The 228,859-nt window shown below is 69.0% G+C and carries 202 protein-coding genes, 1 pseudogene and 1 riboswitch (1 of these 204 cut by a window edge); of the genes and pseudogenes, 117 read left to right on the top strand and 86 right to left on the bottom strand.

What is annotated here, in order from left to right:
* Positions 1 to 2: 2 nt before the first annotated feature.
* The gene (locus tag ACGFIF_RS10130) at positions 3 to 476 is read left to right on the top strand and encodes a cupin domain-containing protein (protein ID WP_393153491.1); all 474 of its coding nucleotides are present in this window, start codon (positions 3 to 5) and stop codon (positions 474 to 476) included.
* Here ACGFIF_RS10130 and ACGFIF_RS10125 read toward each other — a convergent pair.
* Positions 458 to 1,417 carry a helix-turn-helix domain-containing protein gene (locus tag ACGFIF_RS10125; RefSeq protein ID WP_393153489.1) on the bottom strand — a complete coding sequence of 320 codons (960 nt, stop codon included), beginning with the start codon at positions 1,415 to 1,417 and terminating at the stop codon, positions 458 to 460. The two genes, ACGFIF_RS10130 and ACGFIF_RS10125, sit on opposite strands and share 19 nt — an antisense overlap.
* A gap of 167 nt (positions 1,418 to 1,584) precedes the next feature.
* On the opposite strand from ACGFIF_RS10125, the gene ACGFIF_RS10120 reads away from it, so the two are divergent.
* Positions 1,585 to 2,697, top strand: a complete 1,113-nt coding sequence (locus ACGFIF_RS10120; RefSeq protein WP_393153487.1) for a ScyD/ScyE family protein — start codon at positions 1,585 to 1,587, stop codon at positions 2,695 to 2,697.
* Positions 2,698 to 2,748: 51 nt separating this feature from the next.
* Here ACGFIF_RS10120 and ACGFIF_RS10115 read toward each other — a convergent pair whose 3' ends face one another.
* The 3 genes from ACGFIF_RS10115 to ACGFIF_RS10105 are packed head-to-tail and all read right to left on the bottom strand — an operon-like array spanning position 2,749 to position 5,208.
* Positions 2,749 to 3,675 (bottom strand): heme A synthase, encoded by a 927-nt coding sequence (locus ACGFIF_RS10115; protein ID WP_393153485.1) that lies wholly within the window; start codon positions 3,673 to 3,675, stop codon positions 2,749 to 2,751.
* A 28-nt stretch (positions 3,676 to 3,703) separates the two neighbouring features.
* A complete protein-coding gene (locus ACGFIF_RS10110; RefSeq protein ID WP_393153483.1) occupies positions 3,704 to 4,486 on the bottom strand; it encodes an ABC transporter permease in 783 nt (260 codons plus the stop codon).
* A complete protein-coding gene (locus ACGFIF_RS10105) occupies positions 4,483 to 5,208 on the bottom strand; it encodes an ABC transporter ATP-binding protein (RefSeq protein ID WP_393153481.1) in 726 nt (241 codons plus the stop codon). Before ACGFIF_RS10105 ends, ACGFIF_RS10110 begins: the two co-directional genes overlap by 4 nt.
* Positions 5,209 to 5,392: 184 nt before the next feature.
* Between ACGFIF_RS10105 and ACGFIF_RS10100 the strand changes: the two genes are divergently transcribed.
* Genes ACGFIF_RS10100 through ACGFIF_RS10065 form a run of 8 tightly spaced genes read left to right on the top strand, consistent with a single transcriptional unit; the run spans position 5,393 to position 11,967 of the window.
* Positions 5,393 to 6,091: a helix-turn-helix transcriptional regulator gene (locus ACGFIF_RS10100; RefSeq protein WP_393153689.1), complete on the top strand. Its 699-nt coding sequence runs from the start codon at positions 5,393 to 5,395 to the stop codon at positions 6,089 to 6,091.
* Positions 6,088 to 7,500 (top strand): Fe-S cluster assembly protein SufB, encoded by a 1,413-nt coding sequence (gene sufB, locus ACGFIF_RS10095; protein WP_393153479.1) that lies wholly within the window; start codon positions 6,088 to 6,090, stop codon positions 7,498 to 7,500. The genes ACGFIF_RS10100 and sufB overlap by 4 nt, the downstream gene beginning before the upstream one ends.
* Positions 7,500 to 8,723: a Fe-S cluster assembly protein SufD gene (gene sufD, locus ACGFIF_RS10090; protein ID WP_393153477.1), complete on the top strand. Its 1,224-nt coding sequence runs from the start codon at positions 7,500 to 7,502 to the stop codon at positions 8,721 to 8,723. The genes sufB and sufD overlap by 1 nt, the downstream gene beginning before the upstream one ends.
* A complete protein-coding gene (locus ACGFIF_RS10085; RefSeq protein ID WP_393153475.1) occupies positions 8,720 to 9,055 on the top strand; it encodes a non-heme iron oxygenase ferredoxin subunit in 336 nt (111 codons plus the stop codon). Before sufD ends, ACGFIF_RS10085 begins: the two co-directional genes overlap by 4 nt.
* Positions 9,056 to 9,091: 36 nt before the next feature.
* Positions 9,092 to 9,856: a Fe-S cluster assembly ATPase SufC gene (gene sufC, locus ACGFIF_RS10080; RefSeq protein ID WP_393153473.1), complete on the top strand. Its 765-nt coding sequence runs from the start codon at positions 9,092 to 9,094 to the stop codon at positions 9,854 to 9,856.
* Entirely contained in the window at positions 9,853 to 11,133 is a 1,281-nt protein-coding gene (locus ACGFIF_RS10075; protein WP_393153471.1) for a cysteine desulfurase, read from the top strand. Before sufC ends, ACGFIF_RS10075 begins: the two co-directional genes overlap by 4 nt.
* A complete protein-coding gene (gene sufU / locus ACGFIF_RS10070) occupies positions 11,133 to 11,591 on the top strand; it encodes a Fe-S cluster assembly sulfur transfer protein SufU (protein ID WP_393153469.1) in 459 nt (152 codons plus the stop codon). The genes ACGFIF_RS10075 and sufU overlap by 1 nt, the downstream gene beginning before the upstream one ends.
* Positions 11,584 to 11,967: a metal-sulfur cluster assembly factor gene (locus ACGFIF_RS10065; protein WP_393153467.1), complete on the top strand. Its 384-nt coding sequence runs from the start codon at positions 11,584 to 11,586 to the stop codon at positions 11,965 to 11,967. Before sufU ends, ACGFIF_RS10065 begins: the two co-directional genes overlap by 8 nt.
* Before the next feature lie 50 nt (positions 11,968 to 12,017).
* Here the strand turns inward: ACGFIF_RS10065 and ACGFIF_RS10060 are convergent, their stop codons facing one another.
* Positions 12,018 to 12,494: a quercetin 2,3-dioxygenase gene (locus ACGFIF_RS10060; RefSeq protein WP_393153465.1), complete on the bottom strand. Its 477-nt coding sequence runs from the start codon at positions 12,492 to 12,494 to the stop codon at positions 12,018 to 12,020.
* A 64-nt stretch (positions 12,495 to 12,558) separates the two neighbouring features.
* Here ACGFIF_RS10060 and ACGFIF_RS10055 point away from each other — a divergent pair, with 64 nt between their 5' ends.
* Positions 12,559 to 13,167 carry a TetR/AcrR family transcriptional regulator gene (locus tag ACGFIF_RS10055; RefSeq protein ID WP_393153463.1) on the top strand — a complete coding sequence of 203 codons (609 nt, stop codon included), beginning with the start codon at positions 12,559 to 12,561 and terminating at the stop codon, positions 13,165 to 13,167.
* Entirely contained in the window at positions 13,164 to 13,787 is a 624-nt protein-coding gene (locus ACGFIF_RS10050) for an acVLRF1 family peptidyl-tRNA hydrolase (RefSeq protein ID WP_393153461.1), read from the top strand. The genes ACGFIF_RS10055 and ACGFIF_RS10050 overlap by 4 nt, the downstream gene beginning before the upstream one ends.
* Here the strand turns inward: ACGFIF_RS10050 and ACGFIF_RS10045 are convergent.
* From ACGFIF_RS10045 to ACGFIF_RS10035, 3 genes are read right to left on the bottom strand one after another with little or no spacing between them, the layout of a single operon-like run.
* A complete protein-coding gene (locus tag ACGFIF_RS10045) occupies positions 13,775 to 14,329 on the bottom strand; it encodes a hypothetical protein (protein ID WP_393153459.1) in 555 nt (184 codons plus the stop codon). The genes ACGFIF_RS10050 and ACGFIF_RS10045 overlap by 13 nt on opposite strands.
* Positions 14,330 to 14,332: 3 nt before the next feature.
* On the bottom strand, positions 14,333 to 14,863 hold the full coding sequence (locus tag ACGFIF_RS10040) for a hypothetical protein (RefSeq protein ID WP_393153457.1): 531 nt from the start codon (positions 14,861 to 14,863) through the stop codon (positions 14,333 to 14,335).
* Between the two features lie 27 nt (positions 14,864 to 14,890).
* Complete coding sequence (locus tag ACGFIF_RS10035; RefSeq protein ID WP_393153455.1) at positions 14,891 to 21,952, bottom strand: hypothetical protein; 7,062 nt, start codon at positions 21,950 to 21,952, stop codon at positions 14,891 to 14,893.
* A 145-nt stretch (positions 21,953 to 22,097) separates the two neighbouring features.
* On the opposite strand from ACGFIF_RS10035, the gene ACGFIF_RS10030 reads away from it, so the two are divergent.
* The 13 genes from ACGFIF_RS10030 to ACGFIF_RS09970 all read left to right on the top strand — a co-directional run bounded on the left by ACGFIF_RS10030 (position 22,098) and on the right by ACGFIF_RS09970 (position 34,086).
* On the top strand, positions 22,098 to 22,559 hold the full coding sequence (locus ACGFIF_RS10030) for a hypothetical protein (protein WP_393153453.1): 462 nt from the start codon (positions 22,098 to 22,100) through the stop codon (positions 22,557 to 22,559).
* Between the two features lie 164 nt (positions 22,560 to 22,723).
* Complete coding sequence (locus ACGFIF_RS10025) at positions 22,724 to 23,344, top strand: hypothetical protein (protein WP_393153451.1); 621 nt, start codon at positions 22,724 to 22,726, stop codon at positions 23,342 to 23,344.
* Positions 23,344 to 24,147: a hypothetical protein gene (locus ACGFIF_RS10020; protein ID WP_393153449.1), complete on the top strand. Its 804-nt coding sequence runs from the start codon at positions 23,344 to 23,346 to the stop codon at positions 24,145 to 24,147. The genes ACGFIF_RS10025 and ACGFIF_RS10020 overlap by 1 nt, the downstream gene beginning before the upstream one ends.
* Positions 24,144 to 25,454 (top strand): CpaF family protein, encoded by a 1,311-nt coding sequence (locus ACGFIF_RS10015; protein ID WP_393153447.1) that lies wholly within the window; start codon positions 24,144 to 24,146, stop codon positions 25,452 to 25,454. Before ACGFIF_RS10020 ends, ACGFIF_RS10015 begins: the two co-directional genes overlap by 4 nt.
* Before the next feature lie 12 nt (positions 25,455 to 25,466).
* Positions 25,467 to 26,369 (top strand): type II secretion system F family protein, encoded by a 903-nt coding sequence (locus ACGFIF_RS10010; protein WP_393153445.1) that lies wholly within the window; start codon positions 25,467 to 25,469, stop codon positions 26,367 to 26,369.
* Entirely contained in the window at positions 26,366 to 27,286 is a 921-nt protein-coding gene (locus tag ACGFIF_RS10005) for a type II secretion system F family protein (RefSeq protein WP_393153443.1), read from the top strand. The genes ACGFIF_RS10010 and ACGFIF_RS10005 overlap by 4 nt, the downstream gene beginning before the upstream one ends.
* Before the next feature lie 89 nt (positions 27,287 to 27,375).
* Positions 27,376 to 27,594, top strand: a complete 219-nt coding sequence (locus tag ACGFIF_RS10000) for a hypothetical protein (protein ID WP_393153441.1) — start codon at positions 27,376 to 27,378, stop codon at positions 27,592 to 27,594.
* Between the two features lie 6 nt (positions 27,595 to 27,600).
* Positions 27,601 to 28,014: a TadE/TadG family type IV pilus assembly protein gene (locus ACGFIF_RS09995; RefSeq protein ID WP_393153439.1), complete on the top strand. Its 414-nt coding sequence runs from the start codon at positions 27,601 to 27,603 to the stop codon at positions 28,012 to 28,014.
* A gap of 8 nt (positions 28,015 to 28,022) precedes the next feature.
* On the top strand, positions 28,023 to 28,523 hold the full coding sequence (locus ACGFIF_RS09990; RefSeq protein ID WP_393153437.1) for a TadE/TadG family type IV pilus assembly protein: 501 nt from the start codon (positions 28,023 to 28,025) through the stop codon (positions 28,521 to 28,523).
* Entirely contained in the window at positions 28,513 to 29,310 is a 798-nt protein-coding gene (locus ACGFIF_RS09985) for a TadE/TadG family type IV pilus assembly protein (RefSeq protein WP_393153435.1), read from the top strand. Before ACGFIF_RS09990 ends, ACGFIF_RS09985 begins: the two co-directional genes overlap by 11 nt.
* A 21-nt stretch (positions 29,311 to 29,331) precedes the next feature.
* Positions 29,332 to 29,982 (top strand): hypothetical protein, encoded by a 651-nt coding sequence (locus tag ACGFIF_RS09980; RefSeq protein WP_393153433.1) that lies wholly within the window; start codon positions 29,332 to 29,334, stop codon positions 29,980 to 29,982.
* A gap of 108 nt (positions 29,983 to 30,090) precedes the next feature.
* On the top strand, positions 30,091 to 31,041 hold the full coding sequence (locus ACGFIF_RS09975; protein ID WP_393153431.1) for a hypothetical protein: 951 nt from the start codon (positions 30,091 to 30,093) through the stop codon (positions 31,039 to 31,041).
* A 24-nt stretch (positions 31,042 to 31,065) separates the two neighbouring features.
* Positions 31,066 to 34,086, top strand: a complete 3,021-nt coding sequence (locus ACGFIF_RS09970) for a hypothetical protein (protein WP_393153429.1) — start codon at positions 31,066 to 31,068, stop codon at positions 34,084 to 34,086.
* Positions 34,087 to 34,144: 58 nt separating this feature from the next.
* Here the strand turns inward: ACGFIF_RS09970 and ACGFIF_RS09965 are convergent, their stop codons facing one another.
* On the bottom strand, positions 34,145 to 35,050 hold the full coding sequence (locus ACGFIF_RS09965) for a neutral zinc metallopeptidase (protein WP_393153427.1): 906 nt from the start codon (positions 35,048 to 35,050) through the stop codon (positions 34,145 to 34,147).
* Positions 35,051 to 35,428: 378 nt separating this feature from the next.
* On the opposite strand from ACGFIF_RS09965, the gene ACGFIF_RS09960 reads away from it, so the two are divergent.
* Positions 35,429 to 37,027 carry an ABC-F family ATP-binding cassette domain-containing protein gene (locus ACGFIF_RS09960; RefSeq protein ID WP_393153425.1) on the top strand — a complete coding sequence of 533 codons (1,599 nt, stop codon included), beginning with the start codon at positions 35,429 to 35,431 and terminating at the stop codon, positions 37,025 to 37,027.
* Between the two features lie 23 nt (positions 37,028 to 37,050).
* Entirely contained in the window at positions 37,051 to 37,821 is a 771-nt protein-coding gene (locus ACGFIF_RS09955; protein ID WP_393153423.1) for an enoyl-CoA hydratase/isomerase family protein, read from the top strand.
* Positions 37,822 to 38,011: 190 nt separating this feature from the next.
* Here ACGFIF_RS09955 and ACGFIF_RS09950 read toward each other — a convergent pair whose 3' ends face one another.
* The 3 genes from ACGFIF_RS09950 to ACGFIF_RS09940 form a co-directional block, all read right to left on the bottom strand.
* Positions 38,012 to 38,461: an SRPBCC domain-containing protein gene (locus ACGFIF_RS09950; RefSeq protein WP_393153421.1), complete on the bottom strand. Its 450-nt coding sequence runs from the start codon at positions 38,459 to 38,461 to the stop codon at positions 38,012 to 38,014.
* An 89-nt stretch (positions 38,462 to 38,550) separates the two neighbouring features.
* Positions 38,551 to 38,889 (bottom strand): ArsR/SmtB family transcription factor, encoded by a 339-nt coding sequence (locus ACGFIF_RS09945; protein WP_393153419.1) that lies wholly within the window; start codon positions 38,887 to 38,889, stop codon positions 38,551 to 38,553.
* Positions 38,886 to 39,332 carry an SRPBCC domain-containing protein gene (locus ACGFIF_RS09940; RefSeq protein ID WP_393153417.1) on the bottom strand — a complete coding sequence of 149 codons (447 nt, stop codon included), beginning with the start codon at positions 39,330 to 39,332 and terminating at the stop codon, positions 38,886 to 38,888. The genes ACGFIF_RS09945 and ACGFIF_RS09940 overlap by 4 nt, the downstream gene beginning before the upstream one ends.
* Positions 39,333 to 39,487: 155 nt before the next feature.
* Between ACGFIF_RS09940 and ACGFIF_RS09935 the strand changes: the two genes are divergently transcribed.
* Positions 39,488 to 41,386 carry an ABC transporter ATP-binding protein gene (locus ACGFIF_RS09935; protein WP_393153415.1) on the top strand — a complete coding sequence of 633 codons (1,899 nt, stop codon included), beginning with the start codon at positions 39,488 to 39,490 and terminating at the stop codon, positions 41,384 to 41,386.
* Positions 41,387 to 41,422: 36 nt separating this feature from the next.
* Positions 41,423 to 41,599, top strand: a complete 177-nt coding sequence (locus tag ACGFIF_RS09930; RefSeq protein ID WP_393153413.1) for a hypothetical protein — start codon at positions 41,423 to 41,425, stop codon at positions 41,597 to 41,599.
* On the opposite strand, the gene ACGFIF_RS09925 is transcribed toward ACGFIF_RS09930, so the two are convergent.
* The 3 genes from ACGFIF_RS09925 to ACGFIF_RS09915 form a co-directional block, all read right to left on the bottom strand.
* Positions 41,596 to 42,105: a hypothetical protein gene (locus tag ACGFIF_RS09925; RefSeq protein WP_393153411.1), complete on the bottom strand. Its 510-nt coding sequence runs from the start codon at positions 42,103 to 42,105 to the stop codon at positions 41,596 to 41,598. The genes ACGFIF_RS09930 and ACGFIF_RS09925 overlap by 4 nt on opposite strands.
* Positions 42,106 to 42,253: 148 nt before the next feature.
* Positions 42,254 to 43,018 (bottom strand): polyprenyl diphosphate synthase, encoded by a 765-nt coding sequence (uppS, locus tag ACGFIF_RS09920; protein ID WP_393153409.1) that lies wholly within the window; start codon positions 43,016 to 43,018, stop codon positions 42,254 to 42,256.
* A complete protein-coding gene (locus ACGFIF_RS09915) occupies positions 43,018 to 44,094 on the bottom strand; it encodes an ATP-dependent DNA ligase (RefSeq protein WP_393153407.1) in 1,077 nt (358 codons plus the stop codon). Before ACGFIF_RS09915 ends, uppS begins: the two co-directional genes overlap by 1 nt.
* A gap of 99 nt (positions 44,095 to 44,193) precedes the next feature.
* Between ACGFIF_RS09915 and ACGFIF_RS09910 the strand changes: the two genes are divergently transcribed.
* From ACGFIF_RS09910 to ACGFIF_RS09895, 4 genes are read left to right on the top strand one after another with little or no spacing between them, the layout of a single operon-like run.
* Positions 44,194 to 44,730: an FHA domain-containing protein gene (locus ACGFIF_RS09910; protein ID WP_393153405.1), complete on the top strand. Its 537-nt coding sequence runs from the start codon at positions 44,194 to 44,196 to the stop codon at positions 44,728 to 44,730.
* A gap of 38 nt (positions 44,731 to 44,768) precedes the next feature.
* Entirely contained in the window at positions 44,769 to 45,086 is a 318-nt protein-coding gene (locus tag ACGFIF_RS09905; RefSeq protein ID WP_393153403.1) for a hypothetical protein, read from the top strand.
* Positions 45,079 to 45,507, top strand: coding sequence for a MerR family transcriptional regulator (locus ACGFIF_RS09900; protein WP_393153401.1), 429 nt, complete (start codon positions 45,079 to 45,081; stop codon positions 45,505 to 45,507). Before ACGFIF_RS09905 ends, ACGFIF_RS09900 begins: the two co-directional genes overlap by 8 nt.
* A complete protein-coding gene (locus ACGFIF_RS09895; RefSeq protein ID WP_393153399.1) occupies positions 45,504 to 45,836 on the top strand; it encodes a YnfA family protein in 333 nt (110 codons plus the stop codon). Before ACGFIF_RS09900 ends, ACGFIF_RS09895 begins: the two co-directional genes overlap by 4 nt.
* Here the strand turns inward: ACGFIF_RS09895 and ACGFIF_RS09890 are convergent.
* Positions 45,833 to 46,813 carry a LysR family transcriptional regulator gene (locus ACGFIF_RS09890; RefSeq protein ID WP_393153397.1) on the bottom strand — a complete coding sequence of 327 codons (981 nt, stop codon included), beginning with the start codon at positions 46,811 to 46,813 and terminating at the stop codon, positions 45,833 to 45,835. The two genes, ACGFIF_RS09895 and ACGFIF_RS09890, sit on opposite strands and share 4 nt — an antisense overlap.
* Before the next feature lie 198 nt (positions 46,814 to 47,011).
* Here ACGFIF_RS09890 and ACGFIF_RS09885 point away from each other — a divergent pair, with 198 nt between their 5' ends.
* Positions 47,012 to 50,335, top strand: coding sequence for a M20/M25/M40 family metallo-hydrolase (locus tag ACGFIF_RS09885; RefSeq protein WP_393153395.1), 3,324 nt, complete (start codon positions 47,012 to 47,014; stop codon positions 50,333 to 50,335).
* A gap of 54 nt (positions 50,336 to 50,389) precedes the next feature.
* Here ACGFIF_RS09885 and ACGFIF_RS09880 read toward each other — a convergent pair whose 3' ends face one another.
* Positions 50,390 to 51,148, bottom strand: a complete 759-nt coding sequence (locus ACGFIF_RS09880) for a phytanoyl-CoA dioxygenase family protein (protein ID WP_393153393.1) — start codon at positions 51,146 to 51,148, stop codon at positions 50,390 to 50,392.
* 128 nt (positions 51,149 to 51,276) lie between these two features.
* Here ACGFIF_RS09880 and ACGFIF_RS09875 point away from each other — a divergent pair, with 128 nt between their 5' ends.
* Positions 51,277 to 52,071 carry an AraC family transcriptional regulator gene (locus ACGFIF_RS09875; RefSeq protein WP_393153391.1) on the top strand — a complete coding sequence of 265 codons (795 nt, stop codon included), beginning with the start codon at positions 51,277 to 51,279 and terminating at the stop codon, positions 52,069 to 52,071.
* Here the strand turns inward: ACGFIF_RS09875 and ACGFIF_RS09870 are convergent.
* The 5 genes from ACGFIF_RS09870 to ACGFIF_RS09850 form a co-directional block, all read right to left on the bottom strand.
* Positions 52,015 to 53,910, bottom strand: a complete 1,896-nt coding sequence (locus ACGFIF_RS09870) for an ABC transporter ATP-binding protein (protein ID WP_393153389.1) — start codon at positions 53,908 to 53,910, stop codon at positions 52,015 to 52,017. The genes ACGFIF_RS09875 and ACGFIF_RS09870 overlap by 57 nt on opposite strands.
* Position 53,911: 1 nt before the next feature.
* A complete protein-coding gene (locus ACGFIF_RS09865) occupies positions 53,912 to 54,826 on the bottom strand; it encodes an ABC transporter permease (RefSeq protein WP_393153387.1) in 915 nt (304 codons plus the stop codon).
* A gap of 118 nt (positions 54,827 to 54,944) precedes the next feature.
* Positions 54,945 to 55,940 carry an ABC transporter permease gene (locus tag ACGFIF_RS09860; protein ID WP_393153385.1) on the bottom strand — a complete coding sequence of 332 codons (996 nt, stop codon included), beginning with the start codon at positions 55,938 to 55,940 and terminating at the stop codon, positions 54,945 to 54,947.
* 3 nt (positions 55,941 to 55,943) lie between these two features.
* Positions 55,944 to 57,500, bottom strand: coding sequence for an ABC transporter substrate-binding protein (locus ACGFIF_RS09855; RefSeq protein ID WP_393153383.1), 1,557 nt, complete (start codon positions 57,498 to 57,500; stop codon positions 55,944 to 55,946).
* 197 nt (positions 57,501 to 57,697) lie between these two features.
* On the bottom strand, positions 57,698 to 58,693 hold the full coding sequence (locus tag ACGFIF_RS09850) for a LacI family DNA-binding transcriptional regulator (RefSeq protein ID WP_393153381.1): 996 nt from the start codon (positions 58,691 to 58,693) through the stop codon (positions 57,698 to 57,700).
* A 135-nt stretch (positions 58,694 to 58,828) separates the two neighbouring features.
* Between ACGFIF_RS09850 and ACGFIF_RS09845 the strand changes: the two genes are divergently transcribed.
* A complete protein-coding gene (locus ACGFIF_RS09845) occupies positions 58,829 to 61,264 on the top strand; it encodes a beta-galactosidase (protein WP_393153379.1) in 2,436 nt (811 codons plus the stop codon).
* A 65-nt stretch (positions 61,265 to 61,329) separates the two neighbouring features.
* A complete protein-coding gene (locus tag ACGFIF_RS09840) occupies positions 61,330 to 62,433 on the top strand; it encodes a Gfo/Idh/MocA family protein (RefSeq protein ID WP_393153377.1) in 1,104 nt (367 codons plus the stop codon).
* A gap of 14 nt (positions 62,434 to 62,447) precedes the next feature.
* Here the strand turns inward: ACGFIF_RS09840 and ACGFIF_RS09835 are convergent, their stop codons facing one another.
* Entirely contained in the window at positions 62,448 to 63,422 is a 975-nt protein-coding gene (locus ACGFIF_RS09835; RefSeq protein WP_393153375.1) for a zinc-binding dehydrogenase, read from the bottom strand.
* 113 nt (positions 63,423 to 63,535) lie between these two features.
* On the opposite strand from ACGFIF_RS09835, the gene ACGFIF_RS09830 reads away from it, so the two are divergent.
* The gene (locus tag ACGFIF_RS09830) at positions 63,536 to 64,768 is read left to right on the top strand and encodes an ROK family protein (protein ID WP_393153373.1); all 1,233 of its coding nucleotides are present in this window, start codon (positions 63,536 to 63,538) and stop codon (positions 64,766 to 64,768) included.
* On the opposite strand, the gene ACGFIF_RS09825 is transcribed toward ACGFIF_RS09830, so the two are convergent.
* The 6 genes from ACGFIF_RS09825 to ACGFIF_RS09800 are packed head-to-tail and all read right to left on the bottom strand — an operon-like array spanning position 64,765 to position 70,978.
* Complete coding sequence (locus ACGFIF_RS09825; protein WP_393153371.1) at positions 64,765 to 66,117, bottom strand: GH1 family beta-glucosidase; 1,353 nt, start codon at positions 66,115 to 66,117, stop codon at positions 64,765 to 64,767. The two genes, ACGFIF_RS09830 and ACGFIF_RS09825, sit on opposite strands and share 4 nt — an antisense overlap.
* On the bottom strand, positions 66,114 to 67,061 hold the full coding sequence (locus ACGFIF_RS09820) for an aldo/keto reductase (RefSeq protein WP_393153369.1): 948 nt from the start codon (positions 67,059 to 67,061) through the stop codon (positions 66,114 to 66,116). The genes ACGFIF_RS09825 and ACGFIF_RS09820 overlap by 4 nt, the downstream gene beginning before the upstream one ends.
* Entirely contained in the window at positions 67,058 to 67,837 is a 780-nt protein-coding gene (locus tag ACGFIF_RS09815) for a VOC family protein (RefSeq protein ID WP_393153367.1), read from the bottom strand. Before ACGFIF_RS09815 ends, ACGFIF_RS09820 begins: the two co-directional genes overlap by 4 nt.
* Positions 67,838 to 67,858: 21 nt before the next feature.
* Positions 67,859 to 68,689: a carbohydrate ABC transporter permease gene (locus ACGFIF_RS09810; RefSeq protein ID WP_393153365.1), complete on the bottom strand. Its 831-nt coding sequence runs from the start codon at positions 68,687 to 68,689 to the stop codon at positions 67,859 to 67,861.
* On the bottom strand, positions 68,686 to 69,651 hold the full coding sequence (locus ACGFIF_RS09805; RefSeq protein ID WP_393153363.1) for a carbohydrate ABC transporter permease: 966 nt from the start codon (positions 69,649 to 69,651) through the stop codon (positions 68,686 to 68,688). The genes ACGFIF_RS09810 and ACGFIF_RS09805 overlap by 4 nt, the downstream gene beginning before the upstream one ends.
* 4 nt (positions 69,652 to 69,655) lie before the next feature.
* Positions 69,656 to 70,978 (bottom strand): ABC transporter substrate-binding protein, encoded by a 1,323-nt coding sequence (locus ACGFIF_RS09800; RefSeq protein WP_393153361.1) that lies wholly within the window; start codon positions 70,976 to 70,978, stop codon positions 69,656 to 69,658.
* Between the two features lie 173 nt (positions 70,979 to 71,151).
* On the opposite strand from ACGFIF_RS09800, the gene zapE reads away from it, so the two are divergent.
* From zapE to ACGFIF_RS09780, 4 genes are all read left to right on the top strand, one after another.
* Positions 71,152 to 72,192 (top strand): cell division protein ZapE, encoded by a 1,041-nt coding sequence (gene zapE, locus ACGFIF_RS09795; protein ID WP_393153359.1) that lies wholly within the window; start codon positions 71,152 to 71,154, stop codon positions 72,190 to 72,192.
* Positions 72,193 to 72,437: 245 nt separating this feature from the next.
* The gene (locus ACGFIF_RS09790) at positions 72,438 to 72,722 is read left to right on the top strand and encodes a hypothetical protein (RefSeq protein WP_393153357.1); all 285 of its coding nucleotides are present in this window, start codon (positions 72,438 to 72,440) and stop codon (positions 72,720 to 72,722) included.
* A gap of 14 nt (positions 72,723 to 72,736) precedes the next feature.
* Positions 72,737 to 73,603: a PPK2 family polyphosphate kinase gene (locus tag ACGFIF_RS09785; protein ID WP_393153355.1), complete on the top strand. Its 867-nt coding sequence runs from the start codon at positions 72,737 to 72,739 to the stop codon at positions 73,601 to 73,603.
* 76 nt (positions 73,604 to 73,679) lie between these two features.
* Entirely contained in the window at positions 73,680 to 74,060 is a 381-nt protein-coding gene (locus tag ACGFIF_RS09780) for a VOC family protein (protein ID WP_393153353.1), read from the top strand.
* 12 nt (positions 74,061 to 74,072) lie between these two features.
* Here ACGFIF_RS09780 and ACGFIF_RS09775 read toward each other — a convergent pair whose 3' ends face one another.
* Together ACGFIF_RS09775 and ACGFIF_RS09770 are read right to left on the bottom strand one after the other, a co-directional pair.
* Complete coding sequence (locus ACGFIF_RS09775; protein WP_393153351.1) at positions 74,073 to 75,212, bottom strand: Clp protease N-terminal domain-containing protein; 1,140 nt, start codon at positions 75,210 to 75,212, stop codon at positions 74,073 to 74,075.
* Entirely contained in the window at positions 75,212 to 75,439 is a 228-nt protein-coding gene (locus tag ACGFIF_RS09770; RefSeq protein WP_393153349.1) for a ribbon-helix-helix protein, CopG family, read from the bottom strand. The genes ACGFIF_RS09775 and ACGFIF_RS09770 overlap by 1 nt, the downstream gene beginning before the upstream one ends.
* Before the next feature lie 53 nt (positions 75,440 to 75,492).
* Between ACGFIF_RS09770 and ACGFIF_RS09765 the strand changes: the two genes are divergently transcribed.
* Together ACGFIF_RS09765 and solA are read left to right on the top strand one after the other, a co-directional pair.
* Entirely contained in the window at positions 75,493 to 75,882 is a 390-nt protein-coding gene (locus ACGFIF_RS09765; RefSeq protein WP_393153347.1) for a VOC family protein, read from the top strand.
* A gap of 10 nt (positions 75,883 to 75,892) precedes the next feature.
* Positions 75,893 to 77,026: an N-methyl-L-tryptophan oxidase gene (solA, locus tag ACGFIF_RS09760; RefSeq protein ID WP_393153345.1), complete on the top strand. Its 1,134-nt coding sequence runs from the start codon at positions 75,893 to 75,895 to the stop codon at positions 77,024 to 77,026.
* Here the strand turns inward: solA and ACGFIF_RS09755 are convergent.
* The 5 genes from ACGFIF_RS09755 to ACGFIF_RS09735 all read right to left on the bottom strand — a co-directional run bounded on the left by ACGFIF_RS09755 (position 77,023) and on the right by ACGFIF_RS09735 (position 82,555).
* Positions 77,023 to 77,817 (bottom strand): sirohydrochlorin chelatase, encoded by a 795-nt coding sequence (locus tag ACGFIF_RS09755; RefSeq protein ID WP_393153343.1) that lies wholly within the window; start codon positions 77,815 to 77,817, stop codon positions 77,023 to 77,025. The two genes, solA and ACGFIF_RS09755, sit on opposite strands and share 4 nt — an antisense overlap.
* Positions 77,814 to 79,112, bottom strand: coding sequence for a sulfate adenylyltransferase subunit 1 (locus tag ACGFIF_RS09750; protein ID WP_393153341.1), 1,299 nt, complete (start codon positions 79,110 to 79,112; stop codon positions 77,814 to 77,816). Before ACGFIF_RS09750 ends, ACGFIF_RS09755 begins: the two co-directional genes overlap by 4 nt.
* On the bottom strand, positions 79,112 to 80,044 hold the full coding sequence (cysD, locus tag ACGFIF_RS09745; protein ID WP_393153339.1) for a sulfate adenylyltransferase subunit CysD: 933 nt from the start codon (positions 80,042 to 80,044) through the stop codon (positions 79,112 to 79,114). The genes ACGFIF_RS09750 and cysD overlap by 1 nt, the downstream gene beginning before the upstream one ends.
* Positions 80,041 to 80,727 carry a phosphoadenylyl-sulfate reductase gene (locus ACGFIF_RS09740; protein ID WP_393153337.1) on the bottom strand — a complete coding sequence of 229 codons (687 nt, stop codon included), beginning with the start codon at positions 80,725 to 80,727 and terminating at the stop codon, positions 80,041 to 80,043. Before ACGFIF_RS09740 ends, cysD begins: the two co-directional genes overlap by 4 nt.
* A gap of 142 nt (positions 80,728 to 80,869) precedes the next feature.
* Positions 80,870 to 82,555: a nitrite/sulfite reductase gene (locus tag ACGFIF_RS09735; protein WP_393153335.1), complete on the bottom strand. Its 1,686-nt coding sequence runs from the start codon at positions 82,553 to 82,555 to the stop codon at positions 80,870 to 80,872.
* A gap of 407 nt (positions 82,556 to 82,962) precedes the next feature.
* Between ACGFIF_RS09735 and ACGFIF_RS09730 the strand changes: the two genes are divergently transcribed.
* Genes ACGFIF_RS09730 through ACGFIF_RS09720 form a run of 3 tightly spaced genes read left to right on the top strand, consistent with a single transcriptional unit; the run spans position 82,963 to position 87,366 of the window.
* The gene (locus tag ACGFIF_RS09730; protein WP_393153333.1) at positions 82,963 to 83,532 is read left to right on the top strand and encodes an ArsR/SmtB family transcription factor; all 570 of its coding nucleotides are present in this window, start codon (positions 82,963 to 82,965) and stop codon (positions 83,530 to 83,532) included.
* The gene (locus tag ACGFIF_RS09725; RefSeq protein WP_393153332.1) at positions 83,529 to 84,731 is read left to right on the top strand and encodes an MFS transporter; all 1,203 of its coding nucleotides are present in this window, start codon (positions 83,529 to 83,531) and stop codon (positions 84,729 to 84,731) included. Before ACGFIF_RS09730 ends, ACGFIF_RS09725 begins: the two co-directional genes overlap by 4 nt.
* A gap of 28 nt (positions 84,732 to 84,759) precedes the next feature.
* Positions 84,760 to 87,366, top strand: coding sequence for an ATP-binding protein (locus tag ACGFIF_RS09720; protein WP_393153330.1), 2,607 nt, complete (start codon positions 84,760 to 84,762; stop codon positions 87,364 to 87,366).
* Here ACGFIF_RS09720 and ACGFIF_RS09715 read toward each other — a convergent pair.
* A complete protein-coding gene (locus tag ACGFIF_RS09715) occupies positions 87,361 to 87,690 on the bottom strand; it encodes a hypothetical protein (RefSeq protein ID WP_393153328.1) in 330 nt (109 codons plus the stop codon). The two genes, ACGFIF_RS09720 and ACGFIF_RS09715, sit on opposite strands and share 6 nt — an antisense overlap.
* Positions 87,691 to 87,767: 77 nt before the next feature.
* Here ACGFIF_RS09715 and ACGFIF_RS09710 point away from each other — a divergent pair, with 77 nt between their 5' ends.
* Positions 87,768 to 88,949 (top strand): amidase, encoded by a 1,182-nt coding sequence (locus tag ACGFIF_RS09710; RefSeq protein WP_393153687.1) that lies wholly within the window; start codon positions 87,768 to 87,770, stop codon positions 88,947 to 88,949.
* Here the strand turns inward: ACGFIF_RS09710 and ACGFIF_RS09705 are convergent.
* From ACGFIF_RS09705 to ACGFIF_RS09695, 3 genes are all read right to left on the bottom strand, one after another.
* A complete protein-coding gene (locus tag ACGFIF_RS09705) occupies positions 88,937 to 89,407 on the bottom strand; it encodes a GbsR/MarR family transcriptional regulator (RefSeq protein WP_393153326.1) in 471 nt (156 codons plus the stop codon). The genes ACGFIF_RS09710 and ACGFIF_RS09705 overlap by 13 nt on opposite strands.
* A 47-nt stretch (positions 89,408 to 89,454) precedes the next feature.
* Positions 89,455 to 90,903 (bottom strand): glycine hydroxymethyltransferase, encoded by a 1,449-nt coding sequence (locus ACGFIF_RS09700; RefSeq protein ID WP_393153324.1) that lies wholly within the window; start codon positions 90,901 to 90,903, stop codon positions 89,455 to 89,457.
* 28 nt (positions 90,904 to 90,931) lie between these two features.
* A riboswitch (ZMP/ZTP riboswitch) is annotated at positions 90,932 to 91,013 on the bottom strand.
* Positions 91,011 to 92,666 carry an acyl-CoA dehydrogenase family protein gene (locus ACGFIF_RS09695; RefSeq protein WP_393153322.1) on the bottom strand — a complete coding sequence of 552 codons (1,656 nt, stop codon included), beginning with the start codon at positions 92,664 to 92,666 and terminating at the stop codon, positions 91,011 to 91,013. It overlaps the preceding riboswitch by 3 nt.
* Positions 92,667 to 92,771: 105 nt before the next feature.
* Here ACGFIF_RS09695 and ACGFIF_RS09690 point away from each other — a divergent pair, with 105 nt between their 5' ends.
* From ACGFIF_RS09690 to ACGFIF_RS09680, 3 genes are all read left to right on the top strand, one after another.
* Positions 92,772 to 93,878 carry a YhjD/YihY/BrkB family envelope integrity protein gene (locus ACGFIF_RS09690; RefSeq protein WP_393153320.1) on the top strand — a complete coding sequence of 369 codons (1,107 nt, stop codon included), beginning with the start codon at positions 92,772 to 92,774 and terminating at the stop codon, positions 93,876 to 93,878.
* A gap of 148 nt (positions 93,879 to 94,026) precedes the next feature.
* Positions 94,027 to 95,094 (top strand): ribosome small subunit-dependent GTPase A, encoded by a 1,068-nt coding sequence (rsgA, locus tag ACGFIF_RS09685; RefSeq protein WP_393153318.1) that lies wholly within the window; start codon positions 94,027 to 94,029, stop codon positions 95,092 to 95,094.
* Between the two features lie 34 nt (positions 95,095 to 95,128).
* Positions 95,129 to 95,872, top strand: coding sequence for an SDR family NAD(P)-dependent oxidoreductase (locus tag ACGFIF_RS09680; protein WP_393153316.1), 744 nt, complete (start codon positions 95,129 to 95,131; stop codon positions 95,870 to 95,872).
* Between the two features lie 6 nt (positions 95,873 to 95,878).
* Here the strand turns inward: ACGFIF_RS09680 and ACGFIF_RS09675 are convergent, their stop codons facing one another.
* Entirely contained in the window at positions 95,879 to 96,628 is a 750-nt protein-coding gene (locus ACGFIF_RS09675) for a hypothetical protein (RefSeq protein ID WP_393153314.1), read from the bottom strand.
* Positions 96,629 to 96,876: 248 nt separating this feature from the next.
* Between ACGFIF_RS09675 and ACGFIF_RS09670 the strand changes: the two genes are divergently transcribed.
* The gene (locus ACGFIF_RS09670; protein WP_393153312.1) at positions 96,877 to 97,728 is read left to right on the top strand and encodes a DMT family transporter; all 852 of its coding nucleotides are present in this window, start codon (positions 96,877 to 96,879) and stop codon (positions 97,726 to 97,728) included.
* A gap of 8 nt (positions 97,729 to 97,736) precedes the next feature.
* On the opposite strand, the gene ACGFIF_RS09665 is transcribed toward ACGFIF_RS09670, so the two are convergent.
* Positions 97,737 to 98,600 carry a helix-turn-helix transcriptional regulator gene (locus tag ACGFIF_RS09665; protein WP_393153310.1) on the bottom strand — a complete coding sequence of 288 codons (864 nt, stop codon included), beginning with the start codon at positions 98,598 to 98,600 and terminating at the stop codon, positions 97,737 to 97,739.
* A gap of 184 nt (positions 98,601 to 98,784) precedes the next feature.
* Between ACGFIF_RS09665 and ACGFIF_RS09660 the strand changes: the two genes are divergently transcribed.
* A complete protein-coding gene (locus ACGFIF_RS09660; RefSeq protein ID WP_393153308.1) occupies positions 98,785 to 99,561 on the top strand; it encodes an SDR family oxidoreductase in 777 nt (258 codons plus the stop codon).
* Between the two features lie 10 nt (positions 99,562 to 99,571).
* Here the strand turns inward: ACGFIF_RS09660 and ACGFIF_RS09655 are convergent, their stop codons facing one another.
* Entirely contained in the window at positions 99,572 to 100,357 is a 786-nt protein-coding gene (locus ACGFIF_RS09655) for an alpha/beta fold hydrolase (protein ID WP_393153306.1), read from the bottom strand.
* A 217-nt stretch (positions 100,358 to 100,574) separates the two neighbouring features.
* Here ACGFIF_RS09655 and ACGFIF_RS09650 point away from each other — a divergent pair, with 217 nt between their 5' ends.
* Complete coding sequence (locus tag ACGFIF_RS09650) at positions 100,575 to 101,330, top strand: class I SAM-dependent methyltransferase (protein ID WP_393153304.1); 756 nt, start codon at positions 100,575 to 100,577, stop codon at positions 101,328 to 101,330.
* Between the two features lie 10 nt (positions 101,331 to 101,340).
* On the top strand, positions 101,341 to 102,468 hold the full coding sequence (locus ACGFIF_RS09645; protein ID WP_393153302.1) for a M24 family metallopeptidase: 1,128 nt from the start codon (positions 101,341 to 101,343) through the stop codon (positions 102,466 to 102,468).
* A gap of 1 nt (position 102,469) precedes the next feature.
* Here ACGFIF_RS09645 and ACGFIF_RS09640 read toward each other — a convergent pair whose 3' ends face one another.
* Positions 102,470 to 103,471, bottom strand: a complete 1,002-nt coding sequence (locus ACGFIF_RS09640) for a GlxA family transcriptional regulator (RefSeq protein WP_393153300.1) — start codon at positions 103,469 to 103,471, stop codon at positions 102,470 to 102,472.
* A gap of 70 nt (positions 103,472 to 103,541) precedes the next feature.
* On the opposite strand from ACGFIF_RS09640, the gene ACGFIF_RS09635 reads away from it, so the two are divergent.
* Both ACGFIF_RS09635 and soxR read left to right on the top strand, forming a co-directional pair.
* Complete coding sequence (locus ACGFIF_RS09635; RefSeq protein WP_393153298.1) at positions 103,542 to 104,813, top strand: MFS transporter; 1,272 nt, start codon at positions 103,542 to 103,544, stop codon at positions 104,811 to 104,813.
* 47 nt (positions 104,814 to 104,860) lie between these two features.
* Positions 104,861 to 105,340 (top strand): redox-sensitive transcriptional activator SoxR, encoded by a 480-nt coding sequence (soxR, locus tag ACGFIF_RS09630; protein ID WP_393153296.1) that lies wholly within the window; start codon positions 104,861 to 104,863, stop codon positions 105,338 to 105,340.
* 56 nt (positions 105,341 to 105,396) lie between these two features.
* On the opposite strand, the gene ACGFIF_RS09625 is transcribed toward soxR, so the two are convergent.
* Positions 105,397 to 105,870, bottom strand: coding sequence for a carboxymuconolactone decarboxylase family protein (locus ACGFIF_RS09625; RefSeq protein WP_393153294.1), 474 nt, complete (start codon positions 105,868 to 105,870; stop codon positions 105,397 to 105,399).
* 159 nt (positions 105,871 to 106,029) lie between these two features.
* Between ACGFIF_RS09625 and ACGFIF_RS09620 the strand changes: the two genes are divergently transcribed.
* A complete protein-coding gene (locus tag ACGFIF_RS09620) occupies positions 106,030 to 108,153 on the top strand; it encodes a RecQ family ATP-dependent DNA helicase (protein ID WP_393153292.1) in 2,124 nt (707 codons plus the stop codon).
* A 132-nt stretch (positions 108,154 to 108,285) separates the two neighbouring features.
* Here ACGFIF_RS09620 and ACGFIF_RS09615 read toward each other — a convergent pair whose 3' ends face one another.
* Positions 108,286 to 109,080 carry an ArsR/SmtB family transcription factor gene (locus ACGFIF_RS09615; protein WP_393153290.1) on the bottom strand — a complete coding sequence of 265 codons (795 nt, stop codon included), beginning with the start codon at positions 109,078 to 109,080 and terminating at the stop codon, positions 108,286 to 108,288.
* Between the two features lie 119 nt (positions 109,081 to 109,199).
* Here ACGFIF_RS09615 and ACGFIF_RS09610 point away from each other — a divergent pair, with 119 nt between their 5' ends.
* A complete protein-coding gene (locus ACGFIF_RS09610; protein ID WP_393153288.1) occupies positions 109,200 to 109,991 on the top strand; it encodes a GNAT family N-acetyltransferase in 792 nt (263 codons plus the stop codon).
* A gap of 30 nt (positions 109,992 to 110,021) precedes the next feature.
* Positions 110,022 to 110,774, top strand: a complete 753-nt coding sequence (locus ACGFIF_RS09605; protein ID WP_393153286.1) for an SDR family oxidoreductase — start codon at positions 110,022 to 110,024, stop codon at positions 110,772 to 110,774.
* A gap of 229 nt (positions 110,775 to 111,003) precedes the next feature.
* On the opposite strand, the gene ACGFIF_RS09600 is transcribed toward ACGFIF_RS09605, so the two are convergent.
* From ACGFIF_RS09600 to ACGFIF_RS09580, 5 genes are read right to left on the bottom strand one after another with little or no spacing between them, the layout of a single operon-like run.
* Positions 111,004 to 111,402 (bottom strand): VOC family protein, encoded by a 399-nt coding sequence (locus ACGFIF_RS09600; protein WP_393153284.1) that lies wholly within the window; start codon positions 111,400 to 111,402, stop codon positions 111,004 to 111,006.
* Positions 111,399 to 111,869, bottom strand: coding sequence for a MaoC family dehydratase (locus tag ACGFIF_RS09595; RefSeq protein ID WP_393153282.1), 471 nt, complete (start codon positions 111,867 to 111,869; stop codon positions 111,399 to 111,401). Before ACGFIF_RS09595 ends, ACGFIF_RS09600 begins: the two co-directional genes overlap by 4 nt.
* Positions 111,866 to 112,648, bottom strand: a complete 783-nt coding sequence (locus ACGFIF_RS09590) for a PIG-L deacetylase family protein (RefSeq protein ID WP_393153280.1) — start codon at positions 112,646 to 112,648, stop codon at positions 111,866 to 111,868. Before ACGFIF_RS09590 ends, ACGFIF_RS09595 begins: the two co-directional genes overlap by 4 nt.
* Before the next feature lie 2 nt (positions 112,649 to 112,650).
* On the bottom strand, positions 112,651 to 113,217 hold the full coding sequence (locus ACGFIF_RS09585) for an OsmC family protein (RefSeq protein WP_393153278.1): 567 nt from the start codon (positions 113,215 to 113,217) through the stop codon (positions 112,651 to 112,653).
* 22 nt (positions 113,218 to 113,239) lie between these two features.
* Complete coding sequence (locus ACGFIF_RS09580) at positions 113,240 to 114,424, bottom strand: NAD(P)/FAD-dependent oxidoreductase (protein ID WP_393153276.1); 1,185 nt, start codon at positions 114,422 to 114,424, stop codon at positions 113,240 to 113,242.
* 107 nt (positions 114,425 to 114,531) lie between these two features.
* Between ACGFIF_RS09580 and ACGFIF_RS09575 the strand changes: the two genes are divergently transcribed.
* Together ACGFIF_RS09575 and ACGFIF_RS09570 are read left to right on the top strand one after the other, a co-directional pair.
* On the top strand, positions 114,532 to 117,108 hold the full coding sequence (locus ACGFIF_RS09575) for an ATP-binding protein (RefSeq protein WP_393153274.1): 2,577 nt from the start codon (positions 114,532 to 114,534) through the stop codon (positions 117,106 to 117,108).
* 44 nt (positions 117,109 to 117,152) lie between these two features.
* Complete coding sequence (locus tag ACGFIF_RS09570) at positions 117,153 to 117,869, top strand: MerR family transcriptional regulator (RefSeq protein WP_393153272.1); 717 nt, start codon at positions 117,153 to 117,155, stop codon at positions 117,867 to 117,869.
* On the opposite strand, the gene ACGFIF_RS09565 is transcribed toward ACGFIF_RS09570, so the two are convergent.
* Complete coding sequence (locus ACGFIF_RS09565; RefSeq protein WP_393153270.1) at positions 117,852 to 119,381, bottom strand: adenylate/guanylate cyclase domain-containing protein; 1,530 nt, start codon at positions 119,379 to 119,381, stop codon at positions 117,852 to 117,854. The two genes, ACGFIF_RS09570 and ACGFIF_RS09565, sit on opposite strands and share 18 nt — an antisense overlap.
* A 134-nt stretch (positions 119,382 to 119,515) precedes the next feature.
* Here ACGFIF_RS09565 and ACGFIF_RS09560 point away from each other — a divergent pair, with 134 nt between their 5' ends.
* Positions 119,516 to 120,709 carry an RNA-guided endonuclease InsQ/TnpB family protein gene (locus ACGFIF_RS09560; protein ID WP_393153268.1) on the top strand — a complete coding sequence of 398 codons (1,194 nt, stop codon included), beginning with the start codon at positions 119,516 to 119,518 and terminating at the stop codon, positions 120,707 to 120,709.
* A 118-nt stretch (positions 120,710 to 120,827) separates the two neighbouring features.
* A complete protein-coding gene (locus ACGFIF_RS09555; RefSeq protein WP_393153266.1) occupies positions 120,828 to 122,243 on the top strand; it encodes a CapA family protein in 1,416 nt (471 codons plus the stop codon).
* A 14-nt stretch (positions 122,244 to 122,257) separates the two neighbouring features.
* On the opposite strand, the gene ACGFIF_RS09550 is transcribed toward ACGFIF_RS09555, so the two are convergent.
* Positions 122,258 to 123,016, bottom strand: a complete 759-nt coding sequence (locus ACGFIF_RS09550; RefSeq protein ID WP_393153264.1) for a M28 family metallopeptidase — start codon at positions 123,014 to 123,016, stop codon at positions 122,258 to 122,260.
* A gap of 368 nt (positions 123,017 to 123,384) precedes the next feature.
* On the opposite strand from ACGFIF_RS09550, the gene ACGFIF_RS09545 reads away from it, so the two are divergent.
* Positions 123,385 to 125,151: a M1 family metallopeptidase gene (locus ACGFIF_RS09545; RefSeq protein WP_393153262.1), complete on the top strand. Its 1,767-nt coding sequence runs from the start codon at positions 123,385 to 123,387 to the stop codon at positions 125,149 to 125,151.
* A 124-nt stretch (positions 125,152 to 125,275) separates the two neighbouring features.
* Here the strand turns inward: ACGFIF_RS09545 and ACGFIF_RS09540 are convergent, their stop codons facing one another.
* Positions 125,276 to 126,148 carry a GNAT family N-acetyltransferase gene (locus ACGFIF_RS09540; RefSeq protein WP_393153260.1) on the bottom strand — a complete coding sequence of 291 codons (873 nt, stop codon included), beginning with the start codon at positions 126,146 to 126,148 and terminating at the stop codon, positions 125,276 to 125,278.
* A 98-nt stretch (positions 126,149 to 126,246) separates the two neighbouring features.
* On the opposite strand from ACGFIF_RS09540, the gene ACGFIF_RS09535 reads away from it, so the two are divergent.
* Positions 126,247 to 126,927: a GntR family transcriptional regulator gene (locus ACGFIF_RS09535; RefSeq protein ID WP_393153258.1), complete on the top strand. Its 681-nt coding sequence runs from the start codon at positions 126,247 to 126,249 to the stop codon at positions 126,925 to 126,927.
* Here the strand turns inward: ACGFIF_RS09535 and ACGFIF_RS09530 are convergent.
* The 10 genes from ACGFIF_RS09530 to ACGFIF_RS09485 all read right to left on the bottom strand — a co-directional run bounded on the left by ACGFIF_RS09530 (position 126,909) and on the right by ACGFIF_RS09485 (position 141,298).
* Entirely contained in the window at positions 126,909 to 128,666 is a 1,758-nt protein-coding gene (locus ACGFIF_RS09530) for a gamma-glutamyltransferase family protein (RefSeq protein WP_393153256.1), read from the bottom strand. The two genes, ACGFIF_RS09535 and ACGFIF_RS09530, sit on opposite strands and share 19 nt — an antisense overlap.
* Before the next feature lie 115 nt (positions 128,667 to 128,781).
* On the bottom strand, positions 128,782 to 129,729 hold the full coding sequence (locus ACGFIF_RS09525) for an ABC transporter ATP-binding protein (protein WP_393153685.1): 948 nt from the start codon (positions 129,727 to 129,729) through the stop codon (positions 128,782 to 128,784).
* Between the two features lie 154 nt (positions 129,730 to 129,883).
* Entirely contained in the window at positions 129,884 to 130,861 is a 978-nt protein-coding gene (locus ACGFIF_RS09520; RefSeq protein WP_393153254.1) for an ABC transporter ATP-binding protein, read from the bottom strand.
* Positions 130,858 to 131,742, bottom strand: a complete 885-nt coding sequence (locus ACGFIF_RS09515) for an ABC transporter permease (protein WP_393153252.1) — start codon at positions 131,740 to 131,742, stop codon at positions 130,858 to 130,860. The genes ACGFIF_RS09520 and ACGFIF_RS09515 overlap by 4 nt, the downstream gene beginning before the upstream one ends.
* Positions 131,742 to 132,695: an ABC transporter permease gene (locus ACGFIF_RS09510; protein ID WP_393153250.1), complete on the bottom strand. Its 954-nt coding sequence runs from the start codon at positions 132,693 to 132,695 to the stop codon at positions 131,742 to 131,744. Before ACGFIF_RS09510 ends, ACGFIF_RS09515 begins: the two co-directional genes overlap by 1 nt.
* Complete coding sequence (locus tag ACGFIF_RS09505; RefSeq protein ID WP_393153248.1) at positions 132,692 to 134,371, bottom strand: ABC transporter substrate-binding protein; 1,680 nt, start codon at positions 134,369 to 134,371, stop codon at positions 132,692 to 132,694. The genes ACGFIF_RS09510 and ACGFIF_RS09505 overlap by 4 nt, the downstream gene beginning before the upstream one ends.
* Positions 134,372 to 134,551: 180 nt before the next feature.
* Positions 134,552 to 135,049, bottom strand: a complete 498-nt coding sequence (locus ACGFIF_RS09500) for a GNAT family N-acetyltransferase (RefSeq protein ID WP_393153246.1) — start codon at positions 135,047 to 135,049, stop codon at positions 134,552 to 134,554.
* A 176-nt stretch (positions 135,050 to 135,225) separates the two neighbouring features.
* A complete protein-coding gene (locus tag ACGFIF_RS09495) occupies positions 135,226 to 136,425 on the bottom strand; it encodes an SWIM zinc finger family protein (protein ID WP_393153244.1) in 1,200 nt (399 codons plus the stop codon).
* Positions 136,422 to 139,307: an SNF2-related protein gene (locus ACGFIF_RS09490; RefSeq protein WP_393153242.1), complete on the bottom strand. Its 2,886-nt coding sequence runs from the start codon at positions 139,305 to 139,307 to the stop codon at positions 136,422 to 136,424. The genes ACGFIF_RS09495 and ACGFIF_RS09490 overlap by 4 nt, the downstream gene beginning before the upstream one ends.
* A 104-nt stretch (positions 139,308 to 139,411) precedes the next feature.
* On the bottom strand, positions 139,412 to 141,298 hold the full coding sequence (locus tag ACGFIF_RS09485; protein ID WP_393153683.1) for an ABC transporter ATP-binding protein: 1,887 nt from the start codon (positions 141,296 to 141,298) through the stop codon (positions 139,412 to 139,414).
* 181 nt (positions 141,299 to 141,479) lie between these two features.
* On the opposite strand from ACGFIF_RS09485, the gene ACGFIF_RS09480 reads away from it, so the two are divergent.
* The 5 genes from ACGFIF_RS09480 (at position 141,480) to ACGFIF_RS09460 (ending at position 147,883) form a co-directional block, all read left to right on the top strand.
* The gene (locus ACGFIF_RS09480) at positions 141,480 to 142,256 is read left to right on the top strand and encodes a TetR/AcrR family transcriptional regulator (protein WP_393153240.1); all 777 of its coding nucleotides are present in this window, start codon (positions 141,480 to 141,482) and stop codon (positions 142,254 to 142,256) included.
* Between the two features lie 35 nt (positions 142,257 to 142,291).
* On the top strand, positions 142,292 to 142,960 hold the full coding sequence (locus ACGFIF_RS09475) for a TetR/AcrR family transcriptional regulator (RefSeq protein WP_393153238.1): 669 nt from the start codon (positions 142,292 to 142,294) through the stop codon (positions 142,958 to 142,960).
* Complete coding sequence (locus tag ACGFIF_RS09470) at positions 142,960 to 144,693, top strand: ABC transporter ATP-binding protein (protein ID WP_393153236.1); 1,734 nt, start codon at positions 142,960 to 142,962, stop codon at positions 144,691 to 144,693. The genes ACGFIF_RS09475 and ACGFIF_RS09470 overlap by 1 nt, the downstream gene beginning before the upstream one ends.
* Positions 144,690 to 146,759: an ABC transporter ATP-binding protein gene (locus tag ACGFIF_RS09465; RefSeq protein WP_393153234.1), complete on the top strand. Its 2,070-nt coding sequence runs from the start codon at positions 144,690 to 144,692 to the stop codon at positions 146,757 to 146,759. The genes ACGFIF_RS09470 and ACGFIF_RS09465 overlap by 4 nt, the downstream gene beginning before the upstream one ends.
* A 116-nt stretch (positions 146,760 to 146,875) precedes the next feature.
* The gene (locus tag ACGFIF_RS09460) at positions 146,876 to 147,883 is read left to right on the top strand and encodes a nucleoside hydrolase (protein WP_393153232.1); all 1,008 of its coding nucleotides are present in this window, start codon (positions 146,876 to 146,878) and stop codon (positions 147,881 to 147,883) included.
* Between the two features lie 34 nt (positions 147,884 to 147,917).
* Here ACGFIF_RS09460 and ACGFIF_RS09455 read toward each other — a convergent pair whose 3' ends face one another.
* A complete protein-coding gene (locus ACGFIF_RS09455; protein WP_393153230.1) occupies positions 147,918 to 148,553 on the bottom strand; it encodes a hypothetical protein in 636 nt (211 codons plus the stop codon).
* 154 nt (positions 148,554 to 148,707) lie between these two features.
* On the opposite strand from ACGFIF_RS09455, the gene ACGFIF_RS09450 reads away from it, so the two are divergent.
* From ACGFIF_RS09450 to ACGFIF_RS09435, 4 genes are read left to right on the top strand one after another with little or no spacing between them, the layout of a single operon-like run.
* Positions 148,708 to 150,762: a sensor histidine kinase gene (locus ACGFIF_RS09450; RefSeq protein WP_393153228.1), complete on the top strand. Its 2,055-nt coding sequence runs from the start codon at positions 148,708 to 148,710 to the stop codon at positions 150,760 to 150,762.
* Positions 150,755 to 151,405, top strand: coding sequence for a response regulator (locus tag ACGFIF_RS09445; protein WP_393153226.1), 651 nt, complete (start codon positions 150,755 to 150,757; stop codon positions 151,403 to 151,405). The genes ACGFIF_RS09450 and ACGFIF_RS09445 overlap by 8 nt, the downstream gene beginning before the upstream one ends.
* A 39-nt stretch (positions 151,406 to 151,444) precedes the next feature.
* Complete coding sequence (locus tag ACGFIF_RS09440) at positions 151,445 to 152,026, top strand: TetR/AcrR family transcriptional regulator (protein WP_393153224.1); 582 nt, start codon at positions 151,445 to 151,447, stop codon at positions 152,024 to 152,026.
* Entirely contained in the window at positions 152,026 to 153,174 is a 1,149-nt protein-coding gene (locus ACGFIF_RS09435; RefSeq protein ID WP_393153222.1) for an MFS transporter, read from the top strand. The genes ACGFIF_RS09440 and ACGFIF_RS09435 overlap by 1 nt, the downstream gene beginning before the upstream one ends.
* Here the strand turns inward: ACGFIF_RS09435 and ACGFIF_RS09430 are convergent.
* Positions 153,171 to 154,373, bottom strand: a complete 1,203-nt coding sequence (locus ACGFIF_RS09430; RefSeq protein ID WP_393153220.1) for a M20 family metallopeptidase — start codon at positions 154,371 to 154,373, stop codon at positions 153,171 to 153,173. The two genes, ACGFIF_RS09435 and ACGFIF_RS09430, sit on opposite strands and share 4 nt — an antisense overlap.
* Positions 154,370 to 155,290: a 5'-3' exonuclease H3TH domain-containing protein gene (locus ACGFIF_RS09425; protein WP_393153681.1), complete on the bottom strand. Its 921-nt coding sequence runs from the start codon at positions 155,288 to 155,290 to the stop codon at positions 154,370 to 154,372. The genes ACGFIF_RS09430 and ACGFIF_RS09425 overlap by 4 nt, the downstream gene beginning before the upstream one ends.
* A gap of 136 nt (positions 155,291 to 155,426) precedes the next feature.
* On the opposite strand from ACGFIF_RS09425, the gene ACGFIF_RS09420 reads away from it, so the two are divergent.
* From ACGFIF_RS09420 to ACGFIF_RS09405, 4 genes are read left to right on the top strand one after another with little or no spacing between them, the layout of a single operon-like run.
* Positions 155,427 to 156,611 carry an endonuclease/exonuclease/phosphatase family protein gene (locus tag ACGFIF_RS09420; protein ID WP_393153218.1) on the top strand — a complete coding sequence of 395 codons (1,185 nt, stop codon included), beginning with the start codon at positions 155,427 to 155,429 and terminating at the stop codon, positions 156,609 to 156,611.
* 43 nt (positions 156,612 to 156,654) lie between these two features.
* Positions 156,655 to 157,095 carry an Lrp/AsnC family transcriptional regulator gene (locus ACGFIF_RS09415; protein ID WP_328999880.1) on the top strand — a complete coding sequence of 147 codons (441 nt, stop codon included), beginning with the start codon at positions 156,655 to 156,657 and terminating at the stop codon, positions 157,093 to 157,095.
* 15 nt (positions 157,096 to 157,110) lie between these two features.
* Entirely contained in the window at positions 157,111 to 157,782 is a 672-nt protein-coding gene (locus ACGFIF_RS09410) for an HAD family hydrolase (RefSeq protein WP_393153216.1), read from the top strand.
* 60 nt (positions 157,783 to 157,842) lie between these two features.
* A complete protein-coding gene (locus ACGFIF_RS09405; RefSeq protein WP_393153214.1) occupies positions 157,843 to 158,736 on the top strand; it encodes a S41 family peptidase in 894 nt (297 codons plus the stop codon).
* A gap of 188 nt (positions 158,737 to 158,924) precedes the next feature.
* On the opposite strand, the gene ACGFIF_RS09400 is transcribed toward ACGFIF_RS09405, so the two are convergent.
* Complete coding sequence (locus ACGFIF_RS09400) at positions 158,925 to 160,400, bottom strand: KamA family radical SAM protein (protein WP_393153212.1); 1,476 nt, start codon at positions 160,398 to 160,400, stop codon at positions 158,925 to 158,927.
* A 140-nt stretch (positions 160,401 to 160,540) separates the two neighbouring features.
* Between ACGFIF_RS09400 and ACGFIF_RS09395 the strand changes: the two genes are divergently transcribed.
* The 9 genes from ACGFIF_RS09395 to ACGFIF_RS09355 all read left to right on the top strand — a co-directional run bounded on the left by ACGFIF_RS09395 (position 160,541) and on the right by ACGFIF_RS09355 (position 170,218).
* Complete coding sequence (locus ACGFIF_RS09395; RefSeq protein WP_393153210.1) at positions 160,541 to 161,584, top strand: L-erythro-3,5-diaminohexanoate dehydrogenase; 1,044 nt, start codon at positions 160,541 to 160,543, stop codon at positions 161,582 to 161,584.
* A 3-nt stretch (positions 161,585 to 161,587) separates the two neighbouring features.
* A complete protein-coding gene (locus ACGFIF_RS09390; protein WP_393153208.1) occupies positions 161,588 to 163,177 on the top strand; it encodes an amidohydrolase in 1,590 nt (529 codons plus the stop codon).
* Positions 163,165 to 164,742, top strand: a complete 1,578-nt coding sequence (locus ACGFIF_RS09385; protein WP_393153206.1) for a lysine 5,6-aminomutase subunit alpha — start codon at positions 163,165 to 163,167, stop codon at positions 164,740 to 164,742. The genes ACGFIF_RS09390 and ACGFIF_RS09385 overlap by 13 nt, the downstream gene beginning before the upstream one ends.
* Positions 164,739 to 165,500, top strand: coding sequence for an OAM dimerization domain-containing protein (locus ACGFIF_RS09380; RefSeq protein WP_393153204.1), 762 nt, complete (start codon positions 164,739 to 164,741; stop codon positions 165,498 to 165,500). The genes ACGFIF_RS09385 and ACGFIF_RS09380 overlap by 4 nt, the downstream gene beginning before the upstream one ends.
* Positions 165,501 to 165,890 carry a hotdog domain-containing protein gene (locus tag ACGFIF_RS09375; RefSeq protein ID WP_393153202.1) on the top strand — a complete coding sequence of 130 codons (390 nt, stop codon included), beginning with the start codon at positions 165,501 to 165,503 and terminating at the stop codon, positions 165,888 to 165,890.
* 588 nt (positions 165,891 to 166,478) lie between these two features.
* Complete coding sequence (gene lnt, locus ACGFIF_RS09370; RefSeq protein WP_393153200.1) at positions 166,479 to 168,044, top strand: apolipoprotein N-acyltransferase; 1,566 nt, start codon at positions 166,479 to 166,481, stop codon at positions 168,042 to 168,044.
* A 61-nt stretch (positions 168,045 to 168,105) separates the two neighbouring features.
* Positions 168,106 to 168,864, top strand: a complete 759-nt coding sequence (locus ACGFIF_RS09365; RefSeq protein ID WP_393153198.1) for a polyprenol monophosphomannose synthase — start codon at positions 168,106 to 168,108, stop codon at positions 168,862 to 168,864.
* Positions 168,865 to 168,867: 3 nt separating this feature from the next.
* Complete coding sequence (locus tag ACGFIF_RS09360) at positions 168,868 to 169,410, top strand: FxsA family protein (protein WP_393153196.1); 543 nt, start codon at positions 168,868 to 168,870, stop codon at positions 169,408 to 169,410.
* A 367-nt stretch (positions 169,411 to 169,777) separates the two neighbouring features.
* Positions 169,778 to 170,218, top strand: a complete 441-nt coding sequence (locus ACGFIF_RS09355) for a VOC family protein (RefSeq protein WP_393153194.1) — start codon at positions 169,778 to 169,780, stop codon at positions 170,216 to 170,218.
* A 294-nt stretch (positions 170,219 to 170,512) separates the two neighbouring features.
* On the opposite strand, the gene ACGFIF_RS09350 is transcribed toward ACGFIF_RS09355, so the two are convergent.
* On the bottom strand, positions 170,513 to 171,664 hold the full coding sequence (locus ACGFIF_RS09350; RefSeq protein ID WP_393153192.1) for an SGNH/GDSL hydrolase family protein: 1,152 nt from the start codon (positions 171,662 to 171,664) through the stop codon (positions 170,513 to 170,515).
* 107 nt (positions 171,665 to 171,771) lie between these two features.
* Between ACGFIF_RS09350 and ACGFIF_RS09345 the strand changes: the two genes are divergently transcribed.
* Together ACGFIF_RS09345 and ACGFIF_RS09340 are read left to right on the top strand one after the other, a co-directional pair.
* The gene (locus ACGFIF_RS09345) at positions 171,772 to 173,001 is read left to right on the top strand and encodes an MFS transporter (protein WP_393153190.1); all 1,230 of its coding nucleotides are present in this window, start codon (positions 171,772 to 171,774) and stop codon (positions 172,999 to 173,001) included.
* The gene (locus tag ACGFIF_RS09340) at positions 172,949 to 183,310 is read left to right on the top strand and encodes a MupA/Atu3671 family FMN-dependent luciferase-like monooxygenase (protein ID WP_393153188.1); all 10,362 of its coding nucleotides are present in this window, start codon (positions 172,949 to 172,951) and stop codon (positions 183,308 to 183,310) included. The genes ACGFIF_RS09345 and ACGFIF_RS09340 overlap by 53 nt, the downstream gene beginning before the upstream one ends.
* Before the next feature lie 63 nt (positions 183,311 to 183,373).
* Here the strand turns inward: ACGFIF_RS09340 and ACGFIF_RS09335 are convergent, their stop codons facing one another.
* Complete coding sequence (locus tag ACGFIF_RS09335) at positions 183,374 to 183,745, bottom strand: RNA polymerase-binding protein RbpA (RefSeq protein WP_130448290.1); 372 nt, start codon at positions 183,743 to 183,745, stop codon at positions 183,374 to 183,376.
* A 247-nt stretch (positions 183,746 to 183,992) separates the two neighbouring features.
* On the opposite strand from ACGFIF_RS09335, the gene ACGFIF_RS09330 reads away from it, so the two are divergent.
* The 5 genes from ACGFIF_RS09330 to ACGFIF_RS09310 are packed head-to-tail and all read left to right on the top strand — an operon-like array spanning position 183,993 to position 188,614.
* Positions 183,993 to 185,348: an efflux RND transporter periplasmic adaptor subunit gene (locus ACGFIF_RS09330; protein WP_393153186.1), complete on the top strand. Its 1,356-nt coding sequence runs from the start codon at positions 183,993 to 183,995 to the stop codon at positions 185,346 to 185,348.
* Positions 185,338 to 186,030 carry an ABC transporter ATP-binding protein gene (locus ACGFIF_RS09325; RefSeq protein ID WP_393153184.1) on the top strand — a complete coding sequence of 231 codons (693 nt, stop codon included), beginning with the start codon at positions 185,338 to 185,340 and terminating at the stop codon, positions 186,028 to 186,030. Before ACGFIF_RS09330 ends, ACGFIF_RS09325 begins: the two co-directional genes overlap by 11 nt.
* The gene (locus ACGFIF_RS09320) at positions 186,030 to 187,259 is read left to right on the top strand and encodes an ABC transporter permease (RefSeq protein ID WP_393153182.1); all 1,230 of its coding nucleotides are present in this window, start codon (positions 186,030 to 186,032) and stop codon (positions 187,257 to 187,259) included. The genes ACGFIF_RS09325 and ACGFIF_RS09320 overlap by 1 nt, the downstream gene beginning before the upstream one ends.
* Positions 187,260 to 187,273: 14 nt before the next feature.
* Entirely contained in the window at positions 187,274 to 187,819 is a 546-nt protein-coding gene (locus tag ACGFIF_RS09315) for a hypothetical protein (RefSeq protein ID WP_393153180.1), read from the top strand.
* A gap of 42 nt (positions 187,820 to 187,861) precedes the next feature.
* Positions 187,862 to 188,614: an SAM-dependent methyltransferase gene (locus ACGFIF_RS09310; protein ID WP_393153178.1), complete on the top strand. Its 753-nt coding sequence runs from the start codon at positions 187,862 to 187,864 to the stop codon at positions 188,612 to 188,614.
* Here ACGFIF_RS09310 and ACGFIF_RS09305 read toward each other — a convergent pair.
* Together ACGFIF_RS09305 and ACGFIF_RS09300 are read right to left on the bottom strand one after the other, a co-directional pair.
* Positions 188,607 to 189,980: an MFS transporter gene (locus ACGFIF_RS09305; protein WP_393153176.1), complete on the bottom strand. Its 1,374-nt coding sequence runs from the start codon at positions 189,978 to 189,980 to the stop codon at positions 188,607 to 188,609. The two genes, ACGFIF_RS09310 and ACGFIF_RS09305, sit on opposite strands and share 8 nt — an antisense overlap.
* Positions 189,981 to 190,034: 54 nt before the next feature.
* Complete coding sequence (locus ACGFIF_RS09300; RefSeq protein ID WP_393153174.1) at positions 190,035 to 190,787, bottom strand: glycerophosphodiester phosphodiesterase; 753 nt, start codon at positions 190,785 to 190,787, stop codon at positions 190,035 to 190,037.
* 26 nt (positions 190,788 to 190,813) lie between these two features.
* On the opposite strand from ACGFIF_RS09300, the gene ACGFIF_RS09295 reads away from it, so the two are divergent.
* Together ACGFIF_RS09295 and ACGFIF_RS09290 are read left to right on the top strand one after the other, a co-directional pair.
* Entirely contained in the window at positions 190,814 to 191,944 is a 1,131-nt protein-coding gene (locus ACGFIF_RS09295; protein WP_393153172.1) for an aminotransferase class V-fold PLP-dependent enzyme, read from the top strand.
* A 119-nt stretch (positions 191,945 to 192,063) separates the two neighbouring features.
* Positions 192,064 to 192,678 (top strand): class I SAM-dependent methyltransferase, encoded by a 615-nt coding sequence (locus tag ACGFIF_RS09290; RefSeq protein WP_393153170.1) that lies wholly within the window; start codon positions 192,064 to 192,066, stop codon positions 192,676 to 192,678.
* Here the strand turns inward: ACGFIF_RS09290 and ACGFIF_RS09285 are convergent.
* The 4 genes from ACGFIF_RS09285 to ACGFIF_RS09270 all read right to left on the bottom strand — a co-directional run bounded on the left by ACGFIF_RS09285 (position 192,668) and on the right by ACGFIF_RS09270 (position 198,780).
* A complete protein-coding gene (locus ACGFIF_RS09285; protein WP_393153168.1) occupies positions 192,668 to 193,519 on the bottom strand; it encodes a carbohydrate ABC transporter permease in 852 nt (283 codons plus the stop codon). The genes ACGFIF_RS09290 and ACGFIF_RS09285 overlap by 11 nt on opposite strands.
* Positions 193,516 to 194,442: a carbohydrate ABC transporter permease gene (locus ACGFIF_RS09280; protein ID WP_393153166.1), complete on the bottom strand. Its 927-nt coding sequence runs from the start codon at positions 194,440 to 194,442 to the stop codon at positions 193,516 to 193,518. The genes ACGFIF_RS09285 and ACGFIF_RS09280 overlap by 4 nt, the downstream gene beginning before the upstream one ends.
* A 125-nt stretch (positions 194,443 to 194,567) precedes the next feature.
* Positions 194,568 to 195,899 carry an ABC transporter substrate-binding protein gene (locus tag ACGFIF_RS09275; RefSeq protein ID WP_393153164.1) on the bottom strand — a complete coding sequence of 444 codons (1,332 nt, stop codon included), beginning with the start codon at positions 195,897 to 195,899 and terminating at the stop codon, positions 194,568 to 194,570.
* Between the two features lie 61 nt (positions 195,900 to 195,960).
* A complete protein-coding gene (locus ACGFIF_RS09270) occupies positions 195,961 to 198,780 on the bottom strand; it encodes a family 78 glycoside hydrolase catalytic domain (RefSeq protein WP_393153162.1) in 2,820 nt (939 codons plus the stop codon).
* A gap of 181 nt (positions 198,781 to 198,961) precedes the next feature.
* Here ACGFIF_RS09270 and ACGFIF_RS09265 point away from each other — a divergent pair, with 181 nt between their 5' ends.
* The gene (locus ACGFIF_RS09265) at positions 198,962 to 199,858 is read left to right on the top strand and encodes a helix-turn-helix domain-containing protein (RefSeq protein ID WP_393153160.1); all 897 of its coding nucleotides are present in this window, start codon (positions 198,962 to 198,964) and stop codon (positions 199,856 to 199,858) included.
* On the opposite strand, the gene ACGFIF_RS09260 is transcribed toward ACGFIF_RS09265, so the two are convergent.
* Positions 199,845 to 200,513: a TetR/AcrR family transcriptional regulator gene (locus ACGFIF_RS09260; RefSeq protein ID WP_393153158.1), complete on the bottom strand. Its 669-nt coding sequence runs from the start codon at positions 200,511 to 200,513 to the stop codon at positions 199,845 to 199,847. The two genes, ACGFIF_RS09265 and ACGFIF_RS09260, sit on opposite strands and share 14 nt — an antisense overlap.
* Positions 200,514 to 200,593: 80 nt before the next feature.
* Between ACGFIF_RS09260 and ACGFIF_RS09255 the strand changes: the two genes are divergently transcribed.
* Positions 200,594 to 201,835, top strand: a complete 1,242-nt coding sequence (locus tag ACGFIF_RS09255) for an FAD-dependent monooxygenase (RefSeq protein ID WP_393153156.1) — start codon at positions 200,594 to 200,596, stop codon at positions 201,833 to 201,835.
* Here the strand turns inward: ACGFIF_RS09255 and ACGFIF_RS09250 are convergent.
* The gene (locus tag ACGFIF_RS09250; RefSeq protein ID WP_393153155.1) at positions 201,751 to 202,212 is read right to left on the bottom strand and encodes a PGPGW domain-containing protein; all 462 of its coding nucleotides are present in this window, start codon (positions 202,210 to 202,212) and stop codon (positions 201,751 to 201,753) included. The genes ACGFIF_RS09255 and ACGFIF_RS09250 overlap by 85 nt on opposite strands.
* Before the next feature lie 149 nt (positions 202,213 to 202,361).
* Complete coding sequence (gene lpdA / locus ACGFIF_RS09245; protein WP_393153153.1) at positions 202,362 to 203,759, bottom strand: dihydrolipoyl dehydrogenase; 1,398 nt, start codon at positions 203,757 to 203,759, stop codon at positions 202,362 to 202,364.
* 245 nt (positions 203,760 to 204,004) lie between these two features.
* Between lpdA and ACGFIF_RS09240 the strand changes: the two genes are divergently transcribed.
* Entirely contained in the window at positions 204,005 to 206,122 is a 2,118-nt protein-coding gene (locus tag ACGFIF_RS09240; protein ID WP_393153151.1) for a peptidoglycan DD-metalloendopeptidase family protein, read from the top strand.
* Positions 206,123 to 206,168: 46 nt separating this feature from the next.
* On the top strand, positions 206,169 to 206,867 hold the full coding sequence (locus ACGFIF_RS09235) for a class I SAM-dependent methyltransferase (RefSeq protein ID WP_393153149.1): 699 nt from the start codon (positions 206,169 to 206,171) through the stop codon (positions 206,865 to 206,867).
* On the opposite strand, the gene ACGFIF_RS09230 is transcribed toward ACGFIF_RS09235, so the two are convergent.
* The 4 genes from ACGFIF_RS09230 to ACGFIF_RS09215 are packed head-to-tail and all read right to left on the bottom strand — an operon-like array spanning position 206,843 to position 209,949.
* Entirely contained in the window at positions 206,843 to 207,220 is a 378-nt protein-coding gene (locus tag ACGFIF_RS09230; protein WP_393153147.1) for a hypothetical protein, read from the bottom strand. The two genes, ACGFIF_RS09235 and ACGFIF_RS09230, sit on opposite strands and share 25 nt — an antisense overlap.
* Positions 207,221 to 207,268: 48 nt before the next feature.
* Positions 207,269 to 207,682, bottom strand: coding sequence for a tRNA (N6-threonylcarbamoyladenosine(37)-N6)-methyltransferase TrmO (tsaA, locus tag ACGFIF_RS09225; protein WP_393153145.1), 414 nt, complete (start codon positions 207,680 to 207,682; stop codon positions 207,269 to 207,271).
* Positions 207,682 to 208,437: a metallophosphoesterase gene (locus ACGFIF_RS09220; protein WP_393153143.1), complete on the bottom strand. Its 756-nt coding sequence runs from the start codon at positions 208,435 to 208,437 to the stop codon at positions 207,682 to 207,684. The genes tsaA and ACGFIF_RS09220 overlap by 1 nt, the downstream gene beginning before the upstream one ends.
* Before the next feature lie 9 nt (positions 208,438 to 208,446).
* Positions 208,447 to 209,949, bottom strand: coding sequence for a PstS family phosphate ABC transporter substrate-binding protein (locus tag ACGFIF_RS09215; protein ID WP_393153141.1), 1,503 nt, complete (start codon positions 209,947 to 209,949; stop codon positions 208,447 to 208,449).
* Between ACGFIF_RS09215 and ACGFIF_RS09210 the strand changes: the two are divergent.
* The 4 genes and pseudogenes from ACGFIF_RS09210 to cbiQ form a co-directional block, all read left to right on the top strand.
* A pseudogene (locus ACGFIF_RS09210) lies at positions 209,852 to 210,814 on the top strand (FAD-dependent oxidoreductase); the annotation flags it as partial. The gene ACGFIF_RS09215 and the pseudogene ACGFIF_RS09210 overlap by 98 nt on opposite strands.
* A 109-nt stretch (positions 210,815 to 210,923) precedes the next feature.
* A complete protein-coding gene (locus ACGFIF_RS09205; RefSeq protein WP_393153139.1) occupies positions 210,924 to 211,421 on the top strand; it encodes a hypothetical protein in 498 nt (165 codons plus the stop codon).
* 45 nt (positions 211,422 to 211,466) lie between these two features.
* Positions 211,467 to 212,486 carry an energy-coupling factor ABC transporter permease gene (locus tag ACGFIF_RS09200; protein WP_393153137.1) on the top strand — a complete coding sequence of 340 codons (1,020 nt, stop codon included), beginning with the start codon at positions 211,467 to 211,469 and terminating at the stop codon, positions 212,484 to 212,486.
* A 23-nt stretch (positions 212,487 to 212,509) separates the two neighbouring features.
* Positions 212,510 to 213,241, top strand: coding sequence for a cobalt ECF transporter T component CbiQ (gene cbiQ, locus ACGFIF_RS09195; protein WP_393153135.1), 732 nt, complete (start codon positions 212,510 to 212,512; stop codon positions 213,239 to 213,241).
* Positions 213,242 to 213,276: 35 nt separating this feature from the next.
* Here cbiQ and ACGFIF_RS09190 read toward each other — a convergent pair whose 3' ends face one another.
* A complete protein-coding gene (locus ACGFIF_RS09190) occupies positions 213,277 to 214,458 on the bottom strand; it encodes an RNA-guided endonuclease InsQ/TnpB family protein (RefSeq protein ID WP_393153679.1) in 1,182 nt (393 codons plus the stop codon).
* A 119-nt stretch (positions 214,459 to 214,577) separates the two neighbouring features.
* Here ACGFIF_RS09190 and ACGFIF_RS09185 point away from each other — a divergent pair, with 119 nt between their 5' ends.
* Positions 214,578 to 215,348 carry an energy-coupling factor ABC transporter ATP-binding protein gene (locus tag ACGFIF_RS09185; protein WP_393153133.1) on the top strand — a complete coding sequence of 257 codons (771 nt, stop codon included), beginning with the start codon at positions 214,578 to 214,580 and terminating at the stop codon, positions 215,346 to 215,348.
* 1 nt (position 215,349) lies between these two features.
* On the opposite strand, the gene ACGFIF_RS09180 is transcribed toward ACGFIF_RS09185, so the two are convergent.
* Positions 215,350 to 216,066 carry a GntR family transcriptional regulator gene (locus tag ACGFIF_RS09180; protein ID WP_393153131.1) on the bottom strand — a complete coding sequence of 239 codons (717 nt, stop codon included), beginning with the start codon at positions 216,064 to 216,066 and terminating at the stop codon, positions 215,350 to 215,352.
* A gap of 149 nt (positions 216,067 to 216,215) precedes the next feature.
* Between ACGFIF_RS09180 and ACGFIF_RS09175 the strand changes: the two genes are divergently transcribed.
* From ACGFIF_RS09175 to ACGFIF_RS09125, 11 genes are all read left to right on the top strand, one after another.
* Positions 216,216 to 217,289, top strand: a complete 1,074-nt coding sequence (locus tag ACGFIF_RS09175; protein WP_393153129.1) for an Ldh family oxidoreductase — start codon at positions 216,216 to 216,218, stop codon at positions 217,287 to 217,289.
* Between the two features lie 31 nt (positions 217,290 to 217,320).
* Positions 217,321 to 218,550 (top strand): iron-containing alcohol dehydrogenase, encoded by a 1,230-nt coding sequence (locus ACGFIF_RS09170; protein WP_393153127.1) that lies wholly within the window; start codon positions 217,321 to 217,323, stop codon positions 218,548 to 218,550.
* A gap of 22 nt (positions 218,551 to 218,572) precedes the next feature.
* Entirely contained in the window at positions 218,573 to 220,000 is a 1,428-nt protein-coding gene (locus ACGFIF_RS09165; RefSeq protein WP_393153125.1) for an NAD-dependent succinate-semialdehyde dehydrogenase, read from the top strand.
* 3 nt (positions 220,001 to 220,003) lie between these two features.
* The gene (locus ACGFIF_RS09160; RefSeq protein ID WP_393153123.1) at positions 220,004 to 220,957 is read left to right on the top strand and encodes a carbohydrate ABC transporter permease; all 954 of its coding nucleotides are present in this window, start codon (positions 220,004 to 220,006) and stop codon (positions 220,955 to 220,957) included.
* Positions 220,947 to 221,804 carry a carbohydrate ABC transporter permease gene (locus ACGFIF_RS09155; RefSeq protein WP_393153121.1) on the top strand — a complete coding sequence of 286 codons (858 nt, stop codon included), beginning with the start codon at positions 220,947 to 220,949 and terminating at the stop codon, positions 221,802 to 221,804. The genes ACGFIF_RS09160 and ACGFIF_RS09155 overlap by 11 nt, the downstream gene beginning before the upstream one ends.
* A 2-nt stretch (positions 221,805 to 221,806) precedes the next feature.
* Positions 221,807 to 222,889: a mandelate racemase/muconate lactonizing enzyme family protein gene (locus ACGFIF_RS09150; RefSeq protein WP_393153119.1), complete on the top strand. Its 1,083-nt coding sequence runs from the start codon at positions 221,807 to 221,809 to the stop codon at positions 222,887 to 222,889.
* 29 nt (positions 222,890 to 222,918) lie between these two features.
* Positions 222,919 to 224,235: an ABC transporter substrate-binding protein gene (locus ACGFIF_RS09145; protein ID WP_393153117.1), complete on the top strand. Its 1,317-nt coding sequence runs from the start codon at positions 222,919 to 222,921 to the stop codon at positions 224,233 to 224,235.
* 2 nt (positions 224,236 to 224,237) lie between these two features.
* Complete coding sequence (locus ACGFIF_RS09140) at positions 224,238 to 225,284, top strand: mandelate racemase/muconate lactonizing enzyme family protein (protein WP_393153115.1); 1,047 nt, start codon at positions 224,238 to 224,240, stop codon at positions 225,282 to 225,284.
* A gap of 163 nt (positions 225,285 to 225,447) precedes the next feature.
* Positions 225,448 to 226,236, top strand: coding sequence for an SGNH/GDSL hydrolase family protein (locus ACGFIF_RS09135; protein WP_393153113.1), 789 nt, complete (start codon positions 225,448 to 225,450; stop codon positions 226,234 to 226,236).
* A 94-nt stretch (positions 226,237 to 226,330) separates the two neighbouring features.
* Positions 226,331 to 227,368 carry a winged helix DNA-binding domain-containing protein gene (locus ACGFIF_RS09130; protein ID WP_393153111.1) on the top strand — a complete coding sequence of 346 codons (1,038 nt, stop codon included), beginning with the start codon at positions 226,331 to 226,333 and terminating at the stop codon, positions 227,366 to 227,368.
* A 32-nt stretch (positions 227,369 to 227,400) separates the two neighbouring features.
* Positions 227,401 to 228,234 carry an SRPBCC family protein gene (locus ACGFIF_RS09125; protein ID WP_393153109.1) on the top strand — a complete coding sequence of 278 codons (834 nt, stop codon included), beginning with the start codon at positions 227,401 to 227,403 and terminating at the stop codon, positions 228,232 to 228,234.
* Here ACGFIF_RS09125 and ACGFIF_RS09120 read toward each other — a convergent pair.
* On the bottom strand, positions 228,208 to 228,859 hold the end of the coding sequence (locus ACGFIF_RS09120) for an ATP-binding cassette domain-containing protein (RefSeq protein WP_393153107.1). Its footprint extends 1,643 nt past the window's final position; 652 of the gene's 2,295 nt are visible here — the last part of the coding sequence; the start codon falls outside the window, past its right edge — the gene reads right to left on this strand; the stop codon is at positions 228,208 to 228,210. The two genes, ACGFIF_RS09125 and ACGFIF_RS09120, sit on opposite strands and share 27 nt — an antisense overlap.

Genomic DNA, 228,859 nt, shown 5'->3' with positions numbered 1-228,859 from the left:
CCATGACGAGATTCGATCGAGAGTACGTGCTCGGGCAGGGACTCAGGGCGACCATCCTGGCAACGGCCGAAGAGACCGGCGGACGGCACGATCTGAGCGACACCCGCCAACCGCCGGGCGAGATGACGCCGCTGCACCTGCACACCCGCTACGAGGAGAGGTTCTGGGTCGCGTCAGGCGGCCTCACGGTCTGGGCCGGTGACGACCAGATCGAGCTGCGCTCCGGCGACTACTACCGGATCGGCCTGAACGTCCCGCACGCGGTCCGCAGCGGTCCGGACGGCTGCCACGCCCTACACATCTCCACCCCGGCCGGGTTCGCCGAACTCATCGCCCGCACCGGTACGCCGGCCCAGTTGGCGACCCCGGAGACGGAGCTCGACCTGGCGCTCTTCATGGCGGTGACGACCGAACTGGGCGACGTCGTCCTCGGTCCGCCCGGAACGCTCCCTGCCGACTACGACGAAGCACCGTAGACAGAGCGGAACTCGGCCGGAGGTAGACCATAGGTGCGTTTGAAGGCTCGGTTGAAGTGGGCCGGGTTGGTCAGGCCCCAGCGGGCGGCGATGGCCGCGACCGGGCGGCCGGCGAGGGTGGGGTCGAGGAGGTCCCGGCGGCAGCGGTCCAAGCGGCGCAGGCGGATGAGAGTGGCGACGCCTTCTCCGGTGGGCTCGAAGAGCCGGTGGAGGTAGCGAAGTGAGACGTGGTGGGCCGCCGCGACCGTGCTTGGCGAGAGGTCCGGGTCGCCGAGGTGTTCTTCGATGAAGCCTCGGCACTGGTGCACCAAGGCCTGGGACCGGGTCTCGGTGGGCAGGAGGCGCTCCTGGTCCAGGCGAGCGGCCAGACCGACGTTGACCAGGTCCATTACCGCGGAGCCGATCCGCGCGCCGTTTGCGCCATCATCCGCGTCCAGGTGGTGCGGCAGTTGCCGGACGAGGCTGGACACGAGCGCCCCGGTGCCCTGCGAACCACTGAGGCGTACTCCGGTGAGCTTGCCGACCTGCTCCTCGCGCAACGGGCTCAGCGCCTTCGGATACGAGACGAGGATCGCCCGGCGCTCGGTGTAGGCGCAGCGCAACGGGCGGGACAGGTCGGCGACGCCGAGGTCGCCGGGCGCGAACTCCGCGCAGCGTCCGTCCTGCTCGCCGAGCGCGGTGCCCTCCGCCTGGACGAAGAGCATGTAGCGCTGCGGATCCTGTCTGCGCACGTGTTCGGCGGTACGGCGCGCCTCACCCGGACCCGACCGGGACACGATCACCTGCAGTGGCCCGACGGTCCCGACAGTGAGCTCGTCGCGGCCGTCCGGCGGCTCGTCGAGCCGAATCTCCAGTCCGGACACGGCGTCCGCCACGACGTTGTTCCAGTAGGCCGTCCGCGTGCGTACCGGTTCCGCGGCGGCCCTCAGCACGGTCCGCATTGCGCCAGTCTGTTCAGGTCCTGACGATCGGGCAACCGGGTTTGCCGTCCGTGGTGGGGTCGTGGCAGTAAGTTTTCCCGTTGACCTGATCGTGATCTGATGTTGCGATGGCTGGGTCTGTGGAGGGGGTTCCACACCTGGGGAGGCACAGATACAGGGGGTTCGCAGTGGGGGTACGAACACGTGTAGCCGCGGTCGCAGCGCTGGCACTCGCCGGGTCGATGCTGGTGGCCGCACCGGCCGACGCAGGCAGTAAGAAGTCCGGCACCACGGTCAAACCAGTGATTTCCGGCCTGGTCAATCCACGCGGTGTCGCCACGTTCGGCGGGAAGATCATCTACAGCGTCGGCGACGGCTCGGTCTACGAGGCGTGGGCGCACAACGGCAAGGTCATCCGCAAGCTCGGCCAGGTGCCGGGTGGATTCGCACCGGCGATCGACACCAACAAGTGGGGCGTCACGTACGCCTTGACCGGCGCCGGCGGAGAGCCGGGCCAGCCGCTGCCGCCGGGCAGCGCGACTCTGTACAAGCTGCGTCCGGGCAAGGCGCCGCTGGCGATCGCCGACATCGGCAAGTACCAGTTGACGGATCCGGATCCGGACAACCAGCAGGACGGCCCGCCGACGGAGTCCAACCCGTTCGGTGTCGCCGCGCTGAAGGACGGTACGGTCCTGGTGGCCGACGCGGCCGGCAACGACCTGCTCCGGGTCTGGCCGAACGGTCACATCAAGACGGTCGCCCGGCTGAAGCCGCGCACGGTCAAGGTTCCCCCGGGTCTGGGCACGTCGGCACCACCGGCCGGGACCCCGATGGTGGCCGAGGCAGTCGCCACATCGGTGACGGTCGGCTCGGACGGCTACTGGTACGTCGGTGAGCTCCGTGGCTTCCCGGCGACGCCGAAGACGTCGCAGATCTGGCGGATCAAGCCCGGCTCGGTCGGCGCGGTCTGCGACCCGGCCAAGCCGTACAAGGGCAAGTGCACCCGCTACGCCGACGGCTACACGTCGATCGTCGACCTGGCCGGCGGTCCGAAGGGCACCCTCGCGGTCGTCGAGCTGGCGAAGGTCAGCTGGTTCCAGTGGGAGCTGGGCGGCTCGGCCGTCGGCTCGCTGTACCTCCAGTTCCCGGGCAAGTGGCACAAGGCCGGGTACAAGAAGGAGCTTGCCCCAGGCAAGCTCATCCTTCCGGGCGGTACGGCGATCAGCAGCCGGGGCAAGGTGTACGTCTCCTCGCCGCTCTTCGGACCGGGAGCCGTGTACCAGGTAGTGGCGAAACGCTGAGGCCACCCGGGGCGTCAGGTCTACTCACCGGGCCTGGCGCTCCGGGTCTACCTAGGTGGCCGGCGTACCGCGTTCGCCGTACACAGCGGTCACCAGTGCGATCAGCACCGCGGCGAAGAACATGTGGATGAGCACCAGGACCCAGGGGAGTCCGGTGAAGTACTGCGTGAAGCCCACGACTCCCTGCAGCAGCTCCATCGCGAGCAGCCAGGCAGCCAGTTTCCGCAGCGTCCGCGAGGTCGCCGTCACCCGGGTCGCGATCACCAGGGCGATCGAGATCCCGAGCAGCCCGAACACGACGTCGGCGTGCAGCTGACTGATCAGCTCCTCGTTGAACCCGTTCCGTCCGGTCTCCGGATCACCCGAGTGCGGGCCGGCCCCGGTGACCAAGGTGCCGAGAGCAACGGCCAGCCAGACCGCCACCACACAACCGGTCGCGAGGGCGCGAACCACCGGCGGAGTGTGCGGGTAGGGACTCGTCCGGGACCGCCGCATCAGCGAGACGGTCAAGGTGATGATCACCAGTGAGACCAGGAAGTGGGCCGACACGATCCATGGGTTCAGCCCGGTCAGCACGCTGACACCGCCGATCACCGCCTGGAGCGGCACGCCGAGCGCGGCGGCCGTCGCCAGCCGGCGCAGGTCCTTGCGCACCGGGCGGTACCGCATCACCGCGAGCCAGGTGCCGATCGCGATCACCGCGACCACGAAGCCGAGCATCCGGTTGCCGAACTCGATCGCGCCGTGGATGCCGAGCGCACTGTGCGGCACGTACGACTCGTCGGTGCACCGCGGCCAGGTCGGGCAGCCGAGGCCGGAGCCGGTCAGCCGGACCAGTCCGCCGGTCACCACGATGCCGATGTTCGCCACCACCGACGCCCAGCCCCAGCGCCGGACGACGTCCAGGCTCGGCTCGGGCACCAGTCGCCAGAAGCCAGTGACTGGTGCGGTCTGTTGGGGTGGGGTCTCCGTGCTCATCACCGGCACACTCTAAAGAAGCGCACGCTCAGTCCCACCGGAAGGTCCGGGAGACCAGGTATCCGAGGACCCCCGCCCACAGCGCCAGCGACAGCGCCGCGGCCCAGGGGATGACACCTTCGATGGTCGAGTTCGCCAGGCCGTTGGCCAGCGCGGCGCTCGGCAACAGGCGTACGACGCCCTGCATGCCCTCGGGGTATTCGTCGACCGGTGTGAGCACCGCACCACCGACCAACAGCAGCAGATACAGCAGGTTCGCCGCGGCCAGCGTCGCCTCGGCCCGCAGTACGCCGGCCATCAGCAGACCGAGCGACGCGAAGGCAGCCGTCCCACAAAGCACCATCAGCACCACACCGAAGACGGCATCGATCCCGCCGGTCGGGTTCCAGCCAAGTGCGAAGCCAGTCCCGATCAGTACGGCGAGCTGGATCAGCTGCACCACCAGGACCGCGCCGATCTTCCCGGCCAGCAGTCCGGTGCGAGACAGGGGAGAGGCGCCGAGCCGCTTGATCACGCCGTACCGCCGCTCGAAGCCGGTCGCGATCGCCAGCGAGGTGAACGACGACGACAGCACCGCCAGCGCGAGCACGCGCGGCACCGCGTCGTCGATCGCCGCGCCATCGCCCAGCGGCAGCCGGTTGCCGAGGCCCGTGCCGCCCAGCAAGAGGAGGAGGCCCAGCGGGATCACCAGTGCCAGCAACAGCTGCTCGCCGTTGCGGATCAGCAGCCGGAACTCCATCCGCGCATGGGCCAACACCTTACGTGGCCAGGGCGCACTGCCTGGTCGCGGGGCGTACGTCGTACTGCTCATCGGGGCTCCCGCTTCGGCGGTGCGGTCAGTGCGAGGTAGACGTCCTCGAGCGATTTCGTGCCGTGCTCGGTCAGCGAGTCCGGGGAGCCGGAGGCGATCACCTTGCCGGCCGACACCACGTGGACCTGATCCGACAACTGCTCGGCCTCGTCCATCGCATGGGTCGTGAGGACGACGGTCACCCCGTCGGCGCGTAGATCGCGGATCAGCTGCCAGATCTCCCGCCGGCCGTGCGGGTCCAGCCCGGTCGTCGGCTCGTCCAGGAACGCGATCTCGGGCCGGCCCACGATCGCCAGCGCGAACGAGAGCCGCTGCTTCTGGCCGCCGGACAGGCGCCGGTACGGCGTCCGGCCGCAGGTACCGAGGTCGAGGCGCTCGACCAGGGCCGGGATGTCCAAGGGGTGGGTGTGCAGCGTGGCGACGTACCGGAGCATCTCGAGCGCCCGGACGCCGGACCAGGCGCCGCCTTCCTGCAGCATCACGCCGATCCGCGGCATCAGTTCGTCGTGGTCGGCGATCGGATCCAGCCCGAGCACCCGGACCTGTCCGGATTCCGGCCGGCGGAAGCCCTCACAGCTCTCCACGGTGGTGGTCTTGCCCGCCCCGTTGGGGCCGAGCACGGACGTCACCGTGCCGCCGGTTACGGTGAGACTGAGACCGTCCACCGCGGCCTTCTCGCCGTACCGCACGACGAGGTTGTCGATCTCTACCGCGACTGGCACAACGGCAGCATAGAGAACGGGTGAACGTGACGTCGCTCACGCCCGGTCCTGATACCCCGCGTGAGCGCGCGAACCGGTTAGGGCAGCCTTATTTGAAGGCCCCCGGGAATTACGCGACACTGATGTTGTGAAAACTCCTGTGACGAACGGACCGGTGCCCGCGGGCGCCTCCGCTGTTGCTGGAATCACGCGGGACGAGTCCACCCGGGACCGGGTGGCCCGGTCGATCCTGACCAACGGTCCGTCCAGCGCCGCGGTGCTCGCGGAGCGCCTGGAGCTGACCCCGGCGGCGGTTCGCCGGCATCTGGACCACCTGCTCGAGGAAGGGCTGGTCGAGTCCCGCGAGGAGCGGGTCTACGGCCCGCGTGGTCGCGGCCGCCCCGCGAAGGTCTTCGTGCTGACCGACACCGGCCGGCACGCGTTCCACCAGGCGTACGACGACCTGGCGGCGACCGCACTGCGGTTCATCGCCGAGGCCGGCGGTGACGAGGCGGTCTCGGAGTTCGCCCGACGGCGGGTCGCCGAGGTGGAGCAGCGGTACCGGGAGTTGCTGGACAAGGCTCCCGAGCATGAGAAGGCGGAGGTGCTCGCCCAGGCGCTCACCGCGGACGGCTATGCCGCCTCCACGGCGAAGGCCGCGCACGGAGAGCAGCTCTGCCAGCACCACTGCCCGGTCGCCCACGTGGCCGAGCAGTTCCCCCAGTTGTGCGAGGCCGAGACCGAGGCGTTCGCCCGGTTGCTCGGCAAGCACGTCCAGAGATTGGCCACCATCGCGCACGGCGACGGTGTCTGCACTACACATATTCCTGGGCATATCCCCGGCCCCCAGGCTGCGCCCAGTTCCCCCGTAACCGACGGCGAATCTGCGAGGACTGCACGATGACGCAAACCGCTCACCCCGAACTGGAAGGCCTCGGCAACTACCAGTACGGCTGGGCCGACTCCGACGCCGCTGGCGCGGTCGCCCAGCGCGGCCTCAGCGCCGATGTGGTGCGGGGCATCTCCGCCCTCAAGAACGAGCCCGAGTGGATGCTCGACCTGCGCCTGAAGGGTCTGAAGCTCTTCGACCGCAAGCCGATGCCGTCGTGGGGTGCCGACCTGTCCGGGATCGACTTCGACAACATCAAGTACTTCGTCCGGTCGACCGAGAAGCAGGCCACCAGCTGGGAAGAGCTGCCCGAGGACATCAAGAACACCTATGACAAGCTCGGCATCCCGGAGGCGGAGAAGCAGCGCCTGGTCGCCGGTGTCGCGGCGCAGTACGAGTCGGAGGTCGTCTACCACCAGATCCGTGAGGACCTGGAGGCGCAGGGCGTCATCTTCCTGGACACCGACACCGGTCTGCGCGAGCACCCGGAGCTCTTCAAGGAGTACTTCGGCTCCGTCATCCCGGTCGGCGACAACAAGTTCGCCTCGCTGAACACGGCGGTCTGGTCCGGCGGCTCGTTCATCTACGTGCCCAAGGGCGTCAAGGTGGACATCCCGCTGCAGGCCTACTTCCGGATCAACACCGAGAACATGGGCCAGTTCGAGCGGACCCTGATCATCGTCGACGAGGACGCCTACGTGCACTACGTCGAGGGCTGTACGGCGCCGATCTACAAGTCGGACTCGCTGCACTCCGCGGTGGTCGAGATCATCGTGAAGAAGGGCGCCCGCTGCCGCTACACGACGATCCAGAACTGGTCGAACAACGTCTACAACCTGGTCACCAAGCGCGCCACCTGCGAGGCCGGCGCGACGATGGAGTGGATCGACGGCAACATCGGTTCCAAGGTGACGATGAAGTACCCGGCCGTCTACCTGATGGGTGAGCACGCCAAGGGCGAGACCCTGTCGGTCGCGTTCGCCGGCGAGGGCCAGCACCAGGACGCCGGTTCGAAGATGGTGCACAACGCGCCGTACACCTCCAGTTCGATCGTGTCGAAGTCCGTGGCCCGCGGTGGCGGACGGACGTCGTACCGAGGTCTGGTCGAGGTGGCGCCGGGTTCGCACCACAGCAAGTCCACGGTGCGCTGTGACGCGCTGCTGGTCGACACCATCAGCCGTTCGGACACCTACCCGTACGTCGACGTCCGCGAGGACGACGTGGCGATGGGACACGAGGCGACCGTGTCCAAGGTCAGCGACGACCAGCTCTTCTACCTGATGAGCCGGGGCATGGCCGAGGACGAGGCGATGGCGATGATCGTCCGCGGCTTCATCGAGCCGATCGCCCGCGAGCTCCCGATGGAGTACGCGCTGGAACTGAACCGACTGATCGAGCTGCAGATGGAAGGGGCCGTCGGCTGATGTCCGCCACCGAAACCCTTGTTGCCACCGGTAACAAGGCGCACTCCCACGGACCGGGTTCGCCGGTCCCGCTCCAGGCCCGGAGCGAGCGGCCCACGTCGTACGACGTGGCCGACTTCCCGGTGCCGCACGGGCGCGAGGAGGAGTGGCGCTTCACCCCGGTCAAGGCGCTCAAGGCTCTGTTCGCCGACGAGGCCGGCACCGAGACCCCGAAGATCGACGCGTCCGGCCCGGACGGTGTCGTGTTCGAGACCGTCGCGGCCGACTCGCTGAAGGTCGGCACGCCGCAGGACCGCGCCGCGGCCGTCGCCTGGACCCACGCGGCCGAGGCGCTCGCGGTGCGGATCCCGGTCGAGGCCGAGCTGGCCGAGCCGATCCACGTGAACGTCGCCAGCCTCGGCGCCCGCGGCTTCACCCACCTGATCGTGGACGCCGCCCGGCACAGCCGCTCCATCGTGATCATCGATCACACCGGCGCCGGTGAGCTGGGCAGCAACGTCGAGATCGTCGTCGGCGACGGCGCCGACCTGCGGGTCATCTCGATCCAGCAAGGCGACCACGACTCGATCCACCTGGCCCAGCACGACGCGCTGGTCGGCCGCGACGGGCGGCTGCACCACGTCGTGGTGACCCTCGGCGGCAAGATCGTCCGCGTCTCGACCAACGTCCGGTACGCCGGTCCCGGCGGCGACGCCGAGCTGGTCGGGGTGTACTTCGCCGAGTCCGGTCAGCACCACGAGAACCGGTTGTTCGTCGACCACGAGGCGCCGCAGTGCAAGAGCAACGTGCTCTACAAGGGCGCGCTCGCCGGTGACCACGCCCGCTCGGTCTGGATCGGCGACGTACTGATCCGGGCCGCGGCCGAGGGCACCGACACGTTCGAGCTGAACCGGAACCTGGTGCTCACCGACGGCGCCCGCGCCGACTCGGTGCCGAACCTGGAGATCGAGACCGGCGAGATCGAGGGCGCCGGGCACGCGTCGGCGACCGGCCGCTTCGACGACGAGCAGTTGTTCTACCTGCAGGCCCGCGGGATCCCCGAGGACGCGGCCCGGCGGCTGGTCGTGTCCGGCTTCTTCAACGACATCATCGGCAGGCTCGGCGTCCCCGAGGTGGCCGAGCACCTGCACGACGTGATCGAGGAGAAGCTGGCCCGGACGGCAGAGTTGAGTGCTGCGGCGGCGAAGGCCACCGGGCAGATCACGGCGGTCGCGGGGCAGTGAGCGACAGCTTCGAGCGCGCCTGCGCCGTCACCGACGTACCGGACGAAGGAGTCGTCCCGGTGGAGGTCGGTGGTGTCGAGGTCGCGGTCGTGAAGAGCGAGGGGCAGTTCTTCGCGGTGCGGGACGAGTGCTCGCACGCGCAGATCCAGCTGTCCGAGGGTGACGTCGGCGAGTGCGAGATCGAGTGCTGGCTGCACGGATCCCGGTTCGACCTGCGCACCGGCGAGCCGACCAGCCTGCCCGCGTACGACCCGGTGCCGGTGTATCCGGTCCGGCTGGACGGCGACGATGTGATGGTCGACGTCAAGAACCCCCTGAACAGTGCTAGTTGATGGCATCCCTGTAAAGCGACGGAGATAGAAAACCTCATGGCGACACTCGAGATCCGCGACCTGCACGTGTCGGTCGACACCGAGAACGGCCCGAAGGAGATCCTGCGCGGCGTCGACCTGACCATCGCGGCCGGTCAGACGCACGCGATCATGGGCCCGAACGGTTCCGGCAAGTCCACGCTGGCGTACTCGATCGCCGGCCACCCGAAGTACAACATCACCAGCGGCACCGTCACCCTCGACGGCGAGGACGTGCTCGACATGAAGGTCGACGAGCGCGCCCGGGCCGGCCTGTTCCTGGCGATGCAGTACCCGGTCGAGGTGCCCGGCGTGTCGGTGGCGAACTTCCTCCGGACCGCGAAGACCGCGATCGACGGCGAGGCGCCGAAGCTGCGCACCTGGGTCAAGGACGTCAACAAGGCGCTCGGCGACCTGGAGATGGACCCCGATTTCGGCACCCGGAACGTGAACGAGGGCTTCTCCGGTGGTGAGAAGAAGCGGCACGAGATCGTCCAGCTGGAGCTGCTGAACCCGAAGATCGCGATCCTCGACGAGACCGACTCCGGCCTCGACATCGACGCGCTGAGGATCGTCTCGACCGGCGTCAACCGGTTCGCGGAGCAGGGTGACAAGGGTGTCCTGCTGATCACCCACTACACGCGGATCCTGCGCTACATCAAGCCGGACTTCGTGCACGTGTTCGTCGACGGCCGGATCGCCGAAGAGGGCGGGCCGGAGCTGGCCGAAGAGCTCGAGGCCAACGGCTACGAGCGTTTCCTCAAGGCAGGCGCGAAGGCATGAATGCCTCCCGGACGTTCAGCAGTCCCCTGACTGATTCTTTTCAGAGTCCGTTGGACTGGCAGTCGGTCCGGGCGGACTTCCCGATCCTTTCCCGCGAGCTCGCGAACGGGTTCCCGCTGGTCTACCTGGACTCGGCCAACTCGTCGCAGAAGCCGCGTCAGGTGGTCCAGGCGATCGAGGACCACTACCTGAAGCACAACGCCAACGTCGCCCGGGCCATGCACCAGCTCGGCGCCGAGGCGACCGCGGCGTACGAGGGCGGCCGGGACAAGGTCGCGGCCTTCCTCGGCGCTCCGTCGCGGGACGAGATCGTCTTCACCAAGAACGCCTCCGAGGCGCTCAATCTGGCCGCGCACACCCTCGGCGCCTCGCTCAAGCCGGGCGATGTCGTGGTGATCTCCGAGATGGAGCACCACAGCAACATCGTCCCGTGGCAGCTCGCGTGTGAGCGGACCGGCGCGACGCTGAAGTGGTTCGGCGTCACCGACGAGGGCCGGCTCGACCTGAGCAACGTCGACGAGCTGATCACCGAGAACACCAAGGTCGTCTCGCTGACCTGGGTCTCGAACGCGCTCGGCACGATCAACCCGATCACCGACATCGCCGCCAAGGCGCACGCGGTCGGTGCGACCGTCGTCGTGGACGCGTCCCAGGCGGTGCCGCAGTTCCCGGTCGACGTCTCCACGCTCGGCGCGGACCTGCTGGTTTTCACCGGCCACAAGGTGGTCGGCCCGACCGGCATCGGCGTGCTCTGGGGCCGCTACGACCTGCTCGCCTCGTTGCCGCCGTTCCTGGGTGGCGGCGAGATGATCGAGGTCGTCCGGATGACCGGTTCGACGTACGCCGCGCCGCCGGCCCGGTTCGAGGCCGGAACGCCGCCGATCGCCCAGGCGGTCGGTCTCGGTGCGGCCATCGACTACCTGTCCGGAATCGGGATGGACAAGATCGCCGCCCACGAGCACGCGATCGTCGAGTACGCGCTCGAGGGGCTGAAGACCGTCCCGGGGCTGACCATTCTCGGTCCGAGCGACGCGACCGATCACGGTGGCGCGATCAGCTTCGAGCTGGACGGCGTCCACCCGCATGACGTGGCGACCGTGCTGGACACGCGCGGGATCGCGGTACGGGCCGGGCACCACTGTGCGCGGCCGGTGCACGAGCGGTTCGGCGTACAGTCCTCGACACGGGCGTCCTTCTACCTCTACACGACCCCGGAAGAGGTCGAGGCGCTGGTGGAGGGCCTCGGTTTCGTCCGTTCTTTCTTCAAGGTGGCTTGATGCAGCTGGACTCGCTGTACCAGGAGATCATCCTGGACCACTACCGCACCCCGCACCACGCGGGTCTGGCGGAGCCGTACGACGTGGAGGTGCACCACGTGAACCCGTCCTGCGGGGACGAGGTGACGCTGCGGGTCGAGCTCGACGGCGACACGGTGACCGGCGTGACCCACGAGAGCGTCGGCTGCTCGATCAGCCAGGCCGCGACGTCGGTGATGACGGACCTGGTGATCGGCAAACCGGTCGCCGAGGGCATGGCGACGTACGAGAAGTTTCTCGAGCTGATGCAGGGCCGGGGGAATGTCGAACCGGACGAAGAGGTTCTTGAGGACGGCGTCGCGTTTGCCGGCGTCGCGCAGTTCCCGGCCCGGGTGAAGTGCGCACTGCTGGGCTGGTCGGCCTGGCGGGACGCGACCGCCCAGGCACTCGCGCGGAAAGAAGGAGTGAGCAATGCCTGATCAGACCGACGAGAAGATCGAGCTGCCCGAGGTCGACCTGACGGCTGCGGCTCAGCCTGGTACAGAGCCGGCCAAGGTCGAGGACGTGAACGAGGCGCTCAAGGATGTCGTCGACCCCGAGCTCGGCATCAACGTGGTCGACCTGGGCCTGATCTACGGCATCACCGTGGACGACACCAGCACCGCGATCATCGACATGACGCTGACGTCGGCGGCCTGCCCGCTGACCGACGTGATCGAGGACCAGACCCGGATGGCGCTCGACGGCCTGGTCAACGACTTCCGGATCAACTGGGTCTGGATGCCGCCGTGGGGCCCGGAGAAGATCACCGACGACGGCCGCGAGCAGCTGCGCGCCCTCGGCTTCAACGTCTGAGCGTTCCGGCAAGTGAGAGCCCGGGTCAGGTGGCCCGGGCTTTCGCCTGCTCAGAACGGCGGTGGGCCGACGATCTGGATCGCGCCGGTCTGCTCGGCGGCGACCCGGATCCGGTCGAAGTCGACCGGGATCGGCGGGCTTCCGTCGAGTGCCGGTTCGCTGGCGAGCCGGTAGAACGCCTCGTCCGTGCCCGGCGTCTGGAGCGTCAGGAACCGGGTCGTCGGCGAGACCACCATGAAGGCGTGCGGCACACCGCGGGGGATCACCACGACTCCGCCGGTGGACAGGTTGCGCCGCTTGCCGTCGAGATCGAGCTGGATCTCGCCGTCGAGCAGGTAGAACGTCTCGTCCGACGCGGGGTGGATGTGAACCGGCGTCACCTTGCCCTGCTGGGCGGTGAACTCGAAGAGGAGGAAGGCGCCCCCTGTCTCCTCCGCGGTGGCCAGCCAGGTGTGCAGTCCGCCACCGCTGAACCAGCGTCGTTCGCCTTCGCCGCGGTCCCGGACCGTCGCAGCCAGTGTCGCCATGTCGAACACCCCTCCCGTTTATGGGACTGGAGTCCCATTACGAAAGTACGGTACCGTGTATGCCATGTCAACGGCGTACGAGCAGTCCGGCCGGACCCGGCAGAAGCAGCGCACGCGGAACGATCTGATCGCCGCCGCGCGTGAGCTGATCAGGCAGGGCGGCTCGGCTCCGACCGTCGAGGCGGCCGCGGCGGCCGCATCGATCTCGCGGACGACGGCGTACCGGTACTTCCGCAGTCAAGCGGAGCTGCTCGCGGCCGCCCACCCGGAGGTCGAGCTGACCTCGCTGCTGCCGGCCGACAGCGGTGACGATCCCGAGACGCGGCTCCTCATGGTCGTCCGGGCGTTCATCGAGAGCCTGCTGGAATTCGAACCGCAGCAACGCACGATGCTTCGGCTCTCCCTCGAGCCGTCCACGCAGCCGGATCAGCTGCCGCTGCGGCAAGGACGTGCGATCGGCTGGTTCGAGGACGCGCTCGCGCCGGCCCGGGACAGGTTGTCCGAGGCAGCCGTTCACCGGCTCGCGATCGCCGTCCGCAGCGCGGTCGGCATCGAGGCGCTGGTCTGGCTCGTCGACGTCGCGGGACTCACCCGGGCGGACGCCGCAGAAGTGATGGAATCCTCGGCCCGGGCCATCGTCCGCGCGGCCCTGGCCGAGGGAGCCGACGCGTGACGCGCATCGTCTCCGTGGCGCCCGAACGGCTCGACCGCTGGCTGACCGGCTTTGCCGAACGGCACGGCTCGGTGTCGTACGACGTGACGCCGGCCAGCGTGAGGCTGACAGCAGAAGACGGCTCGCTGGCCGTCGTCGACGTACCGTACGCGCCGCTGCCGGACCTCAGCCGGGAAGGGCTGATCGCGCACGTGCTCGCTGACCACCGTCTCGGTGTCCTGCTGGTACGGCGGGGTGGCTACGGGGCCGGGGTGTTTGCCGGGGGCAAGCTTGTCGACTCGAAGGTCGGGTCGCGTCACGTGCAGGGGACGACGAAGGCCGGAGGGTGGTCGCAGCAGCGGTATGCGCGGCGGCGCGACAACCAGGCCCGCGAGGCGTTCGCGGCTGCGACGGAGGTCGCCGTACGGATCCTGGCTCCGGCGCGGTTGGACGCGCTGGTGTGCGGGGGAGACCGACGAGCGGTCGACACCGTGCTCGAGGACCCGCGGTTGAAGGAGCTGGTGGGACTGGTCCGGCCGCCGTTCCTCGGCGTACCGGATCCCAAGCAGAAGGTGCTCGAGCAGGCCGGTGTGGACGCCCGCGCGATCCGGATCGAGCTGACTGATCCTCAGGAGCCGTAGAGCGCGCGGAAGTCCGCCAGCGTGCCCCGGTAGTACTCCAGGTCGTCGGTCAGCTTCGCGCGCGTCACCAGCTCCGGGTTCTGCGCGCGCGACTGGCGGCCGAACTCGGACCACACGCCCTCGTCCGGCACCGCGTCGGCGCCGTCCGGCAGGAACTTGATCGCCTCGCCGACCGCATCCGCGGCGAACTCCCAGTTGAGCTCGACACTGTCCCGGTCCTGATCCGGACCGCCCGTGTAGGCCATGTCCGCCTCGAGCGCCCGGCGTCCGTACGTCGCCGCCACCACGGCCCACTGGGCGGCGTCGATGAGCTGTGACACCCCCAGCCCGAACCGCGCACCGATCGTGCGGGCCGCCTCCTCCGACGCGTACGCGATCGCGATGTCACCGGCTGGCGACGCGAGGGTCCAGGCGTCGGCACCCTCGGTCAGGTTCGCACCGGGGGTGATCGGCGCGGGCTCGACGGCCGGCGCGGCCTGGTCGGCGGCCGTCGTCAGGCTCACGTAGACCTGTGCCTCGGCCAGCGTCCTTGCGGTCAGCATCGGTTATCTCGCTCCTGTCTGTGCAGCCAGCTCGCGGTAGGTGTCGCGGACCACCAGTAGCCGGTCCAGCCGGAACCGGCCGGGATCGGCGTCCCGGACCGACCGGCCCTCCGGCGTCCAGAACTCCTCCTCCGGTACGGCGTCCTGCCCGGCCGGCACGAACTTGACCACCTCGTCCACAGCGGCCACGGCGACGGCCAGCACCTTACCGGCCGCGACGGGATCGGCGGGGACCTCGGCGGCGGCCCGGTCGGCCACGTCCATCCACTGGCCCGGATCCAGCAGCTCCGACGGCTCCGGACCGCCGAACGTCGGCCAGCCGACCGCCCTGGTCTCGCGGGCCGGCAGGCCGAACAGGTACTGCCGTTCCACGTCGCAGCCGGGACAGATCCCGTCGTAGCTGATCGCGAGCTCGCCTTCCACGTCGGCCAGCCCGTGCTCCCACGGAGTGTCGATCGAACCGCAGTTGGGGCAGGGATGGAGCTCCAGGTAGAGGTGCGCCTCGTCCCTGGTCCGCGCCACCGCGAACGCCATAGGAGTCCCTCTCGTCGTGTCGCGCCGTCACGGACCCGTCAGGGACGGGCCGCTCGCGGTCGGTGTGATGGTCCGGCCGGCCGCCACACCGCCTCTGGGCTGCTTGGCGGCGTGGGCGGGTGCCGGGGTGGTCTGGCGCTGCGCCGTCGAGTGGGTGAGGCCCTTCAGCATGGCGGTCGGTACGCCGCTCTCCTCGAGCGCGGCCGCGACCTTGGTGCTGAAGTTGCCGCCCGGCTCGGAGGTGTTGAACAGCTCCCGCAGATCCACCCGGCCCTCGGCCATCAGCACCAGGTTCCGGTCCAGGGTGGCGAACGCGGTGGCGAAGCCGCCGTCGTTGACGCCCTGCAGGCGTCCGTCCTCGAATGCCTGGTAGAGCTGCTGGATCTTGCCGTCGCGGTCCTGAACAGCCAGGATCACCGTGGTCCGGTCGATCTTGGCCTTCTCGAGCGCGGCCAGCAGCGGCCGGTACGGCTGGTGCGCCCCGTCGGGGCCGTACTCCGTCATCCGCAGGCCCGGCTTGCCGAGCTTCTCCGGCTCCGCCTGCAGCCGGGCGCCGGCCAGCGAGACGTCGCCGCCGGTCTCCATCTGCAGCAGACCCTCGAGGTACTCGTGGTACTGCATCTTCACGTAGAACTCGGCGGCCGCGGCGTCCTTGAGCAACGTCGTGTCCTTCGTCTGCGGGGTGCCACGACCCTTGTCCGTCACCTCGTCGATGGTGACGTCATAGCTCACCGGGACCCGGACGACGACGATGTCGCTGTTGCGGAACGCGCTGGTCTCGAGCCGGGTGCCCCGGGCGGCGTTGGACTGCACCTTGACCTGATCGCCGACCGAGCCGCTCACCGAGACGATGCCGCCGCTGGCGCCACCGGTCGCGGTGACCGGCATGAGCTCGTTCCCGGCCGTCGAGACCTTGACCTGGTCCTGGTCGCGCTGGACCAGGCCGGTCTGGCCGGGAACCGGCTTGCCGATGAGCTGCCAGCCGAGCCGCCTGGCCTTGACCTGGACGTCGAACGTCGACCGGCCGTTGCCGGTGCCCGCCATCGGCTCCAGCTTGAGACCGCGCTCGCTGATCAGCTCGCTGAACTTGGCCTCCAGCGCGGTCGGCTGCAGCTGGGTCCCGATCGATGCCTCGTACTGCGCCAGGCCGCGCGGCCCGAACTCGCGGAGCTGAGCCAGTTGGCCGGTGAGCCGGTTGTACAGCTCGTCGGTGCGCTCCGCGCCCTTGCGGTACGGGCGCATGGACTCGACCGGGGCGCTCACGGGCATGTCGGCGACGCGATGCTCGGGGTGGAACTCCTCGGCGGCCTGCTGGGCCGCGGCGACCGGCGGATCGCTCACCACTCCACGGGGAACGAACGCGGTCAGCTCGGCACGCAGCTCCACCGGCGCGGCAGCCGTGGTCTGCGCGGCCGGGATCGTCCGGTTGAGCCGCCACTGCACGCCCGCCATCGCGGCCGCGCCCGCGTTGTGGATGCGTTTGACCTCGGTGGTGAAGACGATCGTCCGGTGCACCGGAGTCAGGTCGAAGTCGCCGGTCCGGTCGAGCCTGGTGTTCTGCTCGCCGCTGCCGGCCGTGACGGCACGGATCCGGTCGGTGCCGGCACCACCGGACAGGGCACCGCCCGCGCCGTCCTCGTGCTTGAGCTCCGCGCTGCCGGAGTACGTCGTGGTGTGGCCGACCGAGCGGTCCCGCCCCACGTAGTTGTACTTCTGGACGAGGCCGATCGCGGCCGCTTTGCTGAGGCCGGGGCCGCCGTCGACGGTGACGTCGCCCTCGAAGCGGGCCTTGACCGTGACGAGCAGTAGGTCAGGGTTTGCCTGGCCCTCGACCGGGACCTCGATCGGGGTGGTGTAGCCGCGCGGGCCGAGCATGTTCACCAGCTGACCCTGATAGCTGTCCGCGGCGAGGTCGACGTCCAGGATCGGCGCGAGCAGTGGGTCGGCGGCCAGCAGTCCGGGTGCCACCTCGTCGAGTTGCTGCTTGAGCTGGGGGATCAGATCGACGTCCTGGTCCTGTCCCTCCACCTTGATCGTGTAGAGCTGGCTCGAGGCCAGAGCGTCGTCGTACTGCTCCGGCAGGCCAACGACGCGCCGGGTGTCGACGAGTTGCTGGGTCCGGACCAGGGTGTCCGCGAGGCGCTCTTCGGGGGTCGGCGCGGTGGACGCCGGGAGGCCGGTCCTGTCCAGCACCTTGGCGTTCAGACGCTCGTCGGTGTGCTCGGCGGCGAGACCGGTGGTCACGCCGGCCTTCTCCTGCTTGTAACGGCGGACGAAGCCGGCCGCCGTCCGGGGACTGAGGTCGACCTTGCCGGTCAGGTATCGCTCGGCCACGTCGGCCGCGATCGGCAGCGGCAGATCGAACTGATCACGTCCGTACAGCTCGAGAGCCGAGAACTCGGGCATCGCCTTCTGGACCAGCGCGTCCTGCAGCGGCACGGTCTGGACGACCTTGTCACCCTGCATGATGTCGGCCACGAGCTCGTGCCGCTCGATCAGCTCGTAGTGGACGCCGTCGTTGACCCGCAGCCGTTCCTCGCCGGTCGTCTGGTAGGTGCTGGTCGACTGCGACGTACCGCCGGTTCGGCCGGCCCCCAGCTTGGCGCTGAGCGCGGACTTGTCCGCGTCGACCAGTCCGCCGCCGGCTTCGGCCCCGATCCCGCCGGAGGCCGAGGTGCCGGAGGAGAAGCCGGCGTCGTTCATGGTGAAGTTGATGTTGGCGGTGTTCTGGTCGTTGATCGCGGCGAACGTCTGGCTGACGACCTTGCTGCGCAGCACGACCTTGAACTCCTGCGGCAGCAGTGTCCGGTCCGCCAGCGCCTGGGCCGGGTTCGCCGGTGCCGGCGTGATGACCAGGGGCAGCTCGTACCTGCCGTTCAGCCACTCCGTGTTGGAGACCAGGCTCTCCGGTGACAGCGCGGTGTGCAGCTGCAGGAAGCCGGTGGTGTCCGCGCGGATGGCGTCCACGGCCTTGAACAGCCGGTCGGCCGGGTTGCCCGCGTCCACCGCGACCGGGATCGACCGGCTGACCGCATCCTGGTGGGGCGGCTTCGGATCGGCGGCGAACACCGGCGCCTCGGCCCTGGTCAGCGAGCTGTCGTACGGCAGTACGACGCTGCCGCGGACGTCGGCCAGCGGTTCGGAGTCGCCCTGGTCGGTCATCTCGGCGAAGGTGATCCGGATGCCCTGGCGGAGGTTGTCGACCTCGCCGGTGCTCTCGTTCAGCGTGACCCGGTTGATCCGGCGGCCGAGGCTCCAGTTGAAGCTTCGCCCGATCGCGTTCCGGCTCAGCTTGAGACCCAGCTTCCCGGCCAGGCCGGACTGCCCCTCGGCGGGGCCGTTGCCCAGGCCGACGCCGCCGGAGATCGGCACCGCCTTCGACCGGCCGGAGGTCTGCTGGCTGGCCCGGGAGCTGATGCCAAGCCGGGCGATGAACCTCCACGGGGTGGTGCCGGCGGGCGTGACGTCGTCGAAGTCCTGCGTGGTGGACAACCGGAACAAGCGGGTGCGCGGCGCGTGGCCGGTGCGGTGGTCGACCAGCGGGACCACCAGGCCGGACTGACACGCCGTGTTCATCCCGGCCACGATCCGGTAGTCGGTGACGTCCTCCATCACCCGGTCGTAGTTCGCCAGCTGTCCGGCCCGGCGCCGTCGATCCGACGGCAGCTTGTCCCAGCGGGGCTGGAAGTTCGCGTCGAGCGGCGGCACCAGACCCATCTTGCTCAGGCTGGTCAGCGCCTGCTGCCGGGCGTCGTCGACTCCCTCGAGCTCCTCGGGCAGTGACTTGCCCGGCCCACGCAACTGGTTCTCACCGGTGCCGTGCCAGGGCGGCATGGTCTGCGGCCCGGTCGGCGGCTCGGCGTCACCGAGCAGCAGTGCACGCCCGCGCTGGTCGGTCCGGACCTCGTTGTCGGCATCACGCAGTACGACGTCCTTGCCGGCCGGTGCGCCCGCGCGCAACAGCCGGTTCGCTGTCAGCCGCAGCTTCGCCTCACAGGTCTTCGTGACGACGATCGGATCCGCCTTGGGATCGCGGATCTTGCGCAGCGTCGCGGTCACCTTGAGGTCGACCAGGACGCCCTGAGTCGGGGCCATGTCGCGGTCGACCACCGGCGTGATCGCCGTCGTACTCAGGTTCTGCCCGCCTTGGCGCGAGACGTTCCGCCCGGCCGAGACGTTGGGCGACAGATCCGCGGTGGACGAACGGAGGTCGCTCAGCGCGGTCGGGCTGGGCAGGTAGCCGGGCACCGGCTGCGCGGGGTCGAGCGGCCGGCCCGGGTAGGCCACCGTCGCCGAACCGGACAGCGACGTGCCGGAGACCCTGCTCGCGTTGAAGCCGGCGAAGTCGACCTGGACCTTCTCCTGTCCCATCTCCGCACTGCACGCACCGGTGAGCTTGGCGGTGCTCCAGACCGGCTCGACCTCCAGGGTCAGCTCGTACTCCGACTCGCCGCCGACCGGGATGGTCCGGCTGAGGCCGCCCGGCTTGGCCGCCTCGCCCAGCAACCGGTAGGGATCCTCGGTGACGAGCTCGCTGATGTGGTCGTACCCGACCCGGTCGAGCCGACCGAACTTCTCCTGAACCTTGGCGACAAGGTCGTCGTTGATGCCGTGCAGACCGCTGATCCGGGTGACCGTGTGGCGGGGAAACTCGTCGGTGCGCTCGTCGCCCCGGCCGAGCTGCTCCAGCGTGACCGTCTCGGTCGGCGCCTTGACTGTGTACGGGCTCGGCACCCAGGTCAGCTGCTCGCCGGCCGGGACGGTTCGGGCCGGTGACCACGGCTCGGTGGGGGAGTTCCGGACCTCGATCTCGAACTCGCCGGTCCAGCTGTACGGCACCGACTCGCCCTTGAACACATCGACCCAGCCGAGCTGACCGTGCGCGGTCGCGCCGGCGGTCACACTCTCGGTCCGGCCGGTGGTCATGTCGACGCGGGGTGAGAACACCTGCGACGCGGCGCGGACCGCGCTGCCCTCCGGAGCCAGCACCATGAACGGCTGCAGGTCGACGCCGTAGCTGACACTCGACGAGTGGTTGCTGGTGATGGAGTTGCTCTGGCCGCCCTCACCGAGGGTGCCGGACATCTGCTCGGTGACGGTGTAGTCGAGGCCGGTCACCTCGGTCAGGTCGCGGACCTTCATCCGGAGGCGGACCTGGGTGACCTTGGTGACGTCGTCGTCGGGGTTGCCTCCGACGGTGAAGACCATGCCGTCGGAGAACAGCCGGCGGTACTGCGCACCCGGCACCGGGACCGGGCCCCGGTTGGCGATCTGTTGGCCGCTCTGGTTGTCGGCCAGCATGGCGTTGATCTCGTCGACCGGTAGGTTCAGCTGCTGGTCGGTCGGCACACCCGTCTCCAGGTGGTCGACCGGCAGGGCCTGGCGAAGGCTCGCCTGGTAGGCGCCGGTCTGCTCGGCCGCCTCTCGGGCCAGCTCGGCGATCTGCGCCGGCTGGTGGTTCGGGTCGTCGAGCCGGCCGAGCAGCGCCTGGTAGCCGGCCAGTGCCTTGCCGGCCTCGTTCGCCGCCTGCCGGTAGGCATCCGCCATCTCGGTATGGCGGCGTGCCTTGGCGAGGGCGCCAACCGCCTCCACCCGCAGCCGGCGGGCTCGCTCCGGCGCGCCACGGTCCTGCAGCAGGTCCTCGGCCGCGGCCAGGTCCTCTTTGCTGGTGGCCAGGTCGACCGCGGCCGCGGCGCTGTCCGACTTTCCGTCGGCTTTGCCCTTGAGATCGGTGACGGTGGACTCGAGTGACGCGATCTGCTCGACGACCTGCCGGCGAAGGTGACCTGGGCTGCTCGGCTCGGGGCTGGCCGCGGCGATCGCCCGCTCGGCGGCCAGGCCTTCGACGGCGGCAGCGGGGGAGTAGGTCGAATCGTTCGCCCAGGGCCGTTCCGGGTTGGTGCCGCTGCGGTGCTCGATCGCGACGGCCAGGCCCTCGATGTCGCGTTCCAGCTCCGCGACGCTGAGCGGCCCGTTCGGCCGGCCCTCGCGGGCTGACTGCCAGTCCGTCGACAGTTTCCGGTAGACCGCCAGGTCGGCGTTCGTCCGCCGGTTGAGCCGCTCCTGGCTGACCGCCGATCGCAGCCTGCGGAGGATCCCTGTCGACTGGCCGGCCTGGGCGGCTTGCTGCTCCTGGGCCATCAGGCTGAGCTGATGGATCCACACCTGGCCGTACTGGTGCGGGGGCAGTCCCGGCCTGATCCGCAGTACATGCGGGTCGTTCGCCGTCCCCGAGCGGAGCCGGCCCTGCGCGGCCAGACCACGGACTGTCGGCGAGACCTCGACCCGGAAGTACTGCGGTGTGTCGCCGGAGGAGAGCGTGATGGCGGCGAGGCCGGACTGACTGTCGACGGCCGGTCGACTGGTGACAGACGACCCCAGATCATCCTCGCCGAGGCGGGTCAGCGCCGCGAGCGCGGCCAGCTCGCTCTGGCGGGCGTCGAGACCGGACTGGCCGGCGGACAGACTGGTCCCGGGGACCTCTCGGGTCAGTGTCTGTCGGCGGTGCCTCACGCCGACCTGGGCCCGGTGGCGCCCGGTGCGGCTCGTCGCCGGGCCGGACTGGTTGGTGTTGGTGAGCAGACCGGCGTCCTGGCTGATCCGCTGGGAGGCCGCGACGATCTCGGTGGCGACGGGCACCCTCGTCTCGCCCGGCAAGGACCGGAGCCGCGCTGCCGCATCCTCGGACTCCTGCGCCGCCAGCCGCAGCGCGAGGCGGAGCATCGCCTCGCCCTCGGTCCGACGCGATTGGTCCAGTCCGGGCGTGTGCAGCAGTCGGTCGAGCGCGTCGGTCGCGCCTGTCTCGGGCGACTCGCCGTGGACACGGGCAATCTCCGCACCCAGCACGGCGACGGCTTCGGCGAGCATGCGATCGTCACTGGCCAGGTCCACGGCCCGGCGACTGAGCTGCGTCTCCATCGCCCGGACGACGTGGGCGGGCAGAATGTCCTGCCGGCCGGTCAACCAGACTCTGCCGTCACGCAGAGGGACGGCCGACGGCGAGACGATCCCCAAGGCGGTCCCGATCGCCGCGCGGGCGCGCGACACCGAGTCCGGGGCGGTGACAAAAGGGGTCGTCAGCCGACCCACCCCCTCCCGATCGTGCCTCGGTGATCACCAGTTGTCACCGAGACCTCAAGGTCTGGACGTTAGCAAACTTTGGGTTACCAGCCAGCCACTCAGATCACCCAGCCTGTTAACGATTTACGCCTGCTCCGGCTCCTACGATCGTCACATGACCGACCGGCTGGGCTCGTCCGCGTGGAGTGTCCCCGAGGCGCGGAGCATGGTGGCCCAGCTGCGGCACGTGGTCACGACCGGCCCGGAGTACGACGCTGTCGAGTTGTTTCTCGCTCTGTGTGACTACCTCGACCAGCTCCACGGTTCCCTCGGATTCGACCGGATCCCGGCCGAGGCGGAGCGGTCCGCGCTGGCCCAGGTCGTACGGCGGGTTCGCGGCCGGTCCGCCGTACCGGATGAGGACGGTGAGCGCCTCGTGCAGCCGGTCAACGCGGCCGTCACGCTCGCCGAGGGACGGGTCCTCGCGGCACAGCTGGAGAGCACCGACGGATGGCAGCGGGAACTCGGTCTCGCGCTGCGGGGACTCTTTAGCTATCTAGACCAGTTGTACGGCGGCCCGGGCGCTTTCACCGAACTGTTGACCTCGGAGGAGCGGGAGCGGGTCGCGAGCCGGTAACGGCGCTGGCCTCCCGTCCCGGATGGCACCTACCTGCCATTACGGTAGGGCGCGTGAGTCTCTCGTCCTCCACGCGTACTTCCTCCCAAGGCACCCGCGGAGCGGGCAGATCGGCAGGCAGTGGTACAAACCGCCTGCCGAGTGGCCGGGAACGCCGCCCCGCCTTGGCCGCCCTCGCTGTGATCCTGATCCTGCTCGGCGCGGCCGGCTCCGCGCTGATCGCGGTGAACAGCGGCAACCGGTCGGACTATGTCGCGATCGCCAACGACATCGGGCCCGGCCACAAACTGGACCGCAAGGACCTGTCCCGCGGTGACCTCGCCGGCGCGACCGGCAGCCTGATCCCCTGGTCGGAGGCCGAGAAGTACCTCGGCCAGTACACGACGACCAAGCTCTTCAAGGACCAGTTCGTCACGCCGGACAACTTCACCGCCGACAAGCCCATTCCGCCCGGTGGTGCGCTGGTCGGTCTGAGCCTCGAAGGCGGCCGTGCGCCGTCGGACGGGATCGGTGTCGGCGACATCGTCTCGGTGATCCGCGTTCCCACCGCGAACCAGGACTCCTCGCCGGCCACGCCGCTGGTCACGGCGGCCGAGGTCACCGCCAGCTCGGGGGCCGTCGCGGACGTCCGGACCAACGCGAACACCACTCTGAACGTGACCGTCCTGGTCCCGACCGAGAAGGCGACCGCCGTCGCGGCGGCCGCTGCGGGGAAGACTCTGGTCCTGGTGAAGCTGAACCCGGCCACCAAGCCCGAGGTCTCCCGCACCGACGGAGCCGGTTGATGGCACTGGTGGCACTGGCGAGCGCAAAGGGCTCGCCCGGGGTGACGACCGCCAGTCTCGTCTTCGGCGCGCTCTGGCCGCGGCAGGTGCTGCTGGCCGAGTGCGACCCGGCCGGCAGTGACGTGGCGATCCGGATGACCGCACCGGGTGGCGCGCCGCTGAACTCGGACCGCGGCCTGGTCAGCCTGGCCGCCGCCAGCCGTAAGGGCCTGAGCGACGACGTGATCCTCGCGCACAGCCAGCAGCTCGACGGTGGACTCGACGTCATGCTCGGAGTCCGCTCACCCGAGCAGGTCGGCGGTATGGGCGGTCTGTGGCATCCACTCGGCATCTCGTTCAACCAGATGCAGCACGGCGACGTACTGGCCGACTGCGGACGCATCGGCGCCACGTCCCCGCAGTTGCCCGTCATCCAGTCCGCCCGTCTCATCGTTCTCGTCTGTACGGCGACCGGCTCGTCGGTGGCGCACTTGCGCGAGCGACTGGCGTCACTGGTCCACCACGTCGACGCCCAGCTCGGTGTGGTCGTGGTCGCGGACCCGAAGCGGCGTGACGGGGTCAAGCAGGTGTGGACCGTGCTGGACGCGATGTCCGTGCCGGTGCGGCACCGGTGGCACCTTGCCTACGACCCGGTCGGTGCGGCGTTCTTCGACGGGCGCGGTCACGGCCGGCTGGACAAGACGCAGCTGATCCGGTCCGCCACCGACATCACCGCGGAGATGGCCGCGCTGGTCGCGGCGCCGCCGCAGCACGAGTTCGACATGGCGCAGGCGGCGTTCCCACCAGGGGAGTGGGATCGATGAGCGCTGACCAGGAACTGGTCCGCAAGCTGCGCGTCCAGGTCGCCGAGCGACTGAACGAACAGCGTCGCCGGGACCAGGTGAACGGCGTACCTCCGATGAGCGCGGAGGACGAGCGCGAGTACGCCCGCTCCCTGATCGTCCAGGTACTCGAGGACCACGCCCGCTACGAGCTGGCCGAGGGCCGGACACCGCCGACCCCGGACGACGACGCGCAGATCGCCGGCGCGATCCACTCGGCGCTGTTCGGCGTCGGCCGGCTGCAGCCGCTGATCGACGACCCCGACGTCGAGAACATCGACATCAACGGCTACGACCAGGTCTTCGTCCAGTACGGCGACGGCCGCGAGGAGAACCCGGGCCCGGTCGCCGAGAGCGACGAGGAACTGGTCGAGCTGATCCAGGTGCTCGCCGCCCACGCGGGTCTGACCAGCCGTCCGTTCGACTCGGCCAACCCGCAGCTCGACCTGCGACTGCCCGACGGCTCCCGGTTGTCCGCGGTCATGGGTGTCACCGCGCGCCCGGCGGTGTCGATCCGGCGGGCCCGCCTGGGCCGGGTGTTCCTCAGCGATCTGGTTGCCAACGGCACCATGTCCGACGACGTCGGGTCGTTTCTGCGGTCGGCGGTGGCGGCCCGGAAGAACATCATGATCGCGGGCGCGACGAACTCCGGGAAGACGACGCTGCTGCGGGCGCTGGCCAACGAGATCCCGCGGCACGAGCGCCTGATCACGGTGGAGCGCTCGCTCGAGCTCGGCCTGGGCGAGTTCAAGGACCTGCACCCGAACGTGGTCGCGTTCGAGGAACGGCTGCCGAACTCCGAGGGCGTCGGCGAGGTCAGCATGGCCGACCTGGTCCGCCGCTCGCTGCGGATGAACCCCAGCCGGGTGATCGTCGGTGAGGTCCTCGGCGACGAGATCGTCACCATGCTGAACGCGATGAGCCAGGGCAACGACGGCTCGCTGTCGACGATCCACTCGAACAGCTCGATGGAGGTGTTCAACCGGATCAGCACCTACGCGATCCAGGCGATGGAGCGGCTGCCGATGGACGCCACCCAGATGCTGATCGCCGGTGCGCTCGACTTCGTCGTGTTCGTCCGCAAGCAGAACGACTACCAGCGCGGCGGCGGGCTGAGCCGGTACGTCGAGAGCATCCGCGAGGTGACCGGCTGGGACGGCCGGGTGCTGTCCGGCGAGGTGTTCGCACCGGGTGCCGACGGCCGGGCCGCCGCGCACGCGCCGATCGCCTGTATGGACGAGCTCGAGCACTTCGGGTACCAGCCGCTCGTGCACGGAACGTGGGCGTGAGGTGAGGCTGCGATGAACGACCGGACCCTGCTCGCACTGCTCTGCGGAGCGGTGGTCGGCGGCGCGCTCCTGCTGCTGGTCGTCGCCATCCGCGGCACCACGCCCCGGCAGGAGTCGCCGTCGCTGTTCCGCCGGAGCAACGCCGAGGGACGCAAGAACCTGGTCCGGCTCGGCACCGGTATCGGCGTCGGCCTCCTCGTCCTGGTCGTGACCCGCTGGCTCGTCCTCGCCGCCGCGCTCGGCCTGCTGGCCGCGCTGGCCGACCGGTTCTTCGGCGGCACCGGTGAGGAACGCCGCGCGATCGAACGCCTGGAGGCCCTGGCCACCTGGACCGAGGCGCTGCGCGACACCATCGCCGGCGCGGTCGGTCTGGAGCAGGCGATCCCGGCCACCGCGGTGAACGCGGCGCCGGCGATCAAGCCCGGCCTGAACCTGCTGGTCGACCGGCTGCGCATCCGCGAACCGTTGCCCTCGGCACTGATGCGGTTCGCCGACGACCTGAACGACCCGTCCGCCGACCTGATCATCGCCGCCCTGGTGCTGAACGCCCGGCTCCGCGGCCCGGGTCTGCGCGAGGTGCTCAGCGCGCTCGCCGACTCCGCCCGCGAAGAACTCGACGTACGCCGGAAGGTCGCGGCCGAACGGCGGTCGACCCGGCGATCGGTCCAGGTGGTCGTCGCGATCACGCTGCTGGTGGCGGCGGCCCTGGTGCTGTTCAACCCGACGTACGTCGCGCCGTACACCAGTTTCATCGGGCAGTTCGTGCTGTTCATCGTGATCGCGCTGTACGCGCTCGGGCTGGTCTGGCTGCGGAAGCTGGCCAAGATCGAGGTCCCGGAGCGGTTCCTGATCCGCGGTAACGACCGGCGGGCCAAGCGGGCCGGCGACGATCGGATGGAGGTGGTGGGCGGATGACGTGGGCTTTCATCACCGGCGGCCTGGTCGGCCTCGGCGCGTACCTGCTGATGCGGATGTTCATCAAGCCGTCCGCGAACGTGTTGTCCACCATCGCCCGGATCGACGCCGGGCGGACCGGGTACGCCCACGCCGCGACCGCGAGTGCGGCCGGCGAGCGGGTGCTCGGCGGACTGGACAAGGCCCGGGCCTCGCTCGGGCGGCGGCTCGAGTTCGAGGCGAACGCGCGTGGCTGGGCGTTCGGCAAACTGCGCCGCGACCTCGCGGTGATGAACCAGCAGTTCGCCGCGATGCTCGCGACCAAGGTGTTCTTCGCACTCGGCGCGATGATCTTCATCCCGATCGTGCTGTTCCTGTTCTCGATGCTCGGGCTCGGCGCCCCCGGCGCGACCCCGCTGATCGTGACGCTGGCCGCGATGGCGTTCGCGTTCTTCCTGCCCGACCTGGCGTTGCGGCAGGAGGCGGAGGCACGGCGGCGCGACTTCCGGCACGTGGTCGGCAGCTTCCTCGACCTGGTCGCGATGAACCTGGCCGGCGGCCGCGGTCTGCCGGAGGCGCTGATGACGGCGTCCACCATCGGCGACCACTGGGCGATGGCCAGGATCCGGCAGGCGCTGGCGAACGCCCGGCTGATCGGTATCACGCCGTGGGACGCGATGGCCCGGCTGGGCGAGGACCTCGGCGTCGAGGAACTGCGCGACCTGGCCTCGGCGCTGGCACTGGCCGGTGACGAGGGCGCGAAGATCCGGGCCTCGCTGCTGGCCCGGGCGGCGTCGCTGCGGCGCAAGGAACTCGCGGACGTGGAAGGCAAGGCCGGCGAGCGGTCCCAGTCGATGCTGGTCGCTCAGCTGGTCATGTGTGCCGCGTTCATGTTGTTCCTCGGCTTCCCCGCCGGAATCGCGATCCTGGGGAACTGAAGTGGGTAAGGGATCCGGCGGACGAATCTGTCCGTCGTACAGGGCATACTGAGGCCCGCCATGGGCCTCATGACTGGGAAGGCATTCGGATGAACTCGGAACTGCAGTTCTGGCGCGCGATGGCCGGCTACGCGGTGGCGCGGGCCCACACCCAACGGGCCCGGGCTCGGCAGGGACGGACCCAGCTCGGCGCCTCCGCGCTGGAATGGGCCATCATCTCGGCCATCCTGGTCGCCGCCGCACTGGCGATCGGCCTGGTGGTCCGCCGCGTCATCGACAAGCGCACCAGCGAGATCGAGAACGGCTGATCCCTGGTGCACCGGCCGCGGACGGAGCGGGGTGCCACCTCACTCGAGCTGGCGATCCTGGCACCACTGATCCTGGCGCTGATCTTCATGTCGATCCAGACCGCCCTGTGGCTGTACGGGCGATCGGTCGCGCTGAACGCAGCCCAGGAAGGTGTTTCGCGGCTGCGGCTGGTCCAGCCGCCGGTCTACACGACCGGGGTGGGCGAGCAGGTCCGGGCCGACATCCAGGCGTACGCGCAGCAGCTCGGCGGTACGACGCTGCAGAACGCCGATGTGAAGGCGCCGTCGTACAACAATCCCGAGGGCATGGTCTCGTTCACCGTGACCGGTGACACCGTCTCGCTCGTCCCCGGTCTGACCCTGCACGTGGAGCGGACCGCGACCGGGCCGATCGAGCAGTTCGAGGCCGACGACAAGTGAGTGAGGACATGGAGCGGACGCTGGGGATCCGTCGCGCACCCCGGCATGCCCGGCCGGTCGTGCGCTACATCCGCACGGCCGGGCGGCATCGGAAGCCGACCGAGCAGGGCACGATGGCCTTGGAGCTGGCGGTGCTGGCGCCGATCCTGCTGATCCTGTTCATGTTCCTACTGGCCTGTGGACGGTACTTCCAGACCTCGTCGCTGCTGGAGAGCGCGGCCCGCGACGGCGCCCGGTCGGCCAGCCAGGCGCGTTCCCTCGGCGAGGCCCAGGGCCGCGTCGACGACGCGGTGAACCGGACGATGAGCCAGGCGTTCAAGTCCTGCAAGGAGACCGCGAGCGGCACCATCACCACCGCCTTCGCCGCCGGTACGCCGCTGTCGGTCGAGGTCACCTGCACGATCGACTACCGCGACCTCGGCCTGCTCGGGATCGGCGGCGACACCAAGATCACCAAGCGCTTCAGTTCGTCGGTCGACCCGTACCGAGGTGTTCGCGATGGCTCGTGACCGCCGTTCCCGGGTCGTCGAGTTCCTCCGGATCGATGCCCCCGGCAACCACCGGCTGACGATCGGCCGCGGTGCGCTCAGCCCCGCGGTGGCGATCCTGGCGGTGATGATCTTCACCCTGGCCGGCCTGGTGATCGACGGCGGCCGGCAGCTCGGCGCCCGCTCCCGCGCGGTCGGCTACGCCCAGGAGGCGGCCCGGGTGGGCGCGGCCAGCATCCAGCTGAACACCGCCGAGGCGAAGATCGACACCGCCAAGGCCGCGACCGCGATCGCCGCCTTCTGCGCCCAGGTCTCCTCCAACGACCCGGCCGTCACCTCGTGCGCCCCCACCAAACTCACCGTCGACCAGGTCGACATCCGGGTCGCCATCGACAACAAGACGACGTTCCTCGGCCTGATCGGCAAGACCAGCCTCAAAGCCTCCGGCATCGGCACCGCCCACGCCGAACAAGGCGTCAAGAAGTCCGACGACAGCCCCACCATCCCGCCGATCGTGGTGGAGACGTCGCCCGATGATCCCGGCGCGCCGATCAGCACCGCGGTACCGCCGACGCTGGACCTTCCCTGCCCGGAATGGACCATCGGCTCGCCGACGCCGACGTGGACGCTCGAGCCGTTGCCCTTCCCGGCGAGCTGCACGCCGAGTATCACGCCGTCGCCCGATCCGTCCAACCCGTCCACCTCGACGGAACCGCCGGGGCCGCCGAACTCGAGCACCGCGCCACCCGGCGGGGGAGCGCCGGCCGGCGTCCAGCCCCCGCAGAACTCCCTCCCGCCGAGCCGCTAGAGCCCTGAAGGAATGTCAACCGTGCGAAGCCTCGCCCTCCCCGCGGCCGTACTGGCCGGCGTGCTCGTCCTGACCGGCTGCGGCGGCAGCAACCCCAACGACGGCGGCCGCCCGGTCCCGGTCGACGACCCCGGCGGCTCCGGCACCACCACCTCGAGCACGCCCACCGCCGGCGCCACCACGCCGACCGCGGCACCTTCCCAACCCTCGTCGACCACCACGACCGCTCAGCCCAAAGCGCAGGTCGTCGTCGTTGCGGGGAACTACAGCTCGAATCCCGCCGTCCAAGGCCTCGTGCAGAGCTACCCGCTGTACTTCCAGGCCTTGGTTGCCCGTGACGACAGCATCCTGAAGAAGTCGTTCCCGTCCTTCTTCTACGCCGACACGTCCCAGGCGATCGTCGATGCCCAGCGCAACGGCTGGGTGATGCGCCCGCCGGGCAGCGTGGTCGTCATCGGGGCCCAGCGCCAGTCGGACGGCACGGTCCGGGTGAAGACCTGCCGCTCGCAGACCACGGAGTACTGGAATCCGAAGGCGAAGCAGTGGACGGTGGTCGCGCCGAAGGGCTCGCCGTGGGTCATCGACATGATCAGGACCGGCCTCGGGTGGTTGCCATACCGGGTGGCGCCGTCCAAGGGCGTCAGCTGCGCACGGGTGAACTATCCGGCCTAGAGCAGAACTGGATCTTACACATTCCGAAAAGGTGACGAGGCACAGAGCAACGGGCATGATGCCCCTGGTCGAAGATAATCTGCGGACAGTCGAGTCTGGGGAGTGAGGATGCGCAACCGAGTGGGCCGTGGACTGGTGGTCCTGAGCGCCGTACTCGCACTGGTGATGACCGTCCCCGCCACGACGGCCGCCGCGGACACGATCCACAGCGGCAACCGGGTCTGCAGCATGTATGTGAACTCGATCGGTTTCGGCGCGTACTGCAGCTCCGGAAAGTACTACATCCCGGGCGACGGACCGCCTCCGCAGACCTGGCGGCAGAAGCTCAACGGCCGGCCCTTCATCCCGTGCCGCGACTTCGACATCCCGAAGGGGATCCACCTGCCGCAGGCACCCGAGGGCAAGACCTGGGTCATGCGGATCACGATCACCGACTACAACCTGAACACCTACAACGGTGGCGACCGCGCACATCTGGAGCGCGCGTACATCCCGGTGAACGACGCCGAGCGCGCCCAGTGCCCGTTCCCGGACTACATGGAACAGTTCTGGTGGCGCTTCGAGAGCCAGTACCCGCCGCCGGCGCTGCAGGTCAAGCCGACGTTCACGCCCCGGGTCAACGTGCCGGCCTACTTCTCGCTCACGGCCGACAGCTCGCTGGTTCTGCACAACGACCCGAACGACCCGGCGACAGGCAACGACCTGGACAGCGGGTTCTACGACCCTACGCACAACCTGACGATGCGCGGGATGGTCGTGGCGATGAAGGTCGATCCAGGCGACGGGTCGGAGCCGTTCACCTGCATGATGGGCGCGACGCCGATCGACGACGCCGACGGGTACGACGAGACCAAAGACCCGTACAACCAGATGAGCACGTGCAAGCACATCTACCAGCGGTCCAGCGCCAACCAGCCGGACGGTATGTACACCGTGAAGCTGACGATCACCTGGGAGGTTTCGTACTGGGTCGGCGGCGGCTGGGTGGCGATCGGCCGGGCCAACGTGAACGCGGTGCAGCGGTTGCCGGTGCAGGAAGTGCAGGCGATCGGTGGGTAACGGTGGGGACCTGGAGGGACCACGATGGTGAAGACGAATGAGCCGGTGCAGGCGGCGCGGTTGCCGCAGCGGCGGTCGGGGAGTCCGGGCGCGGACCGGCTGAAGGGCTTTGTCGCGCTGCTCGCGATCCTGGCGATCGTCGGCGGTGTCCCGTACGTGCTGCTGCGGTTCTTCGGTACGCCGTGGCCGGAGCGGATGCCGAGTCGCGACGTCCTGTTCAGCGAGCTGAGCATCGAGACCGTTCTCGGCATCATCGCGGTCGTCATCTGGATCGCCTGGCTGCACTTCGTCGTCTGCCTGATCGCGGAGGCGGTGGCCGAGATCCGCGGCCATGGTCTGTCGCCACGCATCCCACTCGGCGGTGGCTCGCAGGGCCTGGCCCGCCGGCTGATCTCCACCGTCGTCCTGATCGGCGCCGCCGCGAGTGTGAGCCTGCCGGTCGCGAACGCCGTGACCACCACCCACACGGGCGCTCCGACGGTCGCGACCGCGACCCAGGACGGGGACCAGGGGTCGCGTGACACCTTCCGTCAGACGGAGGCGCGTAGCTCGGTTCTCAGCGGCAACCAGACCAGCACCACGCACACCGGCGTACGGACGAACAGCGACGACAAGGGCCAGGTGATCAAGTACACCGAGGTCCGCCCGCCGCAGGGCCGGAACTACGACTGCCTGTGGGACATCGCCGAGCGGTATCTGGGTGAGGGTCGCCGCTACAAGGAGATCTACGAGCTCAACAAGAACAAGCTGCAGCCAGACGGCCGCCGGCTGACGAACCCGGACCTGATCCTGCCGGGCTGGCAGGTCCGCCTGCCCGCCGACGCCAAGGGCGCGGGCGTGCACACCGTCCGGGTGAAGATCGACCACACCACCAGCACGGGTACGACGACCGGCACCAAGACGACGACGTCGACCGGCACCAAGACCTCCACCTCGACGGGCACCAAGACCACCACCGGCACGGGTACGACGACCGGCACCAAGACCCAGCCGGGTCCGGGTAGTCGCTGGTCCGAGCAAGGCACCGAAGCGGGTTCGTCGATCAGCATCGGCAGCGCGACCAAGGACCCTGGTGCGAAGAACGTGAAGCCGGGCGAGCCGGGCATCTCGGTCGAGCCGCACGGTCCAGGGACGACGCAGTCCGAGCCGGGCGACCCGGCAGCCGGCGGCACCAAGGTGCCCGAGCCGGTTCCGGTCGCGGTCGACGACGGCTTCGATGCGACGCAGGCCGGGATCTACGGCTTCGGCGCCACTCTGCTCGCGGCCGGTCTCGCGCTGGCGCTGAAGCGGCGGCGCGGCTGGGCGCTGGGTCCCGGCCCGAAGTCGGCCGGGCACCGGCAGACCGAGGTCGGCCTGCGACTCGCGTCGGACATTCCGACCGCTCAGTTCGTCGACAACACGCTGCGGCAGCTCGGTGCCGAGATGACCCAGGCGAACCGGCCGATGCCGAAGGTCGTCGCCGCGCTGGTGACGGACCGCGCGCTGACGCTCGTGCTCGACCCGTACGAGGCCCAGACCCCGCCGCCGGCGCCGTGGCAGATCATTGCCGACGGCACCCGCTGGACGCTCCGCCGGGCCTACGCACCGAGTGGTGAGGTCACCGCGCCGGCGCCGTACCCGACGCTGGTCACCATCGGGCGGAACGCCGACGGCGCGACCGTGCTGGTCGACCTGGACACCGCGAACGGGATCGTCAGCTTCGGCGGGGTGAACAACCCGTCCCGCGATGTGGTGGGTTCGCTCGCGGTCGAGCTGGCGACCAACCTGTGGTCGGAGGGTGCGCACGTCAGCATGGTCGGGTTCGGCGACGACCTGTCCTCGCTGTCGCCGAGCCGGCTGAGCTACTGGGTCCGGCTCGACGACGCGATCGCCGAGGTCACCCGTCGGACCGAGGCACAGGTGCAGGCCTGTGGGCGGCGCAACCTGAGCTCGGTGGCCGAGGCCCGGATGGCCTATCCGGACGCGGCGTTGTGGGGCGCGGAGATCATCTTCGTGTCCGCGCCACCGTCGCCGGAGGAGCAGGACCAGCTGAACCGGCTGGCCGCGGACCACCGGCGCACCATCGCCGTGGTCGTGGTCGGCGACGTGATCAGCTCGCCGTGGCGGTTCGTGGTGGACGAGAAGAACCAGGCCGTGTGCCGGCTGCTCGGGCTCGAGGTCGATGCCCACAGCATCGATCCGACCCAGTTCGCCGATCTGGTCGGGCTGTTCGAGGCGGCCGAGTCCGACTCGCTGGACAAGCGCCGGGCCGAGCAGGACATGCCGGCGTACGAGTTCTCCACCACCGATCTCAGCCTGCCCGCACCGGTCGAGGTGGACCTGCTCGGGCCGGTCGAGGTGGACGCCCGGGGCGGGATCGAGGACGGCCGGGTGCAGCTGTCGACCGAGATCATCGCGTTCCTGGCCAGCCAGGACTACGGCGTACACCCGAACGTGCTGGCCGGTGCGATCTGGCCGCGCGGCATCAGCGAGGAGCTGCGGGACGCGGCCCTCGAGCACACCCGCCGCTGGGTCGGTGTCGACGCGATGTACGCCGACGAGTCCGGTCGCTGGATGTTGAACCGCAGCGTCGTCCGGGTCGACTGGGACGTGTTCCGCACGCTGGCCAAGCAGGCGACGATGATGGACGACCCGCGGGGTCCGCTGTCGACGGCGCTGAGCCTGGTGCACGGCCCGGCCTGGTCGAGCCTGCCGGCCGGCCGCTACTCGTGGCTCGCCGCGTCGGGTATCGAGCGCCGGATGGTGGAGGCGGTGGTCGACGCCGCACTCAAACTGGCCGAGGCTTCGCTCAGCCACAACGACGGCAACCTGGCCCGCACGGCGCTCCAGACCGGTCTCAGCTTCTCGCCGGCCTCGGAGGAACTCTGGCGAGCCACCCTGCGCCTGGCCGCTCACTTCGGTACGTCGGCCGACGTCACCAACGTGGCCAGCCAAATGTACGCCGCCCTGACCCGCCACGGCGGCCCCCGCGGCCCCGAGGCCGAGACGGACGCCCTGGTCGACGAGCTCCTCCCGGGCTACCACCGCCCGGCCGCGGTCGCCTGACAGCAAAGCAAACCGCCCGTACTCACCACGAGTACGGGCGGTTTGTGCGTTCTGAACGTCAGAGCGAGCTGGCCGCCCAGGTGTCGCAGGCGGTCATGTCGCCGGAGTCCATGCCGGTCTTGAACCACTTCATGCGTTGTTCGGCGGTGCCGTGGCTGAAGCTTTCCGGGTTGACCTGGCCCTGGGTCTTCTCCTGGATGCGGTCGTCGCCGACCGACGCGGCGGCGTCGAGGCCGCGGGCGATGTCGTCCTCGGTGAGGCCGCTGATGAAGGTGTCGCCGTCCTTGTCCGGGACGGTGGTGGCGTGGTTGGTCCAGATGCCGGCCAGGCAGTCGGCTTGGAGCTCGGAGCGGACCGCGTCCGAGGTGGGGCCGTTGCGGGTCTTGATCCGGCCGAGGATGCCGTAGAGGTTCTGGATGTGGTGGCCGTACTCGTGTGCCACGACGTACGCCTCGGCGAAGTTGCCGCCCTTGGCGCCCAGCTCGGTCTGCAGCGTCTGGAAGAACCCGAGGTCCAGGTACACGCGCTTGTCGCCCGGGCAGTAGAACGGCCCGACCGCGCTGGTCGCCGGTCCGCAGGCGGTGCTGACGGAGCCGTCGAACACCCGCATGGGTGCCCGGGTGTACTTCTTGCCCCGGCGCGGCAGCTCGGCCGCCCAGAAGCCCTCGATCGAGTTCTGGTAGAAGACGAACCGGCAGTCCGGGTTGTTCTGCAGGTCCGTGCCTTTCTTGCACGAATCCAGGTTGCCGGCCGCGGTGTTGCGCACCGTCGGCTCCTCGCTGCTCCCGCTACCGCCCGGCAGACCGCCGTTCAGCAGCAGGATCACCACGAGCAGGATGATGCCGCCGATCCCGCCACCGATCGGGATCGTCCCGCCGGGCAGCAATCCGCCGCCGCCACCGCCACTACCGCGGGTGTCCTCGACCCCACTGGTGTCGAGATCCGCATCCGGATTGAATTTCACCTGAGTTGTCGCAGGAGAGTTCTGCCCTTCAGAGCGAGAAGGTCCCGCGACTCCCTCCCTTCGGGGATCTGGGACTGTCGGTCCCGGCTGACTGAGTGGGCGACATGTCCCGCTTCCGTCTGTACCCAACCCTCACGCAGCGACAAGGGACCGTCAGTGCACGCCGAGCGACGCCGGTACGGGTCTCGCCGAAGCGTGAACCTCGACACGCTGCCTCCGCGGAGCAGTTGGAATCCCCATCCTTCGCGGAGGGGAGGACGTCAGTGCACTTACACTAGACCTCGGTGCGGGGATTCCTGCCGTGTCGTGACGCAGTGCTGCCGACCCGCCACAGACCGACCCCGACCGCCCCTCGAGCCTTAGGACGCCTGCCCCGCGATGATCACTGTCTCCAACCTCGAGGTCCGTGTGGGCGCCCGTCAGTTGCTGGCACCTGCCTCGTTCCGGGTCGGGCCGGGCGACAAGGTGGGTCTGGTCGGCCGGAACGGCGCCGGCAAGACCACGCTGACCAAGATCCTGGCCGGCGAGGGGCTGCCGGCGAGCGGCTCGGTGAACTCCTCCGGTGAGATCGGCTATCTGCCGCAGGACCCGCGCACGGGTGATCTCGAAGTACTGGCGCGGGATCGGATCCTGTCCGCCCGCGGCCTGGACGAGGTTGTCCGGCGGATGCGCAGTGCGGAGAAGTCGATGGCCAGCGCGGACGAGAAGACCCGCGCGAAAGGCATGCGGCGGTACGAGCGGGCCGAGGCGGATCTGCATGCCGCCGGGGGTTACGCGGCCGAGGCGGAGGCGGCCCGGATCGCGGCGAACCTCGGACTGCCGGATCGGGTGCTGGGGCAACCACTGAACACGCTGTCCGGTGGTCAGCGCCGCCGGGTCGAGCTGGCCCGGATCCTGTTCTCGCAGGCGGAGACGCTGCTGCTGGACGAGCCGACCAACCACTTGGACGCCGACTCGATCGTCTGGCTGCGCGACTTCCTCAAGTCGTACGGCGGTGGCGTGATCATGATCAGCCACGACGTGAACCTGCTCGAGGAGACCGTCACCCGGGTCTTCCACCTGGACGCGAACCGGGCCGAGATCGACGTCTACAACGTCGGCTGGAAGGCGTATCTGACCCAGCGGGAGACCGACGAACGGCGCCGCAAGCGGGAGCGGGCGAACGCGGAGAAGAAGGCCGGCCAGCTGGTCGACCAGGCGAACAAGATGCGCGCCAAGGCGACCAAGGCGGCCGCGGCCCAGCAGATGCTGCGGCGGGCCGAGCGGCTGATGTCCGAGCTCGAGGGCGAGCGGAGGACTGACCGCGTCGCGAAGATCGCGTTCCCGACGCCGGCACCGTGTGGCAAGACGCCGTTGATGGCTCGCGAGCTGTCCAAGTCGTACGGCTCGCTGGAGATCTTCACCGACGTCGACCTGGCCATCGACCGGGGCTCGCGGGTCGTCGTACTGGGACTGAACGGTGCCGGGAAGACCACGCTGCTGCGGGTGCTGTCCGGGATCGAGACGTCCGACACCGGCGAGGTGATCGACGGGCACGGGCTCAAGCTCGGGTACTACGCGCAGGAGCACGAGACCCTCGACGTGAACCGGACCGTGCTGGAGAACATGAAGACCGCGGCGCCGGATCTCAACGAGACGCAGGCGCGCAGCGTGCTCGGTTCGTTCCTGTTCACCGGGGACGACGCGGACAAGCCGGCCCGGGTGCTGTCCGGTGGCGAGAAGACGCGACTCGCGCTGGCGACGCTGGTCGTGTCGGCGGCCAACGTGCTGCTGCTGGACGAGCCGACCAACAACCTGGACCCGGCCTCGCGGGCCGAGGTGCTGAACGCGATCCGCTCGTACACCGGTGCGATCGTGCTGGTCACCCACGACGAGGGCGCGGTCGAGGCGCTCGAACCGGAGCGGGTTCTGCTCTTGCCTGACGGTGTCGAGGACCTCTGGTCGAACGACTACGCCGACCTGGTGTCGCTAGCTTAGTTACTCCGGAGTATGTTCCTGCCATGACGGAACTGGGACTGCGGTTGACGGTGGACGGGCCGGTGGCGCGGGTCGTGCTGGACCGGCCGGAGGTGCGCAACGCACAGACTCCGGCGATGTGGCGGGCCCTGGCGGACTTCGGTACGACGGTGCCACCCGAGGTCCGCGTGGTCGTCGTGTCGGGCGAGGGGCCGTCGTTCTCGGCCGGACTCGACCGGCGGCTCATCATGGGTGAGAACGCCGACGGCGAGGAGCCGCTGCTCACGCTCGGCGCCAAGCCGACGGCGGAGGTCCACGAGCTGATCGCCGCGTTCCAGGCCGGCTTCTCCTGGCTGCGGCGCCCGGAGATCGTCAGCATCGCCGCGGTGCAAGGGCACGCGGTGGGTGCCGGATTCCAGTTGGCGTTGGCCTGTGACCTGCGGGTGGTGACGCCGGACGCCCGCTTCAGCATGCGCGAGCCCGCGCTCGGTCTGGTCCCCGATCTGGGCGGGACCCAGCCGCTCGTCCAACTGGTCGGCTACTCCCGCGCACTCGAGATCTGCGCGACGTCACGCTGGGTCGAGGCGGCCGAGGCTAAGGAGCTTGGTCTGGCGAACATCGTCGTACCGCCGGAAGAGCTGGCCGGCACGGTGAAGGACCTGTCCGACGCACTGCTGACGCCGCTCGCCGGGGCGGTCCGCGAGACGAAGGCGCTGCTGCTGGGTGCGGCGGATCGAACCTACGAGGAGCAACTGAAGGCGGAGCGCGAGGCCCAGGAGCGCCGTCTGAAGGAGCTCCTGGCAAGCCTCGGCTGACCGTCGGGCCTTCCGGCCCGGTGGGCTAGGGCACGTCTCTCAATTCCCTGCGTGCTGCGCGGCGCTCGGCGGGCACATCGCCGCGTTGGAGGGCGAGGCACGGAGAACCCCACTCCGAGCCTCGCCCTCCGCCTTGCGCTGCACTCCGCCGAGCACCTGCTCGCTACTGCAGGGAATTGAGAGACGCACCCTAGGGCCAGTTGCTGATCTCCACGTCGTTCGGCGACGGGTCGCCCTTGCCGGTTTCGACGTACTTCTTCAGGCTCAGCAGGAAGCTGGCCCACTTGGTGCTGCAGTGGTGCATGAACTCGACCGGTTCCTTCCAGCCCTCGTGCTTGAACAAGACGATCGCCCAGTCGTCGACCTGGGAGAGCTCGAAAGCGACGTGGGTGCCGATCCACTCGCCTGGTCCGTCGACGACCTCCCACCGGACGAGCTCGTCCGGCTTCGACTCCAGGACCAACATGTCGAACCCTTCACCGCCCGCGCCGGCGAAGCGGAACTGGATCACGCCGTCGACCTCTGGGTCGCCGTGTGTGTCTTCGGTCCACCAGCCGGCCAGTCCGTCGATGGTGGTCAAGGCCGCGTAGACGTCCTTGGGTGATGCCGTGACGCCGATCCTGTGCAGGATGTCGACCATTTCGGTACCTCTTTCTCGTTCCAGCGCCCGCATGCGGGCAGGGGTGATCGCGTCGCCACGGTCGTGGCGACGGTGATGTCGTGATGGGGTCAGCTCGGCCGGCGCTCCTGGATCGCTTCGGCCATCCGCTTGATGCGCTCGAGCCGGCCGTCCCAGGCGTCCCGGACCGTCGACAGTTGGGCGACCGCCCGGGCGAGTTGGGCCTCGTCAACCGTGTAGAGGCGTTCCCGTCCGGACGGAGTGACCTGGACCAGACCGACCCGGTCGAGTACGCCGAGGTGCTTTGCGACTGCCTGCCGGGTGACCGGCAACTGGTCGCTCAGGCTGGTCGCCGTACCTCCGTTGCCGGCCAGCAGCAGGTCCAGCATCCGCCGCCGGGTTGGATCTCCCACCGCCGACCAGAGTTCGTCGTCGATGGAGACGTTCATGGTGTCGACACCAGCCGGTCGACGTACGGCGCCAGGCGGGGGAGGAAGTAGTCCCAGCCGGTGATGTGGTCGCGGAACACCTCGTCGGACGCGCCCGACTCGTCGAATCCGGTCTCGGAGAACCGCAACACCGTGCCCGCACCCTTCGGCAGCAGGTCGAACGTCACCAGCAACGCGTTGGCCGGCGTCGCGACCTCGTCCAACGGGTACGTCCACAGGAAGGAGAACCGTCGCGGCGGATCCGCCTCCACCACGGTCAGCGGCACGACCTTCCCGTCCGGCCGGTTGGTGAACGCGAGGGTGCCGGCGGCACCGGGTGCCGCGTCGAACTCGGCCTCGTCCGGCCACCACTCGCGCAGATGCTCCGGTGTGCTGACGACCTCGTAGACCACCTCTGGCGCGGCGTCGATGTGGATCTCCCGATCGATGCTTCGCTGTCCCATCCCACGTCTCCTGTCATCCGCAACCTTTGGTTGCATATGACAGTACGGCGTTCCGCGCCGATATGCAACCATGGGTTGCGCGACACCGCGGGCGGGAAGTTCGGGACGAGCGAACGTGTTGTCAACGTTGAACGAGAAGAGCAGGGAGGGACCGGATGTCAGGCATGAGGCCCATGGGCGGCGGTATGGGCATGGGTGCCTACGGCTGGCGCCGGCAGGACGCGTCCGTCGCCGGGCAGAAGCTGGCGAAGGGGACGTTGCGGCGCATCGTCCGGTTCGCCAGGCCGTTCCGGTGGCACATCACCTGGTTCCTGCTGCTGGTGATCGTCTCGGCCTTCCTGGTGATCGCCTCGCCGCTGCTGTTCAAGAAGATCGTCGACGACGGCATCATCAAGGGCAACGGCGGTCTGGTCACCGCGCTGGCCCTGGTGGTCGCCCTGCTCGCGGTGGTCGAGGCCGCCCTCGGCCTGATGCAGCGCTGGTTCTCGGCCCGGATCGGGGAAGGGCTGATCTTCGACCTGCGGACCAAGGTGTTCGGGCACGTCCAGCAGATGCCGGTCGCGTTCTTCACCCGGACCCAGACCGGCGCCCTGGTGTCCCGGCTCAACAACGATGTGATCGGTGCGCAGCAGGCGTTCACCTCGACGCTGTCCGGCGTGGTGTCGAACATCATCAGCCTGATCCTCGTGGTCGGCGCGATGCTGGTGCTGAGCTGGCAGCTGACCGTGGTGGCGATTCTGATGCTGCCGATCTTCCTCATCCCGGCCCGCGTCCTGGGCCGTCGGCTGGCCGCGCTGACGCGGGAGCAGATGCAGCTCAACGCCGACATGTCCACCGCGATGACCGAGCGGTTCAGCGTCGGGGGAGCGTTGCTGGTGACGCTGTTCGGCAAGCCCGAGCTGGAGAACGAGGGCTTCGGCGAGCGGGCCGGCCGGGTCCGCGACCTCGGCATCCGGATCGCGATGCTCGGCCGGGTGTTCTTCACCGCACTGACTCTGGTCGCCGCACTGGCGACGGCCCTCGTGTACGGCGTGGGCGGCAACCTGGCCGTCCAGGAGGCGCTGACCGTCGGGACGCTGCTCGCCTTGGTCGCGCTGCTCGGCCGGCTCTACGGTCCACTGACCGCGCTGTCGAATGTTCGGGTCGATGTGATGACCGCGCTGGTGTCGTTCGAGCGGGTCTTCGAAGTGCTCGACCTGGAACCGATGATCAAGGACGCGCCCGAGGCCCGCCCGCTGCCGGAGGATGCCGCGAGTGTCGAGTTCGACCACGTCGCGTTCTCCTACCCGACCGCCGAGCAGGTCTCGCTGGCGAGCCTGGAGTCCGTGGCGGTGCTGGACAAGCGGGTGTCCGCACAGGTTCTCGAGGACATCAGTTTCGTCGTCCGCCCTGGTCAGATGGTCGCCCTGGTCGGGCCGTCCGGCGCGGGCAAGACCACCATCACCAACCTGGTCGCCAGGCTGTACGACGTCGCCGGTGGCGCGGTCCGGATCGGCGGGAGCGACGTCCGCGACGTGACGCTGCGGTCGTTGCATGACGCGATCGGGTACGTGACCCAGGACGCGCACATGTTCCACGAGTCCATCCGGGCGAACCTCGCCTATGCGAAGCCGGAGGCGACCGACGACGAGATGATCGAGGCGCTCAAGTCCGCACAGATCTGGGAGCTGGTGTCGTCCCTGCCCGACGGTCTCGACACGGTCGTCGGCGATCGCGGTCACCGCTTGTCCGGCGGCGAACGCCAGCGGCTCGCGATCGCCCGGTTGCTGCTGAAGGCACCGCGCATCGTCGTGCTGGACGAAGCCACCGCGCATCTCGACTCGGAGTCGGAGGTCGCCGTACAGCGGGCCCTGGACACCGCGCTGGAGGGGCGTACGTCGCTGGTGATCGCGCACCGGCTGTCCACGGTGCGCAACGCCGACCTGATCCTGGTCGTTGACCACGGCAACATCGTCGAACGCGGCACGCACGAGCAACTGCTGGCCCAGGGCGGCGAGTACGCCGACCTCTACCGCACCCAGTTCACCGAGACCGGTACTGCCGCAGGTGTCTAGGGGTACCGTGATGCTGACGCATCAGGGGAGGGAACCATGATCAAGCTGGCCTTGGTCCTCGCCGCCGGCTTCGCAGGCTACAAACTCGCCTACCACTCCGAGGACGGCCGCCACTACGGCAAGGTGGGCGACAACACCCTGCGAACCAGCCTGTCGCTGCTGATCGCCACCCTGGTCGCGGGTGTCACTTACGCGGCCCTCCTGCCGCACTAGCGCTCCGACGCGGAGGCCTTCTGGGGGTCGTGCTCCAGCAGGTGCAGGACCGGTACGCCGAGGTGGCGGCGGGCGGAGTTGGTCCAGTCGAGGTGGAAGAACTCGGCCACCACGTGCGGCCGGGTCAGGATGATGACCTCCTGGCCGTCGACCTTGTCGACAGTGGCGATCAGGGCGTCGATCGGGCGGTCGTGGGAGATCCCGCCGTCCGCGTTCTGGCCCAGGTCGCGCAGCCGTTGCACGCTGCGCCCGGTGCAGCCCTTCGCCTCGGTGTCGATCGCCTTCTGCGCCTCGGCGAGGTCCTGGCGCTGGGTGGCCAGCCCCGGTCCGTAGAGGTCGGCGGTACCGAGCGCGCTGATGGAGGCCTCCACCCCGGCCTCGGCGTTGTGACATGGCACGAGCACGTGGTACTTGACCGGCTCGGGCATGTCCTGGTGCAGTTGGACGACGCGTTTCGCGTCGGGCTCGGACAGTTCCTGTTCAACGAGCAGTACGACGTCGTACATCTCGCAACCTCCGGTTCGTACCAGTCGGTATATCCCAATGATGCCCCCACCGGCCCCGGTTGGCGCCCTCCTGAGAACGCGGTTCGGTGAACTCTTTGCGTCAATAGTTGACGTATCCACACAAGGTGAGAATCAAACGATCTGTTGGTTACTGACTGCGGTCGAGCCGGCGACGACCGTAGGTGCGCAGCGCCCGGAGCAGGTCGATCTCGCGGAACGCCGGCCAGTAGAGATCACAGAACGCGATCTCCGAGCGCGTCGTCTGCCAGAGCAGGAAGTCCGACATCCGCAGCTCACCACTCGTCCTGATGACCAGCTCCGGATCGGGCAGATCCGGCACGTACAGGTGCCGCCGGATGTCGTCCTCGCTCAGCCCCGCCGCGACGTCCGTCAGCGACTGACCCGACGTCGCCGCCTCGTCCAGCATGCCGCGAACGGCGTCCAGGACCTCACCGCGGCCGCTGTACCCGATCGCGATCGTCAGATCGCCCGCGTCCGCTCGATCCCGGGTCGCCTCGACCGCGTCCTTCAGCGCGTTGGCGGTTGAGGAGGGCAACAGATCCAGCTGCCCCGCGACATGCAGCCGCCATCGGTGATCCCGACGTACCTGGTCCGCCAGCACCGTCTCGGTGAGCTGCATCAGGTAGTCGACCTCGGCCGAGTCACGCCGCCGCATGTTGTCCGCCGACGCCACCCACGCGGTGACACATCGGATCCCGACCTCACCGCACCAGCCGAGGAACTGATCCAGGTGCTCGGCCCCGAACCGATGCCCCACCCGTACGTCGTCGTACCCGGCCTGCCGGGCCCACCGCCGGTTGCCGTCCATCACGATCGCGACGTGCTGCGGCATCGGCAGTCCGGCCAACTGCTGTCGCAGTACCCGGGTGTAGAGCCGGTAGAGCGGCCTCATCAGCTCGTGGCGCTGGTGAGTACGTCGGCCAGGTCGAACTTCACCGGCTCCTCGAGTTGCTCGTAGGTGCACGACTCCGGCGTGCGGTCCGGACGCCAGCGGACGAACTGCGCGGTGTGCCGGAACCGGATGCCCTCCATGTGGTCGTAGCGGACCTCCACCACCAACTCCGGCCGCAGCGGCGTGAACGACAGGTCCTTGCCTGCCTGCCACCGGCTGCCTTCCGCGTTGCGCGGCGTACGCACGCCTTCCTCCTGCTTCGCCCACGCCCACGGGTGCTCGTCGAAGGTGGTGACGAGCGGCTGCATCTCCTGGAAGAGCTCCTTGCGCCGTTCGAGCGGGAACGCACCGATCACGCCGACGCTGGCCAGCGTGCCGTCCTCGTTGTAGAGGCCGAGCAGCAGTGAGCCGATCCGGTCCGGCCCGCTCTTGTGCACGCGGTACCCGGCGACCACACAGTCCGCGGTGCGCTCCGGCTTCACCTTGAACATGACCCGCTTGTCCGGCTGGTAGATGCCGTCGAGCGGTTTCGCGATCAGCCCGTCGAGGCCGGCGCCCTCGAACTGCTCGAACCACTGCCCGGCGGTCGCGTGATCGGTCGTCGCCGGGGTGACGTGAATCGGCGCCTGCACGTCGGCGAGGGCTTCGAGGAGGGCGGTACGGCGCTCGCTGAACGGGCGCTCGGTGTAGTCCTCGTCACCGAGGGCCAGCAGGTCGAAGGCGACGAACCGGGCCGGTGTCTTCTCCGACAGCATGTTCACCCGGCTCGCGGCGGGGTGGATCCGCTGCTGCAGCACCTCGAAGTCGAGCCGGTCGCCGGACTCGCCGATCACGATGATCTCGCCGTCGATCGCGCAGCGCTCCGGCAGGTTCGCCCTCACCGCCTCGACCAGCTCCGGGAAGTACCGGGTCATCGGCTTCTCGTTCCGGCTGCCGATCTCCACCTCGTCCCCGTCCCGGAAGATGATGGAGCGGAACCCGTCCCACTTCGGTTCGTAGCTCAGCTCGCCGCGCGGGATCTCCTTGACGGGCTTGGCCAGCATGGGCTTCACCGGCGGCATGATCGGCAGTCGCATCCCGTCATTCTCACCCACCGACCGGCCGGCTACCAGGACGGCACTCCGCCACCCGGAGCCCAGTGGACAGTGGCCCGGCGCGGCGCCGACAATGCGGAGATGACATCGGTGCCGGTGCAGGGGGCGCGTCCGTCGGACGCGGAGCGCGACCGGGCGCTGGCGATCCTGCGCGACGGCGCCGGCTCGGGGCGGTTGTCACACGACACTTTCATCCGGCGGATGACGTTTGTCCTGCGCGCGCAGAGCCGCAGCGAGCTCGCCGCCGCGACCCGCGATCTGCCCCGGCCCGAACCCCGGGTGGTCGGGTGGTTCCGTGAGCTCCTGGCCCGGGTTCCGCGGATCGCCGTCGTACCGCCACCGGTGCAGCTGCCCGGTCTGGCGCTCCCGCCGGAGGGCTCACCGACGGTCCGGATCGGCCGCGGCCCGGGCGCGACGCTGCGGATGGCGGACATCTCCGTGTCCCGGTTTCACGCCGAGCTGCGGCATGTCGGCGACGGCTGGATGCTGCGCGACCTGGGCTCGATGAACGGCACCTACCTGAACGGGCTGCGCATCACCACCCCGGTCCGCGTCCGCGCCGGCGACCACGTCGCCTTCGGCGCCGTCGCCTACCTCCTCACCTGGGCGGACCAGTAGTTGCATCCTGTACCTAGGTACGGGTTTACCGTCGAAGCATGATGACGAACTGGGCCCCGGCGGCCTGCACCCTGCCGACCGCGGAGCGGCCGTTCCGCGTGGCGGAGTTCGACGCGCTGTTCGCGACGCACGTCACGAGCGTCACCCGCGTCGACCCGACCACACTCGACCTGACCCTCGCAGCCGAGGCAGAGGCAACCACTCTCGACCTGACAGCTCGCGAAACCGAGTGCTGCTCCTTCTTCCGCTTCGAGCTCACACCAACCGAAGACGATCAGCTGCGTCTACGCATCGGCGTCCCGCCTGCGCACACCGCAGTACTGGATGCGCTCAGCGCCCGAGTGGACCATGACTGACGGACTCCGCTCCGGTCAGGTCGCAGCCGCCGCGGGCGTCAACCTCCAGACCCTCCGGTACTACGAGCGCCGCGGGCTGCTCGAGGAGCCGCACCGGAGCCTCGGCGGACACCGGCTGTATCCGGCCGAGGCGGTCACCACCCTGCGCGTGATCAAGGCAGCTCAGCGCCTCGGGTTCACCCTGACCGAGGTGTCGGAGCTGCTGGACGCGGCCAGGCATCGGCACCGTCTCGGCGAGGGAGCCGGACTGCAGGCGCGCTCGCGGGAGAAGCTGGCCGACGTGGAAGCCAAGATCGCCGACCTGACCGTGATCGCCGAGAGTCTGCGCGCCGGGATCGCCGCCGGGTGCGACGACCTCGAGACCTGCGCCGGGAACCCGGACTGCCCGCTGCCCTTCACCGACCTGGCCGCGCGTTCGTGACGGTCCTGCGTTCGGTGCTGCTGTTCGTCCTGGCGGCCCTCGCGGAGATCGGCGGCGCCTGGCTGGTGTGGCAGGGATGGCGGGAGCATCGGGGGATCTGGTGGATCGCGGGCGGCGTGATCGCGCTCGGGGCGTACGGCTTCGTCGCGACGTTCCAGCCCGATCCGAACTTCGGCCGGATCCTGGCCGCGTACGGCGGTGTCTTCGTGGCCGGATCACTCGCGTGGGGCATGCTCGTCGACAAGTTCCGTCCGGACCGTTGGGACATCCTTGGTGCCGCCATCTGCCTGGTCGGCGTTGCCGTGATCATGTACGCGCCGAGGGATTAGCCAGGCTCGAGCACTGTCGGGTGCGCCTCCGGGTGCGCGTCCCACCACGGCCGGACCGACGCGTTGTCGACGAGGGTCTGCCGATACACATCCACGAAGGCCTGATGGATGACGTCGACCATCTCATGCCCGACGTTGTCGACCCGCCACCGCAGCGCCCGCCGCCAGACCAGCGGTTGCCCGGCGAGCGGTTTCACCACGGTCCGCGGGATCTCCCGGACCGTCGGCAGACAGAGACTGACACCGCGGCCTTCGCCGATCAGCTGCTCGATCTCGGTCGTGTCCAGGTTGGCGTACCGGAAGTTCGGCGTGAACCCGCCGATGATCTCGCACACCTCGCGGACATACGCCAGATCGCCGTCCGCCTTCCCGGCCGGCGGGCAGATCCACACGTCCTCGGCCAGATCCGCGAGCTTCACCTCGTCCGCATCGACCAGCCGGTGACCGGCCGGGAGCGCGATCGCGAACGGTTCCGGCGAGACCATCGTCTGCTCCCGCACCCCCGGCGGACACGGCGGCGCATGCGCGTCGTCACACCGCCCGAGCATCGCCACGTCGACGATGTCGGCGGCCAGCATCTCGGTGATCACGGCAGTTGACGTATCGACCTGGGTGGTGAGCTCGCGACCCCGCAGTACCTCCTCCAAGCGGGACAGCCACGCGCCGAACATCACCGAACGGACAGACCCGAGCCGCAGCGGACCGGCACCGCTCGTGTAGCGCCGGGTCGAGCCGACGAGGTCGTCCATGTCCGCGAGCATCGCGCGGGCCCGGCCGAGCACGTGTCGGCCGAGGGGAGTGGCCGCGACGCCGTACGGGCCGCGCTCGAACAGCGGTCCGCCGATTGCTTCCTCGATCCGCTGGAGCTGCGCCGTCAATGACGGCTGGGAGACGCCGAGGGCGGCCGCGGCCTTCGAGACGCTGCCGTTGTCCGCGACCCGGCAGACCACCCGCAGATGGCGTAGTTCGAGCTGCATAGCGCGGAGGCTATGCCCTGCTGGGATGTCACAGCCATCACATGGAGGTGTCAATCTCGTCGGACAGAGGACACCGGACGTTCATCCGCCTGCCTGTGAACCCGGCCTCCTCGCCCCCGCCATCCACTGCCCGGACTGCAGCCCTCTCAGTCGATGGCGGGGGCCCCGCCCCACCGCCCTAGTGAGGAAGTGTCCCCAGTGAAAAGCACAGCCCTGCGTGCGGTCGCGATCGGTTGCGTGCTGAGTCTCGCCGCCGCCGCGACGGCCGTGGTCGCGACCAGACCGCGATCCGCCGTTGCCCAGTCCACCGTCAGCCACGCCGATCCACCGCCGGCCACGCCGCGGGCGGCCGCGATCCGAACCGCCGACCGTCTGGTCGAGGGCCGCGTGGCCGAACTCAAGGCAAGTGCCGGAGACCAGTTCATCCGCCAGCAGGAGATCAGTACGCCGTGGGGCCTGCAGTACGTGGCGTATCAGCGCACGTACAACGACCTGCCGGTGATCGGCGGCGACTTCGTCGTCACCACCGATGCCGAAGGCAACGCCAAGAGCCTGACCGTGGCTCAGCAGCAGCCGATCGCGGTGGACCGCACTCCGACCGTCTCGAAGGCGGCCGCGAAGAAGGCCGCGCTGCGCGCGATCGACCAGGGCAAGCCGTCGCCCGGTGACCCCACCCTGGTCGTCTACGCCGGCGGTGCCAAGCCGGTGCTGGCCTGGGAGGCCCGGGTCGAGGGCCGTGACCACGGTGAACTCAGCCGGCAGAAGGTGTACGTCGACGCCCGCACCGGCAAGGTCGTGCACAGCATCGAGGAGGCCGCCTCCGGCACCGGGACGGGCATCTGGAACGGCGCCAACCTGACGTTCGGCACCACGCAGTCCGGCGCGACGTACACGATGAGCGACCCGGCGCGTCCCGCGTTGCGCTGTGCCGACTACTCGACCGGCCAGACGTTCTCCGGGCCGGACGACACCTGGGGGAGTACGTCGAAGACCGACAAGGAAGCCGGCTGCACCGACGTCATGTACGTCGCGGCCGGCCAGTGGGACATGCTGAAGGACTGGTACGGGCGCAACGGTCTCGACGGTCAGGGCCGCTGGGCCGACGCCATCGTCGGGCTCAACGACGTGAACGCCTACTGGGGTTCGCAGTACAACTCCGACGGCGTCATCTTCGGCTACAACAACGCGCGCAACTGGATCACCCCCTCGGACGTGGTCGCGCACGAGTACGGTCACGGCCTGGACGCCAAGACGCCGGGCGGTATCTCCGGCCACCCGTCGCAGGAGGCGGTCGCGGACATCTGGGGTGCGCTGACCGAGTACTACCTGAACAACCCGAACGACGCGCCGGACTACGAGGTCGGCGAGGAGATCAACCTGACCGGCAGCGGCCCGATCCGGTACATGTACCAGCCGTCGAAGGTCTCCGGTCACCCCGACTGCAACTCCAGCAGCCTGCCGAGCTCGGTGCACGCCGCGGCCGGGCCGATGAACCACTGGTTCTACCTGCTTGCCGAGGGCACCAACCCGGGCAACGGCAAGCCGGCCAGCCCGACCTGCAACAACACCACGCTGACCGGTATCGGGATCAAGGACGCCGGCAAGCTCTTCTACAACGCGATGCTGAGCAAGACAACGAACATGTCCTACGGCAAGTGGCGGAGCACGACGCTGACCGCCGCGAAGAACCTGGACGGCAGCTGCGCGTTGCACGCCAAGGTCAAGGCAGCCTGGGACGCAGTGTCCGTCGGTGCGCAGTCCGGCGAGACGACCTGTACGGCGACCAGCAACGACTTCACCATGTCCGTCTCCCCGGCGAGCGGCTCGGTGAAGCCCGGCGAGAGCGCGTCCGCCACCGTGAACACCGTTATCGGCAGCGGCTCGGCCCAGACCGTCCGCTTCAGCGTCACCGGGTTGCCGTCAGGTACGACCGCGACATTCGAGCCGACCTCGGTCCAGTCCGGCAACCCCACCACTCTCACGATCAGTACGTCGACCAGCACGCCAGAGGGCTCGTACGACGTACGCGTCACCGGTGACGGCACCGACATCGACCGCACGGCGTCGTACCGGCTCACCGTCGGCGGGGCCGCCCCGCCCGCCGGCGTGCCGGACATCGACGTCGAGAAGGTGAAGGCACACCTGACGGCCCTGCAGACGGCCGCCGTCAACAACGGGGGACACCGTAGGGCCGGGAGCGCGGGCTACACGGCGTCGGTGAGCTACATCGAGCAGAAGTTGCGCGATGCCGGCTACACCGTGGTCAAGCAGCGTTGCACGAACTGCGTGTACCCGTCGGACAACCTGATCGCCGACTACCCGGGCGGTGACACCAACCAGGTGATCATGCTCGGCGCGCACCTGGACGGTGTCGCGGCCGGACCGGGCAGCAACGACAACGCGTCCGGCTCGGCGGCGATCCTCGAGGTGGCGCTGGCGCTCGCGCAGCAGAAGCCCGAGCTGGTCAAGCACGTCCGCTTCGGCTGGTGGACCGACGAGGAGCAGGGGCTGAACGGGTCCGAGTTCTACGTCGGTCAGCTGTCCTCGACCGGCCGCTCGAAGATCAAGGCGTATCTGAACTTCGACATGGTGTCGTCGACCAACGCCGGGTACTTCGTCAACAACATCACCACCGAGACCGGCAAGGTGCTGAAGGCGTTCTACGACGGCCTGAACCTGCAGCCGGAGGAGAACACCGAGGGCGCCGGCCGCTCCGACGACGCCTCGTTCAAGAACGCCGGCATCCCGACCAGCGGCGTCGCCGCCGGTGCGAGTGCCCGCAAGACCACGGCGCAGGCCCAGAAGTGGGGCGGTACGGCGGGATCGGCGTACGACCCCTGCTACCACGCGGCCTGTGACAAGTACCCGTCGAACGTGGCGGCGACCGTGCTCGACCGCAGTGCCGACGCGGCGGCGTACGGGTTGTGGCAGCTGGCAGTCGGCGATCCGCCGGCCGGGAGCGACTTCAGCCTGGCTGTCGACCCGGCTTCCGGCTCCGTCGCGGCCGGCTCCTCGGTCCAGGCCACCATTCGTACGACCACCCGAGGCGACGCGCAGTCGGTCCAACTGTCCGCGACCGGCCTGCCGACCGGTGCGACCGCGACCTTCTCGCCGTCGACGGTGGACTCCGGGTCCACGTCGACGCTGACCATCGCCACGTCCGCGTCGACACCGGCCGGGACCTACCAGGTGAGCGTTAAGGGCACCGGCGCGGTCAGCCACGAGGCGTCGTACAGCCTGACTGTCACCGGCTCGTCCACCGGGACGGTCACGGTCCAGAACCCGGGCAGCCAGTACGGATTCGTCGGCTGGCAGGGCTTCCCGGTCCAGGTGCGGGCGACCTCCAGCACCGGACAGCCGATCACCTTCCGGGCCACCGGACTACCGCCCGGGCTGGCGATCAGCACGGCGGGCGTCATCTCGGGAACCCCGAGCAGCCGCGGCAACTACCAGGTGACGGTGACGGCGACTGACAGCGGCGGCGCCTCAGGAAGCACCACCTTCGCCTACACCATCTGGTAGGCGCCCCGGCCGGGCCCCGGATCGACCCACCAGGCGATCCGGGGCCCACTTCTGTCAGCGATCGGCGACGATCCGGCCGCCGTCGAGGAAGGGGTCGAACGAGCCGTGCGCGGTCGTCCCGTCCTTGGAAGGGATGACCTCCTTGGAGTACTGCGCGATGTACACGCGCCGGTTCCGGTCGGTCAGGTTGGGTCCGCTGCGGTGGATGACGATGCTGGAGAAGACCACGATCGAGCCCGCCGGCGCGGTCATCGGGATGCCGGGATCGGAGCCGAAGTAGCAGACCATGTCGTTGAGCTCGGGGTCCCGGATGTGCTTGATGTACGACTTGATGCCGGACCGCGAGTACGGCAGCAGGTAGACCGAGCCGTTCGCCTCGGTGACGTCGTCGAGGGCGATCCAGCAGGTGAGGTAGGGCTCGTGGTCCTCGTGGACGTAGCCGGAGTCCTGGTGCCAGGCGAACGCCGTGTTCGGGTCGCCGGCCTTGATCACGTACTGCTCCCAGAACAGGTAGGCGTCGTCGCCCAGTGTCGCCCGGCAGATGTCGGCCATCGTGTCACTGAACAGGAACTGCCGTAGTTCGGGCCGGTCCTGGTAGATCATGCTGCTGAAGTACCGCTTGCCCCGGTGGTTGATGCCGAGCGTGTCGGTGCCGGCCGCGTCCATGGCGGCGTCGACCTTGTCGATCGAGTACTGCGCTCCGCCGCGCAGCAGCTCGAGCTGCTCGTCGGTGAGCACACGCTCGAGTACGAAATAGCCCTCGTCGCGGAACTGTGCCAGGTGCTCGCGCGTGACCAGGTTGGTCGTTGTCATCGTGCAGTCCTCCGGTCGATCGGCTGGTCCCTTCCCCCGAAACGCTAGGGCGGCGGCGACGGACAAAGAATGTCTCCGTGCGGCCCGGACATGAACGTTCTGGCGCCCGACTGGGTACTGTCGCGGGCATGGGTGAGCGGACGATCGTGGCGATCGCCGACGGGCCGGTGACCAGGCTCGGTCAGCTGGTGCTCGCGGGCGAAGTGATCGACGACGAGCCGATCATGTCGTCGACGCTGCGGGTGATGGACGCGTACGTGCTGTCGGTGCTGATCGATGGCGAGGGCAACTATCGCGACGCGGACGGACGTGACGAGCGGATCACCCCGGGCGCGCACACGATCGTGCCGCCCGGGTTCCCGCACACGTACGGCACCGATCCGGGGGAGCCGTGGACGGAGCTGTTCGTCGTCTTCACGGGACCGCTGTTCGACTCGCTCGCCCACCTGGCCGGCGCCGGTCCGCGCTACCCGGTGCCGCTGCCGTCGATCGAGGCATTGCGCGCCGTACTGCGCTCGCCGCCGCGGACGCGCCGGGTCGCGGAGCATCAGTTGCTGGCGCTGGCCGACTGGCTGATCGACACCGACGACACCGTGGACAGTCCCGACCTGAGCATGGAGATCGTGGACGCGATGGGCCGGCTGGCCGACGACCTCACCGCGAGCACGGACCTGACTGCCGTGGCGGCCGAGTCGGGGCTGAGCTACGACACGTTCCGGCGCCGGTTCGCGGCACAGGTCGGCCAGACGCCGGCCGCGTTCCGGAGCGTGCACCGGCTGCAGACGGCGGCCACGCTGCTGCGGCTGACAGACCTGACCCATCGGGAGATCGCGCGGACGCTCGGGTTCGCCGACGAGTTCCACTTGTCACGCCGGTTCCGCGCCCACTTCGGCGTTTCTCCGCGCGACTACCGGCGCTCCTGAGCCCCCGCCAGGGCGGGGGATGGCCGCCAGCAGCTTGCGGGTGTAGGGGTCCTTGGCCTCGCCGATCACGTCGAGCGTCGGGCCCCGCTCCACCATCACGCCCTGGTTCAGCACCATCACCTCTGCGGCGAGCAGCCGAGCGCTGAGCAGGTCGTGGGTGATGTACAGCATGGCGATACCGCGGTCGCGGACCAGACTGTCGAGCAGCGCGATGATCTCGGCGCGGATGGACACATCCAGCATCGAGATCGGCTCGTCGGCGATAAGCACCTCGGGCTCGGGTGCCAGTGCCCGCGCGATGACCACACGCTGACGTTGTCCGCCGGACAGCTGGTGTGGCAGCTTGTCCAGATACTGCTCGGGTGGGCTCATCCCGACCGTCTCGAGCAGTTCGGCAGCCCGCGCCCGGGCCTGGGCGCGGTCCAGACCAAGGTGGTTGCGCAGCGGCCGGCTCAGTGCGTACGCCACGGTCCGGGTCGGGTTGAGAGCGGAGAACGGGTCCTGGAGGACGAGTTGGACGTGCCGCCGATACTTCCGCAGCGCCCGGCGTCGCAGGTGGTCGACCGGCGCGTCCTTGAACCGGATCGATCCCGAGGTCGGATGCTCCACGCCGGTCAGGATGCGAGCGATGGTGGTCTTGCCGGAACCGCTCTGGCCGACCAGCGCGGTGACCTGGCCCGGCCGCAGCGCGAACGACACGTCGTCCACCGCCTTGGTCACCGTCGTGGTCAGTCCGCGCCGGGTCTTGTAGATCTTGCTGAGGCCGTCCACCACGAGCACCGGCTCCACATCGATCCCCGCCGATGAACCGGCGGCGAACACCTGATCGCGGTGGCGCAGCGCCGCCGCCTTCTCCAGTACGGCGCGAGCGTCGCCGGCCTGCTCGACGAGCAGGCACCGGACCTGGCCGCGATGCGCGGGCAGCAGCTCAGGATGCACGGTCCGGCACGCGTCCACCGCCACCGGGCAGCGCGGCTCGAACAGACAGCCGGAGTGCGACTGCGACAGGTCCGGCGGCCGGCCCGGGATGAACTCGACCTGGACGACCTCATCGCGCGGGTCGGCGTACGAACCGAGCAGGCCGGCACTGTACGGATGCAGGTGGCGTGCCACCATCTCCGCGGCCGGCTGGTCCTCGACGATCTCCCCGGCGTACATCACCATCACCCGGTCGGCCAGCTCCATCACCGTGCCGAGGTCGTGGCTGATGAACAGCACGGCGAACCCGAGCCGGGCCTGCAACTCGCGCAGCCGGTCGAGGATGTCGCGTTGCACCACGACGTCCAGCCCGGTGGTCGGTTCGTCGAGCAGGACGAACCGCGGCTCGAGTGCCAGCGCCAGCGCCAGCGCGACCCGCTGCTTCATGCCGCCGGACAGCTCGTGCGGGAACCGGCGCAGCACCGAGCCGTCGAGCGACACCATCTCGAGCAGCTCCACGGCGCGGGCGTCGAGGTCCAGGTCGTTGCCCAGGGCATCGGGATGGGCCTCGAAGGTGTCGGCGAACTGGCGCCGGACGGTGATCACCGGGTTGAGCGAGTTCATACTCGACTGGAACACGGTGGACAGGTCGACCCAGCGCAGCGACCGCAGCTCGTCCTCGGTCGTCGTGGTCACGTCCCGACCGTCGAACCGGATCGTCCCGCCGGTGATCGCGGCCGGCTTGTCCAGCAGCCGCAGTACGGCGGTGCCGAGCGTCGACTTGCCGCAGCCGGACTCGCCGAGCAGGCCGACGAACTCGCCCTCGTCGACGTCGAAGCTGACCCGGTCCACCGCCCGGACGGCGGCGGAGTCGCGCGGGCTGTACGTGACGCTCAGGTCGCGGACCTCCAGCAGCGCCATCTCAGTCCTCCCTCAGGTGCGGGTTGCTCAGTGCGTCGATGCCGAAGTTGATCAGCGTGAACGAGGTGATCAGCAGTGCCAGCACGAGCCCGGGCGCCACCAGCCAGGCCCACTGACCGGTGGTCAGCGCGCCACCGAGACTGGCCTGGTTGAGCATGGTGCCCCAACTGGTCGTCTGCGGGTCGCCCAGGCCGAGGAAGGCCAGGCCCGACTCCGCGCCGATCGCGCCGAGTGCGGAGCCCATGAAGCCGACGACGATCAGCGAGATCATGTTCGGCACGATCTCGAAGGCGATGATCCGGGCCGTGCTGTCACCGGCGAACTTCGCCGCCGTGATGTAGTCCCTGGTCCGCAACGTGATGATCTGCGCGCGTTTGATCCGGGCGCCGAACGCCCATCCGGTCACGGTGATCACGATGATGATCAGTCCGAGGCCTTTCACGGGCGCGTACCCGGCCAGCACGATCATCAGCGGCAGCACCGGGATCACCAGGCCGAGGTTGATGAAGAACGACAGCACCTCGTCGACCACGCCCTGCAGATATCCCGCCGTGAGGCCGACGGCCACCGCGATCACCGTGGTGAGCAGGCCGGCCACCAGCCCGACCACGAGTGACGTGCGAGCGCCGTACACGAGCTGGGAGAAGACGTCCTCACCACGTGCGGTGGTGCCCATCCAGTGCGCGGCTGACGGCCCCGCGGACGCCGCGAATTCGTCGACCCGCGGTCCGTACGGCGCGATCACCGGAGCGAAAGCGGCGACCAGGATGAACGCCGCCAGCATCAGCATGCCGATCCGGCACTTGTTGTTGCGCCACAGGATGATGAACCACCCGGGGAGCTTGCTGGACCTGCCGGCGGCCAGCGCGGTGACCCGCACACCCTCGGTGTCGAGATTCGCCGATGTGGTGGTCATGGGGCCTCCCGGCCTGGACTGAGGAGTGGAGGGAGCGAAGCGACTGGAGTGACGAGGGAAGGCCGGGAGCCAAGGCCCCATGACCCCGCCGGTGCCGGAGGCCCGGCCAAAAGCGCCGTCATGGGGCCTCCGCTCGTCGTACTCGCGGATCCAGGAATCCGTAGGTCACGTCGGCGAGGAAGTTCGCGATCAGGACGCCGATCGTGGTGAACAGGAACAAGGCCTGCATCAGCGGGTAGTCCTTGTTCGACACCGCCTCCAGGAGCAGCCGGCCGAGGCCGGGGTAGTTGAAGATGGTCTCGACCAGGACGGTGCCGCCGAGCAGCCCGCCGAGCGCGATCGCGAAGCCGGTGACGTTCGGCAGGATCGCGATCCGCGCGCCATACGTCAGCGCGATCCGGCGCCGTGGCAGGCCCCTCGCCCGGGCCAGCCGGGCGTAGTCCTCGCCGAGGGTCTGGACCATGTTGTTGCGCATGCCGATGATCCAGCCGATCGGTCCGGTGATGAGCAGCGCCACGGCCGGCAGCACGCTGTGCTGGAACGCGTCGGAGAAGAACAGCCACGACCAGCCCGGACTGCTGCCACCGCCGTACCCGCCACCCTCGGGGAACCAGTTCAAGGTGATGGCGAACACGAAGATCAGCAGCAGCGCGATCCAGAAGAACGGCAGCGTTCCGACGAACGTCGACCCGAGCGTGATGACCGAGTCGACCCGCGAGTTCCGCCGGTACGCCGCCCAGGCACCCAGCAGCGTCCCGGCCACGAAGGACACCAGCTGGGTCACGCCGACGAGCACCAACGTCCACGGCAGCGCGCTGCCGATCATGTCGGTCACCGTGTACGGGTAGTACGAGTACGAGATCCCGAACTCCCCGCGGCAGATCGCGCCGAGGTAATCCCAGTACTGCGACAGCAGATTCCCGTCCTGCGTGCCGAGCATCTTCCGGATGGCCTCCAGTTGCACCGGGTTGACCGCCTGGGTGTTGCCCTGCAGCCGCGTCAGCAGGGCCTCGGCGGGATCACCCGGCTGCATCCGCGGGATCAGGAAGTTCAGCGTCACCGCCGCCCACAAGGTGGCCAGGAAGAAGCCGGCCCGCCGGACGAAGTACAGCACCGGTCAGCTCCCGGCCGGCACGAGATGCGTCAGTACGACGAGCCCGTTGCCGCCGTCGGCGTACGGATCCTTCTCGTTCGGCCAGCCCTGGGCCTTGGTGGTGTCGTACTGGAACCACTTGGCGCCGTACCAGATCGGGATCATCGGCACCTGGTTCATCATGATGTCGGTGAGCCCGGCGACGGCCTCCTTCTGGGACTTCTCGTCCGGCGACACCTGCAGCTTGCCGAGCAGCTCGTCGGTCTTCGGGTCCTGCCAGCGGATCTCGTTGCTGGCCGCCTTCTTGCCGATCGGCGCGGTCCGGGCGCTGTTCAGCGGATCGGCGAAGTTGGCGTACATGTTGCACCCGCCGCCGTGGACGCCGAAGATCATGTCGTAGTTGCCGGTGGCCCGGTCCTGGTTGTGCGCGTCCGGGGTCGGCGTCTCCTTCTCGACCTCGATCCCCAGCGCGGTCAGGTTCTTGATCAGGATGTCGGCGGCCGCCACCCAGTCGACGTACGAGCCGGGGACCTTGAAGGTGAACGAGACCGGCTTGCCGTCCTTGCCGAGCCGGCGCCCCTTGCCGTCCTTGGTGTAGCCGGCGTCGGTGAGCGCCTTGTCGGCCGCGGCGGCGTCGTACCCGATCCGGCCCTCGTCGGCGATGCCCTGCGGCAGCCAGTCCTTCTGACCCGGTACGACGAGTCCGCTCTGGCTGGCCTGGGTCACGTACCCGAGCTGGGCCCGGTCGATCACCTGCTTGTCGTCGAACGCAGTGGTCAGCGCCTTGCGGAACGCGACGTCGTCGAACGGAGCCTTGGTCAGGTTCATGTAGACGCTGATAACGCCACCAGGCGCGTACCAGTAGTGGTGGTGCTCGGGGTCGCGGTCGACGTACGCCTTCTTGATGTCCTGCACGAACATGCCGTTGGTGTCGTACTCGCCGCGGCTCATCTTCAGCTGCTCGACCTGCCCGCCGGCATCGGCCTTGTTGAACCGGATCTCGTTGACCTTGATCTTGTCGGCCTGCCAGTAGTCCGGGTTGCGCTCGACGACCAGCTGGCGCGGGTTGAACGCCTTCAGCTTCATCGGGCCGGTGCCCACCGGCGCGGTCGCGTTCACGAACGTGGTCGGGTCGGCCACCTTCGACCAGATGTGGGCCGGCACGATCTTGACGCCGCTCACCTGGGTGAACACCGAGGCGCCGGGCTGCTTGAAGGTGAAGGTGACCTTGTTGTCACCGGTCGCCTTGACCGACGAGAGGAACGTCCACACGCCCTGCGTGTCCAGGACGTCGAACTTCTTCAGCATGCTGAAGGTGAACTCGACGTCGGCCGCGGTGAACGGCTTGCCGTCGTTCCACTTGACTCCGCCGCGGAGCTCGTACACCAGCGTCTTGGGATCGGACCACTGGAACGACGTCGCCAGCCACGGCAATGCCTTGCAGCTGTAGGTCTCGACGTACATCAGGCTCTCGTAGATGTAGTCGGTCGCGCTGAGCTTGGTGGCGTCGAGGTACGGGTTGTAATTCGGCTTCGGCGTGGTGCCGCCACCGAAGTCGCCGTAGTTGAGGAAGTCGATCATCCCGTCACCGGCGGATGACGTCTGGGCCCCTTCGGTGCCGGTGCATCCGGTGAGTAGTAGCGCCACACTCGCTAATGCGGCTGTCAGTATCCTGGGCCGTGGTCGTCTCGTCATCCGGGAGTCCTCCTCAGGGTGTGTCCGGCCGTGGCCGGACGGTTGGCGGTGCCCCCCGTCGATCCCCCCTCAGCTCGGCTGGATCAGGTCGTGCCCCCGCAACCGCAGGAGCCGCGCAGAACCAGCTCGGTGGGTAGAACGATGTCGCCGGCCGGCTGGCCGAGCGGGTCGGCCAGCAGCCGGGCCGTGGTCGCGGCCAGTTCGCGGATCGGCTGCCGGATCGTCGTCAGCGCCGGCCGCACCAAGGCGGCCATCGGCATGTCGTCGAAGCCGGTGATCGCAATGTCCTGTGGCACCCGCAGGCCTCGCCCGAGCGCGCTCAGCAGCAGGCCGAGCGCCGTCTCGTCGTTCGCGCAGACCACGGCGTCGGGCCGGTTGTCGCCGTCGAGCAACTGCTCCGCGGCGATGGCGCCGTCGGACTGCTGCAGTCCGACTCGGACCGGCTCGGCCGGCGGCTTGCGGCGGGCCGACTTGTGCGCGGCGAGGAACGCCTTCCAGCGAGCCGTCACGTCGGGGGAGCCGTCCGGTGTGCCGACGAAGGCCAGCCGGCGATAGCCGTGGTCGACCAGCAGGTGCCGCGTGAGCTTCTTCATCGAGTCGTTGGCGACGCTGACCGAGGCGTGCGCGGGCCCGGCCTCGCTGGCCATCACCACCACGCGGATCTGATCAGCCACCCTGGCGATCGCCTCGGTCGACACCGTCCCGCCGTGGATCGCCATCCCGTCCACCCGGTCGGCCAGGTCGATCACGGTGGCGTCGGTGTCGGCGCGTGAGTGCGAAGCCAGCACCAGCACGCTGTCGCCGGTCTCGAGTGCCTCGGCCTCGAAGCCCTGGATCAGTTCGGAGAAGTACGGCCCGGACAGGCCCGGGAACACCAGCCCGAGGGCGCCGTGCCGGCGCTCGGCCAGCGCGCGGCCGAAGTGGCTGGGCTTGTAGCCGTGCTCCTCGATCACCCGCAGCACGCGGTCGCGGACCTCGGGGGAGACCGGGACGGTGCCGCGCCACACCCGCGACACGGTCGCAGGAGAGACGCCGGCGATCTCGGCGACCCGGCGTACCGTCACACGGCTGTTGCCCATCGGTTCAACTCCCGATATGTTTGAAACCGGTTTCATGAGACCGGTTTCACGACCATAACCACGACCGCGCCGGGAGGGCAACACCCCTCGGCGCGGCGGCCCGGAACTTGATCGACACCCGGCGAGGACGTGACTGTGACGACACCTGCGAACCCCCGATCGATACGGCTGGAACGGCGTCGGCTCCTGGTCGACGGCGTACCGCGGATCCTGATGGCCGGCGAGGTGCACTACTTCCGGCTGCACCGCGAGGACTGGGCGGACCGGCTCGACAAACTCGCGGCCGCCGGCTGCGACGCGGTGGCCAGCTACATGCCGTGGATCGTGCACGAGACCGCCTCCGGCGAAGTCGACCTCAGCGGCGCCAGCAGTGAGTACCGCGATCTGATCGGGTTCCTCGACCTGGCTGCCGAGCGGGATCTGCTGGTCATCGCCCGGCCGGGCCCGTTCGTGATGGCCGAGCTGAAGAACGAGGGAGTGCCGTTCCGGATCTACCGCGACCACCCGGACGCCGTGCCACTGGGCTGGGACGGGAAGCCGGCGAGCACCGCCACCCTGGACTACCTCGAGCCCGGATACTTGGCCGAGGCCGAGCGGTGGTACGCCGAGATCATGCCGGTGCTGGCCGAACGCCTGATCACCAAGGGCGGACCGGTCGCCGCGGTCCAGTTGGACAACGAGGTCGGCATGCTCTCGTGGGTCACGAACACTCCGGAGCTGACCGACCGTACTCTGGCCGACCTCGCGACGTGGGCCGAACAGACCTGGGGCCGCACGGGCAGCATCGAGCGGTACGGCGCCGACCCGTCCGACACCGAGCGTTGGGCGGAGCAGTGGCGCGCCGGCGGCACCGCCGGCGGCACGGAGGCACAACAACTCGCGCTGCACCACGACCTCGGCGCCCACCACCGCGACCGTTATGCGCGGTACCTGCTGCGGCTGCGTGACGTCGCCCTGCAGCACGGCGTCGACGGCGTGCCGTTCATGGTCAATCTCCACGGCACGTACGCCGGTCGCGGCCGCACGTTCCCGATCGGCATCAGCCAGCTCTCGAAGGCGTACGCCGGGGTGCCGCAGATGACGTCCGGCTCCGACCACTACATGCGCGACCTGACCGTCGAGAACGTGCCGGACCTGTACGTGATGAACGCGTTCATGGCTGCCGTCCACGATGCCGATCAGCCGATCACATCGCTGGAGTTCGAGGCCGGGACCGGTGACTACGGTGAGGACCTGAGCTGGCTGACCAGCCCGGAGACCACCGAGCTGAAGACCCGGCTGTGTGTTGCCCAGGGCAACCGGTTGATCAACTACTACCTGTTCGCCGGCGGGCACAACCCGCCGCTGGACGAACCGGTCGGCGACGGCAACGACCGGATCGCGTTCACCGGCGAGCGGCACGGCTTCGCGGCGCCGGTCGATCCCGAGGGACGGCTGAGCCAGACCTACCCGGGGACAGCGAGTGCGGTGCGGGCGGTCCGTGGTGCCGAGCATCTGCTGGCCGGCATGGACGAGGAGTACGACGACGTCCTCCTCGGCTACGTGCCGGACCACTACCTGACCGAGTACCACCACCCGGACTCAGTCGTACGCCGTGACCAGGTCGGCGACCTGGAGAGGTATCGGGGGATGGGGCCGCGCGACATCCTCGTCCGGGCCCTGTTGCTGGGTGGCTACTCCTTCGGCGCAGTCGACCTGTCGTCGGCCCAGTTGGATCCGGCCGGTCCCGCGATCGCGCTGGCAACGCCGTCGGTGCTCGGCCGATCGGTACAGGATCGGTTGGCGGCGTTCGTCCGTGCCGGCGGGCGCCTGCTGCTGCACGGCCGGCTGCCCGTCGTCGACGACGATGGGTCGTCTTGCACCGTGCTCGCCGACGCGCTCGGCGTTAGTAGTGGCGGTGTCGTCGAGGGTAGCCCAGCTTTGTTCCCGTCGGTGCGCGCAACGTCGTGGGCAGGGGAGCAGCCGGAGGTGCGCGTCGGCATGCTCGAGCACCTGACGGGCCAAGGTGAGTCGCTCGCCGTCGACATCGCCGACGGCTCGCCGGTTGCCATGGACGTGACGGTGGCCGGCGACGGACAAGCCGTGGTGCTGGCCTGCGACTACCCGTGCCACCTCGGCTTCTGGCGTTCGGTGCTGGAGCGTCTCGGCATCCGCCGCCGGATGATTGCCGAGGGCAACTCTTCGGGGCTGATCACGACGAGCACTGCCGACGCCGCCGGTCAGCGACTGGTGCACCTGATCAACGTCGCGCCGCTGCCGCAGACGTTCACGCTGACCATGGACGAGGTAGCGCTCGAGCTCCACCTCGATGCTCGCGAGGGGTTGATCCTGCCGGTGGGTGTACGGCTCGACGACGGGGTGCTGCGCTGGTCCACCGCCGAGCTGGATGGGCCCGGCGACGGTTCGACCGTCCTACTGCGGCGGGCTGCCGGCGAGGGCCGCGCGCTGATCGAGACCGCTCGGACTGTGTCTGTCGACGGCGATGCCGCCGTGAGCCGGACCGAGCAGGGCTGGCTCGTCACCTGGCCCGCCGGCCTGGCCGGCGACCGGCTGACCGTGCGCCTCTCCTGACCCTGCACCTCTCCTGACCCTGCACCTCCTGGCGCAGCGCCTCTCCTAGGAAGGAACTCGCGACGATGACTCTGTCGATCGGTGTGCTCGGACTCGGAAGTGTGTTCAGCGGCCCGTATGCCGCCCTGATCAGCAAGCTCGAGCAGGAAGGGCGGGTGCGGCTGACCGCGGGCTACGACCCCGATCCGGACAAGCGATCCGCGGCCGCGGAACGGTTCGGGATCGATACGTCGGCCGGCCGGCCCGAGGACCTGATCGGCCGCAACGACCTCGACATCGTGCTGGTTCTCACCAGCATGAACCAGCACGGCGCCTTGGCCCGTGCGGCCCTCGCGGCAGGCAAACACGTGCTCGTCGAGAAGCCGATGTCGACCTCGCTGGAGGATGCTCGCGCGTTACTCGAAGCCGCCGCGGCCGCGCCGGGACAGCTGGTGTGCGCTCCGCACATCGTGCTGTCGCCGACGTACCGGGAGATGCATCGGCGGGTCCGCGACGGCGAGATCGGCGACCTCCATCTGGCCCGGGCCCGGTACGGCTGGTCGGGCCCCTGGTGGGGTCGCTGGTTCTACGAGTCCGGCGGTGGGGCGCTGTTCGACCTCGGCGTGTACAACCTGACCAGCCTGTGCGGGTTCTTCGGCTCGGTCCGGCGGGTCACCGCGATGGTCGGCACCGCCGTACCGAAGCGCGAGGTCAACGGCGAGCTCGTGACGGTCCGCGCCGACGACAACGCACACATCGTGCTCGACTTCGGCAACGCCCGCTTCGCCTCGATCGCGACTGGGTTCACCATGCAGAAGTACCGGTCGCCGGCGATCGAGCTGTACGGCGCCACCGGCGTACTGCAGTTGCTCGGCGACGACTGGGCACCGGACGGGTTCGAGCAGTGGACGAACGAGCGTGGGTCCTGGGAGTTGTTCGGCGAACGCGACCCGCACTGGCCGTGGACCGACGGCCTGCGCCATCTGGTCGAGTGCGTCGAGAACGGTACGTCGACCGTCACCCGGCCCGAGCACGCCTTCCACGCCCTCGAGGTGATGCTCGCCGCCAAGCGCTCGGCCACCGAGGGGCGGGTCATCGAGGTGACGAGCACCTTCCCCGACCTCGACTACAGCACTCCCACCCGAGCCGCCGGAGACACCCACGCGGTCCACGACCCCCGCACCTCCTGAGGTGCGGGCCCTGCTCAGGGGATGAGAACGACCTTGCCGGTGGTGGCGCGGTCTTCGAGGGCCTGGTGCGCTGCGGCAGCCTCCGAGAGCGGGAAGGTCGTCACGAGAGCGTTCCAGCGACCCGAGAACGTCTCTTCCAGCGCCGTCCGCTCGAGCTCGCGCAGCCTCGGCATCATCTTCGGCCCGATCGACCAGTTGGCGGTCAGACCGCGGGCCATCAGGTCCTCGGTGGTCAGCTGGATCGGACCGCCGCCGGACCAGCCGAACATCAGCACCCGCCCGCCGATCCCGAGGAGCTCGAAGGCCTGCTGACCGTTCTCACCACCGACGCCGTCCAGCACGACCGTGACGGCCTGGTCGCCCAGGTCAGCCTTGAGTGACGTGACCCAGTCAGGGTCCCTGTAATCGACCGCGTAGTGCGCACCGAGATCGCGGACCAGTTGCACCTTCTCCGGACCTCCGGCCAGGCCGACCACGGTCGCGCCGACGTTGCGCGCAGCCTGGACCAGGTAGCTGCCGATCCCGCCGGCCGCAGCAGTGATCAGTACGACGTCCTCCGCCGTCAACTGAGCCTGTGACAGGATGCCGGCCGTCGTCCGCCCGGTCCCGATCGCGGCGACCGCCTGGGCCGCATCGACATGGTTCGGAAGCTCGTACAGCGACTCCACCTTCGCCACGGCCAGTTCGGCGTACCCACCGGGCACCGGGCCGAGGTGGACCACGACCCGCTGGCCGACCCAGGCCGCGTCGACCTCAGGCCCGACCGCCTCGACCCGGCCGGCGACCTCGCGGCCGGGAATGGTGGGAAGGTCGGGCACCGGGATTGGTCCACCGCCCGCGGCGCCGGAGCGCAGCATGGTGTCGACCAGGTGGACCCCGGCCGCCTCGACCCGGATCAGCACCTGCCCCTCGCCGGGGACCGGATCCGGTGCCTCCTCGTAGCGCAGGTTCTCCGGCGGACCGAACGCGTGCAATCTGATCGTCTTCACAGCCGGAACGCTAGAACCTCAAGATTGCTTGAGGTCAAGGTATCCCACTTTCTTACCTTCTGTATTAAAGTGCGACCAGGGCCGAGACCTGGGGCCGAGGGAGGGACGGTGCCGTGGGGAAGATTCTCAAGGGTGCGACCGCACAGGAGACGCACAGCGCGATCCTGGATCTGATCCGGTCCAGCGGCACGGTCACCCGGGTGGACCTGGCCGATCGATCCGGCCTGACCGGCGCGTCCATCTCGCGGGTGGTGAAGCAGTTGCTCGCCGACGGCTTGATCATCGAGACCGGTCTCGGCGACCCGACCGGCGGCAAGCGCGCCACCCTGCTGCAGTTCAACCCGCGGGCCCGGCACGCCGTCGGCATCTCGATCGACACCCCCAGTACGTCGTACGTCGTCACCGACATGAGCGGCCGGGTGATCGAGCAGCTGTCGTCGCGCGGGATCGGCCGGGACGCGCCGGCCACTGCGGTCAAGTGGATCACCGCCGAGCTCGAGGACCTGATCGTGAAGGCGAACATCGAGCCGGCCACCCTGGTCGGCGTCGGGGTCGCGCTGGCCGGCCGGCAGGGCGGGGGAGGGATGCGGCTGCTGCGGACCGACTCGTCGAAGTACGCGTGGGAGCCGTTCGCGGTCCGGGACACGCTGAGCGCCGCGATCGACCACCCGATCGTGGTCGAGAACGACTCGACCTGTGCCGCGATCGGCGAGTTCTGGGCCGGCCGGATCCCGTCGGCGAACGACTTCGCCACCGTCTACATGGCGGCCGGTTTCGGCCTCGGCCTGGTGACGAACGGCGACGTGTACCGCGGCTCGTCCTCGAACGTCGGCGAGATCGGCCACATGATCCTGGACGTCAACGGCCCGCAGTGCTGGTGCGGTGGTCAGGGCTGCCTCGAGAGCCTGGCCGCCCCGGCCGCGGTGGTCAAGCGCGCCGAGAAGGACACTTCGCTGGTCAACGAGCTGGCCCTGCGCGGTCGCCGTACCGCGGTTCGGTCGGACTTCGCGAAGATCGCCCGGCTGGCGGCCGCCGGTGATCCCCGGTGCGTGCGGCTGATCGAGGAGTCGGCGACGTATCTGGCCAAGGCGTTGCTGTCGATCACCAACCTGCTCGACCTGGACCAGATCATCCTGGCCGGCCCGGGTTTCAGCGAGGCCGGCGACATCTACGTCCGCGTCGCGGGGACCGAGATCAACCGGTTGTCGTTCGTCCGCGCGATGCATCCGACCCGGGTCGAGCAGTCGAAGCTGGGCCCGGGCGCCGCCGCACTGGGTGCGGCGTCGCTCGTCCTGCACAGCCAGCTCACCCCGCACCAGAAGTCGACCCGGGCCCTGACCAGCTAGCTGGTGAGGAAGTCCTGCAACCAGCGGCCGCTCTTCTTCACGATCCGCGCCTGCGTCGTGTAGTCGACGTACACGATGCCGAAGCGGCGGCTGAAGCCGAACGCCCACTCGAAGTTGTCCATCAGCGACCAGGCGAAGTACCCCTTCAGCGGCAGGCCTTCGGACACGAGTTCCCGGCAGACCGCGATGTGCTGCTCGAAGTACGTCTGCCGCTCGTGGTCCTCGACGGTCCCGGCCGCGGTCAGTTCGTCCGGGTACGCCGCGCCGTTCTCGGTCACGTACAACGGCAGGTCCGGGGCGAGCTTGTTGATCGTGACCAGGATGTCGCGCAACCCGCTCGCCTGGATCGGCCAGCCCATCTGCGTCTTCGGCAGACCGGTGTCGACGGCAACCACATTCTCGCTGCCCGGCTGCGTGGTCGGACCGCCCGGTGACGAGACCGGCCCGTCCGGTGCGGCGACGGTCGTGGGGCAGTAGTAGTTCACGCCCAGGAAGTCCAGCGGCGCACCGATCACCGGGAGGTCCGCCTCGTACTGCGCGAACCAGTCGGTCATCCCGGTGTCCTCGAGGACGTCGGCCGGGTACTTGCTCGCGAGCAACGGCTCCAGGAACAGCCGGTTCCGCAACCCGTCGACCCGTCGCGCGGCGTCGCGATCCGCGGCCGAGTCCGACGCCGCATGGATCGGCGCCGGGTTGAGCGCGATGCCGTAGAACCCCTCCGGGCAGCGGATGGCTTCGAGTGCCAGCCCGTGCCCGAGCAGCAGGTGATGCACCGCCTTCAACGCGTCGGTGCCCTCCGTCCGTCCCGGCGCGTGCTCGCCGTTTCCGTAGCCGAGGAAGGCCGAGCACCACGGCTCGTTCAGCGTCATCCAGTGCTTGATCACGTCCGACAGCGCCGCGTGGGTGACGGCCGCGTAGTCGCGGTACCGCTCGGCCGTGTCGCGCACCAGCCAGCCGCCGGCGTCCTCGAGCGGCTGTGGCAGGTCCCAGTGGTAGAGCGTCGCGTACGGCGTGACGCCGTTCTCGAGGCAGGTCTCGGCGAGCCGGCGGTAGAACGCGATCCCGGCCGGGTTGGTGACGCCGGAGCCCGCCGGGATGATCCGCGGCCAGGCGATCGAGAACCTGTACGCCTTCAGGCCGAGGTCCGCGAGCAGCCGGATGTCCTCGGCGAAGCGGTGGTAGTGGTCGTCGGCGACGTCACCCGTGGTGCCGTCGGCGATCCGGCCGGGCGTGTGCGCGAAGGTGTCCCAGATGCTCGGACCGCGCCCGTCCGTGGAGACCGCTCCCTCCACCTGGTACGACGCGGTCGCCGCGCCCCAGGTGAATCCGGGTGGGAAGCCGTTCGTCACGATGTCTCCTTAGTGCCCTCGACCCAGTACTGCTGCTCCGGGAGGAGGCTACCTAACCGGTTAAGGAGGTCGGTAGGGAGGTCGGCTTCCAGGGCAGCCAGCAGGGTGTCGACGCGGGCCGGCTTGCTGATGCCGACGACGGTCCCGGCGATGTCGGGGTTGTCCGTGGAGTGCCGGAGCGCGGCGGTGGCGAGGTCCGTGCCGTGCTCGTGACAGGCCTTGTCCATCTCGGCGACAGCCTCCAGGACCGCGGCCGGAGCCTCCCGGTACGCGTACTTCGTGGCGCCCTGCGGGTTCGCGAGGATCCCGCCGCCGTAGACCGCCGCGTTGATCACGCCGAGCCCGTCGGCGACCGCGCGCCGGAACAGGTCGCCGGCGGAGTGGTCGACCAGGCTCCAGCGGTTGTGCACCAGCAGCACCTCGAAGCCGCCGAGGTCGAGGTAGCGGGCGAGTTCGCGGGTGTTGCCGCCGGCCAGGCCGACATGACCGATCTCGCCGTCCGCGCGCAGTTGCATCAGGGTGTCGACCGCGTCACGCATGGTGTCGAAATCGTGGAACTCGGGGTCGTGCAGGTGGACCAGCGGCAGCTCGTCCAGCCCGAGCCGCTCCTTGCTCTCCGCCACGCTGGCCCGGACCCGCGCACCCGAGTAGTCGCCGTCGCGCGCGTCCACCTTCGTCGCGACCAGGAAGCCGTCGGGCAGGCCGCCGTACTCCTTGATGGCCTGGCCGATGCGCAGTTCGCTCTCGCCGTCGCCGTACCCGTTGGAGGTGTCGATCCAGGTCAGCGGGCTGTCGAACACGCGCAGTACCAGGTCGACCGCTTCCTGCCGCGTCACGTCGTACCCGAAGACCGCAGGCATGCCGGCGATCCCGCTGCCGCCGGCGCAGACGGCGGAGACGGTGAGGCCGGTGGATCCGAGGGGGCGTAGCCAGTCCTTGTTCATGCCTCAGACCCTACGGCGAACGCGAAGCCGTCCGGGTCGACGTAGACGGTCGTGCCATCCGGTGAGACGAGTTGGCCGAGGCCGGTCGGTGGCTTGCCTTCGAGCTCGGCGTATGCGAAGCCGGCGACGTCGAGTTGCGGTTCGCGGGACGTCTTGTCGACGTCGTAGGTGAACACCTCGAGCACGGTGTCGCCGCCTTTGAGGTAGCCGATGCTGAAACCGCGGTGGTCGTGCGGCTGCTCGATCGTGCCGATGAACGAGAAGCCGTAGTGCTCGTCGTAGTACGCGCTGGTCTGCTCGCGATCGTCGATCGTGATGGCGATGTGGTCGAACCGCGGCCGCTGCGGCACGCCGAGCGCCCGCTCCCGCGCGACCCCGGCCTGGTCCAGTACGGCGGCGTACTGCAGATCGCCCTGGATCATCTCGAGCAGGGTGCCGTCCGGGTCGTAGAAGAAGCAGATCCGGACCGCGCCCTCGGCATCGAGTGGATCGAGTGTGAACTCGACCCCGGCGGCCTTCAGTACGGCGGCCCGCTCGTCGAGCCGGTCGACCTTGAACCCGATGTGCCGGAAGCCCTTCTGCAGATCGTCGCCGACCCAGGTGCTGAGCTCCCGGCCGTTGCCGACGGCCCGTAACTCGATCGTCGCGGTGACCGCGTCCAGTACGGCGCGCTCCGGGGTCGGTTCGCCGACGACCTGGAGCTCGAGGAACTTGCTGTAGTACTCGATCGAGCGCTGCACGTCGGTGCAGTTGACCACGACGTTCTTGATCGGCATAGGACCTCTTTCAGTCGAGTGCTAGTTCTTGACCGCGCCGAGCATCATCCCGGCGACGAACTGCCGTTGCATCCGGACGTAGACGATCACGACCGGTACGACGGACAGGGTGAGACCGGCGGTGAGGGCCGGCCAGTTGGTGGAGTACTGGCCCATCAGGGTGAACAGCACCGGCTGCAACGGCAGCGAGTCGGTGTTGCGCAGGACCGTGTTCGCGATCAGGAACTCGTTCCAGGTGGAGAGGAACTGGAAGATCACCACGGTCGCGATCCCGGGCCGGGTCAGCGGCAGGATCACGCGCCGGAAGATGGTGAACTCGCTGCCGCCGTCGACCCGGGCGGCCTCGATCAGCTCGTCCGGCAGGGTCTGGAAGAACGCCCGCATCAGGAACATCGCGAACGGCGCCGACCCGGAGATGTAGAGCACCAGCAACCCGGTCTGGCTGTCGAGCAGGCCGAGCGACTTCAGCTCCAGATAGAGCGGGATGATGAGCGCCGTGGACGGCATCATCAGCGTTGTCAACAAAAGGACGAAGAGCGTGTTACGGAACGGGAAGTCGAGTTTGGCGAAGGCGTAACCGCTCAGCGTCGCGAAGACGAGCACGCCGATGACCGTGACCGAGGTGATCCAGACGCTGTTCCAGAAGTGCAGCGGGAACTCGATCGACGTCCATGCCTCCTTGTAGGCGGCGCCGGTGAAACTGCGCGGCAGGAACGGCCCGTTGAAGATCGTGTTCTGCTCCCGCAGCGAGGTGAGCAGCATCCAGACGAACGGGAACGCCATCAGCACACAGAACGGCACGAGGACGAAGGTCGCGAACGACTTGCCGAGCCAAGGCCTGCGCGTGTTCATCGATCCGCCCTCCTGGTCAACCAGAGTTGGGCGATCACGGCCAGCGTGCACAGGACCATCGTCACGACGCTGAACGCAGTCGCGTAGCCGAGCTGCGGGATCGACCCGGACGTCGAGCCGAACGCGAGCGAGTACAGGTACGTGCCGAGGACCTCGCTGGCGTGGTTCGGCCCGCCGCCGGTCATCACGAAGATGACGTCGAACGCCTTGAACCCGTTCAGCAGCCCGAGGCTGACGACGAGACCGGTGACGACGCGCAGGCTCGGGACGGTGATGTGGCGGAACTGCTGGATGGTGTTCGCGCCGTCCACCGCCGCCGCCTCGTACAGACTCGGGTCGATGCCCTGCAGGCCGGCGTAGAAGATCAGCATGGTGAATCCGATCCCGCCCCAGACCGTCACCACGACGATGGCCGGCAGCACCGTCTTCTGGTCGGCCAGCCACGGATGTTGCAGGCTGTCCAGACCGATTGCCCCGAGCAACCGGTTGAGCGTGCCGATGTTCGGGTCGTAGATCAGTTTCCACAGCACCGCGGACACCACGAACGAGACGATGCCCGGGATGAACAGGATGGTCCGGACCAGGACGCCGACCCTCGGCCAGACCGCGTTCACGAGGACGGCGGTGACGAGGCCGAGGAAGGTGAGCAGTGCCGTGGTGACACCGGTCAGCACCAGCGTGATGATCAGCGCCCGGCGGGCGACCGGATCGGACAGCATCCGGCTGTAGTTGTCGAAGTTGACGAACCTCGGCGTACCGAAGCCTCCCCACGAGGTGAGGCTCAGGTACGCCGTGTAGAGGATCGGCCAGAGCACGAACGCCAGGAACAACGCGAACGTCGGCAGCACGAATAGATAGCCGGCGACCCGCTGCGACTTCCGCAACGGCGAGCCGAACCGGTACGACGTACGGCGGGGGAGTGCACCTGCTCTGGTTTCCGACCGGGACAGGGCTGTCGCCATCCGATCAGCCGCCCTTGGCGTTCAGCACGGCCTGCTGCATCTCCTTCGCGACCGCCGCCGGCTCGCCCTTGCCGTCGAAGATCTTGGCCAGGGGATCGCCGGCCGCGACCGAGCCGGGACCGAACGGGATGTGCGGGCAGCCGTCGCCGTCGAGCAGCCAGGACGTCATCTGCTTCATGATCGGCAACTCGATCCGCTGCGCCGCGCTCTTGGTGGCCGGCATCGAGTTGGAGTCGTTCATGGTAGGGGAGTACTCGTCCGCGGAGTACAGGAACTTGAGGAACTCCAGCGCGGCGTCCTTGTTCTTGCTGGTCTCCGAGACGGCCCAGCCGGCGCCGGCCTGGTTGGCCGTCCAGTGCCGCTTGCCGGCCGCGATGGCCGGGGTCTTCATCACCTTGTACTTCTTCACGAAGGCCGGCGGCGCGTCCTGGGTCAGACCCTGCGGGGTCCACGATCCGTTGAACAGCATCGCGGACTTCTCGGTGTAGAACAGCTGCGGCGCCTGGTCGCCGCTGGTCCCGGTCGTCCCGGGCTGGAAGACCCCGCCCTTGACGATCTTCAGCTGGAGCTCGATCGCGTCGACGACCTTCGGGTCCTCGTACGTCGCGCCGTCCTTCAGCTGATCGAGTTTGAGGTAGAAGGTCGGATCGTCGGCGACCTGGGTGATGAGCGGCAGGAAGAAGTCCAGCGAGCTCGTCGTCGGGTTGCAGCTGAGCGCCACCGGGTGCTTGCCGGTGGCGCGGATCTTCGCCGCGGCCGCGATCAGGTCGTCCCAGGTCTCGATCTCGTCCTCGCCGACACCGGCCTTCTTCAGCAGGTCCGGGTTGTAGAACAGGCCGAAGGTCTGCGCCATCCAGCCGACGGCGTACTGCTTGCCGTCCAGCGTGTACTCCTGGTTGGCGGAGTCGAAGAAGTCCTTCAGGAAATCGTCGCCGAGATCCTTCTTCAGGTCGGCGGAGATGCCCCCGGTGCCGTAGGTGAGCGCCCGGGTGTGCGGCGCGAAGATCTCCGGTACGTCGCCGCCGGCCACCGCCGCCTGCAGCGCGGGCAGGTACTGGTCCGGGGTACCGAAGATCCTGTTCTCGATCTTGATGTTGCTGTGTGCCGCCTCGAACTTCTCGATCAGCTTCGGGAACTGGGCCTCCTGGTCGTTGTACCAGGACCACATCCGCACCACGGCCTTCCCGCCGCTCGTGGTGCCGCCACCGCTGTCACTTCCGCCGCACGCGGTCAGCGCCGACCCCAGTCCGAGCGTCGCCGCCCCACCCAGTGCGCCCTTGAGAACCGTCCGCCGCCCGACCGTCCCGGCATTCCGCCGTTCGCCCATACCGACTCCTCAGTCAGTCACCTCACGAACCCACACTCAACTTCCTAACTGAAAGTAAGAAAGTGGTCAAGGTCACGTCAAGGTCCCTGCGAAGTTTCCCGAGGTTTCCCGCCGCGTCCCGGGGTGCGGGCTGGGCGACGCGGGCCGAGTGGGGCGCCCTTAGGGTTGGGCGCATGGTGATTCGGTTGAGTGAGCGGTGGCCGGAGGTGAGCTCGGATCGGCTGCTGTCCGAGTGCGTACCTCCGCCGCGCTTCGCCGACGTACGTTTCTCAACCTACCGCCCGGCCGCGGACGAACCGTCCCAGGCCGATGCGCTGGCCGTGCTGACGTCGCGAGCCGTGGGCCTGGCGAAGCCGCGGCAGGCACCGAGTCTGTGGTCGCGTCTCCGCGGGCGCACCGAGGTCTCGGGCCAGCCCGGCGTCTATCTCGACGGTGGCTTCGGCGTCGGCAAGACCCACCTGCTCGCGTCGCTGTGGCACGAGGCGGCCGGACCGAAGATGTACTGCACCTTCGTCGAGCTCACCAACCTCGTCGGTGCCTTGGGCCTCCGGACAGCTGTCGAGGCACTGTCGTCGTACCGGCTGATCTGCATCGACGAGTTCGAGCTGGACGATCCCGGCGACACGATGCTGATCTCCCGCCTGCTCGGACAGTTGGTCGCGGCCGGCGTCGAGTTGGCGGCGACCTCGAACACCTTGCCGGACAAGCTCGGCGAAGGCCGGTTCCAGGCGATCGACTTCCTGCGCGAGATCCAGGCCCTGTCCGCGCACTTCGACGTACGCCGCATCGACGGACCGGACTACCGCCACCGCGGCCTTCCCGTCGCGCCCGAACCGTGGCTCGACGATCAGGTCGAGACGGTCGCCGTCGATCGAGACAACGCGTCCTGCGACCACTTCGTCGACCTGCACCGCCATCTTGCCGAGTTGCACCCGAGCAAGTACGGCGCCCTCCTCGACGGCGTGGACACCGTCGCCATCACCGACATCCGCCCACTGACCGACGAGAACGTTGCCCTCCGCGTGGTCGTGCTGGCCGACCGCATGTACGACCGGAATCTGCCGCTCCTGGCCGGCGGTGTCCCGCTGGACCAGCTGTTCTCCGCCGACATGCTCAAGGGTGGCTACCGGAAGAAGTACCTGCGAGCCCTCTCGCGCCTGATCGCTCTCGCGAACACCGGCATGGTCCCCGAGGCCAGCACAGTCGTCCCATAGTTGTTGCGAGTCCGTTGCACCGTGGGCGGGTAGGCCTGCGACGTGCTTCGCTGGGGTGATGACGGGGAAGCGGCATACAGCGGTGTTGTCCGTCGTGCTGCTCGCGGCTGGACCCCAAAGCCCGTCTGTGGCTGGGGATCGCGCTGGGGGCGCTGGCCGGGTTTGTTGTCTGGCAGAGCGTCGCGAACAGTAGGTTCCGGTTCGTCTGGAGCCGGGACGAGGGCGAGCTTGCTCAGCTGACGATCGTGCTCGGACTGATTGCGGCACTTCTCGTCGCCACCGGCGTCCAACGGAGCTGGCTGGTGCGGGCTGCGGTCTACCTGTGCGGCTGTGCGCTCTTGGTGCTCGTCGCGGTCGTGGCCGGTACGGCGTACTACAACGCGACCGACTGTGAAAGCGGCGACTCCGACTGCCTGTCGCTGCTGGGTGGAATGGTCTGGGGCGTCTTCTCGCTCCCGGTCGCCGCGGTGGCGATTGTTGTGATCGAAGTGGTCCTGCAGCGTCGTCGGAAGCGCGTACGGCAGGGTTGAGGCAGGATGGGCGGATGGCGAAGCAGAAGAAGAGCCAGGCGGATCAGGATGGGCTGCTCGAGCAGTTGCGGGTGCCGCCGGGGCCGGTGGATCTGAGCAAGTACGACACACGCGCGACGCCCGGGTTCACCGGGACCAAGGACGAGGGCAAGGTCGCGCTGGAGAGCCTCGGTGCCGAGGTGTCCGACTGGCAGGAGCGGCTGTTCGCCGAAGGCCGCAAGGGCGGGCAGCGCAGCGTGCTGCTGGTCCTGCAGGGGATGGACACGTCCGGCAAGGGCGGGGTGATCCGGCACGGCGCCGGGCTGATGGATCCACAGGGTCTGAAGATCACGTCGTTCAAGGCGCCGACGCCGGCGGAGAAGCGGCGGGGGTTCCTGTGGCGGATCAAGCAGGCGCTGCCCGACCCCGGGATCATCGGGATCTTCGACCGGTCGCACTACGAGGACGTGCTGATCGCGCGGGTCCGCAACCTGGTCGCACCGCCGGTGTGGAACCGGCGCTACGGGCAGATCAACGACTTCGAGGCCGAGCTCGCCGCGAGCGGTGTGACGGTGCTGAAGTGCTTCCTGCACATCTCGGCCGAGGAGCAGAGGGTGCGGCTGGAGGCGCGCCTGGACGACCCGACGAAGCACTGGAAGTACAACCCGCGCGACGTCGACGAGCGCAAGTTCTGGCCGGCGTACAAGGAGGCGTACGAGGCGGCGCTCGAGCGCTGCAACAGCCCGGAGGCGCCGTGGCTGGTGATCCCGAGCGACCGCAAGTGGTACCGCAACTGGGCCGTCACCACCCTCATCCTCGAGACCCTGCAGACCCTCAACCCCGAGTGGCCCGCCGCCGACTTCGACGTGGACACCGAGAAGAAGCGCCTCGCTGCCACCTGATCACGCTGGATGACGAGACGACAGGTGGGTACGGGCAGAGCGAGCGGGAGGTGACGGGGCCGAGAGGAGCGGAGTGATGGGTACGGTTTCGGTGCGGTACATCGTGAACGATGTCGATGCGGCGGTCGACTTCTACACCAAGCACCTCGGGTTCGACGTGCAGATGCGGCCGGGTCCGGGGTTCGCCGGGATCACGCGGGGCGACCTGCGATTGCTGCTGTCCGAGCCGACCGGGCCAGGCGGTGCGGCCCAGGCCATGCCCGACGGCCGCGTGCCGGAGCCGGGTGGCTGGAACCGCATCCAACTGGAGGTCGACGACCTCGAGTCCGTGGTCGGCGCGCTGCGCTCGGACGGCGCGACTTTCCGGAACGACATCGTCACCGGCCGCGGCGGCCTCCAGATCCTCTTGGACGACCCGTCCGGCAACCCGATCGAGCTCTTCCAGCCGACTACCTGAGCCTGGGCATCCTCACGCGTCGGGGTCGATGTCGTGGCGGCGCAGGAGGGCGCGGAGCTCGGCGACCTGTTCGTGCAGGCGTTCGTTCTCCTCGAGTACGGCGCTGAGCTCGGCGAGCAGGTGGTGACGGCGGCCGAAGGTGGTCCAGGCGGTGCCGGAGTCGTCGGCGAGGAAGCCGGCCACGGCTGACTCGACCCGGTGTTTGTGGCCACGCCAGTCGTTCACCTTGGCTCGGATCTCGTCGAGATCCGCGCCGAGCTTCATCAGGATCTGCGCCGCCACGCCTTCTCCGTCGCGCAGCAGGCCGAGGAGGAGATGCTCGGTGTCCAGGACGTCGTCGCCCAGGGTGCGGGCCTCCTGGTAGGCGTGTTCGAGCGTGCTCTTCGCGCGGGGGGTGAACGGGACCGTGCCCGAGGTCTGATGCGCACCGCGGCCGATCATCTCCACCACGAGGTCACGGACCGCGGGTGCGGTGACGCCCATACCGCCCGGTCGCCAGCCTTCGGCGGGCATCCCGGAGAGCACCTTCGCGGCCACGCCCTGGCCTTCCTCGATGAGCCCGAGCAGCAGGTGCTCGGTCCCGATGAAGTTGTGCTGCAACTGGTGGGCCTCGACCTGCGCCAGTACGACGACCCGCCGGGCCCGGTCGCTGAACTTCTCGAACATCTCCTCACCCCTCCACAACTCTTCGCCCCCGAGCGCGTGGCTCGCGCGGAGATTCGCCACCTCGCCCTCGAGCAGCAGCTCGATCCTGAGGTGTTCCTGCAGGTCCTCTGCGGTGACCCGCTGCGGCGTCAGCCGGGCGCGGATGAAGTCGGCGACCTCAACCGGCGTGACCACGGCTGCCGTCAGCCGGTCCAGCAGTTCGTCCCAGTCCTCGACCGGCTCGAGCCGCAGATCCGCCTGATTCACCGCGACGAACTGCAGCACGACCGCGACCGTCACCACCCGGTTCGCACCCTGGAAAGCCCGCGCCCGGATCAGCCCGGACAACAACACCGCCGCCGCCTCGGCCAGTCCGTTCGTACGCCGCACGTCGGCCAGCACCTGATCGACCGCGTCCAGGTCGGTACGACGGACCGCGTCCCCGGACTCGCAACGCAACACCCGGGCAGCGACCGCGAGTACGTCGTACTGGTCGAGGAACTGCATCAGTCGTCTCCACGGAGGCGTTGCAGCGACTCCTCGTGGCGGGCCAGGTTCTCGTCGAGCAGGCGGCCGAAGCGGCGGTCCTGCCGGCGCTGATCCACCAGCGCCGCGATCGCCTCCCGGGCCACGTCCGACACCGAACGCCCCTCGACCGACGCAACCGTCTGCAGCCGCTCCGCCAACTCCGGATCCAGCCGCAACAAGATGTTCTTGGTCGATTCCTTCGCCATGGATAGCAAGATATCACGCTAGCTAGCCCCGAAGCAGGTGGAAGATAGGGCGCATGTTCAGAGCTCCGCAGATCACGTTCTACTCCGAGGACCTCGCGAGCCTCCGCGACTTCTACCTGGGGCTCGGGTTCGAGCAGCGGTTCCAGCACCCGCCGGAGGGACCGCCGATCCATGTCGAGCTCACCCTCGACGGGTTCAACCTGGGCATCGCCGACGTCGGGTCGGCCCGGAAGGACCACGGGCTCTCGCCGGACCTCACCGGCCGGGCCGCCGAGCTGGTGCTGTGGTGCGACGACACGGACGGGGAGTACGCCCGCCTGACCGCCGCCGGTTCCAAGGCGCTGTCCGGGCCGCACGACTGGCTCGGCAACCTGCGCATCGCCTGGATCGCCGACCCCGACGGCAACCCGATCCAACTGGTGGAGAACCGCACGGGTGGGTGAGGGTTGGGGGATGGAGAGCGTGCGGACGGATGTCGTCGTGGTCGGCCTGGGTGCGTTCGGGTCGGCGGCGTTGTGGCGGTTGGCTCAGCGCGGGGTGAAGGTCGTCGGAATCGAGCGGCAGGCGATCGGCCATCCGTTCGGGTCGTCGCACGGGAGCACTCGGCTGTTCCGGGTGGCCTGTATGGAGCATCCAGGGCTGACACCGATCGCTCAGGAGTCACTCAGGCTCTGGACGGAGCTGGGGGAGCGGACCGGCGAGGTCTACGTCCGCCAGACGGGTTCGCTCAACGTCGGTGGGCCGGACAGCCACCCGGTAGCCGGTGCCCGCAAGGCCGCGGCGGAGGCGGGCGCGCAGACGACAGATTTGAGCCACGACGAGCTTGCCCGGCGGTTCCCGCAGTACCACCTGTCCGCCCACGACGTCGCAGTGTGGGATCCCGGCGCCGGGATCTGCTACGCCGAGCCGACTGTGCGAGCGCAGGTTGCCGAGGCCGAGCGACTGGGCGCCACGGTCTTCCCGCACACGATGGTGACCGCGATCGACCTGCAGCCGAATGGGGTGACGGTCCGAACTCCGACGATCGACATCCAAGCCGATCAGGTCGTCGTGTGTGCAGGTGCGTGGCTGGGCAAGCTCGTCCCCGGTCTGCCGCTGTCACCGCGCCGTACGCCGCTCTTCTGGTTCCGGCCGAAGGACCCGGCGTCCGACGCGTTCCGGCTGACGAACTTCCCGTCGTTCATCTGGGAGTTCCCGGACGGCCGCGGCCTGTGGGGGCATGGATCCGACGAGGACTTCCTGGTCAAGGTCGGTCTCGACGGCGCAGAGCGCGCCAGGGACTTCGATCCCGACGAGCTCGACCGCTACATCCACCCGCGCGAGGACATCGGCGAGCTGGCGGCAGCCGTCGCCGCTTCGTTCCCGGACCTCGACCCGGAGCCGGTGAAGGTGATCCCGTGCATGGTGACTGACTCACCCGACGGCCAGTTCCTGGTCGGGCGACGCGACGAGCGGCTCGTGATCGCCGGCGGCGACAGCGGTCACGGCTTCAAGCACTGCGCGGGTGTCGGCGAGTTGCTGGCCGAGCTCACGACGAAGGAGACGCCGTACACCGACGTCTCCTTCATCGATCCGTTGCGCTACTAGGCCGTGCGGACGAGCTCCGGGCGTACGACGGTCGGCCGCGGGGCCGGCGCCAGAGTGAGCAGGTCGAGCCCGGCAACGCCGTACCGCAGCAGCACGAGCCGTGCCACCTCAGCGCTCACACCCAACGGCCGCGACACGGCCACTGCACCGGCCCGGCGGGCAGTCGACTCGGCGCGGTCCGGCAGCACACCCGGCGCGAGGAACAGCGAGCCGACAGCCACGTGCCGCCGACCCTCCAGCCGCCACTTCAGCACAGCCTCGGCCGGCGACGGCGTCGCAGCGCAGGTGAAGGCCGCGGTGACCGGCAGCTTGTGCCGCTGACCCCACAGCCGCGCGAGCCGGGTCACGCTCGCGTTCGCCTGCGAGTCGCTCGAACCGGCGCAGGCCAGCACCAGCGCGTCCAGCTCCCGCACCCGGCCGTCCTTCAGCTCGGCCCGCATCCGGCGATCGAGGACGTCGAGCAGCGACTCGTCGTACCCGAGCACGTCCGAGGCGATGATCCGCAGCGCCGGGAAGCGGCTGCGGGCCTCGTCGACGACCGCCGGTACGTCGATCCGGGCGTGGTACGCCGACGACAGCAGCAGCGGCAGGACGACGACTTCCTCCACACCCTCGGCGGCGAGCTTGCCGATCACCTGGTACGGCGTGGGCGGGCAGTGGTCGAGGAAGGAGGCTTCGATCCGCAGGTCGTCACGCATGTCGCGCAGGCACTTGACGAGGGCGTGGACCGTGGCGGCCGAACGCGGGTCGCGGCTGCCGTGGGCGAGGATCACGAGCGCTGGAGCAGTCACAGCAGTTCCCCTTCTTCGTCGTCGATCATGCCGGCCGCGAGCGTCCACCCGTCGTGGGCGTCGATGAGCAGGAACGATCCGGTGATGGCGTTGCTGGAGTACGGGTCGGCGGCCAGCGGTGCGGCGACCTTGAGCTGCACCTTGCCGATGTCGTTCAGGTCGAGCCCGGCGGCGTCGATGACTCCGAGCGTGTCCAGGTCCAGCGCACCGTTGATCTTCGTCACGATGGCCTGGGCGGTTGTGGTGGTGTGCTTGATCAGCAGCCGGGCGCCCACGGTCAGCGGGCGGTCCGACAGCCAGCACACGGTGGCGGCCAGCTCCCGGCGGGTGCCGGGGGAGGACTCGGCGGCGACGATCACCGAGCCGCGGGCGACGTCGAGGTCGTCGGCCAGCCGGACGGTGACGGCCTCGCCGGCGACCGCGGACGGCCGCTCCGCGACCGCGGTCGAGGTGGCGGTGACGACCGCCTTGTCGATCCCGGCGACCGAGGTACGGCGACCGGCCGGCAGCACGACCACCTGGTCACCGACGGAGACGGTGCCGGAGGCAACGGTGCCGGTGTAGCCGCGGTAGTCGCGGTACTCGTCGTCGGTCTGCGGCCGGATCACGTACTGCACCGGGAAGCGCAGGGCCTCGCGAGAGGTGTCGGTCCGCCCGTTGGCGTTCTCCAGGTACTGCAGCAGTGTCGGGCCGTCGTACCAGGGCGTCTCGGCGGACCGCTCGACCACGTTGTCCCCGACCAGCGCGGACACCGGGATGGCGTGCACGTCGGCGATCCCGAGCTGGTCGGCGAGCTGGGTGACGTCCTTCGCGATCCCGGTGAAGACGGCCTCGTCGTACCCGACCAGGTCGATCTTGTTCACCGCGAGTACGACGTGCGGGACCCGGAGCAGACCGGCGACGGCCAGGTGCCGGCGGGTCTGCTCAAGGACTCCATGCCGTGCGTCGACCAGGATGATCACGACGTCCGCGGTGGACGCGCCGGTCACGGTGTTGCGGGTGTACTGCACGTGCCCGGGGCAGTCGGCCAGGATGAACGAACGCTTGTCGGTCGCGAAGTACCGGTAGGCGACGTCGATCGTGATGCCCTGCTCGCGCTCGGCCCGCAGACCGTCGGTGAGCAGCGCGAAGTCGAAGTCACCGCCACGAGCCTCGGAGACCGTCTGCACGTGGGCGATCTGGTCGGCCAGGATCGCCTTGCAGTCGTGCAGCAGCCGCCCGACCAGGGTGGACTTCCCGTCGTCAACAGAGCCCGCGGTGGCAAGGCGCAAGAGGGTGTGCTCAGCGGCGCCCATCAGAAGTACCCCTCTCGCTTGCGGTCTTCCATGGCCGCCTCGCTGACCCGGTCGTCGGCGCGAGTCGCGCCACGCTCGGTCAGTTCGCTGGCCGCGACCTCGACGACTACCTCGGCCGGGGATGTCGCGGTCGAGGCGACCGCTCCGGTGCAGGACATGTCGCCGACGGTCCGGTACCGCACCACGCGCTTGGAGACGGTCTCGCCGTCGCGCGGCTGCGAGTAGGGGCCAACGGCAAGCAACATGCCGTCGCGCTCGAACACGTCCCGCTCGTGCGCGTAGTAGATGCTCGGCAGTGGGATCTGCTCGCGCTCGATGTAGTTCCACACGTCGAGCTCGGTCCAGTTGGACAGCGGGAACACCCGCACGTGCTCACCGGGCCGGTGCTTGCCGTTGTACAGCGACCAGAGCTCGGGGCGCTGGTTGCGCGGGTCCCACTGACCGAACTCGTCGCGCAGGCTGAAGATCCGCTCCTTCGCCCGGGCCCGCTCCTCGTCCCGGCGCCCGCCGCCGAACACCGCGTCGAAGCGGTGTCCGTTGATTGCGTCGAGCAACGGAACGGTCTGCAGCGGGTTCCGGGTCCCGTCGGAGCGCTCCCGCAGCCGGCCGTCTGCGATGTAGTCCTCGACGCTGGCGACCTCGAGCCGCAGGCCGAGCGCGTTCACGGTCGCGTCGCGGTAGTCCAGGACCTCCTGGAAGTTGTGCCCGGTGTCGACGTGCAGCAGCGAGAACGGGACACCGGCCGGCGCGAACGCCTTCCGGGCCAGGTGCAGCATGACGATCGAGTCCTTGCCACCGGAGAACAGGATCACCGGCCGCTCGAACTCCGCCGCCACCTCACGGAACACGAAGATGGATTCGCTTTCCAGGGCATCGAGTTCAGTGACGGTGGTGCTCAGGATCGCCTCCGGGGCATCAATGATGGCGGTCATGTGTGGAGCCCGCATTCGACCTTGCCGGTGCCGGACCAGCGGCCGCTGCGCGGGTCCTCACCGGGGGCGACGCGCTGGGTGCACGGCTCGCAGCCGATGGACGGGTAGCCGTCGTACTGGAGCAGGTTGACCAGTACGCCGTTGTCCGCGATGTAGCTGTCCAGGTCTTCCTGGGTCCAGGGGGCGATCGGGTTCAGCTTCACCATGTCGCGCTTCTCGTCGTACTCCACGACCGGGGTGTTGGCCCGGGTCGGAGCCTCCTCGCGCCGTACGCCGGTCACCCAGGCCTTGTAGCCGGCCAGGTAGCGGTTGAGGGGCTCGACCTTGCGGAGCGCGCAGCACTTGTTCGGGTCGCGGTCGTGGAGCTTCTCGCCGTACTCGGCGTCCTGCTCCGCGACGGTCTGCTTGGGGGTCGCGTTGATCAGGTGGATCGGCAGCGTCGCCGCCACCGCGTCGCGGGTGCCGATCGTCTCGGCGAAGTGGTAGCCCGTGTCGAGGAACAGGACGTCGACACCAGGGGCCGCCTCGGCCGCGAGGTGGGGGAGAGCCCCGTCTGCCATCGAGGCGGTCACCACCAGTTCGTCACCGAAGGTCTCCCGCGCCCACGCCAGCACTTCCTGCGCCGAGGCGTCGGCTAGTCGTTCGTTGGCCTCCTCGGCCAGCGTCTTCAGATCCGTACTCATTCCACCGTCACCCGCAGTCCGATCATCTTCAGCTGGAACACCCGTGCACACGGCCGGCACTCCCACGCGCCATGGCCTTCTTCGGAGGGACGAAGGTCCTCGTCCCCGCAATAGGGGCAGTACAACGGTGCCGCGCGTTCGCTCACTGCAGTGCCTCCTCATCTGCTCGGGTGACCCACTGGGCGAAGCGCTCGCCCTCGTTGCGCTCCTTCAGGTAGTTCTGGGTGACGCGCTCCACGTAGTCGGTGAGGCCGTCCGCGGTGACCTTGTGGCCGCGCAGCTTCCGGCCGAAGCCGGCGTCCAGCCCGAGGCCGCCGCCGAGGTGGACCTGGTAGCCCGGCACCTGCTTGCCCTCGGCATCGAGCACCAGCTGACCCTTCAGGCCGATGTCGGCGACCTGGATCCGGGCGCAGGAGTTCGGGCAGCCGTTCACGTTCACCGTGATCGGTACGTCGAGGTCGGGGATCCGCTCCTCGAGCTCGTCGATCAGCTGCGCCGCCTTCGCCTTGGTCTCGACGATCGCCAGCTTGCAGAACTCGATACCGGTGCAGGCCATCGTGTTCCGCCGCCAGGCGCTCGGCTTGGCCCGGAATCCGAGTGCGTCCAGCTCCGCGACCAGCGAGTCGACCTGCGACTCCTCGACGTCGAGCACGATCAGCTTCTGCTGGGCCGTCGTCCGGATCCGGTCCGACCCGTGCGCCGCGACCACGTCGGCGACCTTCGCGAGCGTCGTACCGGACACGCGACCGACGACCGGCGCGACGCCGACGTAGTACCGGCCGTCCTTCTGCTTGTGGACGCCGACGTGGTCACCCTGGACGGCGGGGACCTCGGGTGCCGGGCCGTCGATCAGCTTGCGCTTGAGGTACTTCTCCTCGAGCACCTCGCGGAACTTCTCGACACCCCAGTCCGCGACCAGGAACTTCAGCCGGGCGCGGGTCCGCAGCCGCCGGTACCCGTAGTCGCGGAAGATGCTGGTGACACCCCACCACGCCTCGTGCACCTCCTCGATCGGGATCCAGGTGCCGAGTCGCTGCGCGAGCATCGGGTTGGTCGACAGGCCACCGCCGACCCAGAGGTCGAAGCCCGGGCCGTGCTCGGGGTGGACGACGCCGACGAAGGCGATGTCGTTCACCTCGGGTACGACGTCGTGCGACGGGTGCCCGGTCAGTGCGGTCTTGAACTTGCGGGGGAGGTTGGAGAACTCGGTGGAGCCGATGTACTTCTCGACGATCTCGTCGATGGCCGGCGTCGGGTCGATGATCTCGTCCGCGGCGATGCCGGCGACCGGGCTGGCGATGACGACGCGGGGCACGTCACCGCAGGCCTCGGTGGTGTAGAGCCCGACCGCCTCGAGCTTCTGCCAGATGGCCGGCACGTCCTCGACCCGGATCCAGTGCAGCTGGATGTTCTGCCGGTCGGTGATGTCGGCGGTGTCGCGCGCGTAGGTGCTGGACACCTCGGCGATCACCCGCAACTGCTCGGTGCTGAGCTGGCCGCCCTCGATCCGGACCCGGAGCATGAAGTACTTGTCGTCCAGCTCCTCCGGCTCCAGCGTCGCGGTCTTACCGCCGTCGATCCCGGGCTTGCGCTGGGTGTACAGACCCCACCAGCGGAAGCGGCCGCGCAGGTCGGCCGGGTCGATCGAGTCGAAGCCGCGGTGCGCGTAGACGTTCTCGATCCGGGCCCGGACGTTCAGGCCGTCGTCGTTCTTCTTGTTCTCCTCGTTCTTGTTCAGCGGCTCGCGATAGCCGAGCGCCCACTGGCCTTCGCCCTTGCCCTTGCGAGGGCGGGCCGGCTTGCGGGGAACAGAGGTGACGCCAGTCATCGGGAACGTGTCCTTGTCCTCGTGACAGGTGCGTCCGCAGGCGGAGGGCTCGAAGCGTCGTCGGTTCGATACGTTCCGCGCGGTGCGCACCCAGCGGTGATCGGGGGTGATCAGGGGCCGTCATTGGCCCGGCGGGGTCGCTGTCAGAACATCGAAGGACAACAGATGGCGCTGCGCATCCGCCCGAGGTCGACATGAATCCGACCTACGAGATGAGTGGAGCGGGCAGCGAGCATGCTGATAAGCGTCAGCGCCAACGCCTGACAAATCAACTCCCAATCCTGCATCGTGAGACCCAGTCTCACGATACGGCTATCTCTACCAGTCTGGTGGAGATTGCTCCGGGCGCTGCAAATGGTTCACAAGAACTCTTGTGCAAGAACTCTTGTGGGTCCTATCGTGTGGCCATGACACCCGCCAACCGCCGTCGCGCCGAGCCCTCCGTTCTGGCCGCGATCCACCATCCGCTCCGCCGCCGGCTGCTCGATCTGCTCTACATCGACGGCCCCGCGACCGCGTCCCGGCTGGCCGGCGCCACCGGTGAACTGGTCGGCAACATCAGCCATCACCTCAAGGTTCTGAGCGCGGCCGGGGTGATCGAGGAGGCTCCCGAGCTGGCCAAGAACCGGCGGGAACGGTGGTGGAGGGTCGCCGACACCTCGTCGTACACGTGGTCGATCGCCGACGCCAAGGGCGATCCCGCGGCCGAGCTGGTCGCGGCCACCGCCGAGGACGCGAACCTGGCCCATCACGTCGGCAAAGTCCGGCAATGGTTCGACATGCGGTACGAGTTCGAGGAGCCCTGGGTGCGGGCGGCGTACGCGACCGAGAGATGGCTCACATTGACGCCGTCCCGGCTCGACGAACTGAGTGAGCGGATCGAGGAACTGGTCCGTGAGTACGCCGACGAGCCGTCGGAGAGCGACGACGCGCACAAAGTCTTCTTCTTCGCGCACGCGGTGCCTGCTCGGCCATGACCACGGAGGCGGAGGTCGTCTTCCCGCCACTGCGTCGCGACCACCGGGTGCACGGCTGGATCCTGTCGACGGCGATCTCGCAGTCGGGCGACATGGCCTGGTACGTCGGCCTGGCCTGGAGTGCGGCCCAGGTGACCACGCCGGCGGGCGCCGGCCTGGTGATGGGCATCGGCGCTCTGCCGAAGGCACTGGTCTTGTTGTACGGCGGTGCGCTCGCGGATCGGTTCGACGGCCGGCGCACGATGATCCTGGCGAATCTCGGGCGGATCGTCGTACTGGTCGTGGCAGCTGTTGTGCTGCTCGCGTGGGGTCTGTCGCTTGGGTTGTTGCTCATCGTCGCGGTGGTCTTCGGAGCGGCGGACGCGCTCTACACGCCGGCGGCCGGGACGCTGCCGCGGCGGATGGTGCGGTCCGACGATCTGGTGAAACTGACCGCCGGATCGCAGCTGGCCCATCGGCTGGCGGTGTTCGCCGGAGCACCGCTGGGTGGTCTGCTGGTGGCATCAGGTGGTCTGGCCACGGTGATGATCGTCGACGCGATCTCGTACGTCGTGATCGCGCTGGCGCTGGCCTTCGTGGTGAAGCCCCGGCTGCCGCAGCCGGTCTCGACGGGCGGATCGATCCGGGCTGACCTCCGCGCCGGCTTCGCCTACCTGCGGCGGGACACGCGGGCGCGCACGCTGGTGATCGCGTTCTCCGGTCTGAACCTGTGCGTGGGTCCGGTGCTCGCGGTCGGGCTGGTGCAGCGCACCCACGCAGCAGGTTGGGGTCCGAGCGCGCTGGGGTGGTTCGAGGCGTGCTCGGGAATCTCCGCTGCGGTGGGCGCACTGGTCGCAATGCGCTGGAAGCCGGCCAACCTGGCCCGCAGTGGCCTGATCGCTCTGGTGGTTCAGGCGGCCGGCTGCGTGCTGATCGGCGTGGTGCCGCACCTCGGGATGTTCGTCGCGATGGCGATGATCGGTGCGACCGCCGGGATCGCGTCGGCCCAGTTGTCCGCCGCCTTCCAGCAAACCGTCGACCCGTCGTACCTCGGCCGCAGCTTCAGCATCGTCAACCTCTCCGACGAGGCCCTGATGCCAGTAGCCATGACCACCTTCGGCGCCTTCATCACCCTCACCAGCATCCCCCTCGCCTGCGCCGTCATCGGCACGGCATTCGCGGCCCTGATGATCTGGTCCGTGGGAAGGGTGAGTCGCTGAGCGATACTGCTGGTCGGGGGTGGGGTGGATGAGTGGTGTGCCCGTGGGGACGGTCACGATGTTGTTCTCGGACATCGAGGGGTCGACCGCGCTGCTGACCCGGTTGGGGAACCGGTACGTCGAGGTGCTGGACGACCACCGTCGGATCCTGCGCAGCGTGTGGGCGGCTACCGGCGGTACGGAGATGTCGACCGAGGGCGACAGCTTCTTCGTCGTCTTCCGTACGGCGGCCGAGGCGATCGAGGCGGCCGTCCTCGCTCAGCGCGGACTTGCGGACCATGACTGGCCCGAAGGCGAGCAGTTGCGGGTGCGGATGGGCATCCACACGGGGACACCTGGCGTGCTCGACGGCGACTACTGGGGTATGGACGTGCACCTGGCGGCCCGGATCGCCTCGTCCGCGCACGGAGGCCAGGTGGTGATCTCGGCGGTGACCGGTGACCTCGTCAGCGGCCGGTTGCCCGACGGCGTGTCGTCGCGCGATCTCGGCGTACATCACCTGAAGGACATCCCGGAGGCCGAGCAGTTGTTCCAGTTGACGGTCGCGGGTCTTCGGGAGGACTTCCCGCCGCTGCGCACGGTCGGTACGGCGACCAGCCTCCCTGCGTCGGCGACACGACTGATCGGCCGGGAGGACGACCAGTCACAACTGCTGGAGATCTTCGGTGCACCGGACGTGCGCCTGGTGACACTCACCGGGCCCGGTGGCGCCGGCAAGACCCGATTGGCCGTCGCGGCGGCCGAGCGGCTCGCCACGGGATTCGGGAACGGTGTGTACTTCGTGCCCCTCGCAGCCGTGGCCAACGAGCCGGTGATGTGGACGTCGATCGCCGAGGTGCTCGACCTGCCACCGAAACAACACCGGCCCGAGCATCTGCTCGCCCACCTGGCCCGCCGTTCGCTGCTGTTGGTCCTGGACAATCTCGAGCAGGTCGACGGGGCCGACAAGGTCGTTGCCCGCATCCTCGAAACGGCAACCGGCGTCGGCATCATCGCGACGTCGCGGCGGCCGACCGGGTTGAGCGCCGAACGGCTGTATCCGGTGCAGCCGCTCGCACTGCCGGACGACCTGAGCTTGTCCGCGGCCGGCAGTTCCGCGGCGGTGCAGCTCTTCGTCGAACGTGCGCGGGCTGTGCGTCCCGGCTTCGATCTCACCGAGGACAACGTCGCCGACGTGGTGGCGATCTGTCGCCGGCTGGACGGACTGCCGCTGGCCATCGAGCTGTGTGCGACCCGGGTGAAGCTGCTGACCACCAAGGCGTTGCTCGGCCGAATCGGTCAGGCTCTCGACCTCGAGTCCCGGAGCAGCGTGGCGCCCGAGCGGCAGCGGACGCTCCGCGAGACCATCGCGTGGTCCTACCGCCTGCTCGGTCCGGCGCAGCGCGGCGTGTTCCGTCGGCTGGGGGTCTTCGCTGCCGGTGCCGACCTCGACGCGATCGCAGCCGTTGCCCTCGGCACCTCACCGCGGGCCGACCCGCTCGACGTGATCGCGGAGCTCGACGACGCCAGCCTGGTGAAGGTCACCGAGGGTCCGGACGGGGGACCGAGAGTCTCGCTGCTGCGGACGATCGGCCAGTACGCCGAGGACGAGCTGGTGGCTGCGGGCGAGGCGGACGCCGCTGGTCGCGCGCACGCCCTGTACTACGCGGATCTCGCCGAGCACCTGCAAGCCATGCGGGAGTCGACCACGTGGTCGAGTCTCGAGCTGGCCAAGACCGAGCTGGACAACTTCCGTGCGGCGCTGGGCTGGGCGGTCCCGAACTCCGATGCCGACGGTGATGTCGCCGTCGGTGTCCGGTTGTGCGCCGCCCTCAGCTGGATGTGGGTGCTGGGCGGGTACGTCGCCGAAGGCCGCCGCTGGCACGAACGGGTTGTCGAGCGGGCCGGCGGGATGTCGTCGCGGGAACTCGCCGCCTGCTTGCGGGGATTGGGGAATCTGCTTCTGCTGCAGGGCGAGATCGACCGTGCCCACGAGATGGCCGGCCGAAGCCTCGCGATGGCGAGGACGCTCGACGAGCGCTCCGAAATGGCTCTGGCGCTGAGCCTGCTGGGAACCGCGCAGGGTGCGGCCGGAGACGTCGAGGCCGCCCGTGACACGCTGGCGGAAGCTCTCGACCTGCATCGCACCGTCGACGACAAGGGTGGTCTCGCCCGGGTGCTGGGGAACCTCGGCGGTCTGGAGGAGCGACTGGGCCGGCTCGATCGCGCCGAGGCGTTGATGCGGGAGTCGCTCGCGATCCTCGACGACCTCGGCGACGTCAACGAGACCGCCGTACAAGGCCAGAACCTCGCTTACCTGCTCGCCGTCACGGACCGGCTCGACGAGGCGAGCGAGCTGGCCGGCGGCCTGGTCGGCACGGTGGTGGCGCTCGGCAACTCCAGCCTGACGATGGCGTTCGCGAACACCGTGATGAACATCCTTCTCCGGCAGGGTGATGCGGCCGGCGCCGCGCACCTGTTCGGCGCGGAGGAGGCGATGGGGGAACGCCTCGAGATGCCCAATCCGTACCGGGACGAAGAGCTCGCGGAGGCGCTCGAGCTGATCAGCGGCGTGATGTCGGTCGAGGACTGGGAGACCCACCGGCGCCAGGGCCGATCGGAACGCGTCGAAGACCTGCTCACCCGCTTCTTATGAAGGTGTGGTTCCCGCCTGCCGCACCCGTCGCCTCATGACCACACCAGGGATGCCGACCGCAAGCACGACCGGGATCGCGGCGACGATCCCGAACCAGAGAAACATGGCGAGGTAACCGTAGGCCGCGTTGTCCACGTCCGAGTCCGCCTTGACCAGGAGCACAACGCTCACCACGAACGCAACCACCATCAGGACCGCGATGACGATCGCGACCCAGACGAGAATGCCCGCCCACCGCCGGTAACCGGCGCTGACTCCGGGCGCTCGCAATGGCACGTACGCCGTCGGCCCACCCGGCTGACCCCCTGGCCACTGTTCAGACATAGGCCAGTTGTACTGCGCCCGGGGGCCACTACGCCTCACCCGGGTGCTTCGATGAGCTGGTTAGACTCGCGCCGGTGATGGGGACAACCGCGGCGGCGATCGCGGAGCAGGTGCGGAGTGGCCGCCGGTCCGCGAGCGAGGTGGTCGAGGAGACGCTCGACGCGGTCGCGCGGCTTGATCCGATCCTGCACTTCGTCGAGGACCTCGATCCGGTCGGTGCCCGCCAGGCCGCGCGGACCCTGGAGGTGGCCGGTCCGCTGGCCGGGGTTCCGTTCCTGCTGAAGGCACGACAGCCGAAGGACTCGCCGATCATCAGCCGGCTGGTCGCGGCGGGCGCGATTCCGATCGGTACGGCGACGCGCGCCCGGTCGGGTGCGGTGTCGCAGACATTCGGGTGGAACGGGCGCGACTACACCCGGAATCCGTGGGATCTGTCCCGGTCGCCGGGTGGGTCGACGGCCGGCGGAGCCGCGGCGGTTGCGGCCGGCGTCGTACCGCTGGCAACGGGTGGCGACTCGGGTGGTTCACTGCGGATCCCGGCGGCGTTCTGTGGGGTGGTCGGGTTCAAGGGCACCTACGGCCGCATCCCGCGACCGGTCGGCCGGTCCCTGGGTGGATTGACGACGGCCGGTCTGATCGGTGCCGATCTCGACGACGTCGTACTCGCGACGAGTATCGCGAGCGGCCCGCATCGGCTCGACCCGACGGCGCTGCCGCACTGGCCGGTGCCATCCGTTGTCGACCGGCCGTGGCGGGTGGCGTATCGGTCGACGCTCGGCGAGCCCATGGCCGACCCTGCGGTCGACCTACTGATGCGCAAGCTCCTGGACGACTGTGACGTCACCGTCGTCGACGCGCCGCTCGAACTCCTCCCGCCCGATGACGCGTGGCAGGCGTTGTGGGACCTGGATTCGGGTCGCGGCGTCGAGGCTGCCGCGGCGAATCGTGCTCGGGAGGTCCGGGATCACAACAACACCGCGCTGGCTGATCTGTTCGAGTTGGTGGACGCGCTGGTCACGCCGACGACGCTGACTGTTGCCCATGGCTACGACCAGCACGAGCCGAACATCGTCACCGGGGATCCGTGCTGGGGGTTGAACGTGACCGGTCATCCCGCGGTGAGCGTCCCGGCGGGGTTGCTGGACGGACTGCCGGTCGGCGCGCAGGTCGTTGCCGCGCACGGATTCGACGACGTCGCGGTTGCGGTGGCGAGACGGCTCCAGGTCGAGTTGCCGCAGCCGGCGGTTTATCGGGGGTGATCGGCTCGCCAGGATTTGATCAGTTGTTCGAGGTCCTTGTGGATGAAGGCGAAGAAGTCGGCTGCTTCTGTCAGGCGTTGGCCGACCGTGCTGTCCGGGCCGAACAGGTCGGCGCCGGAGCGGCTGGTGGATTCCCACTCGGCGAGGGAGTTGTTGCGGCGCTCGAGGATCGCGGAGAACACGTCGTCGCGGATCCGGTAGTGATCCTTGCGCGAACCGGGGATCCGCTCCCGGGAGATGAAGCCGACCTGCAGCAGTTGCCGGACGGCGCCCGACACCGCCGGCTGGCTGATTCGCAAGGACTCAGCCAGCTCGGCGGACGTCAGCATGCCGGTCGGGCTGACCAGCATCCGCCCGATCACCCGGGCGGACATCGTCGGTACGCCGCTGTTCCCCAGCACTCCGGCGAATCGCTCGACGAACTGACTGATCTCTTCCGGGGTCGGGTCAGGCGGCATGCACGCACCCTACCGCAACTATTACAACTTTCTGATAGTTCGAGGCGTCAGCTGAGCTCGAGACCCGGGTACAGCGGGTGCTTGTCGAGCAGCTCGGCCGAGGCGGCCTTGGTCTTGTCCGCGACCCCGTCGGCCAGCACGTACTTCGCCTTCGACGGCGCACCGGCCGACGTCGTGGTCGGCGTGGTCGAGGACAGCACGTCCACGATCAGCTCGGCGACCCGGTCGAACTCGTCGGCCCCGAAGCCGCGCGTGGTCAGCGCAGGCGTACCGATCCGGACACCCGAGGTGTACCAGGCACCGTTCGGGTCCCGCGGTACGGCGTTCCGGTTCGTCACGATGCCCGAGTCGAGCAGCGCCGACTCGGCCTGCCGCCCGGTGATCCCGTACGACGACACGTCCAGCAGCACGAGGTGGTTCTCGGTGCCGTCGGTGACGAGCTTGACGCCACGCTTCATCAGGCCGTCGGCCAGCGCGACCGCGTTGTCCGCGATCGCCTGCGCGTACTCCTGGAACGAAGGCTGCCGGGCCTCGGCCAGCGCGACCGCCTTCGCCGCCATGGTCTGGCTGAGCGGGCCGCCGAGCACCATCGGGCAACCGCGGTCGACCGAGTCGGCGTACTCGGGCTGGCACAGCACCATGCCGCCGCGCGGACCGCGGAGCGACTTGTGCGTGGTCGTCGTGGTGACGTGCGCGTGCGGCACCGGGTCGAAGTCGCCGGTGAAGACCTTGCCCGCGACCAGGCCGGCGAAGTGCGCCATGTCGACCATCAGGGTGGCGCCGACCTCGTCCGCGATCTCGCGCATCTTCGCGAAGTCGATCTTCCGCGGGTACGCCGAGTAGCCCGCGATCAGGATCAGCGGCTTGAACTCACGCGCCGCCGCGGCGACCTTGGCGTAGTCGAGCAGCCCGGTCTCCGGGTCGGTGCCGTAGGACTGCTGGTTGAACATCTTGCCGGAGATGTTCGGCCGGAAACCGTGGGTCAGGTGACCGCCGGCGTCGAGCGACATGCCGAGCATCTTCTGGTCGCCGAGCGCCTTCCGGAGCTTGCTCCAGTCCTCGTCGGACAGGTCGTTGACGTGCTTCGCGCCGGCCTCGGCCAGCGCCGGCGACTCGATCCGCTGGGCCAGGATCGCCCAGAAGGCGACCAGGTTCGCGTCGATGCCGGAGTGCGGCTGGACGTAGGCGTGCGGGGCGTCGAACAGGGCCCGGGCGTGGTCGGCCGCGGTCTGCTCGACCGTGTCGACGTTCTGGCAGCCGGCGTAGAAGCGGTGCCCGATCGTACCCTCGGCGTACTTGTCGGACAGCCAGTTGCCCATCGTCAGCAAGGTGGCGGGGGAGGCGTAGTTCTCACTCGCGATCAGCTTCAGCGACGAGCGCTGGTCGGCCAGCTCGGCCTTGATCGCGCCGGCGATCGTGGGTTCCACCGCGCCGATCACCTCGAGCGCGTTGCGGTACGCGGCCGATGCGGCGGCGGCATCGAAGGGTTGAGTCATCGTTGTCTCTCCTGCGGTTGCAGTGGGTCGAAGGCACCCAGGCGCACGGTGCCGACGGTTTTCGCTCCCCGGTGGTTCTCCACCTCAGCGCGCCAGTCGCGACGCGCTCACCCTATCGTGCGATCGAGGATCGCCCGGAACGGTGTCGTCCTCGGCAACGTGCCGAACACGCCACCCCAGTCATTGGCCAGCCTGGACGCCACGAACGCGTCCGCGACCTCGGGGGTCGAGTGCCGAATCAGCAGCGAGGCCTGCAGGCACAGGGCCATCCGCGCTGCCAGACGCCGTGCTCCGGCCTCGGCGCCTTCGATGTCAGCAAGCGCTTGCAGTACGTCGTTCACGGCGGCGTCGAGCCGATGGTCGGCGCCCTGGACCGTGGCCAGCTCGGTCAGCCACGCCTCCAGCGACTCCGGCCGGCGCAGCGCCCGCAGTACGTCGAGTGCGTTGACATTGCCCGACCCTTCCCAGATCGAGTTGAGCGGCGACTCCCGGAACAGCAACGGCATCCCGGACTCCTCGACGAACCCGTTCCCGCCGAGACACTCGAGCGCCTCGGCCACCATGAACGAGGTCCGCTTCGACACCCAGAACTTCGCCAGCGGCAACGCAATCCGCCTGAAGGCAACCTCCTGCTCCGCGCGACCGGGGGTTGTAGGAGCGGTGGGGACGGGCTGGGACGCATCCACGGCTGCGGCGAGGCGCATGGCGAGGGCCGTGCCGGCCTCGCTCTCCAGCGCCAGATCGGCGAGCACGTTCTGCATCGCCGGCTTGTCCGCGAGCAACCCACCGAAGGCGGAGCGGTGGCTCGTGTGCCACACCGCCTCCACCAGCGCGCGCCGCTGGAGAGCAGCGGATCCGAGGACGCAGTCGAGCCGGGTCGCGGCGACCATCTCGATGATGGTGCGGACGCCGGCGCCCTCGTCGCCGAGCCGGTATCCGACGGTGCCGCGGAACTCGACCTCGCTGGACGCGTTCGACCGGTTGCCGAGCTTGTCCTTCAGCCGCTGCAGGGCAAACGCGTTCCGGTTGCCATCGGCAAGGACCCGCGGTACGACGAAACAGCTCAGTCCCTCCGGTGCCTGGGCGAGCACCAGGAAGACGTCGACCTGCGGCGCCGAGCAGAACCACTTGTGCCCGTTGAGCTGGTACTCGCCGTCGCTCCCGGTCGGCGTCGCGGTGGTGAGATTCGCCCGGACGTCGGACCCGCCCTGCTTCTCGGTCATCCCCATCCCGGCGAGCACGCCGGTCTTCTCGGCCGCGGGCAGCCGGCGGACGTCGTACCGGGTGGACGCGAGTTGCGGGATCCACTCCTTCGCGAGCCGCTCGTCGGCCTTCAGCGCGGGCACGGCGGCGTACGTCATCGAGATCGGGCAGCCGTGACCCGGCTCGACCTGGGACCAGAGGTAAAAGCCGGCGGCGCGGGTCAGGTGCGGCGACGGCTGGTCGCTGGTCCAGGGCGCGGCCTGGAGGCCGAAGCCGACGGCCTGCTCCATCAGCCAGTGCCACGACGGGTGGAAGTCGACCTCGTCGATGCGGTGCCCGTAGCGGTCGTGGGTGCGCAGCACGGGTGGATTCTGGTTCGCCGGGAGCGCCTGGGAGAGGGCCTCCTCGGACCCGGCCAGCTCGCCGATCCGGTGCAGACCGGGATCGTCCGCGACGCCGCCGTACGGACGCAGAGCGTCACCGAGCGCCGTGTCCCGGGTGAAGAAGTTCACCCCCCGCAGTGGGGGAGCCTGATTCGTTACCGCGAAAGGGTCCGCCATGTCAGTACGGTAAGCGGTATGGCACGTTCTGGGGCAGGACCCACTGGTGGGAGCTCCCTCTCATTGGCATGGGTCCGCAGAATCCCGGCGACGACCTGGAAGCTTGTGACCCAGACCGTCGGCGTCTGCCTGCGCTACCGGGTCACCGGGCTCGCGGCCGAGGGGGCGTTCTTCGCCATCCTCTCGCTGCCGCCGCTGATCTTCGGACTGGCCGGAAGCCTCGGGTACATCGCGAGCCGGTACTTCGAGGTCGAGACGATCGACGAGATCAAGCAGCAGATCGCCGTGCTGGCGGCCCGGGCGCTGACCGACGACTCGGTCCAGGGCGTGATCGTGCCGACCCTGAACCAGGTCCTGAACGGCGGCCGGCCGGATGTCATCTCGATCGGTTTCGTGCTCGCGCTGTGGTCCGGCAGCCGGGCGCTGAACGTGTTCGTCGACACCATCACGATCATGTACGGGATGGGCGGCAAGCGCGGCATCGTCCGGACCCGCGCGCTGTCCTTCTCGCTGTACTGCGCCGCCCTCGTGATCGGCGTGATCGTGCTCCCGCTGGTGCTGGCCGGTCCGGACGCGGTGGCCGCGGTGCTTCCGCACCGGCTGGACTTCCTGAACCAGCTGTACTGGCCGGTCGTCACGATCCTGTCGGCGGGCTTCCTGAACACCCTCTACCACTTGTCGGTGCCGGTGCGGACGCCGTGGGTGTCCGACCTGCCGGGGTCGTTCCTGGCGTTGTCGATCTGGATCCTGGGCAGCTTCGTGCTGCGGTGGATCCTGCAGAGCACAGTCGGCGGTACGTCGATCTACGGCCCGCTGGCGGCGCCGATCGCCGTACTGATGTGGCTCTACATGACGGCGATCGCGGTGCTGATCGGTGCTGCGCTGAACGCGGTCGTGGACCGGTTGTGGCCGCACAAGTCGCGGGCGGCCGAATCGGCGTCCGAGGTCCAGGCCGGCAAGGACGCCGAGGACGAGGTGGAGCCGGTGATGAAGGCCGAGCCGGAGCCGCACCACGGCCACCCGCTGACCCCGCTCGAGCCGCCGGAGCCCGTCGTACCGGCCGACGGCGTGAAGCCTGAATCGCCGCCGGACGACGCACCCCGGCCGACGGAGAAGCCGCCTCGGCCGGCGGACGGTGCGCCGCGGGCGGAACGCAAGCCGGAGCCGGTCGGAAAATCCGGTGCGCAAAGTGAATCCGACGACCTACGCTGACGACATCAGCCGGTCCTCGATCAGGACCGCAGGACGTCGAAGGGAGGCACCCGCCATGAGTTTGGGCCAGGCCCACCGGGCCGACGCTTCCCGCACTGTCCGTCCGCTGAGCTGATCTCGCGGCCGGACCCTCCGAAAGGTTCGCCGCATGTCAGCCACACTCCAGGCCCTGGGACTCGACAGCTCCACGGCCGAATTCCTTGCCGCCGTCCCGGACGAGCTCTTGCCGGGGCGTGTCGCCCGGGTCGACAAGGGCCTGGCGACGGTTCTCACCGAGGACGGTCCGGTCCGCGCGACGTGGTCCGGTGCGCTCCTCGCCGCGATGGCCAGTGATCCGCATGCCGGCCCATGTACAGGGGACTGGGCCGTCCTGCGCTACTGGCCGGACGACCGGATCACCCTCGAGTCCCTGGCCCCACGCCGTACGGCGATCGTGCGGGCAGAAGTCAGCGGTACGTCGAAGGGCCAGGTGCTGGCCGCCAACGTCGACGTGATCGCGATCGTGGTCGGGCTGCACCCGGAGCCGAACATCGGCCGGATCGAACGCTTCCTCGCGTTGGCGTGGGAGAGCGGAGCGCGGCCCGTCGTCGTACTGACCAAGTCAGACCTCGTCGGTGACGCGGAGGCCGTCGCGGACGACGTAGCGCGTGCTGCGCCGGGTGCCGACGTGCTGGTGTGCAGTGCGACGACCGGTGAAGGGCTGTCGTCGGTGCAGGCGTTGCTGGCTGGTGACGCGACTGTGGCGCTGCTGGGGTCGAGTGGCGCGGGCAAGTCGTCGCTGGTGAACGCACTGGCGGGTGTGGAACTGCTGGACGTGCAGGACATCCGTGACGACGGCAAGGGCCGGCACACGTCGGTGCGGCGTGAGCTGATCGTGCTGCCGGGTGGTGGGGTCGTCATCGACACCCCAGGGCTGCGGGGGATCGGGCTGCAGGAGTCTGGTGAAGGGCTGGCGGCTGCGTTCCCGGACATCACGGCGCTGGCCGAGCAGTGCAAGTTCAAGGACTGCGCTCACCTGACCGAGCCCGACTGCGCGGTGCGGGCCGCGCTGGAGGATGGCACGCTGCCGCACCGCCGCTACGAGAGCTGGACGAAGCTCCAGCGCGAAGCAGCCTATATGGCTCGCCGCAACGACCTCCGCCTCCGCGCCGAAGCCAAGAAGCAGTGGGTCCGCGCCTCGAAGTCCTACCGCCGGGACATCAACCCGCGCCAGTAGCACCCCGTTTCTTCCGGAGTGAAAGGATCGGGGTATGGATCGAGCGGTGCTGGTGACGGGGGCTTCTCGGGGGATCGGTGCGGCGACCGCGCGGGCGTTCGCGGCGGCGGGGGACCGGGTGGCTGTGCATTACAGCTCGTCCGCCGAGGCCGCGGCGATGGTGCTGAAGGAACTGCCCGGGCCGGGGCACGTGCTCGCCCAGGCCGATCTTGCCGATCCGGCGGCGATTGAGACGATGGTCGACGACGCCGCGGCGGCTCTGGGTGGTATCGACGTACTGGTGAACAACGCCGGTGTGTATCACCCGCATCGGATCCGCGAGGCGACGTACGCCGAATGGCAGCAAGCCTGGGCCGACACGCTCGCGGTGAACCTGGTCGGCCCGGCGAACGCGGCGTGGTGCGCGGTGCGGCACATGGGCCGCGGCGGCCGGATCGTGAACGTCTCGTCGCGCGGCGCGTTCCGGGGTGAGCCGAACCAGCCCGCGTACGGCGCCTCGAAGGCCGGGATCGTGTCGTTCACACAGTCACTTGCGCGCGCCCTCGGTCCGGAAGGGGTCGCGGTGACCGCGATCGCACCCGGCTGGACCACCACCGACATGGCCTCGGTCCACCTGGTCGGCGAAGGCTACGACCGTCGCCGGCTGGAGAGCCCGCTCGAACGCGTTGCCGACCCGTCCGAAGTCGCCGCGGCCATCGTCTACCTCGCCTCACCCGAGGCCGAGTTCGCCACCGGCACCGTCCTCGACTTCAACGGCGGCTCCCACCTCCGGATGTAGGCCTACTCAGCCGTCGCCGCCTCCGCCACCGTCCATCCCGCCACCGTCGAACCCGCCGTCCCAGCCGGCACCGTGGGTGCCGGCATCGCCCCAGACTCCGGCCGCGCCACCCTGGGTCTGGAAGCTGGCCAAGGCGATGTAGCTCGCTCCCGCCCCCGCCCCGAAGTAGCCGAGGCCGTACGGCGTGACCGCGGTGCCGGCCTCCCAGTACGGCACCCGGCGGCTGTGGAACTGGACGAACCTGACCTCGGGTTCGTCGCCGGTCTGGATCCGCGCGGCATCCTGTGCACACGCCGGAACCGTCCGTGTGCCGACCCTCGGCTGCGTCCAGACCACGTCCTTCGTCGACGGACCGTGCTGCGGATTGAAGAAGCACGGCACCCTGCGCTCGGGCACTGCCTCGCCCCGCGCCCGCGCCTGGACGCAGACGATCGCGTACCGGCCGGTCGCCAGCGTGTCGGTCACCGCACTGATGTCCTCGGACTTCCGGATGCCCTTGACCGTTCGCTGCGCTGCCTCGTACGCGTCGAGAGCGACCTGATAGTCCGCCTGCCCGTCGGCGTCGAGCGGGTGCCCGGCCACCTGAGCATCCAGCCGCCGGAGTTCCTCCCCGAGCAGCGTCACGTCCTCGTCGGCCAGCCTGCGGATCTGCTCCAGCTCCTCCGCATCACCCTGCCGTGCGGCTCGGCGGTCCCACAGATACCGGCCCCCGAGCACTATTCCCCCGCCCCCTAGGGCGGCTAGTAACCACCACATCCATTGACGGTACCGCCGCAACCCTGCCCGGTCAGCACCTGGCATGGACCGGTCCGCTGTTTGGCGCCGAAAACGGGTCGGCGGCGGGGCAGTCGGCTTGCTAGGGTCGCGGCCGTGCATCGAATCATCACTCCGCCGGCCGCCGCTTAGCGGACGGCCGACCTCATCACGCTCGGGTTCTGACCTGGGCTCCTTCGGGCTGTTCGCAGACGCCCCAACCTCTTCGTGCGAACACCCTGGAGTGTCTGATGCACTACCGTCTTGCGCCCTCGTCGGCGCGCGGTCTCCTGTACGTCGCCCTGGCCGGAGTCGCCTGGGGCACGGGCGGCCCGACCGGCGCCCTGCTGTTCCAGCACAGCGGCCTGGACTCGACAGCGATCTCGTTCTGGCGGCTCCTCGGCGCCGCCCTCTGGCTGGCCGTCGCCTGCCGGGTCCTCGCCCGCGGTCCGATCATCCAGCAGTTCGCCGCGGCGCCGCTGCGCTATCTCCTGAGCGGTCTCGGCCTGGCCGTCTGCCAACTCGGCTACTTCGCCGCGATCCCGCGAGTCGGCGTCGCCGTCGCCACAGTCGTCTCCCTCGGCGCCGGCCCGGTCATCATCGCGTTGGGTGCTCGTGAGCGGATCACCAGCACCCTGCTCATCGCCGTACTGGGGCTGGCTCTCCTGATCTCCGGCGGCGCAGGCACCGGCCACGGATCCCTGCTGGGGATCGCGTTCTCGCTCCTGTCAGCCGCCGGCTACGCCCTGACCACCTTGCTCAACCGGGATCAGCAGGACCCCATCACCAGCGCTTTCCTTGGCTTCGCCGTCGGCGCCGTCATCCTGTTGCCCTTGGCAATGACTGGCGGCCTCATCCCGGCACCGGTCAGCTGGCCACTCCTCGCGTACTTCGGTTTGGTCCCGACCGCACTCGCCTACGCCCTGTTCTACACCGGCCTCCGAGCGATCCGAGCCTCCACCGCAGCCGTCATCGCCCTCATCGAACCACTGCTGGCCGCGGCGATCGGCGTACTCGCCTTCCACGAGCGCCTGACCACCCTCAGCCTCATCGGCGCCGCCGTACTGCTGGCTGCCGTCGTGCTCCAGGCGATGCGCGAGTAGTGGAACGCTCAGCCGGCGGTGGGCGGGCTCGCGGGTTGGGGTGTCGTCCAGCTGGTGAGGAGTCGGAGTGCCTCGGCGGTGGGGGAGCCGGGCTCGACGTTGTAGACGCAGAGAGTCTGGTCGGCGTCGCCGGGCACCTGGAAGGACTCGTAGGCGAACTCGAGGTCACCGGCGACGGGGTGGTGGTAGACCTTCGCGCCATGCGTCCGGCGCAGGACGCGGTGGTCGTTCCACCAGCCGGTGAACTCGGGGCACCGCAGGGTGAGTTCGCCGACCAGGTCGGCGAGCTGGCGGTCGTGTGGCGAGCGGCCGGCTTCGAGTCGCAGCATCGCAACTGTCTCGGCGGCGATGCGCTCCCAGTCGCCGACGCGCTCGCGGGCGGCGGGATCGAGCAGGTAGTACAGCGCAAGATTGCGGCGCGGAGCCGGCAGGGCGTCGAAGTCCGTCAGCACCTCACGGGCAAGCCGATTCGTCGCGAGTACGTCGGTACGCCGCCCGAGGATGAAAGCCGGCACCTGATCGAGGGTCTGCAACATCAGGTAGAGACCCGGACGGACCCGCTGCGGACTGATCGGAGTACGACGAGCAGGGGTTGGCCTGGCCAGGAGATCAGTGAGGTGTTCGCGTTCGGCGGTATCGAGCTGGAGGGCGCGAGCGAGAGCGTCGACGACTTCGGGCGACGGGTTGCCGGCCCGGCCCTGCTCCAGACGCGTGTAGTACTCGGTGCTGACTCCCGCCAACCGCGCAACCTCGTCACGCCGTAGGCCAGGCACGCGTCGAGGGCGCCCGTCCTCCGGCAGGCCGGCCCGGTCGGGCGAGATGGCTGCTCGGCGAGTGCGCAGGAAGTCGGCGATCTCGGTACTGCGTTCCATATGCCCAGTGTGATCGAGGCTCGGGCGGGAGACACGCAGCTACGTGGCCCTGTCAGTACCAGCCTTCCCGATGCCAGCCCGAGCAGGGTCTGTTCCAGGCCGCCACGGGCGTTCGCGGACTGATGTGCTGAAGAGGTGGCCGGTGCTCACCGGCCGGCATCCCCTTCAGGAAGGTACGCATCACATGTCCACACAAGCTGTTGCCAGGCCCCTCGCCGGCCGCGTCGCTGTTGTCACCGGCGCCTCAAGCGGCATCGGCGAAGCCTCGGCCGAGCACCTGGCGGCGCTGGGCGCGACCGTCGTCGTACTGGCGCGGCGCGCCGATCGACTCGGCGACCTGGTGACCCGGATCGAGAAGGACGGCGGTACTGCGCTCGCGCTGTCGGTCGACGTGACCGATGCCGCGGCGGTGCAGGCCGCGGCGGATCGGGTCGCCACCGAGTTGGGTGGCGCCGACCTGCTGTTCAACAACGCCGGCGTCATGCTTCCGGCACCGATCGAGGAGCGTGGCACCGATCAGTGGCAGCGCCAGATCGACCTCAACATCACCGGCCTGATGAACGCGATCGCCGCGTTCACGCCGCAACTCGTGGCCGCGGCCGCCGAGCGCGGTGTCGCCGACCTGATCAACACCTCGTCGATCGCCGCCCAGAACATCTACCCGAACTTCGCCGTCTACGCAGGCACCAAGGCTTACGTGACGCACCTGTCCCGCCACCTGCGCGCCGAGCTGGGCGCGAAGAACGTCCGGGTGTCCGCGGTGGAGCCGGGCATCGTCGGCACCGAGCTCCAGAGTCACGTGACCGACGAGGGCGCACTCCAGTGGCTGGCCGGTGCCAAGGAGTCGATGGAGTGGCTGACCCCGCAGGACGTCGCGGAGACCATCGGCTTCATCGCCACCCTGCCGCCGCGCGTGAATCTGCAGCAGGTCACCATCATGCCCACGGGCCAAGCGAGCTGACGCGGTTGCCTCACTCCGTCGAAGCGCGTTGCAACCACTCGCGGATCAAGGCGGCGAACAGCTCGGGTTGCTCGATCTGAAGGTTGTGCCCGGCAACATCCAGTACGGCGTACGTCGCCCGCGGATAGTGGGGGAGTAGCGCGTACTGGTCCGCGAAGCCCGTCACCGCGTCCTGCCTGCCGCAGACGATCAGCGTCGGCCGCTGGTAGGCAGGACCGCTCTCCGGCGCGGTCGACAGCGCCCAGTTCTTCTGGATCCGGTCGAGCGCCTCGAGGTCGGCCACCTCGAGCCCGGGCGCGACGTCGGAGCGGTACGCCTCGAGTGCGGCAGCGGTCTGGACGACGGCGAGGTCGGTGAAGTCCTCGCCCTCGGTCAGCGATTCGAGCACGCCCGGCTCGGTCCGCAGGATGACGTGGTCGGGGACGGTCCGGTCGGCGTGCATCAATGCGGCGCCGATCGGGCAGATCAACGCGAGTCCGAGGATCTGCTCGGGGCGCTCCGCGATCAGGCCGCGGCTGAGATATCCGCCGTACGACTCTCCGATCAGCAGGAACGGCTCGTCCCCGATCTGTTCGTCGATGTACGCGCGCACCTCGGCCATGATCCCGTCGGAACTGTCGATCGCACCGGCCGACGTCTGCCCCATCCCGGGCAGGTCGGGATAGAGCCGTCGGTACCCGGGCACCTCGGCGAACACCGGCTCCAGACAGCCCGACATCAGCCGGTGATCCGGAGTCCAGCCGTGCAGCGAGAGCACCGGAACACCCTCGCCGAAGGACACATGGTGCAGTGCCATCGCAGTCGCCTTTCGCTTGTGCCGATCGGGTCTCGATCGAACCGCGACCAGTTGTAGCAAGCCTCGCCGACAGTTTCCGGCTGGGCACAGAAACAGTGTCACCGCTTGGTAAGCGGTCGGGCGCGAGCGGATCCGATCGATCGGTGCTACATCTGTCAGAGGGAGCTGTCCGATGCGCGGTTCGTGATCGGGTGGTAACGGGGGAAGGGGAACGGCCATGACTACAGCTGCGATGGTTGCCGAGTTCGGAGACTTCGCCGACTGGACCGCCGAGGCGGTCGAGGAACTCGGCACGGGGCACGCCATACCTGCGGCCTGCCGGGGCAGTTCGAGTCCGGGCGGGCTCGCCTGGTTGGCCGAGGCCTGTGAGCTGGCGCCGGGGGACAGGTTGCTGGATGTCGGGGCCGGAGTGGGTGGCCCGGCGGCCTGGGCGGCGGAGCGGTTCGGGGTGCGCCCGATCCTGGTGGAGCCGATGCTTCCGGCCTGCCGGGCTGCCGCGCGACTCTTCGGGCTGCCGGTCGTCACCGCGGATGGCGGGCGTCTTCCGTTGCGGTCGGGCTCGGCCGATGTCGGCTGGTGCCTGGGGGTGCTGTGCACCGTCGAGGACAAGGCGGCGCTGCTGGACGAGATGCACCGCGTGCTGAAGCCCGGAGCCTCGCTGGGTCTGCTGGTAGTCGTCTCCCGGGCGCAGCAGCGTCTGCCGGCCCCGGAGGGCAACCACTTCCCCACCCAGCGCGAGCTCGCCGCGTTGCTGGCGAATGCCGGCTTCGAACTGCTCGAACAGGTCACGCGTCCCAACACTGCTCCACTGTCCTGGTCTCGCCGTGTCGAACAGGTCGCAGCGGCCGTCGCGGCGAAGCACCACAAAGATCAGGCCTACGAACTTGCCGCACGCCAGACCGAGTGCCTCGGCCGGCTGCTGGCCGCCCGGCAGGTCTCAATCCAGCTGATCCACACGGTCGCCGCGGGCTAAAGTCGGGCCCATGTCGAGTCGAACTCCCAAAGGCCCCGTCCCCGCTTCCGACGTACTGCGTGCCAGGTTGGAACGCGCCCGCGAAGCCGCCGCCGGGACCGGTCTGCTGATCGCGCCCGGTTCGGATCTGCGGTATCTGCTCGGGCAGGCAGGTGGTTCGCTCGAACGGCTGACCACGCTGGTCATTCCGGCCGACGGTCCGCCGGCGCTCGTCGTACCGAAGCTCGAAGCGCCTGGGTTCGCCGACCTTCCGTTGGCAGAGCTCGGCGTCGAGGTCGTCACCTGGGTCGACGGCGACGATCCGTACGGCGTTGCCGCCGATCGCCTGCGTGGATCGGAGCGGGTGGCGGTCAGCGACTTCACGCCGGCGCTGCATGTGCTGGCCCTGCGCGAGGCGTTGCCGAAGGCCGAACAGGTCCTGGCCGGGCCGATCGTGCGCGAGCTCCGAATGCGCAAGGACGCGGCCGAGATCGAGGCGCTGCGGAAGGCCGGTGCGGCGATCGACCGGGTGCACGCGCGGGTCGGCGAGTGGTTGCGGCCGGGCCGGACCGAGGCGGAGGTCGGCGCCGACATCGCCGCCGCGATCGTCGAGGAAGGTCATGTCCTGGCCGAGTTCGTCATCGTCGGCAGCGGGCCGAACGGCGCGAGTCCGCACCACGGTGTGTCCGACCGGGTGATCGAAGCCGGTGACGTGGTGGTCGTCGACATCGGCGGACCGGTTGCCGAGGGCTACAACTCTGACTCCACCCGGACGTACGCCGTGGGTGAGCCGCGGGATGCGGATGTCGCCGCGACCTACGCCGTGCTGCGGGACGGGCAGCAGGCGGCTGTGGATGCGGTGCGGCCGGGGGTGTCGGCGGAGTCGATCGATGCGGCAGCACGGGACGTGATCGCGGCGGCCGGGTTCGGCGAGTTCTTCATCCACAGGACCGGACATGGGATCGGGCTCGACGTGCACGAAGAGCCGTACATTGTCAGCGGGAACGAGCTGATTCTCGAACCAGGGATGGCGTTCAGCGTCGAGCCGGGCATCTACCAGCCAGGGCGGTGGGGTGCGCGGATCGAGGACATCGTCGTGGTCACCGAGGACGGCGTCGAGCCGATGAACCGTCGCCCGCACGACCTGGTGGTGCTGTGACTCAGCCGGCCCGGAAGGTCTTGCGGTAGGCGAGGGGAGAGACACCGAGTTCGGAGCGGAGGTGATGACGCAGCGACGCGGCAGTGCCCAGGCCGGCCGACTCGGCCACGCGGTCGACGGACAGGTCCGTGGTCTCCAGCAAGTGGCATGCGTGTCGCACGCGTTGCTGCAGCAGCCAGGTGCCCGGAGATTGACCCGTCTCGGCCTTGAACCGCCGGCTGAACGTTCGCACGCTCATCTGCGCATGGGTGGCCATCGTGGTGAGACTCAGCTCCTCATCGAGGCGCTCCAACGCCCAGGCGCGGGTCGGCGCCGTACCTTCGCTGCCCTCGTCCGGTACGACGCGCTCAATGAACTGTGACTGCCCACCGTCCCGCCACGGCGGTACGACGCAGTGCCGAGCAGCCCGGTTGGCGATCTCGCTGCCGAAGTCGCGACGGATCAGATGCAGGCAGAGATCCACACCCGCGGCGAGACCCGCCGACGTGACGATGTCGCCGTCATCGATGAACAGCAGTTCCTCGTCGAGCTTCACCTGCGGGTAGAGGGCACGGAACATCTCGGCCCGGAGCCAGTGTGTGGTCGCCGGCCGTCCGTCGAGGAGCCCGGCCGCGCCGAGCACGAACGCGCCGGTGCAGATCGACGCGATCCGGGTGCCCGGCCGGATGGTGCCGAGCGCCTTCGCGAGGTCGTCCGGCAGCGTGCCTTCGTAGCGCGGCTGGGCGATGTACGTGCCCGGGATGATCACTGTGTCCGCCTCGGCCAGCACCTCCGGCCCGTAGTCGGGGATCAGGCTGAACCCGGCACCGGCCCGGATCGGCGCGATCTCGAGTCCGCAGATGCGGACGTCGTACAACGCCGTCCCGTCGGCCTTCGTCGCCGCGCCGAACACCGTCGGCGGAATGGTCAGGTCGAACCCGACCACCGGCTCCAGGGCCAGGACGGCGACCACGTGTGGCCCGACCGCTCGCAGTTTCGGCCGGCCGGTGCTGGAGGTGCCCATGGCCATATCTTGACACATGCTGGCGTTCTGGCCACTGGTTTGGCGTGGGGACAGACGGCAATCTGTCCGGGTGACGCAGATTGTGGAGAAGAAGACTGCCCGGGTGCACCTCGCCTGGGCAGTCGCCGGAGTGGGGTTCGTAACGCTGATCGGTGCGGCCGGGTTCCGCTCGGTGCCGGGGGTGTTGCTCGACCCGTTGCACGACGAATTCGGGTGGTCGCACGCCACGATCTCGGCGTCGGTGTCGATCAACCTGCTGCTCTACGGCCTGATCTCGCCGTTCGCCGCGGCCCTGATGGATCGGCTGGGTCTGCGTCGCGTCGTCAGTGGTGCCCTGGTGCTCATCGCGCTCGGCAGCGGGCTGACCGTCTTCATGACCTCGTCCTGGCAGCTCCTGCTGTGCTGGGGTCTGCTGGTCGGTGTCGGCACCGGTTCGATGTCGATGACGTTCGTCGCGACGATCACCGGCCGCTGGTTCGTGCATCGCCGTGGATTGGTCACCGGCATCCTGACTGCGGCCGGCGCGACCGGCCAGCTCATCTTCCTCCCGCTGATCGCGAATCTGGCCAGTGCGTACGGGTGGCGTGTCCCGGCGCTCGTCGCGGCCGGCACGGCGTTGGCCGTCGTACCGCTGGTGCTGCTGTTCCTGCGGGACTACCCGAGTGATGTCGGCTTGCGGGCGTATGGCGCTCCAAAGGGAAGCACTGCGGGGCAGCGGGTCGAGACGACCGGCAGCAGTGCGCTGCGGGCTCTGACTGCGTTGCGGTCAGCGATGCGCCGGCCGGCGTTCTGGATGCTCGCGGGTGGCTTCGCCATCTGCGGTGCGTCGACGAACGGGTTGATCGGCACACACTTCGTGACGGCGGCACACGACCACGGCATGCCGGTGACGACGGCTGCGTCGTTGCTGGCGTTGGTGGGAGTGTTCGACGTCGCCGGCACGATCGTGTCGGGTTGGCTGACCGACCGGTGGGATCCGCGGTACCTGCTGATCGGGTACTACTCGCTGCGTGGCCTGTCGCTGCTCGTGCTGCCGTCTCTGCTCGGTCCGTCGGCGCAGCCGAGCATCTGGGTGTTCATCATCTTCTACGGCCTCGACTGGGTCGCGACTGTGCCGCCGACCGTCGCGTTGTGCCGGGAGTGGTTCGGGGTGGACGGGCCGATCGTGTTCGGCTGGGTGTTCGCGTCGCACCAGATCGGTGCCGCATTGGCCGCTACCGGAGCTGGCGCGATCCGGGACGTACAGGGCAGCTACAACCTCGCCTGGTACCTGGCCGGAGGGCTCTGCGCGGCGGCCGCGCTGATGTCCGCGAGCATCGGACGTCGCCTCGTGACCGCCTGATCCCGTCGGCTAGCCTCGATCCAGGGCGAGGTCGGAGGGATGAACGGGTGGACATCGAGCCGGGTGAGTTGACGGTCGGGCAGTTGGCGCAGCGCAGCGGCGTGGCGATCTCGGCTCTGCATTTCTACGAGCGGCAGAACCTGATCGTCAGCCGTCGTACGTCGGGCAATCAGCGACGGTACAAGCGCGACACGCTCCGCCGGGTCGCGCTGATCCGGATCGCCCAACGGGTCGGCATCCCGCTCGCGGAGGTGGCCGCGATCCTGGCGCTGCTGCCGGAGAACCGCACACCCACCCGCCAGGACTGGGAACGCATCTCCGAGTGCTGGCAGGCCGAGCTCGACAAGCGCATCCTGCACCTGGAACAACTCCGCGACGACTTCAAGGACTGCGTCGGCTGCGGCTGCCTCTCCCTCGACCGCTGCGCCCTGGCAAATCCGTACGACGCGCTGGCCGCCAAGGGAGCGGGTCCGCAACGACTGGTCACCGCCGGTGGCGAACCCTGCCACCCCGGAAAGTGCGCCTGATCTGCCGTCAGGCCCGGCAGGCATCTGCCGATGCTCGCCGGGCCTGACGGCAAAGGTCAGCCCCACTGGCCGGGCTGGTAGTCACCGGCCGGCCGCTGGGTGATGACGTTCAGACGGTTCCAGGTGTTGATGAGGGCGATGAGGGACACGAGCGCGGCGAGCTGGTCCTCGTCGTAGTGCTTCACCGCGTTCGCCCAGACCTCGTCGGAGACACCGCCGGCCGCGTCGGCGATGCGGGTGCCCTCCTCGGTCAACTCGAGTGCCGCGCGCTCGGCGTCGGTGAAAACCGTCGCCTCCCGCCAGGCCGCGACCAGGTTGAGCCGCACCGAGGACTCGCCGGCGTGGACGGCGTCCTTGGTGTGCATGTCGATGCAGTAACCGCAGCCGTTGATCTGGCTGGCGCGGATCTCCACCAGGTGTCGCGTCGCTTCGGGCAGAGTCGAGTCCCACACGACCTTGTTGGCCGAGGTGATGTACTTCAAGGCCTTGGCCCCGACCGGGTTGGTGACGTGGTCGAAACGGATGTTCATGCTCATCTCCTGTTCAAAGTCGGCACTACACCCAACCGACGAGACGACGCGGCGTGGTGTGAGCCACCCGGAGAGTGAGCTACGTCTCCCGCACCCGGTTATCCACAGCGCGGTGGTCGCTCGGAGCGAACTGGGGGCGCGGGCGTCTAGTGTCGTGGCATGGCTGACACCAGTTCGACCACCAGCACTCTGACCGAGGCGCGCGCGGGGATCGCCGGCGGCGTGATCCGGGCGATCGCGGGGGAGAGCGCGCGATTGCGGGCGGATCAGGAGACCGCGGTCGCCGCCCTGTGCGAGGCGAGCGCGCGGGTGCTGGTCGTCCAGGCGACGGGCTGGGGAAAGTCGGCGGTGTACTGGGCGGCCACCGCGATCCGCCGGGCCGAGGGCGCGGGGCCGACGCTGGTGGTGTCGCCGCTGCTGTCGTTGATGCGTGATCAGGTCGCCGCCGCGAGCCGAGCAGGTCTGCGGGCAGCCACGCTGAACTCGAACAACATCGACGAGTGGTCCAGCATCGAGCACGACCTGCGCTCCGGTGCGATCGACGTACTGCTGGTGTCGCCGGAGCGGTTGGCGAATCCTGGCTTCGGTCGGCGGGTGCTCGACGGGCTGGCCGGGCAGGTCGGGCTGCTGGTGATCGACGAGGCGCACGCGGTGTCGGACTGGGGGCACGACTTCCGGCCGGATTATCGCCGCGTGTCCGACGTACTGCAGCAGCTCAACCCCAAGACGCCTGTGCTCGCGACGACTGCGACGGCCAACGCGCGGGTGACCGACGACGTCGCGCATCAACTGGGGGAGTCCACGCTTGTACTGCGTGGTCCGCTGGCCCGGTCGAGTTTGCAGTTGGCTGTTGTCGATGCGTTGTCGCCGTTGGATCGGTTCGCCTGGGTGGTCGACCATCTGCCGAAGTTGCCTGGGTCGGGGATCGTCTACACGTTGACCGTGTCCGATGCGCAACGCCTGGCGGCCGCGATCCAGGAGGTGCACGGCCGGGACGTGCCGGTCGCGGCGTACACGGGCGGCTTGGATGCGGGCGAGCGGGAGAGGCTCGAGGACGCCCTGCGGGGGAACGAGTTGAAGGCCCTCGTCGCGACCTCGGCGCTCGGGATGGGCTACGACAAGCCGGACCTCGGGTTCGTCGTGCATGTCGGTTCGCCGCCGTCGCCGGTGTCGTACTACCAGCAGGTCGGTCGTGCCGGCCGCGGGATCGACCACGCCGTGGTGGCGTTGCTGCCGTCCGATGCGGACGCGGGTGTGTGGGACTACTTCGCGACCGCGACGATCCCGGTGCCGGAGAACGTGAACCGCTTGCTCAGCGGGTTGGACGGGTACGGGCCGGATCAGCCGGCCACCGTTCCCGCGTTGGAGGCGGAGACCGGGCTGCGTCGGACGCGGGTCGAACTGATGCTGAAACAACTCGCGGTCGACGGCGTCGTCGACCGGGTCGAGCGCGGCTGGGTGCGGACTGGCAAGGAGTGGACGTTCGACGCGGCCCACTACGACGGGATCGTCGGGGTCCGGCGGCGTGAGGCGGACATCATGCGGGCGTACACCCGGGGTGACCGTTGCTTGATGCAACTTCTCCAAGAGTCGCTGGACGACCCGTCGGCCGAGCCGTGCGGGCGCTGCTCGGTCTGCCTCGGTGAGCTGCCCGACCCGCTCCGGGCGAAGCCTGAGACCGAGACCGTGCAGGCGATCATCCGGCTGCTGCGCGGCGAGGTGCACATCCTGGAGCCGCGGAAGATGTGGCCGGGCGGCGCGTTCGGCGCGAAGGGCCGGATCCCGGCGGAGCTTGGGGCTGAGCCGGGGCGGACCATCATCTATGCAGACGCCCCCGAGTGGCGGGAGGTGCTGCGTGGGACCTTCACCGACGCGTCACCGGATCCTGACTCGCTCGAGGCGCTGAAGGCGGGCGCGGTGGCGGCTCTTTCGCGGTGGCGCGGTTCCTGGTCCAGTCGGCCGGAGGTCGTCGTACCGCTGGCGGCTGCGGGCTACGGTCGCCTGACCGGCGAGATCGCGGACCACGTCGCAACCGTCGGCCGGCTCGACCGCGCCGAGCTCACCATCGACCGGACGGGCTTCACCGACGACCTCTCCTCAGCCGAGGAGGCCAGAGTCTGGCGAGACGGCATCCAGGTCGACGGGGCAGCTGTCAGCGGTCGTGCGGTCCTCCTGCTGACCGACGCGTCGTCGTCACAGTGGCCGATCACCGTAGCCGCCGCCAAACTCCGCGAATCCGGCGCCGCAGCCGTCCTCCCCCTACTCATCCACAAACGCCCCTAACCACACCCCTCACTCGCCCCCAGCCCACCCATCCACCCCGAGCGACCCCACTGTCCCAGCTCCTACCGGCTACCTCGGGTGGTGCTCGCCGTCGCGGCTCTTGCCGGTTACCTCGGGTGCCTCAGGCGGCGTCTACTTCGTGGCGGCGAGTTCGGGGGTGGACTCGACGAAGGACTTGAGGTCGGCGATCAGTTGGACCCAGCCCTCGCTGACCATTTCGCGGATCGCGCTGCCCGGTTCGAAGCCGGAGTGGACGACGGTGAGCTTGACCTGGTCGCCGACCGGCTCGAGGTCGAAGCTCGCCTTCGACAGCGGTTCGCGACTGGTCTTCTCGAAGAGCTCGTCGGACATCTCGACGGCCCGCGCGAACTCCGGGGTGATGTGGTGCCAGGCGTAGGCCAGCCGGCGGTACGGGTCGTGCTCGAGGACGACCTGACCCGGCCCGGCCATCGCGACGTCACCGTGGTGCCAGACCATCTCGGAGTCGACCTTCCAGTCGGTCTCGAATCGCTCACCCCAGTACTGCTCGGTGAACTTCGGGTCGGTCAGAGCCTGCCAGAGCCGCTCCGGCGTGGTCTTGATGTACGTGGTGTAGACGAAGTCGTTGTCACTCATGGTCTCGGCCTCCAGAACCGTCTTGAGATCGGCGAACAGTTCCACCCGCCGACGGTCGTACTGGTTGATCCAGCGGTCGGCGATGGCATTGATCGGCTCGGCGTTGAGGTAGTGCAGCTTCTCCCGGCCGCGCCAGACGGTGGTGACGAGATTGGCGCTCTCCAGGACGGCGAGATGCTTGCTCACCGACTGCCGCGCCATGTCCAGGCCGGCGCACAACTCGCGCAGGGTCTGGCCGTTGTCCGCGTTCAGCCTGTCGAGCAGCTGCCGCCGGCTCGGGTCGGCCAGCGCACGGAACACCTCGTCGTCCATCGCTCTCCGATCGCCTATATGCAGCCGCTTGGCTGCCTGATCACAATAGGCAGCCGCGCGGCTGCATGTCAAGGAGGACGGCGGGGGAATCCGGTTGACGCGGATTGGAGGATGGGCGAGTGGAGATCGAGAGCCTCGGATTCCGGACCGACCTGCTGTTGCTGAAGCTCAGCGGGAGCGAGCTCACCGACCGCGGCGAGTACGTCGTGGTGCGCACGCCGGCCAACCCGGGCTTCTGGTGGGGGAACTTCCTGCTGTTCCGGACGCCGTTCGCGCCGGGCGAGCTACCGGCCCGGCTGGCCGCGTTCCACGCGGAGTTTCCGGCTGCCGGCCATGTCGCCCTGGGTATCGACAGTGTGGACGGCGAGGTCGGCGCGGAGGACGAGCTGGTCGCGGCCGGGATCGAGGTGGCTCGGGACGTGGTGATGACGACGAGTGAAGTCGTCCCGCCGAGCCGTCCGAACGATGAGTCGACGTACCGGTACCTGAGCAGTGACGACGACTGGGAGCAGTTGATGCAGCTCAGTCTGGCGACTGCCCCGATGGAGGTCGACGAGGGCTACATCCTGTTCACCCGGCGCAAGCTCGCGTCGCGGCGAGCGCTGGTGGACGCGGGGCACGGGAAGTGGTTCGGCGCGTTCGAGGGGGAGCGGCTGCAGAGTTCGCTCGGGTTGATGTTCGACGGCAAGGGGCTGGCCCGGTTCCAGAACGTGCAGACGCATCCGGACGACCGCAACAAGGGGATCGCGAGCACGCTGGTCCACCGCGCGTCGACGTACGGGCTCACTGAAGGTGGTGCGAAGACGCTGGTGATGGTGGCGGATCCTGAGTACCTCGCGATCCGGCTCTACCGGGCGCTCGGATTCCACGACACGGAGACCCAGTTGCAGCTCTCCCTGCCGCCGTCCTGATCGGTCCTGACGGCGTGGCAGGGTAGGGACATGACTTTGACTGACGTACGGCGTGGGGTCGCACTGATCACCGGTGGGAGTCGTGGGATCGGGGCCGCCGCAGCGGTCGCACTGGCCGCCGACGGGTGGGATGTCGGCGTGAACTACCGGACGCGCGCGGACGAGGCGGCCCGCGTCGTGAAGTCGTGCGAGGAGCTGGGCCGGCGGGCGATCGCGGTCCAGGCCGACGTGACCGAGGCGGACCAGATCGAGCGGCTCTTCGACACGGTCGCCGCCGAACTCGGACCGCTCGGTGCCGTGATCAACAATGCCGGCGTGGTCTCGCCGTCCGGCCGGGTCGCCGAGTACGACGCCGAGCGGCTGGAGCGGGTGTTCCGGATCAACTCGATCAGCGCGATCCTGGTCGCCGGCGCCGCGGTACGGCGGATGTCCACGGCGTACGGCGGATCCGGTGGAGTGCTCGTCAACGTGTCGTCACGGGCGGCTGTGCTCGGGTCGGCCGGTGAGTACGTCGACTACGCGGCGAGCAAGGCCGCTGTGGATGCGCTCACCGTTGGTCTGGCGAACGAGGTGTCGAAAGAGGGCGTCCGGGTTCTCGGTGTGCGTCCGGGGCTGATCGAGACCGATATCCATGAGGAAGGCCGGCTGGAGCGGATCGGGACCACACCTCCACTCGGTCGTCCGGGTAAGGCCGAGGAGGTCGCCGAGGTCATCGCGTTCCTCGCCTCCGACCGCTCGTCGTACATGACCGGCTCCACGGTCGACGTCGCCGGCGGTCGGTAGGGGCAGCCTGCCGGCGCTGGTGGTTGGTGGAGCGAGTCGCTGGCGCGGGTGGGGGCGGCGCGCGGTGGTCGGTGAGGCCGGGTCGCCGGCGGTTGGACCTCGGGCCGGTGCGGTTGTGTGCCTGGGGGGTGCCGGGCTGTGGGGTGCCCGGATCGGCTGGGAGGCCGGGCTGTGGGGGCCCGGGAGGTGGGGTGCTTGGGGTGCCGGGTGGGGCGGCCCGGCGTGAGGTTCAGGCGGCGGGTGGGGCGAAGAACTCGAGGGCGATGCCGTCGGGGTCCTTGAAGGACAGTCCGGAGCCGTAGTGGGCGTCGACGATGCCGCCGTGTTTGACGCCCAGCTCGTCGAGCCGGTCCTGCCAGCGGGTGAGTTCGGCGCGGTCCGCACAGGTGAACGCGACGTGGTCGAGCCCTGGGCGGCGCGGGCTGAACTCGCTCGCCCACTCACCGTCGGGGAACGCGTGCAGCCCGAACAGCTGACCACCTTCGATCGCGTACACCACATGTCTGAACGGCCCGGTGTCCTCATCGAGGACGGGTTCGCTGGCGAACAGGTGTGAGTACCACGGGACGCTGAGCTCGAGGTCCGCCACGGTCACGGCCACGTGGGTGATCCCTGGGAATGCCTTCACGGCACAACTCCTGTCTCTCGATCGTTCCTCGATGCGGTCGCACCGAGGTCAGGACCGGATCCGGCGCCGACAGGCACCTGGTACACGTGCGCATCACCGTCGAGCACGACGACGGCGTCGCCGTTGGTGATCGTCGTACGGATCCGGAAAACCGGTTTGGTGGTGTGGACTTCGAGCACCTCGACCTCGGCGGTGATCTCGTCACCGGGCCGGACCGGGGCCAGGAACTCCCAGGCCACCCGGAGGAAGACACTGCCGGGGCCGGGCAGGTCCTCGGCGACGACGGCGTTGAGCAGGCCGGATGTCACCCCGCCCTGCACGATCAGCCCGCCGAAGCGGGTGCCGGCCGCGAGTTCCTCGTCGTAGTGCAGGGGATTGCGATCCCCGGTGAGCTCCGTGAAGAGCTCGATGTCGCGCCGGGACACGGTCCGCGTCCGCCGGGCGGTGCTCCCGACCGCCGGCGTCATCCGGCACCGCCGGTGGCCTCCGGCTCCGACTCCGCCACTGTCAGCTCTGTTGCGTCGGGCAACGAATCGGCGGCGACGAAGGCCTCGGCGGACCACCAGCGGCGGAACGTCTCCGCCCCGACCGCGGTCATCAGGCCGGTGGTCTGCGAGACATGCGCCAGGACGGCGCCGATCTTGCGATCGAGGTCGGCCCCGGTGAGTACGACGTACAGCGCCAACTGCTCGTCGGGTGTCACCGGAGGGCTGCCGTACATCCACAACCCGAGGCGGTCGTTGAGAGCACCCCACTCCTCATGGAATCCCGGCGTGAGCGTGGCGTACAACAGCCGCGCCCGAGCACCGGACTGCTGCCACGCCGCGGTCGTCCACGCCGACACGGCGCGATGATCGGCATGGCCGGTCATCCCGTCCGGCCCGAAGGTCAGGATCGTGTCCGGCTGGATGTCCGCGATCAACTGCGCGACCGACGCAACCCCTCCGTTTGCGTCGGCACACGCCCCGTCGCGGTACCCGAGCCAGCGATGCTCCACCACGCCGACCATCGCGAGGCTGGTCCGCATCTCGTCCTCCCGCACCGCGGCGAGCTCGTCGGGCGGCAGTGATACCTCAGCCGTGCCCTGTTCGCCGTACGTCGCTGTCGCCACGACGACCCGGTGTCCGGCGTCGCGCAGGGCGCCCATCAGGCCGGCGGACAGGTAGGCCTCGTCGTCGGGATGGGCCCAGACACCGAGGACGGTCCCCAGGTCCTCGACGACCGGACGCGTTCTCTCCTCTGGCACGGTCATTCGGTATCGACCTCGATCGTGACCGGCACCTGATTGGTGATGATGTCGAAGACGGCCGACCGGGCCTGGGACTGGGCGACCAGTTCGCGCAGTTTCTCCGCCGGGGCGTCGCCCTTGACGGTGAACCGGACGGCGATGTGCTCGTAGCCGTTGCGGACGCCCGGGTCGAGGCCGAGGATGCCGTTGAGGTCGATGTCGCCGGCAACGGTCGAGTGCACCTCGGTGAGCCGGATGCCGCGGGCGGCGGCGATGTTGGCGAGTCCGGCGGTCAGGCAGGCGGCCAAGGCGTGCAGTACGTACTCGACCGGGGTCGGGCCGTTGTCGCGTCCCACGAGTACGGCGGGGTGGTCGGCGTCGAAGTGGAACGTCCGCTCGTGCGCGCGTTCCTCGCCGACCCCGAAGTACCCGTGGATCGTGCTGCGGTTGTGGGTGCCGCTCAGCCACTGGTTGCCGGCCCGGAACTGGAACCGGGCCGCCTCGGGCGCGGCCTTGACCGCGTCGAGGGTGGCGAACAGGGTCGCGGTGTCGACGCCGTTGCGGGTCGACTCGTCGGTGGTGGTCATGATGACTCTCCTTCTGGTGTGCTCAGACAGCCGCGAGATAGCTGCTGGACAGTGGTGGCCAGGCGGCCAGCTCGGAAGCCTCTGCGTCGAGTGTGCGCCCGAGTTCCTTCTGCAGGGCGACGAACTCGGCGACCGGCGGATAACCGGCCAGGGCGACGGTCAGTTCGAAGACCGGCCGCAGGGCGCGATCCCGCTGCTCCTGGTAGCCGGACAGCGCGTCGACATCGCCGCGGAGCGCGACGTGGAGCGCAGAGGCCAGCAGTTCGGCATCGCGGTACGCGTCGGACATCCCGTGCCCGGTGACCGGATCCCGGTGGTACCCGGCATCCCCGACCAAGGCCCAACCCGGTCCGTGAGCCCGCCGGATGAAGTTCGGAGCACGCAGCATGCCGGTGACCGGCGACGTACGACGTCCTGCCTGCAGGCGCTCGGCCAGCTCCGGGGCGACGAGCCCCAGGTACGACGTGAAGGCGTCCTCCCGTGATGCCGCCCGACGGCGTGCCCGGTGGGCATCCGCGATCGGGCTGCAGATCCAGATGCACGCCGCCCCGTCATGGGTCGGGAACACTCCGGTGAGCGCCCGGTCGGTGGCGATCAGTTCGATGCCGTCCCACGGCAGCCGGTCGTAGTACGCGTACTGCGCCGCGCCCCAGGCGCCACGGTCTTCGATGATCTCCGCACCCACCGCGCGGGCGATGCGGGAGCCGAGTCCATCCGCTCCCACGACGAACCGGGCCTTCAGCTCCACGGGCGCGCCGGCCCGATTGTGCCCGTGGACACCGGTCGCGCGCCCGGCTTGATCGATCTGGACACCGTCGATCGTGACTCCGAACCGCAGCTCGACCCCAGCGTCCGCTGCGGCCTCGGCCACGAGCGTGTCGAGGATGTGCCGGCGCGGCGCGAGCAGCAGGTCGACCCCGGCGCTGTCCCTCACCGGCCGGGTGATCGACTGACCCTCGGCAGTGAAGGTGACCTGCCGGATGGCCGGCGCTCCGCTGTCCAGGACGGCGTCCAGCAAGCCCCAGCGCTGCAACTGCACGACCCCGGGCCGGGCGAGTTGATGCGTCGACAGAGTGTCTGACGGGAACTCGTCCCGGTCGACCAGGACGACATCGTGTCCGTGCCTGGCGAGCAGGAGCGCGGTGGCTGCTCCGGCGGCTCGGGCGCCGACGACGACCACGTCGTGGCGGCGGTTCAAAGACTGCATGCGTCCTTTGTAGGACCGCGCCCTACCTCGCCGGATCCGTCGCGACTACCTAGATCGGGGCATTGCGCTACCGAGGTCGGGTGCACAATCGGGTGGGGGTGGATTGCATGCTCGAACGTGAGCGGGAGCTGGCGGAGCTCGCGGCGGCCGTTGCGGAGGCCAAGGTGGGCGACGGCTCCGTCGTACTGATCGCGGGGGAGGCCGGGATCGGCAAGACAAGTCTGATCGGTGCGCTGCCCTCGGTACTGCCGGACGGGACCCGCCTGCTGGTCGGCTACTGCGACGACCTCGCGACACCGCGCGTACTCGGGCCGCTCCGGGATCTGGTGGGCAGCGTGGGCGGCACGCTCACCAAGGCACTCGAGTCCGGCGACCGGACCGAGGTGAGCGACGCCCTCAGGGCCGAGCTGGACCGGCCCGAGGACCCGACCGTCCTCGTGGTCGAGGACATCCATTGGGCCGATGAAGCGACTCTCGACGTACTGCGCTTCCTGGTACGGCGGATCGCGAGCCTGCCCGCCGTACTCGTGCTGTCGTATCGGGACGTGGAGCTGACCAGGGACCACCCACTCCAGCAGTTGCTCGGGCTCGCAGCGGGCACGCCACGACTGCGACGGCTGCGGCCGGCGCGGCTGTCGGCTCGCGCCGTGGACCGGCTCGGCGCACACACCGGGATGGACACCGAGCGGATCTACGCGGTGACGGCCGGCAATCCGTTCTTCGTCACCGAGATCTTCGCCTCCGGTGATCTGGACGGAGTGCCGGACACTGTCGCGGAGGCGGTCGGCGCCCGGTTGGCCGGCCTCGACGGCCCAACCCGGGATGCGCTGGAGTTGCTGTCCGTCATCCCGTCCGGGGCGGAACGCTGGTTGGTCGAGGCGGTGGTTCCAGGCGGACTCGCATCGCTTGCGGCGGCCGAGCGGCGCGGCGTGCTGATCGTTTCTCCGGAGGGTGCCGGGTTCACGCACGAGTTGGCCCGCCGCGCGGTCGCGGACTCGATGCCAACCGCTCGCCGGGTGTTCTGCAACCAGGCGGTGCTGGCGGCTCTCCTCGATCATCTCGACGAGTGCGACCTGTCGCGCATCGTCCACCATGCGGCCGAGGCCGGCGCCACCGACGTGATCGTCGCCCATGGCCCGGCGGCCGCGCGGGAGGCTGCCGCGGCCGGGTCGCATCGGGAGGCGGTGGCGCACTACCAGTTGGTGCTCGACCGCCGGGAGGCGTTCTCGTTGGCCGAACAGGCGGAGCTCCTGGACGGGCATGCCGTCGAGTGCTACACGGTCGGTTCCGCCGTTCTCGCCGTACAGGCCGAGGAGGAGGCCGTCGGGCTGCGTCGCGCGCTCGGCGATCCGCGGACCCTGGGGCTGAGCCTGCGGTGGCTGTCCCGGATGCAGTGGTGGTCAGGCGACCGGGCGAGCGCCGAGCTCAGCGGTACGGAGGCGATGGACGTTCTCGAGCACGCGGGGGACCGGCGGGCGCTGGCGCTTGCCCTGAGCAACCAGTCGCAGTTGTACATGCTGGCCGGGCGGCGGACCGAAAGCGTCAACATCGGGCTGCGAGCCGTCGCGATGGCGCGGGACGTCGGCGACGCGGGCCTGTTGTCCCATGCCTTGAACAACGTCGGTACGTCGCTGTGGGACGACGGCCAGCCGGAGGGACAGAGGATCCTGGAGGAGAGCCTCACCGTTGCCCTTGCCGCCCATGAGTTCGAACATGCCTGCCGTGCGTACGTGAACATCGTCTGGCACCTGCTGGACGTGGTGGCGTTCGCTGAGGCCGAGCACCTGCTCGAAGACGCGATCTGCCTGGCCGGCGATGCCGAGTTCCACGGGTTCCTGCGTTATCTCCAAGTCACGCGCAGCATGGTGTACTTGGCGCAGGGGCGATGGGACGAGGCTGAGCGGGAGGCCGCGTGCGCGGGCGACACCGAAGTGATCACGCGCTGCCCTGCGCTCGTTGTTGCGGGTACTGCGCGGGCCAGGCGAGGACTCGACGACGACGGGATGCTGGACGAGGCCTGGGAGCTCGCACAACGTCTCGGTGAGGCCCAACGCGTCGGCCCGGCGGCGGTCGCGCTGCTCGAGGCAGCCTGGTTGCGCGAGGACGTCTCTAGCGTCGTACCTCTCGTCGAACCGGTGTACGACGAGGTACACCGGTTCGGCCGGGACTCCGCGACGTCCGCACTGGGGTACTGGATGCGGGTCGCCGGCCAGGACGTGCCTCTGAAGGAGTCCGACAACCCGTACAGCCTGCTGGCGGCAGGAGAGTGGAAGCAGGCGGCCGAGGTCTGGCGGAAAGCCGGCTGCCCGTACGAGTACGCGCTTGCGCTCGCCCAGAGCAGCGACGCGGAAGACTTGCTGTCGGCACTCAACACCCTCGACGGCCTGGGCGCCGAGCCGCTCGCGCGCCGCGTACGACTCCGACTGAGAGAGCTCGGGGTCCACCGCATTCCCCGCGGTCGGGTCCAGTCGACGCGAGACAATCCTGCCGGACTCACCGAGCGGCAGACCGACGTCGTCCGGTTGCTGGGCGAGGGACTGACGAACGCCGAGATCGCCGCCCGCCTGGTGCTGTCCGTGCGCACGGTGGACACCCACGTCGCCGCGATCCTGGACAAACTCGACGCCAAGACCCGCCGCGACGCCGCGACCCGCGCCAAAGCTCTCGGTCTCCTGCCCGTTTGAATGGGAGGCTTACCGGAGTCAGAGTCTCGAGATGGAGGTACGGCGTGGGATTGCGGCCGGTGGATCTGGCCCGGCGGGCCGGGATCTCGACGCAACTGGTGCGCAACTACGAGGCGGCGGGGATCCTGCCGCCGGCGCCGCGGTCCGAGAGCGGGTATCGGCAGTACGGCGACGAACACCTGTCAGCTCTGCTGACCTACCGAGCTCTCGCACCGGGCTTCGGGGCTGAAGTCGCCACGGAGATCATGCAGGCGGTGCACGCCGGCAATGAGGCGCTGGCCTACCGACTGGTGGACGCGTCGCATGCGGGGCTGCATCAACAGCGGTTGGCGACGGATGCGGCCAGTGAGGCGCTGGGGGCAGCGGCTGCCGAGTTCCTCGACGAGCCGCCGGTGTCGGGTCCGTCGTTGCTGGTCGGGGAGTTGGCGCACCAGTTGGGGATCCGTACGTCGGCCCTGCGTGTCTGGGAGGCGGCCGGATTGCTGTCGCCGGCGCGGGAGCCGGGGACGAAGTACCGGCGGTACGGGCCGGAGCAGGTGCGGGACGCGCGGATCATCCACATGCTGCGGCAGGGGCGGTACTACTTCGAGCAGATCAAGCCGGTGATCGAGGGATTACGCCGTACCGGAAGCACTGAGGCGTTGCGGGCCGCGATCGCCGAACGCCGGGCCGCCCACGACCAGCGCACCAAGTCGATGCTGTACGGCGCCGCCCTGCTGCACCAGTTGATCGAGGAGAAACGGTCACTGCGGGACGGCTAGGTGGGTCGGCTCCGAGCGGCCTCGGACGGTGACCTCGTCGCCGGGGTGCCAGTGCGCGGCCTCGGCGGGCGCGGCCTCGTCCACCGCGGTCATGGACGCGATCAGGCGCCCTGGGGTCGACTTGGCGAGCTCGGTCAGGCGGGCGGCCTCGTTGACCGGGTCTCCGATCACGGTGTACTCGTGGCGCCGCACGTCGCCCACCGTGCCGGCGACCACGATGCCTGCCGTCACCCCGATACCGGCGGTTGCCTCGGGCAACTCCTCGGCCAGCCGGCGGGCCAGTGTGCGTCCGGCTCGCAGCGCGCTCCCGGCCGCGTCGGGCAACTCGGCCGGTGCGCCGAACACCGCCAGCGCGGCATCGCCGGCGAACTTGTTCACGAACCCGCCCTGGCGGACCACCTCGTCGACCACGATCGTGAAGAACCGGTTGAGCAGCTGGACGACCTCGGTCGGGGGCCGGTCCGCGGCGAGCTCGGTGGATCCGACCAGGTCGACGAACAGTACGGCGGCGAACCGTTCCTCCCCGCCGAGCCGGTCACTGGTCAAAGCCTCCTGCACCACCTCAGGACCGACGTACCGTCCGAAGACGTCCCGGATCCGCTCGCGCTCGCGCAACCCCTCGGCCATCTTGTTGAACCCGGCCTGCAACGACCCGAGCTCCGTCCCGTCGAACACCGGGATGCGAATGTCCAGCTGCCCCTCTCCGATCAGCGTCAGCGCGTTCCGCACCGACCGGACCGGTGCGACCACCGACTTGGCCGCCAGCAGGGTGAGCAGCAAGCCGTTCAGCAGCACGACCATGCCCAAGGCAAGGATCATCACCGAGAGCCGGGTGGGGGAGACGTCCCCCTCGATCAGCGCGAGGACGGCGGCCAGCATCAACCCGGCAACCGGGACACCCGATCCGACGGCCCAGAAGAACACGGTGCGCGCCTTCAGCCCGGCCGAGAGGAGTCGCCGGGGCGGCGGTGAATCGGCCAGCGCCCGCGCGGCGACCGGTCGGAGCGCGAACTCGGTCAGCAGGTACGACACCGCACACGTGACGATCGCGCCGTCGAAGATGGTGACCGCGATCCGCAGCGCGTTCTCTGGCTGCAGCACCACCGTCATCACCGTGAAGATCACGCACGCCAGCAGCCACAGGAAGACCTCGATCAGCGTGAGCCGGAGCGGCAGCCGCAGCGTGGCGATCTGGTCCTTCCGGGTGGCCGGCCGATCCTCGTCCACCCACCGGGTCACCCGGCGGGTCAGTCGCGTGCTCCAGACGCAGCCGATCACCACCGCGAGCAGGAAGTACGCCGGGATGGTGATCGCCTCGAGCGTCTGCAACTGATCGACCAGCGGCGGACCCGGCAGCACGAACACCGCCAGCACGAACACGACCGCCGCGCCGATCAGATTGCTCCCGATCGAGAATGTCATCATCAGGACCCGGAGCCGGAACCGCAGCACCCGCGGGCTCTGGTCGACCGGACCGAGCAGCCAGGATCCGAACGGACGCCGCTTCAGCACCAGCTCCGGACTTCCCTGGGACATCATCAACTAGGCCGCGGGGGATTGCCGTCCGTCAGGGCGGGGGGCAACCGCGGCTCCCTCCCTTCAAAGTGGTCGCCAGACTGTCGGCGGTGGCTGGTTGTATCGGAGGCATGTCCCGCTTCCGCCTCGTCCCGACTTCGGCGCAGGAAAGTGCGTTGCTGGAACATTGCGGGCACGCCCGATATGTGTGGAACCTGGCGGTCGAACAGTGGGGTATGTGGAGGCGTGACAATGGTCCCACGCCGGGGTTCGTTGAGCAGTGCCGCCAGTTGACCAAGGCGCGTGCCGTGTTCGACTGGCTGCGTATTGGGTCCCAAACCGTTCAGCAGCAGGCGTTGCGGGATTTCGACCAGGCACGCCGCAACTTCCTCGCCGGTAGCCACGGCCGCCCGTCGTGGCGCAAGGCCGGTAAGCACGACGGGTTTCGGATCGTCGGCCCGCAGGCTGGCCGGGTCGAGCAGGTGAGCGGTAAGTGGGCACGGGTGCTGGTGCCGAAGGTCGGCTGGGTGCGGTTCCGGGTAAGCCGCGCGCTGCCCGCGGCCAGGTCGTACCGGATTACCCGTGACCGCGTGGGGCGCTGGCATATCGCGTTCGCCGCCGTATCGGACCCGATCCCGGCGCCCGGCAACGGCGCGGTCGTCGGTGTTGACCGTGGCGTGGCGGTGTCCGCCGCGCTGTCCACCGGCGAACTGCTCAACTGCCCAGGACTGTCCGAGTCCGAGCGGCGGCGACTGGTGCAACTTCAGCGGCGGCTGGCCAGAGCGGAGCGCGGCTCGAATCGCAGGCAGCGCATCAAAGCCGCGATCGCGAAACTCCACGCCCGCGCAGCGGCCCGGCGTAAGGACTGGGTCGAGAAGACCTCCACCGATCTCGCGCGCCGATTCGACCTGATCCGTGTCGAAGACCTCCGGGTCACGAACATGACGCGACGGCCGAAACCAAAGCCCGATCCCGCCAAGCCGGGCAGCTACCTCCCGAACCGGCGACGCGCCAAGGGCGGGCTGAACCGCGGCATCCTCAGCAACGGCTGGGGTCTGCTGGTGCAGCGGCTCGAACACAAGGCCGCCGGCCGGGTCCAGCGGATCAACCCCGCCTACACAAGTCAGACGTGTTCGCGCTGCGGGCACTGTGCACCTGGGAACCGCGAGAACCAAGCGTTCCGGTGCCAGTCCTGCGGCCACAGCGACCACGCCGACCTGAATGCAGCTATCAACATCGCCGCCGGACGGGCGGTCAGCGCGCGCCGAGACATGCCTGCACCGATGTCTGTGAAGCGTGAACCTCAACTCACTACCTCCGCGTAGCTGGGCTGAAATCCTCGTTGACGGCGGGGAGGACGTCAAAGTCTGCTAGTAAGCACCCCCCAATTCCGCAACCGCCTTACCGGGCAGCAGAATTGGAATAGCCGGTTACCGTGGCGATATGGCCGTGCGGTGGCGGGTCCCGCTGGCTGCTCTCGCGGCGGCCGTCCTGGTCGCCTGCTCCGACAACGCCGCGCCCTCACCCGGTACGACGTCCCGCTCCGCCGACACCCCATCCGCCGGCACCCCTTCAGCCAGCACACCTTCGGCCGGCACTCCTTCAGCCAGCACTCCTTCAGCCGGCACGGCGAAGCCGTCGCCGAGCGCAACGACCCCGGCCACGACCCAGCCGCTGGTCCTGGCGATCCATCCCACCAGAGCCGCCCAGAACATCGACGTGACCACCGCTCGCTCGATCGTCCGCGGAACCCTCAGATCCTGGCGAGGCTTCCAAGTCGGTTCACTTCGCCAGGCCCAGCGTTCGACCAACACCCTGGCCCTGGTCCCCGCCTCCGCAGCCGGACCCTCCATTCGCCCGCTCACCGTCGCCGGAATCGACCCGTTCAAGGACCCAGCGCGCTACCCGTTGCGAACGCCCGGACCACAACCCACCGCTCCCGTGATCGACCTGACCGTCGGCGGCGACGTGATGCTCGGCCGCCGGGTAGCGACCGCCGCCGCGAGGAGCGGTGACGTCTCCAGACCGCTGCGCGCGATCGGTCCCCGCCTGGCAGCCGCGGACCTGACCGTGCTGAACCTCGAGAGCACGCTGTCCCGAGCCGGTGCGCCCCAACAAGGCGGCGACTCCTTTGCCGCACCACCCGGTGTCGTGGCCGGACTACGTGACGCCGGCGTCGACGTACTCTCGCTGGCGAACAACCACACCGGCGACTTCCAGCAGCGTGCCCTGCTCGACACGGTCCGCCTGGTGCGAGCAGGCGGGATTCAACCGGTAGGGGCCGGTGGCAACCTCACCGAGGCCGCCCGACCCGCAATCGTCGAGCGCGACGGTGTGCGCTTCGGCTTTCTGGCGTTCAACGCGATCGGCGAGACTCCGCGGGCGACGGCGACCACTCCCGGCGCGTTCAGCCTGGGTATGCCGCCACGGACTGGACCGCTCAACACCACAGACCTCGCCACGGTGACCCGCGCCATCCAGACGCTGAAGTCAGCGGTCGACGTGGTCGTCGTACTGCCGCACTGGGGGCAGCAGTACACGCACACACCCGTGCCGGCGCAGCACACCGTCGCAGCCGCGCTCACCAGGGCTGGGGCCGACCTGGTGATCGGTGGGCATCCGCACTGGGTGCAGAGCGTGCTGTTCCCGCCGGGCAAGGTGGTGGCGCACTCACTGGGGAATCTGGTGTTCGACATGGACTTCTCCCAGCAGACACAGGAGGGGGTCCTGCTGGAGCTCACCTACTGGGGCAAGACCCTCAAGGCTGCCCGGCTCACGCCGTACGTCATCGGGACCGACTTCAGCCCGCGCGTGGTGACGGGCACGAGGGCCGAGCAGATCCTGGCCGACATCCGCTAACTGGCCGACATCCGCTAGCTGGCGAGCCAAGCGCCGACCACGCGACCCATCCGGCCGAGCTGAGCCGGTGACACGACTCGCGGCAGGTCGCGCGCACTGTGGTACTCGGCGTACGGCGTGCTGCCGAGACGGACGCCTGGTAGGCCGGAGCGGACGAAGGACCAGTGGTCACTCGACCGGTTCACGCAGGTCCTGCTCTGTACGCCTGCGCGAGCCGCAACCGCCCGGAGCTCGTTGCGCAGTGCCAGGTCGTTCGCCTGGGCAGAGCAGATCGGTACGACGGTTCCGACGCCCACACGGTCGAGCGAGACCATGCCGCGTAGCGCATCGCGTTGTGCCGTCGGCTGCGAGGCGACGTACGCGCGGGAGCCGTAGTGGTGCCGGTTGTCGCCGGCGCCGCGCGGCTCTTCGGCGCCGAAGGCAACGAACACGCTGGGGAGGCGCTGGGGGAGCTGGGCGGTGCCGAGTAGGACCGAGACGCCAGAGGCGTTGTCCTCGGCGCCGGGAGCTTGCGGGACGGTGTCGAGATGGGCTCCCACAATCCGGTGCGGTGCCGCGGGGTTGAAGCCGGGTTTGGTGGCTATCAGGTTCCAGGTCGTGCCCGCACGCACCGGGACGCCCCAGGAGACGCCTGCGGGGACGCGGAGCGCCTGACGGCGGGTCTGGTAGCCGGCGGCACGGAACTGCTGCTCGAGCCAGGTCAGCGCCTGCGCGTACGTCGTACTGGTCGCCTCACGAGGCCCGAGGCCGGCCAGGTGGCGCACCGTGGCCATGGCGGCAGCGCTGTCGAAGGCCGTCGGTCGAGGCGTGGTCGGGGCAGGCGTGGACCGAGCCGGGGTGGACTTCGCGGGAGACGGGGCTGAGCTGGTGACCGGCGGCGGGGCAGTGGAGGGAGGCGGGGCGGCGGAAGGAGTCGGGGCGCGAGTAGAGCCGGTGCTGGTGCACGCGGCGGCGGCCAGCAGGGTGAGGACGGCGGCCAGCGGTCGGGTGGCGGCCCACATGTGTCCATGGTGCCGGGTCTGATCAACCGGGCGCGGAATCCGGGCCTTTTGGCACGGTGGTGCGGATGGCTCAGATTGGCCGCCTCATCAGGCTTCGCCGTGGGTACTGTTCCTCGGACACCTGACTCGGGGAGCATTCCGTGACGCTCGATCGCCACTCGTACGCCGAACCTGCCCTGGTTCGGACCACCCACCTGGAGCTTGACCTCGAGCTGGACTTCAGCGAGAAGGTGCTGGCCGGTAGTGCCACGCACAGTCTCGCCTGGACCGGTGCCGGTGACCGGCTGGTCCTCGACACCCGTGACCTGACCGTGCTCGCGGTGGAAGGTGCGACGGCGGACGGCTGGGAGCCCCTCGAGTACAGCCTCGCCGTACCCGACCCGGAGCTCGGCTCCGCCCTGAAGATCGAGACCGCGCGCCACGAGCGGGTCCGGGTCAGCTATCGCACCGCTCCGACCGCGACCGGTCTGCAGTGGCTCGAGCCGTCCATGACCGCGGGCGGCGTGATGCCCTTCATGTTCAGCCAGTCGCAGGCGATCCACGCCCGCAGCTGGGTGCCGGTGCAGGACACTCCGGGCGTCCGGTTCAGCTACGCCGCGCACGTCACCGCTCCGCCGGAGCTGATGGTGCTGATGAGTGCCGACAACGGGACGACGTCGCGCCGCACCGGCTCGTACGACGTGGTGATGCCCGAGCCGATCCCGTCGTACCTGCTGGCGATCGCGGCCGGGGACCTGGTCTTCGAGCCGATCGGTGACCGGGTCGGGGTGTGGGCCGAACCGGAGATGGCCCGGCGGGCGGCGACCGAGTTCGCCGACACCGAGGAGATGATGCGGGTCACCGAGGCGCTGTTCGGCCCGTACCGCTGGGGTCGCTACGACCTGCTCGTACTGCCGCCGTCGTTCCCGTACGGCGGGATGGAGAACCCGCGGATGACGTTCGCGACGCCGACCGTGGTGATCGGGGACAAGTCGCTGGTCAGCGTGGTCGCGCACGAGCTGGCGCACAGCTGGTCGGGCAACCTGGTGACCCAGGACAGCTGGGACGACATCTGGCTGAACGAGGGCTTCACGTCGTACGTCGAGAACCGGATCGTGGAAGCGGTCTACGGCACCGAGTTCGCGGTGATGGAGACGGCGATCAAGCAGCACGCGACGGTGGTCAAGCTGGACCCGCTGACCCCGGCCGAGCTGGCGGTGGAACTGCCCGGGCTGAACCATCGGTCGGAGTACCACGGGACGACCTCGACGGGGCCGCTGAAGGGGTCGTGGTTTCTGTCCTGGCTCGAGGAGCGGTTCTCGCGGGAGGTGTTCGACCCGTTCCTGCGCGGGTACTTCGACCGGTTCGCGTTCCGCAGCATCAACTCCGAGGACTTCGTCGCGCACCTCGAGGAGCACTTGCTGGCCCAGCACCCGGGGGTCGTGACGGACGCCGAGCTGGCGGCGTGGCTGGACGAGCCGGGGATCCCGGCGTTCGCGCGCCGGGCGGTGTCCGAGCGCTTCCAGGTTGTCGACCAGGCGCGGGACACCTGGCTGGCGACCGGCGAGCTGCCGGCCGGTGCGATTCGGTGGACGACGCAGGAGTGGCTGCGCTTCCTCGACGCGGCTCCGGACGTGCTGAGCGCCGAGCAGTTACACCAGCTCGACCGCGAGTTCGATCTGACCGGTACGGCGAACGGCGAGATCGCCCGGCGGTGGTACCAGATCGTTGCCGCCAGCAGCTACGAGCCGTCGTACGCCGAGCTCGCCTCGTTCCTCACCCGGGTCGGGCGGATGAAGCTCGTGCTGCCGGTCTACCGGGCGCTGGCGGGGACGGACCGTGCGTTCGCCGCGGAGGTGTTCGCCAAGGCGCGGCCCGGCTACCACCCGATCACGACGGCCGCGGTGCAGAAGATCCTCGGCCAGTAGTCGCGCACCTTGGTCACCCGAGAACCCCGACGATCGGCACCGGCGCCAGCCTCAACGTCGCCGTCGCCGGCTCGCTGGTGCTCTACAGATTGTCCGGACCGCTTGAGAGGTACATGCCGACATACTAGTAGGTACAGATCTCGAGGGTTCGGCGATTTTCGGTGTGGGTGGGCCGGTAGCCGAGCTGCTCGTTGACGCGCTGCATCGGAGCATTGGTACTCACCGTGTCGGTCAGGAGCGCGTCGAGGTCAGGGAAGCCGGCGCGGACCTGACGGATCTGCTCGGCCTTCATCCACCGCGCCAGACCGTGACCGCGGTGGGCCGGAAGGACGGCGGTGCCGTAGTGCAGGGCCTCGCCCTTGCCGTCGCCCGGTACGACGAGTTCGGTGAAGCCGACGATCGCGCCGGTGGACTCGTCAACGGCCGCGACCGTGCCCAAGTGCTCACCACGCTGCTCGATCACCTGGGCGGCGTACCGGGTCCGCTCGACGTCCCACGCGTCCTCGCCGTACGCGATCCCGCCCGTCGGCGCGTCGTCCATCCCGGCCCGCGCGTCCGTGAACGACTGCGCCCACTCATCCGGTACGACGCCCGCCCACGACACCAGCCGATAGCCAGGGGACTCACGGACGAGCGGGTCAGCTCCGGCGAGTTGCAAACGTGCGTAGATCAGGGTGAGCCCGACGGTGAAGCCGTGGTGTTCAAGGAAGAGGTCGGCAGGGGAGTCGACCCGCGCGTCGGCCAGCACCGTGCGTACGTCGTGGTCGCGAGCGGCCGTGACGACCGCGTCGAGGAGTTGCGACCCGATACCACGCCGGCGCTCGGCGGGATGGACGTTCAGCTCGAGCTCGGCCAGGTGCGAATGGGAGTCGCGGCTGTTCAGCCGGAGGAACGCCGACCCGACCGGGTTGCCGTCGCCGTCCGCGGCCAGCCAGGCGATCCGGCGGCTGAACGGCCGGAAGTCGGGATCCGTCAGGGGAGTCAGTCTGATGCTCAAGCCGCCAAGATAGCGCCGCCCCGGGATCACGTGCCGCCACGACGGTGGATCGGCTAGCGTGCTGCGAACAATGCGCACGGGGGAGAGGAGACGGTCGGGTGGACCACACGGGTGAGGTGCGGACGATCGGTGCCGACCATGTCGCGCTGCGCGAGCAGGTTCTCGCGGAGCTCCGCCGGCGGATCGTGGACGGCGACTACGCCCAGGGCGAGCGGCTGACCGAGACCCGGCTCGCCGACGACTTCGGTGTCTCCCGCAACCCGGTCCGCGAGGCGCTGCGCGTCGTCGAGGCGGAGGGCTTCGTGCACATCCTGCCGCGCCGTGGTGCGGTGGTGGCGACCCTCGACGAGACCGCGGTCCGCGACCTGTTCGCCGTACGCGGCCAACTCGAGACGCTGGCCGCCGGACTGGCGGCTGAACGGGCCACCAAGAAGGACGTCGACCGGTTGCGCAGGCTGCTCGCGGACGCCAGCGCGGCGACCGAGGCCAAGGACTTCGACCAGGTCGCCGAGTTGAACAGCGCCTTCCACCGCGCGGTGATCGACGTCAGCGGCAACCGCTGGCTGCTGTCGATGTCGGCCGCGATGTACCACCACGTCCACTGGGTCTTCCGCGTCGGCGCCGCCCAGCGCGCACCGCACTCGTGGGAGGAACACATCCGCCTGGTCGACGCCATCGCAGCCGGCGACCGCGAGGCCGCGACGACGGCTGCCCGCCTGCACGTTGAGGCCGCCGCGGAGGCGGCCCTCAACGGCAAGACTCAGCGACCGACGGCGTAGCCCTGCATCCCACGCGGGTTCGCGGCTGCCGCCAGCACACCGTCAGCCTCCTTGCGTACGGCGCACAGGCGGCCGAGGCTCCACGCATCGCTGTCGGTGACGATGTGTCCGCGTCGTACCAACTCATCCCGGACGGCGGTGCCCACGCGGCTCTCCATCACCAGTCCACCCGGCTCGGTTGCGCGCGGGTAGAACGACGACGGGAAGCCGGTCGTGTGCCAGGCCGGCGCGTCGATGGCCTCCTGCAGATCCATCCCGCTGCCCAGGTGGCGCAGCAGGAAGAGCAGCTGCCACTGGTCCTGCTGGTCGCCACCCGGCGAACCGCAGGCCAGCACCGGCTCACCATCACGTAGCACGAGCGTCGGAGTGAGCGTGGTCCGCGGCCGCAGACCTGGGGCGAGGGAGGACGCAAGGCCCTCCTCGAGCCAGAACATCTGCGCCCGGCTCCCCAGGCAGAATCCGAGCTCAGGGATCGTCGGCGACGACTGTAGCCAGCCACCGCTCGGAGTGGCCGAGATGACGTTGCCCCACTTGTCGATCACGTCGACGTGGCAGGTGTCGCCACGGGTCACACCCTCGGAGGACACGGTCGGCTCGCCGGTCGTGGCATCGCCGAGATCCTTGCTCACGGCAACCGAAGGCAGGACCGGCCGGCGGCCGTCCGGCTGACCTGGGCGGAGCTCGAGCGACGCGTCCGGCCCGACCAGCTTGGCGCGCTCGGCGGCGTACGCGGGGGAGAGCAGCGCCTTCAGGGGTACGTCGGCGCCGTCGCCGTACCAGGCCTCACGGTCGGCGTACGACAGCTTCATCACCTCGACCGTGGTGTGCACGCCCTCGGCGCTGTCGAGGTCGACGTCACCCAGCTCGGCCAGCACAGCCAGTGACTGCAAGAGCGCCGGTCCCTGGCCCCACGGCCCGGTCTTGGCGACGGTGTACCCGTTCCAGTCGAGCGTGGCCGGCTCCTCCCAGCTGGCCTGGAAGCGCGCCATGTCGTCGCCGGTGATCAGCCCAGCGTGGTCCTCGCCGCTGGAATCCCGGTGTGGCAGTCGCGAGAACTTGTCGACCGCCTCGGCGACGAACCCTTCCCGCCACGCCGTCCGAGCCCGTTCCACCTGCTGCAGCCGATCCGCACCGGCCGCCTCTGCCTCCGAGACCAGTCGCTCGAGCGTGGCGGCGTACGCCTCGTTGCGGAACATCCCGCTCGGCGCCCGCCCGCCCTTCAGCCACAGCGCCGCCGACGTCGGCCAGTGCTCCTCGAACAGCTCCTGCACCGTGCCGACCGTCTCACCGACCCTGGGCACCAGCGGGTGCCCGTTACGGGCGTAGTCGATAGCAGGCTCCAGTACGACGCGCAGCGGCATGCTGCCGTGGTCACGCAGCAGGAGCAGCCAGGCGTCGACGGCACCCGGCACGGTCGCCGCAAGCGGACCAGAGCCGGGGATGAGGGACAGGCCGAGCGAGCGGAAGTGCTCGATCGTCGCACCGGCCGGCGCGACGCCCTGACCGCACAGCACGCGCGGCGTGGGGTCGTCGGCGGTGGCGATGATCGCCGGCACCTCACCACCCGGGCCATTGAGGTGCGGCTCCACCACGTGCAGCACAAACCCTGCCGCGGCTCCAGCGTCGAAGGCGTTGCCGCCGAGCTCCAGGATCCTCATGGCCGACTGTGAGGCCAGCCAGTGCGTGGACGAGACCATCCCGAACGTACCGCGCAGCGTGGGCCGGGTGGTGAAGGTCATGGGGCCTCCCGGCCTGGACTGAGGAGTGGAGGGAGCGTAGCGACTGGAGCGACGAGGGAAGGTCGGGAGCTAAAGCCCCATGACCCGCCGCGCCGGAGGCGTGGCATCAATACTGTCATCGGGTTACTCCTTCGACTGTGCGTACATCGGGTCCGGTGCCGTCGGTGTTGACCAAATGACAAGCGACCTGGTATCCACCTTCGCCGATCACTCGCTGCTCCGGTATGACTGTCCGGCATGTGTCGATCGCCACCGGGCACCTGGTGTGGAACCGGCAGCCGGATGGCGGGTCGATGGCCGACGGCAGATCATCACCGAGTAGCACCGGCGTCCGTGATCGCTGCTCGGTCGGGTCGGGTACGGGCGCCGCCGAGAGCAGCGCCTGCGTGTAGGGGTGAGCGGGTGCACCGAAGATGCGCGCACGCGGGCCTTGCTCGACCAGCTGGCCCAGGTACATCACCGCCACCTCGTCGGCCAGGTACTCGACGGCTGACAGGTCGTGCGTGATGAACAGGCAGGCGAAGCCCAGGTCCCGCTGCAGGTCCGCGAGCAAGTTGAGCACTGCCGCCTGCACAGACACGTCCAGTGCACTCGTCGGCTCGTCTGCAACGAGTAGACGCGGCTCGGAGATCAGCGCACGGGCAATGCTCACCCGCTGCCGCTGACCGCCGGAAAGTTCGTGCGGTGAGCGCTGCGCGACCTCTGGACGCAGTCCGACTCGGCGCAACGACTCGGAGACCTTTGTTGGGATGTCCTTGCGGCGCATGAGGCGCAGCGGCTCGCCGACGATGTCTCCGACCGACAGCCGCGGGTCGAGTGAGCCTGCGGGGTCCTGGAAGACGATGGACACGTCCCGACGGTGTGGACGCAGTTGCCGACGGTTGAGGTGAGTGATGTCGGCGTCGGCCAGCCGAATGGTCCCTCCGGTCGGCTCCAACAGCCGCACAATGCACCGACCGACCGTTGACTTGCCCGAGCCACTCTCACCAACCAGTGCGACCACAGACCCTTGCCGGATCCGCAGGGTCACACCATCAACAGCCCGAACCGGTCCGAAGTGCATGACGAGGTCTTCGACCTCCAGAGCCAGGCCGGTCATGGGGCCTCCCGGCCTGGACTGAGGAGTGGAGGGAGCGAAGTGACTGGAGCGACGAGGGAAGGGCGGGAGTCAAAGCCCCATGACCCCCGCGCCGGAGGCGCGGCATTCAACACAGTCATTACACCTCCACTGGTTCTCGGACTGGGTTCCAGCACGCGACTCGGTGCTGGCCAGGTGTTAGCTGCGGTTGGGACGTCGTACAGGTGTCGACTGCTCTTGGGCAGCGGTCGGCGAAGGTGCAGGCGTCCGGCTGTTCGGACAGGACTGGCACGAGACCTGGGATCTCGTTGAGGCGGTGTGTCTCGGCGTGGCGGCCGGCCGCCGGTGACGCACCCAGGAGGCCTGCTGTGTACGGGTGCTGCGGGTGGGCGAACAGGTCGTGGACCTCAGCAGTCTCGACAACGCGTCCGGCGTACATCACCGCGACCCGGTCAGCCAGGTCGGCGACGACGCCGAGGTCGTGGGTGATGAGCACGATGCTGGTGCCGAGTCGTTCACGCAGTTCACGCAGCACATTGAGGATGCCTGCCTGGATCGTGACGTCGAGCGCTGTGGTCGGCTCGTCGGCGATCAGGACCTTGGGGTCGCAGGCAACGGCCATCGCGATCATCACCCGCTGCCGCATCCCGCCGGACAGTTGGTGCGGATAGTCGCCGACACGACGCTCGGCGGACGGGATGCCGACGAGCTTGAGCAGCTCGATCGACCGGTTCCGGGCCGCCTGCCGGCTGAGACCGATATGAGTCCGCAGCACCTCGCCGATCTGGTGGCCGACGGTGAAGACCGGGTTCAGCGACGTCATCGGCTCCTGGAAGATGTACGCCACCTCCCGGCCACGGATCGACCGCAGGGTCCGCTTGTCGGCACCGATCAGCTCGACGCCGTCGAGCTTCACCGATCCCTCGACCGTGGCGGTGCGGGGGAGCAGACCGGCCAGACTCATCGCGGTGACGCTTTTGCCGCAGCCGGATTCGCCGACCACCGCGAGCACCTCGCTCTCGCCGACCCCGAGGCTCACCTGGTCGACCGCGGACAACAACCCGTCCTCGGTCCGGAAGGTGACGGAGAGGTCGTTCACCTCGAGCACAGTTCTCATCGGCGGCTCGCTTTCGGGTCGAGCGCGTCGCGCAGGCTGTCGCCGACGATGTTGAACGCCAGCGTGAGCAGCATGATCGCCACGCCGGGCATCACCGCGGCCCACGGTGCGCGGGCGGCGAACTGTTGCGCGTCGGACAGCATCGTGCCCAGGCTGGGCGCCGGCGGCTGGATGCCGAGGCCGAGGAAGGACAGCACCGCCTCACCGAGGATCGCGGCCGGGATCGCGACCGTCGCCTGGACGATGATCACCGACGCGGCGTTCGGCATGATGTGCCGGCCCAGCACCCAGACGTCGCTGGCGCCCTCGACGATCGCGGCCGCGACGAAGTCGAGCGACTTCAGCCGCAGTGTCTCGGACCGGACGATCCGGATCACGCCGGGGATCTGCGCGATCCCGATCGCGATCGCCGCGTTCCCCAGGCTGGCACCGCGGATCGCGGCCAGCCCGACCGCGAGGATCAGGAACGGGAACGCCAGCACCAGATCGGTGAACCGCGAGATCAGCGCGTCGATGGCACGGAAGTACCCGGCCATCAGCCCGAGCGGTACGCCGATCACGAGTGACGTGGCCACCGCCAGCACACCGACGTGCAGCGATGCCCGCAACCCGTACATGATCCGCGCGAGCACATCACGACCGAGGTCGTCGGTGCCGAGCAGATAACCGGCTGTCCCGGGTGGTGCGAAGGCGCGATCGAGATTCGTCTGGGTCGGATCGTGGGGTGCGAGCCAGGGCGCGAACACCGCGAGGATCACGGCGATACCGAGTACGACGAGGCCGCTGATCGCGAGCGGGTTGCGGAGCATCCGCCGCACCACCTTGCGGCGGTTGCTGCGCAGCGGCGTACCCGCGGTGACGGTGACGTCAGTGATCGCCATCAGGCATCACCTCGCACCCGGATGCGCGGATCGATGACCGAGTACAGCAGGTCGACGAGCAGGTTGATCAGGATGTACGCCGCCGCGGTGACCAGGACGACGGCCTGGATCACCGGGTAGTCGCGCTGGAAGACGGCGTCGACGGTCAGCTTGCCGAAGCCGGGCAGCGCGAAGATCCGCTCGGTGACCACGGCGCCGGAGATGAGCGCGCCGAGTTGCAGGCCGACGATCGTGATCACCACGATCAGGCTGTTGCGGAGTGCGTGCCGACCGATCACCGCGCGCGGCGAGAGGCCTTTGGCCTCCGCCGTACGGATGTAGTCGGCACTCAGCGCGTCCAGCATCGACGAACGGGTCTGGCGCATGATGACCGCGGCGAGACCGGTGCCGAGGATCAGCGCGGGCAGGATCAGGTGGTGCAGGTTGTCGATCGGGTTGGTGAAGAACGGGACGAACCCGGACGCGGGGAACAGGCCGAGGGCGACGGACAGATACAGGATCGCCATCAGGCCGAGCCAGAAGTTCGGCACCGACAGGCCGAGCAGGGCGAGCGCGTTGGCGGCCCACTCGGCCGGGCGTCCCCGTCGGACCGCGGCGACGACGCCCGCGCCGACCCCGATCACACTGGCGATCAGGATGGCCAGGATCGACAGCTCGATGGTGACCGGCAAGGCGTTCGCGATCATCGTGGTGACCGACTCGCCGGTCCGGATCGACTGACCGAGGTCACCGCGGGCCGCATGACTCACGAACTGCCAGAACTGCACCAGCAACGAGTCGTCCAGCCCGTACTGCTCCCGGATCGCCCGCAGCGACTCCGGATCCCGGTCCTCGCCGGCCAGCGCGAGGGCCGGATCACCCGGCAACGCGCGCACACCGACGAAGACGACGATCGTTGCCAGGATCAACGTGACGATCGACTGCCACAACCGGCCGAAGAGATACCGCCTCACTTCGCGAACCCGGCGAAGGCCGCTCGGAGGACGCCGTCGGGGTAGACCTGGATCCCGAGGATCTTCTTGGAGACGCCGGTCAGGTTGCGCTGGCGGTACAGGTAGATGAGCGGGTCGTCCTGCTGCAGTTTGGTGACCACGTCGCCGTACAGCTTGATCCGCTCGGCCTTGTCGGTCGACTGCCGCGCGTCCGTGAGCAGCTTGTCCACCTCGGGGCTGCTGTAGCCGGCCACGTTCTGGCTGCCCTCCGAACCGACGAAGTTGTAGATGTTCGCGTCGGGGTCGACCCGGCCGGACCAGCCGAGCTGGAGCAGCTCGAAGTCACCGCGGTCCTGCTGGTCCAGCAGCGAGGCGTACTCGACCGGCTTGATCACCAGGTCGAATCCACCGTCCTTGACCATCGCCTGCAGCGCCTGCGCGAGCCGGAGGCTGTCGGGGTTGTTCGAGGTGATCATCGTGACCTTGTACGGCGTCGTGGCGCCGGCCTCCGACAACAGCTGCTTCGCCTTCGCCGGGTCGTGCGGCGGACACACCTGAGCGGCGTCCGAGGTGAACTCGCTCTTCGGTGAGACCGGTGAACACGCGACCGTGTTCAGGCCGTTGAAGATCGACTTCACCAGCGCCTCACGGTCGATCGACAGCGCGAGCGCCTGCCGGACCTTCGGGTCCTTGGCGATCGGGGTGTCCAGCGGCTTGAGCGGGTTACCGATGCCGTTGGCATTCGCGATGTTGACCGTCAGGCCCTGGTACCCGAGCGACTGCGACTGCAGCACCGTCATGGTGCTGTCCTTCTGCAGCGACGGCGCGTCCTGGGTCGACAGCGAGTCGGCGACCTGGGCGTCACCGGACTTGAGGTTGGCCGAGCGGATACTCGAGTCGGTGATGATCCGGTACTCGATCGCGTCCAGGTGCACCTTCGCGGCGTCGTAGTACAGCGGATCCTTGACCACCTTGATCGAGTTCTGCGCGACCCGGTTGGCGAACTTGAACGGGCCGACACAGACCGGCGCGGTGGAGAAGTTCGCGCCGAGCTTGGTCACCGCGGCCGGGCTGAGCACCATCCCGGCCCGGTCGGCCAGGGCGGCGGTCAGCGGCGCGAACGGCTTCGACAGCTTGATCACCACGGTGTTCGGGTCCGGAGTCTCGACCGCGCTGACCGGGCCGAGCTCGCTCTTGCGGCCGGAGCCGGCCAGGGTCAGACCGCGCTCGATCGAGACCTTCACCGCGTTCGAGTCGAGGGTGCCGCCGTCGGCGAACTTCACGCCCTGCTTCAGCGGGATGGTGAGGCTGAGGCCGTCGGGGGAGATGGTCGGCAGCGCGGTCGCGAGCTGCGGCACGATCTTGGCGTCCGGGCCGAGGTCGTACAGCTTCTCGCACATGGTGTGGAAGACGTACCGCGAGTACAGGCTGCGCGAGAGCGTCGGGTCCAGCTTGTCCGGATCGGCGGACAGGGCGACGGTCAGCGTGCCGCCGGTCTTCACCTGTGCCGGGTCCGCCGGGTCGCCGAACACGTCCTGCCCGGTCGCCGGCTGCGCACTGCCGCCCGAGTCGCTGCCGGCCGGCTCGACAGGGGAGCAGGCGGTCCCGATCAGGGCCAGCGCGATCACCCCGACAGCAGCTCCGACGTACGTCGAGCTGGAGCGGTTCAGTAGGGACGGAAGTCGGCGAGTGGTCATCACGTGCTCCTGGGTAGGCGGTCTCGTCGACTGTTTCATGTATACAAGGGACGTGCGCAAGTGAAACGGCGAGTTTGTGTGAACCTTTTACGACTCCACGCCGTACTTCGTTGTGAACGTTCAAGAGCCGACCGCCAGCGGGCCGCCGGAGACTGTCGTACGCCTCCGGCGGCCCGGGTCTCAGACGTTCACCGGATACCGGAGAGTGCCCGCGGGCAACGGATCACCCGTGAGGGAGAGGGCCATCAGGCTCGGTCCGTCGAAGTCCGGATGACGGATGCCGAACTCGGTGGCCGGCCGGAATCCGAACCGCGGGTAGTACTCGGCATGGCCGAGCACGACCACGGATTGCTCACCACGATCACGCGCTGTGTCGAGTGCCGCGATGACGGCCGCGCTTCCCGCACCCTGCCGCTGGTACGACGGCAGGACAGCGACCGGCCCGAGTGACAGCACCGGGGTGTCGCCGACCTGGCAACGGGTGAGCAGCGCATGCGCAACGGGCTGATCGTCCACGGTCGCGACGAACGACAGGCCGTCGATCCAGGCGACCGGGTCGGCGCGCAACAGGTCGAGGTAATCGACCTCGAACTGCCGGCCGAACGCCTGCCGGGTGAGGTCACGGATGGTTTCGAGGTCCGCGCTCGTCTCGGCGCGGGTCTTCCAGGGGTTGGACAACGGAGAATCCCTTTCGGGCAAGAGGGTTCGCGTCAGGCGGAACCCGAGGTGAGTTGGATGACCGGAATCGCTGCCGCCCAGGCGACAGCGCCCGCTGACGCGGTCATCAACCCACCTCCTTCCTCCATCGAAGTCGGCGTCACCTTATCCGGCTCGGCGAACTCCGCGCACCGGAATTACCAATCTGTGGCCAGTGCGGTGAGCGGATCGGTGGTCGCCGGGGCGGTCGGAGTCCAGGTGTCGCCGACGAGCCGGTAGGGATGCCAGTGACCCCGGCGGTCCAGGCGGAGCTGGGTGTCCGCTCCGACGGTGAGCTGGTTGTCGAGGATCTCGACCGTGAACTCGGCGGCGACGAGTTCGGTCCGCGCGCGGGCCAGCTCCGCGGCTGCCGGGGTCCAGGTGTGTTCGAGGACGTCGAGTCCGGGCGCGCCGCCGTACCGCCAGGCTTGGATGCCGAGGGCAAGGTCTCCGGGTGAGCCTTCCGCCAGCGACTCGGTCAGCTCGGGGAAGTCCGCGGCCAGGCGTACGGCGTCCTGCCACTCGTCGAGTGGTTGCGGCTCCGGCGTGCCGTGGAGCAACGCATTCAGGAGAGCGCGGGCCCGGCGGGAGGCGTCGAGTACGAGCAGCGGGAGCGTGGCCGGCGCGAAGCCTGGTGGCGGCTCGATACCGCTGACCGCCAACTCGTCGAGCGACACCTTGGCCGGCAACTCGGGTACGTCGGGCAACGCACCAACCGGCTCGCTCGGAACGTCGGCCGGCGACACTCCGGCTGGTCCGGTCGGAGCGTCGGTCGCCGGCGTCCCGTCGCGCCCGCCCGGCTGACTCCGGCTCTGCAACTGGTCGAGCAGATCCTCTCTGGAACGACCGCGCAGAAGCAGCAGGACGAACGGGTCGGAGTCGAGCAGCCACGCGACCTGATAACAGAGACCGGCGGCGTGCTGGCAGGGGAGCTCCCAGCCGTCACACGTGCAGCTGGGATCGAGATCGCCGATACCCGGCAGCAGCGGAACACCCGCATCGGACGCGGCCTCGACCAGGTCATGCGGCATCTCGCCGTCGAGCAATGCCGCGATGTGGCCGGCTCGCGCCCCGACCTGATCGAGGAAGCGGCTCCACTCGTCCTCGCTCAGCTCGTCGACCCGGACGACGGCCTCGTACGTGTCCTCGGGGGAGTAGACAGTCGCCGCGATCCGCCCGGGACTGATCGTGATCGTCCCGACCTGCCCGGAGTTCGCGTACCGGCGTCCCTTCCGCAGCTGGTCGGAGTCCAGCGAGGTGTCCTCCAACGCCTGCACCCAGGCACGCGCCCACCACGACCGCCCGCGCGTACTCCGCCGCTGAGCCTCGAAGGCCGGGAATCCCTGCGCCTCAGTCATCGCAGACCACCTCGCAGCTCGACCAGGTCGGCCAGTTCGGCGTCGGACAACTCGGTGAGGGCTGCTTCGCCGCCGGTGAGGACGGCATCGGCCAGTTCGCGTTTGCTGCTGAGCATGGCCGCGATGCGGTCCTCGATGGTGCCCTCGGCAATCAATCTGTGCACCTGGACCGGCTTGGTCTGGCCGATCCGGTACGCCCGGTCGGTCGCCTGATCCTCGACCGCCGGATTCCACCATCGGTCGTAGTGCACGACATGGTCGGCCCGGGTCAGGTTGAGCCCGGTCCCGGCTGCCTTCAGCGACAGCAGGAACACCGGCACGTCGCCGGCCTGGAACCGCTCGACCATCTCCTCCCGCTTGGGCACCGGAGTACCGCCGTGCAGCAACTGCGTGCCGATACCACGCTCGGCCAGGTGGCGTTCGAGCAGCCGTGCCATCGCGACGTACTGCGTGAAGACGAGGACGGCACCGTCTTCCGCGACGATCGTCTCCAGCAGTTCGTCGAGCAGCTCGAGTTTGCCGGACCGGCCCGTCAGCCGTGCGGCCTCGCCTTCCTTCAAGTACTGCGCCGGGTGGTTGCAGATCTGTTTGAGCCCGGTCAGCAGCTTCACGATCAGTCCACGCCTGGCCATCCGGTCGCTGGCCTTCACCTCGGTCATCAGCTCGCGGACCGTCGCCTCGTAGAGCACGGCCTGCTCGCGAGTGAGCGAGACCGGCTGATCCGTCTCGGTCTTCGGCGGCAGCTCCGGCGCGATCCCGGGATCCGACTTGCGTCGCCGGAGCAGGAACGGCCGGACGAGGGTGGCCAACCGTTGCGCGACCTCTTCGTCCTTGTCGGCCTCGATCGGCGCGGCCCACTGGTTCCGGAAGTTCCCGAGCCGGCCGAGCAGCCCCGGCGTGGTCCAGTCGAGGATCGCCCACAGCTCGGACAGGTTGTTCTCCACCGGCGTACCGGTCAACGCCACCCGCGCCTGCGACGGCACGGTCCGCAACGCCTTCGCCGTACTGGACGACGGGTTCTTCACGTGCTGCGCCTCATCCGCGACGAGCAGCGCCCACCGATGCCCAGCCAGCCGTACGGCGTCCCGCCGCAACGTGCCGTACGTCGTCAGGACGAACCCCTCCTCGGCTCCGTCGAGCGATCGTGCCGATCCGTGGAAGCGGCGAACCGGCGTCCCTGGTGCGAAGCGCTGGACCTCGCGCTCCCAGTTGCCGAGCAGCGACGCCGGACAGACGACGAGAGTCGGGCCTGCGGTGTCGGGCGAGATCTGGCGGTGCAGGTGGAGCGAGATCAGCGTGATCGTCTTGCCGAGACCCATGTCGTCGGCCAGGCAGCCGCCGAGTCCGAGCGAGGTCATCCGGGCCAGCCAGCGGAGGCCGCGGAGTTGGTAATCGCGCAGGGTCGCCTGCAGGCCGGCGGGCGCGTCGATCGGTTCGTCGGCGCGATCGGGGTCGGCGATCCGGGCGCGAAGGTCTTCGAGCCACTGGGTCGGCTTCACCGCGATCTGGCGGCCGTCGATCTCGGTGGTGCCGGTGAGGGCCGCGCTGAGGGCGTCGATCGCCGTCACCGGCTTGAGGATCCGCTCGCGAGCCTTGCGAGCCAGATCGGGGTCGATCAGCATCCACTGGTCGCGCAGCCGGACCACCGGACGGGTCGCCTCGGCCAGCTGGTCCATCTCCGCCTCGGTCAGTGGCTCGCTGTCAGGGTCGTTGCCCAGCGCAACCTGCCAGCTGAAGTCGAGCGTCGCGTTCCCGCCGAAGAAGCTGGGCAGGTCGCTCGGCGGGCCGTCCGATGACGTGATCGCCGCCCGCGCCGTGAGCGCCCGCCCGAGACTGCGCGGCCAATGCAGATCCACCCCGGCCGCCGCCAGCCGTTGCGCCCCACCCGCCAGCAACTCCGCGAGCTCCTCGTCGGACAGCTCGATCCGATCCGGTACGGCGGAATCCAGCAACCGGCTCAACGGCGCCCAGACCCGCCCGGCCCGCCGAATCGCCAACGTCGCGTCGATCCGAGCCCGCGGCCCGAATCCCGCGATGTCCTCGGCCCACACGTCATCCGCGTCCCGGACCAGCGTCGGATCCTGCAGGCTGTGCAACTGAACCACCGCGCGGAAGGCCATCGTTTCCGGCAGTTCGATCCGCAACGAGATCCGCACTCCGCTGTCGAGCCCGACGGACACCTCATCGGCCCACGACCGCAACCGCTCGGCCCGTTGAGGTTTGGCGGCGGCGAACAGCGGCGTCTTGTGCGCCTTGGCGGCCGCGGGAGACCGGGGCATCCCATCCGCCACCGCGTCGACGAACGCACGCACGAGATCCTCCGCCACCGGCAGCCGCACACCCGCCCCGGCTCCGGTCGGAGGATCGTCCCCTGGAGTCGGCTCCGTGGACGGCGAGACGGCTCGGGAGGTCGGCTGCTCCGCCGAGGGGAGCGCCCGCGAGGTTGGCTGCCCGGCGGAGGGGAGTGCTCGGGTCGGCTGCTCGGCCAAGGGGAGTGCCCGGGCGGTGGGTGGCATGGACTCGGCCAGGGCGAGGAGGCGGTTCACATCCGTGGCGTCGAGCGGGCCGACCCGCCAGGCGTCATGGCCGTCGGGGGAGACGCCGGGCAGCAGCTTGCCCCGGGCAACCAGCTGGAGGGCGGCCAGCGAGGCGGCTCCCCAGAAGGCGGCCGAGGAATGCGCACCGGGTGTCTGGCGAGCACGGCCGAGCAACGGGACTGCTTCGGCGACCGGAAGCTCGACCGCGCGGACGGTCACCAGTTCCGAGTCGACGACCAGCTCCAGCCGGGACTGTTCGCCCGCGCCGAGCGGCAGGTCACCACCGTCCGGCTCCCAGAAGCACACCCGCCCTTCGCGTGGCGGATCAGCCGGCCTGAAGACCACCGCACAACCAGCCAGCCCTTGTTGCCCCGTACCCGCCAAACCGACGCCCTCCTAGTCACCAACCACCACACCGACGATCCCGCACACCCTCAGACCACAGACGCTCAGACCGTGAGAACCTCCGCGTCGGTCGGACCGGCGCCGGGCTGCTCGAACTGGGTCCGGTAGAGCTCTTCGTAACGACCGCCCGCGGCCAGCAGTTCCGTGTGCGTGCCCTGCTCGACGATCCGGCCGTCCTCGATCACGAGAATCTGGTCGGCGGCCCGGATGGTCGACAACCGGTGCGCGATGACGACCGCGGTACGGCCCTCCAGCGCCTCGGTGAGAGCCGCCTGGACGGCCGCCTCATTGGTCGAGTCCAGCGCTGCCGTCGCCTCGTCGAGGATGACGACCCGCGGCTGAGCCAGCAGCAACCGGGCGATCGTCAACCGCTGGCGCTCTCCGCCCGACAGCCGATACCCGCGCTCACCGACGACAGTGTCCAGCTCATCCGGCAGCGACCTGATCAGATCAACCAGCCGCGCCCGGGTCAGCGCGTCCCACAGGTCGCTTTCGGTCGCTTCCGGCCGGGCCAGCAGCAGGTTCTCCCGGATGCTGTCGTGGAAGAGGTGTCCGTCCTGGGTGACCATGCCCAGCGCGTCCCGCAACGACTCCGCGCTCACGTCCCGGACGTCGACACCGGCCAACTTCACCGACCCCGAGTCGACGTCGTACAGGCGGGGAATGAGCTGGGCGATCGTCGACTTGCCGGCGCCCGACGATCCGACCAGGGCGACCATCTGTCCCGGCTCGGCGCGGAACGACACGTCGTGCAGCACCTCGACGCCACCGCGGGTGTCGAGTTTCGCGACCTCCTCCAGAGACGCCAGCGAGACCTTGTCCGCCGACGGGTACGCGAAGCGCACGTGCGAGAACTCGACCGACACCGGTCCGTCCGGCACTGTGCCCGCGTCCGGCTTGTCCTTGATCAGCGGCTCGAGATCGAGCACCTCGAAGACGCGCTCGAAGCTGACCAGCGCCGTCATCACCTCGAGCCGCGCACTCGCCAGCGCGGTCAGCGGCGAGTACAGCCGGGTGAGCAGCAATGCCATCGACACGACCGCACCCGCGTCGAGCTGGTCCCGCAGCGCGTAGAACCCGCCCAGGCCGTAGACCACGGCCAGCGCCAGGGCCGACACCAGCGTCAGCGAGGTGACGAACACCCACTGCACCATCGCCGTCCGGACGCCGATGTCGCGGACCCGCCGGGCCCGGATTGCGAACTCCGCCGACTCCCGCGTCGGCCGGCCGAACAGCTTCACCAGCGTCGCGCCGGGTGCGGAGAAGCGCTCGGTCATCTGCGTGCTCATCGTCGCGTTGTAGTTCGCTGCCTCCCGCTCGAGCGCGGCCAGCCGGTTCCCGATCCGGCGCGCCGGGATGACGAAGATCGGCAGGATCACCAGCGCGAGCAGAGTGATCTGCCACGAGACCCGCAGCATCACGACGAGCGTCAGCACCAGCATCACCAGGTTGCTGACCACGCCCGAGAGCGTGTCGCTGAAGGCTCGCTGCGCGCCGATCACGTCGTTGTTCAGCCGGGAGACCAGCGCGCCGGTCCTGGTCCGGGTGAAGAAGGCGATCGGCATCCGTTGGATGTGGTCGAAGACCGCGGTCCGCAGATCGAGGATCAGTCCCTCGCCGATCCCCGCCGACAGCCAGCGGGTGAGCAGCCCGATCCCGGCTTCCGCGACAGCGATGATCGCGATCAGTACGGCGAGCTGCAGGACCGTGCTGAACGGCTTGGACCCGACGATCGCGTCGACCACCTGCCCGGCCAGCACCGGTGTCGCCACCGCGAGGACCGCGGCTGCGACGCTGAGCGCCAGGAACGCGATCAGCGCCCGCCGGTGCGGTCGCGCGAAGGCCAGGATCCGCTTGAGTGTCGCCTTCGAGAACGGCCGCTTCTCATCTTGTCTGTGCATCGCGTGGTACATCGACGTCCACGCGGTCATTTCCATACTCACGGCGAGACTCCGGCAGCTCGGTTGTCCAGGAAGTACCGATGATCCAACGGATCACCGACAGTTTCCGACCGTAGAACCTCAACAATCCTTGAGGTCAACTTCCCACCCTAACTGAGTACACTGTACGAAGTAACCGGACGAGTGTAGCCACTCGGAGAGAATCGCGCACATGAATCAGGAGTACAGCGGCAGCGGCGACCCGGCGAAGAGCCTGGAACTGCTCTGGCGCCGACGGCCGCAGCCGACCCGGGGACCCAAACCGGCGCTCACCATCGAGCGGATCGTCGAGGCCGCGATCGGGATCGCCGACGCGGAGGGGATCGCCGGCATGTCGATGCGCCGGGTGGCCGACGAGCTCGGCGCCGGAGCGATGACGCTGTACCGCTATTTTCCCGGCAAGGCCGAGCTCCTCGACGTCATGCTCGACACCGTGTACGGCGAACTGCCGCGGCGCGAGGTGGACGGGGACTGGCGGGCGAAGCTCGACGAGGTCGCGCGAGAGAACCGTGAGCTCTACCTGCGCCACCCGTGGCTGCTCCAGGTCGCGACCAGCCGGCCGCCGCTCGGGCCGTACGTGATGGCCAAGTACGAGTACGAGCTGGCCGCGGTCGAGGGGATCGGCCTGACCGACATCGAGATGGACGACACTGTCGCGCTGGTGAACGGCTACGTGCACGGCGCCGTACGCACCGCGGTGGAGGCGCGGCAGGTGATCCAGCGGTCGGGGATGAGCGACAAGGAGTGGTGGCTGGCCCACGTCCCGCACCTCGACAAGATCGGCGACACGAAGAACTTTCCGTTGGCCTCCCGCGTCGGGACAGCGGTCGGGAATGAGTTCGATGCCCCGTACGACTCCGATCATGCGTTCGAATACGGTCTGGAACGGGTGCTCGACGGCGTATTCGCGCTGGTGGAGAAACGGTCTGGGCCGGAAGAGTTAATGTAGTTGTGAGTGAGTACTCACTCAGTTAGCCTCGACGTGTGACTCCACGAGCGACCCCACTGCCTCCTGACGAACGACGCGCGGCCATCGTCAAGGCCGCCCTGCCGTTGCTGGAGGAGTTCGGCAACGAGGTGAGCACCAAGCAGATCGCCGCGGCGGCCGGGATCGCCGAGGGCACCATCTTCCGGGCCTTCGGCAGCAAGGACGCCCTGATCGACGCGGCGCTGGCGACCGCCTTCGACGCCACCGAGCTGCTCCGGGTGCTCGAGCAGGTCGACCGATCGCTGCCGTTGCGGGAGCGAACGATCGCTGTTGTCGAGATCAACCAGAATCGGCTGAAGAGCGTCTTCAAGCTGATGTTCGCGTTGCGGATGCGCCGTCCGCCCGAGCCGAAGTTCACGCCGATGGAGGAGGCACACCGAAAGCGGCAGTCCGATCTGGCCAACGCCGCCTTCGCCGACCTGCTCCGGCCGGACGCCGACCAGTTGCGCCTCCCACCCGAAGACGTGGTCCGCATGATCGGGATGATCACGTTCTCGGCCACCCACCCAATGATTTCCGGCGGCCAGGCGCTGACCGCCGCGGAGATCGTCGACCTCGCCTTCGACGGTGTCCGCCATCACCACACAGGTCAGCAACCGGCCGCCGAGGAGACCGCCGAGTTCGCTCTCGACGGTCGCCGTACCAACGACTCTGGGGATGTCTGATGTTACTGAAAGTCTTGCGTACGCACTTACGCCCGTACGCGGGAAACCTGTCCCTGGTGGTCGTCCTGCAACTGATCGGGACGATCGCCTCCCTCTACCTGCCCAGCCTGAACGCCGACATCATCGACAACGGCGTGGCCAAGGGTGACACCGGCTACATCATGGAGACCGGTGGCTGGATGCTCGGCGTCAGCCTGGTGCAGATCATCTGCACGATCGTGGCCGTGTACTTCGGCGCCAAGACCGCCGCGCTGTTCGGCCGCGACGTCCGGGCCGCGGTCTTCCACCGGGTCGGGGAGTTCTCCGCCCGGGAGGTGAACCAGTTCGGCGCACCGACGCTGATCTCCCGCAGCACCAACGACGTCACCCAGATCCAGATGCTGGTGGTCACCACCTGCACGATGCTGGTCGCCGCCCCGATCACCATGGTCGGCGGTGTGGTGATGGCGGTCCGCGAGGACGTCGGCCTGTCCTGGCTGGTGGCGGTCGCCGTACCGTTGCTGGCGGCATCGATCGGCCTCATCGCCAGCCGGATGGTCCCGCAGTTCCGCAAGATGCAGAAGAACATCGACGGGGTGAACCGGGTGCTGCGCGAGCAGATCACCGGGATCCGGGTGGTCCGGGCCTTCGTCCGCGAGCCGCACGAGGTCGAGCGCTTCGGCGAGGCCAACCAGAACCTGACCGACACCGCGGTCCGGGCCGGCCGGCTGATGGCGCTGGTCTTCCCGGTCGTGATGCTGATCCTGAACATGTCCAGCGTGGCGGTGCTGTGGTTCGGCGCCTCCCGGGTGGAGAGCGGGACGATGGAGGTCGGCGCGCTGACCGCGTTCCTCAGCTACCTGATCCAGATCCTGTTCTCGGTGATGATGGCGACGTTCGTGATGATCATGGTGCCGCGGGCCTCGGTCTGCGCGGACCGGATCGCCGAGGTGCTCGACACCGAGTCCTCGGTCCGGCCGCCGGTCACCCCGATCCGGACCTTCACCGGCCGCGGTCAACTGGTGTTCGAGAACGCCTCGTTCCAGTACCCGGGTGCGGCCGAGCCGGTCCTGCGGGACATCAGCTTCGTCGCGTCGCCGGGGCAGACGACGGCGATCATCGGCAGCACGGGTGCCGGTAAGACGACCCTGCTGTCGCTGGTTCCCCGGTTGTTCGACGCCACCGCGGGCCGGGTGCTCGTCGACGGGATCGATGTCCGCGAGATCGAGCCGGAGGCGCTCTGGGAGCGCATCGGCCTGGTGCCACAGCGCCCGTACCTGTTCTCTGGGACGGTCGCGAGCAATCTGCGGTACGGCAATCCGGACGCCACCGACGAGGAGCTGTGGCACGCGCTGGAGATTGCCCAGGGCAAGGACTTCGTCGAGGCGATGCCGGAGGGCCTGGACTCGCCGATCGCCCAGGGCGGCACCAACGTGTCCGGCGGTCAGCGGCAGCGGCTCGCGATCGCCCGGGCGCTGGTCCGCAAACCCGAGATCTACCTGTTCGACGACTCGTTCTCCGCGCTCGACCTGTCCACCGACGCCCGGTTGCGGGCGGCGCTGCGACCGGTGACGGCGGACGCGTGCGTGGTGATCGTCGCCCAGCGGGTGTCGACCATCGTGGACGCCCACCAGATCATCGTGATCGAGGACGGCGCGATCGTCGGCAAGGGCACCCATCAGGAGTTGCTCGACAGTTGCCCGACGTACGTCGAGATCGTCGAGTCCCAGCGTTCCGCGGAGGAGGCGGCATGAGCGACGACAAGCAGACATCGGCCGTCTCCGCCAACGGGCAGGCACCGTCGGAAGAAGGTGCTGCGGCGACGGTGAAGGCGACCGAGCGGCCGACGACCGGTCGCGCCTTCGGGCCGCCCGGTGGCATCCCGGGGGACAAGTCGATGAACTTCGGCCCGTCGGCGAAGCGACTGCTCAGCCGGCTGCGCCCGCACCGGACCCAGGTGTTCGGCGTCATCCTGCTCGCGGTCTTCAGCGTCGGCCTGTCGGTGCTGGGGCCGAAGATCCTCGGCAAGGCGACCGACATCATCTTCTCCGGCGCGATCGGCAAGGGGCTGCCCAGCGGTCAGACCAAGGAACAGGTGATCGAGCAGACCCGGGCCGCCGGCAACGGCCGGCTCGCCGACCTGCTGCAGGGGATCGATCTGATCCCGGGCGTCGGCATCGATTTCGATGCCCTGCGCAACGTCTTGCTGCTGGTCCTGGGCCTGTACGTCGGTGCGTTCCTGCTGTCCTGGATGCAGGGCTACATCCTGAACGGGATCGTGCAGCAGACCATCTTCGACCTGCGGTCCGAGGTGGAGGGCAAGCTCAACCGGCTGCCGCTGAGCTACTTCGACGGCGCGCCGCGCGGTGAGCTGCTGAGCCGGGTGACGAACGACATCGACAACATCTCGACCAGCCTGCAGCAGACGCTGAGCCAGTTGCTCACCTCGCTGCTGACGGTGATCGGCGTGGTCACGATGATGTTCGTGGTCTCACCGCTGCTGGCCCTGATCGCCCTCGTCACCATCCCGATCTCGATGATCGTGACGGCGGCGATCGCGAAACGCTCGCAGACCCGGTTCGTCGCGCAGTGGCGTCATACCGGCGCGCTGAACGGCCAGATCGAGGAAGCGTTCACCGGGCACGAGCTGGTGAAGGTCTTCGGCCGGCAGAAGGAGATCGAGGCGAGCTTCGCCAAGAAGAACGAGGAGCTGTACCAGGCCGCGTTCGGGGCGCAGTTCATCTCCGGCCTGATCATGCCGTTGATGATGTTCATCGGGAACGTCAACTACGTGGTGATCGCGGTGATCGGCGGTCTGCGGGTCGCCTCCGGCACGATGTCGCTCGGTGACGTCCAGGCGTTCATCCAGTACTCGCGCCAGTTCACCCAGCCGCTCACCCAGGTCGCCTCGATGGCGAACCTGCTGCAGTCCGGGGTGGCCTCGGCCGAGCGGGTGTTCGAGGTGCTGGACGCCAAGGAGCAGGTGCCGGACGACAAGGCGCCGGAGAAGGTGACGGACGCCCGTGGGCGGGTCGAGTTCGAGCACGTGTCGTTCTCGTACGACCCGGACAAGCCGCTGATCACCGACCTGAGCCTGGTCGCCGAACCCGGTCAGACGGTCGCGATCGTCGGTCCGACCGGCGCCGGCAAGACCACGCTGGTCAACCTGATCATGCGGTTCTACGAGCTGAACGGCGGCCGGATCACCCTCGACGGGGTCGACATCACCGAGCTGACCCGGCACGACCTGCGGTCGCGGATCGGCATGGTGCTGCAGGACACCTGGCTGTTCGGCGGCACGATCCGGGACAACATCCTGTACGGCAACCTGAACGCGACCGAGGAGGACATGCTCGCCGCGGCCAAGGCGACGTACGTCGACCGGTTCGTGCACAGCCTGCCGGACGGGTACGACACGGTGATCGACGAGGAGGGCAGCAACGTCAGCGCCGGTGAGAAGCAGTTGCTGACCATCGCCCGGGCGTTCCTGGCCGACCCGCAACTGCTGATCCTGGACGAGGCCACCAGCTCGGTCGACACCCGCACCGAGGTCCTGGTCCAGCGGGCAATGGCCGCACTGCGCTCCGACCGCACCAGCTTCGTCATCGCCCACCGCCTGTCCACGATCCGCGACGCGGACCTGATCCTGGTGATGGAGAACGGCTCAATCGTCGAGCAGGGCAACCACCACCAACTCCTCGCCACCAACGGCGCCTACGCCCGCCTCTACAACGCCCAGTTCAGCGGCGCAGTAGCAGACATCGACGAGGAACCCGCCGCCCTCACAGCCCCAGTAGGCACCCCAGCCGCCCGCACCTGACCCACCGGCGGGGGCGCCATCCGTGGTGGATGGCGCCCCCTCCGGCCTGTGGATAACACTCGACGCCCCGTGGCCAAAACGTATTCTCAGCTCAGCACACACAGGCGGAGGTATGGATGGGTGGCATGCGGGGCGGCGGGGAATCGACCGGCGACTGGCTGGCGCTCGTTGGGTTGGGCAACAGTTATGAGGAGTTCGATGAGCTCGCTGAGTCGCTCGCTGCGGGCGGGCCGCCGCCGGCGGTCGGCCGCGCGCCGATCGCTCGTGCGCCGATGATCATCGATACGGACATCGGGGGTGATCCTGATGACACCGTTGCGGTGGTTGTGGCTGCGCGGCGGGTGCCGGAACTGGCATTGGTGATCACCAGTGATGAGTACGGCGGGGAGCGGGCCCGGTTTGTTCGGTTCCTGCTGGATTTGGTGGGACGGCAGGATGTGCGGGTGGTTGCCGGGTCGGATCTGGGGAACAGCCGGCCCTACTTCGTGGACGGGTTGTTTCCGGCTGATGTGCCTCAGCAGGAGACCGATGTCGTATCGGCGGTTGCGGACGTTTGTGGGGCGGTGAACGGGCCGATTCGGTGGGTAGGGATGGGGCCGTTGTCGAATCTGTCGACGCTGCAGTCGGAGCGGCCCGACCTGGTTGAGCGGATGGTTGTCACGCAGATGGGTGGGGCGATCGTCTATCGGGATCCGTCGCGGGCCGAGCACAACTTCCGGGTGGATCCGGCGGCGGCGATCCGGATGCTGGCCGCTCTCCAGGACCCGCTGCCGACGCTGGTGGTCTCGGACGTGACTTTCAACGTGGCCACGGAGATCACCGAAGACTCGCCGATCTACAAGAAGTGGACGGAACCCGACGCACCACCGTGGGCGACGATCCTCAAGACGCACTCCGACCGGTGGATGGCGCGCTATCCGGGCTCGATGCAACACGACGCCCTCACTCTCGCCGCGGCCACCCTCTGGCCGGGGATCCGATTCGCCCGGGAGCGCGTCGCGCTGGGCGCCGACGCGCGGATGAGCCGCAGCGATGAAGGCTCGGAGATCATCATGTCGATCAGCGCGGACTACGGCGCCTTCATGACCTGGCTCGATTCCCACCTGGACTGGACTCACGACTGAGGGGGCGCCATCCGTGGTGGATGGCGCCCCGGCGTCAGGCCTTCGGGATGACGAGGTGGGGTCGTAGGGCGAGTAGTACTCCGAGGGTTGCGTAGCCGATCAGCAGGTGGGTGCCGCCTACCCAGCGGGAGGCCTGGTCGCCGAAGAGGATCATCGACGGGACCGTTACGACCGCCCAGCTCTCGGCGACCAGGGGCCACCAGCGCAGGATGCCTTGCCAGCGGCCGGCGAAGGCGATCTTCACCGAGATCACTGCCATCCCGAGCATCGACAGCGGCCAGCAGATGTCGAGCGGCACCAGCCAGGCCGCGTCCTGGTGCGGCGACGGCAGCACCCCGTGCAGTAGCGACCACACACTCGCGATCCCCAGGATCACCGCCTCCACCTTCAGCAGTACGACGGATCCTCGGCTCAGCCCGGTCGCCCGGGTCCGGAACTGGATCGCCAGCAGGCAGAACACGCCGAGCTGGAACGCGAGCCCGGTCAGGTCCCCGATCCGCTCGGGCACTCCGTCGTTCACGGTGGTGAACGCGAAGATGCTCGCCGCCCACGTGAGCGTCCCGGCTGTCAGACCGAGGCCGAGTCGCCGGATCGTGCGCTCGGCCGGGCCGCTCTGGACCCGAATCGTCGGTGTCACATCGGTGCGGGCCCTAGCAGGTGTTGTAGTCATTGCGGTTCCTCCCCCTGAGGTGTGTCTCATGACCACTGAGCCTTCGGGGCCGGCCGTCCCGCGAACCAGGGCCCGCGGTCCTTCGAGTTGTCCCGTCGTACGACGGGACAGTTGACCCGCGACGGCGGGACACACTCTGGGTGACAATGCAGCGGTGGGGGAGGAGGCACGGAGGGGTTGGGGGCCGGCTGTACTCGGGGCAGCCGCGCTCCTGCTGGTTGCCGCCACCGTGGTGCTCGACCTCCGCAACGGCATCGACATCCCGCCCGCCGCCGAGCTGGACGAGGGCTGGACGGCCGCCCTCTGCGGGCTGGCGCAGCTGGTGCCGGGCCTGCTGCTCCTGCAGCGGCTCCCGCGTCATCCGATCGCCTGGATCCTGACCGGATCCGGGCTGTTGTGGATCGTCGACGGGTTCGCGTCGAGCTGGGCGACGTACGCGATCTACACGTCGCCAGGGCTGCCCGGCGCGTCGGCGGCGTACTGGTTCTACTCCCGCTTCGGAGCCTTCCTACTGCTCGGATTGCCGCTGCTCATCCTGCTGTTCCCCGACGGAAGGCTGCCCACTGCGAGGCTCTGGCGCTGGCTGTCGGTCGTCAGCCTCGCACTCACCGTGCTGCTACCGCTCCTGCTGCTCGTCGCGCCGATCGACGTCATGCAGCGCTACCACAACGCATCGCTGCCGCCGGAGATCACTCAGCTGTCGCTGGATCCGTTCAGCATCGACCTGCCGTACGACGTCTGGGAGCCGCTGCTCCGCGTCGCCTACACGGCCGTGCTCGTCAGCCTCGTCGTACCGTTCGCCGTCACCGTGCACCGCTACCGGGCCGCGGCGCGGGAGCGGCGGGCGCAGATCCGCTGGCTGATGTGGGCCGCGCTGATCGACATGATCGTGCTGATCGTCCCGTTCGAGAACCCGCCCGCGGTACCGGCGATCATGTTCGGCCTGGCCATCGCCCTCACCTCGGCCGCGATCGTCGTCGCCGTCACCAAACATCGCCTGTACGACGTCGACCGGTTGCTCTCGGCCACCTTCCTGTACGGCGTCCTCGTGGTGCTCGTGGTCGGCGTCGACCTGGCCGTGTTCGCGATCGCCGGTGGTGTCCTCGGCGAGCGTGATGCCGCGCTGGTCGCGATCGCGGTCGTGGCCGTGGTCTACGCGCCGCTGCGGAGTCGGCTGTGGCGGTGGGCACGGCGCCTCGTCCGCGGCTCCCGCGATGACCCGTACGCGACGATGTCCACGCTGGCCGAGCGGCTCGAGTCGGCCGCAGACCCGGATGAGCAGCTCCAGGCGGTCGCCCGCACGCTGGCCGAGGCGTTCCGGCTGCCGTACGTGCGGGTCGAGATCGAGCGGCCGGGTGGTCAGACGGCGATCGTCGAGCACGGGCGGGAATCAGGCCCGACGCACGCACTCCCGGTGGGCTATCGCGGTGAGCCGGTCGGGCGGCTCGTGTTCTGCCCTGGCGACGGTACGGCGCTGTCCGAGCGGGACCAACGGTTGCTGGGAGACCTGGTCAGGCAGGCTGCCGCGGCGGCGCGGGCCAGTGAGTTGAGCGCTGAGCTGCAGCAGGGCCGGAGCCGCCTCGTCGCCGCCCGCGAGGAGGAACGCCGACGGATCCGGCGGGATCTGCACGACAGCCTGGGTCCGAGCCTCGGCGCGGTCGCGCTGCGGATCGAGACCGCCCGGAATCTGGCGACGTCCGCTCCGGCCGAGTCGGACCGGATGCTCGAGCAGGCCACGACCGAGGTGGCCGCTGCGCTGGCCGACGTACGCAGACTGGTTCACGACCTGCGACCGCCGGCGTTGGACGAGCTCGGATTGGTACGGGCGATCGAGCAGCAAGCGGAGCGTTTCCGGCTCGGCGGGTTGTCGGTGTCGGTGGACGCGGATGGGATCGGGCCGTTGCCGGCCGGCGTCGAGGTGGCGGCGTACCGGATCGCGTCGGAGGCGCTCACGAACGTCGCGCGGCACGCTGAAGCCAGCCGGTGTGACATCAGTTTGCGGGTGGATGGGACGGCACTGGAGTTGTCGGTGCGCGATGACGGGATCGGGATCGGCGAGGAGGTGACGGCGGGCGTGGGGATGCTGTCGGTGCGGGAACGGGCCGCTGAGCTCGGGGGAGTCTGCAGTGTCACGTGTCCAGCCAGCGGCGGGACCGTCGTACGGGTGAGGTTGCCGCTGGACGCCGTACCGGAGGTTGTTCATGGGTGAGACCGTGCGGGTGCTGCTGGCCGACGACCACCCCGTCTACCGCGACGGGCTGGCCGCGTTGCTCGGCTCGCTGGACGGCGTCGAGGTCGTCGGTACGGCGGCCGACGGGGTGGAGGCGGTGGACGGCGCCCGGGAGTTGCAGCCGGATGTCGTGGTGATGGACGTGCAGATGCCGCGACTGGACGGGATCGAGGCGACCCGGGCGATCACCGCGGACAGTCCGCACATCGGCGTCGTTGTACTCACGATGGCCGAGGAGGACCAGACCCTGTTCGCCGCGATGCGGGCCGGGGCGCGCGGGTATCTGCTGAAGGGCGCGAACCAGGCCGAGATCGTCCGGGCGATCACCGCGGTCGCGCAGGGCGAGGCGATCTTCGGGCCGGCGATCGCGCGGCGGGTGGCCGAGTTCTTCTCCGCGGCTCCAGTTGCCGGCCCCGGCAGTCCGTTCCCGCAACTCACCGCCCGAGAGCACGAGATCCTCGCGCTGGTCGCGGCCGGCCGGTCCAACGCGCAGATCGCCTCCGAGCTCTTCCTGTCACCCAAGACGGTGCGGAACAACGTGTCCAACATCTTCGCCAAGCTGCACGTCGCCGACCGCGCCGAAGCCATCATCCGCGCCCGCGACGCGGGACTCGGGCGCTAGTTTTTGACTGAGCGATCAAAAACCCGTTAGCCTGGCGATGTGGCCAGACCTCGCACGTTCAGCGACAGCGCCGTCCTCGATGCGGCGATGGACGTCTTCTGGGAGAAGGGGTACGAAGCAACCACCACCCAGGATCTGTGTGAGCGCACGGGATTGCAGCGGGGGAGCCTGTACAACGCGTTCGCCGGCAAGCACGCGATCTACGAGGCGGCGATCAAGCGGTACGCCGAGACCCGAGCGGCACGGCAGTTGCAGGAGTTGGCGCCGGCGGACGGGTCGGTCCGGGAGCGGCTCCGGGAGCTGATGGTCGCGATGATCGACCTTGACCTGACCGACCCCGGTCGGCGGGGCTGTCTCGCCCTGAACGCGGCGACCGAGACGAGCGGCCGCACAGGTGATGTCAGCACCCTGGTGCACACGCAGTTCAAGGATCTCGAGGAAGCGTTGACGGCGTTGATCGCGGTCGGACAGCAGACCGGTGAGCTGTCGGCGGACCGCCGGCCACGGCAGGTTGCCCGGATGTTCCAGAGCGCGTACTACGGACTCCGCGTGCTGGCGAAGGTCACCGACGACCGGCAGGCGCTGCTGGATGTGGTCGACGGCACCATCGCGGCGCTCTGATGCGCGGCACCCTTCCGGCGCTGATGGTCTGCGTCTTCGGTGTCACCACGGGCGAGTTCGTGCTGGCCGGCATCCTGCCCGGCGTCGCCGCCGACCTGGGGGTCTCGATCCCGGCGGCGGGCCTGCTGGTGACGGCGTACGCGCTCGGCATGATCGTCGGCGGACCGTTGCTGACCGCAATCACCGCCGGCCTGCCGAGGAAGCCGCTGGTCCTCGGGCTGCTGACGGTCGCGATCGCCGGCAACCTGATCTCGGCGCTCGCACCCGGGTACGGCGTCCTGTTCGCGGCCCGGATCGTGACCGCCCTCGTCACCGCGACCTTCTTCGCCAACGCCATCGTGATCGTCGTGTCCGCGGCCCGGCCGGGCAGACAGGCGTCGGCCGTCGCGAAGCTTGCCCTCGGCATGAACCTGGCGATGATCCTCGGCGCACCGCTCGGCACCTACATCGGCGATGCGGTCGGCTGGCGGGCCACTTTCCTGGCGATCACCGGGTGCTGCGCGCTGGGTCTGCTGCTCGTCGCTCGCTTCGTGCCGGCCGACCAGACCGGGACGAGGGGCACTGCGCTGGGAGAGCTCACGGAGTTCCGGCAGCGCGACCTGCAGTTGGCGATCGCGGTCACGGCGGTCGCCAACATCGGCCTGCTGACGGTGTTCACCTACCTCGCGCCGTTGCTCACGGACGTCGGCTCGTTCGCTGCCGAGGCGGTCGCGCCGATGCTCCTCGTGTACGGCGTCGGCGCGGCCCTCGGCAACCTGGCCGGCGGCTGGCTGGCAGACCGCGCTTTGCTCCCGTCGCAGCTCGTCTCCCTGGCCGTCCTGGTCGCGATCCTCCTTGGGCTTTGGGCATCGACCGGCACGGCGATCACGGCGGTGCTCGTCTTCGCGGCCGGCGCCGTCGGGTTCTCCGTCATTCCCGGGATGCAGACCCGCGTGATGGCCACGGCCGCCGCGGCTCCGACGTTGGCGATCGCCGTGAACGCGTCGGCGTACCAGGTCGCGGCCGCATTCGCCGGGTGGCTCGGCGGCCGCGTGATCGGCGGTCCCGGACTCCGTGCGATCTACCTGGCCGCCGCGCTCACCACGGTCCTCGGGATCGGGCTGAGCGCGGTGGCCTGGCTTCGCGAGCGGAACGCCGTACGGGCTTAGGCGAGGCCTCGGGCGATGCGGCGGACGGCGAGTTCCGCCAGCAGGGCGGCCCCGTCGGGGAGGACGGAGTCGTCGAAGTCGGCCAAGGGGGAGTGGTTGTCGGCGGCAGCCTCGGGATCGGCGGAGCGGCAGGCGCTGATGTTGAGATAGACGCCGGGGACCTCCTGCAGAACGTAGGACATGTCCTCGGCGCCGCACCTCGGATTGCGGCGTTCGCGGAACCGGTCGGGGCCGAAGAGGTCGACGATCGTCGACCGGGCGAACTCGTACTCCGCGGCATCGTTGACCGTCACCGGGTAGCCGATGCGGTAGTCCACCTCGGCGGTGAGGCCGTGCGCGGCCGCCAGCGCCTCGACCAGTTGCGTCGACGCCAGTTGCACCTTGGCGCGAGTCTCGGCGGAGAACGTCCGGACCGTCGCGTCGAAGAACGCGTCGTCCGGGATGATGTTCTCCTTCGTGCCGCCCGCGATCCGCCCGACCGTGAGCACGACCGGGTCGAACACGTCGAACTGCCGCGTCACCATGGTCTGCAACGCCCCGACCACCTCGCAGAGCACCGGGATCGGGTCCTTGCCGCGGTGCGGGATCGATCCGTGCGTCCCGGCTCCGACGACGCGCACGTGCAACTGGTCGGCCGCGGCCATGAACGGGCCGGGCTTACTGCTCCACATCCCCACCGGCTGCCCGGCCGACCCGACGTGCAGACCGTAGGCGGCATCCGCCCGGCGGCCGGCGGCGTCGAGGACACCCTCGCGGATCATGATCGGCGCGCCGCCGCTCGTCTCCTCACCCGGCTGGAACATGAACACCACATCGCCGGCCAGCTCGGCCTGCATCGCGGACAGGATCTTCGCCGCACCGACGAGTCCGGCGACGTGGAGATCGTGGCCGCAGGCATGCATCATGCCGGGGTGCTGGGACGCGTACGGTACGTCGACCCGCTCGGTGACCGGGAGAGCGTCCATGTCACCACGCAGCAGGACGACGGGACCCGGTCCGCGGCCTCCTCGCAGTACCGCTGTCACCGACGACAACTCCTTGCCGAGGGTGATCTCCAGCGGCAGGCCTTCCAGCGCGTCGAGGATCAGGCCCTGGGTCTTGGGCAGCTCGAGGTCGTACTCCGGGACCTGATGGAGCGCCCGGCGGAGGGCAACGATCTCGTCCCGGAAGCCCTCGGCCAGCTCGACCGTCCGGCTCATGCCTGCGGGCCCAGCTTGAGCGCGGACATCACTCGCTGGGCGCTGCCGCCGAGCTCGAGGAGCTCGATCAGGTCGAGCCAGCGCTCCGGGTCCTTGACCTCGTGCGGGATCGTTGCGTCGAACGTGCCGACCGGTGCGTCCTTGGCCACCGCGACCACCTTCGGGGCGACGTCGAGGTAGTCGCTCGCGTCCAGGATCTTCCGCTTCACCGACGGCGACATCGGCGTACTCGGGTCGGCTGCCGCCTTCCGGATGCTGTCCAGATCGCCGTACGCCGTGACGAGTGACGCGGCCGTCTTCTCGCCGACACCCTTCACACCGGGCAGGCCGTCGGACGCGTCACCGCGGAGCGTGGCGAAGTCCGCGTACCGGTTGGCGGGGACCTCGTACTTCGCGAGCAGCGCCTTCTCGTCGTACACATCGGCTCGGCCGACACCCCGCGCGGCGGTGTAGACGACGCGGATGCCGCGGCTGTCGTCGATCAGCTGGAACAGGTCACGGTCACCGGTGACGACGTCGACCGGCATCGTCGCCTGGTGGGACAGCGTGCCGATCACGTCGTCGGCCTCGTGATCCGGAGCGCCGACGACCGCGATGCCGAGGGCCTCCAGGCAGGCGCGGATGTACGGCACCTGCACCTCGAGCCGGTCCGGCACGTCCTCGACCTGCTCACCCTTCGGCGTGACGAACTCGACCCGCTGCGCCTTGTACGACGGGATCAGCGCGACCCGCCAGGACGGCCGCCAGTTGTCGTCCCAGCAGGCGACCAGGTGGGTCGGCCGGTGGTTCTCGGTCAGCCGGGCGATGAAGTCGAGCAGCCCCCGGACAGCGTTGGTCGGCGTACCGTCAGCGGCCTTCATCGTGTCCGGCACCCCGAAGAACGCACGGAAGTACAGGGACGCGGTGTCGAGCAGCATGAGTCGCTGGTCTGTCTCAGCCATGGGGTGATGCTTTCACAGCCGTCGGACAGACCGCGATCACCGGCCGCGAGCCCTTGCCAGACCATCGCGACGCATCAAGGATCAGGTCAGCGTCGTCCGGGGAGGGGATCGCATGCACAGGTCGTTGTTGTCCAGATCGATCGCAGTCGCGTCAGCTTTGGCACTGCTCGCTGTACCACTGCAGGCCGCTCCAGCCCTGGCCGACCCGAACAAGCCGGTCACCGTGATGACCCGCAACATCTACCTGGGTGCGGACATCCAGCGGCCGATCCGGGCCACCGCCGGCCTCACCGGCGCCGCGGCGTTCGTCGCCCTCGGCAACGCGAACCACGTCACCCGCGCCATCGTCGACCAGACGAACTTCCCGCGCCGCAGCGAGTTGCTCGCGGCGGAGATCGCCGGCACCAAGCCGGACCTGATCGGCGTCCAGGAGGTCGCGCTGTGGCGGCACGGGCCGCTCGAACTGCCGGGTGCGGGCAGCCCCGGGGCGCTGAACGCCACCACGGTCGACTACGACTTCCTGGCGATCCTGCTCCAGGATCTCCGCCAGGCCGGCGTCCCTTACAAGGCTGTTGTCGTCCAGCAGGAGTCCGACGTGGAGGCGCCCGCCTTCGTCGGCAACCCGTTCACCGGTACGGCGACGCAGGGACGCGACGTGCGACTCACCGTGCGTGACGTCGTCCTGCTCCGGGCCGGCAGCAACCTCCGCGTCCTCGACTCGGGCAGCGGACAGTACGACGCCAAGCTCGTGCTCAGTGTGGGTGGTCTGCCGGCCTCGTTCGTCCGTGGTTTCAACTGGGTCGACGTCGCGCACGGGTCGGGCCGGTCGTTCCGGTTCGTCAACACCCATCTGGAGGCGTTCAGCTCCGATCTCGCCCTCGCCCAGGCGGTGGAGTTGCTGACTGGCCCGGCAGGCGACCGTGGGCGGACCACGATCATCGGCTGCGACTGCAACTCCGATCCTTTGAACAACACCGTGAAACCGACCGATCCGCTCCGGACGCCGCACAACGGGCCGTACAACTTCATCACCGGACCCGGCGGGTTCACCGATCTCTGGCTGACCTGGCGACCTGCTGCGCAGGGGTGGACGTCCGGGCTGAACGAGACCGTCGACGAGCCGGCGCCGCCGTCCTTCGACCACCGGATCGACATGATCTTCGCCCGCCCGGCGCCCGGCGAGCAGGTCCGGGTCGTCGCCGGGGACGTCACCGGAGCCACCAGCGCGGCCAAGGACCCGGTCACCGGGTTGTGGCCGTCGGACCACGCCGGGGTGGTGCTGACGCTGTCCCGGTGAGAACGCCTGCGGGCGGGCGCCTCGCTCCAGTAAGGTCGTCAGCGTGGAGGACCTTGACCGTAAGATCGTTGGGTTGCTGGCGAGTGACGGCCGGATGAGTTTCACCGACCTGGGCAAGGCGACCGGCCTGTCCACGTCGGCGGTGCATCAGCGGGTCAAGCGGCTGGAGCAGCGCGGCATCATCCAGGGGTACGCGGCCACGGTCGACCACACCGCTCTCGATCTGCCGCTGACCGCGCTGATCTCGATCCGGCCGATCGACCCGTCTCAGCCGGACGACTCGCCCGAGCGGCTCCGCGAGGTCCGCGAGATCGAGTCCTGCTACTCGGTGGCCGGCGACTCCAGTTACATCCTGGTGGTCCGGGTCGCCTCGCCGGCCGCCCTGGAGAACCTACTGGCCGTCATCCGCGCCCGCGCCAACGTCTCCACCACGACCACCATCGTCCTGAGCACGCCGTACGAGCGCCGTCCGCCTGCCTTGTGACATAGGGTCGGCTGCGTGCGCCGAGCCCTGTTGGTCGATCTGTTCAGCACTCTCGTACCTGGCGGCGACGCCGAGCGGGACGGGGTCAACCAGAAGCTGTCCGAGGTGCTTGGCGTGGACGCCGACGCGTTCCTGCGCGAGTTCGCCGCGACGTCGTACGAGCGCTTCACCGGCGCGTACGGCGACCTGCCCAGTACGTTGCGGGTGATCGCGCAGCGGACCGGCGTGGACCCGACCGACGAACAGGTGCGTGAGGCAACAAGCCTGCGCCGGAAGCTGTCCCGCCGGCTCCTCAACGCCGCCCCGGCCGGAACGCTGACCGCGTTGGCCGAGCTGCGGTCGGCCGGCTGGCGGACCGGGCTGGTCAGCAACATCACCTCGGAGACCCAGCTCCAATGGCCGGACTGCCCGCTCCCGCCGTACTTCGAGACGACCGCCTTCTCCGCCGAGGTCGGCGCCGCCAAACCCGAACCCGAGATCTACCTGGCCGCCTGCAACGCACTCGGTGTCGAGCCCGCCGACTGCGTGTACATCGGCGACGGCAACGACGGTGAACTCCCCGCAGCCGCGGCGCTCGGCATGTACGCCATTCGCACCACCGAGCACTCCGACAGCGACCCCACCTGGGACGGCCCCACCGTCACCTCGTTCACCGAGCTACCCGACCTCATCGGTGTGCCTGCCTGACCTTCGGGCCGCGGGAAAATCGCTGGCTGTGCGGCTGCTCGCGGTCTAGGGTGGCTCGCCGTGCCCACAAACGAACAGATCGTCGGACAGGCCCTGGACAGAATCGAGGCCGGGTACGTCTTTCCCGAGCTGACCGCGGACATCAGCGCGGCGATCCGGCGTCGCCTCGCAGCGGGGGAGTATGCCGAACTGGGCGGGCCGGTGCTCTGTGAGCTGGTGACCAAGCACCTTCAGAAGGTGTGCCCGGACAAGCATCTGCGGCTGCTCTGGGTGGACCAGCCGCAGTCAATGGATCCGGCGGACGCCGATGAAGGGCGAGCCGCCTTCCTCGCGCTGCTCCGGGCAGAGAACCAGGGGATCCGCCGGGTTGAGCAGTTGGACGGGAACGTCGGACTCATCGACGTCCGGCGCATCGCGTACGCCGACGAGGGTGCCGGCGCGATCGGCGCGGCCATGCAACTGGTCGCCCACAGCACTGCGCTCATCCTGGACCTGCGCGCTTGCCGCGGCGGGGCACCGGAGGGGGCGGCGATGTGGTGCAGCTACTTCTTCCGCGACGACCAGGTGCACCTCAACGACATCTACGAGCGGTCCACCGGCACCACCCGCCAGTACTGGACGACAGCGCACCTTCCTGCGCCGCGCTATGCGCACCACCCGGTCTATGTACTCACCAGCGCGATCACGTTCTCGGGGGGCGAGGACGTGGCGTACACCCTTCAAGCGCACGGCCGAGCCGTCATCGTCGGTGAGACCACACGCGGCGGTGCGCATCCGACGGCACGCCACGCGGTCACCGAACACATCCTGGTGACCGTGCCGACCGCCCGGACCATCAACAGCGTGACCGGCACCAACTGGGAAGGTGTCGGAGTGATCCCCGATGTTCCCGTCCCAGCTGACCACGCACTCGACACGGCACTCAAGGCGGCACTGGGACGACCCGGTGCCTAGCTGCGGCGGTCGGCGTACGCGTGGAGGCAGTTTGTACGGTGGCCGGCCCTGACGGTGGCTAGACCACCTCGAGTGAGGAGGTCGATGCCGGGGGTGGTGATGTTCTCACCCAGCTCGCCGCGATTGCAGGAAGTTGCAACGCCTCCGATGCCGCCCCCTGCATTGGCGGCACCGAAGGCGGTTCGGGGTTAGTTGATCTGCAGCAGCTTCTGCGACTCGGCGGTCGCACGGGAGGCCGCGGCGCGCTTCTCGGCCTCTGCCAGCGAGGTGCCGGCGTGCTGCTTCCACCACTCCTGGCCCTCGGCCGGCAGGCTGTCGATCGGGTCGTAGTACTCGTAGGTCCGGTTCAGCGCTTCCGGGTCCTGGTGCTCGATACCGGTCCGGTAGTTCTTCTTCCAGTACGAGATGCCGCGGACCTCGTCGTACTCGGACAGCTGGTGCACCCACCGCTTGCCGACGTACGGGACGTCGCAGACGATGCGCGGCGTGGCGAAACCGGGCAGGTACCCGAGGATCCCGTGCTGCAGGTGCTGCGCGTCGCGCACCGACACCCGCCAGTGCTCGGAGAACGGGATCATGTCGCACATGTAGAAGTAGTACGGCGTGATGGTCGCGCCGTCGAGCAGCGCGAAGCAGAGGTCGAGCAGCTGCGGGACCGAGTCGTTCACCCCGCGCATCAGCACACCCTGGTTGCGTACGTCGCGCAGGCCGGCCTCGAACATCGCCTTCGTTGCCTCGGCCACCAATGGCGTCACCGACTGGGCCGCGTTCACGTGGGTGTGCATCGCGATCATCACGCCACGCTGCCGCGCGATCGTCGCGACCCGCTCGACCCCGGCCCGGACGTCATCCGACAGCCAGTGCTGCGGCATCCCCATCAGGGCCTTGGTGGCCAGCCGGATGTCGCGGATGTTCTCGATCTCCAGCAGGTTGGTGAGGAACGTCTCCAGCCGCGGCCACGGCATGTTCGCCACGTCGCCACCCGACACGACCACGTCCCGGACTCCCGGCGTACGACGCAGGTAGTCGAGCATGTCGTCGAGCCGGGTCTGTGGCTTGGCCACGAACTTCAGCTTGTCGATCACCGGCGTCGAGTTGCCGACGAGATCCATCCGGGTGCAGTGGCCGCAGTACTGCGGACAGGTCGGCAGGACCTCGGCCAGCACCTTGGTCGGATAGCGGTGGGTCAACCCCTCCGTGGCCCACATCTCGTGCTCGTGCAGGGAGTCCCGGGTGGCGTGCGGGTGCGACGGCCAGTCCGAACGTCGGTCCGAGAACGCCGGCAGCATGTAGCGGCGGACCGGGTCCGCGTAGAAGGCCTCGGTGTAATCGGCCGCACCGGCAGGGACGATCGTGTTCAGCATCTGCGGCGGGAGCAGCATCGACATCGTCGCCCGCTCGGCCTGGTCCCGGGTCAGGTCCTCGTAGAACCGCTCCTCGAGCAGGTCACCCATGACGTCGCGCAACTGCTTGACGTTCTTCACGCAGTGCGAGCGCTGCCACTGCACCGACCGCCACTCCTCGGCTGTGACGTCCTTCCAGCCGGGGATCCGGGTCCAGTCCGGCTCCACCAGCTCCGCTCGCCGGTACGCGTACGGCTGGCCGGCGAGGTCGTGGTCGCTTGGCTCCGGTACGGCCAGATCAGGGCTGATCAGGTCGGTCACGAGTCCTCCGGGGTCTTCAGGGGTGATGCGGTCTCATGTGAGGATAGCGATAGAACTTCCCTCAGATCCAACAGTACGCCGCAAGAATTCTCGTCAGAACACGATCTGAGTAGTATTTTGCCCGAGCCCAAGGAGGATCTGTGTCGTCGAGCCCGGTAGGACTGCACCGCGTGATCGCCCCGTCCGGCGTGTTGCCGCAGGCGGCGGAGAAACTGGATGCGCGGGCCGAGATCTGGCCGGACGAGGTCCGGATCACGGTCGAGCGGCTGAATCTGGACGCCGCGTCCTACCGCCAGCTCGCCGAGGCGCACGGCGGCGACGGTACGGCGGTCCGCCAGGCCGTGCTCGACATCGTCGAGACGCGCGGCAAGATGCAGAACCCGGTCACCGGCTCCGGCGGCATGCTCGTCGGCGTGGTCGACGAGGTCGGCCCGGAGTCGCCGCTCGATGTCGCCCCCGGCGATCGCGTCGCGACGCTGGTCTCGCTCACGCTGACGCCGCTGCAGATCACCGATGGCCTTGCGGACTGGGACGGCAACAGCGAGCAGGTGCCGGCGCGAGGTCACGCGATCTTGTTCGCCCGCTCGATCGTGGCGAAGCTGCCGGACGACCTGAAGCCGGAGCTCTCGCTGGCCGTGATGGACGTGTGTGGTGCACCCGCGCTGACCGCCCGTGTGGTCCGCCAGTATGTCGACAAAGGCACAAAGCCTGTCGTGTCAGTAATTGGCGGCGCAGGTAAAAGCGGGTCGCTGTCACTGGCCGCCGCCCGGCACGCCGGAGCCGCCCGCACCATCGGGATCGTGCCTGTGCAAGCCGAGTCGGAACGCCTCGAGGTGGCCGGATTGGCGGACACGGTCGCGTTGGCCGACGCGCGTGATCCGGTGGCTCTGGCCGAGGCGGTCGAACAGGCCGGGGGACCGGCGGACATCACGGTTGTCTGCGTCGACGTACCGGGTTGTGAGCATGGTGCTGTGCTCGCGACCGCTGCCGGCGGCACTGTGATCTTCTTCTCGATGGCGACGTCGTTCTCGGCCGCCGCACTCGGTGCGGAAGGGCTGGCCGCGGACGTGACCATGCTGGTCGGCAACGGGTATGTGCCCGGACATGCGGACTATGCGATGCAGCTGTTGCGCAACGAGTCGGGTGTCCGCGGACTGTTCGAGAGCAGGCTGGCGGAGGATTGAGCCGTGCGCACACTTCTGACGAACGGTTCCGTCTACTCTCCCGCCGACCCGCATGCGACCGCGATCGCGTTCGACGACGGTGTGGTCACCTGGCTCGGTGACGACACCGGCGCCGCGTCGTACGCCGATGGTGCGGACGAGGTGATCGATCTCGGCGGCAAGCTGGTGACGCCGGCCTTCGTCGACGCCCACGTCCACGCCGCGCAGACGGGCGCGCTGCTGACCGGGCTCGACCTCGCCGGCACGACCTCGCTCGCCGAGGCGCTCGACCGGCTCGCATCCTTCGTGGCCAAGCTTCCGGCTGACGCTGTGATCGACGGCGCCGGGTGGGATGAGACCAAGTGGCCGGAGGGCCGCCCGCCGACCGCGGAGGAGCTGGACCGCGCCGCGGACGGTCGCCGGGTCTACCTGTCCCGCATCGACGGCCACTCCGGAGTGATCTCGTCGGCTCTGGTCCCGACGGCTCGAGGGGATGGCTACGACCCGAGCGGCCGGGTGGAGCGGGACGCGCACCACGCCGTACGTGACGTCCTGAGCGAACTGATCGGACCGGACCAGCGGCGCGCTGATGTGACGGCCGCACTGCAGGCGATGGCATCCCGCGGCATCGGGGCGTTCCACGAGATGGCAGCGCCGCACATCGGGCCGTTGTGGGAACTGCCGATCATTCGCGAGGTGGCGGATGAGCTCGGCCTGTTGGCGACGCTGTACTGGGGCCAGCCGGGTGTCTTCGAACACGTCGAGACGTACGGCCTGGCCGGCCTCGCCGGTGACCTGAACGCGGACGGCGCCTTGGGTTCGCGGACGGCGGCGCTGAGAGAGGCGTACGCCGATCGCGCGGACCACCGTGGCCACGCGTACCTGACGGCCGAGGAGATCGCCGAGCACGTCATCGCGAGCACCGAGCGGAACGTCCAGGCCGGCTTCCACTGCATCGGCGACCAGGCGCTCGACAACATCGCGCGCGGCTTCGAGCTCGCCGCCGAGAAGGTCGGTGTCCATGCGCTCGTCGCGGCGCGGCACCGGCTCGAGCACGTCGAGATGCCGAACGAGGAAGCGATCGCGACGCTGGCCCGCTGCGGGGTTGTCGCCAGCGTCCAGCCGATGTTCGACGCGCTCTGGGGCGGCCCGGACGGCATGTACGCCGAGCGGGTTGGCGACCGGTGGCAGGGCATGAACCCGTTCGGCTCGCTGGCCCGTGCCGGCGTCGTACTGGCGTTCGGTTCGGACTCGCCGGTCACCGAACTCGGCGGCTGGGAGGCCGTGCGGGCGGCCGCCTTCCACCACGAGCAGGGGCAGCGCATCACCGTGCGGGCCGCGTTCCAGGCCCACACCCGAGGTGGCTGGCGAGCGGCCGGTATCGACGACGCCGGTGTGCTCGCACCCGGTACGGCGGCGACGTACGCGATCTGGGAGAGCGATGCCGAGCTCGTCGTACAGACACCGGACTCGCGGGTTGCGGCCTGGTCGACGGACCCACGCGCGGGCGTGCCGGTGCTGCCGGATCTCAGCGACAACGCGCCGGTGCCTACTTGTCAGCGGACTGCCGTGGGCGGCCGCATTGTGTACGAATCCGAGGGATGGTCGCATTGACGCGTGCGGTGAAGAAGCTTGACCTTGATCCGGTCACTGTGCGGAAGGCCCGGAGCCTGGCGCGGAAAGCCGGGCGGCCGATCGTCAATCTGGCCCGGCAGCACACGACGGTCTCGGTCGAGCGAGCGGTACTGCGGTTGGCCGGACTGACCGGCGCGGACACCGAGGGTATTCCGTGGGTGAACCGGCTTGCGGACACGGTCCGTGCGGATGTCGGGCTCGAACACGGGCTCGCACTGCCGGTGTGGGACGCGCTCGTGCGGGGCGAGGCCGAGGATCTCGCTGTGCTGGCGCAGAAGGCCGCGTCGGGGTCGGTGACGTTCCGGTTGCCTGAGGGGCGGGACGCCGTACGGGCTCGGGCCGCGTCGCGGAAGGCGGCCGCGGCCGGGTTGAAGCGGATCGACGGGCGGCGGCGCGAGCGCGACCGGCTGATCAAGCGGCACGGTGACCCGGAGCAGCGGCCGTGGATCTACCTGATCGTTGCCACCGGCGACATCTACGAGGACATCCCGCAGGCACAGGCGGCGGCGCGGGAAGGTGCGGACATCATCGCGGTGATCCGGTCGACCGGGCAGTCGCTGCTCGACTACGTGCCCGAGGGCGCCACCCGGGAAGGGTTCGCCGGGACCTACGCGACCCAGGAGAACTTCCGGTTGATGCGGGCCGCGCTGGACGAGACGTCGCGCGAGTTGGGTCGCTACGTCCGGCTCACGAACTACGCCTCCGGGTTGTGTATGCCGGAGATCGCGACGCTGGCCGGGCTCGAGCGGCTCGACATGATGCTGAACGACTCGATGTACGGGATCCTGTTCCGCGACATCAACCCGATCCGCACCTTCGTCGACCAGCGGTTCAGCCGGCAGATCCACGCCCGCGCCGGGATCATCATCAACACCGGCGAGGACAACTACCTGACCACCGCGGACGCGGTCGAGGCCGCGCACACGGTGACGGTGTCGCAGCTGCTGAACGAGTACTTCGCCAAGGAGGCCGGGCTCGAGGACTGGCAGCTCGGCCTCGGGCACGCGTTCGAGATCAACCCGGACCTGCCCGACTCGTTCCGGCTCGAGCTGGCCCACGCGATGCTGGCCCGGCAGCTGTTCCCGGAGGCGCCGCTGAAGTGGATGCCGCCGACCCGGCACATGACCGGCGACGTGTTCCGCGGCTACCTGCTGGACGGGTTCTTCAACCTGGTCGGCGCGATGACCGGCCAGGGCATCCTGCTGGTCGGCATGATGACCGAGGCGGTGGTGACGCCGTGGATCTCCGACCGCGACCTGGCCCTGCAGAACGTCCGCTACGTTCTAGGTGCGGCCGGCAACCTTCATGAGGACTTCCGGCCGGAGCCGGACGGGTTCATCGCCCAGCGCGCCCGGCAGGTGCTGGGGGAGTCGGTCGAGCTGCTCGAGGAGATCGTCGACGACGGCCTGCTGAACGCGATCGGCGACGGGACCTTCGGCCTGATGAAGCGCCCCCAGGACGCCGGCCGCGGCCTCGAGGGCGTGGCTCGCCGGTCCTCCGAGTACTACAACCCCGCGACCGAGCTGCTCGAGGAGGCGCAGTGAGCATCATCAGGCCGTACGGCGACACCACCGGTGACGGGATGGTGCAGCTGTCGTTCACGCTGCCGATCCCGCACGACAAGCGGGCCGAGGGTGCCGCCGCCCAATTGGCGAACAAGATGGGTATGGACCCGGCGCTGGTCGTCCACGCCAAGGCGATCGGACCGGACTTCACCTTCTTCGTCGTCTATGGGCCGGTGAACCACCTGGTCGACACCAGCAAGGTCGAGGTGATCGAGCGCGACTACCCGCTGCTGTCGCCGAAGGAGGTCAACCTCGCGATCCGCAAGACGCTGCGCCGCCGGCTGACCATCGTCGGTGCGTGTATCGGCACCGATGCGCATACGGTCGGTATCGACGCGATCATGAACATCAAGGGGTTCGCGGGGGAGAAGGGCCTGGAGTACTACCGCGAGCTGAAGGTGGTGAACCTCGGCGCCCAGGTCGCCGTACCGGAGCTGGTCCGGCGGGCCAAGGCGGAGAAGGCGGACGCGATCCTGGTGTCGCAGGTGGTCACCCAGCGGGAGGCGCATGTGCTGAACACCAAGGAGATGTCGGCCGCGTTCCGGGAGGCGTACGCCGAGGACGCGCGGCCGGTGTTGGTTGCCGGTGGCCCCCGTTTCACCGAGCAGATGGCCGATGAGCTCGGTGTGGACCGGGTGTTCGGCCGCGGCACCACTCCTGGCGAGGTGGCCAGCTATCTGGTCGACGCACTCGTGACGAAACGCAAGCACAGCACGCCGAGCAAGAGGAGCGCATAGGTGTCAAAGGCAACTATCGGCCTGTCCGTGACGCATCGGCGCTATGTGCCGTACAGCCATGCGCACTACGCCGGGAACCTGGTCGACGGTGCCTACGTGCTCGGGCTGTTCGGCGATGTCGCGACCGAGGTGTGCATCCAGGCCGACGGTGACGAGGGGCTGTTCGCGTCGTACTCCGACGTGCAGTTCCTGCAGCCGTTGCGGGCCGGCGACGTGGTGGAAGTGACGGCAACGATCACCCGGGTCGGGAACCGCAGCCGGGAGCTCGAGTTCAGCGCCTCCGTCGTCTGCCGGGGCCGGGCGGACGTGTCCGAGTCGGCGGCCGAGGTACTGGCCGAGCCGCTTGTGATCACGCGCGCAACCGGGACGGTCGTCGTACCGGTTGGGTGACGATTAGTTGCCCACGGTAACGATCACGTGGAGTGCCGAGACGGCTCTGTAACGTGACTCCAGTGAGTCATCCTCGTTTTTCCAGTGCGGGCAGGCGAAAGTGTTACAACGGCCTCAAGGAGCCGGTGGAGAGGTTGACACCATCGCCGTCAGCGCGCATCGTTTTGGGAGTCGTCATATCCCGTTTTATCAACGGTCACACGAAGTTCGGCCACCGGATGATCCCGCGACGCTGACCAGGCCAGTGCCAGGCTTGAGTCGACGGGGGCTGAGATCGCCGGTGGTTAGCCCCCCGCGGGGCAGAGGTGGAAGAGGCTCGGCGCCCAGTAGACAACAGCCGTTCGGTTCGCAGCCAGTGGATCGGCGGTTGGTCCGAAGGGTCGCCGAGCCTCTTTCCTTTGCCCCCACTCCTCCCGGCTCTCTTCCTGGTTCCCTGAGGGCTCCTCACTTCCTCGCGCTCTGCTGATACCCCTTCACGTTCCGCAATCGATGCTTACCGGCTACTGACCGGATACATTGGCATGTCCGGGACGTTGTACGGTCGTGCGACCGGCGTCCGCCGGGACAGTGAGGACAAGGGGTTACCGCGTGGACCGGTTGAAGGCTCTGGGACGCGTCCTGCCGAGGGTCGTCGTGGCGGTGGCCGCGGGCGCCATGCTCGGCTTGGCCTTCGAACCGCACGACTATCCCTGGCTGACCATCCTCGCCGTACCGCTCTTCCTGGCCGCGCTGAACGGCGCCTCGGCCAAGGGCGGATTCCTGATCGGTGCCGGGTTCGGCATCACGTACTACCTCGTCCTGGTGCCGTGGCTGAGCATCATCGGCGGCGACGCGGCGATCGCGCTGGCGATCCTCGAGGGGCTGTTCTACGCGGTCTTCGGGGCGCTCGCGACGCAGGTGCTCAAGCTGAAGCTGTGGCCGTTGTGGATCGCGTGCCTGTGGGTGGCGACCGAGTTCGCGACCGCGTCGATCCCGTTCGGCGGGTTCCCGTGGGGCCGGCTGGCGTGGGCGTTCGCCGACTCGCCGCTGGGCAAGCTGGCGTCGCTCGTCGGCATCCCCGGCCTGAGCTTCGCGATCGCGCTGCTGGGCGTCCTGGTGTACGCCGTCCTGCGGCCGAAGAGCCCGCTCAAGCTCCGGGTCGTCGCACTGGTCGCCGGAGTCGCGATCGTCGGCGGCAGCGCGCTGATCAATCTCTCGACCGAGGGCGACGGCAAGGTCGTGAAGGCGGCGATGGTGCAGGGCAACGTGCCCGGCAAGGGACTGGAGTTCCTCGGCCGCGCCCGGACCGTGACCCGGAACCACCTGAACGCGACCCTCGACCTGCAGAAGCGGGTCCAGGAGGGATCGGAAGACAAGCCGGACATCGTCATCTGGCCGGAGAACTCGACCGACATCGACCCGTTCAAGGACGCCGAGACCCGGGCCGACATCGAGCAGGCGGTCAAGGCCGTCAACGTGCCGATCCTGGTCGGCGCCGTACTCGAGGGCCCTGGTCCGAACGAGCGGCAGACCACCGGCGTCGTCTGGGACCCGCGGACCGGGCCCGGTCAGGTCTACGCGAAGCGGCACCCGGTTCCGTTCGGTGAGTACATCCCGTTCCGCGAGCAGTTGCTGCCCTACATCAAGCGGCTGGAGATGGTCGGCCGGCAGACCGCCCCCGGCAGGGTCCCCGGCGTGCTGCCGATCGGCGGAGTCACGTACGGCGATGTGATCTGCTTCGAGGTCGCGTACGACGACGTGGTCGAGGACGTGATGAAGGGCGGCGCCCAGGTCCTGGTCGTGCAGACGAACAACGCGACGTACGGCGGCACCGGACAGCCCGAGCAGCAGTTCGCGATCACCCGGATGCGCGCGATCGAGACCGGCCGGACCGTGCTGGTCGCGTCCACCAGCGGCATCTCCGGCGTGATCCGGCCGGACGGCACCGTCGAGCACAAGTCGTCACAGTTCGTGCCGGACGTGTATGTCGCCTCGGTTCCGGTCCGCGATACCCATACGCTGGCCACCTCACTCGGCGGCTGGCCGCAGTGGATCTTGACCGGCCTGGGGATCCTGGGAGTGGTTCTCGCGTTGGTGGCTCGCCGCCGGCGGGCGACCGGCGGCCCGGAGACCCCGCCGGCACCAACGCGCAGCCGCGAAAAAGTCCCGGCCTGATCCCTCAGGCCGGCTCGGAACCGGTGACAATGCCGTCACTGGAGGCAGGAGTAGTGGCAGCGTGAGCACCCCTTTCGCGGATCTCGGCAGGATCCTGGTGATCATCCCGACGTACAACGAGGCCGAGAACATCGAGCCGATCGTGAGTCGGCTGCGCGACGCCGTACCGGAGGCGGACGTCCTGGTCGCCGACGACAACTCACCCGACGGCACAGGTGGCCTGGCCGACAAGCTGGCCGCGAACGACGACCACGTGCACGTCCTGCACCGCAAGGGCAAGGAAGGCCTCGGCGCGGCGTACATCGCCGGATTCCGCTGGGGGATCGAGCGCGAGTACGGCGTACTGGTCGAGCACGACGCGGACGGGTCGCACCAGCCGGAGCAGCTGCCTCGGCTGCTGACCGCGCTGCGGGATGCGGACCTCGTGCTGGGGTCGCGGTACGTCAAGGGCGGCGCCGTACAGAACTGGCCGAAGTCGCGCGAGATCCTCAGCCGCGGCGGCAACATCTACACCCGGCTGGCGCTCGGTGTGCCGCTGAAGGACGCGACCGGCGGGTATCGCGCGTTCCGGCGAGCAACACTGGAGGGGATCGGGTTGGACGAGGTCGCCTCCGCGGGCTACTGCTTCCAGGTCGATCTGGCGTGGCGGGCGGTCAAGGCCGGGTTCCGGGTGGTGGAGGTGCCGATCACCTTCGTCGAGCGGGAACGCGGTCAGTCCAAGATGTCGCGGGCGATCGTGATCGAGGCGATGGCCCGGGTCGGCAAGTGGGGCCTGGGCCACCGCGCACGCCAGCTCCGAGGGCTGCTGAGGAAGGGGTAACACATGCCGTGGTTCGTGGCGCTCGCGCTGCTGGTGGTGCCGATCCTGGAGATCTACGTGATCATCCAGATCGGCCAGGTGATCGGCGGCTGGCCGACGGTCGGGCTCCTGCTCGTGGAGAGCGCGCTCGGCGCCTGGCTGATCAAGCGCGAGGGCCGGCGAGCCTGGAACGCACTGCAGTCCGCGCTGCAGACCGGCAAGATGCCCGGCCGGGAGCTGTCGGACGCCGCCCTGGTGCTGGTGGGCGGCACGCTGCTGCTCACCCCGGGATTCGTCACGGACATCTTCGGCTTCTTCTTCGTCCTGCCGTTCACCCGCCCGCTGGCCCGGCGCGGGTTGTCGGCGTTCCTCGGCCGGCGGCTGTCCACGCAGCTGGGCGGCGCCAACCTCGGCGGCTTCATCCCGGGCGGCGGTCCGTTCGGCGGTCCTGGTGGTGGTCCTGGCGCCGGTCCTGGTCCTGGTGCTGGCCCGACCCGCCCAGGGTCTCGTCCAGGGCCTTCGGACGATGTCATTCAGGGCGAGGTCATCGACCCCGACCAGAAGTAGCTTCTGACCCACGCGTGCTACGCGGGCGCTTCTCCGTCGCTTCGCTCCTCGGAGCGCCTGCTACGCCCCTCCCACCCGCCCTCCGGCTTAACGCCGGTGCATCTCTTGCCGGCTTCCACCTCGAACTGTGGGCTGCCGCCCGCGTCGAGTGCTCGGCCGGCGTATGTCGTGAGGGGACTCTGGCGGCCGGCGACCGTGGCCACCTGGCGGTGCCCGTCAGAGGATCGGCGTGCACGCGGGTTCTCGTGCGCACGGGGTGGGTGGCTCGGAGACCCATCCGAATTCCAGGTGTCGAGAATGCGGCGCTGGCTCCGTCCTAAGTACACCAGCGGCCACGACAGGCCGCGCGACGACGTAGGAGATCACCGTGGCGATTCAGCGCATGGACAATGTCGGCATTGTCGTCGACGACCTCGAGGCTGTCGTTGCGTTCTTCGGAGAACTCGGCATGGAGCTGGAGGGCAAAGCGGAGATCGAGGGCCCCTGGGCGGACCGCACCGTCGGACTCGACGGCGTCCGCTGCGACATCGCGATGATGCGGACCCCCGACGGCCACAGCCGGCTCGAGCTGGCGAGGTACCACAACCCCGCGGTGATCGTCACCGGACCGCACAACCCGCCGCACAACACGCTGGGCATGCATCGCGTCATGTTCGCCGTCGACGACATCGAGGACGTCGTCTCCCGCCTGCGGAGTCACGGCGCCGATCTCGTCGGTGAGCTGGCCCAGTACGAGGACAGCTACAAACTCTGCTACGTCCGCGGCCCCGCGGGAATCCTCATCGGACTCTCCGAGCAGCTCAGCTAACTGCCCTGCCGGGCAGACCGACCGCGTGCACATCGTGGAGTCATACGACAAACTGCTGCGGCTCACCTGCGACCAACCAGGCTCTACGCCGTAGCTGCGATCTGCACGACGGGCGCCGGCCTAGGTGGTCGACCGCGAGCGACAGCGAGCAACCGCGGGCGGCAGCCCGCAGGCAGCCCGGCGAAAGCCGGCAAGGATGCACCGGCGCTGAGCCGGGGGGCGGGCGGGAGCGGGCGTAGCAGGCGCGCCGAGGAGCGACGAAGACGTGCCCGCGTAGCACGCGTGGGCTGGACCTCAGCTGAACGGGCCGTTGAAGGCCAGCTTGGCGAAGCGTTCGGCCATGCGCTGGTGGGACGGGCCGTCGGGGTGCAGGTCGTCGGGGAGTGGGAACTCGGCGTTGTCGGCGGCGCCGTACAGTTCGCGGCCGTCGAGGTAGTGGAGGTTCGGGTCGTCCCGCCCGGCGACGATGCGGGCGAGTTCTTCGCGGATGATGGTGAGGGTGAGTTTCCCCGCCGCGATGTCGGAGGGGTCGCCGGTTGCCTGGAAGCGGAGCTCGCCGCGACTGAGCGCGTCCAGGTCCCATATGGTTGGACCCGGGGTGTCCTCGTGCATCGGGCAGAGGACGGGGGAGACGACCAGCAGCGGGGTGGTGGGGTGGCCTTCGCGGATGGTGTCGAGGAAGCCGTGCACGGCGGGGGTGAAGGCCCGCCGGCGCATCACGTCCGCGTTCACCACGTTGATGCCGAGCTTGACGCTGATCAGGTCGGCGGCCGTGTCGCGCACCGTGCGGGCGACGAACGGCTGGAGCAGGGCGCTACCGCCGAAGCCAAGATTGATCGGCTCCACGCCGGCGAGTGCGGCGGCGTGTACGACCCAGGTGCCGGTGGGGCTGGTCGCGTTCGAACCGTGGCTGATCGAGCTCCCGTGGTGCAGCCAGGTCCGGCGCCCGGTCGCCGGGGCGGGCTCGATCGGCGCATTGGTGCGCAGGGCAACGAGTTCGGTGGTCTCGGTGTGCGGGAGCCAGATCTCCACTGTCTTCAGCTCGCCGCCCAGCCCGGTCACGCGCACCGTGCCGGCTTCGCCCGGTCGGGTGTCGGTGGCCCCGGTGGTGAGATCGATGGTCAGCACGTTCCCGCTCGGCACGGTCGCCTGGTCGACCAGCTTGCCGTCGACGAGCACGTCGTACACCCCGTCCGGCGTCGCCGGTGCGCCGGTGTAGACGCGCTTGGTCGGCAGCGTGTCCAGCTCGATCGCCGTCGCGCGAGTCCGGAACACCAACCGCACGCCCGACGGCTGCGACTCCACCATCTCCAGCTGCGGATCGTCGTACTGCGCCCGAGCCCAGCCCGGCAACCGATGCGGCAGCACACCAACCCGGGTCCGCTCCAGCTCCACCGCGCCACGCAGCAGTCCGTCGGTCACGGCGGTGGTGATCCAGTTCTGCATCGCCCCAGTATCGAGGACTCACCGCGGTTCGTAGCCACTCGACCGGAATGTCTCTAAGCTTCCAGCCACCCGGGTGACCGCCCAACCCGGGCAGGAGGGAGCCGGGGATGCCGCCTGCCCGCGCACTCTGGCTGTTGCTGAGCGGCTACGCCGTCTCGTCGTACGGGAACTACCTGAACCTGGTCGCGCTCGGGCTGTTCAGCTTCCACTGGACTCAGAGCACGTGGGCCACGGGTGCGGTGATGGCGATCCGGCTCGGAGCCGGGTTCGTGGCCGGGCTGGTGTCCGGCAATGTGCTGCTCCGGGTGCCGCGCCGACCGCTGCTGATCGGACTCGATCTCCTGCAGGCGGCGGTGATGCTGGTGCTGCTGACGGCGCCGAGTCTGGCCGTGCTCGTCCTGGTCGCGCTGGTTCTCGGCGTCTGCAACACCTTGGTGGTTGTCGCGCTGCGCAGCGGGATCCCGGAGCTGGTCGGTGTGGATCAGCGGACCCGGGCGAACGGGCGAATGGTGACGGCGCGATCGCTGGCCAGCGTGCTGGGATTCGGTACGGCCGCGCTGGTGATCGACCTCGGCGGATACAGCGCGGCCTTCCTGCTGAACGCCGGATCGTTCCTGGTCTCGGCGACGGCGCAGGCCTTCGTGACCTGGCCCGCGCAGACCGCCGAGCTCGGCTCACCGGGGTCTTGGCGGCGCGATGGCCGGACGGCCGAGCACGCGCGGCGGTGGCCGTGGCAGTACCTGCCGCCGTTGATCGCCGGGATGATCGCGCTCCGGGGGGTTGACGCGCTTGCCTCGGCGGGCCACAACGTCGCGCTCCCGATTTACGCCAGCCTGACCGCGCCGGACAATCCCGCCGCGGTCAGCACCCAGTTCCTGACCGCCTGGGCGATCGGCAGCGTGAGCGCCCATCAGTTGGTCAGCCGGTTCCTGAAGCGGCTCGACCACCGAGCGTTCGCCGTCGCGACCGGTGCGATGTCGGTGTCGTTCGTGCTCGCCTTCACCGGCCTGCCCCCGGCCGGGCTGATCGCCGTCTGCCTGCTCGCCGGGATCTCCGACGGGGTGAGCGAGATCGGCTACCTGTCCACGCTGCAGACCCGGCCCGAGCACCAGCGGGCCCGTGTCTTCGGTCTGTCCGCGAGCGTGGAGAACTCTGCTTTCGCCGGCGGGATGCTGCTCGCCGGCGGCCTGCTCGACGTGCTGCCGCCGCCGGTGGTGGTCGCCGGGCTGCACGGCGTCGCGGTGATCGGCGTACTGGTCTTTCTGTCGCTCTCGAGGAGGCATCATGCCGAGAACATCGATGATCCACGGTCCCCAGCCGGTGCCGACCGCGACTGACTCGCTGGACGCGGTCCAGGCGCTGCGCCGGGCCGCCGCCGAGTTCCCCTCGGCCGGCGTCCGGACGCCCGGGGGACTGCTGACCTATCCGGAGTTGTTCGACCGGGCGCGCCGGATCCTGACCGGCCTCCGTATGCGCGGATCCGCGAGCGGTGACTCCCTGATCCTGCAAGGGCTTTCGCTGGACGCCTTCTTCCCGGCGTTCTGGGCCTGCCTCCTGGGTGGGCTGCGGCCGGCCGTCATCTCCGACTCGGGCCCGGCCGGGTGGGAACGGCTTCGGCACACGTGGGAGCTGCTCGAATCGCCACTGATCCTGACCGATCGCGAGGGATCGGCCGGCCACGACCTGCCGGCGGTGGCGGTCGATGATCTCGTCCGGCTGGATCCGGCCGAGGAGCTGTATCACCCGGACCTGGCTGAGGTGGCCGTCCTGATGCTGTCCTCGGGGAGCACCGGCGCGCCGAAGGCCGCCGCGCTCACGCACCAGGCGCTGGCCGAGTTCGCCGCCGGATCGCGGCTGTTGCTCGACCTTCGGCCGGGAGAGACCATGCTCAACTGGCTGCCGGTGGACCACAGCGGCGCCCTGCTGCTGTACCACGTGCTGCCGGTGTTCACCGGAGCAACCGGCGTGCACCTTCCGACGACCGAAGTCCTCGCGAATCCGCTGCTCTGGTTGGAGAACGTCGACCGGTACCAGGCACAGCACACCTGGTCGCCGACGTTCGGGCTGCAACTGGCCGCTGATGCGCTGCCCGCCGGTGCGTCCCTCGACCTGCGCAGTGTCCGGTCGCTCGTGTGCGGCGGCGAGCAGATCGTGCTGCCGGTTCTCGAGAGGTTCTTCGCGGCAACCGCCGGATCGGGCCTGGATCGCGCGTGCGTACGGCCGGCATGGGGCATGGCCGAAACCACGACCGCCATTACGTTCGGCCGACTGACCGACGAGGGCTGTGTGGTTCGGGTGCTCAAGTCCTCGCTGGACGACGCCCTGGTGACCGCGGGTCCGGAAGTGCCCGAGTCGGAGTGCCTGACCTTCGTCGCGGTCGGGCCGCCGGCACCGGGTGCGTCGATCCGGGTGGTCGGCGAGAACGACGAGGTGCTGCCCGAGCTTCGGATCGGGAGGCTGCAGGTCCGGTCCGGCCGAGTGACCGCCGGATACGTGAACAACGCATCGGCCACCGCGGCCGCATTGCCGGACGGCGAGTGGTTGCGGACCGGGGATCTGGCGTTCGTCTCCGGCGGACAAGTGGTGATCACCGGCCGCGAGGGAGACACGGTGGTGGTCAACGGGAACACGGTGTTCTGCCATGAGATCGAAGGTGTGGCCGCAGGAGTGAACGGTCTCGGCCTGCACGCGGTCGGTGCGTGCGGGGTGCCGAACGCCGAGACCGGGACCGAGGATCTGGTGGTCTTCGTCGAGGCGGACGAGGCGGTGGCGCCGGCGGTGAAGGCGTTGATCTTCGAGCGCCTCAGGCTGACGGCCGAGGTGGTGGTGGTCCCGGCGGGGGAGTTCCCGCGGACTGCAAGCGGCAAGGTCCGCCGGAACGAGCTGCGGCAGCGCTATCTGCGCGGTCGGTACGGCGCGACGGGCACTGCGGATGTGACCGCATCGTCCGCCGGGCGCCGGGTGGGGGCGCGTGCGGTAGCGGCCGAGGTGAGCCGGTTGCTTGCGGAGCTGGCGGGGCAGCCGGCGGCCGACGAGGTTCCGTTCTACGAGTTGGGCCTGACGTCGATCAAGCTCACGCAGCTTCGGGCGATGCTGTCCGAACGCTTCGGGATCGAGGTGCCGGCGACGGTGCCGTTCGAGTATCCGACTGCGGCTGCTCTGACCGCCTGGCTGACCGAGGCCCAGCAGGCGGCGCCGGGTTCGGGGGCTGGGGCGGATGCCGGCGGGGTGGATCGGCGGGTGGCAGTCGTCGGCATGGCCGCGCGCTTTCCGGGGGCGCGGACGGTCGACGAGTTCTGGGCCAACCTGTGCGGGGCAGTGGACAGCGTGTCCACCGGCCCCGGTGCGGAGGGGTGGGTCCGTGCCGGTGGGGTGCTCGACGACGTCGAGGCGTTCGACGCGGAGTTCTTCGGGGTGTCGCCGAAGGAGGCCGCGCTCACCGACCCGGCTCACCGGCAGTTCCTCGAGGTCGCGCACCAGGCCCTGGAACACGGCGGCTACGCGGGATCGGGCGCCGGGCTGCGGATCGGCGTCTATGCCGGATCCGGGATGAATCTGTACGGACACCAGGACCAGCTGGCCCCGAGTTCCGGCGACCGGCCTGGCGATGTGCCGACCGCGATGCAGGCGACGATCGGGGCCGCTCCGGACTTCCTCGCCAGCCGAAGCGCGTACCGGCTCGGGCTGACCGGGCCCGCGATCGGGGTCCAGACCGCGTGCTCGACCTCTCTGGTCGCGGTGCACCTGGCCGTCCAGGCGCTGCTCACATCTGACACGGATCTGGCCATCGCGGGCGCCGCGGCGGTTCGGCTGCCGCAGGACGCCGGGTACCAGTACGTGCCCGGCTCCATCCTGTCCCGGAGTGGTCGCTGTCGCCCGTTCGACGCCGACGCGGACGGGACGGTTGGGGGCAACGGCGTGGCTGCGGTCCTGTTGAAGCGTCTGGACCGGGCGCTGGCCGACGGCGACACGATTCATGCGGTGATCCTTGGCAGCGCGGTCAACAACGACGGCACGAGCAAGGTCGGTTTCACCGCGCCGAGTGTGTCGGGTCAGGCGGATGTCGTCCGCCAGGCGCTGGCGCGGGCCGGTGTGGGCGCCGAGACCATCTCGTACGTCGAGGCGCACGGGACGGGGACCGCGCTGGGGGATCCGATCGAGTTCGAGGCGCTGTCCCAGGTCTTCGGTTCGACCGGCGAGCGTCCGGCGAAATGCGGCCTGGGCTCGGTCAAGGCGAACGTCGGGCACCTGGACTCGTGCGCCGGGATGGCCGGCCTGATCAAGACGATCCTGATGCTGCGGCACGGGCGGCTCGTGCCGACGGTCAACCTGAGCCGCCCACATCCGGAGCTGCGGATCGAGAACAGCCCGTTCGAACTCGTCACCGCGACCCGCGACTGGCCCGGGGTCGCAGGCCCGCGCCGGGCCGGGGTCACCGCCCTGGGGGTCGGCGGCACCAATGCTCACGTCGTCCTCGAAGAACCACCGCTCGCCGCTGCAGCCGACCTGGCGGAGTCGGAGCCTGAGCCGGTGGTGCTGCCGGTTTCGGCGGCGTCGCGGGCTGCGCTCGAGGTGCTGCTCGGCTCTCTGCGCGGTCAGCTCGTGGCCGGCCCCGACCTTGCCGCATCAGACCTGGCCACCACACTCGCCCTCGGTCGCCGGCACCACCAGCACCGGGTCGCCGTGGTCGGCGCCGATGCGAGCGCCCTTGCCGCCGCCCTCGCCCACGCGACACCCACCGAACCAGGTACTCCGGGACCGTTGGCGTTCGCATATTCCGGGCAGGGAGCGTCGTACCCGGGAATGTCCGGCCGGCTTGCCGCGAGGTTCGAGGCGGCGCGGAAGGTGTTCGACGAGGTGACGCAGGTACTCGGCGAGGACATCGTCGACAGCCGGCGGGAGGAGCTCGCCCAGGTGAGCCTGTTCGCCAACCAGGTGGCCTGGACCGAGGTCTGGCGGGCGCTGGGCGTCGCACCGGACGTGGTGATCGGGCACAGCGTCGGGGAGTACGCCGCCCTGTACGCGGCGGGTGCGCTGTCGCTCCCCGACGGTGTCCGGCTCACGGTACGACGCGGCGAGCTCATGCGGACGAGGATGAGGCCAGGCGCGATGATCGCGGTCGGCGCGGACCGGTCGACGGCGGAGAAGCTCGCCGCCGAGTGTGGACTGGAAGTTGCCGCCGTCAACGGTCCCGACCGGTTCGTGCTGGCCGGGTCCGAGGACGCTGTGGCCGGCGCGACGGAGATCCTCGATCGCAGCGGGGTGGGCTCGCGACGCATGCCGATCGACAGGGGGTTCCATTCCGTGCTGGTCGAACCAGTGCTCGACGACCTCCGCGCTGCCGCCGACGAAGTCTCCTTCCAGCCCCTTCGGGTGCCCTTCTTCAGCGGACTCGACGGTTCACTCCTGACCGAGGTCACCAGCCAGTACCTCGCGGACCACGCGCGCCGGCCGGTGCGATTCGACCTGGCCACCACCGCCGTGGCCGAATTCGGCGCCACCCGACTCCTCGAGGTGGGTCCCGACGCCGTCCTGACCCCACTCGGCCGCCGAGCCGTACCCGGCACCACCTGGCTGGCCACTCAACGCCGCGGATCCACCACCCAGTTCGCTGAAACCGTCGCCGCCCTCTACCGCACCGGCACCGACCTGACCTGGCGTCCCCTGTCCACCGGCCATCGCATCCCCCTACCAGGCCACCCACTCACCAGGCGTCCCATCCCCACCCCGGCCCGGTCCGTCGCGCCACCCGAGCCGCCGACCGCCATCGCGCCTGTCCCCGCTGTGACCGGAGTTCTGGGCACGGTGCGGGAGCTGATCGCCCCGGCCCTCGGGATGGCGCCGGACGAGATACCGGCCGACGCGTCGTTCCTCAGCCTGGGGGCGGACTCGCTCTCCCTCATGCGCCTGGTCGGCGACCTGACCGACACCTTCGGCGTCACCGTCTCCGTCCGCAGCCTGTTCAGCGACGTCGACACCGCCGCCAAGCTCGCTGACCTCATCGGCAACTCCACCACCACGTCACCTCAACCATCGACCAGCAGCACCCAGACTTCATCGCTCACAGCCGTCATGCCGGCTGAACCGCCGGCACCCAGCCCGGCAGTTCCACCGTCCGCCTCTCTGCAGCAGGTCGTGGACCGTCAACTTCAGCTGGCCGAACGCATGATGGACCGCATCACCAACCTCATGTCCGACCAGCTGGCCCTGCTCAACGACGCCCCCGACTCGGTCCCGCCACTGCGCACTCCGGCACCAGCCGGCCCGCCCACCAGCACACGCACCAGCACGCCCACGGCAACCCGCCCCCGGCCCGTTGCCTCCACCCGGCAGGGCGCCTGTGACTTCAGCCTGTACTTCTTCGGCGACTACCCCGACTCCGCCGCACAGGACAAGTACGGCCTCATCCTCAACGCCACCGAGTTCGCCGACCAGCGTGGGTTCCACTCGGTCTGGCTGCCCGAGCGGCACTTCCACTCCTTCGGCGCACTCTTCCCGAACCCCTCCGTCCTCGCCGCGGCGCTCGCCACCCGAACCCGGCGAATCCGGCTCAACGCGGGTTCGGTGGTGCTCCCGCTGCACCATCCGATCCGGGTCGCCGAGGAGTGGTCTGTCGTCGACAACCTCTCCGGCGGCCGGGTCGGACTCTGCATCGCCAGCGGCTGGCACGCCCGGGACTTCGTCCTCGCCCCTGATGCCTACGGCAACCACCGGACCGAGATGTACGACCGCCTCAACACCGTCCGGCGACTCTGGGCAGGTGAGGCGATCACCGCGGTCGCCGGGAACGGCGAGCCTACCGAGGTACGGCTGCACCCGAGCCCGCTGCAGGACCAGCCGCCGCTGTTCACCGCCGTCGTAGGGAATCCGGAGTCGTACAAGCTGGCTGCCCGCAACGGCCTCGGCGTCGTCACCAACCTGATGGCGCAATCCGTCGAGGACTTGGCGGCGAACATCGCTCTCTACCGCTCGACCCGCGCCGAACACGGTCTCGACCCGGACGCCGGTCGCGTGGTCGTCCTGCTGCACACCTATGTCGGCGACGACCTCGAGACCGTCCGGGCCGACGCGTACCAGCCGTTCTGCGACTATCTGCGCTCGTCGATGTCGCTGTTCGGGCAGGTGACGAACAGCCTCGGCTTCCAGATCGACCTGGACAAGACCGCCCCGGACGACGTCGAGTTCCTGCTGGGCCAGGCCTATCGGCGCTACTGCGAGACCCGCGCCCTGATCGGCACCCCGGAAACCTGCCGCGCGATCGTCGACCAGCTGATCGCGATCGGCGCGAACGAGCTCGCCTGCTTCGTCGACTTCGGTCTCGGCCCCGACGAGGTGATGCGGAGTCTGTCCGCGGTCGACGAGCTCCGCGCCGAGTACGTCCAGGACCCCACCGTCGTCGGCCGTACCGATGGTGGGCCGGTGGATCGCGGCCGGGCACTGACACCACCGGAGAAGCGGATCTGGTTCCTGGAGCAGCTGAACCCGGGTGCCAACACGTACCACGAACCGAAGGCGATCGAGCTTCGCGGTCCGCTGGATCCGGCGGCGCTGCAGGGCGCCCTGCAGCGGGTGGTCGACCGGCATCCCGCACTGCGGACCCAGTTCCGGGAGGTCGACGGGGCGCCGCGGGCGTTCGTCCGAACGGCGGTCCGGATCGAGTGCCCGGTGGTTGATGCTGAGGGCAACGACATCGAGACCCTGCGGCACGACGTCCGGCTCGGTGCGCTGGACCTCGACACCGCTCCGCTGCTCCGGGCCGGCTTGATCCGGCTGGCCGACGACCACCACCTGCTGTTGCTGGTCGGGCACCACATCGTCTTCGACTCGGCCTCGACGCCGATCGTCGTCCGCGACCTCGGCGCCTACTATCGCGCCTGGCCGGCCGATCCCGGCCTGCCACCGGCCGTCGACGGTCTCTCGGAGCGAGCTGGCCCGACCGCGGCGGATCGTGACTTCTGGTTGACCGAGCTGGCCGGCGCACCGGAGCTGCGGCTGCCCACCGATCGGCCGCGGTCGCACGCCCGGACCGGCGCCGGCCGCTCGCTGACCCACGAACTGGACAGCTCGCTGACCAGCCGGCTCGGCGCCTTCGCCGCGAGCTCCGGTGTGACGGTTTTCAGCGTGCTGCTGGCGGGCCTCGGCGTGGTGCTGTCCCGCTTCAGCGGGCAATGTGACTTCGTCATCGGCACCGGTGTCTCCGGCCGCGGCAGGTCCGCCGCGGATGCCGTCGGCATGTTCGTCGACACACTTCCGCTCCGGATCCGGTTGGCCGAGGATGCCGACTTTCCCGGGCTGGCCCGCTCTCTCGGCCTGGCCCTGATGGACGCGGTCGACCATGGCGACGTGCCGTTCGAGGACATCGTCGCCGAGCTCAACCCGGACCGGTCCACCGGACGCAATCCGCTGTTCGGGGTCGCGGTCGAGTTCGAGAACGGTGTCGACGAGGTCGACTTCGCCCCGGCGGTCTCGGTCCACCTCCGCGACCTGCCGAGTGACCGGGCGCCGGTCGACCTCCTGCTGTACCTGAGCTACGCCCCGTCGGGTGTCCGGTGCGTGGTCGAGTACGACAGCGACCTGTTCGACGAGGCCACGGTTCAGCGGCTCCTCGACTACCTGGAGTTGACGCTGGGGCTCGCGACCGCCGGGGCGACTGTCCCGCTCAGGGCACTGTCCGGGCTGACCGCGGCGGACGAGGGGCTGCTGGCCCGCTTCGAGGGTGAGCCTGGCCCGGCCTCCTCCGCGCGCCTGCACGAGTTGTTCGAGCAGCGGGTCGATCTCCATCCGGACGCTGTCGCGGTCGACGGCGACTTCGGGCAGGTGACGTACGCCGAGTTGGACCGGCGCGCCAACGGGGTTGCGCTCGAGTTGCTGTCCCACGGCGTTCAGCGCGGTGAGCTCGTCGGTAGTTGCCTGCCCCGCGGTGTCGACCAACTCGCGGTCCTGCTCGGGGTGTTCAAGTCCGGCGGCGGCTACCTCGCGCTGGATCCAGCGGTGCCGGTAGAGCGGCTGCGGTTTCAGCTGAACGACTCCCGGGCGACCGTTCTGGTCACCGGCGAAGGGATGCCGGATCTCGGCGCCCTGCCGACGATCCTCGTCGAGCACCTCGACCCGGTCGGCGCGGACCGGCCGCGGGTCGAGGTGACGCCCGATGATCTGGCCTACTGCTTCTACACCTCCGGATCCAGCGGCACCCCCAAGGGGGTGCTGATGCCGCACCGGGGTCCGGTCAACAACCTTCTCGGGTTCGCCACTCATCCGCTGACGACGCTGCAATGGGCGTCGTCGATGTTCGACATGAGTCTGCACGAGACCTTCACGACGTTCCTCACCGGTCAGACCCTGATCCTGATCGAGGACGGCAGCCGGTACGACCCGGAGCAACTGGCGCGACGGATCCGCGAGCACCGGATCCAGCGGATCGTCATGCCGTTCAGCGCCGTCCACGCGCTGCTGGCGATCCGGCCGGAGCTGCCCTCGTTGCGGGTGATCTGCTCCGCCGGCGAGGCCACGACTCCCACCGCGGTCGAGCATGCGTTCCTCGCGGCGCACCCGAACTGCGTTCTCTACAACGGGTACGGCCCGACCGAGACGTCGATCGGGGTGACGGATCACCCGGTCGAGCCCGGTGAGACTGTGCCCCCGATCGGTCGGCCGCTTCCGGGAGTGCGGATCCGCCTCCTTGATCCGGACCGTCGACCGGTGCCGGTCGGAGCGGTCGGTGAAATCTGTATCGGCGGTGTGTGCGTCGCGAACGGGTACCTGAACCGGCCCGAAGAGACGGCCAAGGCGTTCTACGCTCCCGGCTGGTACGCGAGCGGCGATCTCGGGCGATGGCGCGCCGACGGAGCGCTCGAGTACCACGGCCGGATCGACGACCAGGTTCAGCTGCGCGGCGTCCGGGTCGAGCCGGGCGAGGTCCGGGCCGCCGTGCAGGGGCATCCGGCGGTGACCGAGGCCGCGGTCATCGTCCTCCACGGCGAACTGGTCGGGTACACGGTCGGCGTGGTCGAGCATGAGGAGCTGATGGAGTACCTGGCGGCGCGGCTGCCCAGGTATCTGGTGCCGCGGCGGTGGGTTTCGCTCGAACGGTTGCCACTGACCACCACGGGCAAGCTCGACCAGGCGGCGCTGCCGGCGCCGGTCGCCGTCCAGGCGAACGTTCCTCCGGCAACGCCGCTGGAGAGCACGATCCATGCGGTGTGGTGTGAGGTCCTGGAGCGGACCGAGATCGGCGTGACCGACTCGTTCTTCGACCTGGGTGGACATTCCCTGCTCGCTGTTCGCCTGCTGAACCGGCTGCGGGACGCGACCGACCTGGAGCTGACGCTGTCCGAGTTCTTCCGCTCGCCGACCATCCGCGCGGTCGCGGGCCGGAGTGAGCCGACGGTCGAGCCCGAGCCGGTCGAGCCCGAGCCGGTCGAGCCCGAGCCGGTGGAGGTCGCGCCGCTGACCCTCAACCAACGGCGTTGTCTGGAGCTGGTCCGGAGCCGTGCGGACGCGTCGATCTACAACAGCCCAGCTCGGGTCGACGTCAACGGGTCGCTGGATCCGGAACGACTACGGCGCGCGCTGGAGGGGCTGGTCCAGCGCCACAGCGCATTGCGGACCAGGGTCCTCGAGGACCGGCAGGAGGTGATGGCGGCGGTCGAGGTCGCGCTGCCGGTCGAGGAACTCCCGGCTGATGAGGACCACATCCGCGCCTGGTGTCTCGCAACCGCCCGTCCTGCACTCGAGCCCAGTCAGCCCCCGCTCTGGCGCGCCCGGCTCGGGCGGGTGTCGGCTGACCACTGGGTGCTGGTTGTCGCAGTCCACCACATCGTCTTCGACGGCTGGTCGGCCCGGCTGTTCTGGGACGAACTGTCCTCCTTGTACTGCGGTGCGGAGCTGTCGCCGCCGAGCGCGCAGTACACCGACTACGCCCGCTGGGAACGCGACACCCTCACCGGGTCCACCCGTGCGGAACTGGACGGGTTCTGGCGTACCGAGCTTGCCGGGTCGACCGTCCAGCCCGCCCTTCCCGTCGACCACCCGCGCCCGGCGACACTGTCCGGCCGCGGAGCGACCCAGCACGTGGAACTCCCGGCGGGCCTGGCCGAGGAAGTCCGCTCCGCTGCCGCGTCCGCCGGGACCACTCCGTACGTGCTGATCGCCGCCGCCTTCGCCGAATGGCTTGGCGCCCTCTGCGGTCAGGATGAGGTCGTCCTGCCGGTGTCCAGCGCGCGCCGGCGCCGGTCCGACCACGAGGGTGTCATCGGCTTCATCGGAGACGCCGTGCCGGTCCGGATCAGACTCGACACCCACGACCTGCTGGCCGAGACCGCCCGCGCCCTCTACTCAGCGCTCGACCACGAAGCCCTGCCCTGGGCCGAGATCCTCAGTAAGGTCTTCCCACACCAGACCCAAGCCATCCTCTTCACGGTCATCACCACGGCCCCCGCCACTCTGACCCTCCCCACGGGCAGCTACCCGGTCCGGGCCCTGCCATCGCCGGACCTGGCGCGAAGGGAGCTCTACGTCGTCTTCAACCTCACCGACACCACATTCACCCTCGATATCGAGTACTCCACCGATCTCTTCACCGCCGGCACCATCACCGCGTGGTGCAGCACTCTGGCAGCGGCGCTGGCGAACCGGTGTCGGGCCTGATTCAGGGCACAAGAAACGGGCCCTTCCCCGCGTCGTTGCGGTGAAGGGCCCGTCGAGCCTTTGTCAGGCGGTGCGCTTGGTGCGGTGCAGGTGGGCCGGGCCGATTTCGCCCTTGCGGAGCAGTTCGACCCGCTCGGCCAGGAGCTCCTCGAGCTCCGAGATGCTGCGGCGCTCGCGCAGCATGTCCCAGTGCGTACGGGCGGGCTTCTCCTGCTTCGGCTCCGGCTTCTCACCGGTCGACCGGGCGGCCTCGCTGCCGCAGTGCGGGCACTCCCAGACCGCGGGCACCTCGGCGTCGTGCGCCATGGTCACCTCGACCACGTGGCCGCGGGGGCAGTCATACGTGATCATCTGGCGCGGCGCGAACTCGACACCGCGGTCATCCTCGAAGCTGACCCCACCCAGCCCCGAACCACGCAGTACGCGATTAGACATGTCAAACCTCCGAGATCGTCATCCGTGCCAACGGTCGGCCGGCCCGGATCATTCCCATTTTGGCATGCCCGAGCCATATGTACGCACCTGACAGCACCGTCGTGACGGGCTGTCATCGAGCGTTCACACATCACGGTGTGTCGCCATTGACCGACACCGTTGCCTGGCATACGACGCGCGAAGTTCACAGGGAGTTGCCAGCTTTCGAGGATCAGTTCCTCAGCAAACGTCCTTAGCGTCAGCGTCCATGGTGCTACCCCGCCACAAGCTCCGTGGCCTCAGCGTGCTCAATGTGGCCCTGGTGGCCGTCGTCCTGGCCATCGCCGTCACGGCGTACTTCCTCTTCTTCCGCACGGATCAGCCGGCCGCGAGCGCGACCCGTCCGACCGTGACCGTCGCCCGGGGCGAGGTGACCGCGAGTGTCAGCTCCAGTGGCACCCTGCAGAGCTCCCAGACCGCCTCGCCGCAGTTCGAGACGTCCGGGACCGTGACGCAGATCATGGTGAAAGTCGGCCAGGTGGTCGCCAAAGGTACGGCGATCGCGAAGATCGACCCGGCCGCGGCCGAGCGGCAGCTCCGGATCGCCGAGCAGAACCAGATCGCCTCGGCCAACTCGGTCGACGCCGCCGAGGAGTCGCTGAGCGACGCCCAGGACGCCGCCGAGGCCGCTGAGGAGGCGTCGGCCTCGCCAACGCCCACCACCAGCGATCAACAGTCCAACCAGAACCAGACCAATCAGACCCAGGGCCAGAGCCCGGAGGTCGCCGTCAGCAACGCCGAGGCCAGCCTGGCCCGGGCCAAGGCGGACAAGGAGCAGGCCGACCAGGACGTCGAGGCGGCCCAGGCCGCGGTCGACGCGACCACGCTGAAGGCGCCCATCGCCGGCACGATCACCGCGATCAACGGCTCCGTCGGCTCGGTCACCGGTGGCTCCAGCTCAGGCAGCGGTTCAGCCGGCACGGGCTCAACCTCAGGTCAAGGTTCAGCCGCCGGCACGACCTCGACCACGACGACAACCTCAGGTTCAGGTTTCGTCGACCTCGCCGATCTGAAGTCGCTCCAGGTGGTCGCGGCCTTCGCCGAGGCGGACGCGATCAAGATCAAGGCCGGTCAGTCGGCCACCGTCACGCTCAACGCCGAACCCGGTACGACGCTGACCGCCTCGCTCGCCTCGGTCTCGCCGACACCCACGACCACCAACGGCGTGGTCTCGTACTCGGCCACCTTCTCGCTGACGAAGATCCCGGCGAACGCGCGGATCGGCCAGACCGCGAACGTCACCGTGCAGACCGCCAAGGCGGCCGACGCCCTGTACGTCCCGAGCACCGCGATCGCCACCAGCGGTACGACGTACACAGTGACGATGGCCGACGGCGGCGGGACCCGGGAGGTGCAGGTCGGCGTTCGGGGTGACAGCTACACCCAGATCACCTCGGGACTGGCCGAGGGCGACCGGATCGAGCTGCTGCAGGGCTCGATCGGTACGGCGACCAACCAGAACGGCCGGACGGGTCAGTTCCCCGGCGCTGGCCAGGGCCAACTGCCCGGTGGCGGCCAACTCCCCGGCGCGGGGACAGGGGCCGGGGGCAACCGTGGCCGCTGACGCCCTGATCGACATCCGGGACGTCACCAAGACGTATGGCGCGGGGGAGACCGCCGTCCACGCTCTCCGGGGTGTGTCGCTGCGGGTCGAGGCCGGCGAGTACGTCGCGGTGATGGGCTCGTCCGGGTCCGGCAAGTCGACGCTGATGAACATCCTCGGCTGCCTCGACGTCCCGAGCCGGGGTGAGTACTGGCTCGACGGCAGCAACGTGGCCCGGCTGACCGAAGACCAGCAGGCGCTCGTCCGCGGCCGCAAGATCGGCTTCATCTTCCAGTCGTTCAACCTGATCCCACGTACGAGCGCGCTCGCGAATGTCGAACTGCCGCTCACCTACGCCCATCTCCGTCGCGCGGAGCGACGCCGGCGGGCGTCCCGGGCGCTGGAGCTGGTCGGACTGGCGGACCGCGCCGACCACCGGCCGAACCAGCTGTCCGGCGGTCAGCAGCAGCGCGTGGCGATCGCCCGCGCGCTCGCCACCGGCCCGCGGATCCTGCTCGCCGACGAGCCGACCGGGAACCTGGACGCGCACTCGACCGACGAGGTGCTCGGCATGTTCGACCAGCTCAACGCGGACGGCCGGACCGTCGTGGTGATCACCCACGAGACCGACGTGGCGGCGCGGGCGCGGCGGCTCATCCAGGTGTCCGACGGCCGGATCGTCGCCGACGAGGTGACTCGCTGATGTCACCTCGCGACCTCTTCGGGGCGGCCCTGCGCGGCCTGAGCGCGAACAAGCTCCGCTCGCTGCTGACCGTCCTCGGTGTCTCCATCGGCGTCGGCGCCGTCATCGTGCTCGTTGCGGTCGGCAACGGCTCCGGCAAGGCCGTCCAGGACCGGCTGGAGGCGATGGGCACCAACCTGCTCACCGTCTCGACCACCGGCGGTGGCGGCGGCTTCCAGCGCGGCCAGGCCGGCCCGTCGGCCCAGCAGTACAGCTTGACGCTCGAGGACGCGGCGGCGATGGGCGACGAGAAGCTGGCGCCCGACGTGGCCTCGGTCGCCCCGGTGATGACCAGCTCGGGTACGGCGACCAACGGTGACACCAGCTACACGGTCAACCAGATCATCGGTACGACGCCCGACTACCTGCCGGCCACCAACACACCGGTCGAGCTCGGCCGGTCCTTCACCGAGCAGGATGTGGACACCTCGCAGCGGGTCATCCTGCTCGGCCAGACGGCGGCCACCGAGCTGTTCGGGCGACCCGGGTCCGCGGTCGGTCAGACGATCAAGCTCGGCGCGGTCGACTTCGTCGTACTGGGGGTGCTGGCGAGCAAGGACAGCACCGGCTTCTCGGACCCGAACGCGACCGCGATCGTGCCGATCAGCGCGCTGCGGGCGACCCAGGCCGGGTACGGCGCGCTGAACCAGATCGTCGTCCAGGCCGCGGACAAGGACCGGGTGGATGTCGCGCAGGCCGAGGTGACGCAGTTGCTGACCGCGCGGCACGAGGTGCCGGCGAATCAGACCTCGCCGTTCCGGATCACCAACTCTGCGCAGATCCTGCAGACCAGCCAGGACACCGCCGCGACCTTCACCGCGCTGCTGGCGACGGTGGCCGCGATCAGCCTGGTCGTCGGCGGGATCGGGGTCACCAACATCATGCTCGTCACGGTCACCGAGCGGACCCGCGAGATCGGTATCCGCAAGGCGCTCGGTGCCCGGCGGTGGACGATCCTCGGTCAGTTCCTGATCGAGGCGACGCTGCTGAGCCTGATCGGCGGCGCGGTCGGAGTCGCGGCGGCCCTCGTCATCACCCGGTTCCAGCTCGCCGGGGTGGAGCCGGTGCTGGTGCCGTCGTCGATCGCGCTCGCCCTCGGGGTGTCCGCGGCCGTCGGCCTGTTCTTCGGCAGCATGCCGGCGCACCGAGCGGCCGGTCTTCGTCCCATCGACGCACTACGACATGAGTGAGAGGCACACCTCTGATGAGCAACCAGACGCCCGACGAGTTCGCCCAGATCGGGACCGACCAGGAGGTCGACGCGGCACTCCAGCCGAAGAAGACCCTCAACCTGCCGCTGGTCACCGCGATTCTGGCCGGCGTCGTCGTACTCGCCGTCGGCCTGGCCGGCGGCGCGGGCCTGCACGCTGCCTTTGCTTCGGACAGTACGACGCCTCAGCAGCAGGCAGGCCGTGGTGCCGGCGGGTACGGCGGCTTCCGCGGCCAGAACGGCACCGGGCAGGGGCCAGGCGGTCAGGCCGGCGGTCAGGGCAACGCGGCGATCGGCACGGTGGTGTCGGCGAGCAGTTCGCAGCTGGTGGTGAAGACCCAGAACGGCGACGTCACGGTGAAGCTCACCGGCGACACGACGTACGAGATCACCTCGAAGGGCACCGCCGCCGACCTCAAGGCCGGTGAACAGGTCGTCGTCAGCGGCCAGAGCGCCGATGGCTCCATCACGGCCACCACCGTCCGCCAAGGCGCCTTCCCCGGCGGCTTCCGCACCCCGGGCGCGACGCCGTCGCGGTAATTGCGTTGTGGTTGTTCGGACCGACTGGCATCGTGCCAGGGCATGGTGGAGACCGAGCTGCAACGAGCGTTGACCCTGGACCGCTATCCGCGGTCGTCGGCGTACGACCAGCAGTGGGTCGTCGACAATCTGATGGGACCTCATCCACTGTGGCAGGTCGAGGCCCTGATGCAGGTGATGTCGCTGGAGCCCGGCACGCGGGTGCTGGACCTTGGCTGCGGTACGGCGCTGTCCTCGATCTTCCTGGCCCGTGAGTACGACGTGGAGGTCTTCGCCGCCGATCTCTGGGTGAAGCCGACCGAGAACTGGGAACGCATCAAGGCGGCGGGACTGGAAGGCCGTGTGCATCCGATCCATGTGGATGCCCGCGACCTCCCGTTCGCCGCCGGCTTCTTCGATGCCGTCGTGAGCATCGGCTCGTACCACTACTTCGGGACCGACGCCCGCTATATGGCCGACCTGTCCGAGGTCGTCAAGCCGGGTGGTTCGATCGGCATCGTCGGGCCCGGTCTGCAACTGGAACCGGGTGCGCCGCTTCCGCCGTACCTCGCCGAGCGATGGGTGCCCGACTTCGCCACCTTCTTCAGCCCGACGTGGTGGCGCCGCCACTGGGAGCGGACCGGCCTGGTCACCGTGCAGGTCGCTGACATGATTCCGACCGGCTGGGAGGACTGGCTGCGCTGGCTCGAGGCGTGCAACCTGGTCGGGCGCGGCTCCGCGCCGGACGAGGCGATGCTGCGGGCCGACGGCGGGAAGCTACTCGGTCAAACCCGGGTCGTGGCCCAGGTCAGATGAGAGTCGGCTGGGCGTTGCCGGCTTCGGTGATGCCTCGGCGCATGTCCACGCGAGACAGCAGGATGAGGCCGATGACGAAGAACAGGCCGAGGGCAACGATCGCCGGCCGGTAGGAGCCGGTGATCTGGTGGACCAGGCCGAAGACGAGCGTGCCGAGCCAGGACGTGCCGCGCTCGCCGGCCTGGTAGAGCGAGAAGTACTCGGCCTCCCGGCCCTCCGGGATCAGCTGGCTGAAGGCTGACCGGGACAACGCCTGGGTGCCACCGAGGACGACACCGATCGCCACGCCCATCGCGAGGAACGGCACGATCTGCCGCGCCGGCAGCATGAAGCCGGCGATCACGATCAGCATCCAGAACACCAGCCCGCCCATGATGGTCCGCTTGGTGCCGAACCGCTTCGCGAACCGCCCGAACGCCAGCGCCCCGAAGAACGCGACGAACTGCACCAGCAGGATGGTCGCGATCAGCACCTGGGTCTCGAACCCGAGCTGTTTCTCGCCGTACGTCGACGAGACCGAGATGACGGTCTGGATCCCGTCGTTGAAGAACAGGTACGCGATCAGGAACAGCAGCGTCATCCGGTAGGTCCGCATGTGCTTCAGCGTCGCGGCCAGCTGACCGAAGCTCTGCCGGACCAGGCTGCCGCTGCGGACGGGTACGACGTGCACCGGCGGCCGGTTGCGCAGCTTCACGAACGGGATGAACGTGAACAGGCCCCACCAGAGCCCGGCCGACAGCAGACTCAGGCGGACCGCCGTACCTTGGCTGAGACCGAGCGCGTCGTGGGCGGTGACCACGCCCAGGTTGATCGTGAGCAGAATGAATCCGCCGAGATAACCGAACGCCCAGGCGCGGGACGAGACGTCGTCGCGGTCGTCGGGCCCGGTGATGTCGATCAGGATCGAGTCGTAGACCACCAGCGACGAGCCGAGGCACAGGTTGCCGATGAACAGCAGCAACGCGCCGAGCTCCCAGCGGCCGCCGCCGACGAACACCATGCAGCAGGCGGCGAGCGCACCCGCCCAGGCGAACCCGCACATCAGCAGCTTCTTGCGCTCCAGCCGGTCCGCGATCGCGCCGACCACGGGCAGGAACAGCGCCGAGATCAGGGTCGCGACGGTGACGACGTAGAAGGCGAGCGAACCGGGGGAGATGCCCAGGCCGAGGACGTCGAGATTCGTGTGGCAGGGCTTGTCCGTCGTACCGACGTAGCCGCAGGCGGCGGTCTCGGCGACCGAGGTCAGGTACGGCGCGAACAGCACCGTCCCGACGGTGGTGACGTACCCGGAGTTGGCCCAGTCGTAAAGGCTGAAACCCCAGTACTCACGCTTGTCGACCGCCGCCGGGGCGGAGAGAAGTCCCATGCGCGGAAGTGTGTCAGGTCGGAGGTACGAAGCGGCGTACCCGCGGATAACACTTCAGTGCCACTGGCCGCGTTCGATCAGGACGTCGCGGAGCAGGTCGGTGCGGTCGGTGATGAGGCCGTCGATGCCGGCGTCCAGCATCCGGTGCATGGTGGCCGGGTCGTCGACGGTCCAGACGTGCACCTGCTTGCCTCGGGCACGGGCTCGCTTGATCAGGCCGGGGGTCAGGACGCGCAGCGGGCCGTAGCGCTCGGGGATCTGCAGGCAGGCGCCGCCGGACGGGAGCGGGAACGGCAGGAACCGGATCAGCGCGGCCTCCCAGTCGCCGTACCCGGTGCAGAGCCTCGGGCCTAGTTCGCGGCGGATGCGACGTACCCGCGACTGCGAGAACGACGAAACGCAGACCCGGTCGACGGCGTTGGCGGCGCGCAGGACGTCGGCGGCCGGGGTCAGCCCGTTCTCGGCCTTGATGTCGAGGTTGAACTTGGTCTGCGGGAAGTGCTCGAGCAGCTCGTCCAGGCGGGGGATCGGTTCGTGGCCGTTGATCTTGGCCTGGCTGACCTCGGACCAGGGCAGTTCGGCGACCACGCCGGTCCGGTCGGTGACCCGGTCCAGCCGGCTGTCGTGGAAGGCGATGACGACACCGTCGCTGGTCGCGTGCAGGTCGGTCTCGAGGTACCGGTAGCCGATGTCGACCGCGTGCTCGAAGGCGCGCAGGGAGTTCTCGTAGCCGATGTTGTCCGGGTGCAGCGCGCCGCCACGATGGGCCATCGCGATCGGCCCGTCATGGACGAGGTAGGGGTACACGACGGAAAGTATGTACCGTTTGGGTCGTGACGGTACTCAGCCCCCGCCCCGACCTGTGGACCCTCGACCCCGATGTCCTGCACCTCAATCATGGTTCGTACGGCGCTGTGCCGCGGCGGACCCAGGACCTGATGGCCGCCCTGCGCGCCGAAACCGACGCGAACCCGATGCTGTGGTTCCGCTCGGTCGCCGCCCGGCTCACCGCGAGCCGCCTCGAGCTCGCGTCGTACCTCCAGACCGATCAGGAGGGCTTCGCCCTGGTGCCGAACGCCAGCGCCGGGGTCACCGCCGCGCTGGCGACGCTGCCGATCCCCGCCGGCAGCCGGATCGTGCTGACGAACCACGCGTACGGCGCGGTGCGGTACGCCGCCGAGCGGTTCGCCCGGGCCAACCAGGCCGAGGTGGTCGTGGTCGACGTACCGCTGGAAGCCGACGACGAGACCGTGGTGTCACTGATCGCGACCGCTCTGGACGATGCCGCCGTACTCGTCGTGGACCAGATCAGCTCGGCGACGGCGATGGTGTTCCCGATCGCGGCCCTGGTCGACGCGTGCCGGGAGCGGGGTGTCGCGATCGTGGTCGACGGCGCTCACGCGCCCGGCCTGATCGACGCGCCGGCGGCCGACGGAGCCGACTTCTGGACCGGGAACTTCCACAAGTGGCCGGCCTCGCCGCGGGCGACGGCCGGTCTCGTGGTGGCGGAGAAGTGGCGGACGGCGACGCTGCCGCTGATCGTGTCGTGGTCGGAGTACGACGAGCGGCTGCCGGAGCGGTTCGACATGCAGGGGACGTACGACTACGTGCCCTGGATCGCTGCGCCCGAGTCGCTCCGCGTGCTGGAAGACCTCGGGTGGCCGGTACGCCGGTCGCAGCTGAGCGACCTGGTCGACGAGGGAGCCCGGGTGATCGCGAAGGCGCTCGGGACCGGCATCGCCGAAGTGGTGCACCCGGCGGCAACGATGCGACTGGTGGAGCTGCCGAGGTCCGTCGATCTGACCGACGCCGAGACCTTCAAGATGAGGGTGTCCCGCGAGCTGAAGGCGGAGGTCACTCTCACCGGCTTCGACGAGCGGATCTTCATCCGCCTGTCGGCCCACGCTTACAACAGCCTGGCCGACTACGAATCACTGGCGGAGCGGTTGCCGGCGCTGCTCTGAAGCTGACTGAACGACCGCTCGGCATCACGCCGGACAGCTCGGTCGACCACGAGGCGGTCGAGGCGTACTACGCCGGCGTCTGAGCGGATTGTCGGCGGCGGCGTCTAGGGTCCTCGACCATGATCGAGACCTCGTACAACACCGCCGCCGCCGACTACCACGCCATCCTCAAGGACTACACGCGGGACAACCCGTACGACCGGGCCGTGCTCGGTCTGTTCGCGGAGCGGGTGGCCGACGGGCCGGTCGGCGACCTCGGCTGCGGTACCGGCCGCATCACGACGTACCTGGACTCGCTGGGGCTGGACGCCTTCGGCATCGATCTATCGCCGGGGATGGTCGAGGTCGCCCGGAAGGAGTATCCGGAACTGCGCTTCGAGGTCGGCTCCCTGTTCGACCTCGACCTGAAGGACGGCGAGTTGGCCGGAGCCCTCGCGTGGTACTCACTCGTCCACACCCCACGCGAGGACCTGCCGGCCGTCTTCGCCGAGCTCCATCGGGTCGTGCGACCCGGCGGCTACCTACTGCACGCCTTCAAGGTGGGCACCGGCGGCTATCACGTCGACCACGCCTACGGCCATGACCTCGACCTGGACGTCTACTGCTACGAACCGGCCGACATCACCACGCTCCTGACCGAGGCCGGCTTCACCGAGGTGGCCACGTTCACCCACGCGCCCCTCGAATTGGAGAAGCAGCCGCAGGCCTACCTCCTCGTCCGGGTCACCCCTTGACCGCTCCGGATGTCATACCGGCGACGATCTGGCGGTTGAAGAACAGGAACATGATCAGCGGCGGGATCGTGATCAGCAGGATGTCCATGAACAACAGGTTGTACTGCGTGCTGAACTGGCCGGAGAAGTTGTAGAGGGTCAGCTGGACGGTCGCGTTCTTGTCGCCGGGCAGGAAGTACAGCGGGTTCACGAAGTCGTTGAACACGTTGACCGACTGCACCACGACGACGGTGATGATGACGGACCTCAGCAGCGGGAAGATGACCCGGAAGAACAACCGCAACGGCCCGGCCCCGTCGATGATCGCGGCCTCGTCGAGTTCGCGCGGAATGGTCGCGACGAAGGCCCGGAACAGCAGGATGCAGAACGACAGCCCGAACGCGATCTCGATCAGGATCAGCCCCGGCATGGTCCGGAACAGCCCGAGCTTCTGCAGCACCCAGATCGTCGGCACCACGGCCGGCGGGATGATCAGGCCGGACAGCACCAGGAAGTTGATGAACGGGTTCCACCGGCTCCGGCGCCGCTGCAGCACGAACCCGGCCATCGCCGCCAGCACCACCATACCGGCCACACTGGCCACGGTCAGGATCGTGCTGTTGATGAAGGCGATCACCAGCATGTAGTCGCGGGCCTTGACCACGTCGACGAAGTTCTGCACGAACCGGAACTGGTGCGGCCAGGAGAAGTCGAGGTCCGCGGCCTGCTGCCGGTCCTTCATCGCGGTCAGCACGATGAACACGAACGGGATGACGAAGACCACGATCGAGGACACGATCGCGACCGCGCTGAGCAGGTAGCTGCGGCCCGGTCTGTGGTTGACGAGCTCGGCGGTGCTCACAGGTCCACCTCCTTCCGGTTCAGGAACCAGTTCAGTGGCAGCACGATCGCGGTGACCACCAGGAACAGGATCACGTTGCCGGCCGTCGACAGGCCGTAGAACCCGGCCTGGTACTGCTTGTAAATCACCGACGAGATCACGTCCGAGGTGAACCCCGGTCCACCCCGCGTCATCGCCCAGATCAGCTCGAACGACCGCAGCCCACCGATCAGCGACAAGATGATGACGGTGACGGTGGCCGGTTTGCACAGCGGCAGCACGATCCGGCGGAAGGACTCGAACGATCCGGCGCCGTCCACCCGGGCGGCCTCCATGTACTCGCGCGGGATCGACACGATCCCCGCGATGTAGATCAGGGTCGCCAGCCCGACGCCCTTCCAGACGTCCACGGCGGCGATCGACAGCAGGGCCCACTTCGGGTCGGTCAGCCACCCGGGTCCCTGGATGCCGATCACGCCGAGGGCGCCGTTGATGATGCCGCGCTCGGGGTTCATCATCACCTGGAACATCAGGCCGACGCCGATGGTGCTGACCAGCACCGGGAAGAAGACGACCGAACGGAGATACCCGCGGCCGACGATCCGCGACGTCAGCAGTACCGCGAGCAGCAGCCCGAGCACCACCTTCGCCGCCGACGTCAGCGCCCCGAAGATCAGTGTGTTGGTGAAGCCTTGGACCAGGGCGGGTTCCTGGAAGAACATCACGAAGTTGTCCAGCCCGATGAACTTCGAGTCGAACAGCGTCCACCGGGTCAGGCTGTAGTAGAACGACGCGAACGTCGGGACGAGGAACAGCACGCTGTAGAGCACCGCGGTCGGCAGGTAGAACCAGAACGAGTACGGCGAGTACACCTTCCCCCCGGCCGCGGCTGCGGCCGGGGTTGCGTCACTGCTGGACTTGGGACGGGCCGAGGTGATGGTCATGGGGCCTCCCGTCCTGGACTGAGGAGCGCAGGGAGCGAAGCGACTGGAGTGACGAGGGAAGGGCGGGAGTCAGGGCCCCATGACCCGCCGCGCCGGAGGCGTGGCATCGAGATGGTCACAGGACCTCACCAACCCGCCAGTCCGAGTTGCTGTGCCTGCTTCTTCACATCCTCGTCGTACCGCGCCGCGCCGTCCTTGGCCTTGCGGATCCCGGACCCGACCTCGACGGTGATCTGCTCCAGCGAGGGGCCCTTCACCGGTGAGACGAACTCCAGCGCCAGGCTGGACCCGCCCTCCTTGTCGAGGTACGGCTGCATGTCCTTGATGGACTGCGGTACGTCGGACCCCAGTTCGCAGCCCTTGACGGCGTACGGCCCGGTGGGCACGCCCGCGACGGTCAGGGACTTGCAGCCGTCGGGGCTGGCCACGAAGGCGAGGAACTTCTTCGCCGCCTCGAGTTTGTCCCCGGTCGTGGTGGTCGGGATGTAGATGCCACCCGGCGTCCAGACGGTCAGGCCGTTCTTGCTCGCGTCGTCACCAGGCAGCGCGAACAGACCGACGTCCTTGGCCGCGTTGGGGTTGACCGCGATCATGTCGTTGACCACGCCGGACAGGATCGGGTAGTGCGCACCCTTGCCGGTGGCAAGCATCTTCAGGCCGTCCGGCAGCTTCGCCGAGGCGAAGTCCTTGTTCTCGTAGCCGAGGTCGTGGACCTGCTGGGTGTGCTCGAAACCCTTCAGGGCGGCGGGCGAGGTCGCGTACTTCGCCTGGTTCTTGGTGTACTTGTCGGCGAAGTCCGGCTCGGCGGCGGCCACGTTGTGGAAGTCGCCGAGGACGAACAGCTGCGAGGTCCAGGTCTCGCCGTACGTCTGGATCACCGGCGCGACCCCGCCCCCGGCCGCCTTGATCTTGGCGTTGTTCGCCATGAACTCCGCCCAGGTCTTCGGCACCTGTAGCCCGAGCTTGGTGTAGACCGGGATGTTGTAGAGGACCGCACCGCCCATGAACCCGCCGGACGGCACGCCGTAGACCTTGTCGCCGGACGTCACCGTCTTGGTGAAGTTCTCGTCCAGGTCGCCGATGTAGGGCTGGTCGCTGATCGAGACCAGGTTCTTGTCCGGCGCGATCGCCTGGAACAGCGACCCGGTGTTGTAGGCGAAGACGTCGGTCATGTCGCCGGTGGACAACCGGGTCTTGACGATGTTGTCGCCCTCGCTACCGGCCGGCCGGGTCTCCAGGTTGACGGTGATGCCGGGGTTCTTGGCGGTGAAGTCCTTGGTGAGCTGCTGGGCGTCCTTGAGATCCTGCTCCTGATTGCCGATCAGGTAGGTGATCTCGACCGAGCTGCCACCACCCGCGTCCTCACTGGAACCGAGACTGCCCGCGCTGCACGCGGTCAGGGCGAGCGAGCAGACCGTGAGGACGGCCAGTCCTCTCGTACCTGGGCGGAACGTCATCATGACCTCCAAGGGGTGTTTCTTCAGGGCATCTGCATCGGGGCGGGGTCGGGGCTAGTGGTCAGTTGTTGTCGAGGACGGCGTCGAGCCTGGCCTGCAGGGCTTCCGCGCTGGGCGTGAAACCGCGTGGGCTGATCGCTTCGACCAGTTGACTCGCCGGCTGGTCGAGGTACCGCTCGAGCCGGCCCGCGAGCTCGGCGTCGTCGGCGACGATGTCGTTCTCCTTGGCCGCGGCAACGATCGTGCCCCAGCTGGCTTCGTGGTCCATCAGTTGCCGGATACTCGGATCCGCGGCCAAGGCCGGCGTCTCGGCGGCCGGGTCCTCGGCGGTCCACTCGTGGGTCCCGTGACTGACCTCGACCGGTGCACTTTCACCCGGTACGTCGACCTGCGCCCGCGAACCCACCGGCACGGTCACACTGAGCCGGACCTGTCCGTCGGACCGCGTCCAGGAGACCGCGGCTTCGCCGTACGGGGTGAGGTGCTTGGCCGACGCGCTGGTGAGGTGCGACGTGTAGAGCGGGCGTACGACGATCGTGCGGTAGCCGGGATCGCCCGCGGCCAGACCGGCGACGCGACGGTGCATCCAGTCCGCGACCGCGCCGAGGGCGTAGTGGTTGAAGGACGTCATCTGACCCGGGTTGATACTGCCGTCGGGCAGCATGCTGTCCCAGCGTTCCCAGACTGTCGTCGCACCCATCGTCACTGCGTACAGCCAAGAGGGGCAGCCTGTCTCTAGCAGGAGCCGGTAAGCCAGGTCAGGATGTCCGGTATCGGCCAGCGCGTCCGCCATCAGCGGCGTACCGACGAATCCGGTGCTGATCCGGAAGCCCGCCGTCCGGACCAGGTCGGCGAGGCGTTCGCCGGCGCGCTTGCGCTGAGTCTCGGTCGGCAGCAGAGCCCACTGCAGGGCGAGGGCGTAGTTCGTTGCCGCGTCACTCAATACGCGTCCGCCCTCGGTGGTGTACTCGGCCGCGAACGCCTGCCGGACCCGTGCGGCCAGGTCGGCGTACTCGCGGGCCAGGTCGGCGTCGCCGACGACCTCTGCGGCCTTGGCGACGACCTCGGCCGAGCGGGCCAGGTGCGCGGTGGCGAGGACGTCCGGGTCGGCCTTCGCACGGAACGGGTTGTCCGGCGGCGCGGTCGGGTCGAGCCAGTCGCCGAACTGGAACCCGCCGGACCACAGCAGGTCACCACCGGACAGCTCGACCATCCGGTCCACCCACGCGCGCATGCTCGGCAGCTGCCGGGCGAGCAGAGCGGCGTCACCGGTGCGCTCGTAGATCACCCACGGCACGATCGTTGCCGCGTCACCCCATGCGGCCGTGGCCGGCCCGGCGTGCTTGAGCACATCCGGTACGACGAACGGCACCGACCCGTCCTTCTGTTGCTCGGCCGCCAGGTCGGCCAGCCAGTTGGTGAGGAACCCGGCGGTGTCGAACAGGAAGCTCGCGGTGGGGGAGAAGACCTGGATGTCACCGGTCCAGCCGAGCCGCTCGTCGCGCTGCGGGCAGTCGGTCGGTACGTCGACGAAGTTGCCGCGCATACCCCAGACGACGTTCTCGTGGAAGCGGTTGAGCAGCTCGTGCGACGACTCGAACCAGCCGGTCCGGCGCAGGTCCGACCCGACCACGACGGCTTCGAGATCCCCGAGCTGGAGATCGCTGACGCCGGTGACCTCGGCGTACCGGAAGCCGTGGAAGGTGAGCGGTGAGTCGAGGGTGACCTCGTCGGGTCCGGCGAGCACGTAGGAGTCGGTCGCCTCGGCGGTGCGCAGCGGGCGAACGCCGAGCTCGCCGTTCTCGAGCACCTCGGCGTGACGCAGCACGACCTCGTCACCCTCGGCGCCGCCGCGGACCTTCAGCCGGACCCGGCCGACGAGGTTCTGGCCGAAGTCGACCAGCGTCTTGCCGGACGGCGACGTGCTGATCTCGACCGCGGGGACGACGTCGGTGATACGCACCGGCGGTCCGTCGGGCGCGACGAGCAGGCCCAGGTCCGCGTCGAGTACGTCGACCGGCACGGCCTCGCCGGGTGTCCGTCGCAGGTCGGTGCGCTGGCCGTCGTACAGGTCGTCGGCGGTGATCGCGCTCTCGCGTGAGGTCCACGTGTCATCGCTGGCGAAGGTGTGGACCTGGCCGTCGGCGGTGGTGACTTCGAGCTGGGCGAGGACGGCGATGCGGTCGCCGTACAGGGAGTTCTTGCCGTGGAAGCCGAGCCGGCCGCGGTACCAGCCGTTGCCGACCAGGAACTCGAGCCGGTTCTCGCCGGACCGGACCTGCCCGGTCACGTCGTACGTCTGGTAGCGAAGCCGCTGCTGGTACGCCGTCCAGCCCGGTGCGAGCTCGTCGTCGCCGACTCGCTCGCCGTTGAGCTCCGGCAGGTAGATGCCGTGCGCGGTGGTGTAGAGGCGGGCCGTCACGATGTCCGCGGGCAGTTCCGCGACACCGGCGACCAGGGGAGCGGGGGAGCCGTAGGCGTTGTCGCGCGGGCTGACGAAGCGCGCGGTCCAGTCGTCGGCGCTGAGCAGGCCGGCTTCGACGATCGCGGGCTCACTCCACTCGCTCCAGTCCTCGTTGCCGCGGACGCGGACGCGGACGGAGGCCGATTCGCGCGACGTCAACGGGGCGCCCGGCCAGGGAACGAGGATCTGATCGGGGGACTGGACCGTGAACACCTGAGCCGCGGCGGTGTTGGCTACCTTCCCCGCCCCACCACCCCAGTCGCTGATCTCGACCTCGTACGCCGCCTGCGTGTACCCGGCGTCAGCGGTCGGGATCTGCCACGACAACCGGGGCGTCGCGGTGCCGATACCCAGTACGGGCCCGGCGTCGGTGCGGTGTTCGAAGCGGACAGTGGTGGGTGCGGCAAGGTTCGGCATGAGTCTCCAACCTGCGAGTGAAACGATTCATTGGCTGCTGTGGCGAAGGGCCTCGGTGTGTTTCGGATTGATGGCGGGGACGTTTCGCCTGTCCCCCGATCCTGAAGCCGTCAGTCGTCAGGGGCTAGCCCGAAGTGCACTCGTGGTAGCACAAAATGCACATTGGCCCGTATCGTGAGGCATGGCCGACGAGCCCGTGACCCACAAGGGGACGCTGCTGCACTTCGTCGAAGGGACGCTGGTGCACGCGGGTCCGCACCTGCACGAGAACAGCCATCCGCTGCACACGCACAGCTTCTTCGAGATCGCCCTCATCACCGGCGGCGAGGGCGTTCACCACAGTCTGGCCGGCCGGCAGCAACTCGAGATCGGCGACATGATCCTGCTCCGCCCCGGCGTCTGGCATCAGTACGACGAATGCCGCGGTCTGCAGGTCTACAACTGCTGTTTCTCGGCCGACCTGGTGCAGCGCGAACTGGCCTGGACGCGCGAGGATCCCTTACTGGGTTACCTGTTGTGGACTGGACCTTTCTCGGCGCAGCGCCGCGGAATGCTCACCGCCCACCTGGATCAGGCCACGATGAAGGAAGGTCTCGAGCACCTCGACGAGCTCAGGCGACTGCGCAACCAGTCGTTGAGCCGGCATCGCGGCGACGTCGTCGGCTGGCTGTCGCTGTACCTGAGTTGCCTGGCGCGGACGGTCGCCGAGCAGGGCGAACGCGGTGAGCAGACACATCCCGCCGTCCTGGACGCGATGCGGATGATGGAGGCGGACCCGGCGCGGCAGTGGATGCTGAACGATCTGTCGCACGCGCTCCATCTGGCGCCGGGGTACCTGGTCCGGCTGTTCAAGTCGGCGACCGGGTTGCCGCCGATGGCATACCTGTCCCGTCATCGGGTCGAGCTCGCGGCCGACCAGTTGCTGCATACCGACCTGCCGATCAGCCGGATCGGCGAGTCGGTGGGGTGGCCGGATCAGAATTACTTCGCCCGGCGGTTCAAGTCGCACTACGGGCTGAGTGCGTCGGCGTATCGGCAACGTTTCAACGTTCGGAAACACAGCCTCACCGGGCGCTGATCAGGGCCTCGAGACCGTCGAGGATGCGGTCGAGGCCGAACTCCAGGCCCTGGTTCTGGCTGCCCGCGGCGGTCTGCATCGCGGCGGCCAGGCTGGGGAAGCGGTCGGCCTCGGTGGTGAGGATCTCGGCCAGGGCCTGGTTGATGTGGTCCTCGGTGAGACCGGTGGTGATGGTCTGCTGGGCGAGATTCCGGACGTGGCTGGTGAGCACCAGGATGGAGTCGAGTTGTTCACCGCCGTTCAGGCCGGTGTCGCGCAGCTTCTCGATCCCGCGCTCCATCCAGGCCAGTTCGTTGGGACCGAGGAGGCGGCGGCCGATGGTGGACTGCAGTAGCCACGGGTGCTTGGTGAAGGCCGCGTAGAGGTCGAGGGCCCAGGTCTTCAGCGCCTCGCGCCACGGCAGGTCGTCGTGCTCGGGTGGTACGCCGACTGCCAGGTCGCTCATCACGGCGATTAGTTCGGACTTGCCCGGGACGTAGCGGTAGAGCGCCATCTTGGTGACCGGCAGGTCGTCGGCGACCCGCTGCATCGAGACCGCGTCCAGACCTTCGGCATCGGCGATCCGGATCGCGGCCTCCGCGATACCGGCCAGTGTCACGGCCGGCTTCGGGCCGCGGCCCGGCTGCTGCGGCCGGCCCCAGAGCAGTTCTGTCATGTCGTCCCTTCCCCATGAGCTTGAACTGTGTCTACCATACACATTACTGTGTCCGGCGGACACAATTAACTCTGGAGGCGATGATGAAGGTTCTGGTGTCGGGGGCGAGCGTGGCCGGTCCGGCCGTGGCGCACTGGCTCGGGCGGTACGGGTACGACGTCACGGTGGTCGAGCTTCAGCCGGCGCTCCGGGAGGGCGGCTACGCGGTGGACTTCCGCGGACCGGTGAATCGGGAAGTCCTGTCCCGGATGGGTGTGCTCGAGGACCTGAGGGCGCGGCAGACGGGTGGCAGTCCGATGCGGTTCGTGGACGCGGCCGGGCGGCAGTTGATGCGGCTGCCGGGTGAGTTCGCCGGGGGAGAGTTGGAAGTCCTGCGGTCGGATCTGTCCCGGGTGTTGTACGAGCACTCCTGCGACAAGGCGTCGTACCGGTTCGGGGACTCGATCGCGCGTCTGGCCGAGCACGCGGGTGGGGTCGACGTGTCGTTCGAGAGTGGGACGGAGGAGACGTACGACCTGGTGATCGGGGCGGACGGGTTGCACTCGATCGCGCGGCGGCTGGCGTTCGGGCCGGAGAAGGACTATGTGAGGCATCTCGGGTACTACATCGCCGGCTGGGATGTGCCGAACACGCTCGGCATCTCCGGGGACGCGCTGATCTACAACGTGCCCGGGCGGCTGGCGAGTGTGGGCGCGGATCGGCGGGATCCGGCGATGGCGGGGACGATGGTCCTGTTCAAGTCGCCGGCGTTGACCTACGACCGCCGGGACCTTGAGCAGCAGAAGGCGTTCATCGCGGCCGCCTTCGCCGATCTGGGCTGGCACGTTCCGCAGCTGCTCGAAGGGTTGCCAGCGGCAACGGAGTTGTACGTCGACTCGATCAGCCGGGTCGACGTGGACCGCTGGTCGACCGGACGGGTCGTACTCCTCGGCGACGCCGGGTACGGCGCCACCGTCGGCGGCATGGGCACGAGTACGGCGGTCGTCGCGGCGTACATCCTGGCCGGGGAGCTGGCCACGTCGGGCGGTGACTACCGGGCGGCGTTCCGGCGTTACGAGGCGCAGTTGCGCAGGCCGGTGTCGAAGACACAGAGCGGTGGCAACCGAACCGGGAAGTTCCTTGCCCCGGGCACCCGATTCGGCATCGCCGCGCGGAACCGGCTGCTCTCGCAACCGTTCCTCCTCCACCAGATGCTCAAGCTGGGGGAGAAGGTGAGCAATCTGGTTGAGCTGAACAACTACTCGGTGAGCAGCGGCAGAGTGCGCAGGAATGACTCCCAGGAGTCAGGGAACCACCCAGGGACGCCGAGCACGGCCAGGTAGAGCCAGATCGCGACCAGCACGCAGAGGAAGAGAGCCACCGTGCCGAGTGCCTTCAGCCAGGCCGGCTGTTTGCCGGTCCAGGCGGTGAGCTCCTGGACCCAGTCCTTCACCTTGTAGAGCAGCCGCTGCGCCCACTCGAACTCGCTCGCCAGCACGGCGAGACCCGCGATGAACAAGGGAATGCCGCCGGGGCCGGGCAGCCACCCGGTCAACGGTGCGGCGATGAGCAGTATCCCGCCCACCACGCCCACACCGATCCGGTAGATCAGGTGCTTCTTAGGATCCGCCCGTATCCGCCGCCGCCACTCCCACCGGTCGTCCTGAGCGTCCAGCGTGATGTTGTGATCAGTGCGGTCGGGACCCCTCTTCTCGGCCACGCCCCCAGCGTACGTGCTCCGGCAACAATCCCGGCGGCACCGCTCCACACCCCAGGGTCATTTCAGGGGAGATCCCCTGAAACGAACGCTTCTCCCCCCGGTACTCGAGGGGAGAAGCGTCAACGCCGGGGGAGATCCGTCCACCTGGGTCAGAAGTTGATCATGTGGCCTTCGAGGCCGTGGAAGGCCTCCTGCAGTGCCTCGCTCAGGGTCGGGTGGGCGTGCACGTTGCGGGCCAGTTCCTTGGTGGTCAGGTCCCACTTCTGGGCCAGGGTCAGCTCGGGCAGCAGCTCGGTGACCTCGGGGCCGATCAGGTGGGCGCCGAGCAGCTCGCCGTACTTGGCGTCGCTGATCACCTTGACGAAACCGGTCGGGTCGCCGAGGCCGTGGGCCTTGCCGTTCGCGGTGAACGGGAACTTCGCGACCTTGACGTCGTACCCCTTCTCCTTGGCCTGCTCCTCGGTGTAGCCGAAGCTGGCCACCTGCGGCTGGCAGAAGGTGGCGCGCGGGATCATCACGTGGTCGAGCTCCATCGTCTCGACGCCGGCGATGGTCTCGGCCGCGATCACGCCCTGGGCCTCGGCCGCGTGCGCGAGCATCAGCTTCGCGTTGACGTCGCCGATGGCGAAGATGTTCGGCACGTTGGTGCGCAGGAAGCCGTCGGCCTCGATCGCGCCGCGCTCGGTCAGCTTGACGCCGATCTTGTCCAGGCCGTAGCCGTCGACGCGCGGCTGGAAGCCGATCGCCTGCAGCACCTTGTCGGCCTCCAGCGTCTGCTGGTTGCCGTCCTTGCCGGTGACGGTGACCTTCACCGTGTCGCCGGAGTCGTCGATCGCGTCGACCCGGGTGGAGGTGAGCACGTCGACACCGAGCTTCTTGTAGGCCTTGGCGAGCTCCTTGGACACCTCGGCGTCCTCGAGCGGCACCATCCGGTCCAGGAACTCGACGATGGTGACCTTCACGCCGTAGTTGGTCAGCACGTAGGCGAACTCGACGCCGATCGCGCCGGCGCCGGCGATGATGATGCTGCCCGGCAGCTCCTCGGTGAGGATCTGCTCCTCGTACGTCACCACCCGCTCGCTCAGCTGGGTGCCCGGCAGCAGCTTGGTGGTCGCGCCGGTGGCGATGATGCAGTTGTCGAACGTGACGGTCTCGGAGGCACCGTCGTTGAGGCTGACGTCGAGCGTGTTCGCGTCGACGAAGCTGCCCCAGCCGTCGAACTCGGTGATGTTGTTCTTCTTCATCAGGAAGTGGACGCCCTTGACCCGGCCGTCGGCGACCTTGCGGCTGCGCTGGACGGCGGTCGGGAAGTCGAAGCTGACGTCGCCGCTGATGCCGAACGTCTTCGCGTCCGCGCGGAAGATGTGCGCCAGTTCGGCGTTGCGCAGCAGCGCCTTGGACGGGATACAGCCCACGTTCAGGCAGACACCGCCCCAGTACTTCTTCTCGATGATGGCGGTCTTGAGTCCGAGCTGGGCGGCGCGGATCGCCGCGACGTACCCACCCGGACCCGCGCCGAGGACAACAACGTCAAAGTGCGAGGCCATGCAGTGAACTTTAGTGGGTCGCACCAGCGATCCGGACCAGTGGTACGACGCTTGGCCGCGAGCGTGACCGGGGTCACCGGGCAGCCGGTCCCAACGGTCACGATCAGGCGATCTCCACCGGCCCATGGTCACAGTCCGTGAACAGGGGTTTCGTCGGGACCGTTCGCCGCCTACGCTGGGCACGCGCGGGGGCCGTCACCTCCCCGCGCTCGCGTGAGGCGATCAAGAACGGGGGCCTGATGGGCGTGGGGAGCCGTCGGGGGCTGCGGTTGGCAGCACTCGGCACACTGCTGGCGGTGTTCGCGCTGCCGGCGTATGCCGACAACCCCACGCCTCCGCCGCCGGCGTCGGTGACGGACCTGAACCGGTCGCTGGAACAGCTCCAGGCCGAGGCCGCCGCCGTCCAGGCCGATTTCGCGAAGGCGACGATCGCCTACACGACCGCGCTCAAGGCGGCGCAGACCGCCGAAGCGGCGGCGAAGAAGGCAGAGACCTCGGCCGCCGCGTCGAAGGGCAGGGCCGACACCGAACGCAAGCGGCTCGGGTTGCTGACCGTGCAGGCGTACCAAACCGGCATCCCGACCGTGATGGGTGCCGAGTCGATGCTCTGGTCGCTCGCCCCGATCGCGGAGAACCTGCAGGAGATCGCCGACCGGCAGACCGCCATCCAGCAGCTCGGCAGCACGCAGGTCTCGCAGTACCAGACCGCGATGTCCGCCGAGAACGCGGCCGTCAAGGCGAAGGCGGAGGCCGCGACCAAGCGCGCCGCGGCGAACGAGGCCGCCGGCAAGGCCAAGCAGCTCAGCGCGGAGGTGCAGCAGAAAGCAGCCGACGCCGCGATGATGATGGAGAGCCAGGCCGCCGACCTCGACGGCGCGTCCGCACTCTCCAAGCAGCTGCAGCTCGCCCGCAACCAGCAGGCGCTGGCGCGCTGGCAGACCTACCTGACCGAGGTGGCGACGGCCAAGATCACCCCGCCGGCGGCCGCCGTACTGAAGAACCCGGCCAAGCTCCCCACCGGCATGCAGCCACTCATCGACGCGGGCGCGCCGGTTCCCGGTGCGGCCTCCGTCGCCCAGGGCGGCCGGTCCATCCGGGTCCTGTCGGCGGAGACGATCCGCGCGGTGAACCAGGCGTTCAGCCTGCTCGGGAAGCCGTACGGGGTCGCTGCGACCGGCCCGGACAGCTACGGCTGTCTCGGTGCGGCCCGGGTCGCGTGGCAGCCGTACACCACCCTCCCGAACCTGATCGGCAAGGTCTACCCGAACTACCAGGCGGTGCCGGCCTCGCAGGTCCAGCCCGGCGACCTGCTCGTGATGGGCAGCAAGTCGCTCGGCCTGTTCCACATCGGCGTCGCTCTCGACAGCGGCGAGATGATCGCCGCGGACGAGGCCAAGGGCTCGGTCGTCGTCACCCGGGTCCCGGACAACCTGTACGCCGCCCTTCGCCCGACGCTCGGTAAGCCGGTCAAGCCTCAGGTCGCGCCGGTGGCGACGTCGGAGGCGTACGCGTTCCGGTGCGGCAACACGGCGACGTCGTACAACGCCGCGACGGGCTCCTGGACGTGGCCGCTGGCCGAGGGCACCTACGAGATCGGTACGTCGTTCGGCCAGGCAGGAGAGATGTGGGCGACCGGGTTCCACACCGGTCAGGACTTCCCGGCCGCCGTCGGTACGCCGGTGCGCGCGGTGACATCCGGTGTCGTCCGGGTCGAGCACCCGGCCTGGGCGGGGAACCTGGTGCGTATCGATCACGGCAACGGGCTGGAGACGCTGTACGCGCACCTGAGCTCGATCGACGTGGCTGACGGCGCACAGGTCACCGCCGGGCAGCGGATCGGGGCGGTCGGCTCCGAGGGGAACTCGACCGGTCCACACCTGCACTTCGAGGTTCACCTCGGCGGCGATGCGGTGAACCCGATGCCGTTCCTCGCGACCGGTAGTGCGATCGTGGGCTGGGGCGGCTACAGCAACGGCATGATCCCGGCGAGCAAGCTGTGTGCACTCGGGTCCGGCCACAAGCTGCGCTGCGACGCGGCGGCCGCCTACCTGCAATTGGCCCGCGCCTACCGTGCCCAGTTCGGCAAGACGCTGTGCATCACCGACTCGTATCGCTCCTACTCGGCCCAGGTCAGCCTCTACGCCCGCAAGCCGTCCCTCGCTGCGCTGCCCGGTACGTCGAACCACGGTTGGGGCGTGGCCGTGGACCTCTGCGGCGGTGTGGATCGCTTCGGCACGGCGCAGTACCAGTGGATGAAGGCCCACGCTGCTCAGTTCGGCTGGCTCCACCCGTCGTGGGCCGACCAGGGCGGCAACCGCGAAGAGCCCTGGCACTGGGAGTTCGGCAAGCCGGCCGTCTCCTAGCAGCAGACTGGCGGAACCACGCGTCCGGCTCGTTCGTGGGTCGGGTATGAGAGCTAAGTACGACGAAGTGGCCGCGGACTACGACGAGTGGGTCGGTGGCAGCTCCGCCCTCGACGATCCGACCTTCGCCGAGTTGACCGGCGAGGTGGCCGGCCAAGAGATCTGTGTGGTCGCGTGTGGCCAGGGTCGCGAGGCCCGCTACCTGGCCACGCAGGGCGCCGTCGTCACTGGTGTCGACCTGTCCGAGAAGCTGCTCGAGATCGCGAGGTTGCACGAGGAGACCGAGGCCCTGGGCATCGCGTATCGCCACGGGGACGCACACACGCTGGAAGGGCTCGCGGACGACTCGTTCGACGGAGTCGTCTGCTACATGGCGTTGATGGACATCCCCAGCCTGGACGATGCCGTGCGATCGATGGCTCGCGTCCTCAAGCCCGGCGGCTGGTTCGTCCTCTGCATCGTCCATCCCTGCTTCAAGACCCCCGCCACCGGCGAGATCGTCGACCATGTCGACCAGAGCGTCCGGCGCACCGTCGGCAAGTACTTCGTCGAGGGTTACTGGCACGGCCCCGGCCGCCACCGCGACGCCCTCCCGGTCGGCGCCTACCACCGCATGATCAGCACCTACGTCAACGCCTTGGCCGCCGCCGGCCTCGTCATCGACCAACTGCGGGAGGTCCCCGCCGACACTCCGGTGTGGCGCGAGGTTCCGCAGTTGCTCTACGTCCGCGGCCGGCTGTCGTAGAGGAACCTCGCAGCGAGGGCAGCAGTGATCAGGAGGAGTACGGCGCTGGCCGCGACGGAGACGTGGAAGCCGGTGGTGAAGGCGTCGCGGGCGGCGGGGGAGGAGAGGGCCTCTCGGGTCAGGTCGGCTTCGTGGCCGAGTTGGTTGCGGTAGACGGCGGTGATGAGGCTGCCGAGCAGGGCGATACCGAGCGCACCGCCGAGTTGGGGTGCGGTCGAGGAGATCGCGGCCGCACCGCCGGCCCGCTCCGCCGGGGCGGCGCCGATCATGAGGTTGGTGGCCAGCGCCATCGTCGGGGCGAGGCCGGCGGAGATGACGATCGAGCCGGTGACGAGGAGACCGAGCGGACCCACCTGGGTTCACCGACGGAAGTCTGGAAGCTCAACCAAACTTGAGGTCAATTACCGTTCGGCGATGTCGCCGAGGACCGGTTTGAGGTCGACGATCGGGGTCTCGTCGAGGGCTTCGAGATGATCGACCTGCAGGCGGAGGTCACCCGTCTCGACGATGGTGACGCGATGCAGACCGAGCGGGTTGGGCCGGTCGGGGGAGCGGGTGCTGAAGACACCGGTCGCGGGCCGGGTCCGGTCGCCGCGGGGATGAACCGTGAGCACGTCACGGTCGGCACGATCGAACCAGGTGATGACGATGATCTCGTCGCCGGCACTGAGATCGCGCAGCGCGTCGCGGACCGATTCGTCGAACACCAGCCAGGCGCTGGGAGCACCCTCGTCGGGTTGGCGCGGGGCTTCGTCGCGAGTCCTCAGCACCGACTCCACCCGGCCGATCGGCCTGACCACGAACTGGCGCGTCATCAGACTGGGAACCGGTAGAAGGTTTGCAGGGGCTCGCCGGGGGTGTGGACGTGCAGGGCGAAGCCGGTGTGGGCGGCAGTGTCGACGATGCGGCCGTCGGCGGGCGAGGGCTCGAAGGGGAGCGGGACGGTCGAACGGATCCCCGGGGCGCCGAGGACGGGGTGGCCCGCGAAGGTGGTGACGATGGCGTTGTGAACGTGCCCGGTGAGCAGTGCGGTGATCCGCTTACCGGTCAGGACGGCCTCGAAGGCCTCCCTGGATCGCAGCATCCACTGGTCCATCACCGGGTGATGTAGGTCCAGCGGCGGGTGGTGGAAGGCCACGAACACCGGCCCGTCGAAGGGTTCACTCAGTACGCCGTCCAGCCAGGCCAGGGACTCGTCGGACAGCAAGCCGTGATCCTCGCCCGGCACGGTGCTGTCGACGAGGACGAATCGTGCTTCGCCGACCTCGCGCACCTGATGGACCGGATGCCCCTCGCCGGGCGAGTCGACGTACGCGGTCAGTCCGGCCCGCAGCGGTGCGCTCACATCGTGGTTGCCCGGCAGCATCAGGACCGGTAGGTCCGACGTCAGCTCGGCCGCGAGCTCGGCGTACTCCGCCTCCTGGCCGTGGTCGGCGAGGTCGCCGGTGACCAGGATGACGTCCACCGGCCGGCTGAACGTGCCCAGGTACGACGTGATCCGCCGCAGCCGGGAGCGCGCCTCCTCCGAGCCGTCGAGATGCGGGTCACTGAGGTGCGCGATCACGTACATGTCTGCACCCTAACCGCAGAAACCTCCCGGCAGATCGTTACAGGGAACCAGCCCGCCGCGCGTCAGAACCGGCCGCGCCTGCGCCGATCGGAGGTAGTCGAGGAACGCCGCCGTGAGCGAGCCCGCCTCGGGGGACTGGTAGGTGTACGCGTGCTCGACTTCCCAGAACTTGTACGACCCGTCCGCCACCTTCGCCGCATCCGGTACGACGGTGTCGATCGAGGCGATCGTGATCTCCGGGTACTTCCGCGCACTGCCGAGCTCGGCGTACCCGATCGCGCCGTCGATCTCGTTCACCCGGGTCAGCAGTTCCTCCGTCGTACCGACCTCGCAGCGGTGGTGTCTGGCGACCGGGTCGTCGCGCCGGCAGTCGTCGGAGGAGATGCCGAGCTCCTGGTCGCCGGCCAGCACCTTGTCCCGGAACACCCGCCGCGAACCCGAGTCCGGTCCGACCCGGCTCACCATCCGGATCGGCAGGTCTCGTCCACCGAGCTGCTTCCAGTTCGTGATCCGGCCGCCGTAGATGTCGCGCAGTTGCGCGGTGGTCAGCCCGGTCACGTCCGACGACCGGTTCACCGCGACCGCGAACACGACCACCGCGACCGGCTCACCCCACAGGTCCGGGGCGTCTTCCGCCGTACCGTCCGACATCGCGATCAGGTGCCCGGCCGCGCCCGCATCCTGTGCGCCGGTCTCCTTGAGGGTGCGGATACCACTGCGGCTCCCGTTCGCCGCGATGGTGATGTCGGCGTCGGTGCAGTCGGCCGCGTAGGCGGTCCGCACCTCGCGCATGGTCGCCTCGACCGCGGTCGACCCGATGATCCGTACCTGCCCGGAGGCGCAGTTGTCCGGCGGCTGCAGGACGTCGACCACGAACAACGCCACCAAGGCGCCGACCAGCAGCAGCGACAGCGCACCGAACATCAACGATCGGCGACCCGGTCCACGCGGCCGTGGTTCGTGATAGACCCCACCACCGGTCGACCCACCGGCCAGATAGCCGGCGTGGGTCACGCCTTTCCCCGTCCCGGACAGCACGAGCAGGAACTTGAAGTGGTCGCCGCGGTTGATCGCGATCCGCGGCAGCACCAGCTTGCCGGTGTCGACGTAGGTTGCCGGGACCAGCCGGCGCTGCAGCATCTCGCCGAGCGACGCCGGCTGCGCCTCGGTGACCTTGAGCCCGACGATCGTGCGGTCCGGGAAGGCGAACGACACCTTCTCGTGCATGTCCTGCGGGTCGATGTCCATCCCGCCGGCGTTGTCCAGCCGGAGCAGCACGATGCTCGGGTTCTCCACCACCGCGCTCTGGTGGCGGACCTCGACGTCGACCATCCGCTGCGTCTTGTCCGCACTCGGATAGACCCCGATCGGGGCATCCACCTGGACGCGGTACACGAGCCGTTTGCGTCGCAGGATGTACCGGTCGATCAGCCAGGCGACCACCGAAGCGATCAGAGCGATCGCGGCGATGATCGTCTCGAGGTTGATATCGCCCAGACCCGTGAAATCCACTTGTCCCCTCCCGCGAAAACGCTATCCAGGCCCGGTGAACGGCCGCTTACCGCGCGATGACGTACGGGGTGTGGGCTTGGCCGGGTCCGGACGGTCTGCGAGATTGGACGGCATGGCTGAACAGGTTGACGTGGTCGTGATCGGACTCGGTGTCGGCGGCGAGGAGACGGCAGGACGACTGGCGGAGGCCGGGCTGAACGTGGTCGGCCTGGACCCGCGGCTGGTCGGCGGTGAGTGCCCGTACTGGGGCTGCATCCCGAGCAAGATGATGATCCGGGCCGCCAACCTGATCGCCGAGACCCGCCGGGTCGACGGCATGGCCGGTACGGCGACTGTGCAGCCGGACTGGGCGCCGCTCGCGAAGCGCATCCGCGAGGAGGCGACCGACAGCTGGAACGACCAGGTCGCGGTCGACCGGCTGGTGAAGAAGGGCGTCACGTTCCTGCGCGAGCGCGGCACCATCACCGGTCCGCGGACGGTCCAGGCCGGTGACCGGGAGTTCGAGGCGTCCCGCGGCATCGTGATCGCGACCGGCACCGTCCCGGTGATCCCGCCGATCGACGGCCTGGCCGGTACGCCGTACTGGACGAACCACGAGGCGATCGAGGCGGACACGCTGCCGGCCTCGATCCTGGTCCTCGGCGGTGGCGCGATCGGGCTGGAGCTGACCCAGGTGTTCGCCCGGTTCGGGGTCGACGTGACCGTGATCGAGGGTGCCGGCCAGGTGCTGTCGATGGAGGAGCCCGAGTCCGGCCAGTTGGCTCGCGAGGCACTCGAGCGCGACGGCGTCACCTTCCACACCGGCGTCCACGCCCAGAAGGTCGGGTACGACGGCAGCACCTTCACCGTGGCCCTCGAGGACGGCACCACGGTGACCGGCGAGAAGTTGCTGGTGGCAACGGGTCGCCGGGTGGACGTGAAGGCCGCTCGGCCTCGACCAGGTCGGCATCGACACCGAGGTCCGGCGGGTCGAGGTGGACGAGCACGTCCGGGCCGCGGACGGGGTCTGGGCCGTCGGCGACGTGACCGGCGTCGGCGCGTTCACGCACAACGCGATGTATCAGGCGAATGTCGCGGTGTTCGACATCCTCGGCAGCGAGGGTGCGCCGGTGGCGAGCTACCACGCGATGCCACGGGTGACGTTCACGGACCCGGAGATCGGCGCGGTCGGGATGACCGAGAAGCAGGCGCGGGAGGCCGGCCTCGACGTGAAGATCGGCTCGAGTCAGATCCCGTCCTCGACCCGCGGCTGGATCCACAAGGCGGGGAACGAGGGCTTCATCAAGCTGGTGGTCGACAACGAGCGCGGTGTGCTGGTCGGTGCGACCAGCGCCGGCCCGACCGGTGGCGAAGTACTGGGCGCGCTCGCGGTCGCCGTCCACGCGGCCGTTCCCGTTCACACTCTGCAACAGCTCATTTACGCCTACCCGACCTTCCACCGGGCGATCGGGGATGCCCTGAAGCAGTTGTGAGATCCCTTGTTGCGATCCGGTCGCAACTAGATCAACAATGTGCAGGTGCATGTTCCTGATGGCTTCTTCGACGCACCGACGTCCATCGCCACCGGACTGATCGCGGTGGGTGCGGTCGGGGTCAGTCTGCAGCGGGCGAACCGGGAGATCCGCGAGACGGGTCCGGCGCTGGCCGGCCTGACCGCGGCGTTCGTGTTCGCGGTGCAGATGGTGAACTTCCCGGTCGGCGCGGGGACCAGCGGGCACCTGCTGGGTGGCGCGCTGGCCGCGGCGCTGGTCGGTCCGTGGACCGCCGTACTGGTCATGTCGACCGTGCTGCTGGTCCAAGGGTTGCTGTTCGCCGACGGTGGCCTGACCGCGCTCGGCACGAACATCACGCTGATGGGCGTCGTCACCGTGCTGGTCGGCTACTTCCTGACCCGCGCGCTCCTGCAGGTGCTGCCGCGGAAGATGGGCAGCGTCGTACCGGCGGCCACTGTCGGCGCGCTGGTCTCGGTGCCGGTCGCCGCACTCGCGTTCACCGGGCTGTATGTCATCGGCGGCGCGGTGGACATCCCGCTCGGGAAGCTCGCGACCGCGATGGTCGGCTGGCACATCCTGGTTGGTATCGGTGAGGCGGTCATCACGGCCGCCGTCCTGAGCGCGGTCGTCGCGACCCGGCCCGACCTCGTGTACGCGGCGCGCCACCTCCAGCAGGACCTGGTCCTGGTCGATGCCGACGGCAACACCTCGACCGTGGCACCGGACAAGCCGATCGCGGCCAAGCCGGCCGGCCGGACCCTCGGCGTCGGCGTCGCGGTCACCTTCCTGGTGGCCGGTGGCCTCAGCCTGTTCGCGAGCGCGCATCCCGACGGCCTCGAGTTCGTCGGCGCCAAACTCGGCTTCGACGGCGCGGCCAAGGACTCCGCGGTCGCAGGCAGTCCACTCGCCGACTACGGCGTCAGCGGAATCGGCAACGCCGAGGTCTCCGGTGCCCTGGCCGGCATCATCGGCGTCCTGGTCACCATCGTCGCCGGCCTGACAATCGCCAAACTCGCCTCGCTGCGAGCGAACCGAGCTTCATGAGTGGTGACGGTCTCCTCATAGCGGTGGACAGTCGGGTTCATCGCATTCCGGCGCAGGTGAAGATTGTTGCGCTGTTCGTGTTCGTTCTCGCTGTCGTGTCCACGCCCGCGTCGGCGTTCTGGGCGTTCGGTCTGTACGCCGTGATGCTCGGGGCCGCCGTGGTGGTCGCGAAGTTGCCGGCGCTGGTGGTGTCGCGGCGGCTGGCGGTGGAGACGCCGTTCCTCGTGTTCGCGCTGCTGCTGCCGTTCGTGGCGACCGGGCCGCGGGTCGACGTGCTCGGTCTGGAGCTGTCGCAGTCCGGCGTACTGGGGGCGTGGAACGTGCTGGCGAAGGGCACGCTCGGCGTGGTCGCGGCGATCCTGTTGTCGGCGACGACCGGGCCGCGGGATCTGCTGGCCGGGCTCGAACGGCTCCGGCTGCCGTCGACGCTCGTGGCGATCCTGTCGTTCATGGTTCGGTACCTGAGTGTGGTCTCCGACGATCTGCACCGGATGCGGATCGCGCGTGAGTCGCGCGGGTACACCGGCGGCCGGGCCGGTCATCTGAAGGCGGTCGCCGGGGGAGTGGGCGCCCTGTTCGTGCGCAGTTTCGAGCGGGGTGAGCGTGTGCATCTGGCGATGCGGTCACGCGGCTACACCGGCCGGATGCCACTGCTGAGCGTCTCGGGTGCCACGTCCGCCCAATGGCTCCAAGGGCTGGCGATCTCCCTGACTGCGGTGGCGATCGCGATCGCCGTTAGGCTTGTCGGCTTTTGACGTCCTCCCCACCTGAAGGGCGAGGATTTCAACTACTACGCGGAGGTAGCGTGTTGAGGTTCACGCTTCGGCGAGACCCGTCCAGGCGTCTCTCGGCGTGCGCTGACGGCCCGTCCGGCCGCGATGTTGACTGCCGCGTTCACGTCCGCGTGCGCTCGATGTCCGCAGGCTGCGCACCGGAAGACCGCTTGGCTCTGGCGATTCTCCGGTGCGCAGTGCCCACAGATGCTGCAGGTTTGCGACGTGTACGCAGGATTGATTCTCTCGATCCGCCCCGGCGCTTTGTGTTCCAGGCGCTGGACGAGCAGTCCCCAGCCGTTGGCCAGGATGCCTCGGTTGAGCCCTGCTTTGGCGCGGCGACGGTTCGGCAGATGCCCGCCTGCTCGCTCGGGATCGGCTTTGGGCTTGGGGCGTCTGGTCATCTGCGCGACCCGCAGGTCTTCCACCCGGATGACGTCGAAGCGTCGGGCGAGGTTGGTGCTGGTCTTCTCTACCCAGTCCTTGCGGCGATCGCGAGCGCGTGCGAACAGCTTGGCGATTCTGACCTTGACCCGCTGACGCCGCTTGGAGCCACGACGGCACCGCGCCAGGCGACGCTGCAGGTTTTTCAGCCGGACATGGTCGGTCTCCGACAGTCCAGGACAGGTCAGGAGCTCACCGGTCGACAGTGCCGCGGAAACGGTGACGCCGCGGTCCACACCGACGACCTGGCCGGTTCCCGGCACGGGGATCGGCTCCGGGACGACGGCGAACGCGAGATGCCAGCGCCCTACCCGGTCGCGGGTAACCCGGTACGACTTCGCCTCGGGAATCGGACGGGACAGCCGGAACCGAACCCAGCCGACCTTGGGCACCAGCACCCGCGCCCACTTCCGATTCAGCTGCTCGACACGGCCCGCCTGCGGACCGACGATGCGGAACCCTTCATGCAGCGCGGCCTTGCGCCAGGTCGGCCGCCGGTGGGTGCCACCGTAGAAGTTCTTGACGGCTTGGTCGAAGTCGCGCAGGGCTTGCTGCTGGACGGTTTGCGACCCTGCCCGCAGCCAGCCGAACACGGCTCGTGCCTCGGTCAACTGCCGGCACTGCTCGGTAAAGTCCGGCGCCGAGCCTTTGTCGCGCGTCCACATCGACCACTGCTCAAGCGCCAGGTTCCACACGTACCGGGCATGCCTGCACTGCTCCAGCAACGCTGCAAGCTGCGTGGGAGTCGGGCACATCCGAAACCTGGACATGGAATCCATCCAAACAGCCAGGACCGACAGTCCCCGATCTCCGAAGGGAGGGAGTCGCGATTCCCCGCCGCCCTGAACGACAGGGCTTCGTCGCGACGACTCAAGTGAGCGGTCCCGCGGTCCATGTCGAGCGTCTCGTCTTTGCCTACCCCGATGGCCGGCAGGCCCTGTTCGGTGTTGACTTCACCGTCCAGCGCGGTGAGCGGGTTGCACTACTCGGCCCGAATGGCGCAGGCAAGACCACCCTCGTGCTGCACCTGAACGGGATCCTCGGCTCGGTGGCCGGTGGGACCGGAAGCGGCCGGATCCAGATCGGTGGGACCGGACTGCACCGCGAGCACCTGCCCGAGGTACGGCGGAAGGTCGGGCTGGTATTCCAGGACCCGGACGACCAGTTGTTCATGCCGACCGTACGAGACGATGTCGCGTTCGGGCCGGCGAACCTCGGCCTGCGCGGATCCGAACTGGACGATCGCGTACACGAGGCGCTGGTCCAGGTCGGGATGCAGGATCACGCGGACCTGGCGCCGCATCACCTGTCATTCGGGCAACGGCGACGAGTGGCGGTCGCGACGGTCCTGGCGATGCGTCCCGAGGTGCTGGTCCTGGACGAGCCGTCGAGCAACCTGGACCCGGCCGCACGGCGCGAGCTCGCCGACATCCTGGCTGGTCTCGACGTGACCCTGCTGATGGTCACCCACGACCTGCCGTACGCCCTGCAGCTGTGCGAGCGCAGCCTGCTGATGGACGACGGCCGGATCGTTGCCGATGGCAAGACACGTGACCTGCTCGGCAACGCCGAGCTGATGTCCGCACACCGGCTCGAACTGCCCTACGGCTTCGACCCCCTCTCGGTCCCCGGACCGGAACGCTGATTCAGGAACCGGCGCCGGTCTCGTCGACAGCCGCCGCAACCAGCTCGGGGGCGGTCTCGAACGCGGACCTGAGCCGGCCGCGGGATGCGGTCAGGTGGGCGTGCATGGCGGCGTCCGCCGCCTCGGCGTCGCGGCGCCGAATGGCGGTGACGAGCAGGTCGTGCTCGTCGAGCGCCTTCTCGGCCACCCGGGAGTCGCGCAGCAGCCGGAACAGCTGCAGATGGCAGTGCAGCTTGGCGAAGATCTCCGCGAAGTAGCTGTTCCCGGTGGCTCCGATGATGGCCTGGTGGAACTCGGCGTCCTTGCGCGCGAAGGCGCCGTACGACATGGTGCCGGCCTGGTAGCGGGCCCTCATCTCGGCGGCGATGTCGGCGATCCGCTCGATCTCGACACGCTGGTGCCGGCCGGCCGCGAGCCCTGAGCAGTACGGCTCGATCAGGAACCGCGCCTCGAAGAGGTCCTCGAACCGCTCCGGGGTCAGTTTGGGGCTCGCGGAATATCCGATCAGATGTGTCTTGGTGACCAGATCCTCCGCCTCGAGCCGGTTGAGCGACTCCCGCACCGGCGTCTGGGAGACGCCGAGCTGACGGCTGATCACATCGACCCGGATCCGCTCACCGGGCTGGATCACGCCGTCCAGCAGGAGTGTCTGGAGTTGCTCGTAGACCACGTCGCTCATCCGGGCGCGTTCGGGACGCTTGGCACCGCGTTCGCTCATAGGCCTTCCCCGGTTCGGTCGGCACTGCTCGGTCGGAAATCGTGAATTCGTATTCACGAGCCATTGCAAATCATATCCGATCTGATCTAGCCTCCCAACAACCGCCCGTTGTATACGAATTCATCGCCTCCAGCCCTGGGATGGCCGACGTGCACACAGACCTAGCAACCGCACAGTCACTGGCGGAACGACTCCTGATCTCCGCGGGCGTGCCCGGCCCGGCGGCCCTCCAGCAAGCCGAGTTGCTCCTGGTCGCCGAGGCGAAGGGGATGCCGTCCCACGGCCTGCTCCGGCTGCCGCGGCTGCTGCGCCGGCTGGCGAACGGCACCGCGAGCCCGACGAACACCGGCCGGCACGAGTGGCTCAGCCCGTGCTACCTGTCCGTCGACGGCGAGCAGGGACTCGGACCGGTGGTCGCAGTGCGCGCCCTGGAGGCAGTGATTCCGGCGGCCGCGCGGCACGGCGTCGCGGTCTGCTCGATCACGAACAACAACCACCTCGGCATGCTCGGCTACTACGCCGGCCGGATGGCTGAGCGTGGTCTGGTGTGCCTGGGAATGACGACCAGCGAGGCCCTGGTCCACCCGTGGGGCGGCACCGAGGCGATGCTCGGCACGAACCCGTTGGCGCTCGGCGTCCCCGCCCAGCCCCACCCGCTGGTGCTGGACATGGCGACGTCACAGATCTCGATGGGCAAGGTCCACGACCACGCTCTGCGCGGTGTGCCGCTCGAGCCGGGCTGGGCGTTGGATGCCGCCGGCAACGCGACGATCGACCCAGTGGCGGCCAAGTCCGGATCGATCGCGCCGTTCGGGGGAGCGAAGGGATACGGCCTCGGGCTCGGTCTGGGGGCCATGGTCACCTTCCTGACCGGCGCCGCGTACGGCACAGCCGTCGGCGGAACGCTGGACGACCACCGGCCGAGCAACAAGGGCGACCTGTTCATCCTGCTGAGCGGTGGCAGGTACTCCGCCACCGACTATCTCGACCAGGTCCGCGGCAGCCGGCGGGCCGATCCGGCCACGCCGGTCGCGGTTCCCGGTGACCGCGCCCGGGCTCGCCACCGCGAGTCGGTTGCCAACGGCATCGACATCGCCGACGACCTGTGGCGCGAGCTGACCGCCTGGCCAGGCGCCCAGCCTGAAGCAGCCCGGCCCGAAGCAGCCCAGCCTGAAGCAGCCCAGTCCATACCTGCTCTGCCCGCAGCGGCTCTGGCCGAATGACCCGCCCCCGACCGGACAAGGACCAGCCACGATGACGATCACCTCTGCCTCGTTCGGCGTACAGCGAGCACCCCGCACGGTTGTCTTCGGCGCCGGCCAGCGCGCGATGCTGGGCCGCCAGACCGCGGAGTACGGGCGTAAGGCGCTCGTCTGCACGGATCAGCGGCTCGCGGCCTCGGCGGAGTTCGCCGCGCTGATCAGCGACCTCGAGGATCACGGTGCCGAGGTGAGCGTGTGGTCCGACACCGCCGCCGAGCTGCCGGTCGCCGACATCGACGCCTGCTACGGCGCGATGAAGGACGCCGGGATCGAGGTGGTGATCGGGATCGGCGGTGGCAGCTGTCTCGACCTCGGCAAGGCCGTCGCGCTGTTGCTCAGCCACGGCGGCCCGATCGACCGGTACTACGGGGAGAACGCCGTACCCGGTCCCGTCCTTCCGATCATCGCCGTACCCACGACCGGCGGGACCGGGTCCGAGGTGACACCGGTCTGCGTGCTCAGCGACAGCCGGCGGGAGCTGAAAGCCGGGATCTCGTCGGCCTACCTGATTCCTTCTGTGGCCATCTGCGATCCGGAACTGACCTACAGCTGCCCGCCCGGACTGACCGCCAGCGCGGGCGCCGACGCGGTGTCGCATCTGGTGGAGTCGTTCACCGCGATCCAGCGGCCGCCCGCGGCGGTCGGCGAAGGCCGGGTCTTCATCGGCAAGAACGTGATCAGCGACTCCTACGCGCGGTGGGGCCTCGGGCTGCTGGCGCGGGCGCTGCCCGAGGCCTTCGAGCATCCGGACGATCGGCAGGCACGCTCCGACGTGATGCTCGCCGCCAACGCCGGCGGCTATGCCCTGGGAGTGGCCGGAACGGCCGCCGCGCATGCCCTGCAGTATCCGATCGGTGCCCTGACCCACACCGCGCACGGTGTCGGAGTCGGCGTCCTTCTCCCGTACGTGATGCGGTACAACGCACCCGCCCGGGTCCGTGAGTTCGCCGAGATCGCGGCGATCCTCGGCGTCCCGGTGTCCGGTGACGAGGAGACGCAGGCGCTGGCGGGAATCGATGCCATCGATCGCCTGCTGGACCGGATCGGCATCCCGCCCACGCTCAAGGAACTCGGCCTGACCGAGGACCAGTTGTCCTATGTCGCGGCGATGGGCCTGAAGTCGGCCCGCCTCGTCGACAACAACCCCCGTCCGCTGGATGCCGATGCGCTGTACGAGATCACTCGTGCCGCGTACGCCGGCGATCGCAGCAACCCGTTCTGACCAGGCGTTGGGAGCCCACCAGATGATCTCTCCGCACGATCTGTTCATCGACGGTCAGTGGCGGCCGGCCGCCGACGGCCGGCGTTTCCCGGTCCACGATCCCGCCGACGGCTCCGAGCTGGCCAGGTTCGCCGCGGCCACCGAGTCCGACTGCCTGGCGGCAGTGGACGCCGCGGCGGACGCGCTGGCCGGCTGGGCCGCGACCCCACCGAGGCAGCGCTCCGAGATCCTCCGCGCCTGCTTCGACATCCTGACCGCGGAGCGCGAGCAACTCGCCGCCGTCATCGTCGCCGAGAACGGCAAGGCGTACGCCGACGCACTCGGCGAGGCCGCCTATGCCGCCGAGTTCTTCCGCTGGTTCGCCGAGGAGGCGGTCCGGATCGGCGGCGACTTCCGGCTGTCCCCGTCGGGCGACAAGACGATCGTGGTCCGGCGCGACCCGATCGGGGTGTCGGTCCTGATCACGCCGTGGAACTTCCCGGCGGCGATGGCGACCCGCAAGATCGCGCCCGCGCTGGCGGCCGGCTGCTCGGTCGTGCTGAAGCCGGCCACCCAGACTCCGCTGACCGCCGCCTACATCGTCGAGGTACTCCGTCGGGCCGGTGTCCCGGCGGGAGTGGTGAACCTGGTGACGCCGGTGCCGACCGGCCCGGCGGTGAGCGCGATGCTGCACCATCCCGCCGTACGCAAGCTGTCTTTCACCGGCTCGACCGGGGTTGGCCGCCTGCTGCTGCGGGAGGCCGCCGACCAGGTGGTCAGCTCGTCGATGGAACTCGGTGGGAACGCGCCGTTCGTGGTGCTGCCAGGTGCGGACCTGGACGCCGCCGTCGAGGGAGCGATGGTCGCGAAGATGCGCAACGGCGGGTGTGCGTGTACGGCGGCCAACCGGTTCTACGTGCACGACTCGCTCGTCGACGAGTTCAGCACCCGCATCACGGTGGCGATGAAGGAACTCACGATGGGCCCGGGCGCCGACCGGTCGAACGATGTCGGCGCGCTGGTGTCGCCGGAGGAACGCGACAAGGTGTCCCGGCTCGTCGAGCACGCGGTGGCGGAGGGTGCGACCGTGGCCCTGGGCGGTGAGGCGCCGGCGATCGGTGCGTTCTACCCGCCGACGGTGCTGACGGACGTACGGCACGGCAGCGAGATCAACCGGACCGAGATCTTCGGCCCGGTCACCGCGATCGTCTCCTTCAGCGACGTCGACGAGGCGGTCGCGATGGCCAACGACACGATCTACGGCCTGATCGCCTACGTGTACGGCGATCCCGGCCAGGCACTGGCGGTCGCGCAACGAATCGACGCCGGCATGGTCGCGGTCAACCGGGGTGTGCTGAGCGATCCCGCGGCTCCGTTCGGGGGAACGAAACAGTCCGGGCTCGGCCGCGAAGGCAGCTCCGAAGGCATCCTCGAGTTCCTCGAGGAGAAGTACATCGGGATCGAGGTGTGACCGATGGCCAACGCCGTACTCCCGACTTTGACACCGCCGGACGTTGACGGTGGACCACCGGTCCGCAAACGGCCGAAGGTGAAACCCAAGCGGCAGAACCTGGCCGGCTGGCTGTTCGTCGGACCGGTGATCTTCGGGGTGCTGTTCTTCCAGTTGGCCCCGGTCGCGGCGTCCCTGGTGGTGTCGCTGACCAACTGGTCCGGGCTGAACAAGCCGGAGTTCCTTGGCCTGGGCAACTACCGCGAACTGTTCACCGCCGACGACACCTTCTACTCCTCACTGCGGAACACGGTGATCTTCACCGTCGTGGTGGTCGTCCTGACCATTCTGATCGGGCTCGGCCTGGCGGTCCTGTGCAACCAGAAGGTCAAGGGCATCGGCATCTTCCGGACCCTGTACTACTCGCCCGTGGTGACGAACGTGGTCGCGATCGGCTTCGTCTGGTTCTGGCTGTACGACCCGGACAACGGATTGTTCAACTCGACACTGAAGACGATCGGGATCGACGGACCGGCCTGGCTGTCGGACACCAAGACGGCACTGATCGCGGTCATCGTGGTAGCGATCTGGCAGGGCGTCGGCTATCCGATGGTGATCCTGCTGGCCGGCCTGCAGAACATCGACCCGTCGCTGACCGAGGCGGCCACCGTGGACGGCGCGACCGCGTGGCGGCGGTTCTGGGCGGTGGTCTTCCCACTGCTGACACCGAGCCTGTTCTTCCTCACGATCACGCAGTTCATCACCTCGTTCCAGGTGTTCGGGATCATCTACGTGATGACGTCGGGCGGACCGAACAACGCCACGTCGGTGTTCATCTTCCACATCTACGAGGCGGCCTTCGGGCACGGCCGGCTGGGCTACGCCTCGGCGATGGGGTGGGTGCTGTTCGTCATCGTCGGCGTGGTCACCGCGATCCAGTGGAAGATGGAGAAGCGGTGGGTGCACTATGACAACTGAACTGCTTCGCGCTCCGGTGAACCGGCCACCGCGGCACATCCCACGCCGGGTCCTCGTCTTCGCCACGCTGCTGTTCTTCGCGGTCGTGTTCGCGATGCCGTTGCTCTGGATGGTCAGCGCGTCGCTCAAGCCGGAGAACGAGGTCCTGCAGACGCCGCCGACCTTCATCCCCTCGACGTTCCAGTGGGCCAACTACTCCCAGGCCGGCGACGGGCTGCTGCCGTTCTTCCTGAACAGCGTGAAGCTGGCCGCGCTGAACGTCGGGTTCCTGCTGCTGTTCGCCTCGCTGGCCGGCTACGGCTTCGCCCGGCTCAACTTCGCCTTCAAGAACCTGGCCTTCGCCCTGTTGTTGTCGACGGCAATGATCCCGAGCATGGTCTATCTCGTCCCGCAGTACATGCTGTTCCGCGAGATGGGCTGGATCGACACCCACTACCCGCTGTGGATTCCGAACGTGCTGACGCCGGTGTTCGGCACGTTCCTGCTCCGGCAGGCGTTCCGCGGCGTACCGATGGAACTGGAGGAGGCGGCCAAGCTCGACGGCGCGTCGACCTTCGGCACCTTCTGGCGGATCATGCTGCCGCAGGTGAAACCGGCGCTGGCCGCGGTCGGCGCGCTCACCTTCATGGGGTCGTGGAACGACCTGTTCGGGCCGCTGATCTTCCTCAACTCGACGCGGTTGCAGACGATGCCGATCGCGCTCGCGCTGTTCAAGGGTGAGTACTTCACCCAGACGAACCTGATGATGGCGGCCGCGACGCTGACGATCCTGCCGCCGCTCCTGCTCTTCCTGCTGGCCCAGAAGTACTTCGTCCAGGGCATCACGATGTCCGGCCTGAAAGGTTGACCATGCGGATCACCCGGATCGAATCGATCATCCTGCTCGACAAGCTGCACATCCTCAAAGTCCACACCGACGAGGGTCTGGTGGGCATCGGCGAGGTGAGCCCGATGAACGCCCACGTCACCCACAGCGTGGTGGAACAGGCGCTCGCGCCACTGCTGATCGGCGAGGAGGCGACCGACCTCGAACGCCTCTGGCGCCGGCTGTACACCAAGCCGTACAAGCTCGGCCCCGGCGGCGCCCAGCTGAACGCGATCGCCGGGATCGACATCGCCCTGTGGGACCTGCTCGGCAAGGCGGCGGGCTTGCCCACCTACAAGCTACTCGGCGGGAAGTACCGCCAGAGTGCGAAGGTGTACGCCAGCTCGATGGCGCGCGGGATGACCCCGCAGGAGGAGGCCGAGCGGGCGCAGTCCTTCCAGGAGAAGGGCTTCCACGGCTACAAGATCCACTCGTCGACGCCGTGGATGCACGACGACGGCTTCGACCAGACCATCGCGACCGTGACGGCCGTCCGGGACCTGGTCGGGGACGACTTCCCGATCCTGGTCGACGTCAACAACGCGTACTACGAGCACACCGCGATCAAACTCGCCCACGCCCTGGAGGACCTCGGCGTCTGGCACTTCGAGGAACCGCTGGCCGCCCACGACTACGCGGCGTACGGGCGGCTGGCCGACGCCGTCGACATCCCGATCGCGGTGGGGGAGCAGGAGTACACCAGCTGGCAGTTCCGCGAGCTGATCCTGCAGGGCCGGGTCGACATCCTGCAGCCCGACGTCATCAAGTGCGGCGGGATCACGGAGTTCAAGAAGATCGCCGTGCTCGCCGACACCTTCACCAAACCGATCACCGTCCACAACACCCAGCAGACGATCGGCACCTCGGCGCACGCCCACCTCTGGGTCAGTACGCCGTCCTGCGTCTATCCGCAGGAGTACAACATCGAGCACAACCCGATCCTCGACGACGTGCCGATCTGGCAGAACCCGCTCGTCCCGGTGAACGGCGAGATCACCCCCTGGGAGCTGCCCGGGCTGGGGATCGAGCTGGACGAGGACGCGATCGCCAAGCTCCGCACCAACTGAAGTCCACCCCTGACAGAAGAGGAACGACCATGACGGCACAACAGATCTCCCGGCGCTCGATGCTCAAAGCCGTCGGCCTCGCGACCGGGGCGGTTGCGGCCGGTGTGCCGCTGGCCGCCTGCGGCGGCAACGGCTCCGGGGGAGGCGGCGGTGGCAACGCGTCCTTCCTGACCTGGGACACCAACAGCGGCACCCCGCTCTACACGGTGGCGGAGAACTGGGCCAAGAGCGCCGGCAAGACACTCGACATCCAGTCCGTACCGGGTGACGACTACGACACGAAGCTGCGGACGGTGCTGTCGTCCGGCGCGGCGCCGACGGCGATCAGGATCAACGACGACTACGTCGCCGGGTACTACGCGGAGGGATCGCTGCTCGACCTGAGGCCCTACCTGGAGAAGGACGGCATCAAGCCGGACGACTACTTCCCGGTCGCCTTCAACTTCCCGAAGCAGTCCGACGGTGCGCACGCGGCCTGGCCGATCATGACCAACCCCGGTGTCATCTACTGCAACGTCGACGCGTTCGCCGAGGCCGGTGTCGAGCTGCCACCGAAGGACTGGGCCGCGAGCGGCTGGACCTGGGACGACTTCCTCGACGCCGCGAAGAAGCTGACCAAGCCCAACGGCGAGCGGTGGGGTGCGCTGGTCTTTCCCGACACGTCGCTGGAGACCGTGTGGCCGGTCAACAACGGCAGCGACGGCATCTACTCCAAGGACGCCACCCGCTTCACCCTGGCCGAGCCGCAGGGTGCCGAGGCGGTCCAGTGGGTCGCCGATCTCGCCCTCGTCCACAAGGTCCACCCCGACTTCGCGACCGTCACCGCCGGGCGGCAGACCCCGAACTGGGCACTGTCCCAGCTGGGCACCGGCAAGGTCGCGATGCTGCTCTCGCTGACCAGCGGCATCCCGTACCTGCGCAGCAACGCGAAGGTGAAGTGGGACATCTTCCCGCCGCCGATGAAGGTCGCCCGCAAGACGGTGAACACGATGACGGTGCTGGCGATCCCGAAGGCCTCGAAGGACCCCGACGCGGCCTGGGATTTCCTCAAGTACTGCGCCGGCCCGGACGCGTCCAAGCTGCTCGCCCAGTCGCGGGGTTTCATGCCGGTCAGCAAGAGCTCGTCGGAGCTGTTCGTGCCCGACGACAAGGGCCCGGCCAACCTCGCCATGGTCACGCTGGCGCTGGACAACGCCGTGAACGAGAACTTCAGCCGCTACATCGAACGGGCCCGGACCATCTACCGGCCGGTGCTCGACGACGTCTGGAGCGGCAAACGGACGGCGGAGGCGGCGCTCGGCAGCGTCAAGCAGAAGGTCGAAGACGTACTCGCGGGCAAGGGGTGACGATGAAGATCACCGAGATCAGCGTCCAGGTGGTGTCGAAGCCCAAGGCCCACGCCGTTCGCGACGCGATCCAGCTGCTCGACCGCGACGGGCACACCCGGGTGCGGATCGACACCGACGAGGGTGTCAGCGGCGTCAGCAACACGTACTTCGGCCGGGTGGCAAGCTCGCCGGCGGTGCTGGCCCAGATCGTCACCGAGCAATTGGCGCCCGCCATCGTCGGTGAGGACCCGACGTTGATCCGTGGGATCCGGCAGAAGCTGCAGACGCTGACCGACTACCAGGGCACGGCCGGGCTGTCGTCGTACGGGATCTCGGCGATCGATCTGGCGTTGTGGGATCTCCTCGGCAAGTCGCTGGACGTGCCGGTCTGGAAGTTGCTCGGGGCGCAGCGCACCGCGATCCCGACGTACGCGATGGTGGGCTGGCTCGAGCTGGACGTCGCGGGCCTGGAGACCGTGGCGGCCAAGGCGATGGCGCAGGGGTTCCGGGGCGTGAAGATGAAGGTCGGGGGCGGTCCGCTGAGCGAGGACGTCCAGCGGATCAAGGCGGTGCGTGCGGTGATCGGACCGGACGCACGGCTGATGGTCGACGCCAACCAGGCCTTCGAGTACTCCGAGGCGTTGCGCCGGGGACGGGTGTACGAGGACCTCGACTGCCGGTGGTTCGAGGAGCCGTTGCCCGCCGCCGACACCGACGGCCATGTCCGGCTGGCCGAGAAGCTGGACATCCCGATCGCGACCGGTGAGAACCGGTACGGGCAGGCCGCCTTCCGTGACCTGATCGCCCGCGGCGGGGTGGGCGTCGTACAACCGGATCTGCGGCGGGCCGGCGGGCTCACGGACTGTTTGGAGATCGGGCTGATGGCGGCTGGGTTCGGGGTGCCGTACGCCTCGCACGGCGGCGGTGCCCACATCCACGTGCTGGCGGCGCTGCCGAACACGATCTATGTGGAGAGTGGATTGCTGCCCACCGACGGCCGGGTCGAGCTGGTGGACGGCTGTTATCCGTTGCCGCTCGGACCCGGTCTGTCGTCCTGGAACGACTGACTGGGACGACTGATTGGAACGACTGACCGGAAATGAGGCCTACCAGGATCGGCAACTGGCGGTGAATTTCTTACCAGCCTCTTGTGTGTTACTGGCGAGTCGGCGATCGTGACTTTGAGTACTTCTGTCGCCACCCCTCGCACATGCAAAGGCGGTCCGCCCCATGAAGTCCATCGCCAGTCTGCTGTCCGCCGCGGCCCTCGGCGCCGCGATGCTCCTCAGTCCCGGAATCGCCCATGCGGCCGCACCGAACTACGTCGCGCTGGGTGACTCCTACGCCTCGGGCGTCGGCACCCGCAGCTACATCGCGGACAGCGGTTCCTGCCAGCGCTCCACCAGGGCGTATCCGTACATCGACGCGGCCCGGATCGGCGCCAACCTGACCTTCGTCGCGTGCTCCGGCGCCCGGGTCGCCGACGTGACCGCCAACCAGTTGAGCGCGGTGACGGCGGCGGCCAACCTCGTCAGCGTCCAGGTCGGTGGCAACGATGCCGGTTTCTCGTCCGTGATCACCGAGTGTGCCAAGCCGTCCTGGCTCGGAGACTGCACCGGCGCGATCAACAACGCGCAGGCGATCATCAACAACACTCTGCCCGGCCGGCTGAACAGCCTGTACGGGTCGATCAAGAGCAAAGCGCCGTCCGCACGGGTCGTTGTGGTCGGTTACCCGCGCCTGTTCAACGGCACCGACTGCAACGCGGGGACGTTCTTCAGCCCGACCGAGATGACGCGGCTGAACCAGACCGCCGACCTGCTCAACTCGAAGGTCGCGGCCTCGGCGAGCGCGGCCGGCTTCAGCTTCGTCAACCCGACCTCGGCCTTCATCGGCCACGCCGTCTGCGGCAGCCCGGAGTGGATCAACGGCCTGTCCAACCCGGTCAGCGAGTCCTACCACCCCAACGTCTCCGGCCAGACCGCCTACGCCAACCTCGTCGACGACCTGCTGGTCTGACAACGCAATCAAGTCGGACAACCGGTCTGCCGGACAATCCGGCAGACCGGTTATTGCTGCGCGCGGGCTGTGTTTGTGGTGTCATGCTTGGGTGGTGAGTAGGTCTGGTGACTGGCTGCTGGCGGCTCGGTTCCAGGCCAACTGCCTGGCGCGTCCGGTGGACGAGGCCGGCCCCGGAGGGGTGGCCGATGTCGTTCGCCGGACGGGGGGTCTCCAGGCGCAGAGCTGGCGCGGCGCCGCGTACGCCGTCCGGGCCCGCTCGACCGCGACCACGATCGCCGACGTCTCCCACGCTCAGGAGACCGACCGCTCAGTCGTCCGCGGCTGGTTCATGCGTGGCACCCTCCAACTCGTCGCGACCGAGCAGGCCGGCCCGTTGCTCGGGCTCCTCGGCCCGAAACTCATCAAGGACACCGAGCGCCGGTACGGCGAACTGGGCCTGACCGAGGCGATCCGGTCCGAGGCGGCCGACGTACTCGAAGAGCATCTGCTTGCCAACGGACCGACGAGCCGCATGGAGTTGGCCGGCGTACTGGTGAAGGCTGGACTCATCGCCGAGTCGAAGGGGCAGCAGGTGTACGCCCTCATCCGGCACACCGGGTTGCTCGGGCGGTTGTGTTACGGGCCGGGCCATGACAAGGGCGAGACGTGGGTCGCCGTCCGTGACTGGCTCGGGAAGCCGCTGGCCCTCGACGGCGACCTCGAGGACCTCGCCCGGTGCTACCTGACGGCTTACGGCCCGGCTACCGCGCGAGACTTCGCCACCTGGTCGGGCCTGGCGGTGCCGATCGCCCGCAAGGGACTGCGGGCCGCCGCAACTTTGTCCTTCGAGGTCGAAGGAGTCGAGTTCTCGGCGATCGAGGATCTGCCGGGTTGTCCGGACCTGCGACTGCTGGGGGAGTTCGACCCGTACCTGCTCGGGTACGACGACCGGCGGCACGCGCTGGCCGACGAGTACCGCAAGCACATCCACCCTGGTGGCGGCATGCTGCGGCCGGCCGTGGTCGCGGGAGGCCGGGTAGTGGGCTCGTGGAAGCACGCCGACCGGTCGTACGAGCTCTTCGGCGACCTGGCCGCGCCATCCGGACAGCTGGCAGCGGAACTCGAGGACGTGGCCCGCTTCGGCGGTTGATCGTATATGCCTCATCCGGTATATATGGGCTCATGACCGAGACGTTGAGCACGGAGAACGGCCGGACCGTCTTGCGGATGCAGCGCGAACTGCGCCACCCGGTGGACAAGGTCTGGCGGGCTATCACCGAGCCGGGCCAGCTGGCCGGGTGGTTCCCCGCCGCGGTCGAACTGGACCTGCGGCTGGACGGGCCGATCACGTTCACCTTCGAGGAGGACCCCGGCGCGCCGGTCGACGAGCAGAGCCGCGGGGTGATCCGCGCGTACGAACCGCCGCGGCTGATCGAGTACACCTGGGGTGACGAGGTGCTCCGCTGGGAGCTGGTCCCGTCGGCCGACGGGTGCACGTTGCACCTGACGGCGACACACGACGACCGGCCGGGATCGGCGAGCTTCACCAGCGGCTGGATCCTGTGCTTCGACGCGATGGAGAAGGTGCTCGGCGGATCGTCGGTGCCGGAGAAGGACTACGCCGTACTGCATGAGCACTTCGTCAAGGTGTACGGCCTGGACCGGGGTGTCGTGCTCGACGATGGTGGCGTCCGGTTCGAGCGGCAGCTCGTCCGGCCGAAGGAGGTCGTCTGGCAACTACTGGCCGGTGCCGCGACCGGGTCCGTCGGCAGCCCGCCGCCGGCCGGGTTCGTTGCCAAGGGCCTCGAGGCCGGCCCGGTCACCGATGTCGCCGAGCCGGAGCGGCTGACCTTCACGTGGTCGCAGGGTGAGGTCACCTGGACCTTCCGGGACGGCAACGGCGGAGCCCGCCTGGTCCTTGCCCAGACCGGCCCCGCCGCCGACTACCTCGATGCCTGGCACGACCTCATCGAGTCGCTCGCCGCCGAACTAGTTGCCGGCGACGTACAGCCGTAGGTGCTCCGCGGTCAGGGTCGGGCTGCTCTCGACCAGGTCGGCGGGTGTGCCGGTGAACACGACTCGCCCGCCATCGTGGCCCGCGCCCGGCCCGACGTCGATCAGCCAGTCGGCGTGAGCCATGACGGCTTGGTGGTGCTCGATCACGATGACGGTGTTGCCGTCGTCAACGAGGGTGTCGAGCATCGCCAGCAGTTGGTCCACGTCGGCCAGATGCAGACCGGTGGTGGGCTCGTCGAGGATGTAGACCGACCCGGTCTTGCCCATGTTGATCGCCAGCTTCAGCCGCTGACGCTCACCACCGGACAACGTGGTGAGCGGCTGCCCGAGGCCGATGTACCCGAGGCCCACCGTCGACAGCCGGTCCAGGATGCTCCGGGCCGGGCCGCGCGCGATGAACTCACGGGCCTCTGTCACGGTCATCCGCAGTACCTCGCTGATGTTCTTGCCCCGCAGCTTGTAGGCGAGCACCTCGGGCGTGAACCGGGCACCGTTGCAGTCGTCGCACACCGACGCGACCTCGGCCATCATGGCCAGATCGGTGTAGACGAGACCGATGCCCTTGCAGGTCTTGCAGGCACCCACCGAGTTGGCGCTGAAAAGCCCCGGCTTCACGTGGTTCGCC

The organism is Kribbella sp. NPDC049174 (assembly GCF_043197365.1).
In the GTDB taxonomy this organism is placed as follows: domain Bacteria; phylum Actinomycetota; class Actinomycetes; order Propionibacteriales; family Kribbellaceae; genus Kribbella.
Note: the sequence above shows the minus strand (reverse complement) of the source record. Positions and strands in the feature narration are given on the sequence as shown.

Bases quoted from the DNA above. Each gene is read 5' to 3' on its own strand.
- ACGFIF_RS10130 (WP_393153491.1), top strand. From the start codon at position 3: ATGACGAGATTCGATCGAGAGTACGTGCTCGGGCAGGGACTCAGGGCG.
- ACGFIF_RS10125 (WP_393153489.1), bottom strand. From the start codon at position 1,417: ATGCGGACCGTGCTGAGGGCCGCCGCGGAACCGGTACGCACGCGGACG.
- ACGFIF_RS10115 (WP_393153485.1), bottom strand. From the start codon at position 3,675: ATGAGCACGGAGACCCCACCCCAACAGACCGCACCAGTCACTGGCTTC.
- ACGFIF_RS10110 (WP_393153483.1), bottom strand. From the start codon at position 4,486: ATGAGCAGTACGACGTACGCCCCGCGACCAGGCAGTGCGCCCTGGCCA.
- sufB (WP_393153479.1), top strand. From the start codon at position 6,088: ATGACGCAAACCGCTCACCCCGAACTGGAAGGCCTCGGCAACTACCAG.
- sufD (WP_393153477.1), top strand. From the start codon at position 7,500: ATGTCCGCCACCGAAACCCTTGTTGCCACCGGTAACAAGGCGCACTCC.
- sufC (WP_393153473.1), top strand. From the start codon at position 9,092: ATGGCGACACTCGAGATCCGCGACCTGCACGTGTCGGTCGACACCGAG.
- ACGFIF_RS10075 (WP_393153471.1), top strand. From the start codon at position 9,853: ATGAATGCCTCCCGGACGTTCAGCAGTCCCCTGACTGATTCTTTTCAG.
- sufU (WP_393153469.1), top strand. From the start codon at position 11,133: ATGCAGCTGGACTCGCTGTACCAGGAGATCATCCTGGACCACTACCGC.
- ACGFIF_RS10065 (WP_393153467.1), top strand. From the start codon at position 11,584: ATGCCTGATCAGACCGACGAGAAGATCGAGCTGCCCGAGGTCGACCTG.
- ACGFIF_RS10060 (WP_393153465.1), bottom strand. From the start codon at position 12,494: ATGGCGACACTGGCTGCGACGGTCCGGGACCGCGGCGAAGGCGAACGA.
- ACGFIF_RS10055 (WP_393153463.1), top strand. From the start codon at position 12,559: ATGTCAACGGCGTACGAGCAGTCCGGCCGGACCCGGCAGAAGCAGCGC.
- ACGFIF_RS10045 (WP_393153459.1), bottom strand. From the start codon at position 14,329: ATGCTGACCGCAAGGACGCTGGCCGAGGCACAGGTCTACGTGAGCCTG.
- ACGFIF_RS10040 (WP_393153457.1), bottom strand. From the start codon at position 14,863: ATGGCGTTCGCGGTGGCGCGGACCAGGGACGAGGCGCACCTCTACCTG.
- ACGFIF_RS10030 (WP_393153453.1), top strand. From the start codon at position 22,098: ATGACCGACCGGCTGGGCTCGTCCGCGTGGAGTGTCCCCGAGGCGCGG.
- ACGFIF_RS10020 (WP_393153449.1), top strand. From the start codon at position 23,344: ATGGCACTGGTGGCACTGGCGAGCGCAAAGGGCTCGCCCGGGGTGACG.
- ACGFIF_RS10015 (WP_393153447.1), top strand. From the start codon at position 24,144: ATGAGCGCTGACCAGGAACTGGTCCGCAAGCTGCGCGTCCAGGTCGCC.
- ACGFIF_RS10010 (WP_393153445.1), top strand. From the start codon at position 25,467: ATGAACGACCGGACCCTGCTCGCACTGCTCTGCGGAGCGGTGGTCGGC.
- ACGFIF_RS10005 (WP_393153443.1), top strand. From the start codon at position 26,366: ATGACGTGGGCTTTCATCACCGGCGGCCTGGTCGGCCTCGGCGCGTAC.
- ACGFIF_RS10000 (WP_393153441.1), top strand. From the start codon at position 27,376: ATGAACTCGGAACTGCAGTTCTGGCGCGCGATGGCCGGCTACGCGGTG.
- ACGFIF_RS09990 (WP_393153437.1), top strand. From the start codon at position 28,023: ATGGAGCGGACGCTGGGGATCCGTCGCGCACCCCGGCATGCCCGGCCG.
- ACGFIF_RS09985 (WP_393153435.1), top strand. From the start codon at position 28,513: ATGGCTCGTGACCGCCGTTCCCGGGTCGTCGAGTTCCTCCGGATCGAT.
- ACGFIF_RS09975 (WP_393153431.1), top strand. From the start codon at position 30,091: ATGCGCAACCGAGTGGGCCGTGGACTGGTGGTCCTGAGCGCCGTACTC.
- ACGFIF_RS09970 (WP_393153429.1), top strand. From the start codon at position 31,066: ATGGTGAAGACGAATGAGCCGGTGCAGGCGGCGCGGTTGCCGCAGCGG.
- ACGFIF_RS09960 (WP_393153425.1), top strand. From the start codon at position 35,429: ATGATCACTGTCTCCAACCTCGAGGTCCGTGTGGGCGCCCGTCAGTTG.
- ACGFIF_RS09955 (WP_393153423.1), top strand. From the start codon at position 37,051: ATGACGGAACTGGGACTGCGGTTGACGGTGGACGGGCCGGTGGCGCGG.
- ACGFIF_RS09950 (WP_393153421.1), bottom strand. From the start codon at position 38,461: ATGGTCGACATCCTGCACAGGATCGGCGTCACGGCATCACCCAAGGAC.
- ACGFIF_RS09945 (WP_393153419.1), bottom strand. From the start codon at position 38,889: ATGAACGTCTCCATCGACGACGAACTCTGGTCGGCGGTGGGAGATCCA.
- ACGFIF_RS09940 (WP_393153417.1), bottom strand. From the start codon at position 39,332: ATGGGACAGCGAAGCATCGATCGGGAGATCCACATCGACGCCGCGCCA.
- ACGFIF_RS09935 (WP_393153415.1), top strand. From the start codon at position 39,488: ATGTCAGGCATGAGGCCCATGGGCGGCGGTATGGGCATGGGTGCCTAC.
- ACGFIF_RS09930 (WP_393153413.1), top strand. From the start codon at position 41,423: ATGATCAAGCTGGCCTTGGTCCTCGCCGCCGGCTTCGCAGGCTACAAA.
- ACGFIF_RS09925 (WP_393153411.1), bottom strand. From the start codon at position 42,105: ATGTACGACGTCGTACTGCTCGTTGAACAGGAACTGTCCGAGCCCGAC.
- uppS (WP_393153409.1), bottom strand. From the start codon at position 43,018: ATGAGGCCGCTCTACCGGCTCTACACCCGGGTACTGCGACAGCAGTTG.
- ACGFIF_RS09915 (WP_393153407.1), bottom strand. From the start codon at position 44,094: ATGCGACTGCCGATCATGCCGCCGGTGAAGCCCATGCTGGCCAAGCCC.
- ACGFIF_RS09910 (WP_393153405.1), top strand. From the start codon at position 44,194: ATGACATCGGTGCCGGTGCAGGGGGCGCGTCCGTCGGACGCGGAGCGC.
- ACGFIF_RS09905 (WP_393153403.1), top strand. From the start codon at position 44,769: ATGATGACGAACTGGGCCCCGGCGGCCTGCACCCTGCCGACCGCGGAG.
- ACGFIF_RS09900 (WP_393153401.1), top strand. From the start codon at position 45,079: ATGACTGACGGACTCCGCTCCGGTCAGGTCGCAGCCGCCGCGGGCGTC.
- ACGFIF_RS09890 (WP_393153397.1), bottom strand. From the start codon at position 46,813: ATGCAGCTCGAACTACGCCATCTGCGGGTGGTCTGCCGGGTCGCGGAC.
- ACGFIF_RS09880 (WP_393153393.1), bottom strand. From the start codon at position 51,148: ATGACAACGACCAACCTGGTCACGCGCGAGCACCTGGCACAGTTCCGC.
- ACGFIF_RS09875 (WP_393153391.1), top strand. From the start codon at position 51,277: ATGGGTGAGCGGACGATCGTGGCGATCGCCGACGGGCCGGTGACCAGG.
- ACGFIF_RS09870 (WP_393153389.1), bottom strand. From the start codon at position 53,910: ATGGCGCTGCTGGAGGTCCGCGACCTGAGCGTCACGTACAGCCCGCGC.
- ACGFIF_RS09865 (WP_393153387.1), bottom strand. From the start codon at position 54,826: ATGACCACCACATCGGCGAATCTCGACACCGAGGGTGTGCGGGTCACC.
- ACGFIF_RS09855 (WP_393153383.1), bottom strand. From the start codon at position 57,500: ATGATCGACTTCCTCAACTACGGCGACTTCGGTGGCGGCACCACGCCG.
- ACGFIF_RS09850 (WP_393153381.1), bottom strand. From the start codon at position 58,693: ATGGGCAACAGCCGTGTGACGGTACGCCGGGTCGCCGAGATCGCCGGC.
- ACGFIF_RS09840 (WP_393153377.1), top strand. From the start codon at position 61,330: ATGACTCTGTCGATCGGTGTGCTCGGACTCGGAAGTGTGTTCAGCGGC.
- ACGFIF_RS09820 (WP_393153369.1), bottom strand. From the start codon at position 67,061: ATGAACAAGGACTGGCTACGCCCCCTCGGATCCACCGGCCTCACCGTC.
- ACGFIF_RS09815 (WP_393153367.1), bottom strand. From the start codon at position 67,837: ATGCCGATCAAGAACGTCGTGGTCAACTGCACCGACGTGCAGCGCTCG.
- ACGFIF_RS09810 (WP_393153365.1), bottom strand. From the start codon at position 68,689: ATGAACACGCGCAGGCCTTGGCTCGGCAAGTCGTTCGCGACCTTCGTC.
- ACGFIF_RS09805 (WP_393153363.1), bottom strand. From the start codon at position 69,651: ATGGCGACAGCCCTGTCCCGGTCGGAAACCAGAGCAGGTGCACTCCCC.
- ACGFIF_RS09800 (WP_393153361.1), bottom strand. From the start codon at position 70,978: ATGGGCGAACGGCGGAATGCCGGGACGGTCGGGCGGCGGACGGTTCTC.
- zapE (WP_393153359.1), top strand. From the start codon at position 71,152: ATGGTGATTCGGTTGAGTGAGCGGTGGCCGGAGGTGAGCTCGGATCGG.
- ACGFIF_RS09785 (WP_393153355.1), top strand. From the start codon at position 72,737: ATGGCGAAGCAGAAGAAGAGCCAGGCGGATCAGGATGGGCTGCTCGAG.
- ACGFIF_RS09780 (WP_393153353.1), top strand. From the start codon at position 73,680: ATGGGTACGGTTTCGGTGCGGTACATCGTGAACGATGTCGATGCGGCG.
- ACGFIF_RS09775 (WP_393153351.1), bottom strand. From the start codon at position 75,212: ATGCAGTTCCTCGACCAGTACGACGTACTCGCGGTCGCTGCCCGGGTG.
- ACGFIF_RS09770 (WP_393153349.1), bottom strand. From the start codon at position 75,439: ATGGCGAAGGAATCGACCAAGAACATCTTGTTGCGGCTGGATCCGGAG.
- ACGFIF_RS09765 (WP_393153347.1), top strand. From the start codon at position 75,493: ATGTTCAGAGCTCCGCAGATCACGTTCTACTCCGAGGACCTCGCGAGC.
- solA (WP_393153345.1), top strand. From the start codon at position 75,893: ATGGAGAGCGTGCGGACGGATGTCGTCGTGGTCGGCCTGGGTGCGTTC.
- ACGFIF_RS09750 (WP_393153341.1), bottom strand. From the start codon at position 79,112: ATGGGCGCCGCTGAGCACACCCTCTTGCGCCTTGCCACCGCGGGCTCT.
- cysD (WP_393153339.1), bottom strand. From the start codon at position 80,044: ATGACCGCCATCATTGATGCCCCGGAGGCGATCCTGAGCACCACCGTC.
- ACGFIF_RS09740 (WP_393153337.1), bottom strand. From the start codon at position 80,727: ATGAGTACGGATCTGAAGACGCTGGCCGAGGAGGCCAACGAACGACTA.
- ACGFIF_RS09735 (WP_393153335.1), bottom strand. From the start codon at position 82,555: ATGACTGGCGTCACCTCTGTTCCCCGCAAGCCGGCCCGCCCTCGCAAG.
- ACGFIF_RS09730 (WP_393153333.1), top strand. From the start codon at position 82,963: ATGACACCCGCCAACCGCCGTCGCGCCGAGCCCTCCGTTCTGGCCGCG.
- ACGFIF_RS09725 (WP_393153332.1), top strand. From the start codon at position 83,529: ATGACCACGGAGGCGGAGGTCGTCTTCCCGCCACTGCGTCGCGACCAC.
- ACGFIF_RS09720 (WP_393153330.1), top strand. From the start codon at position 84,760: ATGAGTGGTGTGCCCGTGGGGACGGTCACGATGTTGTTCTCGGACATC.
- ACGFIF_RS09715 (WP_393153328.1), bottom strand. From the start codon at position 87,690: ATGTCTGAACAGTGGCCAGGGGGTCAGCCGGGTGGGCCGACGGCGTAC.
- ACGFIF_RS09710 (WP_393153687.1), top strand. From the start codon at position 87,768: ATGGGGACAACCGCGGCGGCGATCGCGGAGCAGGTGCGGAGTGGCCGC.
- ACGFIF_RS09705 (WP_393153326.1), bottom strand. From the start codon at position 89,407: ATGCCGCCTGACCCGACCCCGGAAGAGATCAGTCAGTTCGTCGAGCGA.
- ACGFIF_RS09700 (WP_393153324.1), bottom strand. From the start codon at position 90,903: ATGACTCAACCCTTCGATGCCGCCGCCGCATCGGCCGCGTACCGCAAC.
- ACGFIF_RS09695 (WP_393153322.1), bottom strand. From the start codon at position 92,666: ATGGCGGACCCTTTCGCGGTAACGAATCAGGCTCCCCCACTGCGGGGG.
- rsgA (WP_393153318.1), top strand. From the start codon at position 94,027: ATGTCAGCCACACTCCAGGCCCTGGGACTCGACAGCTCCACGGCCGAA.
- ACGFIF_RS09680 (WP_393153316.1), top strand. From the start codon at position 95,129: ATGGATCGAGCGGTGCTGGTGACGGGGGCTTCTCGGGGGATCGGTGCG.
- ACGFIF_RS09675 (WP_393153314.1), bottom strand. From the start codon at position 96,628: ATGTGGTGGTTACTAGCCGCCCTAGGGGGCGGGGGAATAGTGCTCGGG.
- ACGFIF_RS09670 (WP_393153312.1), top strand. From the start codon at position 96,877: ATGCACTACCGTCTTGCGCCCTCGTCGGCGCGCGGTCTCCTGTACGTC.
- ACGFIF_RS09665 (WP_393153310.1), bottom strand. From the start codon at position 98,600: ATGGAACGCAGTACCGAGATCGCCGACTTCCTGCGCACTCGCCGAGCA.
- ACGFIF_RS09660 (WP_393153308.1), top strand. From the start codon at position 98,785: ATGTCCACACAAGCTGTTGCCAGGCCCCTCGCCGGCCGCGTCGCTGTT.
- ACGFIF_RS09655 (WP_393153306.1), bottom strand. From the start codon at position 100,357: ATGGCACTGCACCATGTGTCCTTCGGCGAGGGTGTTCCGGTGCTCTCG.
- ACGFIF_RS09650 (WP_393153304.1), top strand. From the start codon at position 100,575: ATGACTACAGCTGCGATGGTTGCCGAGTTCGGAGACTTCGCCGACTGG.
- ACGFIF_RS09645 (WP_393153302.1), top strand. From the start codon at position 101,341: ATGTCGAGTCGAACTCCCAAAGGCCCCGTCCCCGCTTCCGACGTACTG.
- ACGFIF_RS09640 (WP_393153300.1), bottom strand. From the start codon at position 103,471: ATGGGCACCTCCAGCACCGGCCGGCCGAAACTGCGAGCGGTCGGGCCA.
- ACGFIF_RS09625 (WP_393153294.1), bottom strand. From the start codon at position 105,870: ATGAACATCCGTTTCGACCACGTCACCAACCCGGTCGGGGCCAAGGCC.
- ACGFIF_RS09620 (WP_393153292.1), top strand. From the start codon at position 106,030: ATGGCTGACACCAGTTCGACCACCAGCACTCTGACCGAGGCGCGCGCG.
- ACGFIF_RS09615 (WP_393153290.1), bottom strand. From the start codon at position 109,080: ATGGACGACGAGGTGTTCCGTGCGCTGGCCGACCCGAGCCGGCGGCAG.
- ACGFIF_RS09605 (WP_393153286.1), top strand. From the start codon at position 110,022: ATGACTTTGACTGACGTACGGCGTGGGGTCGCACTGATCACCGGTGGG.
- ACGFIF_RS09595 (WP_393153282.1), bottom strand. From the start codon at position 111,869: ATGACGCCGGCGGTCGGGAGCACCGCCCGGCGGACGCGGACCGTGTCC.
- ACGFIF_RS09585 (WP_393153278.1), bottom strand. From the start codon at position 113,217: ATGACCACCACCGACGAGTCGACCCGCAACGGCGTCGACACCGCGACC.
- ACGFIF_RS09580 (WP_393153276.1), bottom strand. From the start codon at position 114,424: ATGCAGTCTTTGAACCGCCGCCACGACGTGGTCGTCGTCGGCGCCCGA.
- ACGFIF_RS09575 (WP_393153274.1), top strand. From the start codon at position 114,532: ATGCTCGAACGTGAGCGGGAGCTGGCGGAGCTCGCGGCGGCCGTTGCG.
- ACGFIF_RS09560 (WP_393153268.1), top strand. From the start codon at position 119,516: ATGTCCCGCTTCCGCCTCGTCCCGACTTCGGCGCAGGAAAGTGCGTTG.
- ACGFIF_RS09555 (WP_393153266.1), top strand. From the start codon at position 120,828: ATGGCCGTGCGGTGGCGGGTCCCGCTGGCTGCTCTCGCGGCGGCCGTC.
- ACGFIF_RS09550 (WP_393153264.1), bottom strand. From the start codon at position 123,016: ATGGCCACGGTGCGCCACCTGGCCGGCCTCGGGCCTCGTGAGGCGACC.
- ACGFIF_RS09530 (WP_393153256.1), bottom strand. From the start codon at position 128,666: ATGACCTTCACCACCCGGCCCACGCTGCGCGGTACGTTCGGGATGGTC.
- ACGFIF_RS09525 (WP_393153685.1), bottom strand. From the start codon at position 129,729: ATGCACTTCGGACCGGTTCGGGCTGTTGATGGTGTGACCCTGCGGATC.
- ACGFIF_RS09520 (WP_393153254.1), bottom strand. From the start codon at position 130,861: ATGAGAACTGTGCTCGAGGTGAACGACCTCTCCGTCACCTTCCGGACC.
- ACGFIF_RS09515 (WP_393153252.1), bottom strand. From the start codon at position 131,742: ATGGCGATCACTGACGTCACCGTCACCGCGGGTACGCCGCTGCGCAGC.
- ACGFIF_RS09505 (WP_393153248.1), bottom strand. From the start codon at position 134,371: ATGACCACTCGCCGACTTCCGTCCCTACTGAACCGCTCCAGCTCGACG.
- ACGFIF_RS09495 (WP_393153244.1), bottom strand. From the start codon at position 136,425: ATGACTGAGGCGCAGGGATTCCCGGCCTTCGAGGCTCAGCGGCGGAGT.
- ACGFIF_RS09485 (WP_393153683.1), bottom strand. From the start codon at position 141,298: ATGACCGCGTGGACGTCGATGTACCACGCGATGCACAGACAAGATGAG.
- ACGFIF_RS09480 (WP_393153240.1), top strand. From the start codon at position 141,480: ATGAATCAGGAGTACAGCGGCAGCGGCGACCCGGCGAAGAGCCTGGAA.
- ACGFIF_RS09470 (WP_393153236.1), top strand. From the start codon at position 142,960: ATGTTACTGAAAGTCTTGCGTACGCACTTACGCCCGTACGCGGGAAAC.
- ACGFIF_RS09465 (WP_393153234.1), top strand. From the start codon at position 144,690: ATGAGCGACGACAAGCAGACATCGGCCGTCTCCGCCAACGGGCAGGCA.
- ACGFIF_RS09460 (WP_393153232.1), top strand. From the start codon at position 146,876: ATGGGTGGCATGCGGGGCGGCGGGGAATCGACCGGCGACTGGCTGGCG.
- ACGFIF_RS09455 (WP_393153230.1), bottom strand. From the start codon at position 148,553: ATGACTACAACACCTGCTAGGGCCCGCACCGATGTGACACCGACGATT.
- ACGFIF_RS09445 (WP_393153226.1), top strand. From the start codon at position 150,755: ATGGGTGAGACCGTGCGGGTGCTGCTGGCCGACGACCACCCCGTCTAC.
- ACGFIF_RS09435 (WP_393153222.1), top strand. From the start codon at position 152,026: ATGCGCGGCACCCTTCCGGCGCTGATGGTCTGCGTCTTCGGTGTCACC.
- ACGFIF_RS09430 (WP_393153220.1), bottom strand. From the start codon at position 154,373: ATGAGCCGGACGGTCGAGCTGGCCGAGGGCTTCCGGGACGAGATCGTT.
- ACGFIF_RS09425 (WP_393153681.1), bottom strand. From the start codon at position 155,290: ATGCTGCTCGACACCGCGTCCCTGTACTTCCGTGCGTTCTTCGGGGTG.
- ACGFIF_RS09420 (WP_393153218.1), top strand. From the start codon at position 155,427: ATGCACAGGTCGTTGTTGTCCAGATCGATCGCAGTCGCGTCAGCTTTG.
- ACGFIF_RS09385 (WP_393153206.1), top strand. From the start codon at position 163,165: ATGGTCGCATTGACGCGTGCGGTGAAGAAGCTTGACCTTGATCCGGTC.
- ACGFIF_RS09360 (WP_393153196.1), top strand. From the start codon at position 168,868: ATGCCGTGGTTCGTGGCGCTCGCGCTGCTGGTGGTGCCGATCCTGGAG.
- ACGFIF_RS09350 (WP_393153192.1), bottom strand. From the start codon at position 171,664: ATGCAGAACTGGATCACCACCGCCGTGACCGACGGACTGCTGCGTGGC.
- ACGFIF_RS09345 (WP_393153190.1), top strand. From the start codon at position 171,772: ATGCCGCCTGCCCGCGCACTCTGGCTGTTGCTGAGCGGCTACGCCGTC.
- ACGFIF_RS09340 (WP_393153188.1), top strand. From the start codon at position 172,949: ATGCCGAGAACATCGATGATCCACGGTCCCCAGCCGGTGCCGACCGCG.
- ACGFIF_RS09335 (WP_130448290.1), bottom strand. From the start codon at position 183,745: ATGTCTAATCGCGTACTGCGTGGTTCGGGGCTGGGTGGGGTCAGCTTC.
- ACGFIF_RS09330 (WP_393153186.1), top strand. From the start codon at position 183,993: ATGGTGCTACCCCGCCACAAGCTCCGTGGCCTCAGCGTGCTCAATGTG.
- ACGFIF_RS09320 (WP_393153182.1), top strand. From the start codon at position 186,030: ATGTCACCTCGCGACCTCTTCGGGGCGGCCCTGCGCGGCCTGAGCGCG.
- ACGFIF_RS09315 (WP_393153180.1), top strand. From the start codon at position 187,274: ATGAGCAACCAGACGCCCGACGAGTTCGCCCAGATCGGGACCGACCAG.
- ACGFIF_RS09310 (WP_393153178.1), top strand. From the start codon at position 187,862: ATGGTGGAGACCGAGCTGCAACGAGCGTTGACCCTGGACCGCTATCCG.
- ACGFIF_RS09305 (WP_393153176.1), bottom strand. From the start codon at position 189,980: ATGGGACTTCTCTCCGCCCCGGCGGCGGTCGACAAGCGTGAGTACTGG.
- ACGFIF_RS09290 (WP_393153170.1), top strand. From the start codon at position 192,064: ATGATCGAGACCTCGTACAACACCGCCGCCGCCGACTACCACGCCATC.
- ACGFIF_RS09280 (WP_393153166.1), bottom strand. From the start codon at position 194,442: ATGACCATCACCTCGGCCCGTCCCAAGTCCAGCAGTGACGCAACCCCG.
- ACGFIF_RS09275 (WP_393153164.1), bottom strand. From the start codon at position 195,899: ATGACGTTCCGCCCAGGTACGAGAGGACTGGCCGTCCTCACGGTCTGC.
- ACGFIF_RS09270 (WP_393153162.1), bottom strand. From the start codon at position 198,780: ATGCCGAACCTTGCCGCACCCACCACTGTCCGCTTCGAACACCGCACC.
- ACGFIF_RS09265 (WP_393153160.1), top strand. From the start codon at position 198,962: ATGGCCGACGAGCCCGTGACCCACAAGGGGACGCTGCTGCACTTCGTC.
- ACGFIF_RS09260 (WP_393153158.1), bottom strand. From the start codon at position 200,513: ATGACAGAACTGCTCTGGGGCCGGCCGCAGCAGCCGGGCCGCGGCCCG.
- ACGFIF_RS09255 (WP_393153156.1), top strand. From the start codon at position 200,594: ATGATGAAGGTTCTGGTGTCGGGGGCGAGCGTGGCCGGTCCGGCCGTG.
- lpdA (WP_393153153.1), bottom strand. From the start codon at position 203,759: ATGGCCTCGCACTTTGACGTTGTTGTCCTCGGCGCGGGTCCGGGTGGG.
- ACGFIF_RS09235 (WP_393153149.1), top strand. From the start codon at position 206,169: ATGAGAGCTAAGTACGACGAAGTGGCCGCGGACTACGACGAGTGGGTC.
- tsaA (WP_393153145.1), bottom strand. From the start codon at position 207,682: ATGACGCGCCAGTTCGTGGTCAGGCCGATCGGCCGGGTGGAGTCGGTG.
- ACGFIF_RS09220 (WP_393153143.1), bottom strand. From the start codon at position 208,437: ATGTACGTGATCGCGCACCTCAGTGACCCGCATCTCGACGGCTCGGAG.
- ACGFIF_RS09190 (WP_393153679.1), bottom strand. From the start codon at position 214,458: ATGTGCCCGACTCCCACGCAGCTTGCAGCGTTGCTGGAGCAGTGCAGG.
- ACGFIF_RS09180 (WP_393153131.1), bottom strand. From the start codon at position 216,066: ATGAGCGAACGCGGTGCCAAGCGTCCCGAACGCGCCCGGATGAGCGAC.
- ACGFIF_RS09170 (WP_393153127.1), top strand. From the start codon at position 217,321: ATGACGATCACCTCTGCCTCGTTCGGCGTACAGCGAGCACCCCGCACG.
- ACGFIF_RS09165 (WP_393153125.1), top strand. From the start codon at position 218,573: ATGATCTCTCCGCACGATCTGTTCATCGACGGTCAGTGGCGGCCGGCC.
- ACGFIF_RS09160 (WP_393153123.1), top strand. From the start codon at position 220,004: ATGGCCAACGCCGTACTCCCGACTTTGACACCGCCGGACGTTGACGGT.
- ACGFIF_RS09155 (WP_393153121.1), top strand. From the start codon at position 220,947: ATGACAACTGAACTGCTTCGCGCTCCGGTGAACCGGCCACCGCGGCAC.
- ACGFIF_RS09150 (WP_393153119.1), top strand. From the start codon at position 221,807: ATGCGGATCACCCGGATCGAATCGATCATCCTGCTCGACAAGCTGCAC.
- ACGFIF_RS09145 (WP_393153117.1), top strand. From the start codon at position 222,919: ATGACGGCACAACAGATCTCCCGGCGCTCGATGCTCAAAGCCGTCGGC.
- ACGFIF_RS09140 (WP_393153115.1), top strand. From the start codon at position 224,238: ATGAAGATCACCGAGATCAGCGTCCAGGTGGTGTCGAAGCCCAAGGCC.
- ACGFIF_RS09135 (WP_393153113.1), top strand. From the start codon at position 225,448: ATGAAGTCCATCGCCAGTCTGCTGTCCGCCGCGGCCCTCGGCGCCGCG.
- ACGFIF_RS09125 (WP_393153109.1), top strand. From the start codon at position 227,401: ATGACCGAGACGTTGAGCACGGAGAACGGCCGGACCGTCTTGCGGATG.